190 protein-coding genes, 3 tRNA genes, 2 pseudogenes and 3 riboswitches (2 of these 198 running past the window's edge) are annotated in these 230686 nt (G+C 66.2%); of the genes and pseudogenes, 52 read left to right on the top strand and 143 right to left on the bottom strand.

The window, feature by feature from the left end; translation table 11 throughout:
• Window positions 1–2114 carry the 5' portion of a heparinase II/III family protein gene (locus QZL87_RS04515; RefSeq protein ID WP_295324290.1) on the bottom strand. It extends 49 nt beyond the left edge of the window, so the window shows 2114 of its 2163 coding nt (coding positions 1–2114); it begins with the start codon at window positions 2112–2114; its stop codon lies beyond the left edge, outside the window.
• On the bottom strand, window positions 2111–4294 hold the full coding sequence (locus QZL87_RS04510) for a chondroitinase-B domain-containing protein (protein ID WP_295324287.1): 2184 nt from the start codon (window positions 4292–4294) through the stop codon (window positions 2111–2113). Before QZL87_RS04510 ends, QZL87_RS04515 begins: the two co-directional genes overlap by 4 nt.
• Window positions 4295–4471: 177 nt before the next feature.
• Here QZL87_RS04510 and QZL87_RS04505 point away from each other — a divergent pair, with 177 nt between their 5' ends.
• Window positions 4472–7510: a TonB-dependent receptor gene (locus tag QZL87_RS04505; protein WP_295324283.1), complete on the top strand. Its 3039-nt coding sequence runs from the start codon at window positions 4472–4474 to the stop codon at window positions 7508–7510.
• 180 nt (window positions 7511–7690) lie between these two features.
• Here the strand turns inward: QZL87_RS04505 and QZL87_RS04500 are convergent, their stop codons facing one another.
• Window positions 7691–13678 carry an autotransporter domain-containing protein gene (locus QZL87_RS04500; RefSeq protein WP_295324278.1) on the bottom strand — a complete coding sequence of 1996 codons (5988 nt, stop codon included), beginning with the start codon at window positions 13676–13678 and terminating at the stop codon, window positions 7691–7693.
• Window positions 13679–14031: 353 nt separating this feature from the next.
• Between QZL87_RS04500 and QZL87_RS04495 the strand changes: the two genes are divergently transcribed.
• On the top strand, window positions 14032–16287 hold the full coding sequence (locus QZL87_RS04495) for an ATP-binding protein (RefSeq protein WP_295324273.1): 2256 nt from the start codon (window positions 14032–14034) through the stop codon (window positions 16285–16287).
• Here the strand turns inward: QZL87_RS04495 and QZL87_RS04490 are convergent.
• The 4 genes from QZL87_RS04490 to QZL87_RS04475 form a co-directional block, all read right to left on the bottom strand.
• Window positions 16273–16890 carry a response regulator transcription factor gene (locus QZL87_RS04490; RefSeq protein WP_136173831.1) on the bottom strand — a complete coding sequence of 206 codons (618 nt, stop codon included), beginning with the start codon at window positions 16888–16890 and terminating at the stop codon, window positions 16273–16275. The genes QZL87_RS04495 and QZL87_RS04490 overlap by 15 nt on opposite strands.
• Window positions 16891–17063: 173 nt before the next feature.
• Window positions 17064–18401, bottom strand: a complete 1338-nt coding sequence (locus QZL87_RS04485) for a hypothetical protein (RefSeq protein WP_295324270.1) — start codon at window positions 18399–18401, stop codon at window positions 17064–17066.
• Window positions 18398–19336, bottom strand: a complete 939-nt coding sequence (locus tag QZL87_RS04480) for a hypothetical protein (protein WP_295324266.1) — start codon at window positions 19334–19336, stop codon at window positions 18398–18400. The genes QZL87_RS04485 and QZL87_RS04480 overlap by 4 nt, the downstream gene beginning before the upstream one ends.
• Window positions 19333–19983, bottom strand: a complete 651-nt coding sequence (locus QZL87_RS04475) for a hypothetical protein (RefSeq protein ID WP_295324262.1) — start codon at window positions 19981–19983, stop codon at window positions 19333–19335. Before QZL87_RS04475 ends, QZL87_RS04480 begins: the two co-directional genes overlap by 4 nt.
• Before the next feature lie 111 nt (window positions 19984–20094).
• Here QZL87_RS04475 and QZL87_RS04470 point away from each other — a divergent pair, with 111 nt between their 5' ends.
• On the top strand, window positions 20095–22824 hold the full coding sequence (locus tag QZL87_RS04470) for a winged helix-turn-helix domain-containing protein (RefSeq protein ID WP_295324257.1): 2730 nt from the start codon (window positions 20095–20097) through the stop codon (window positions 22822–22824).
• 40 nt (window positions 22825–22864) lie between these two features.
• On the opposite strand, the gene QZL87_RS04465 is transcribed toward QZL87_RS04470, so the two are convergent.
• Window positions 22865–22940 (bottom strand) — tRNA-Trp (locus QZL87_RS04465).
• A 102-nt stretch (window positions 22941–23042) separates the two neighbouring features.
• Between QZL87_RS04465 and QZL87_RS04460 the strand changes: the two genes are divergently transcribed.
• Both QZL87_RS04460 and QZL87_RS04455 read left to right on the top strand, forming a co-directional pair.
• Entirely contained in the window at window positions 23043–23975 is a 933-nt protein-coding gene (locus QZL87_RS04460) for a DMT family transporter (RefSeq protein WP_295324253.1), read from the top strand.
• Window positions 23972–24607, top strand: coding sequence for a glutathione S-transferase (locus QZL87_RS04455; RefSeq protein WP_295324248.1), 636 nt, complete (start codon window positions 23972–23974; stop codon window positions 24605–24607). Before QZL87_RS04460 ends, QZL87_RS04455 begins: the two co-directional genes overlap by 4 nt.
• Before the next feature lie 322 nt (window positions 24608–24929).
• Here the strand turns inward: QZL87_RS04455 and QZL87_RS04450 are convergent, their stop codons facing one another.
• The 31 genes and pseudogenes from QZL87_RS04450 to QZL87_RS04300 all read right to left on the bottom strand — a co-directional run bounded on the left by QZL87_RS04450 (window position 24930) and on the right by QZL87_RS04300 (window position 59135).
• Window positions 24930–25277: a hypothetical protein gene (locus QZL87_RS04450; RefSeq protein WP_295324245.1), complete on the bottom strand. Its 348-nt coding sequence runs from the start codon at window positions 25275–25277 to the stop codon at window positions 24930–24932.
• Between the two features lie 47 nt (window positions 25278–25324).
• Complete coding sequence (locus tag QZL87_RS04445; protein WP_295324243.1) at window positions 25325–26884, bottom strand: fatty acid--CoA ligase; 1560 nt, start codon at window positions 26882–26884, stop codon at window positions 25325–25327.
• Between the two features lie 102 nt (window positions 26885–26986).
• Window positions 26987–27604 (bottom strand): DUF938 domain-containing protein, encoded by a 618-nt coding sequence (locus QZL87_RS04440; RefSeq protein WP_295326751.1) that lies wholly within the window; start codon window positions 27602–27604, stop codon window positions 26987–26989.
• A gap of 14 nt (window positions 27605–27618) precedes the next feature.
• Entirely contained in the window at window positions 27619–28065 is a 447-nt protein-coding gene (locus tag QZL87_RS04435) for an ABA4-like family protein (RefSeq protein WP_295324240.1), read from the bottom strand.
• Window positions 28066–28168: 103 nt separating this feature from the next.
• Window positions 28169–29722 (bottom strand): aminomethyl-transferring glycine dehydrogenase subunit GcvPB, encoded by a 1554-nt coding sequence (gene gcvPB, locus QZL87_RS04430; RefSeq protein ID WP_295324236.1) that lies wholly within the window; start codon window positions 29720–29722, stop codon window positions 28169–28171.
• Window positions 29719–31077, bottom strand: coding sequence for an aminomethyl-transferring glycine dehydrogenase subunit GcvPA (gene gcvPA / locus QZL87_RS04425; RefSeq protein WP_295324232.1), 1359 nt, complete (start codon window positions 31075–31077; stop codon window positions 29719–29721). The genes gcvPB and gcvPA overlap by 4 nt, the downstream gene beginning before the upstream one ends.
• Before the next feature lie 12 nt (window positions 31078–31089).
• The gene (locus QZL87_RS04420) at window positions 31090–31896 is read right to left on the bottom strand and encodes a hypothetical protein (protein WP_295324228.1); all 807 of its coding nucleotides are present in this window, start codon (window positions 31894–31896) and stop codon (window positions 31090–31092) included.
• Between the two features lie 39 nt (window positions 31897–31935).
• A complete protein-coding gene (gene gcvH / locus QZL87_RS04415; RefSeq protein ID WP_295324225.1) occupies window positions 31936–32307 on the bottom strand; it encodes a glycine cleavage system protein GcvH in 372 nt (123 codons plus the stop codon).
• A gap of 3 nt (window positions 32308–32310) precedes the next feature.
• Window positions 32311–33459 carry a glycine cleavage system aminomethyltransferase GcvT gene (gene gcvT / locus QZL87_RS04410; RefSeq protein WP_295324222.1) on the bottom strand — a complete coding sequence of 383 codons (1149 nt, stop codon included), beginning with the start codon at window positions 33457–33459 and terminating at the stop codon, window positions 32311–32313.
• 52 nt (window positions 33460–33511) lie between these two features.
• Window positions 33512–33620: riboswitch (glycine riboswitch) on the bottom strand.
• Window positions 33621–33711, bottom strand: a riboswitch (glycine riboswitch).
• A 58-nt stretch (window positions 33712–33769) separates the two neighbouring features.
• A complete protein-coding gene (locus QZL87_RS04405) occupies window positions 33770–34417 on the bottom strand; it encodes an NAD-dependent dehydratase (protein ID WP_295324180.1) in 648 nt (215 codons plus the stop codon).
• Window positions 34410–35579 (bottom strand): deoxyguanosinetriphosphate triphosphohydrolase, encoded by a 1170-nt coding sequence (locus QZL87_RS04400; protein ID WP_295324176.1) that lies wholly within the window; start codon window positions 35577–35579, stop codon window positions 34410–34412. The genes QZL87_RS04405 and QZL87_RS04400 overlap by 8 nt, the downstream gene beginning before the upstream one ends.
• 160 nt (window positions 35580–35739) lie before the next feature.
• Window positions 35740–37452: an SPOR domain-containing protein gene (locus QZL87_RS04395; RefSeq protein ID WP_295324172.1), complete on the bottom strand. Its 1713-nt coding sequence runs from the start codon at window positions 37450–37452 to the stop codon at window positions 35740–35742.
• 60 nt (window positions 37453–37512) lie between these two features.
• On the bottom strand, window positions 37513–38964 hold the full coding sequence (gene ftsZ / locus QZL87_RS04390) for a cell division protein FtsZ (RefSeq protein ID WP_295324169.1): 1452 nt from the start codon (window positions 38962–38964) through the stop codon (window positions 37513–37515).
• Window positions 38965–39117: 153 nt separating this feature from the next.
• Window positions 39118–40374, bottom strand: coding sequence for a cell division protein FtsA (ftsA, locus tag QZL87_RS04385; RefSeq protein ID WP_295324167.1), 1257 nt, complete (start codon window positions 40372–40374; stop codon window positions 39118–39120).
• Between the two features lie 3 nt (window positions 40375–40377).
• Window positions 40378–41316: a cell division protein FtsQ/DivIB gene (locus QZL87_RS04380; RefSeq protein WP_295324164.1), complete on the bottom strand. Its 939-nt coding sequence runs from the start codon at window positions 41314–41316 to the stop codon at window positions 40378–40380.
• Window positions 41313–42239: a D-alanine--D-alanine ligase gene (locus QZL87_RS04375; protein ID WP_295324162.1), complete on the bottom strand. Its 927-nt coding sequence runs from the start codon at window positions 42237–42239 to the stop codon at window positions 41313–41315. The genes QZL87_RS04380 and QZL87_RS04375 overlap by 4 nt, the downstream gene beginning before the upstream one ends.
• A 127-nt stretch (window positions 42240–42366) precedes the next feature.
• Window positions 42367–43251 carry a UDP-N-acetylmuramate dehydrogenase gene (gene murB, locus QZL87_RS04370; protein ID WP_295324159.1) on the bottom strand — a complete coding sequence of 295 codons (885 nt, stop codon included), beginning with the start codon at window positions 43249–43251 and terminating at the stop codon, window positions 42367–42369.
• Window positions 43248–44681, bottom strand: coding sequence for a UDP-N-acetylmuramate--L-alanine ligase (gene murC, locus QZL87_RS04365; RefSeq protein ID WP_295326749.1), 1434 nt, complete (start codon window positions 44679–44681; stop codon window positions 43248–43250). The genes murB and murC overlap by 4 nt, the downstream gene beginning before the upstream one ends.
• Entirely contained in the window at window positions 44681–45865 is a 1185-nt protein-coding gene (murG, locus tag QZL87_RS04360; RefSeq protein ID WP_295324157.1) for an undecaprenyldiphospho-muramoylpentapeptide beta-N-acetylglucosaminyltransferase, read from the bottom strand. The genes murC and murG overlap by 1 nt, the downstream gene beginning before the upstream one ends.
• Window positions 45866–45875: 10 nt before the next feature.
• Window positions 45876–47108: a putative peptidoglycan glycosyltransferase FtsW gene (locus QZL87_RS04355; protein ID WP_295324154.1), complete on the bottom strand. Its 1233-nt coding sequence runs from the start codon at window positions 47106–47108 to the stop codon at window positions 45876–45878.
• 133 nt (window positions 47109–47241) lie between these two features.
• On the bottom strand, window positions 47242–48546 hold the full coding sequence (murD, locus tag QZL87_RS04350) for a UDP-N-acetylmuramoyl-L-alanine--D-glutamate ligase (RefSeq protein ID WP_295324151.1): 1305 nt from the start codon (window positions 48544–48546) through the stop codon (window positions 47242–47244).
• On the bottom strand, window positions 48543–49613 hold the full coding sequence (gene mraY, locus QZL87_RS04345) for a phospho-N-acetylmuramoyl-pentapeptide-transferase (protein ID WP_295324148.1): 1071 nt from the start codon (window positions 49611–49613) through the stop codon (window positions 48543–48545). Before mraY ends, murD begins: the two co-directional genes overlap by 4 nt.
• The gene (murF, locus tag QZL87_RS04340; protein ID WP_295324145.1) at window positions 49613–50989 is read right to left on the bottom strand and encodes a UDP-N-acetylmuramoyl-tripeptide--D-alanyl-D-alanine ligase; all 1377 of its coding nucleotides are present in this window, start codon (window positions 50987–50989) and stop codon (window positions 49613–49615) included. Before murF ends, mraY begins: the two co-directional genes overlap by 1 nt.
• Window positions 50986–52564: pseudogene (locus tag QZL87_RS04335) on the bottom strand (UDP-N-acetylmuramoyl-L-alanyl-D-glutamate--2,6-diaminopimelate ligase). Before QZL87_RS04335 ends, murF begins: the two are co-directional and overlap by 4 nt.
• Window positions 52564–54252: a penicillin-binding protein 2 gene (locus tag QZL87_RS04330; RefSeq protein ID WP_295324143.1), complete on the bottom strand. Its 1689-nt coding sequence runs from the start codon at window positions 54250–54252 to the stop codon at window positions 52564–52566. Before QZL87_RS04330 ends, QZL87_RS04335 begins: the two are co-directional and overlap by 1 nt.
• Window positions 54249–54857 (bottom strand): hypothetical protein, encoded by a 609-nt coding sequence (locus QZL87_RS04325; protein WP_295324140.1) that lies wholly within the window; start codon window positions 54855–54857, stop codon window positions 54249–54251. The genes QZL87_RS04330 and QZL87_RS04325 overlap by 4 nt, the downstream gene beginning before the upstream one ends.
• Window positions 54851–55828, bottom strand: a complete 978-nt coding sequence (rsmH, locus tag QZL87_RS04320) for a 16S rRNA (cytosine(1402)-N(4))-methyltransferase RsmH (RefSeq protein WP_295324139.1) — start codon at window positions 55826–55828, stop codon at window positions 54851–54853. The genes QZL87_RS04325 and rsmH overlap by 7 nt, the downstream gene beginning before the upstream one ends.
• Window positions 55825–56325, bottom strand: coding sequence for a division/cell wall cluster transcriptional repressor MraZ (locus QZL87_RS04315; protein ID WP_136173804.1), 501 nt, complete (start codon window positions 56323–56325; stop codon window positions 55825–55827). The genes rsmH and QZL87_RS04315 overlap by 4 nt, the downstream gene beginning before the upstream one ends.
• Before the next feature lie 277 nt (window positions 56326–56602).
• The gene (locus QZL87_RS04310) at window positions 56603–57766 is read right to left on the bottom strand and encodes a hypothetical protein (protein WP_295324138.1); all 1164 of its coding nucleotides are present in this window, start codon (window positions 57764–57766) and stop codon (window positions 56603–56605) included.
• On the bottom strand, window positions 57763–58161 hold the full coding sequence (locus QZL87_RS04305) for a hypothetical protein (RefSeq protein WP_295324135.1): 399 nt from the start codon (window positions 58159–58161) through the stop codon (window positions 57763–57765). The genes QZL87_RS04310 and QZL87_RS04305 overlap by 4 nt, the downstream gene beginning before the upstream one ends.
• Entirely contained in the window at window positions 58158–59135 is a 978-nt protein-coding gene (locus QZL87_RS04300) for a cysteine synthase A (protein ID WP_295324133.1), read from the bottom strand. The genes QZL87_RS04305 and QZL87_RS04300 overlap by 4 nt, the downstream gene beginning before the upstream one ends.
• 188 nt (window positions 59136–59323) lie before the next feature.
• Between QZL87_RS04300 and QZL87_RS04295 the strand changes: the two genes are divergently transcribed.
• Window positions 59324–61453 (top strand): TonB-dependent receptor, encoded by a 2130-nt coding sequence (locus QZL87_RS04295; protein WP_295324131.1) that lies wholly within the window; start codon window positions 59324–59326, stop codon window positions 61451–61453.
• Window positions 61454–61587: 134 nt separating this feature from the next.
• Here QZL87_RS04295 and QZL87_RS04290 read toward each other — a convergent pair whose 3' ends face one another.
• The 4 genes from QZL87_RS04290 to QZL87_RS04275 all read right to left on the bottom strand — a co-directional run bounded on the left by QZL87_RS04290 (window position 61588) and on the right by QZL87_RS04275 (window position 64819).
• Window positions 61588–62127, bottom strand: coding sequence for a hypothetical protein (locus tag QZL87_RS04290; protein ID WP_295324128.1), 540 nt, complete (start codon window positions 62125–62127; stop codon window positions 61588–61590).
• 32 nt (window positions 62128–62159) lie between these two features.
• Complete coding sequence (gene fabG / locus QZL87_RS04285; RefSeq protein WP_295324125.1) at window positions 62160–62900, bottom strand: 3-oxoacyl-[acyl-carrier-protein] reductase; 741 nt, start codon at window positions 62898–62900, stop codon at window positions 62160–62162.
• A 24-nt stretch (window positions 62901–62924) separates the two neighbouring features.
• On the bottom strand, window positions 62925–63863 hold the full coding sequence (fabD, locus tag QZL87_RS04280; RefSeq protein ID WP_295324123.1) for an ACP S-malonyltransferase: 939 nt from the start codon (window positions 63861–63863) through the stop codon (window positions 62925–62927).
• Window positions 63864–63991: 128 nt separating this feature from the next.
• Window positions 63992–64819, bottom strand: coding sequence for an LD-carboxypeptidase (locus QZL87_RS04275; RefSeq protein ID WP_295324120.1), 828 nt, complete (start codon window positions 64817–64819; stop codon window positions 63992–63994).
• A 156-nt stretch (window positions 64820–64975) separates the two neighbouring features.
• Here QZL87_RS04275 and QZL87_RS04270 point away from each other — a divergent pair, with 156 nt between their 5' ends.
• From QZL87_RS04270 to QZL87_RS04245, 6 genes are all read left to right on the top strand, one after another.
• Window positions 64976–66355 carry a Mur ligase family protein gene (locus QZL87_RS04270; protein ID WP_295324118.1) on the top strand — a complete coding sequence of 460 codons (1380 nt, stop codon included), beginning with the start codon at window positions 64976–64978 and terminating at the stop codon, window positions 66353–66355.
• Window positions 66356–66638: 283 nt separating this feature from the next.
• Window positions 66639–67004: a 30S ribosomal protein S6 gene (gene rpsF, locus QZL87_RS04265; protein WP_294029015.1), complete on the top strand. Its 366-nt coding sequence runs from the start codon at window positions 66639–66641 to the stop codon at window positions 67002–67004.
• A gap of 11 nt (window positions 67005–67015) precedes the next feature.
• Window positions 67016–67240 (top strand): 30S ribosomal protein S18, encoded by a 225-nt coding sequence (rpsR, locus tag QZL87_RS04260; RefSeq protein ID WP_037554562.1) that lies wholly within the window; start codon window positions 67016–67018, stop codon window positions 67238–67240.
• A gap of 13 nt (window positions 67241–67253) precedes the next feature.
• Window positions 67254–67883, top strand: coding sequence for a 50S ribosomal protein L9 (rplI, locus tag QZL87_RS04255; RefSeq protein ID WP_295324113.1), 630 nt, complete (start codon window positions 67254–67256; stop codon window positions 67881–67883).
• 340 nt (window positions 67884–68223) lie between these two features.
• Window positions 68224–69282 (top strand): hypothetical protein, encoded by a 1059-nt coding sequence (locus QZL87_RS04250; RefSeq protein ID WP_295324110.1) that lies wholly within the window; start codon window positions 68224–68226, stop codon window positions 69280–69282.
• Window positions 69270–69926, top strand: coding sequence for a Fe2+-dependent dioxygenase (locus QZL87_RS04245; RefSeq protein WP_295324107.1), 657 nt, complete (start codon window positions 69270–69272; stop codon window positions 69924–69926). The genes QZL87_RS04250 and QZL87_RS04245 overlap by 13 nt, the downstream gene beginning before the upstream one ends.
• Window positions 69927–70013: 87 nt before the next feature.
• Here QZL87_RS04245 and folE read toward each other — a convergent pair whose 3' ends face one another.
• Window positions 70014–70613, bottom strand: coding sequence for a GTP cyclohydrolase I FolE (gene folE, locus QZL87_RS04240; RefSeq protein WP_295324104.1), 600 nt, complete (start codon window positions 70611–70613; stop codon window positions 70014–70016).
• 439 nt (window positions 70614–71052) lie between these two features.
• Between folE and QZL87_RS04235 the strand changes: the two genes are divergently transcribed.
• Window positions 71053–74082, top strand: coding sequence for a TonB-dependent receptor (locus QZL87_RS04235; protein ID WP_295324101.1), 3030 nt, complete (start codon window positions 71053–71055; stop codon window positions 74080–74082).
• 156 nt (window positions 74083–74238) lie between these two features.
• Here the strand turns inward: QZL87_RS04235 and QZL87_RS04230 are convergent, their stop codons facing one another.
• From QZL87_RS04230 to QZL87_RS04135, 20 genes are all read right to left on the bottom strand, one after another.
• Window positions 74239–76812 (bottom strand): TonB-dependent receptor, encoded by a 2574-nt coding sequence (locus QZL87_RS04230; RefSeq protein ID WP_295324099.1) that lies wholly within the window; start codon window positions 76810–76812, stop codon window positions 74239–74241.
• Between the two features lie 218 nt (window positions 76813–77030).
• Window positions 77031–77106 (bottom strand) — tRNA-Phe (locus QZL87_RS04225).
• A gap of 83 nt (window positions 77107–77189) precedes the next feature.
• Window positions 77190–77372: a DNA gyrase inhibitor YacG gene (yacG, locus tag QZL87_RS04220; protein ID WP_295324096.1), complete on the bottom strand. Its 183-nt coding sequence runs from the start codon at window positions 77370–77372 to the stop codon at window positions 77190–77192.
• Window positions 77362–78354, bottom strand: coding sequence for a ribonuclease (locus QZL87_RS04215; protein ID WP_295324093.1), 993 nt, complete (start codon window positions 78352–78354; stop codon window positions 77362–77364). The genes yacG and QZL87_RS04215 overlap by 11 nt, the downstream gene beginning before the upstream one ends.
• A complete protein-coding gene (locus QZL87_RS04210; protein ID WP_295324090.1) occupies window positions 78347–78937 on the bottom strand; it encodes a Maf family protein in 591 nt (196 codons plus the stop codon). The genes QZL87_RS04215 and QZL87_RS04210 overlap by 8 nt, the downstream gene beginning before the upstream one ends.
• Window positions 78934–79152: a translation initiation factor IF-1 gene (gene infA, locus QZL87_RS04205; RefSeq protein ID WP_010162480.1), complete on the bottom strand. Its 219-nt coding sequence runs from the start codon at window positions 79150–79152 to the stop codon at window positions 78934–78936. Before infA ends, QZL87_RS04210 begins: the two co-directional genes overlap by 4 nt.
• A 273-nt stretch (window positions 79153–79425) precedes the next feature.
• Window positions 79426–80292 (bottom strand): cupin-like domain-containing protein, encoded by an 867-nt coding sequence (locus QZL87_RS04200; protein ID WP_295324087.1) that lies wholly within the window; start codon window positions 80290–80292, stop codon window positions 79426–79428.
• Window positions 80289–81473, bottom strand: a complete 1185-nt coding sequence (locus tag QZL87_RS04195; RefSeq protein WP_295324085.1) for a GNAT family N-acetyltransferase — start codon at window positions 81471–81473, stop codon at window positions 80289–80291. The genes QZL87_RS04200 and QZL87_RS04195 overlap by 4 nt, the downstream gene beginning before the upstream one ends.
• A gap of 293 nt (window positions 81474–81766) precedes the next feature.
• Window positions 81767–83662: an XrtA/PEP-CTERM system amidotransferase gene (locus QZL87_RS04190; protein WP_295324082.1), complete on the bottom strand. Its 1896-nt coding sequence runs from the start codon at window positions 83660–83662 to the stop codon at window positions 81767–81769.
• A gap of 11 nt (window positions 83663–83673) precedes the next feature.
• Window positions 83674–85152, bottom strand: coding sequence for an exosortase A (gene xrtA, locus QZL87_RS04185; protein WP_295324079.1), 1479 nt, complete (start codon window positions 85150–85152; stop codon window positions 83674–83676).
• A complete protein-coding gene (locus tag QZL87_RS04180; protein ID WP_295324076.1) occupies window positions 85149–86354 on the bottom strand; it encodes a TIGR03087 family PEP-CTERM/XrtA system glycosyltransferase in 1206 nt (401 codons plus the stop codon). Before QZL87_RS04180 ends, xrtA begins: the two co-directional genes overlap by 4 nt.
• A gap of 11 nt (window positions 86355–86365) precedes the next feature.
• The gene (locus tag QZL87_RS04175) at window positions 86366–87412 is read right to left on the bottom strand and encodes a FemAB family XrtA/PEP-CTERM system-associated protein (RefSeq protein WP_295326747.1); all 1047 of its coding nucleotides are present in this window, start codon (window positions 87410–87412) and stop codon (window positions 86366–86368) included.
• A gap of 17 nt (window positions 87413–87429) precedes the next feature.
• A complete protein-coding gene (locus QZL87_RS04170; RefSeq protein ID WP_295324075.1) occupies window positions 87430–88290 on the bottom strand; it encodes an XrtA system polysaccharide deacetylase in 861 nt (286 codons plus the stop codon).
• Window positions 88291–88458: 168 nt separating this feature from the next.
• Window positions 88459–89703 carry an XrtA/PEP-CTERM system-associated ATPase gene (locus QZL87_RS04165; RefSeq protein ID WP_295324073.1) on the bottom strand — a complete coding sequence of 415 codons (1245 nt, stop codon included), beginning with the start codon at window positions 89701–89703 and terminating at the stop codon, window positions 88459–88461.
• Window positions 89704–89726: 23 nt separating this feature from the next.
• Entirely contained in the window at window positions 89727–91406 is a 1680-nt protein-coding gene (locus QZL87_RS04160) for a hypothetical protein (RefSeq protein WP_295324072.1), read from the bottom strand.
• Window positions 91407–91543: 137 nt separating this feature from the next.
• A complete protein-coding gene (locus QZL87_RS04155) occupies window positions 91544–92557 on the bottom strand; it encodes a P-loop NTPase (RefSeq protein ID WP_295324070.1) in 1014 nt (337 codons plus the stop codon).
• A gap of 14 nt (window positions 92558–92571) precedes the next feature.
• Window positions 92572–94098 carry an XrtA system polysaccharide chain length determinant gene (locus QZL87_RS04150; protein ID WP_295324067.1) on the bottom strand — a complete coding sequence of 509 codons (1527 nt, stop codon included), beginning with the start codon at window positions 94096–94098 and terminating at the stop codon, window positions 92572–92574.
• Between the two features lie 45 nt (window positions 94099–94143).
• Window positions 94144–94797: an XrtA/PEP-CTERM system exopolysaccharide export protein gene (locus tag QZL87_RS04145; protein WP_295324065.1), complete on the bottom strand. Its 654-nt coding sequence runs from the start codon at window positions 94795–94797 to the stop codon at window positions 94144–94146.
• 172 nt (window positions 94798–94969) lie between these two features.
• On the bottom strand, window positions 94970–96199 hold the full coding sequence (locus tag QZL87_RS04140; RefSeq protein WP_295324062.1) for a pyridoxal-dependent decarboxylase, exosortase A system-associated: 1230 nt from the start codon (window positions 96197–96199) through the stop codon (window positions 94970–94972).
• Window positions 96196–97728 (bottom strand): acyl-CoA ligase (AMP-forming), exosortase A system-associated, encoded by a 1533-nt coding sequence (locus tag QZL87_RS04135; protein ID WP_295324059.1) that lies wholly within the window; start codon window positions 97726–97728, stop codon window positions 96196–96198. Before QZL87_RS04135 ends, QZL87_RS04140 begins: the two co-directional genes overlap by 4 nt.
• A gap of 35 nt (window positions 97729–97763) precedes the next feature.
• On the opposite strand from QZL87_RS04135, the gene QZL87_RS04130 reads away from it, so the two are divergent.
• The 4 genes from QZL87_RS04130 to QZL87_RS04115 all read left to right on the top strand — a co-directional run bounded on the left by QZL87_RS04130 (window position 97764) and on the right by QZL87_RS04115 (window position 100612).
• Window positions 97764–98753, top strand: coding sequence for a GNAT family N-acetyltransferase (locus QZL87_RS04130; RefSeq protein WP_295324056.1), 990 nt, complete (start codon window positions 97764–97766; stop codon window positions 98751–98753).
• A complete protein-coding gene (locus QZL87_RS04125) occupies window positions 98750–99016 on the top strand; it encodes a phosphopantetheine-binding protein (RefSeq protein ID WP_295324054.1) in 267 nt (88 codons plus the stop codon). The genes QZL87_RS04130 and QZL87_RS04125 overlap by 4 nt, the downstream gene beginning before the upstream one ends.
• 139 nt (window positions 99017–99155) lie before the next feature.
• Window positions 99156–99830, top strand: coding sequence for a hypothetical protein (locus QZL87_RS04120; RefSeq protein WP_295324052.1), 675 nt, complete (start codon window positions 99156–99158; stop codon window positions 99828–99830).
• Window positions 99815–100612: a hydrolase 1, exosortase A system-associated gene (locus QZL87_RS04115; RefSeq protein ID WP_295324049.1), complete on the top strand. Its 798-nt coding sequence runs from the start codon at window positions 99815–99817 to the stop codon at window positions 100610–100612. The genes QZL87_RS04120 and QZL87_RS04115 overlap by 16 nt, the downstream gene beginning before the upstream one ends.
• A 98-nt stretch (window positions 100613–100710) precedes the next feature.
• On the opposite strand, the gene trxB is transcribed toward QZL87_RS04115, so the two are convergent.
• Window positions 100711–101676 (bottom strand): thioredoxin-disulfide reductase, encoded by a 966-nt coding sequence (gene trxB / locus QZL87_RS04110; protein WP_295324047.1) that lies wholly within the window; start codon window positions 101674–101676, stop codon window positions 100711–100713.
• A 93-nt stretch (window positions 101677–101769) separates the two neighbouring features.
• Between trxB and QZL87_RS04105 the strand changes: the two genes are divergently transcribed.
• Window positions 101770–102396, top strand: a complete 627-nt coding sequence (locus tag QZL87_RS04105) for a class I SAM-dependent methyltransferase (protein WP_295324044.1) — start codon at window positions 101770–101772, stop codon at window positions 102394–102396.
• 140 nt (window positions 102397–102536) lie between these two features.
• Here the strand turns inward: QZL87_RS04105 and QZL87_RS04100 are convergent, their stop codons facing one another.
• The 5 genes from QZL87_RS04100 to QZL87_RS04080 all read right to left on the bottom strand — a co-directional run bounded on the left by QZL87_RS04100 (window position 102537) and on the right by QZL87_RS04080 (window position 109394).
• A complete protein-coding gene (locus tag QZL87_RS04100; protein WP_362988623.1) occupies window positions 102537–103265 on the bottom strand; it encodes a rhodanese-related sulfurtransferase in 729 nt (242 codons plus the stop codon).
• A gap of 152 nt (window positions 103266–103417) precedes the next feature.
• On the bottom strand, window positions 103418–105433 hold the full coding sequence (locus QZL87_RS04095) for a GMC family oxidoreductase N-terminal domain-containing protein (RefSeq protein ID WP_295324041.1): 2016 nt from the start codon (window positions 105431–105433) through the stop codon (window positions 103418–103420).
• Window positions 105434–105514: 81 nt separating this feature from the next.
• Entirely contained in the window at window positions 105515–106138 is a 624-nt protein-coding gene (locus QZL87_RS04090; protein WP_295324039.1) for a DJ-1/PfpI family protein, read from the bottom strand.
• 106 nt (window positions 106139–106244) lie between these two features.
• Window positions 106245–107144 (bottom strand): CDF family Co(II)/Ni(II) efflux transporter DmeF, encoded by a 900-nt coding sequence (gene dmeF / locus QZL87_RS04085; RefSeq protein WP_295324037.1) that lies wholly within the window; start codon window positions 107142–107144, stop codon window positions 106245–106247.
• 156 nt (window positions 107145–107300) lie between these two features.
• On the bottom strand, window positions 107301–109394 hold the full coding sequence (locus tag QZL87_RS04080) for a malate synthase G (RefSeq protein WP_295324034.1): 2094 nt from the start codon (window positions 109392–109394) through the stop codon (window positions 107301–107303).
• A gap of 168 nt (window positions 109395–109562) precedes the next feature.
• Between QZL87_RS04080 and QZL87_RS04075 the strand changes: the two genes are divergently transcribed.
• Window positions 109563–109862 (top strand): hypothetical protein, encoded by a 300-nt coding sequence (locus QZL87_RS04075; protein ID WP_295324032.1) that lies wholly within the window; start codon window positions 109563–109565, stop codon window positions 109860–109862.
• 2 nt (window positions 109863–109864) lie between these two features.
• Here QZL87_RS04075 and QZL87_RS04070 read toward each other — a convergent pair whose 3' ends face one another.
• Window positions 109865–111010: a GGDEF domain-containing protein gene (locus QZL87_RS04070; protein ID WP_295324030.1), complete on the bottom strand. Its 1146-nt coding sequence runs from the start codon at window positions 111008–111010 to the stop codon at window positions 109865–109867.
• 221 nt (window positions 111011–111231) lie between these two features.
• On the opposite strand from QZL87_RS04070, the gene QZL87_RS04065 reads away from it, so the two are divergent.
• The 8 genes from QZL87_RS04065 to QZL87_RS04030 all read left to right on the top strand — a co-directional run bounded on the left by QZL87_RS04065 (window position 111232) and on the right by QZL87_RS04030 (window position 118281).
• Window positions 111232–112443, top strand: coding sequence for a hydrolase (locus tag QZL87_RS04065; RefSeq protein ID WP_295326744.1), 1212 nt, complete (start codon window positions 111232–111234; stop codon window positions 112441–112443).
• Window positions 112440–113441, top strand: a complete 1002-nt coding sequence (locus tag QZL87_RS04060; protein ID WP_295324027.1) for an arginine N-succinyltransferase — start codon at window positions 112440–112442, stop codon at window positions 113439–113441. Before QZL87_RS04065 ends, QZL87_RS04060 begins: the two co-directional genes overlap by 4 nt.
• Window positions 113442–113594: 153 nt before the next feature.
• On the top strand, window positions 113595–114845 hold the full coding sequence (locus QZL87_RS04055; RefSeq protein WP_295324025.1) for an N-succinylarginine dihydrolase: 1251 nt from the start codon (window positions 113595–113597) through the stop codon (window positions 114843–114845).
• A 7-nt stretch (window positions 114846–114852) separates the two neighbouring features.
• Window positions 114853–115521: a spermidine synthase gene (locus tag QZL87_RS04050; RefSeq protein ID WP_295324023.1), complete on the top strand. Its 669-nt coding sequence runs from the start codon at window positions 114853–114855 to the stop codon at window positions 115519–115521.
• Window positions 115522–115874: 353 nt separating this feature from the next.
• Window positions 115875–116834: a DUF5996 family protein gene (locus tag QZL87_RS04045; protein ID WP_295324021.1), complete on the top strand. Its 960-nt coding sequence runs from the start codon at window positions 115875–115877 to the stop codon at window positions 116832–116834.
• Window positions 116831–117133: a UBP-type zinc finger domain-containing protein gene (locus QZL87_RS04040; RefSeq protein ID WP_295324019.1), complete on the top strand. Its 303-nt coding sequence runs from the start codon at window positions 116831–116833 to the stop codon at window positions 117131–117133. The genes QZL87_RS04045 and QZL87_RS04040 overlap by 4 nt, the downstream gene beginning before the upstream one ends.
• Window positions 117134–117242: 109 nt before the next feature.
• Window positions 117243–117482: a hypothetical protein gene (locus QZL87_RS04035; RefSeq protein WP_295324016.1), complete on the top strand. Its 240-nt coding sequence runs from the start codon at window positions 117243–117245 to the stop codon at window positions 117480–117482.
• Between the two features lie 46 nt (window positions 117483–117528).
• On the top strand, window positions 117529–118281 hold the full coding sequence (locus QZL87_RS04030; protein WP_295324013.1) for an alpha/beta fold hydrolase: 753 nt from the start codon (window positions 117529–117531) through the stop codon (window positions 118279–118281).
• Here QZL87_RS04030 and QZL87_RS04025 read toward each other — a convergent pair.
• From QZL87_RS04025 to QZL87_RS04015, 3 genes are all read right to left on the bottom strand, one after another.
• Complete coding sequence (locus QZL87_RS04025) at window positions 118235–119278, bottom strand: alpha/beta fold hydrolase (protein ID WP_295324011.1); 1044 nt, start codon at window positions 119276–119278, stop codon at window positions 118235–118237. The genes QZL87_RS04030 and QZL87_RS04025 overlap by 47 nt on opposite strands.
• Window positions 119279–119329: 51 nt before the next feature.
• Window positions 119330–121009, bottom strand: a complete 1680-nt coding sequence (locus QZL87_RS04020; protein WP_295324009.1) for an MFS transporter — start codon at window positions 121007–121009, stop codon at window positions 119330–119332.
• Between the two features lie 167 nt (window positions 121010–121176).
• Window positions 121177–122583, bottom strand: coding sequence for a DEAD/DEAH box helicase (locus QZL87_RS04015; RefSeq protein ID WP_295324007.1), 1407 nt, complete (start codon window positions 122581–122583; stop codon window positions 121177–121179).
• Window positions 122584–122767: 184 nt separating this feature from the next.
• Between QZL87_RS04015 and QZL87_RS04010 the strand changes: the two genes are divergently transcribed.
• Together QZL87_RS04010 and QZL87_RS04005 are read left to right on the top strand one after the other, a co-directional pair.
• Window positions 122768–122977, top strand: coding sequence for a hypothetical protein (locus QZL87_RS04010; RefSeq protein WP_295324004.1), 210 nt, complete (start codon window positions 122768–122770; stop codon window positions 122975–122977).
• Between the two features lie 14 nt (window positions 122978–122991).
• Entirely contained in the window at window positions 122992–124467 is a 1476-nt protein-coding gene (locus QZL87_RS04005) for a glycerol kinase (RefSeq protein ID WP_295324002.1), read from the top strand.
• 127 nt (window positions 124468–124594) lie between these two features.
• Here the strand turns inward: QZL87_RS04005 and rpmE are convergent, their stop codons facing one another.
• The 12 genes from rpmE to rpsB all read right to left on the bottom strand — a co-directional run bounded on the left by rpmE (window position 124595) and on the right by rpsB (window position 136362).
• Window positions 124595–124822 (bottom strand): 50S ribosomal protein L31, encoded by a 228-nt coding sequence (gene rpmE, locus QZL87_RS04000; RefSeq protein WP_037555096.1) that lies wholly within the window; start codon window positions 124820–124822, stop codon window positions 124595–124597.
• Between the two features lie 229 nt (window positions 124823–125051).
• Window positions 125052–125531: a 3-hydroxyacyl-ACP dehydratase FabZ gene (gene fabZ, locus QZL87_RS03995; protein ID WP_295323999.1), complete on the bottom strand. Its 480-nt coding sequence runs from the start codon at window positions 125529–125531 to the stop codon at window positions 125052–125054.
• A 4-nt stretch (window positions 125532–125535) separates the two neighbouring features.
• The gene (locus QZL87_RS03990) at window positions 125536–126219 is read right to left on the bottom strand and encodes an OmpH family outer membrane protein (RefSeq protein ID WP_295323998.1); all 684 of its coding nucleotides are present in this window, start codon (window positions 126217–126219) and stop codon (window positions 125536–125538) included.
• The gene (bamA, locus tag QZL87_RS03985; RefSeq protein ID WP_295326742.1) at window positions 126219–128900 is read right to left on the bottom strand and encodes an outer membrane protein assembly factor BamA; all 2682 of its coding nucleotides are present in this window, start codon (window positions 128898–128900) and stop codon (window positions 126219–126221) included. The genes QZL87_RS03990 and bamA overlap by 1 nt, the downstream gene beginning before the upstream one ends.
• A 72-nt stretch (window positions 128901–128972) precedes the next feature.
• Entirely contained in the window at window positions 128973–130103 is a 1131-nt protein-coding gene (rseP, locus tag QZL87_RS03980; protein ID WP_295323997.1) for an RIP metalloprotease RseP, read from the bottom strand.
• The gene (locus tag QZL87_RS03975) at window positions 130096–131259 is read right to left on the bottom strand and encodes a 1-deoxy-D-xylulose-5-phosphate reductoisomerase (protein ID WP_295323995.1); all 1164 of its coding nucleotides are present in this window, start codon (window positions 131257–131259) and stop codon (window positions 130096–130098) included. Before QZL87_RS03975 ends, rseP begins: the two co-directional genes overlap by 8 nt.
• Before the next feature lies 1 nt (window position 131260).
• The gene (locus QZL87_RS03970) at window positions 131261–131932 is read right to left on the bottom strand and encodes a phosphatidate cytidylyltransferase (protein ID WP_295323993.1); all 672 of its coding nucleotides are present in this window, start codon (window positions 131930–131932) and stop codon (window positions 131261–131263) included.
• 181 nt (window positions 131933–132113) lie between these two features.
• On the bottom strand, window positions 132114–132800 hold the full coding sequence (gene uppS, locus QZL87_RS03965) for a polyprenyl diphosphate synthase (protein ID WP_295323990.1): 687 nt from the start codon (window positions 132798–132800) through the stop codon (window positions 132114–132116).
• A gap of 122 nt (window positions 132801–132922) precedes the next feature.
• Window positions 132923–133477: a ribosome recycling factor gene (gene frr / locus QZL87_RS03960; protein WP_295323988.1), complete on the bottom strand. Its 555-nt coding sequence runs from the start codon at window positions 133475–133477 to the stop codon at window positions 132923–132925.
• Between the two features lie 23 nt (window positions 133478–133500).
• On the bottom strand, window positions 133501–134223 hold the full coding sequence (gene pyrH / locus QZL87_RS03955; protein ID WP_295323985.1) for a UMP kinase: 723 nt from the start codon (window positions 134221–134223) through the stop codon (window positions 133501–133503).
• 226 nt (window positions 134224–134449) lie between these two features.
• Window positions 134450–135376, bottom strand: coding sequence for a translation elongation factor Ts (tsf, locus tag QZL87_RS03950; protein WP_295323983.1), 927 nt, complete (start codon window positions 135374–135376; stop codon window positions 134450–134452).
• A gap of 134 nt (window positions 135377–135510) precedes the next feature.
• Window positions 135511–136362: a 30S ribosomal protein S2 gene (gene rpsB, locus QZL87_RS03945; RefSeq protein ID WP_295323981.1), complete on the bottom strand. Its 852-nt coding sequence runs from the start codon at window positions 136360–136362 to the stop codon at window positions 135511–135513.
• A gap of 311 nt (window positions 136363–136673) precedes the next feature.
• Here rpsB and QZL87_RS03940 point away from each other — a divergent pair, with 311 nt between their 5' ends.
• Window positions 136674–136934: a hypothetical protein gene (locus QZL87_RS03940; RefSeq protein WP_295323979.1), complete on the top strand. Its 261-nt coding sequence runs from the start codon at window positions 136674–136676 to the stop codon at window positions 136932–136934.
• Here QZL87_RS03940 and QZL87_RS03935 read toward each other — a convergent pair.
• A complete protein-coding gene (locus QZL87_RS03935; RefSeq protein ID WP_295326740.1) occupies window positions 136918–137673 on the bottom strand; it encodes a phosphatidylcholine/phosphatidylserine synthase in 756 nt (251 codons plus the stop codon). The genes QZL87_RS03940 and QZL87_RS03935 overlap by 17 nt on opposite strands.
• Before the next feature lie 34 nt (window positions 137674–137707).
• Window positions 137708–138445, bottom strand: coding sequence for a phosphatidylserine decarboxylase (locus QZL87_RS03930; protein ID WP_295323976.1), 738 nt, complete (start codon window positions 138443–138445; stop codon window positions 137708–137710).
• Between the two features lie 263 nt (window positions 138446–138708).
• On the opposite strand from QZL87_RS03930, the gene QZL87_RS03925 reads away from it, so the two are divergent.
• Both QZL87_RS03925 and QZL87_RS03920 read left to right on the top strand, forming a co-directional pair.
• Entirely contained in the window at window positions 138709–139923 is a 1215-nt protein-coding gene (locus QZL87_RS03925) for an NADP-dependent isocitrate dehydrogenase (protein ID WP_295323974.1), read from the top strand.
• 64 nt (window positions 139924–139987) lie between these two features.
• Window positions 139988–141772 carry a cation:proton antiporter gene (locus QZL87_RS03920; RefSeq protein ID WP_295323972.1) on the top strand — a complete coding sequence of 595 codons (1785 nt, stop codon included), beginning with the start codon at window positions 139988–139990 and terminating at the stop codon, window positions 141770–141772.
• Here the strand turns inward: QZL87_RS03920 and QZL87_RS03915 are convergent.
• The gene (locus QZL87_RS03915) at window positions 141769–144702 is read right to left on the bottom strand and encodes a M16 family metallopeptidase (RefSeq protein WP_295323970.1); all 2934 of its coding nucleotides are present in this window, start codon (window positions 144700–144702) and stop codon (window positions 141769–141771) included. The genes QZL87_RS03920 and QZL87_RS03915 overlap by 4 nt on opposite strands.
• Window positions 144703–144786: 84 nt before the next feature.
• On the opposite strand from QZL87_RS03915, the gene QZL87_RS03910 reads away from it, so the two are divergent.
• Window positions 144787–145647 carry a carbon-nitrogen hydrolase family protein gene (locus tag QZL87_RS03910; protein WP_295323968.1) on the top strand — a complete coding sequence of 287 codons (861 nt, stop codon included), beginning with the start codon at window positions 144787–144789 and terminating at the stop codon, window positions 145645–145647.
• Window positions 145648–145939: 292 nt separating this feature from the next.
• Here QZL87_RS03910 and QZL87_RS03905 read toward each other — a convergent pair whose 3' ends face one another.
• Together QZL87_RS03905 and QZL87_RS03900 are read right to left on the bottom strand one after the other, a co-directional pair.
• Window positions 145940–146167 carry a hypothetical protein gene (locus QZL87_RS03905; RefSeq protein WP_179499452.1) on the bottom strand — a complete coding sequence of 76 codons (228 nt, stop codon included), beginning with the start codon at window positions 146165–146167 and terminating at the stop codon, window positions 145940–145942.
• Window positions 146168–146342: 175 nt separating this feature from the next.
• Complete coding sequence (locus QZL87_RS03900) at window positions 146343–147140, bottom strand: NUDIX domain-containing protein (RefSeq protein ID WP_295323965.1); 798 nt, start codon at window positions 147138–147140, stop codon at window positions 146343–146345.
• Between the two features lie 122 nt (window positions 147141–147262).
• Here QZL87_RS03900 and QZL87_RS03895 point away from each other — a divergent pair, with 122 nt between their 5' ends.
• On the top strand, window positions 147263–147886 hold the full coding sequence (locus QZL87_RS03895; protein WP_295323963.1) for a DUF4126 domain-containing protein: 624 nt from the start codon (window positions 147263–147265) through the stop codon (window positions 147884–147886).
• On the opposite strand, the gene QZL87_RS03890 is transcribed toward QZL87_RS03895, so the two are convergent.
• From QZL87_RS03890 to QZL87_RS03880, 3 genes are all read right to left on the bottom strand, one after another.
• Complete coding sequence (locus tag QZL87_RS03890; RefSeq protein ID WP_295323961.1) at window positions 147883–149106, bottom strand: FAD-dependent oxidoreductase; 1224 nt, start codon at window positions 149104–149106, stop codon at window positions 147883–147885. The genes QZL87_RS03895 and QZL87_RS03890 overlap by 4 nt on opposite strands.
• A gap of 99 nt (window positions 149107–149205) precedes the next feature.
• A complete protein-coding gene (locus QZL87_RS03885; protein ID WP_295323959.1) occupies window positions 149206–149490 on the bottom strand; it encodes a hypothetical protein in 285 nt (94 codons plus the stop codon).
• On the bottom strand, window positions 149490–150542 hold the full coding sequence (locus QZL87_RS03880; RefSeq protein ID WP_295323957.1) for a Glu/Leu/Phe/Val dehydrogenase dimerization domain-containing protein: 1053 nt from the start codon (window positions 150540–150542) through the stop codon (window positions 149490–149492). Before QZL87_RS03880 ends, QZL87_RS03885 begins: the two co-directional genes overlap by 1 nt.
• A gap of 125 nt (window positions 150543–150667) precedes the next feature.
• Between QZL87_RS03880 and QZL87_RS03875 the strand changes: the two genes are divergently transcribed.
• The 3 genes from QZL87_RS03875 (at window position 150668) to QZL87_RS03865 (ending at window position 152671) form a co-directional block, all read left to right on the top strand.
• Window positions 150668–151138, top strand: a complete 471-nt coding sequence (locus QZL87_RS03875; RefSeq protein WP_295323955.1) for an Lrp/AsnC family transcriptional regulator — start codon at window positions 150668–150670, stop codon at window positions 151136–151138.
• A 74-nt stretch (window positions 151139–151212) separates the two neighbouring features.
• Window positions 151213–151776 carry an ABATE domain-containing protein gene (locus QZL87_RS03870; protein WP_295323951.1) on the top strand — a complete coding sequence of 188 codons (564 nt, stop codon included), beginning with the start codon at window positions 151213–151215 and terminating at the stop codon, window positions 151774–151776.
• Entirely contained in the window at window positions 151769–152671 is a 903-nt protein-coding gene (locus tag QZL87_RS03865; protein ID WP_295323949.1) for a cyclase family protein, read from the top strand. Before QZL87_RS03870 ends, QZL87_RS03865 begins: the two co-directional genes overlap by 8 nt.
• 12 nt (window positions 152672–152683) lie before the next feature.
• On the opposite strand, the gene QZL87_RS03860 is transcribed toward QZL87_RS03865, so the two are convergent.
• From QZL87_RS03860 to QZL87_RS03840, 5 genes are read right to left on the bottom strand one after another with little or no spacing between them, the layout of a single operon-like run.
• A complete protein-coding gene (locus QZL87_RS03860; RefSeq protein WP_295323947.1) occupies window positions 152684–154009 on the bottom strand; it encodes an erythromycin esterase family protein in 1326 nt (441 codons plus the stop codon).
• Window positions 154006–155616: a serine hydrolase domain-containing protein gene (locus tag QZL87_RS03855; protein ID WP_295323945.1), complete on the bottom strand. Its 1611-nt coding sequence runs from the start codon at window positions 155614–155616 to the stop codon at window positions 154006–154008. Before QZL87_RS03855 ends, QZL87_RS03860 begins: the two co-directional genes overlap by 4 nt.
• Window positions 155613–156674, bottom strand: coding sequence for a DUF1611 domain-containing protein (locus QZL87_RS03850; RefSeq protein ID WP_295323942.1), 1062 nt, complete (start codon window positions 156672–156674; stop codon window positions 155613–155615). The genes QZL87_RS03855 and QZL87_RS03850 overlap by 4 nt, the downstream gene beginning before the upstream one ends.
• Window positions 156671–158179: an amidohydrolase family protein gene (locus QZL87_RS03845; RefSeq protein WP_295323940.1), complete on the bottom strand. Its 1509-nt coding sequence runs from the start codon at window positions 158177–158179 to the stop codon at window positions 156671–156673. The genes QZL87_RS03850 and QZL87_RS03845 overlap by 4 nt, the downstream gene beginning before the upstream one ends.
• Window positions 158180–158213: 34 nt before the next feature.
• A complete protein-coding gene (locus QZL87_RS03840) occupies window positions 158214–160262 on the bottom strand; it encodes a TonB-dependent siderophore receptor (RefSeq protein WP_295323937.1) in 2049 nt (682 codons plus the stop codon).
• A 322-nt stretch (window positions 160263–160584) separates the two neighbouring features.
• Here QZL87_RS03840 and QZL87_RS03835 point away from each other — a divergent pair, with 322 nt between their 5' ends.
• Together QZL87_RS03835 and QZL87_RS03830 are read left to right on the top strand one after the other, a co-directional pair.
• Window positions 160585–161469: a MurR/RpiR family transcriptional regulator gene (locus QZL87_RS03835; RefSeq protein WP_295323934.1), complete on the top strand. Its 885-nt coding sequence runs from the start codon at window positions 160585–160587 to the stop codon at window positions 161467–161469.
• 196 nt (window positions 161470–161665) lie between these two features.
• Window positions 161666–161774: riboswitch (SAM-I-IV-variant riboswitch) on the top strand.
• Between the two features lie 120 nt (window positions 161775–161894).
• Window positions 161895–162995: a low specificity L-threonine aldolase gene (locus QZL87_RS03830; protein WP_295327163.1), complete on the top strand. Its 1101-nt coding sequence runs from the start codon at window positions 161895–161897 to the stop codon at window positions 162993–162995.
• Between the two features lie 30 nt (window positions 162996–163025).
• Here the strand turns inward: QZL87_RS03830 and hemN are convergent, their stop codons facing one another.
• The 15 genes from hemN to QZL87_RS03755 all read right to left on the bottom strand — a co-directional run bounded on the left by hemN (window position 163026) and on the right by QZL87_RS03755 (window position 177402).
• The gene (gene hemN, locus QZL87_RS03825; protein ID WP_295323932.1) at window positions 163026–164348 is read right to left on the bottom strand and encodes an oxygen-independent coproporphyrinogen III oxidase; all 1323 of its coding nucleotides are present in this window, start codon (window positions 164346–164348) and stop codon (window positions 163026–163028) included.
• A gap of 168 nt (window positions 164349–164516) precedes the next feature.
• On the bottom strand, window positions 164517–164741 hold the full coding sequence (locus QZL87_RS03820; protein ID WP_295323929.1) for a hypothetical protein: 225 nt from the start codon (window positions 164739–164741) through the stop codon (window positions 164517–164519).
• Window positions 164738–164893, bottom strand: a complete 156-nt coding sequence (ccoS, locus tag QZL87_RS03815) for a cbb3-type cytochrome oxidase assembly protein CcoS (RefSeq protein WP_295323926.1) — start codon at window positions 164891–164893, stop codon at window positions 164738–164740. The genes QZL87_RS03820 and ccoS overlap by 4 nt, the downstream gene beginning before the upstream one ends.
• Entirely contained in the window at window positions 164890–167010 is a 2121-nt protein-coding gene (locus QZL87_RS03810; protein ID WP_295323924.1) for a heavy metal translocating P-type ATPase, read from the bottom strand. The genes ccoS and QZL87_RS03810 overlap by 4 nt, the downstream gene beginning before the upstream one ends.
• The gene (locus tag QZL87_RS03805; RefSeq protein ID WP_295323922.1) at window positions 167007–167477 is read right to left on the bottom strand and encodes a FixH family protein; all 471 of its coding nucleotides are present in this window, start codon (window positions 167475–167477) and stop codon (window positions 167007–167009) included. The genes QZL87_RS03810 and QZL87_RS03805 overlap by 4 nt, the downstream gene beginning before the upstream one ends.
• Window positions 167474–168931 (bottom strand): cytochrome c oxidase accessory protein CcoG, encoded by a 1458-nt coding sequence (gene ccoG / locus QZL87_RS03800; protein WP_295323921.1) that lies wholly within the window; start codon window positions 168929–168931, stop codon window positions 167474–167476. Before ccoG ends, QZL87_RS03805 begins: the two co-directional genes overlap by 4 nt.
• Window positions 168918–169856, bottom strand: a complete 939-nt coding sequence (gene ccoP, locus QZL87_RS03795) for a cytochrome-c oxidase, cbb3-type subunit III (RefSeq protein WP_295323919.1) — start codon at window positions 169854–169856, stop codon at window positions 168918–168920. The genes ccoG and ccoP overlap by 14 nt, the downstream gene beginning before the upstream one ends.
• Window positions 169843–170007: a cbb3-type cytochrome c oxidase subunit 3 gene (locus QZL87_RS03790; RefSeq protein WP_295323916.1), complete on the bottom strand. Its 165-nt coding sequence runs from the start codon at window positions 170005–170007 to the stop codon at window positions 169843–169845. The genes ccoP and QZL87_RS03790 overlap by 14 nt, the downstream gene beginning before the upstream one ends.
• A complete protein-coding gene (ccoO, locus tag QZL87_RS03785) occupies window positions 170004–170780 on the bottom strand; it encodes a cytochrome-c oxidase, cbb3-type subunit II (protein ID WP_295323914.1) in 777 nt (258 codons plus the stop codon). The genes QZL87_RS03790 and ccoO overlap by 4 nt, the downstream gene beginning before the upstream one ends.
• A gap of 13 nt (window positions 170781–170793) precedes the next feature.
• Window positions 170794–172452, bottom strand: coding sequence for a cytochrome-c oxidase, cbb3-type subunit I (ccoN, locus tag QZL87_RS03780; RefSeq protein ID WP_295327160.1), 1659 nt, complete (start codon window positions 172450–172452; stop codon window positions 170794–170796).
• Window positions 172453–172683: 231 nt separating this feature from the next.
• The gene (locus QZL87_RS03775; RefSeq protein ID WP_295323912.1) at window positions 172684–173373 is read right to left on the bottom strand and encodes a Crp/Fnr family transcriptional regulator; all 690 of its coding nucleotides are present in this window, start codon (window positions 173371–173373) and stop codon (window positions 172684–172686) included.
• A 62-nt stretch (window positions 173374–173435) separates the two neighbouring features.
• A complete protein-coding gene (locus QZL87_RS03770) occupies window positions 173436–174638 on the bottom strand; it encodes an NnrS family protein (RefSeq protein WP_295323910.1) in 1203 nt (400 codons plus the stop codon).
• Complete coding sequence (locus tag QZL87_RS03765) at window positions 174635–176887, bottom strand: nitric-oxide reductase large subunit (protein WP_295323907.1); 2253 nt, start codon at window positions 176885–176887, stop codon at window positions 174635–174637. The genes QZL87_RS03770 and QZL87_RS03765 overlap by 4 nt, the downstream gene beginning before the upstream one ends.
• 30 nt (window positions 176888–176917) lie before the next feature.
• Window positions 176918–177250, bottom strand: a complete 333-nt coding sequence (locus QZL87_RS03760; protein ID WP_295323905.1) for a cupin domain-containing protein — start codon at window positions 177248–177250, stop codon at window positions 176918–176920.
• A 2-nt stretch (window positions 177251–177252) separates the two neighbouring features.
• A complete protein-coding gene (locus QZL87_RS03755) occupies window positions 177253–177402 on the bottom strand; it encodes a hypothetical protein (protein WP_295323902.1) in 150 nt (49 codons plus the stop codon).
• 350 nt (window positions 177403–177752) lie between these two features.
• Between QZL87_RS03755 and QZL87_RS03750 the strand changes: the two genes are divergently transcribed.
• Window positions 177753–177828 (top strand) — tRNA-Thr (locus QZL87_RS03750).
• Between the two features lie 477 nt (window positions 177829–178305).
• Here QZL87_RS03750 and QZL87_RS03745 read toward each other — a convergent pair.
• The 6 genes from QZL87_RS03745 to QZL87_RS03720 form a co-directional block, all read right to left on the bottom strand.
• Window positions 178306–179457 carry a TIGR03032 family protein gene (locus QZL87_RS03745; protein WP_295323900.1) on the bottom strand — a complete coding sequence of 384 codons (1152 nt, stop codon included), beginning with the start codon at window positions 179455–179457 and terminating at the stop codon, window positions 178306–178308.
• Between the two features lie 59 nt (window positions 179458–179516).
• Complete coding sequence (locus QZL87_RS03740) at window positions 179517–185210, bottom strand: autotransporter domain-containing protein (RefSeq protein ID WP_295323898.1); 5694 nt, start codon at window positions 185208–185210, stop codon at window positions 179517–179519.
• A gap of 136 nt (window positions 185211–185346) precedes the next feature.
• Window positions 185347–187698 carry a TonB-dependent receptor gene (locus QZL87_RS03735; RefSeq protein ID WP_295323895.1) on the bottom strand — a complete coding sequence of 784 codons (2352 nt, stop codon included), beginning with the start codon at window positions 187696–187698 and terminating at the stop codon, window positions 185347–185349.
• Window positions 187695–188651 carry a FecR domain-containing protein gene (locus QZL87_RS03730; RefSeq protein ID WP_295323893.1) on the bottom strand — a complete coding sequence of 319 codons (957 nt, stop codon included), beginning with the start codon at window positions 188649–188651 and terminating at the stop codon, window positions 187695–187697. The genes QZL87_RS03735 and QZL87_RS03730 overlap by 4 nt, the downstream gene beginning before the upstream one ends.
• Window positions 188644–189183, bottom strand: a complete 540-nt coding sequence (locus QZL87_RS03725) for an RNA polymerase sigma factor (RefSeq protein WP_295323891.1) — start codon at window positions 189181–189183, stop codon at window positions 188644–188646. Before QZL87_RS03725 ends, QZL87_RS03730 begins: the two co-directional genes overlap by 8 nt.
• A gap of 731 nt (window positions 189184–189914) precedes the next feature.
• Window positions 189915–190808: a LysR family transcriptional regulator gene (locus tag QZL87_RS03720; protein ID WP_295323889.1), complete on the bottom strand. Its 894-nt coding sequence runs from the start codon at window positions 190806–190808 to the stop codon at window positions 189915–189917.
• A 98-nt stretch (window positions 190809–190906) separates the two neighbouring features.
• On the opposite strand from QZL87_RS03720, the gene QZL87_RS03715 reads away from it, so the two are divergent.
• The 8 genes from QZL87_RS03715 to QZL87_RS03680 all read left to right on the top strand — a co-directional run bounded on the left by QZL87_RS03715 (window position 190907) and on the right by QZL87_RS03680 (window position 198469).
• The gene (locus QZL87_RS03715) at window positions 190907–191656 is read left to right on the top strand and encodes an SDR family oxidoreductase (RefSeq protein WP_295323888.1); all 750 of its coding nucleotides are present in this window, start codon (window positions 190907–190909) and stop codon (window positions 191654–191656) included.
• A gap of 23 nt (window positions 191657–191679) precedes the next feature.
• Entirely contained in the window at window positions 191680–192105 is a 426-nt protein-coding gene (locus tag QZL87_RS03710) for a hypothetical protein (protein ID WP_295323886.1), read from the top strand.
• Between the two features lie 76 nt (window positions 192106–192181).
• Window positions 192182–192793 (top strand): outer membrane beta-barrel protein, encoded by a 612-nt coding sequence (locus tag QZL87_RS03705; protein WP_295323882.1) that lies wholly within the window; start codon window positions 192182–192184, stop codon window positions 192791–192793.
• A 122-nt stretch (window positions 192794–192915) separates the two neighbouring features.
• On the top strand, window positions 192916–193437 hold the full coding sequence (locus QZL87_RS03700; protein WP_295323881.1) for an Rrf2 family transcriptional regulator: 522 nt from the start codon (window positions 192916–192918) through the stop codon (window positions 193435–193437).
• The gene (locus QZL87_RS03695; RefSeq protein WP_362988571.1) at window positions 193434–194090 is read left to right on the top strand and encodes a response regulator transcription factor; all 657 of its coding nucleotides are present in this window, start codon (window positions 193434–193436) and stop codon (window positions 194088–194090) included. The genes QZL87_RS03700 and QZL87_RS03695 overlap by 4 nt, the downstream gene beginning before the upstream one ends.
• A gap of 94 nt (window positions 194091–194184) precedes the next feature.
• Window positions 194185–194565, top strand: a complete 381-nt coding sequence (locus QZL87_RS03690; protein WP_295323879.1) for a response regulator — start codon at window positions 194185–194187, stop codon at window positions 194563–194565.
• Window positions 194562–196589, top strand: coding sequence for an ATP-binding protein (locus tag QZL87_RS03685; protein WP_295323878.1), 2028 nt, complete (start codon window positions 194562–194564; stop codon window positions 196587–196589). Before QZL87_RS03690 ends, QZL87_RS03685 begins: the two co-directional genes overlap by 4 nt.
• Window positions 196586–198469, top strand: coding sequence for a PAS domain-containing sensor histidine kinase (locus QZL87_RS03680; RefSeq protein ID WP_295323877.1), 1884 nt, complete (start codon window positions 196586–196588; stop codon window positions 198467–198469). Before QZL87_RS03685 ends, QZL87_RS03680 begins: the two co-directional genes overlap by 4 nt.
• 395 nt (window positions 198470–198864) lie before the next feature.
• Here QZL87_RS03680 and QZL87_RS03675 read toward each other — a convergent pair whose 3' ends face one another.
• From QZL87_RS03675 to QZL87_RS03605, 15 genes and pseudogenes are all read right to left on the bottom strand, one after another.
• The gene (locus QZL87_RS03675; protein ID WP_295323875.1) at window positions 198865–200079 is read right to left on the bottom strand and encodes an FAD-dependent oxidoreductase; all 1215 of its coding nucleotides are present in this window, start codon (window positions 200077–200079) and stop codon (window positions 198865–198867) included.
• An 885-nt stretch (window positions 200080–200964) separates the two neighbouring features.
• Window positions 200965–201984, bottom strand: a complete 1020-nt coding sequence (locus QZL87_RS03670; RefSeq protein WP_295323874.1) for an alpha/beta hydrolase — start codon at window positions 201982–201984, stop codon at window positions 200965–200967.
• A gap of 256 nt (window positions 201985–202240) precedes the next feature.
• Complete coding sequence (locus QZL87_RS03665) at window positions 202241–202594, bottom strand: helix-turn-helix domain-containing protein (RefSeq protein WP_295323872.1); 354 nt, start codon at window positions 202592–202594, stop codon at window positions 202241–202243.
• 57 nt (window positions 202595–202651) lie between these two features.
• Entirely contained in the window at window positions 202652–202894 is a 243-nt protein-coding gene (locus QZL87_RS03660; RefSeq protein WP_295323869.1) for a DUF2274 domain-containing protein, read from the bottom strand.
• Window positions 202887–204104: a TrbI/VirB10 family protein gene (locus QZL87_RS03655; RefSeq protein WP_295323867.1), complete on the bottom strand. Its 1218-nt coding sequence runs from the start codon at window positions 204102–204104 to the stop codon at window positions 202887–202889. The genes QZL87_RS03660 and QZL87_RS03655 overlap by 8 nt, the downstream gene beginning before the upstream one ends.
• The gene (trbG, locus tag QZL87_RS03650; RefSeq protein ID WP_295323864.1) at window positions 204101–204919 is read right to left on the bottom strand and encodes a P-type conjugative transfer protein TrbG; all 819 of its coding nucleotides are present in this window, start codon (window positions 204917–204919) and stop codon (window positions 204101–204103) included. The genes QZL87_RS03655 and trbG overlap by 4 nt, the downstream gene beginning before the upstream one ends.
• A complete protein-coding gene (trbF, locus tag QZL87_RS03645) occupies window positions 204916–205743 on the bottom strand; it encodes a conjugal transfer protein TrbF (protein WP_295323861.1) in 828 nt (275 codons plus the stop codon). Before trbF ends, trbG begins: the two co-directional genes overlap by 4 nt.
• Before the next feature lie 3 nt (window positions 205744–205746).
• Complete coding sequence (gene trbL / locus QZL87_RS03640) at window positions 205747–207075, bottom strand: P-type conjugative transfer protein TrbL (protein WP_295323858.1); 1329 nt, start codon at window positions 207073–207075, stop codon at window positions 205747–205749.
• 128 nt (window positions 207076–207203) lie between these two features.
• Window positions 207204–207938, bottom strand: coding sequence for a P-type conjugative transfer protein TrbJ (gene trbJ / locus QZL87_RS03635; protein ID WP_295323857.1), 735 nt, complete (start codon window positions 207936–207938; stop codon window positions 207204–207206).
• 12 nt (window positions 207939–207950) lie between these two features.
• Entirely contained in the window at window positions 207951–210398 is a 2448-nt protein-coding gene (gene trbE / locus QZL87_RS03630; protein ID WP_295323855.1) for a conjugal transfer protein TrbE, read from the bottom strand.
• Window positions 210392–210664, bottom strand: a complete 273-nt coding sequence (locus tag QZL87_RS03625; protein WP_295323853.1) for a VirB3 family type IV secretion system protein — start codon at window positions 210662–210664, stop codon at window positions 210392–210394. Before QZL87_RS03625 ends, trbE begins: the two co-directional genes overlap by 7 nt.
• Window positions 210661–210972 carry a TrbC/VirB2 family protein gene (locus tag QZL87_RS03620; protein ID WP_295327154.1) on the bottom strand — a complete coding sequence of 104 codons (312 nt, stop codon included), beginning with the start codon at window positions 210970–210972 and terminating at the stop codon, window positions 210661–210663. The genes QZL87_RS03625 and QZL87_RS03620 overlap by 4 nt, the downstream gene beginning before the upstream one ends.
• A gap of 59 nt (window positions 210973–211031) precedes the next feature.
• Window positions 211032–212039, bottom strand: a complete 1008-nt coding sequence (gene trbB / locus QZL87_RS03615) for a P-type conjugative transfer ATPase TrbB (protein WP_295323850.1) — start codon at window positions 212037–212039, stop codon at window positions 211032–211034.
• Window positions 212036–212440, bottom strand: coding sequence for a ribbon-helix-helix protein, CopG family (locus QZL87_RS03610; RefSeq protein WP_295323847.1), 405 nt, complete (start codon window positions 212438–212440; stop codon window positions 212036–212038). Before QZL87_RS03610 ends, trbB begins: the two co-directional genes overlap by 4 nt.
• Before the next feature lie 3 nt (window positions 212441–212443).
• A pseudogene (locus tag QZL87_RS03605) lies at window positions 212444–214448 on the bottom strand (conjugal transfer protein TraG).
• 168 nt (window positions 214449–214616) lie between these two features.
• Between QZL87_RS03605 and QZL87_RS03600 the strand changes: the two are divergent.
• Window positions 214617–215453 carry a hypothetical protein gene (locus QZL87_RS03600; RefSeq protein WP_295323844.1) on the top strand — a complete coding sequence of 279 codons (837 nt, stop codon included), beginning with the start codon at window positions 214617–214619 and terminating at the stop codon, window positions 215451–215453.
• Entirely contained in the window at window positions 215450–216241 is a 792-nt protein-coding gene (locus QZL87_RS03595; protein ID WP_295323842.1) for a hypothetical protein, read from the top strand. The genes QZL87_RS03600 and QZL87_RS03595 overlap by 4 nt, the downstream gene beginning before the upstream one ends.
• 1 nt (window position 216242) lies before the next feature.
• On the opposite strand, the gene rlxS is transcribed toward QZL87_RS03595, so the two are convergent.
• The 6 genes from rlxS to QZL87_RS03570 all read right to left on the bottom strand — a co-directional run bounded on the left by rlxS (window position 216243) and on the right by QZL87_RS03570 (window position 222290).
• Window positions 216243–218228 (bottom strand): relaxase/mobilization nuclease RlxS, encoded by a 1986-nt coding sequence (gene rlxS / locus QZL87_RS03590; RefSeq protein ID WP_295323839.1) that lies wholly within the window; start codon window positions 218226–218228, stop codon window positions 216243–216245.
• 239 nt (window positions 218229–218467) lie between these two features.
• Complete coding sequence (locus tag QZL87_RS03585; RefSeq protein ID WP_295323836.1) at window positions 218468–218662, bottom strand: hypothetical protein; 195 nt, start codon at window positions 218660–218662, stop codon at window positions 218468–218470.
• 411 nt (window positions 218663–219073) lie between these two features.
• Entirely contained in the window at window positions 219074–220165 is a 1092-nt protein-coding gene (locus QZL87_RS19240) for a chromosome partitioning protein ParB (RefSeq protein ID WP_362988555.1), read from the bottom strand.
• Entirely contained in the window at window positions 220137–220832 is a 696-nt protein-coding gene (locus tag QZL87_RS19235) for a ParB/RepB/Spo0J family partition protein (RefSeq protein ID WP_362988552.1), read from the bottom strand. Before QZL87_RS19235 ends, QZL87_RS19240 begins: the two co-directional genes overlap by 29 nt.
• A gap of 88 nt (window positions 220833–220920) precedes the next feature.
• Window positions 220921–221343 (bottom strand): DUF2958 domain-containing protein, encoded by a 423-nt coding sequence (locus QZL87_RS03575; protein WP_295323833.1) that lies wholly within the window; start codon window positions 221341–221343, stop codon window positions 220921–220923.
• The gene (locus QZL87_RS03570) at window positions 221340–222290 is read right to left on the bottom strand and encodes a zincin-like metallopeptidase domain-containing protein (RefSeq protein ID WP_295323831.1); all 951 of its coding nucleotides are present in this window, start codon (window positions 222288–222290) and stop codon (window positions 221340–221342) included. The genes QZL87_RS03575 and QZL87_RS03570 overlap by 4 nt, the downstream gene beginning before the upstream one ends.
• A gap of 487 nt (window positions 222291–222777) precedes the next feature.
• Between QZL87_RS03570 and QZL87_RS03565 the strand changes: the two genes are divergently transcribed.
• Window positions 222778–226050, top strand: coding sequence for a restriction endonuclease (locus QZL87_RS03565; RefSeq protein WP_295323828.1), 3273 nt, complete (start codon window positions 222778–222780; stop codon window positions 226048–226050).
• A gap of 101 nt (window positions 226051–226151) precedes the next feature.
• On the opposite strand, the gene QZL87_RS03560 is transcribed toward QZL87_RS03565, so the two are convergent.
• A complete protein-coding gene (locus QZL87_RS03560) occupies window positions 226152–227456 on the bottom strand; it encodes a restriction endonuclease (RefSeq protein ID WP_295323825.1) in 1305 nt (434 codons plus the stop codon).
• A complete protein-coding gene (locus QZL87_RS03555; RefSeq protein ID WP_295323823.1) occupies window positions 227453–230311 on the bottom strand; it encodes an AAA family ATPase in 2859 nt (952 codons plus the stop codon). Before QZL87_RS03555 ends, QZL87_RS03560 begins: the two co-directional genes overlap by 4 nt.
• A 342-nt stretch (window positions 230312–230653) precedes the next feature.
• On the opposite strand from QZL87_RS03555, the gene QZL87_RS03550 reads away from it, so the two are divergent.
• Window positions 230654–230686, top strand: partial view of a thermonuclease family protein gene (locus tag QZL87_RS03550; RefSeq protein ID WP_295323820.1) — the 5' end (the start) only. It continues 636 nt past the right edge of the window; only the first 33 of its 669 coding nucleotides appear in the window; it begins with the start codon at window positions 230654–230656; the stop codon falls past the right edge of the window.

Below are 230686 nucleotides of genomic sequence, written 5' to 3'. Positions count from 1 at the left end.
GTCCAGGCGAGGGTTTGGCCGTCGACGGTAAGGCTGTGCTTCGCATCGGCGGCGACGTCGTCGGCGACGGCGATGACGATGCGGCGGCCGTCGACGAGGGTGACGAGGACGAGATCGACGCCCTTTTCGCGGCGATGCTCGAGCGCCGCGACGCGCGCGCTGCTCGCGACCACCGTCTCGGCCGCGGCGTCATAGGCGCCGTGCGGTTCGAGCAGGCTGACGAAGGTTGCGTTTGCCGCGCCCTCGACGCGCTGGATCAGTGCGGGCTCGCGGCGCAGGTTGAACTCGGGATCGTTCGCGCCGCTTTCGGCGAGGATGAAGCGCGCCCCCGCGGGCGGCAGCATATGGTAGCTGTAGAAGCGGCTGCCCTGCATCCACGTCAGCCGCGCCTTGCCGGCCTTGGTCCCCGTCCCGTCGACCCACAGATGCTGGTAGCCGTTCGCCTTCCCCAGCACCGGCCGCTCGGCGAGATTGCGGTCGAACGCGATGTCGCTGTCGATGATATGCCCCGAAAAATGCAGCGGCAGGTCATAGACATGCCTGCCGCTGCTAGTTCCGTGGAGGATATCGAGCGTCAGAGGATTGGCGAGGCCTTCGCCCTCGACGAGTAGCAAAGCGCGGCGGATCGCGACGTCCTTGTAGGCGCTGTCGATCTCGGCGATCGTATAGCGGGTTGGGCCTTCGAGCGATGCGGCGAGCTGACGCGTCCCCGATTTTTCGCCGGCTTTCCAGTCACCTGCGAAGTGGCTTTGCTCATCGACGACAAGCGTGTTGTGCGCGATCGTCGCGCTCGCCCAGCTGTCGTTTTCGGGCAGGTAGCGCCCGCCGTGCTTCGCCTCGACATTGAGGAAGCGCGCGGCGCCATAGTCGGTCACGACCGCGCCGGTTTCGTCATAATAGAGCCAGCCGAGCCGGTCGAAATGGCCGTGCCCCATGCCCTGCACCGTATTCTTGGCGACGAGCAGCGGCCCGGCGGGATCACTGTCGGTGCGCAGCAGCACGAGCGCGCCGCCCTTGCCGTCGGGGCCGTCGGACAGCAGCCGGGAGCCGAACGGCCAAGGCTTGGCCTTGCCCGCCGCGAGATCGGCGGCCATCGCCTGCCCCGCGGGGGTCAGCACCGTGCGGCCCTGCCACTTCGCGATCGACAGGAAGGCCGGGTCCTTGGTCGCGGCATAGCCGATGGCGACCGCGTGATAGAGCTCCTCGGTGCGCAGGCTCTTGTCGGGCATCGCGTCGTTTACGGCCAAGAAAAAGCCGTCGTGGGTCAGGTCGATCGCGGTGCGGATCGCCTTCAGCACGATGCCGCCCCGATATTCGAAGATCTTTCGGTCGGGATCGTTCGCCGCGATCGCGGCCGCGAAGACGACAAAAGGTTGCAGCGCATAGCGTTGATAATAGGGCCCTTCGGCATAATAGCCGTCGGGCGAAAAGAGCAGATCGAGCTGGCGCAGGAAGCCCGCCTTGCCGCTCTTGTCGAGCCCGAGCAGCGCCTTGTCGACGAGATCGCGGTCGCCGAGCAGATAGCCCGACAGGCCGACGCCCGCCGCCGCCCACGTCGCATGATTGTGGATGCGGTTGATGACCTGCGGCGATTCGTCCGACAGGAAGCGCGCCATCGGGCGGATCACATTGTCGTCGATGCGCTTGCGGTCGGCGGCGGAGAGCGCATCGCGGATCTGGGCATAACCCTGCACCGCGTTGACGAGGAAGACGCTATCGTTGAGGCTCTGCCAGAAAAGACGACCCGCGTTCCGGTTGGCCTTTGCGGGATGCGGTCCGAGCCCCGGATAGAGGTCGGCATAGGCAAGCAACAGGCCCCGGACATGATCGCGGTAGCGCGTATCGCCGGTCAGGCGGAAGAGCTGGCCGCCCTCGAAGATGATGCGATAATTGCGCTTGTGCTGTTCGTGGGTGAAGCCGCCGCCGGGGTCCTTGGGCACCGGCACGTTGATGCCCGCCTCGATCGACGCATCGACGTCGCGCCGCGCGCGTTCGACCTCGGCCGCGAAGAGCGGCGCATAGGCTTGCGCCGAAGCGGCGGGCGGGGTCTGCGCCGCCGCCGGGACGGCGGGCAGCGTCGCGGCGGCGAGCAGGAGCGCGAGCGTGCGGGTCACGGGCGCGCCTCGACGATATTGCCGGTGATTTGGCCGCGCGGCGGACCTTTCCACGCGAGTTCCTCGATGCGCGGCGCGGGGGTCGCGGCGAAAGCGTTCGAGGCAATGCGCGTTTCGGGCGCGCCGACCGAATGGATGACGACGATGCCGTCCGACTTGGCGAAGCTGTTCTGCGCGATGTCGCTGTGCTGGGCGCCCGAGACGCGCAGCGACGCACCGCCCGCACCGCTATTGGCGACGCTCGATCCGGTCATCGCGAACCATGGGCCGAACGTGCTTTCGTCACTGCCCTTGCGCAAGAGGTCGGCGACCATCGCGACGCCGGCGAAGCGGCTGCCGCTGATCGTCAGCCGTTCCATCGGATACCAGCCCTTCGGTTCCTGCTCGCCGGTCGCGGCGACGACGACGCCCATTGCGGAAAAATCGCTTTCGGTGATCGTCACATCGTTGGCGAAGGTGCCGGGCGCCATGGCGATGCCGTCGAGGCGGCCCTTGCCGGGGCCGCGCACAGACACGCCCTCAAGCGCGATGCTATAGTTGGGCGCGACGCTGGCGCCGACCGCGATCAGCGCGCCGTCGCCGGGGGCCGCGCTGGCGTCCACGGACAGATTTTCGAGCCGCAGCCCGCCGCCGCCCTCGATCCGTGCGAGGCTCGACGCGACGCGCAGCACGGGCTTCGCATCCTTCGCGCCCGCGATGGTCAGCCGGTGGCGCACCGTCAGCGGCGCGGCGATGTCATAGGTGCCGGTGGCGAGCGCCAGCGTGTCGCCGGCTTTCGTATCGGCAACCGCCTCTGCAAGCGAGGCTCCCGCCGCGATCGGACGCGTGGCGCCGGCGCCGAACGCCGCCTCCGGCGCATCGCCGCGATACCAGCTCGCGCCGACTTCATCGCGGGTCACGGGCATGAGGTCGCGCGGCGCACCGACGGCGGCCAGCGCCGGGTCGGTGGGATAAAGCAGACCGTTGGCGGCGCGTTCGAGCGCGACCTCGCGCTGCTCGACGCCGGTTGTCAGTAAAGGATTTGCGACCTTCGCCTCGACATTGTCCGCGAAGGCGATGCCGCCGATCTCGCCTTCGGCGCGGAACGGGTCCGCACCCTTGGCGCCGACGATCAGGTTGCGCTCGAACCGGCTGTCCACGGGCGGCGCCGAGCGTTCGGCGTCGGCGCCCGCCGCGAGCGTGATGCGCGCGACGTCGATGATGCTGTTGCGCTCGATCCGCGCGTTCGCGACCTGATGATAGCGGTTGATCACCGAATTGGGCACGCCGTTCATCACGGTGATCGCGCTCTTGAACGAGCTGCCCGCGAGCCCTTCGAAATAATTGTCGCGCACGATCTGGTCGCGGTTGATGATGCGCACGCCGCCGGTGTCGGGCACGCCCTTGCCGAAGAAGATGTTGCGCTCGACGAGGTTGCCGTTGCCGTGGCGGAGCACGAAGGCGCCCTGGGATGCCAGCACCAGATTTTCGCGGATGATATTGCCGCCCGCCTTGACCGAGACGATCTCGACCTCGCCGCTCGTGCGGTCGAAGATGTTGCGCTCGACGATCGTGTGGCTGTCGGACAGCGATTCCTCGCTGGTGCCGATGCGGATCGTCTCGCCGCCATTCGAACCCAAGGGCGGGCGCGGGCCGAAATAATTATGATCGATGCGATGGCGGTTGTCGAGCGGGTCGCCCGCGCGGCGGATCACCGCGAGCGTCACGCCGGCGTTGGTCTTGCCCTCGAAATGCGAATGGTCGACGCGGTTGCCGGTGCCGTAGAGCGCGACCCAGATGTCCTCGGCGCGGCGGTCGGCCTTGCTGAAGCCGTCGATGACGGTCTCGGTGACGCGGCTGTCGGAAGCGAGCGTTTTGGAATCGCGGCGGAAGCTGATGACTTCGCGGGTCGGGCTCGCGCCATTTTTGAAGACGAGGCCCGAGACGAGAAGATGCTTTCCGCCGATGCGCAGGTTCGACTGGCCGGTGAGCAGCACCTTGCCCCTGGTCTGCGCGGTCAGCGCGATCGGCCGCTCCGCAGTGCCGGCCCCGGTGAAGACGATCTGGAAATCGCGCCATTCGCCGTCGGCGAGGATGATCGTGTCGCCCGGCTGCGCCTTTTTCACCGCGGCCTGATATTGCGCCTGGTCGGCCACGAGCAGGTCGCGCGCCAGCGCCGGATGCGCCGTCGAGACCAGCATCGTCAGTGTTAAAATCGCCCTTATCCGCACCGCGCCTCACCCTTTTTATGATTCTCGCCCATTGGACTACACAAGAGGTAGGACAATATCAACCCGATTATGGTATGAATCATGGGTTGACATATTGGTCCTACAAGAGGAGCCTCTGCCCAAACATAGTCTATCAGGGAGAGTGGGATGATTCGGGGCAGCCTCGGGCGCGTTTCGCGCGGCAAGATGAATTTCGCGGCGATTCTGCTGGGCACGACGGCCATGTCGATCGCCGCCGTTCCCGCGTTCGCGCAGGATGCGGCGCCTGCCGATGCCCCCGCCGATGAGGCGGGCGATGACGCGATCGTCGTCACGGGCATCCGCAGTTCCCTTGCTACCGCGCTGGACGAAAAGCGCACCTCCGACAATATCGTCGAAGTCATCCAGGCCGAGGATATCGGCAAGCTGCCCGACCAGAATCTCGCCGAAGTGCTGGAGAATGTCACGGGGGTTCAGATCACGCGGCAGGCGGGCGTCGGCAATGCCGTGCAGATCCGCGGCACCGACGCCAACCGCACCGAAATCAACGGCGTGTCGACCGTCGGGTCGGGCGCCGGGCGATCGGGTATCAGTTTCGAGGATCTGCCCGCGGCGCTGATCGCCTCGGTCGAGGTCACCAAGGTCCCGACCGCGCAGACGATCGAGGGATCGGTCGGCGGCACGATCAATTTGCGGACAATCCGCCCGCTCGACCTCAAGGAACCGCTGATCGCCGCGCGCGCGCAGATGGAGAACAGCGATCTCGCGAAATCGACCCTGCCGCGGCTGTCGGCGACGGTCGGCAACCGCTGGGACACCGGCATCGGCGAGATCGGCATCGTGGTGAGCGGGAGCTATGCCCGGCAGGACGTCGCGGCGTTCAAGCCGCGCGTCGACCGCGACGCGGTCGTCCTCCCCGGCTCGGGACCGAGCGCCGAGGCCTTTCCCTTCCTGCGCATCCAGTTCTTTCAGCAGGGATTGGAGAATTACGAATATGAAACCTACAACGGCACCGCCGCGCTCGAATGGAAGCCCAATGACGATTTGAAATTCTATTTCGACGCGACGCTCAACAACCAGACGCGCGGGCAGCAAAGCCACCGGGTGCAGATTTCGGGAACCGCGACGCCGTCGGTCGTCGATGCGACCGACAATACAGCGTTCGAAACCGTCAACTGGGGCACGCTCGATGGCCCCGACGGCCCGATCGACCTTGGCAGCGTCGACGCGACGGTCGCGGGCACGCTCGGCATCGGCGGCGCCACCGGAACGGTGATCGACCCGAATATGCGCACGTCGAGCGACACCGGCGCGCGCGTCACCAAGAGCAGGGTGTTCGACCTCGGCAGCGACTGGCAGGTGACCGACAAGCTGCGGATGCGCGCGGAAGTGTCGCTGTCGACCTCGAAATCGGACTTCCCCAACTTCTCGACGACGCTCGATTTCATCAACCCCAACGGGCCGCAGCCGCAAATCGGTCGCAGCATCGACAATGGCGTGCCGATCGAATTCGACCTGCGCGGCGGCACGCTGCAGTTCGGCATCGATCAGGCGAGCCCGTTCGCGCCGACGACGGCACAATTGCTCGATCCCGCCAATTACCAGCTGCAGCAGGTCGCCCAGGGCGCCAACACGACCGACAATCAGGAAAGGGCGGCGCGCCTCGATTTCTCCTACGATACGAGCGACCTCAATCCGTTCGTGACCTCGATCGACTTCGGCTATCGCTGGAACCGGACCTCGGCCGAAAACAACGAATTTTCACGGAATGTCAGCCTGACCAACACGACGAGCGCGTGGAACCGGCCGTCGGGCGACCTGTTTTCGGACATATTGATCCCCGGCCCCGACAACTTCAACGCGGCCGACGGGCGCCGGCTCTATTTCTCCGACTTCCTGCTGATCGACGGCGGGCTGGCGTTCGACGATCCCGCGAAGGTGCTCGACGCGCTCAACGCCGCGATCGACGCGAGCAATGCCGCCGCGACCGAGGGGCCGCCCGTCGCGTCGCTGGTGACGCCGACCGAATCCTTCGCCGGCTTCTTCAAGATCAAGGAAACGACGAACGCCGCCTATTTCCAGGCGAATATGGAGGGTGAGATGGCCGGCATGCCGGTGCGCGGCAACGCCGGGGTGCGCTGGCTGCACACCAGCCTGTCTTCGACCGGCAACAATATCGCGAACGACGAGGTCACGGGACAGACCGTGGCGAAAAGTTCGTATAATTTCCTGCTGCCGCGCTTCAATCTGGTGCTCGAACCCGCCGACCGCTTCCTGGTCCGCGCCGGCATCGCGCGCGACATTCGCCGCCCGAATTTCGACACGCTGTCGACCTCCTTCTCCTTCGGCACCGGCGCCAACACGCCGGTCGCGGTGGGCAACCCCGACCTCGTCCCCGAAGCGGTGTGGTCGTTCGACCTGTCGGGCGAATATTATTTCGCGCCGTCGAGCCTGATCAGCATCGGCTTTTTCCACAAGAGCCGCACCAATTTGTTCGCGCAGCGGCAGGAAGATCCGGCGCCCAATCTCGACGCCGACGGCAACCTCAACATTTCGATCGACCCGTCATGCCCCGACGGCGGCATCTATAATCCGATCGCCAACCGCAACATCAACAACCCGATCCAGGGCGTCGGCATCTGCGTTCCGCGCAGTTCGACCTTCAACGTTCCCGGCACGACGACGCAGACGGGTATCGAGGTCGCGTTCCAGCACGATCTGTCGGCGTGGGAGGATGTGCTCGGCTTCGCCTCGGGCTTCGGCTTCATCGGCAATTTCACCTATCAGAAGGCGGGCGGCTCGGCGCGCGAATATCGCGACGCCGACGGGCCGCGGACGGTGTTCACCCAGCTCGGCTATCCGGGGTCGCAGGACCTGATCTCGCTGACCAACCTGTCGAAATATGCCTATAATGCGACGCTGTTCTACGACAAATACGGGCTCAACGCGCGCGTGCGCTATACGTGGCGGTCGAGCTATGTGTCGGACGATCCCTTCTTCTTTGGCCTGCCGCTGATCAACGGGGCGCGAGGGCAGCTCAACGCCAGCATCAATTACGACATCAACGATCACATCAATGTCGGCGTCGAGGGTATCAACCTGCTGCGCGGCGACCAGAACCAATATTGCGTCAACAACAAGGCGCTGCTCTGCTTCCAGGGTCTGACCGATCGCCGGATCACCGCCGGGCTGAGCGTGAAGTTCTAGACCGACGCATAAAGTCCTTATCTTGTCATCCCGACGAAGGCCGGGATCTCGCCGGTGCGTCAGGATGCGAGGGCGAGATCCCGGCCTTCGCCGGGATGACGATTCAATTAAGAATGAGGCCGAGGCAACATGGGTTGCCTCGGCCTCAAACTGCGTGAACCGCTTCCGATCGGGTCGCTATCAGAAGGCGATACGCGCAGTTACCCGTGCGCCATGGGCGCTGCGGTCCGACGCCAGCGTGCCGGTATAGGCAGCGCCGAGGCGGAAGGCGCCCGTGGTAAATTCAAAGCCGGCTTCGACCTCCGCCGAATTTTTGGGGATCGCGATGCCGAGGATGTCGAACGCCGGACCACCCGCGACGAAGCGCGAGACGATTGGGGCACCGCGGTCGTTGAAGGCACGGTTCCATGCCGCCGAGACATAGGGCTGGAAGCCCGGCTGTCCCGCGTTGAACTGCGCCCGTGCGCCGAGGCTGAGGAAGGTCGTCTTCTGGTCGGCCTTGCCCACCGTCAGCGCGGCGTTGCCGCCGGTTTCGGTGAAGGCGTCGCTGCCGGTGTCGACATGCGCCAGCCGGGCGAAGGGCGTGATCGCCATGTTGCCGGCTGTGATGTCATAACCGATTTCGCCGAAGATCTGCAGCGTGTCGGCATCGCGCTTCGACGTCAGCGTCTGCGCCAGCGGCGCGCCGCTGATGCCGCGGCTGGTGTCGATGTCGTGCCAGGCGTAGCTGACCCCGACGGTGCCGCGCAGCCCCTCGCCGCTGCCATAGGTGGCGTGCGCGGCGAGATATTTGCTGTCGACCTCGGCGCGGTCATTGCGACCATCGAAACGGAAGTCCGAACCGCCGATCCCTGCCGACAGTGCCGCGGCGAAGCCGTTGCCGCCGAAGCCGACGCCGGCGACCAGCCCCTTGTGGTCGGTGTCCATCGCGAAATTGCCGCGATTGGCGTCGAAATCGCCCCAGCCGCCGAAGGCCGAGCCCCAGACGAACGCACCGCTTTCCTCGGGCGCCTTCATCCCCATCAGGCTGTTGCGGAGGTGACGGCTGTCGTCGGTCAGGCCGCTCATCGCGCTCGCCAGGATTTCGCCCGACAGGTCGCCGAAGCTCGCCTGCGCGGTCGCGGCATTCTGCACCAGCACCGCTTCGTAAAGCGGGTTGTCGATGCCGAGCGCCTGGACCGCGGTCGCGACGCTCGCCTGGTTGAAGCCGACCGCGATGTCGGCGAAGTCGATGTCGTTGCGATAGAGCGAGAGGATCACCGAATTGGCGTCGTAGCGCAGCAGCGGATCGAGGAAGGCGAGATTGCTCGTCACCGTGCCGAAGGTGCCGGTGATGCCACCCGCGCCGGTCAGGATCACATAATCGGTGCGCCCATTATATTCGCCGTCTTCGGCGAGGACGGCGACGCTGGCCGCGCTGTCGATCGTCACCGCGCCGGTGGCGTCGAGGCGGTCGGCCTCGCCCGCGGCGTTGACTTCGACCTCATAGGTCGAGCCGGCGGTGAAGGCGAGATCGCCGTTGACGGTCAGCCGGCCGATCGAATTGCCCGGCGCGAGCGTGCCGCCATCGCCGACCGTGGTCGAACCGACGCTGCCGTTGCCGCCGAGCGTGCCGCCGCTGTTGACGGTCACCGGCGAGACGATCGAGCCGTTCACCGCGAGCGTGCCGCCGTTGACCGAGGTCGGACCGGTGTAGCTGCTGTTGCCGGTCAGGTTGAGCGTGCCCTCGCCCTGTTTGACGAAGCTGCCGGTTCCCGAAATGTCGCCCCCGAAGGACGTATTCCCCGGCTGGTCGACGGTCAGCTGGCTGTCGCCGAGTTCGACGTTCGACCCTTCCTCGCCCTCGAGGCCGCCGATCGTCTGGTCCTTGCCCGTGATGTCGAGCGTGCCGCCCTCGCCCAGATTGAAATCGGTCGTGGGGTCGATCGTCCCGCCGATGCGCACCGAACCGCCGAGGATGTTCGTCACTCCTTCGAAGGCATAGTCGCCCATGAAGGTCAGCGCGCCGTCGCCCTTCTTGTCGAGCACGCCATTGCCCGAGAAGTCGCCGAGGAAATCATAGTTATCCGAACGGTTGAAGACGAAGCGGCCGTCGTTGACGATATTGCCCGAGAAGCTGCCCTCGGTCCCGCCGGCGCCGAGTTCGAAAGTGCCGTCGCCTTCGGTCCGCACATCGCCCTGGAGCACGCCGGTGAGCACCAGCCCGCCGTTGGAGATGATCGTGCCGCCGGTGTGCGCGATATTCGCGGTATCGACGGTGAAAACGGCATCGCCGATCAGTTGCAGCTGCCCGGCCCCGTCGATCGTCAGATCGTCGAGCGCCGAGACGGTTTCGTCCTCCCCGAAGTTGAGCACGAGCAGGCCGTCGGTCCGCACCGCCGAGGTGAGGATCGGCGACGAGGTGCCTTCTTCGCCGAGGTCGACTTCGTTGACCTGGAGCGACGCACCCGCGTCGATCGTGACATTGCCGAATTCGCCGACGAAGCCCGATGTCGACCAATAGCCCGCCGCGACGTCGAGCGCCTCGAAGCCATTGGCGGCGGTCAGTTGCTGCGCTTCGGTCAGTTCGAGGACGTCGCCGTCGAGCGTCAGCGTGTCGGTGCCCTCGCCCGCATCGACGAGGCCCGTGATCGCGCTGCCGGTCTTCAGCGTCATCGTGTCGTCGAACGCGCTGAGCTGCGCCGCGACGCCGCTGCCGCCGGTGATCGTGCCGCTGTTGACCAGGTCCAGCTGACCGAGCGAAGTCAGGGCAACGCCGGTTTCGCTGACGATCGAACCGCTGTTCGTCGCGTCCGCGCTGTCGACGTCGATCTGGACGCCGCCGTTGATCGTGCCGCTGTTGATGAGCACGCCTTCCTTGCCCGCGCTGCTCTGGCGGCCGATGACGACACCGGCGAGGGCGCCCGAGATGGTGCCGGCATTATCGACCGACGCGCCGCTGACCGCGAGCACGCCATAGCGTTCGCCGGTGATCGTGCCGCCGGCCTCGTTGACGACCGTGCCGAGCATCGTGCTGCCGCTCGTGTCCTGCCCGGCGAAGGCCTGGATCGTGATGCCGTCGGCGGCTGCGCCGCCCGTGCCCTCGATCGTCCCGCTGTTGGTCACGCTGCCGCCGCCGAACAGCCGGATCGCATCGTTGCTCTCGCCGCGGATCGTCCCGCTGTTGGTGACGCTGGTATTCGCCGCGCGCATCTCGAGCTGGGCGGTGTCATCATTATAATAGAGCTGGGTGACGACGCCCTGCCCGGCGCTCGAAATGATGCCGCTATTCTCGATCACGGCGTTCGCCGAGGTGATCGTCACCCCCGCTTCGGCCGGGCGGTCGGCACCTTCATAAGCGCCCTCGCCGCGGATGGTGCCGGCGTTGACGAGCGTCAGCGACCCGGCGCCTTGGGCGAGCACGCCATAAGCGCCGCCCGTGATTTCGCCATCTGTAGCGTTGTTGATTGTCACGTCGCCGAGCGTGCCGTGAAAGACGCCCGCGGCCGCGACGCTGCTGATCGTGCCGCTGTTGTCGAGCGTCGCGGTCGAGAGGTCGCTGCCGAAGCCGACGCCATAGCCGTTGAGTCCGTCGGCGCGGGTGCCGCTGATCGTGCCGCTGTTGACGACACTCGCGGTCAGGCCGCTGCGGTCCTCACCCGGATCGGTGTTGATCGCGGTGCCCTGAAGGAACATGCCGCCGTCACCGCCGGTGATGTCGCCGGCATTTTCGACCGCGCCGCCGCCCGACAGGATGATCCCGAAGCGCGTGCCTTCGATCTCGCCACCCTCGGCGTTGACGACCGAAGCGCCGAAATCCTCGTTCGCCTGATCGGTGAAGGCGTACATCGAGACGCCGTCGGAGAAGGCCGTGCCTTCGCCGCGGATCGTTCCGCTGTTGGTGACGGTGCCGCCGCCGATCAGCCGCACGCCGTCATTCGTTTCGCCGAGGATGCTGCCGCTGTTGGTGATTTCGGTACCCACCGCGAGGCCGACGAGCGCACCCGCTTCCTCGTCGAACAGCGACGCGGTGGTGATGCCCGCGCCGGCGCCCGAGATGATGCCGCTGTTGGTCACGCTCGAGCTCGCAGTGCCGATGGTGATGCCGGCGTCGGGCGGTGCAGCGAAGCCGTCATAGGTGCCGTTGCCGCGGATCGTGCCCGCGTTGTCGACGGCCAGCGTGCCGCTCGCGCCGCTGTAGATGCCCGAGGTGGCGCCGGTGATCACGCCGCCTTCCTCGTTGGTGATCGTGAGGTCGGCGAGCGAGCCGTGGCTGACGCCTTCAGCGAATTCGCTGCTGATCGTGCCGCTGTTGACCAACGTCGCGGTCGACATGTCGCTGCCGAAGCCGACGCCATAGCCTTCGGTGCCGGTGCCGCCGAAATCGCCGAGCCCGGTGATCGTGCCGCGGTTGACGACGTTCGCGGTGAGCCCGCTGCGTTCCTCGTTCGGGTCGGTGTTAAGCGCGGTGCCCTGAATATAGACGCCGCCCGACGCGCCGATAATCTCGCCGTCGTTCACGACTTCGCCGCCGCCCGACAGGATGACGCCGAAGCGGACGCCAATGATCCGTCCCTCGGTCTCGTTCGTGACGAGCGCGCTATAATCCTCGTTCGCCTGGTCGGTGTAGGCGAACATCGACACGCCGTCGGCAAAGGCGTCGATCTGGCCGCCGATCTCGCCGCTGTTGGTGACGCTGCCGCCGCCGATCAGGCGCACGCCGTCGTCGTTATAACCATAGATGGTGCCGCTGTTGACCACGGTGGTGCCGGTCGCGAGACCCTGGAGCTGGCCGGTCGCGGCGTTGAAATAATTGGCGGTCGTGATGCCGAAGCGGTTGCCGGTGATGCTGCCGCTGTTGACGACCGAGCTGGGACCGCCCGAAATCGTGACCCCTGCGTCGGGAGGGGCGTCGAAGCCGGGGTTGACGCCGTCACCGTGGATCGTGCCCGCATTGGTGAGCTCGAGCCCGCCGAACTCGGCGTGGATGCCCGACGCCGCGCCGGTGATCGTGCCGTCCGCGGCATTGTCGATCGTCGTGACGCCGTCGGCGTTTGCATAAATGCCGTCGCTTCCGCCACCGGTGATCGTGCCGCTGTTGGTGATCGAGGCGCCGGGGGTGCCGACGCTGATCGCCGTGTTGGCGTCGCTGCGAACCAGCCCTTCATTGTCGAGCGTGAGCGTGCCGCCGGCCGAATTGATCGTGATGAAGCCGTTCGACGTGATCTCGCCGCCCGCTTCGTTGTTGACGACGAGGTCGCCCGACAGATTGGCGAAGATCGCGGTCGTCTGACCGGTGATCGTCCCGCTGTTGTTGATCGTCGCGGTTTCGAGCGCGCCGCCCGCGAGAACGCCTAGGAAACCCGACACCGAACCACCGTTGTTCAGCGTGGCGCTACGGCCCGTCTGATCGGGCGTCGCCCCCATGATGATCCCGAACGGGGTGACCCCCGAGGCGGGATTGGGCGTGCCAGTGCTGCGGATGACGCCTTCATTGTCGATCGTGCCGCCGCCCTGCAGCACCGCCCCGAAGACCGTCCCCTCGATCAACCCGGTTTCGCTGTTGGTGACGGTCCCGACGCCGGTCACGCCTTCGGCGATGCGGTCGGGGAATTCGGTGATCGCGACCCCGACGCCCTGCGCGCCGTTGCCGACATTGCCGGTGAAGCCCTGGATCGTGCCGCTGTTGGTGACGCTGCCGCCGCCGGTCAGACCGACGCCGGTGCCCGCCTGGCCGATGATCGTTCCGGCGTTGGTGACGCTGGTGTTCGCCGCGAGCGGCTGCGGCGGCAGTTCGTCGCCGTTCGCGTCCTCGCTGAAGAAATAGGAGGTCGCGATGCCGTTCGAGCCGCCGGTGATGTCCCCGCTGGCCCTGTTGGTGACGCTCGATCCGGGCTGCGCGATAACGATGCCGCCGCTGGGGCGGCTTTCGGCGCTACCGATGCTGGTGCCAAGGCCGCGAATCTCGCCGGCATTGTCGACGACGACAGGGCCATTGTCGGCATAGATGCCAATGTCGAGCCCCTCGACGTCGGGATCTTCCTCTTCGATCACAATCTCCAGCGTTTCGGGCTGGTCGTTATGGATGCCGAAGGATTGCTGCGCCGCGGCGGGCGCCGCGATCTGACCGATCGACAGGCCGACGATTGCGCTGGTAGCCAGCAGGCGGGATTTCGAAATACGCGACATGACTGTGACTCCCCTCGACATTGCAGATGGCAAGGGGTTCGCCGGAGGACATCTTGTCCCCCGGCTGGTCCACCCCCACCTCGAAATGTGCGTCCCCCAGCTGATTGGATGCGCGGCATCGTTCAGCTTTGTGCGCGTTGACTAGGTCGGGCGTCCCCCGAGCGTCTACCCAATGTTTTTTTGGGTGAATCTGCGACGGGCCGTTGACGTCATGCTTGCACAGCGCCCCGCACGGCCGTTACGGTGATCCATCACCGGGGGGTGGGTCGCTGATGTCGGGGGAGCGCATGGATTCGCGCACCATTCCCCCGTGAACGGATGAAGCCGCTGGCCCCGCCATCGAACGGGTGCCCATGATGCGAAAGCTGCTCGCGGTCCTGATTTTCACGCTGCTCGCGGCGGCGCAACCAGCGCGACTGGCGGCCGCGGAATTGCCCGTGCTCGAACTGCATGCGGGCAAGGATGCCCCGCCCCTCGCGCCGTTCGTCCGCTTCATCCGCCAGACGGACGGTGCCGGCAGGCCCGAACCCGGCGCGCTGCTCGCCGGGCCGCTGCAACGGATCGAGGGGCCGACGATCCATTTCGGGCCGCCGGGGTCACAAACCGCGGTGCTGCTCAAGGTCCGCAACGCCAGCCCCGAGCAGGGAAGCTGGATCCTGACTACCGGCCGCGGTTCGCTGAAATATTTCCGCCTGTACCGGCTGGAGGGCGCCGTCTTCGACCTGATCGTCGATGGGACGAACCCGGAGGCGGCGCGGCGGAACCTCGGCACCTATCAGGCTTTCAGCACCGAGCTGGTCCTCGACCCGGGCGAGGAAGAGGTGTTGCTGATCGAGTTCCTGTCGGAAAATTCGACCTATATGCCGCTCAAGATCAACAGCTACGGCACTTTCTTCAAGGAGCGCCGCGCGAATATCGCGATGGTATCGGGCGTTGTGGTCGGCGCGCTGACGCTGCTGCTGCTCAACTTCCTCTTTTTCTCGATCACGGGTTTCAAGGAGTTCCTGTGGCTGGCGGTGGCCGAAGCCTTCTTCGCGCTGAACACGGTCCATTCCGAAGGCTATATCACGATCTTCTTCCTCTACGACAAACCGCTGAACGGGCTCGCGGTCGAGGATTTCATCAAATGCGGCTTTGCCGCATCGATGGCGCAATTCTGCCGAAGCTTCGTCGACACTCCGGCCCATTTCCCGCGGCGCGACATGGTGCTGAAGGCGCTGATCTGGTTCGCGCTCGCGATCATGGTCTTCCAGCCCGGCCTCGCATACTACCCGCCCGAGCTGCGTTTCCTGCTGCACCTCGCGACCTGGCTGGTCGCCGTCGCGGTCGCGCTGTTCCTGCCCTTCGTCGGCTATGCCGCGATGAAACAGCTCGGCTTCCAGCTCTGGCCGCTCTTCGTCGGCTGGGCGAGCCTGGCGCTCTTCATCGTCTATGCGGCGATCGCCTCGATGGGCATTTTCGCATGGCTGCCGATCAACTGGCACCTCGCCGGGCCGATCGGACTGTTCGAATCGGTCATGGTCACGATCGCGCTGGGGCTGAACCTCAAGAAGATCCAGCGCGACAAGGTCGCCGCCGACTGGAAATATGCGCAGTCGCTGACCGAGCGGCTGGAGATCAGCGAGCGCGCCGCCCGGCTCGCCGAGGAAAAGGCCTTCGCGCTCGAAACGGTCAACAGCCAGAATGCGCTGCTTCACGCATCGGGGCACGACAGCCGACAGGTGATCCTGGCGCTCAACAGCGCGGTCGAGGTCCTCAAGCGCCAGAAGCGCGCCGATGCCGACGACGAGCTGGTCGAGATGCTCGAAAGTTCGGCCGACTATCTCAATGAAATCGTATCAACGACCATCTCGGGCGCCAATATCGCCGCAAGCGATACGGGTTTCGTCGCGCTCAGCAGCTTTCGCGCCGAGGCGCTCGTCGAGCCACTGTCGATGATGTTCAAGACACCCTTCGCGAGCAAGAGGCTGACGCTCGACGTCCGCATTCCCGACAAGGCCACGATCATTTCCGACCGCCCCTTGCTGATGCGCGCGCTCGCCAACCTGCTGAGCAACAGCTACAAATATACCCACACCGGCGGGGCGAGCCTCTCGCTCGAAATCGAGGAGGGCTGCGCCATCATCACGGTCCGCGACAGCGGGGGCGGAATGCCCGCTGAACTCGTCGCGGCGTTGAATGACGGCGTCATGCCCCGCATCCGCGCCGATGAAAGCGACGAAGGCAGCGGGTCGGGCTTCGGATCGGCGCAGCGCATCATCAGCACGCTGCGCGGATCGCTGAAAATTGTCGCATCGGGTGCCGCCGGAACCGAAATCCGGATCGCGCTGCCCGCAGCCTTTTCGTCGATCACTCCGGTGTCCGCCGAAGCCTTGCAGGCCGAGCTCGACGGCTGGACGCTGCTCGATTTCGACGACCGCGCGGCGTTCGAGGCCGGACTCGATGCCGCCGCGAGCGGCCCGACGATCGCGCTCACCTATGACGACACGACGGTGACGCGCGGGCGGCTCAGCCAGCTCGTCACGATGATGGCGGTCAAGCCCGCATGCCGCGAAATGGCGCTCCACCCGCTTTTGGGCGCTGTTTCAGCAAGGTCAGAGCAGGTTTAGCTCGTTCGCGCGTTCGACGATCTTGCGATTGTGCGGAACGTCGAGCTTGCGCCGCAGTTCGGCGATGTGGAAGGACACCGTCGGCGGCGCGATCGCCAGCCGATAGGCGATTTCCTTGTTGGTCTCACCCTGCGCCAGATAGTGGAGGATCGCCATCTGCCGCGACGACAGCGCGACCGGCGGCTGCTGAAACTTGCCCAGCGCCTCGCCGATATGCGGCGAGACATAGATTTCGCCGGCGAGCGCCGCGTCGCAGGCGGCGACGATATGGTCGAGCGAGTCCGACTTGCTGACAATCGCGCGCGCGCCAAGCTTCAGCGCCGAATGAATCTCGTTCACGTGCGTCTCGCCGGTCAGGATGATCACCGTCATGTCGCGCGAACCCACGATTTCGGCGAGCACGTTGATCCCGCGCACGTCGGGGAGGTTGAGGTCGAGGATCACCAGATCGACGGGCTGCGACTGGACGAAGGCATTGACGGTCGCGCCGCGATCGAGCGCCCCCACCACCGTGTAACGGTCGAGCGAGCCGAACAGGAAGCGCAGCCCGCTCTGGGTGATGCGATGATCGTCGACGATCAATATATTATGCTTCGACACCATGCCTGCGCCCCGCCTGCCCCCCAGCCTGCCCGATGCCGGTTGATCAGCAGATTTTGCGGCGGCCGCAACCCGAATAATATTGGGGGACGCCAGGCGCGCCGATGTCCGGAGTTTTGCGGCGGCGGATTCAGGCGATGCCGGACGGGCATGGTTGCGCGCGCCGCCGCGGGTGATCATCGGCGCGCGCCCTCATAGAAGCGCGCTTTCGCCGGAAGCTGCGCCGCGGGGCACCAGGTCCAGTCTTCGCTATAGGTTTCGACGGCGAAGGATCGCGGCCCGGTGACGCGATAATTGGTCGGCGCAGCACCCGGCCGGCCGTCTTCGTCGGAACATATCATGGTCTGCCGGAAGTTCCGGCTATCGACCATCTCGAGGCTGGCGAACTCGCAGCTGCTGTAAGGCGATATGAGGCGATCCTCGGCGAGATAGAGCGTCCCGTCGGCGAAGGGCTTGGCGCAGGTGCCGATAGCCATGTCGACATAATAGCCGACGGGCAGCGGCACGACGCGCGACTGGCCGGGCTGCACTCCGGTCGCGGCGGCCGCCGCCTTGGGACATTGCCGGTCGAGCGAGCGGATCGCCGCGGTCGACCCCGCGAGCGACAAATAGGTGATCGCCTGCCATTCGTCGCCGCCGTCGACGCTGGCATAGACGGCGAGGTCGGTGTCGGCGCCGGTCAGCAGCGCCTTCGTCGCCGGGTCGAGCGTGCCGCTGAAATCGGGCTTGCCGGGCTCGAGCATCAATTGCTGCGTCGTTTCGGTAAACTCCGCATAGCTCCTGAAACCGATCAGGAGCGGCCGGCCTGCGGGGGGCAGGCGCAGCGCCTTCGTGGGAACAACACTCATAGCGAGGCCGCCGCCCGGCTGGCAGCGCAGCCCGAGCGCGGCGAATTCGGGATGTCCCGTCACCGCCGCGACCGCCCCGGCGCCGGTGCCGCCGAACTGCCAACGCGCGTCATGGCCGGGCGAAGGCGCCGACGCAGGCTCGCCGCTGTCGGGGCCAAGATCGGCGGCCGTCCCGCGCCGCCGCCCCGCGAGCGCCCATTTGCGGCCGTCCCAGCGCAGCACTTCGAGGCACATGTCGGCGCCAACGCTGCCGCAGACCGTACCATGCACCGACAGGCCGAGACCGGTGCGGCCGCCGTCGAGCTTCACCGCCTGCCAGCCGCGGACATTGTTGCTGAAAATTTCGGTGAGCCCGCGGCGCCCCGATCCCAGGATCGCAATCATGCAGCCCGCGGTGCCGCACCAGGCCGAATGGCCCTGATTGGTGCAATAGGCGGCGCTATATTCGACGACCCAGTCAGGCTTGCCGTCACCGGTCACTTCGGTCTCGACCGCGAAATTGGCGCGGTCGGGGACGAATTTGCCGCCGCCGGCGCGGCATTCGGCCTTGAGCTCGTCATAGAACGCCTGAACCTCGCGCGGCCAAGGCTTGGGCTGCGGCTGCGACTGGACGAGCGCGGCGACCGGCAACAGCGCCGATGCGAATGTGAACAGCGAACGGATCATGAATAATCCTCCTCCGAAACTTCCCACGGCTTCCAGCTCTGTTCGGAGGAGCACCAGGTGTAGCCGCCGCTCCACCAATTGCCCTCCTGCACGATGATGAACTTCGGATCGTTCATGTCGATGACCTGCCGTTCATGCTCACCGCCCGTCCGGTAGCGCCCGTCGCCGAGCGCCTTGAACGGCGTGACGCCGTAATAATCCTGCGGGCCGAGCATCGCCTTGCCGTCGAAGATGAAGTCGGGATCGCCCTGCCCGCGCGCCAGCGCGTCGCACGCCGCGCGGTTGCGCGCCCAGAGGCCGGTCGCCATCGGCAGACCGCCCTTGCTCACCTGCGCCTTCGGAGCGAGTTCGCAGATCCGCCCCTGGAGCGAGCGCCCGCCATAAGCATATTTGCGGCCGTCCCAGCGCAGGAAGGGGAAACAGTCGGATCCCGGCCCGCCGATCTCGATGTCGGGCCATGCGATGCCCTTGCGCGGATGGAAGGAAGGGATACCCATGCTATCGGCGATCACCTTCCAGCCCGCCCCCGCCTTGGCGAGCAATTTGAACGACAGGCCGGTATTGCCGAAGCAATAGCTGTTACCGCCGCTGATCATCGCCTCGGCGATGCCGTCGCCGTCGAGGTCGCGCATCTCGGCGCTTTCGAGGCCGTACCAGCTATCCTTCGGCACCGGTTTGACGTCGGCCTCGCAGCTCGCCATCCATGTCTCACCGCGCTGCTGGTAGCCCGCGGCACGCAAGGCGCCGTCGCGGTCACCGGCGGCCGGTTCCGGAGCCGCGGCGGGGGCGGCCGCGCCGGCCTTTACCTGCCCGGCCGCCCCGTCCCCGCCCCCGTCCGCCGGGGGTGTTTCGCCGCTGCTGCAGGTCGCAATCAGCAGCGCCGAAAACAGCAAGGGGCACAGGGAAACGAGGCGCTCGGCGCGCGCGCGGATCACGCGGCTTCGCCTTCGCGCCCGGCGCGCACGCGTCCGTGCTCCGCCTTGGCATCGGCCAGCACCTCGCCGATCCGTTGCCGCACCGCTTCCTTCAGCGTCCGATATTCGCCGGCCTTCTGGCGCCAGGCGTAGAACGCCCAGCCGAATCCGGCGAGACCGAGGAACCACCACAGGCTGGGAAGCAGCAAAGCACCGGCGATCGCGCCGACGATCGGGGCGATCAGCACCAGCGCGGCCGACGGAGATTTTCCCAGCGGCCACACCAGCCAGCCGTCCGGCGCGTAGGTTTTGCCGGTATTGTGGTTGTGATAGGCGACATCATAACCCCAGCCGGGGCGCGAGCCGATGCGGACGACCGTGACCCGCTGCCCCTCGCGCGCGGCGAAGCCGCCGCCCTTGATCGTCACCTCTTCCTCGTCATCCTCGCCATATTCCATGAAGAAGCGCGTCACTTCGGTGGTCGTCGACGACACGCTCACCCTCGGCGCCGATATGTGGCCCATTCCGTTGTGGACATAGCCCCCGCCGCCGCTGGTCGACGATCGCACATGCGTTTCGGACCAATTGCCAACGCCGCGGACAATACCGGTGCGGAAAAAGCCGTGTATGTCCTCGGCGCGCCGGATCGGCTGCTCATTATTGCTCATCATGACCTCCCCCGAAATGCAATCGCCGGGAAGTGCTCGCACATCCTTGAATTTGCGTCCTGATCCTGTTCTAAAGCTTTTCTAAAGAATGGTCGGGGGGCTGTGATTTCTATGTCGGGAACCCATTCGTCGCGCCGTCGGCGGCGCCTGTGGCATTTCGCCAACGCCGATTTCGACGAGGCGAGCTGGGCGCTGCGCGTCAACGGGCGCGCCGTCGCGCTCGAGGGCAAGCCGCTCGAGGTGCTGCACGAACTGCTGCTGCGCGCGGGCGAGGTCGTCACCAAGGACGAGATACTCGACGCCGTATGGCCGGGCCTCACCGTCGTCGAGGGCTCGCTCGCCACCGCCATATCGAAATTGCGCAAGGCGCTGGGCGGCGACGCCGATGCGATCATCGCGACGGTGCCGCGCGTCGGATACCGGCTGGTCGCGCCGGTCGCGGTCGAGAGCATCGACACCCCGCTTGCGCCGCGCTTCGCCTTTGCGCCGGGCGACAGCGTGCCCGGCCGCAAGCTGTGGCAGCTCGACCACCCGCTCGGCGACACCGGCAGCGAGGATGTCTGGCACGCACGGCAGGCGAAGACGGGCGAGGCGCGCGTCTTCAAATTCGCCGACGCGCCCGACCGGCTGCGCAGCCTGAAGCGCGAGGCGGCGCTGTCGCGCCTGCTGTTCGCCGGGCTGGGCAAGGCGGCGCCGATCCCGGCGCTCCACGAATGGAATTTCGACACCGCGCCCTTCTTCCTCGAATATGCCTGGGGCGGCGATGATTTGCTCGCCTGGGCGAACGCCGCGGGCGGCCTGTCCGCCATCGCGCCCGGGGAGCGGCTGGCGGTCGCCGCGATGATCGCGCGCGCGCTCGCGGCGGTTCACGGCATGGGCGTGCTGCACAAGGATCTGAAACCCGCGAACATCCTGATCGACCGGGTCGAGGGCGAGCCGGTGGTGCGGCTGGTCGATTTCGGCAGCGGGCGGCTGCTCGACGATGCGGTTCTCGCCAATTACCACATCACCGACCCGGGATCGCTCGACGCCGACCTCGGCCGCGACGAGCCGCGTTCGGGAACGCTGGCGTATCGCGCGCCCGAGCTCGCCGGCGAAGCCGTGCCGACGGCGAAAAGCGACATCTATGCGCTCGGCCTGATCCTCTATCAGCTCGTCATCGGCGATTTTTCGGCGGCGCTGGCGCCGGGCTGGGAAGCGGGCGTCGCCGATCCGTTGCTGCGAGACGACATCGCGCGCGCCGCGGCGGGGGCACCCGCCGAGCGGCTCGCGAGCGCCGAGGAGCTGGCCGACCGGCTCGATCGCCTGCCGCAGCGCCGCGCCGAAGCCGCAGCCGAAGCCGAACGCGCGGCGCGGCTCGCCGAGCAGCAGAAGCGGGAAGAGCGGCGCGCCGCGCGGCGGCCATGGGTTCGCGCCGCCTTCGCCAGCCTGAGTATCGGCCTGCTGACCGCGTCGGCGCTCGCCGTCTATGCCTGGCAGCAGCGCAACGAAGCGGTGGCGGCGCGCGAACTCGCCGAAACCAGCTATGCCTTCATCGCCGAGGATGTGCTCGGCAGTCCCGATCCGGCGAAATCGAGCGCCGACGAGACGGTGATCGACGCGATCAAGCGCGCGAGCCAGCAGATCGACCAGCGTTTCGCCGGAGCCCCGCATGTCGCCGCACGGCTCCATCTCGCGGTCGCGCGCGCCTTTCACCAACGGTCCGATTCGGACACCGCGCGCGCCGAATATGCGCGCGCCGACGCCTTGTTCGAGAAGGCGGGCGAAGCGGCGAGCGACGATGCCGTGGTCGGCCGGCTCGGGCGCATCCATATGGAATCGACGTCGGGCCAGCCCGAACGGCTCGAAGTGGCGGGCAAGCTGCTCGCGGCCGAGCGCAAGCGGCTGGGCGCGCGCGGCGACGCCGGGCGCGTCGGCTTCGCGCTCGCCTCGGCCGAGGGCGCCTATGGCTATATGGCCGACATCGAGGCCGCCGAGCGCGCGTTCCAGCGCGCCGTGAAGATCGGCGAAGCGGCGGGCAGCGGGGTGCCGCCGGGGCAATTGCTCAAGGCGCGCTCGTCGCTCGTGCTGACCTTGATGCGGCTCGGCCGCGCCGACGAGGCCGAACCGGTCGCGCGCGCGATCGTACGCGATTCGACGCGCATCCGGGGCGCCGACCATCCCGACACGCTCGTCACGCGGCAGCATTGGCTGAACAGCCTGTCGATGACGGGACGGCACGAGGAAGCACTGAAGGCCAGCGTCCCGCTCCTCGCCGCGATGCAGAAAAGATTCGGACCCGATCACCGCTTCACGCTGGGCCTCCATTCGACGCGGTTCGAGAGTTTCGCGGCGCTTGGACAATATGACGCCGCCGCGCGCGAGGCCGAGCGCGTCTGGCGCGGTGCGGCGGCGCTGGCGGGGCCGCAGTCGCACCAGGCACTGGTCGGCCAGACCGACTATGCCTCGGCGCTATGCCAGACGGCGCGCCGTCGGCAGGCGATGGGGATCGCGCAGGACGCGCTGGCGACGACCCGCGCCGCCTTTGGCCCCGACTATCCGCTCACGCATGTGGTGCGCTATTTCACCGCCGAATGCTTGATCTCCAACGACCGTTTCGCCGACGCACGGGCTTTGCTCGACGATCTCGACCGGCAGAAAATGGCACAGTTGCTGGGCAACCCGGACATCGGTGCGGCGGTCGATCTGGCGCGCGCCGAAGCGATGCTGGGAAGCGGCGACAGAGGCGAAGCGCAGCGGTTGTTCGCGGCGGCGGCGCCGGCCCTCGCGGGGGTGAAAGATCCGGCGGCGAAAGCGCGCGCCAGCAAGCTGGAGGCGCGACTGGCCCGGGGCGGCGGTTGATCGCCGGGCAGCGGTCGCTTCGAAAAGCGATCGAACGGCCTGGCAGGGGCAGCAGGACTCGAACCCGCGACCCTCGGTTTTGGAGACCGATGCTCTACCAACTGAGCTATACCCCTAGGCCGGAGTGCGCCACTAGCCGGATATAAGGGACGGGGCAAGGGGGATGAGGGGGGATGACGGCTTGCGCGCATCGGCGGGGCTGATATGCGCGATTTCGCATGAGCGACGCGTCATCATCCGCAGCACCGCAAAATTATCTGGGCGGTATCGCGTTGCGGCTGCTCGCGATGGTCAGCCTCTCGCTGATGTTCGTGCTCGTCAAGATGATCGACGCGGCGGGCATCCATATCGTCGAAAGCCTGTTCTGGCGGCAGGCGCTCGTCCTGCCCTTCGTGCTGGCCTGGGTGATGGCGACCGGCGGCCTCGCGTCGCTGAAGACACAGCGCATCGGCGCGCATGCGCGGCGGGCGATGATGGGATTGACCGGCATGGCGTGCAATTTCGGCGGCATGATCCTGCTGCCGATGGCCGAGGCGACGACGATCAGCCTGTCGGTGCCGATCTTTGCCGTCATCTTCGCCGCCATCCTGCTCGGCGAGGCGACGGGATGGCAGCGGTGGAGCGCGGTGATCGTCGGCTTCGTCGGCGTGCTCGTCGTGCTCGATCCGGTTGCGGGCTTCGCGGGCGGCTTCGGCGGCATGCACGGCGTCGGCACCTTGGTCGCGCTCGGCGGCGCGATCATGACCGCGCTGATCACCATAGCGGTGCGCGATCTCGGCCGCACCGAAAATGCCGCGACGATCGTCTTCTGGTTCAGCCTGCTGTCGCTGATCCCGCTCGGCATCGCCCTGCCCTTTGTCGTCACGGCGCACAGCGGCCATGAATGGCTGCTGCTGATCGGGCTCGGCTTCCTCGGCGCGGTCGTCCAGATGTCGCTGACCGGCGCGCTGCGCCTCGCGCCGGTGTCGGTGGTGATCCCGATGGATTATTCGAGCCTGCTGTGGGCGATCGCCGCGGGCTGGTGGTTCTTCGGCACCCTGCCCGCCGACACGACCTGGGCCGGCGCGCCGCTGATCATCGCGTCGGGCCTGTTCATCGCCTGGCGCGAACATCGCCGCCATATCGACCGGCCGAAGGAGGTTGCCGCATGACAAGCGAGAAAAGCAGGCCGATCCTCTATCACTGCCCCGACGCCCGCTCGCTGCGCTGCCTGTGGGCGGTCGAAGAGGCCGGCCTCGACGTGGACCTGCGCCTGCTCAAATTCCCGCCGCGCGCATTCGAGCCCGATTATCGCGCAGTCAACCCGCTGATGACCGTGCCCGGCTGGGTCGAGGGCGGACGGCTGATGACCGAGTCCGCCGCAATCTGCGAACGGATCGCCGAGGGGACGCCGCTCGAGGTCCGGCGGGACGAAGCCGATTATTGGGACTGTCGCAACTGGCTGCACCGCGGCGACGCGACGCTGACCTTCCCGCTCGCGATCATGCTCCGCTACACGCGCGTCGAGCCCGAGGAGCGGCGGCTCGCGCAGGCGGTCGAGGACTATAAGGCGTTTTTCGGCGGGCGGGCGAAGAGCATCGAGGCGGCGCTCGCCGACGGGCGCGAATGGCTCGTCGCGGGGCGCTTCACCATCGCCGACATCGTCATCGGCTATGCCGCCTTCCTCGCGACGACGCTCGGCGCCGACGATGTGCTGGGTGATGCCACGAGGGCATGGCGCGATCGCTGCACGGCGCGCGAGGGGTTCCGGCGCGCGCGCAAGCGACAGAAAGCCCCCGCATGACGAAAAAGGGCTCCACCATAAGGTGAAGCCCTCCGTGCCCCCGTGCATGGCAGCGCCAACGAGGAAAACGCATCGGCCTTTCGGGGTGTAGGTCGCGTGAAAGGCCGGATGTGGAGTGAATTTATGGCGCGGCGGGGAGGTTGGCTTTCACATTCTCACGCGGCGGAATGGGGCTGATGGGTCGGTTTTGGGGTGGAGGGCGGACGTTGCCTATAACCGTCGCCCCCGCGAAGGCGGGGGCCGCCAGCGGCCTTAATCAGCCGTGCCCGCGTAAACCGAGAGCGGCCCCCGCCTTCGCGGGGGCGACGGCTAGTTCCGGCGGTCAGCCGCCGCCCGCATTCCGGTCGCCACCGGAACCGTCGGGCCGCGCCCGGCGCCAGCGCAACCCGACCATCAGGACGAAGGGCCAGAAGATCGTGTTGAGGACGTCGAACGCGCTGTCGGGCATCCGCCACGCGCCATGCGCGATGCGGTCGACGGCTTCCTTTGCCAGCGCCGCCGCCAGGACGAACAGAAATGGCGTCCATGTCGCGAGCGAACGCCGGGTCGCGATCCGGGCGAGAAACAGGACGACCATGCCGCCATGCACATGCAGCAGACTGTCCGAGGCGCCCGTGCTCATGCCGAGCGCGGCACTCAGCGGACGGTAAAAGTCGATGAGCCATTCCATCGTCGCGCGCTAAGCATCGGGAAAATGAACCTGCCCTTACCGGCCCGTCAATTCACCATCCGCTCATAGCCCTCCCAATAGGGCGCGCGCAGGTCCTTGCGCAGGATCTTGCCGCTGGCGTTGCGCGGCAGCGCCTCGATGACGTCGATGCTGCGCGGGCATTTGAAGGGCGCGATGCGCTCGCGCGCCCACGCGATGATGTCCGCCTCCTCGACGCTGGCGCCCGGCTTGGCGACGACGACCGCCTTCACCGTCTCGCCCCATTTATCGTCGGGGATGCCGATCACCGCGACCTCCTGCACCGCCGGATGGCCGAAGATCGCGCTTTCGACCTCGGCCGGATAGACATTCTCGCCGCCGGTGATGATCATGTCCTTCATCCGGTCGTGGATGAAGAGATAGCCGTCCGCGTCGAGATAGCCCGCGTCGCCGGTGCGAATCCAGCCGTCGTCGGTCATCGTCGTCGCGGTCGCATCGGGCAGGTTCCAGTAACCGAGCATATTGTTCGACGAGCGCGTGACGACCTCGCCCACCTCGCCCGTCGGCACCGGCTGGCCGTCGGGTCCGAGAATGACGATCTCGACCCCCGGAAGCGCCTTGCCCGCCGAACGCATGCGCGCATTGCCCGCGGGATCGTGATCTTCGGGAGGCAGCATCGAGATGGTGCCCGTCGTCTCGGTCATCCCGTAAGCCTGGATGAACTGCGCCCCGAAGACCTGGATGCACTGGCGCAGCAATTCGAGCGGGATCGGCGCAGCGCCGTAGAGGATATATTTGAGGCGGCTGTAGTCGACGCTGGCGCAGCGCGGGTGCATCAGCAGCATCTGGAGCGCCGCGGGGACCATGAAGAAGCGCGTGACGCCGTGCCGCTCGACGGCGTCGAACACGCCGTCGGGGTTGAATTCGGCGAGGATGATGCCGGGAAGTCCCGCCGCCAGCGCCATGATGCCGAGCCCGGTGCCGCCGATATGCGCGCAGGGCATCGCGACGAGCACCGCCTCGTCATCCTCCCATTTGGTGTAGGGCATGTCGAGGGTGCTCGAATGCTTGCGCAGCGCGAAGAGATTGCGGTTCGACAGAACGGCGCCCTTCGGGTTGCCCGTGGTGCCCGATGTATAGAGCTGGAGCACCGCGTCGTTGACCGCGGATGGCTCGAAGGGCGCGCGCCCGGCGCCCTCGATCATCGCCCGGGCTTCGACGGCGCCGGCGATCCTCGGATCGTTCGCGAGCTTGCCTGACAGCTGCCCGGCGACCTCGTCGAACCCCGGCCCGGCGAAGACGATCTTCGCCTGCGTATCATTGACGATGAAGGCCCATTCGGCGGGCGAGAGGCGCCAGCCGATCGGCGCCATCACGATGCCCGCGCGCGCCGCGCCATAGAAGAGGGTGAAATACAGGTCGCTGTTCTTGCCGATCCACGCGATGCGGTCGCCCTTTTTGAGCCCCGCGGCGATCAAGGCCGACGCCGCGCGCGCGGTGAGGTCATCGAGTTCGGCGTAGCTGTAAACGCGATCCTCCTCGCGCATCGCCACCCGGTCGGGACGCTCGGCGGCCCAATGGGTCAGGAATTCGTCGAACGTAAACAGCTCCGAAACGTCGCGGCCCATCGCCTCTCTCTCCTCGAATCGCGTCGTTTGCGCGCAATTGATGAGAAAGCTAACGGTTCTGCGGGCGAGGTAAAGCGCCGATCGGCCGACCTGTCAGGTCCGTCAGGTGCGGCGGAAGAGCAGCATCAGATTGTTCGCGGGCATCGCGCGGCGCTCGATGAAGGCGAGCCCCGCGGCGCGAGCCGCCGACTTGACCATATCGGCGTCGCGCAGCCCCCACGCCGGATCGCGCGCGCGCAGATTGGCGTCGAAGGCCAGATTGCTCTCCGCCGTCGGCACATCGGGCTCGATGTAGGGGCCATAGAGGATCAGCGGGGCGCCGGGCACGAGCAGCCGCGCGGCGCCCGCGAACAGGCCGAGCGTCGCTTCCCATGGGCTGATATGGACCATGTTGATGCAGAGGATCGCATCGGCCTGCTCGACCGGCCAGTCGGATGCGGCGGCGTCGAGCGCCAGCGGCGGCGCGACGTTGGCGAGCCCGGCCTCGGCGCGCCAGGCCGCGATCGACGTCAGGCCGGCGGGGTCGGGATCGCTCGGTTGCCAGCCCAGATGCGGAAAGGCGGCAGCGAAGTGGACGATATGCTCGCCCGACCCACTCGCCACCTCCAGCACCGTCCCCGACGGCGGCAGCCAGTCGGCGAGCACCGCGGCGATCGCGTCGCGGTTACGCAGCGTCGCGGGGGCGTGGCGCTTGTCCGCGGAACCGCCGTCGCCGGGCATCCAGGGCTGCGGCGTCACCGCTTCGCCTGCGCCCGCGCGCGGCGCTCGCGCACGATCAGCCAGGCGAAGAGGCCGACCGGGCCGGCCATCAGCGTCAGGAACAGGAAGGGGAATTGCACGACGCGGCTGAAACCCTTCTGATCGGCGTCGCGCGCGATCCACATGCCGGCGAACAGGTCGAAGGCAAGATAGTGGATCCACCCCATCGTCGCGCCGCCCGGGCTGTCGAACAGCTTCATCACGCCGGCGAGCGTCGTGAAATCGGCCCCGCTCGCGCCCCCCGGATCGATGCCGCCGGTCAGGAAACCGACGATCAGCACAGTATAGGCCAGGCAGAGCAGGAACACGCCGGCATAGAGAATAGCCGCGAGAATCCTTGGCCCGCGCGGCAGGAACGCAAGTGCGATCCAGCCGGCGAAAGCCCAATAATTTGCCAGCAGAAACAGACTGTCCCAGCTCATCGCACTCTCCCCCTTTTAATCGTCATCCCGGCGAAGGCCGGGATCTCGCCGTTGGGTAGTGACGCGCCGTCGAGATCCCGGCCTTCGCCGGGATGACGATGGACTATAGGTCGCCTTCCCAGGCAAGGATCGGCCTCCGCGCCGCCGCCGTTTCGTCGAGCCGCGCGCGCGGGGCGAAATGCGGCGCCGACTTGAGTGCCGGATCGCCGTTCTTCGCGCGCAGCGCGATGCTGCGCAGCGCCCCGATGAACTGGTCGAGCACTGCCTTCGATTCGGTCTCGGTCGGCTCGATGAGCATCGCGCCGTGGACGACGAGCGGGAAATAGACCGTCATCGGGTGATAGCCCTCGTCGATCAGGCCCTTGGCGATGTCGAGCGTCGAGAAGCCTTCGGCGAGCCCCTTGTCGCTGAACAGCGCCTCGTGCATGCACGGCCCCGATGCGGCGAAGGGCGCGTCGAGGACATCCTCCAGGCCGCGCAGCACATAATTGGCGTTGAGCACGGCGTCCTCGGCAACCTGCTTGAGACCGTCGGCCCCGTGGCTGAGGATATAGGTCAGCGCGCGCGTGAACATGCCCATCTGGCCGTGGAACGCGGTCATGCGGCCAAAGGTCTCGGGATGCTCCTCGCCCGCGCTCTCCTCTTCGACCAGCTTGAACGAGCCGTCGGCGTAGCGCGCGGAATAGGGGATCGGGCCGTAGGGCGACAGCGCCTCCGACAGCACCACCGGCCCCGAACCCGGTCCACCGCCGCCGTGCGGGGTCGAGAAGGTCTTGTGCAGGTTGATGTGCATCGCGTCGATGCCCAGATCGCCCGGACGCACGCGGCCGACGATCGCGTTGAAGTTCGCGCCGTCGCAATAGACATAACCGCCCGCCGCGTGGACCGCGTCCGAGATCGCCTTCATGTCGCGCTCGAACAGGCCGCAGGTGTTGGGGTTGGTGATCATCACCCCCGCGACGTCGGGGCCGAGGCGCGCTTTCAGCGCCGCGAGATCGACGCGGCCCTCGGCGGTTGCAGGAATATCCTCGACCGTGAAGCCCGCAAAGGCCGCGGTCGCCGGATTGGTGCCGTGCGCGCTTTCGGGGACGAGCAATACGCGCCGGTCCTCGCCGCGCGCCTCGAGCGCCGCCTTGATGCAGAGGATGCCGCAAAGCTCGCCATGCGCGCCCGCCTTGGGCGACATGGCGACGCCATACATGCCGGTCAGCTTGATCAGCCAGACGGCGAGTTCGTTGATGACTGCCAGCGCCCCCTGCACGGTTTCCTGCGGCTGCAACGGATGAACATCGGCGAAGCCCGGCATCCGCGCGACCTTTTCATTGAGGCGCGGGTTGTGTTTCATCGTGCAGCTGCCGAGCGGGAAAAGGCCGAGGTCGATGGCGTAATTCTGGCGCGACAGGCGCGTATAGTGGCGCACCGTTTCGGACTCGCTGAGCCCCGGCAGGCCGATGGGATCGCTGCGCATCAGCGATCCCAGGTCGGCGGCGGGCGCCGGCTCGTCGAAATCGACGCCGGTCGTTTCGGTCGAGCCGATCTCGAAAATCAGCGGTTCTTCGAGCATCAAGGCACGGTTGCCGGTGAAGGTCACATTGTCGTCGGCGCCGCCGGCGACATTCATTTCGGGGCGCCATCCGGCGCGGTTGAGCGCGGTCATGCCAGCACCTCCTTCAGCGCCGCGGCAAAGGCGGCAATATCGTCCTCGGTCACGGTTTCGGTCACCGCGACCACCAGCCCGTTCGCGAGGCCATCATTTTCGGGATAGAGGCGGCCGAGCGACACACCGCCCAGCACGCCCTTTTCGGCAAGCTTATGCACTGTGGCACGCGCGTCGGCGGGCAGCCGCAACGTGAATTCGTTGAAGAAGCCGTCGTTCATCACCGACACGCCCGGCACCTTCGCGAGTTCGGCCGCCGCCGCCTTCGCGCGGCCATGGTTGATCGCGGCGAGCTGGCGTAGCCCCGCTTCGCCGAGCAAGGTCATGTGAATGCTGAAGGCCAGTGCGCAAAGCCCTGCATTGGTGCAGATATTGCTCGTCGCCTTCTCGCGACGGATATGCTGTTCGCGGGTCGAGAGGGTGAGCACAAAACCGCGTTTTCCATTCGCATCGACCGTTTCGCCGCAGAGGCGGCCGGGCATCTGGCGGACATATTTCGACTTGCAAGCGAACAGGCCGACATAGGGACCTCCGAATTGCAGCCCGACGCCGATCGCCTGCCCTTCGCCCACGACGATGTCGGCGCCCATTTCGCCGGGCGACTTGATGAGGCCGAGCGCGACGGGTTCGGTGACGACCGCGATCAGCAGCGCACCCGCCGCCTGACAGGCTTCGGCGAGCTTCGTCATATCGTCGATGCGGCCCAAAATGTCGGGATATTGGACGACAACGCAGCTGGTGTCCTTGTCGATGCTATCAGCAAGCGCCGCCCAGTCAGTGCCGGCTTCGAGGCTCGGATCGCCGTCGACCAGCACGTCGCCGGTATATTTCGCCATCGTGCGCGCGACGCTGCGATAATGCGGGTGGAGCCCGGTGGAGAGCAACGCCTTCGCGCGCTTGGTGATGCGGCGCGCCATGACGATCGCTTCCCAGCAGGCGGTCGAGCCGTCGTACATCGACGCATTGGCGACGTCGGCGCCGAACAGCCGCGCGACCTGGCTCTGGAATTCGAACAGCATCTGCAGCGTGCCCTGCGCGATTTCGGGCTGATAGGGCGTGTAGGCGGTGAGGAATTCGCCGCGCTGGATCAGATGATCGACGCTGGCCGGAACATGGTGGCGATAGGCGCCGGCGCCGAGGAAGAAAGGCCCCTCGCCCGCGGCGCGATTCTGCCGCGCGAGCGCCGCCATATGGCGCTCGACCGCGAGTTCGCTGGCGTGGTTCGGCAGCCCCGCGATCGGGCCGTCGAGCCGCGCCTCGGGCGGCACGTCGGCGAACAGGTCGTCGATCGACGACGCACCGACCGCCGCGAGCATCGCCGCGCGGTCATCGGGAGTGAGGGGGAGATAACGCATGAAATACTCCGGTCAGGATACGGAAGAAGAAGCAAAAAGCGGTGCAAGATCGGCGAGCGATCCGCGAAAGGTGGCGGGGCCGCTGTGCGTTGTGCGGACCCAGGGGGCGAGCCAGATGCGAAAACCCGCATCGCGCGCACGGCGGCAGAAGGCATAATCTTCGGACAGCATCAGGCCGCTGCCTCGGTCGATCTCGGGCAGGAAGAGCGCGTGGACGCTCTCGCCCACCCCCGTTCCGTGCCGGTCCCGCGCATCGGTGCGGAACAGAAGCTCGGGATGCCGCGCGCGGAGCGTTTCGACGACGTCGCGGCGGATCAGCATCAGCCCGGTGCCGAGCTGCGACAGCTCGACGAGGTCGGCGATCGCGAAGCGCTGATCGGCTTGCAGGAAGCTCAACGCGAAATCGCCGGCATATCGGGCAAGGTCGGTCGCATTGTCCTTGCCCAGTCCGCGCTCGGCGGCGCGCGCGACCTGCGGCCAGTTGACCGTGCGGCGCGGCACAGCCGCTCCCAGAATCGCGCAGTCCGGCCGGCCCGCCATCGCCTCGATCATCGCGAAAATATCGGCGGCGGCGAAATCGATGTCGGCATCGACGAAGAGAAGATGGGTGCAATCGCTCTGCACGAACAGATCGGCGAGCAGGCTGCGCGCGCGGTGGACCTGCGCTTCATGCAGGATGAATTCGAACCGCACCGGCACGCCCCGCGCCTGCGCCGCCATCGCGAGTTCCAGCGCCGCGCGGACATAGCTGCCCTGCGCGCCGTCATAGATTGGCGTCGCCACCATCAGGCGGCAAATGGCTGGCGCGGCGTCGGTCATCGCATCCCTCCCCCTCCCGCCCGCGGGAGGGGCGATCGGCTACAGGGCGTCGCAGAAGGCCTTGTAGCCCTTCGCATCCATCAGACCGTCGAGCTGGCCCTTGTCCGACAGCGTCATGCGAAAGAACCAGCCTTCGCCTTCGGGGTCCGAATTGACGAGCGCGGGGTCTTCCTCGAGTTGCGCATTGCCTTCGGTCACCGTGCCGTCGACGGGGGCGTAGACGTCGCTCGCGGCCTTCACCGATTCGACCACCGCGGCGTCGCCGCCCGCGGTCAGTTCGGCGCCGGTGTCGGGAACCTCGACGAAGACGATGTCGCCGAGCTGGCCCTGCGCGAAGTCGGTGATGCCGACCGTCGCGACATCGCCATCGACGTCGATCCATTCATGTTCTTCGGTGTAGTAACGCGGCATCGATCAGGCTCCCTGTTTGCGCACATAGCGGTGCGGAATGAATGGCATGGCGGTGACGGTGCAATGGACCAGCTTGCCGCGCACTTCGGCGGCGATCGCGGTGCCGGGCACGGCATGATCGCGCGGAACATAGCCCATGGCGATCGGCGCGCCGACGCTGGGTGCGAAACCGCCCGAGGTCACGACGCCGATCTCGTCCTCGCCGTCGAACAGCTTGGCGCCCTCGCGCACCGGCAATTTCCCATCGACTGTCAGGCCGACGCGCTTGCGGGGCGGGCCGTCCTCGAGATGACCGAGAATGCGTGCGGCACCGGGGAAATTCTCTTCCTCGCGGCGGCGCTTGCTCACCGCGAAACCGAGGTCGGCTTCGGCGGGGTCGATCGCGGGGGTGAGGTCATGCCCGTAAAGCGGCAGGCCCGCTTCGAGGCGCAGCGAGTCGCGGGCGCCGAGGCCGATCGGCTTGACTTCCTCCATCGCGCAGAGTGCGTCGGCGAAAGCGGTGAGCGCCTCGTTCGGGAGCGAGATTTCGAAGCCGTCCTCGCCGGTGTAGCCCGAGCGGCTGACGCTGACCGGCACGCCGTTCCAGTCATAGGGGCTTGCCTGCATGAAAACGAGTTCGCTCACCGTCGGCCAGCCGGGCTGCAGCGGCGTCAGGCCCATTCGTGCCAAGGCATCGGCCGCCCTTGGTCCCTGCAGCGCGAGCAAGCCATGGTCGTCCATGTGATTGAGCGTGATCTCGTCGGGCAGATTGTCGCGCAAATGGGCAATATCATCCCATTTTACCGCGCCATTGACGACGAGATAGAGGCTGTGGCCGCTGTTGGTGATCATCAGGTCGTCGAGGATGCCGCCGTCTTCGCCCAGCAGCAGCGAATAGCGCATTCGGCCGGGCTTCAGCGCCGAAATATCGCCGGGGACGAGCGTTTCCAGCGCCTCGGCGACATTGTCGCCAGCGAGGGTGAGCTGGCCCATGTGGCTGACGTCGAACAGGCCGGCATTCTCGCGGGTCCAGAGATGTTCGGCCATGATGCCTTCATATTGGATCGGCATCCAGTAACCGGCGAATTCGACCATGCGGCCGCCCTTGGCGCGGTGCCAGGCGTCGAGCGGCAGGGTCGCCGTTTCGATCGGAGTTTCTTCATCTTCGCGCATATCGCACTCCCGTCGTTGACACGGCAAGGCGCGGCCCGGTGCCGCCCTGTGCCATGCCCCCTCTGTCACGGGAACCTGAGAGTTTTCCTCCATGATTGCATGGAGTTACCCCTTCGGTGGCTCCGGCGAAAACGGCCGGAACGCTTTCCAGAGTGTCCGTTCCAGCCCGCGCGGTCCGCTTGACCTGAGAGTTTCCGGGGCGGTTGCTCCTTCGGTGGCGGGGTCGCCCCCGCGCTCTCCCGCGCGGCCGGTCGAATCCCTTGTCAGGACCGACAGACGCCGCGAGCCTTGGCGCTGCGCCCCGGCGGAGTCAATCGGCGAGCGCGCGGATCGCGTCGTTTTCGTGGATATACACGCCCGAACCCTTTTGCCCGGCCAGCGCGACGATCGCAGCGGCGACACGGTCGCCCGAAATCGAGCGGTAGCGGCGGAAGCGGCCGTGGAGCAGCGCGTCGGTCAGCGGCGCGGCAATCGTCGCGAGCCCTTCGGCGAGGCGCTGCGGCCCCGGGCGGTCGCCGCGGAGCAGGCCGGGGCGCAAGAAATCGAGGCGATCGAAGCCGAGCGCGGCAAGATCATCCTCGGTCTTGCCCTTGGTGCGGAGGTAGAAATTACCGCTGTTTGCCGAGGCACCGACCGAGCTGACCGCGATCATGTGCGGCGCGCCGCCCGCCCTCGCGCCGCGTGCGGCGGCAAGCACGAGGTCGTGATCGACGGCGCGAAAGGCGGCCTGCGAGCCCGCCTGGCGGATCGTGGTGCCGAGACAGGAGATGAGCACGGCGGGCCGTTCGGCAGCGATGATGTCGGCCCAGCGTTCGGGCGGCGCGACCAGTTCCCGGTGATGCGGGGCCAGTCCCTCGACCTTGCGGCGGGCAAGGACCGTGACGGGCGTGGAACCGAAATGGGCGATCACCGCGCGGCCGACCATCCCGGTCGCGCCGACGATCAGCGCGTCAGGCATGCGCCAGCGCCGCGGGCACGGCGTCGCGGCCGAAAATGTCGGCGTAGCGGTCGATGGCGAAGCGGTCGGTCATGCCGGCGATATAATCACCGATATGCCGGTTTGTCGCGCACTCTTCGCCGGGCAGACGCGCGGACCAGTCGCCGCTCATCAGCGCGGGATCGGCGGCATAGGCGGCGAAGAGGTCGGCGACGACCCGGTTCGCTGCCTCGGCGGCGGCGAGCTGTTCGGGGTGGTGATAGAGGTTCGCGTACATGAAACGTTTGAGTTCGCGTTCCTGTGCCGCCAATTCGGGCGAGAAGCCGCCGAGCGTGCGGCCCGCGGCGCGGACCTCCTCGACGCTCGCGACGCCGGCGTCGGCGACATTGGCGGCGGTCGCGGCGATCACGTCGTTGACCATCACGCCGATCTGGTCGCGGACGAGTTCGCGGAGCAGCCGGTCGCGCGGTGCGCCGGGAAAGCGCCCCTCGACCGCGCGATAATTGGCGGCGACGAAGGGCTGCTCCATCAGCTGGTCGAGGTCGAGCAGCCCGGCGCGCAGACCGTCGTCGATGTCGTGATTGTCATAGGCAATGTCGTCGGCGATCGCCGCAACCTGCGCCTCGAGGCTGGCATGGCTGGCGAGATCGAGCCCGAAATCGCCGTCGATTTCGGCGAGCGCCCAGCCGGGGTTCGCGACGGGGCCATTATGCTTGGCGAGCCCTTCCAGTGTTTCCCACGTCAGGTTGATGCCGTCGAACAGCGGATAGGGACATTCGAGGCGCGCGAGCGTGCGCAGCGTGTGACCATTGTGATCGAAGCCGCCGTGCGCCGCCATCGCGGCCTTGAGCGCATCCTCGCCCGCGTGGCCGAAGGGCGGATGGCCGATGTCGTGCGCGAGGCACAAGGCCTCCGTCAGATCCTCGTTGAGGCCGAGCGCGCGCGCGATGCCGCGACCGATCTGCGCGACCTCGATGCTGTGGGTCAGGCGGACGCGGTAATGATCGCCGTCGGGCGCGACGAACACCTGCGTCTTGTGGCGCAGGCGCCGGAAGGCGATCGAATGGATGATGCGATCGCGGTCGCGCTGGAAATCGTCGCGCGGCCCGCGCACGACGCGGCCGGGCTCGGCATGGCGGCGGCCGCGGCTGCGCGCCGGGTCGCTCGCGCAGTTAGCGATCACGCAGTTCCTCCCTGTCGCGTAGCGATGGGTAGGTGGCAGCGCGAAGCGCTGACGGAGCGGCCATGACGCGAGGTCGCCGCCCCTCCACCACGCCCTTCGGGCGCGGTCCCCCTCCCCATCGCTTCGCGACAGGGAAGATTGGGGTTCAATTCAGCCCCGCTCACTTGATCGGCTCGACGATTTCGCCGGCGTCGCTGTCGAAGAGAAAGCCGTCGCCTTCGGCCTTTTTATAGTCGCCGAGCCAGTCCTGCGCCGCCTTGCGATTGGCGAAGGGGCCCACGAGCAGGCGCCGCGTCTGGCCCCATTCGGCGGTCGCCCCCGACTTGCCCTTGAACAGCGCCGCGTTGCGCTTGGCGAAGCGGTTATAGTCGAAGGCGAGCGCCTTCAAATTGGCCCCGGTCGCGATCTGGACCCAGATGCGCGCGGGATTGGCCTTTTTCTTCGCGGCTTCTTCCTTCGCCTTGGCATCCGCCTCGGCCTTTGCCTTGGCGGCGGCCTCCTCCTTCTCGCGCTTCGCCGCCTCGGCCGCTTCGGCCTTGCGCTTGTCCTCGAGTAGCCTCGCGAGCGTGTCGGCGCCGATGGCATTGGCGGGCCGGTTCAGCTCTTCGGGCGGAATTTCGATCGACCCGACGATGTCGGCGAGCGACGCGAGCGGAGCCGCGGACGCGGCCGCCGGTGCGGGCGGTGATGCGGCCGGGGTCGAGCGGCCCACATCCGCTATCGAAAACCCCGGGCCGATCGGGCCCTTCTCCGTATCGACGGCCGCGCCGATCGGTTGGGGAGCAGCAGCGGCAGGCGCGGGAGACGGGGTGGGTCGGCCCGCCCCCGATGGCGCGGGCGGCTCGGCGATCGGCCGGACAGCCTGTGCGGCGGGCGGCTGCGCCGGTGAACGCCCAGCCGGCGCCGGATCGGGTTTGCGTGCGGCAGGCGCCGAAGTCGGCGATGGCGGCACCGCCGCTACGGACCGCCGCCGGTCGGCCGCCGCAGGCTTGCCCGTTGCCGCCGCGGCCGACGGCGTCGCGGCCGCAACCTGCACGGGTGCGCGTTTCGGGCCGGGCTGTCCGCTCGGGAAGCGGCCGAAATGCGCCGCCGCGGCCTGCTGCGCGGGATTGAGCCGGTCCATCTGGAGCAGATAGGGCGTGATATTCTGCGCCATCGCGGGCGGCATCGTCGCGTTGACGATCTCGGTTGCTTCCTTGTCGCGGCCGTTCATCGCGAGGATCATCGCGCGCAGCCGCCACGCGCCGCGATCCTGCGCGCGAAGTTGCGGCGTCAGCATCGCGATCGCGCGATCGGGGTCGCCGCTGATCCCGAGCGAGAGCGCGTAGCGCCGCGTCAGTTCGGCGGTGGGCGCGACCGACAAGGCGAGCTGATAATCGCGCTGCGCCGCGTCCTGCTGCCCCAAGAGGTCGCGCGCGAGGCCGCGGTCGGCGAGGAAGAGGCGCTCGGGAGCGCCCATCAGCTGCGCCTCGCCGAAATAATCGAGAGCGCGCGTCGGATTTTCCATATGGACCATCGCCGACCCCAGCGCCGCCTTGATCGCGCCATCGCGCGGGCTTGTCTGTTCAGCTCGGACGAGGAAGCCGAGCGCGGCGCGATAATCCTCGAGGTCGATCGATGCGCGCCCCGCATCGAGCAACGCCGCCGTGTCGCTGCTATTCGCCGCGATGCGGGCAAGCGACGACGACAGCAAGGTGCGTGCGGCGGTCCGCTTTTCCATCGCCGCCTTCGTCGCGGGGTCGGGCGGCGTCACCTGAGCCAGTACGGGCGCCAGCGCGGGGGCGAGCGCCGCGGTTCCAAGCAACAGCGCACCGAGCGCGCGAACAAGGTAGCGCGCGCGCGCCGGCTTCGCCGTCCATTTCACCTGCCGCATGGGCAACTCATCCCGATTTCCGGCCTGCCGTGCCCGGCGGGCGGCCGCTCGATAGCCCCGTTACTGGTTGTTCTGCCGTCCCAGAAAACGCGGAATATCGACGCCGTCGTCCTTGCCGCCCTCTTCCGCGTCGGGCGCCGAGGCCCCGCGCGAGAGCCGCGACATGCGTTCGAACAGGGTGCCGCCGCCGACCGAACGCGCCGGCGCTTCGGCCGGAGCCTCCGTAGCGGGCGCCGAACGATAGTCGCTTGCCGGCGCTTCGGGCGCGTCGAGGACGAGCTCGTCGGCGGTATCGTCATAGGTCGCGGCGACCTGCGACAATATCATCGGCTCTTCTTCGGCCGCCGCAGGCGCTTCGGGTTCGGCGGCATCGCCGAGCGAGAAACCGGGCGCCGGGTCGTTGTCCTGCACCGCCGGCGCTTCGGCGACGGGTTCTTCCTGCACCGCGGATTCGACCACTTCTTCGACCACCGGCGCGGGCGCAGCCGTGCGGGCAGGTGCGAAGGAGAAGCTGCGCGTCGCGGGCGCGGCCTGCGCCGCTTCGCCCGTGCCGTCGATGCCGGTCGCGACGACCGAGACGCGGATCTTGCCGTCGAGGCTGTCGTTGAAGGCGCTGCCCCAGATGATGTTGGCGTCGGGGTCGACCAGTTCGCGGATATGGTTCGCGGCCTCGTCGACTTCCATCAGGCGCATGTCCTCACCGCCGGTGATCGAGATGATGACACCCTTCGCGCCCGCCATCGACACGCCGTCGAGCAGCGGATTGGCGATCGCCTTTTGCGCGGCTTCGAGCGCGCGGCCGTCGCCTTCGGCTTCGCCGGTGCCCATCATCGCCTTGCCCATTTCGCGCATCACGCTGCGCACGTCGGCGAAATCGAGGTTGATGAGGCCGGGCATGACCATCAGGTCGGTGATGCCGCGCACGCCCTGTTGGAGCACTTCGTCGGCCATGGTGAACGCTTCCTTGAAGGTCGTGTTCGGGTTGGCGACGAGGAAGAGATTCTGGTTCGGAATGACGATGAGCGTATCGACATGGTCCTGCAGCTCGGCGATGCCGGCGTCGGCCGAACGCATGCGCCGCGCGCCCTCGAACATGAAGGGCTTGGTCACGACGCCGACGGTCAGGATGCCGCGGTCGCGCGCCGCCTTGGCGATGACGGGCGCCGCGCCGGTGCCGGTGCCGCCGCCCATGCCCGCGGCGACGAAACACATATGCGCGCCATTAAGCGCCTCTTCGACCTGCGCGATGCTTTCCTCGGCCGCCGCGCGGCCGACCTCGGGCCGCGAACCCGCGCCCAGCCCCTGGGTGATCTGCGTCCCCAGCTGGATGCGCCGTTCGGCCGGCGAGGCGTTGAGCGCCTGCGCGTCTGTGTTCGCGACGACGAAATCGACGCCCTCGACGCGCGCCGCGATCATGTTTGCGATGGCATTGCCGCCCGCGCCGCCGACGCCGATCACCGCGATGCGCGGCTTCAGCTCGTCGACCTGCGGCGGGCCAATATTGATGCTCATCAAATAATCTCCCTGCAGCGGCGAACCGATGCCGCTTCCCTGCACCTTGCGACCCGTCGGGCGGTGGTCCTGCCGCCCGAATAACTGTTACCGCATTGCACTATTGTGACGTCGGAATCACCCAAAAAATTAACCTTTTCGACCAGTCGATCGCTAAAAACTGCTTTTCAACGCGGCCATCAGCCGGTGGAGGATCGAAGTCCCCGCCGGCTTGTAAACATCCTGCGCCATCATCGGCAGGTCGCGAAGGTCGACGGGGTCTGATGCGGCATAGAGAACCAGACCCGCGAGCGTCGCGAAAGCCGGGCCGCCATGCGCATCGGGCAGGCCGTGCAAGCCGCGCGGTCGCCCGACGCGCGCGGCGCGGCCGAGCGCGGCCTGCGTATAGTCGGCGATGCCCTTGAGGTCGGCGCCGCCGCCGACGAGCACGACCTGCCGCCCGATCGGACCGACGAAATGGAGGTCCTTCAAGGTCCGGCCGATCTCTCCCATCATCGCGTCGAGCCGCTGGCGGATCACCGCGACGAGCTGCGCGCGCGTGATGCGCGGAGAATCGCCGCCCGACGGCGCGCCGGGTTCGAGTTCGATGATCTCGTTATTATCGCGTGGGGACGCCGAGGCCGAACCGTAGAAGCTTTGCAATCGCTGCGCCTGGCTACGCCTTATGCCGAAGGCCGAGGCGATGTCGTCGGTGATGTCGCTCGCGCCGAAGGGCAGCGACGCCATTTCGACGAGCATCCCGCCGGCGTAGAGCGAAACGGTGGTGACCGCGGCGCCGAGTTCGACGAGCGCGACGCCGAGATCGCGCTCCTCCTCCGACAGGCAGGCGAGCCCCGCGGCGATCGGCGAAGCGACGACCGCGTTGACGTCGAGATGCGCCTGACGCACCGCCGCTTCGAGGTTCCGCACCGGCGCGCCGTCGGCCATGATGATGTGGATGTCGACCCCGAGGCGGTCGGCGTGGAGCCCGATCGGGTTCTTGACCCCGTTGAGGCCGTCGAGCGTGTAAAGCGCGGGCTGGGCGTGGAGGATCATGCGGCCTTCGGGATCGATGCCGGCGCGGCCCGCCGCGAGCAGGTCGTCGACATCCTCCTTTTCGATGCGGTGCCCGCCGAGTTCGCTTTCGATCGGCGCGACGTCGCTCAAGAGGCTGCCCGCCGAGAAGCTGACCCAGACATCATCGATGTTGAGGCCGGCGATACGCTCGGCCTGCTCGATCGCCTCGCGCACGACATGCTCGGTCTGTTCCATGTCGGCGACATAGCCGCGCTGGACGCCGCGGCTCTCGCGCTGGCCGGTGCCGAGGACATGGAGCTTGCCGTCGGCAGTCTGGCCCGCGATCAGCGCGCAGACCTTCCACGACCCGACGTCGAGCGCGGTGATGATCTTTTCGATGCGCGGCGGCGGCATATCCTACCCCTCGTTCGACTGGCTGGCGGCGACCGCATCGACCGCGGCGCGCATGTCTTCGAGCTTGGCGGGGGCCACCTGCCCCTCATGCGGCAAGCGGAGCACGAAGCGCGCGGGGTCGCGCATGTCGAAGCGGAGGATGCCGCGGCCGAGGAGACGGTTGGCGCCGTCCATATGCGCGAATTTGGCGAGCGCGGCCTTCGCCTCGGCCTCGCCCTCGGGCAGCGAGAGCGTCTCGCCGCTGCGGAAGCGGAGGTCCCAGCGGCGGTTGCCGACCCAGGTCGCGCCGGCGAGCAATTCCTTGAGGCTGCTCGCCTCGGCGAGGAGCCGCGCGAGATCCTGCGACCGCTGGTTCGCGCGCGGTCCGATGACGAGCGGCAGGTCGGGCATCGTCGCGACGGTGACGGGTTCGAGCACGACGCCCTTCTCGTCGATCAGCGACAGTCTGCCCCCATGCTGCCAGATCGCCGCCGGGGTGCGCTCGACGATGTCGACGACGAGCGTATCGGGCAGGCGGCGCGACACGCGCGCATCCTTGATCCAGCCATATTTCATCAGGTCCGAGCGGACGTCCTCGAGGTCGACCGCGGCCATCGAGCGGTCCTTCTGCGCGAGCGCGATGTCATAGACCTTGAGCCGGTCGATGCGGTCGGCGCCGACGACCTCGACCTTTTTGACCTGAAAACCGGCGCGGCCGACGGCCTGCGCATATTCCTCGTGGATCTTCGCCGTCACGCCGGTCGCGTGCGCGGCGATCGCCACGACCGCGCAGAGGCTGAGCCCGATCGTCCAGTTGGCGACTTTCTGCAGCCGCTGGGGGCTGATCGGCAGCGCGTTGATGATCGCGTTGAGGCGCGATTGCTGAATCTTGCGCCGCTTTTTCGGTGCGCGCACGGGCCGCCTTGGCGGCGCTTTTCCGCGCTTGATCTGTGTCTTGCTCATATGAGCGCCTCCCCCACGATGCGTTCGACGAGTTCGGCATAATCCATACCCACCGCCCGCGCCTGTTCGGGCACGAGGCTGAGCGGCGTCATGCCGGGCTGGGTGTTGACCTCAAGCAGGAAGATGCCCGCGAGGCCATGTTCGTCGTCCCAGCGAAAATCCGAGCGCGAGGCGCCCTTGCAGCCGAGGAGGCGGTGCGCCTGAAGCGCGAGATCCTTCATCCGCTGCGCGACGTCGGCGGGGACGTCGGCGGGGCAGACATGTTCGGTGAGGCCGTCGGTATATTTGGCGTCATAGTCGTAGAAGCCTGACTTGACGCGCAGCTCGGTCACGCCGAGCGCCTGGTCGCCGAGCACCGCGACGGTCAGCTCGCGACCCTTGATGAAGGGTTCGGCGAGCAGGCGGTCGAATTCCTGCCACGGCCCCACCGCATCGCGCGCGATCGGGTTGCCGTAATTGCTGTCGTCCCTGACGATCGCGACGCCGACCGACGAGCCTTCGTTGACGGGTTTCAGCACATAGGGGCGCGGCAAGGGGTCGACTGAAAAGAGGCTTTCGCTGTCGACCATCGTCCCCGCCGGCATGGGGATTCCATGCGGCACCAAGGCTTGTTTCGTCAATTCCTTGTCGATCGCGATCACCGAGGTGACGAGGCCGCTGTGGGTATATTTGAGGCCCATCAGGTCGAGCATGCCCTGCACGGTGCCATCCTCGCCCGGGACGCCGTGGAGCGCGTTGAACACGACGTCGGGCTTCGCGTCGGCGAGCCGCAGCGCGACGTCGCGGTCCATGTCGATGCGCGTGACCCGATGCCCGCGCGATTCGAGCGCGTCGGCGATGCCCTTGCCGCTCATCAGCGACACTTCGCGCTCGGCGGACCAGCCGCCCATCAGGACGGCGACATGCCACGGACCCCGGCTCATGCAGAAACTCCACTAAACAAAACCGTTTGTCCTGAGCTTGTCGAAGGACCGCTCTTCCTTGTCGACGCCAAAAGAACAGGACGGCCCTTCGACAAGCTCAGGGCGAACAGGGTGGGTAAACGCAACGTCACTTCGCCACTCCCACGCGCTGAATCTCCCATTGCAGTTCGATGCCGCTCTTGTCCTTCACGCGGCGGCGGACTTCCTCGCCGAGCGCCTCAATGTCGGCGCTCGTCGCCTCGCCGGTGTTGATCAGGAAATTGGTGTGCTTTTCGCTGACCTGCGCGCCGCCGACCGTCAAACCCCGGCACCCCGCTTCATCGACAAGCTGCCACGCCTTGTGCCCATCGGGGTTCTTGAAGGTCGAGCCGCCGGTTTTCGAGCGCAGCGGCTGCGAGGCCTCGCGACTCGCCGAGATGCGGTCCATTTCGGCCTGAATGGCGGCGGGTTCGCCGGGGCGGCCGCGGAAGGTCGCGCCGATCACGACCGCACCTTCGGGCAATTCGCTGTGCCGATAGGTATAGCCGAGGTCGGCGAGCGGCAGCGACCGGCGCTCACCCGACCGCAACACCACCTCAGCCTCGACCAATATGTCCTTGACCTCGCTGCCATAGGCGCCGCCATTCATGCGGACGAAACCGCCGACCGTGCCGGGAATCGAGCGCAGGAATTCCATGCCTGCAATCCCGGCATCGCGCGCGGTCGAGGACACGAGAATGCCCGACGCGCCACCACCGCAGCGCAGCGTCGTCGCGTCGATCGCCTCGACCTTCGCGAACGCCTTGCCGAGCCGGACGACGACACCCGGAAAGCCGCCGTCGCGGACGATGAGGTTCGACCCGAGCCCCAGCGCCATTACCGGCACGGCGGGATTGAGGTCGCGGAGGAAATCGGCGAGGTCGTCGGCGTCCTTGGGCTCGAACAGCCAGTCGGCGGGGCCGCCCGACTTGAACCAGACGAGCGGGGCGAGCGGGGCGTAGGGCGTGAGTTTGCCACGGACGGATGGGCTCACTTCGCAACCTCCACCGCTGTCGCCAGACCCGCCGCCATCTTCGTGATATCGCCCGCGCCGAGGCAGATGATCATGTCGCCCGCGCCGAGTTCGCCCGCCCGGATGCTCGCGGCGAGGCTCGCAGCGAGCGCGCTCGCGTCGGCGACGGTCGAGGCATGACGGTGGCCGCGGTCGCGCAGGCCCGCGGTGAGCATATCGGACGACACGCCGTCGATCGGCGCTTCGCCCGCGGCATAGACGGGAAGCGCAAGCACCATGTCGGCGTCGTTAAACGCCTGCTGGAAATCGTCCATATGATCGCGGAGCCGCGTAAATCTGTGCGGCTGGACGACGCCGACGACGCGCCCTGCCCCCGCCCCTTCGCGCGCGGCAGAGAGCACGGCGCGGATTTCGACCGGGTGATGGGCGTAGTCGTCGATCACGGTCACGACGCCGCCCTCGACCGCGATCTCGCCGACCTTGGTGAAGCGGCGCTTGACCCCGGCGAAGCCGTTAAAGCCCGAAGCGATCTTGTCGTCCGATACGCCCATATGCAGCGCGACCGCCACGGCGGCGAGCGCATTCTGGACATTGTGGCGGCCCGACATCGGCAGATGAATGCCCTCGATCGTGCGGCTGTTGCCGTCAGGCAAGCGCACGACGACGTCGAAGCGGTTGCCGTCGGGCCCCGGCGTCACATTGGTGCCGCGCACATCCGCTTGGGCAGAAAAACCATAGGTGATGATGCGGCGGTCGCGGATGCGCGGGATGATCGCCTGCACCTCGGGATGGTCGAGGCACAGCATCGCGGCACCGTAGAAGGGCACATTCTCGATAAATTCGACGAAGGCGTCCTTGATCGCGTCGAAGCTGCCATAATGGTCGAGATGTTCGGGATCGATGTTGGTGACGACCGCGATCGTGCCGTCGAGGCGCAGGAAGCTGCCGTCGCTCTCGTCGGCCTCGACCACCATCCAGTCGCTCGCGCCGAGGCGCGCGTTCGATCCGTAATTGTTGATGATGCCGCCGTTGATCACGGTCGGATCAATCCCGCCCGCGTCGAGCAGCGCCGCGACGAGGCTGGTCGTCGTCGTCTTGCCGTGCGTCCCCGCGATCGCGACGGTCGATTTGAGCCGCATCAGCTCGGCGAGCATTTCGGCGCGGCGGACGAGCGGGATGCGATTTGCGAGCGCGGCCTCGACCTCGGGATTGCCGCGCTTGACCGCGGTCGAAGTCACGACGACTGCTACTCCATCGACGTTCGATGCCTCATGCCCGATCGCGACCTTGATGCCCCGCTTACGGAGACCCTCGACGACATAGGATTCGGCGATGTCGCTGCCCTGCACCTGATAGCCGAGATTGTGCATCACCTCGGCGATGCCCGACATGCCGATGCCGCCGATGCCGATGAAATGGATGGTGCCGATGTCGGTCGCGACGCCGCGCATCATTCGCCTCCCGCGCGGGTAGCGGCAACGCCGCCCGCGACCGCGGCGCTGCGCGAGGGTGCGCCGACGCGGATCACGTCCATCATCGGCGGCGCGGCGAGCGATTCGACAAGGTCGGCGAGGTCGCGCGTCGCGTTCGGCAGGCCGCAGCTTGCCGCACGCTCGGCGGCTTCCTCGAGCGCGCCGGGTTCGAGCGCCATGCGCTGGATATGCTTCGCCACCTCGGCGGGGGTGAAGGCGGGTTGCTGGAACGAAATCGCCCCGCCCGCTTCGACGAGGTCGACGACGTTATAGGTCTGGTGATCGTCCATCGCGCTCGGATAGGGCACGAAGATCGCCGGGCGCCCCGCGCAAGCAAGCTCGGCGACGGTCGAGGCACCGGCACGCGCGATCACCATATGCGCCCAGCGCAGCCGTTCGGGGAAATCCCTGATATAAGGCGCGCATTCGGCGGCGACGCCGAGTTCGGCATATTTGGCGCGCACGCCCTCGATGTCGTCTTCGCGGCACTGCTGGACGACCTGGAGCCGGTCGAGCAGCGCGCGCGGCAGCATCGCGATCGCGGCGGGGACGACCTCGCTGAGCACCGTCGCGCCCAAGCTTCCCCCAACGACGAGCAGGCGGAAGATGCCATCCTCGGGCAGCGGCGGGAAGCCGTCCTCGCGGATCGCCACGATCTCGTCGCGCACCGGATTGCCGGTAATATGCTTCTTGAGCTCGTGCCCCGCGGGATAGCGTTGAATATGATGATAGGCGACCGCGACCGCATCGACGCGCGGCGCCATCATCCGGTTGACGCGGCCGAGCACGGCATTTTGTTCGTGGAGCACGCGCGGCCGCTTCGTCGCGCCCGCGGCGAGCAGGCTGGGAAGCGAGGGATAGCCGCCGAAGCCGACGACGACCGCGGGGTCGAAATCGCGGATCAGCTCGATCGCTTGCCGGCGCCCCTTGCGGATCGCGAGCGCGGCCTTGAGCCAGCCGACGGGGCCGCCGTGGACGCGGCCCGCGGGAAGCACATGCGTTTCCATCTCGGCGGGCGCGCCGGGGATCTTCAGCCCGCGGTCGTCACTGACCAGCGCGACGCGGTGGCCGCGCGCGATCAGTTCGCCCGCCAGAGCATATGCGGGCAGCATATGTCCCCCCGTCCCGCCGGCGGCGAGAAGGAAGTGGCGCGTTGCCGTCATTTTTGGGCGCTCATTTCTTGTTCCAGTTTCGGGTCATCGATACCCGAGCCGCATAGGGGTTTCGCCGGGTCAGCGACAAGAGCAAACCCATGCCGATCGACAAAGCGATGAAGGAAGAGCCGCCGTAGCTGATGAAGGGCAAGGTCATCCCCTTCGACGGAAAGAGCTGCGTGTTCACCGCCATGTTGATGATCGCCTGCCCGCCGAACTGCGCGATCAGTCCCGCGACGGCGAGGATCAGGAAACTGTCCTCCTCGTCGAGCAGGCGGACGAGAACGCGCACGATGATCGCGAGATAGAGCGCGGCGATCGCGATGCAGGCGATGATCCCGAACTCCTCGCCGATGACCGAGAAGATATAGTCGGTGTGCGCCTCGGGCAGCTGGAATTTGGCGAGGCCGGCGCCCGGGCCGGTGCCGATGAGGCCGCCCGCGGTGAGCGTCGCATGCGCCTTGTCGACCTGAAAGCTGTCGCCCTTGTCGAACAGCCAGATGTTGATGCGCTGCTGCGCCACCGGATAGAAGAAATAGGCGAGGATCAGGCCCGCGACGCCGGTGCCCGCGAGCATCCCCATGATCCGCATCGACAGGCCCGCGACGAGCACGAGCACGAACCAGGTCGCGGCGAAGATGACCGTCTGCCCGAGGTCGGGCTGCCCCATCAGCAGCAGCGCGATGACGCCGGTGAGCGCCGCGGCGAGCGGAACGACGGGCAGGCTCTGGTCGTGAAGGCGCAGCGACAGCACCCAGGCAAGCGACACCGCGAAAAAGGGCTTCAGAAATTCGGAGGGCTGGAGCCGGAACGCCCCGCTGCCGAGCCAGCGTTGCGCGCCGTTCACCGAGGTGCCGACGAGCGGCACGAGGAAGAGCAGGAAAAGAAAGGCGATGGTGCCATAGATGGCGAAGCGCCGCGCCTGCGGCTTGGGCAGCATCGACACCATCAGCATCACCGGCACGCCGACGATCACCCACATCAGCTGGCGATAGAAATAATAGAGCGGGTCGAGCGCGGCGGTCGAGGTCGAGAGTTTCTGCGCCGCGACGGGCGAGGCCGCGGCGACCGCGACGAGCCCGACTGCGACGAGGATCGAGACGAGCAGCAGCAGCACGCGATCGATTTCCCAGAACCACAGGCCGAGCGGGGTGCGGTCGGCGCGGCTGAGGCGCGGGCCGCGGCGTTTGGTGGTGCGCGTGGCGGCGATCACCGGGCGTTCGGTCGCGTCCATATTATCCCCCCCGCTCATGCCCCGAACCATACCAGCGTAAAGCTGCCTTCCCCTCTTTCCGCTCGCATCGAGCGAAGTCGAGATGCCGAGAAGGCATGTGCGACCGATGGGCGTCTCGACTTCGCTCGACTCGAACGGAGATTAGGGGCCATCATATGCCAAGCGCCTGTACGGCGGCGCGGAACGCATCGCCGCGCTGTTCATAATCCTTGAACTGGTCGAAGGAGGCGCAGGCGGGCGACAGCAGTACGATGTCGCCGGGCTGCGCCGCCGCTGCCGCCTGCTTCACCGCCGTCGCCAGATCGCCCGACCGCTCGACCGGGACCGCGTCGCCGATCTCGACCGCGAACGGCTCCATCGCCTCGCCGATCAGATAAGCGCGCTTGACGTGGCCGAACCACGGGCGGCAGGCACCGAGCCCGTCGCCTTTCGCCTGTCCGCCGGCGATCCAGTGCAAACGCTGGTCCGGCGCCGGCGGGAATGCCGCCAGCGCCGGTGCAGCGGAAGCCGCGTTGGTGGCCTTGCTGTCGTTGAACCAGCGGACACCATCGGCTTCGCCGACCAATTCCATGCGATGCGGCAGCGACGTGTAGGTCGCGAGACCGCGCTCGATCTGTTCGTCATTCAGCCCCAGCACGCGGCACGCGGCGATCGCGCAGACGGCGTTCTGGGCGTTGTGCGGACCCTGCAGCGCGGGCCAGCGCGCCTGATCGGCGGGATCGATGTCCTTTGCCGAAACGCGGTGGAGCCGATGGTTGATACGCCCCGCGATCATCTTCGACGGATCGTCGTCGACCGCGACGATCGCGACCTGATCGCGATGCTGAAGGCTGAAAAGGCGGGCCTTCGATGCCGCATAGCCCGCGAAGCCGTCGTAGCGGTCGAGGTGATCGGGGCTGAGATTGGTGAGCACCGCGACGTCGCACGCGAGGCTGTGCGCGAGGTCGATCTGGTAGCTCGACAGTTCGAGGACGTAGACCCCGCCTTCCGCAAGCGGCTCGCGGCTGAGGATCGGCAGGCCGATATTGCCGCCCATCAGCGCCGGCACGCCCGCGCTTTCGAGCATGTGGGTAATGAGCGCGGTGACGGTCGACTTGCCGTTGGTGCCGGTGATGCCGACGACCCGGTGCGGCGGCAGGTCGCCCTCGGCTTCGGCGAAAAGCTCGATGTCGCCGATGACGGGAACGTGCGCCTCGCGCGCGTGCGCGGCGATCGGGTGGCGGTTGAGCGGCACGCCGGGCGAGACGACGACGCCCGCGAAACCGACGAGGTCGATGTCGAGCGGGTTGCCGATGTCGGCGCCGAGCGCCATCGCTTCGTCGCGCGCTTCCTCGCGCTCGTCCCATGCGGTGACGCCGGCGCCGCTGGCGACGAGCGCCTCGACGGTCGCGAGCCCCGAGCGCGCCAGTCCCAGCACCGCGTAGCGGCGACCGGCAAAGGCGCGCGAGACGATCACCGGAGCTTCAAGGTCGCGAGCCCTGCCAGCGCGAGGACGATCGAGACGATCCAGAAGCGGATGACGACGGTCGATTCGGGCCAGCCGAGCTGCTCGAAATGATGGTGGATCGGCGCCATGCGGAAGACGCGCCTGCCGGTGCGCTTGTACCAGAAGACCTGGATGATCACCGACAAGGCCTCGACCACGAACAGTCCGCCGACGAGCACGAGGACGAGTTCATGCTGCGCGGTCACCGCGATCGTCGCGAGCGCGCCGCCGAGCGCGAGGCTGCCGGTATCGCCCATGAAGACCGCGGCGGGTGGCGCGTTGAACCACAGGAAAGCGAGGCAGGCGCCGATAATCGCGGCGGCGAACACCGCGAGCTCGCCCGCGCCGGGGACGTGCGGGATGCCGAGATATTCGGCGAACTTCACGTTACCCGAAAGATAGACGATGACGAGGAAGGTCAGGCTGGCGATGATCACCGGAAAGGTCGCGAGCCCGTCGAGCCCGTCGGTGAGGTTCACCGCATTGCCGAAACCGACGATCAGCACCATCGCGAAGACATAATAGAGCGGCCCGAGCGGGATATAGACGTCGTTGAAAAAGGGCAGATAGAGGTCGGTGCCGGTGCGCGAGACGATCAGCAGCACCGCGACCCCCGCGATCAGGAATTCGATGAGCAGGCGCACGCGTCCCGGAATCCCGCGGTGGCTGGCCTTGGTCACCTTGTCGAAATCGTCGAGGAAGCCGACCGCCGCGAAGCCGCCGGTGACGAAGATGCACGCCCAGACAAAGCGGTTGGAGAGGTCCATCCACAAGAGGGCGGAGATCATCAGCGAAATGAGGATCATCAGCCCGCCCATCGTCGGCGTGCCCTTTTTGGCGAGATGGCTTTGCGGGCCGTCGTCGCGGATCGGCTGTCCCTTCCCCTGCCGCATCCGCAGCATCAGGATGAAGCGCGGCCCGATCCAGAGGCCGAGAATCATCGCGGTCGCCACCGCCGCGCCCGAGCGGAAGCTCAGGTAGCGGATGAGGTTGAGCGCCCCCGGAAAGCCAAGCCATTCCGCCAGCCAATATAACATCAATAATCCCCACTGGTCAGCACCGTCACAACATGCGACAGGCCGACGCTGTTCGATCCCTTGACCAGCACGGCATCGCCGGGGCGGATCAGGTCCCTCAGCCGCCCTACCGCGGCCGAGTGGGCGGGCACATGCTCGAAATCGATGCGGCCCTCAAGGGCTTTGGCGAGCGGCGCCATCTCTTCGCCGACAAGCAGGGCGAATTGCACTCCGGCCGCGACGAGCGGAGCGGCAAGCGCCGCGTGATAGGCCTCGCCGTCCGGTCCGAGTTCCTTCATCGCGCCGAGAATCGCGACCTTGCGGCCAGCGGATTCGGTGCCGAGCTGGCCGATCGTCGCCGCCATCGAGGCAGGATTGGCGTTGTAGCTTTCGTCGATGACGAGGATGTCGCCGCCGGGCACGTCGATGCGGTGGCGCGCCCCGCGTCCCGCGAGCCCGCCCATTTCGGCGAAGGCGAGGCCCGCGGCGGGCAGGTCGCCGCCGACCGCCTTCACCGCGGCGAGCACCGCGAGCGAATTGGCGACCCAATGCGCGCCGGCCTGCGCGATCGTGAAGCAGAGGAGCGAATCCTGCACCTCGGCGGTGACGAGCGAACCGCCCTGCCCGCCGGGCAGCCAGTCGACCGCGCGGACGTCGGCGCCCTCGTTCAGCCCGAAGCTGACGATATGCGCGGCATGCTGCTCGGCCTTGGCGCGCAGCCGCGCATGGTGCGGGCTGTCGAAGGGGATGATCGCGGTGCCGCCGGGCTCAAGCCCTTCGAAAATCTCGCCCTTCGCGTCGGCGATCGCCTCCTCGCTGCCGAAATATTCCATATGCGCGGGGGCGATGGTGGTAACGATGGCGACGTGCGGGCGCACCATGCGCGTCAGCGCGGCGAGTTCGCCCGCATGGTTCATACCCATTTCGAAGATGCCATAGTCGGCGGTCGAGGGCATGCGCGCGAGGCTCAGCGGCACGCCGACATGATTGTTGTAGCTCTTGACCGAGCGATGCGCCTTGCCGGGACGGAAGCGGTCGAGCGCGGCGAACAGCGCCTCCTTCGTCCCCGTCTTGCCCGCCGATCCGGTGACGCCGATGATCCGGCCGTGGCTGCGCGCGCGCGATGCGATGCCGAGCGCATTCAGCGCGGCCGCGCTGTCGGCGACGCGGACATGCGGATGGTCGATCGCAGTTTCGCACATTATGCCCGCGGCGCCCGCCGCAATCGCCTTGTCGATGAACTTGTGCCCATCGGTCGCCTCGCCCTTCATCGCGACGAAGAGGTCGCCCTTCGTCACCTCGCGCGAGTCGAAGGCGACGCCCTGCACGGTGAAGTCGGCGCTGGCCGCTCCGCCTGTGGCGGCCGCGATGGCGCGCGCGGTCCAGAGCGGGCTCATGCCGCCTCCTCGCGCGCAACGGTGACGTCGTCGAAGGGGATGACGCGCACCGCGTCGCCGCGCCCGACGATCTGCCCCTGCTCGTGCCCCTTGCCCGCGATGCAGATAATGTCGTCGGCACGCGCCTCGGCAATCGCGGCGGCGATCGCGGCGCGGCGGTCGCCGATCACTTGCGCACCGGGCGCCGCGGCGGCGATCGCATCGCGTATGACGGCGGGATCCTCGCCGCGCGGATTGTCGTCGGTGATGATCAGCACATCGGCTCCGGCAACGGCGACCTTGCCCATTTCGGGCCGCTTCGCCTGATCGCGGTCGCCGCCGGCGCCAAAGACGAGGATCAGGCGGCCGCTGGCGTGCGGGCGCAGCGCGTCGAGCGCGGGCGACTGTCGCCCGCGCTCGACGCGCTGCGCGCCGGGCTGCCCGGCGCGCAGCGCGTCGAGCGCGGCCTCTATCGCATCGGGGGTGTGCGCATAATCGACATAGACCGGCGCGCCCGCGCGGGTGATGGCGGCGCGTTCGAGTCGCCCGCGTACCGGCTGGAGCCGCGCGAGGTTGGCGAGCGTCTGCGCCGCATCCCCGCCGGTCGCGATGACCAGCGCGGCGGATACGAGCGCGTTCGCGGCCTGATAGGCGCCGATCAGCGGCAGATCGACCTTCTGCGCAAGGTCGCCCGCGGCAATGACGAGCGATTGTCCAAGCTGCGTCGGTTCGCGCGAGACGAGACGGAGCGTTTCGCCCTTCGTGCCGACGGTGAGCAGACCGATGCCGCGCGCCCTGACTGCTTCGATGACAGCCGGCGAATATTCATCGTCGGCCCATACCACCGCCGCGCCGCCCGGCTCGACGACTTCGGCGAAGAGCCGCAGCTTGGCCGCGAGATAGGCCTCCATTGTGCCATGATAGTCGAGATGATCGTGGCTGAGGTTGGTGAAGGCGGCCGCCTTCACTGGCAGACCCTCGGTGCGATACTGGTCGAGGCCGTGGCTCGACGCCTCGAACGCCGCGTGGGTGACGCCCTCGGCGGCGAGGCCCGACATGTTCGAAAGGAAAGTGACGATGTCGGGCGTCGTGAGCCCGGTCGAGGCGCTTTCCAGCGAGGTCGTGATGCCGAGCGTGCCGATCGATGCGGCGTTGAACCCCGCCATCCGCCACAGCTGACGCGTCATTTCGACGGTCGAGGTCTTGCCGTTGGTGCCGGTCACGGCCAGCAGATGCGGCCTCGACCAGTTGGCGGGTCAAGGCGGTGACCGTGGTCTTGCCGTTGGTGCCGGTGACAGCAACGCAGGTCGCGGGGAAGCGGTGAAAGAAGCGCGCGGCGATATGCGCGAAGGCACGGCGCGGATTGGTGTCGGCGACATGCACCGCCCCCTCGACCCTGGCTTCGGGCCGCGCGACGATGGCGACCGCGCCCGCTTCGACCGCTGCCGGAATGAAGTCCTCGCCGTTGAAGTTTTCGCCGGCGAAGGCGCCGAAGATCGTACCCGGCGCGACCTTGCGATGATCGATCGCGAGCCCCGTCACCACGGGACCGCCCCCCTCCAGCGCCTGATCGTCGAGCAGCGCGGCGAGGCGCATCAGTGCGTTTCCTCGCCTCGGCGCAGCAGCGGGAGGAGTTCGGAGACGTCGACGTCGCGGCTTTCGTCGGGGAAGACGCCGAGCATCGGTCCCGCGCGCGTTACGACCTTGCTCACCACCGGCGCCGCGGTCCAGCCCGCGGTGCGCTGGCCCGAACTATAGGCGTTGCCCTTGGGCTCGTCGATCATCACGAGCACGACATAGCGCGGATTGTCCATCGGGAAAGCCGCGGCGAAGGTCGAGACGAGCGAATGACGGCGATAACCACCCGCGCCCGGCTTTTCGGCCGATCCGGTCTTGCCGCCGACGCGGAAGCCCGGCGCGTCGGCCTTCCTGCCGGTGCCGTCGGAAACGATCAGGCGGAGCAACTGACGCATCCGCGCGCTGGTCGACGCCTTGAATACGCGGCGCCCCTGCGGCGGCGGCTTGTCGCCAAGCTTCAGCATGGTCGCGGGGCGATAGATGCCGCCGTTGACGAGCGCGGCATAGGCGCTCGCGAGATGCAGCGGCGTCACCGCGATACCATGACCATAGCTGGTCGTCATCGTCGTCACCCGGCCCCAGTTTTTGGGCCAGAGCGGGAAGGCGCGTTCCTTGAGCTCGATTTCGGGCCGCTTGTCGAAATCGAGATTGCGGAACAAGCGCTCCAGATTCTCGCGCCCCAGCTCGTCGGCGATGCGCGCGGTCGCGATGTTCGAACTTTCGATCAGCGTTTCGGGGACATTGTACCAGCGGCCGGGATGGCTGTCGCGGATGCGGAACCCCGCGATCGGGAGCGGCGCCGTCGCGTCATAGCGGCGCGCCATGCTCGTCACCGTGCCATCGTCGATGGCGGCGCCGATCGACAGCGGCTTGAAGGTCGAGCCCAGTTCATAAAGATTATAGGTGACGGCGTTGCGGCGCGTCGCGGGGTTGCTGCCCGTCAGCTTATTCGGATTATAGGTCGGCAGCGACGTCATCGCGGCGACTTCGCCGGTGTGGACGTCGAGGATGATTCCGGCGCCGCCGATCGCCTCGAGATTGGCGACCGCCGAGCTCAGCTCGCTTTCGAGCACGCCCTGCACGCGCGCGTCGATCGACAGCACGAGCGGCTGGCCGCGCGTCGCCTTGTCGGTCAGCCGCTGGTCGAACGCGCCCTCGACCCCCGTCACGCCATGGCCGTCCGCATTGATGAAGCCGAGCACGTGCGCCGCGAGCGTCAGCTGCGGATAGAGGCGCTCCTTTTCGCGCGGAAAATCGAAGCCGACGTCGCCGATCGCATTCACCGCCGCGACCTGATCGGGCAGCGCGCGGCGGCGGATATAGGTCGGGCGCGGGCCGGTCAGTTTCGCCAGCAGCTCCTCGCGCGTCATGTCGGGGAATATCTTGTTGAGTTCGGCCGCGAGATACCGCCGGTCGTTGAGCAGCTTCGACGGCACGACGCGGATCGAATAGCCGTCGATCGTGCGCGCGAGCGGCACGCCGTTGCGGTCGGTGATGTCGGCGCGCGCGGGAACGAAGGCCGCCGCCGACGAATGGCCCGACGAGGTATCGAACAGCGCGAAATAGAGGAGACGCACCGACACGACGAAAAATGCCGCCATGAACAGCAGCATCAGGATCATCAAACGCTGCTGTGCGGTCAGCAGTATCTGCTGCCGCACGCCAGCGGTTCGAACCCGCGTCGGACGGACGACGAGCGTGTTCATCGGCCGGCGCTTCCTCCTGCCGCTTCGATGGCCGCCGCCCGCTTCAGGTCGGCGAGCGTCGATTCGGCGAGCAGCTGATCCTCGATCATCTTCAATTGCTCGCGGCGGCGCGTCGGCGCCATGCGCGGGGTCACGTCGCTGCGCACGCCGGTATCGGCCTGCGCGAGTTGGACCGGCTTGGGCGCGGCGGGCTTCACCGCCGCGGGCTTGCTTTCGGCCGGGCTTGCTTTCGGCGCTTCGGGCACGGCGACCGGCGAGACCATCGCCATCAGCACCGGCGCGACCTCGTTCGCGCCGCGCGCGCGCGGCAGCCGGTCGAGCGAGGCGAGCTGGCGCTCGCTTTCCAGATATTGCGCCGCGTCGGGCGCCGAATAGCCGAAGGTGTCGGCATTCCACTGCTCGAGCTGGCGCATCGACGCGCGCACCGCGAGTTCGGATTCGAGATAGCGGATATTGTCGCGCGTCCGGACGATGTCGCGCTCGATGCGCGTCAGTTCGCTGCGCGTCGCCGCCACCTTCAATGACACGGGATAGAGCATCATCGCAAAGATGAGCACGAGCAGGACCAGGCCGATCCCCTGGAGCTTGCGGGCCGCCATCAGCATGACATCGCCTCCTTCATCGAACTATCGGGCCAGGCGGGGGCCGCGGTGCGAACCGCGCTGCGCAGCGTCGCCGAACGGGCGCGCGGATTGCGCGCTTCCTCCGCCTTGCCCGGACGCACCTTCCGCGCCGGCGTCTCGAACGTTGCGGCCCGCGCCAGAGGGATCGGCGCGGGCCGGTGGCGCGAACCCGCGGCATCGCCACCGCTGCGTTCGCGCAGGAAATTCTTCACGATCCGGTCCTCGGTGCTGTGGAAGCTGACGACCGCGAGCCGGCCGCCGGGGCGCAGCAGCCGCTCGGCGGCGGAAAGGCCGGCGACCAGTTCGTCGAGTTCGCTGTTGATGTGGATGCGGATCGCCTGAAAGCTCTTGGTCGAAGGATCCTTGGGCGCGCCGGGCGGATGACGCAGCGCCTTGCGGATCACGCTCGCGAGTTCGGCGGTGCGCGTCAGCGGGCGCGCTGCGACGATCGCGCGCGCGACGCGGCGCGACTGGCGCTCGTCGCCATAGTGGAAGAGCACGTCGGCGATCTCGGCCTCGTCGGCACGGTTGAGCCAGTCGGCGGCGCTTTCGCCCTCCTGCGCCATGCGCATGTCGAGCGGGCCGTCCTTCTGGAAGGAAAAGCCGCGTTCGTCGCGGTCGAGCTGCATCGACGAGACGCCGATGTCGAAGGTGATGCCGTCGACGACATCGATGCCGCGCTCGGCGAGCAGTCGGTCGATCTCGCCGAAGCGGCCGTGGACCAGCGTCAGCTTGCCGCCAGCCTCGGCGACGAGCGCCTGCCCTTCGGCGATCGCGTCGGGATCGCGGTCGCACGCGACGACCTCGGCGCCCGCGGCGAGCATCGCGCGGGTGTAGCCGCCCGCGCCGAAGGTCGCATCGACGTGGCGCTCACCCGGGGCGATGGCGAGCGCGGCGATGACTTCTTCGCGGAGGACCGGATCGTGGCGGGGATCGCGAGGGAGTTCGGTCACTTGCGCCCCTTCCCTTTCGTCGCGTCCCACGACGCCGCGAGCCGTTGGAGAACCGGGTCGGCGTCGGCGCATTCGGCCAAGGTCGGCAGCCACCAGATTTCGAGGCGGCGCCCCGACCCCACAAAAGCCGTCGCGCCGGCATCGCCGACGCGGTCGCGGTGGATGAAGCTGGGAAGGAAGCGGCCGCTATCGTCGAGCGTGTAAGGCTCGGTGTAGCTGAAACGCTTCTTGAATTCGCTATCCTCGTCGAAGTCGAGATTGCGCAGCCGCGCGGTTTCGCGGTCGCGTTCGATCTCGCCGTTCAGCCGGTCATATTGATCCTGACCATAGGCGACGAGGCAGGGCAGCTTTTCGTGGAAACCGACCCAGAGCACGCGCTGGCCGTCCGCATTGAGGGGCACATTGTTGCGGAACTGAGAGGGGACGGCGATGCGCCCCTTGCCATCGATCGCGGCGAAATTGGTGCCGGCATACTGGCCGGGCGTCACAATCGCCATCGCTCTGCCCCCTGTATCCGCGCCACCGGACATAACTTCCCCGGCCCCGGAATCGCGGGATTCCAGCTGGTAAGGCTCGGGTGGAGAATGCCCCTCTCCGATTGCTTTGGTATCAACTATGGATCGGGGTGAAAAGGGGTATTTTAGGGTGAAATAGGGAATCTAGCCCCAATTTGCCGCAAAACGACTTCGAAAACAGAGGAATCGCGGTCGTGCGACGCGGCGATGGCGCCGTCGAGGAGCTTCGATCGGGGTGAATTGGGGCAAAAACGCCGACTCAGTCGGCGCGGGCGCGAATCCAGAGCGGACGGAGCAGGCCGCCGCCGGCGCCGGGCCAGAGGCGCGCGGAGAGCCATTCCATCGTGTCGGCCCGCCGCAAATGCTCGGCGCCGGGCACGAGCGGCCGCCAGAGCGGGGCGAAGAGAAGGTCGGCGTCACCGACGAGCCAGGCCTCGCCCTCGCCTATCGAACAGCGGGCGACGCGGCGCCCGGCGAAGGAATCACATTGCGGCGGAAGGCGGTCGAAGCGGCCGGCCCTGAAGAGCCGGAGGCGCGCGCCATCGACGTCGGCGGGAGGCGCCGCGCCCTCGGCGGCGGGCGCCGCGGCAAGCGTGACACCCCAATGATCGAGCAGCGGGGTCAGCAGGCTCGTCACGGGCGGATTGCGGGGATCGCCGAGCGGGTGGCGTACCGGCCAGCCCGACAGCGCATCGGCGAGGATGACCGCCCGGCCGCCGCCGCGCACGAAGGCGTCGATCGCGACCAGTTCCTGCGGCGCGAGCGCGCGCGGATGCGCGAGCAGCAGCGTCCCGCCAGGGGGCGGGACATGATCGGCGAGACTGTCGACAAGCGACACCGGACCGGCGGCGGTCAGCCGCGTGAGTGCCGGGTCGTCATTGGCTCCCTCGGCAATCAGCGCCGCGATGTCGCCGCCGCCCGACCAGCGGAGCGGCAGGCCGGTGAGCATCGTGACGGCGGGTGCGTCCGCCTGCACGGCGGCGGGGCGATAGAGGACGGCGAGCAGCGCGTGCCCCGCCGCGAACCAGCCGACGGCGAGCGCGAGCGCGGCGAGCCACGGCAGCGGCGTCAGGCGCGGACGCCACTGGACGACAAGATCGGCGAGCGACGCGGCGACGCCCGCCGCGACGACGACCAGCAACAGTTGCGGCAAGGCGGCCGATCCGGCGAGCACAAGCCCTAGCAGCGCCTGCGCCGCGACCAGAAACGCCAGCGCCAGAAACGAAGTGCGCCGCCGGACCTCGGCGGGCTCGCGGCGCTGCCACCAGGCGAGAAGCAGCATCGAAGGCGCGAGCAAGGGGACGGCGAGCGCGGGATCGATGCGCCCGAGCAGCGCCTGCCCGCCCGCGCCCCATGCAAGGGCGACAGTTGCAATGGAGATGACGAAAGCGCGCAGCACCGACCCGCGCGATGCCGCGATCACTGCTTCGACTGGCGCGCGCGCTGGAGTTCGGGGTCGGGTTCGAGATCGGGAACGGTCGCCGCCGGCGCCACCGCCTGCGGGATCTTGACCGAAGTCGCCGCATTTTCATCCTTCGACGACGGCGACACCGGCTGGACGCCCAGCTCCTCGAGCGGGGCGCCGATGGCGGGTTGTTCGCCAGGCATCTTGACCTCGGCCGTTGCCGGAGCCTCTGCTTCGGCCCGCTCGCGCGCGCGCTCGCCGATCAGCCCTGCCATGCCGACGAGCAGCAGCACGGTGAGCACCCCGGCGATGCCGATCTGCAGCCGCCGCATCGTGTCGTGGACGGGTATCGCCGCAGGCGGCGGCGACGCTTGCGGCTTGGGCGCCGAGGGGGCGTCGATCCGAACGCTCATGCTGCTGCCTCCAGTCCCTTGCTCGCCAGCCATTCGGGGTTGTAAAGCGTCGAGAGATAGCGAAACCCGCTGTCGCAAAGGATGGTTGCGATGCGTTTGCCGGGACCCAATCGCCGCGCCAGCGCCATCGCGCCGGCGACGTTGATCCCCGACGAGAGGCCGAGGCACAGCCCCTCTTCGCCCAGCAGGCGGCGGACGACGGCAAGTCCCTCGGCGTCGGAGATGCGGAACTGCGTGTCGATCGGCGCGCCGTCGAGATTGCCGGTGATGCGGTTCTGACCGATGCCTTCGGCGACACTCGACCCCTCGGGCTTCAGTTCGCCGCACTGATAATAATTATAGAGTCCCGCGCCGTGCGGATCGGTGAGAGCGATGGTGATGTCGGCATTTTTCGCCTTCAGCCCGAGCCCGGTCCCCGCGATCGTGCCGCCGGTCCCCGCAGCGCAGGTGAAGCCGTCGATGCGGCCCTCCATCTGCTCCCAGATTTCCTCCGCCGTGCCGAAGATATGCGCCTTGCGGTTGGCGATATTGTCGAACTGGTTCGCCCAGATCGCATTGTCGGTTTCCTCGGCGATGCGGCGCGAGGTGTGGACGAAATGCCCGGGGTTGGCGAAGGGCGCGGGCGGGACGAGCACCAGTTCGGCGCCGAGCGCGCGGATCGTCGCCATCTTCTCGGCGCTCTGATTGTCGGGCATGACGATGATCGTCTTGTAGCCGAGTGCGTTGCCGACGAGCGCAAGCCCGATACCCGTGTTGCCCGCCGTCCCCTCGACGATCGTGCCGCCGGGCCGCAAGCTGCCGTTCGCTTCGGCATCGCGGACGATATAGAGCGCGGCGCGGTCTTTCACCGACCCACCGGGGTTGGCATATTCGCACTTGCCCCAGATTTCGCAGCCAGTGGCTTCGCTCGGCCCCTTGAGCAGCACCAGCGGCGTGTTGCCGATGAGGTCGAGGCTGTTTGCAGCAATAGTCATGCCCATGATCTAGGGCGGCGCCCGCGGCCCCGCAAGACAGCTTCGCTTGCCGCGCCGATGATCGGCCTTGTCGACCAACGGGCTCCGAGGTCCGACGAACGACAGGTCGGGAGCGCATCGGGGGTTGTTACTGTGACAGTATATCATTACTGCCGCGCCATCTGGTCGCCATATACAGGACTCTCCCCATGCGTTTGCTTTGCTCCGCCGGTTTTACCTTTGCCCTCTTCCTCGCCGCGCCCGCCTTTGCGCAGGACAGTGCGGCGGCAAGCAGCGACGACGATGTGCATTCCGGCGGGCCGATCGTCGTCACCGCGCCCTATGTCCGCAGCCTCGACATCCTCGGCAATGTATCGGTGCTCGAAGGCGACGAGCTGGCGCGCGACATTCGCGGCCAGATCGGCGATACGCTCACCCGGCAGCCGGGCGTGTCGGCGACGAGCTTTTCGCCGGGCGCGTCGCGCCCCGTCCTCCGCGGCTTTTCGGGCGAACGCGTCAAGGTTCTGACCGACGGCATCGGATCGATCGACGCTTCGAACACATCGGCCGACCATGCGGTGACGATCGACCCGCTGACCGTCGAACGCGTCGAAATCCTACGCGGCCCCGCGGTGCTGCTGTTCGGCAGCCAGGCGATCGGCGGCGCGGTCAACCTGTTCGACCGCCGGATTCCGAGGAAAGTCCCAGCCGACCATGTCCATATCGACGCGATCGGCGGCTATGCGACCGCGGCGAACGACCGCAATATCGGCAGCTCGATCGACGTCGCGCTGAGCCCGCAGATCGTCGCGCACCTCGACGGCAGCTGGCGCAAGACCGGCGACACGCGCTCGGGCGGCTTCGTCTATGCCCCCGATATTCGCGGCGACCTGCTCCACCTCGCCGAGCATGAAGCCGAAGAGGGGCATCTGGACGAAGCCGCCGAACTGACCGAACAGGCGGGCAAGCGCGGCAAGATCGACAACACCCAGAGCGAGACCTGGACCACGGGCGGCGGCATCTCGCTGATCAACGACGGCGGCCAGCTCGGCATTTCGGTCGGCTATTTCGACACCCGCTATGGCGTCCCCGCGCGCGCCGGAACCGAACATCATCACGAGGATGGCGAGGAAGAAGAAGGCGGCCACGATCACGGCGAAGGCCCGGTCACGATCGGAATGAAGCAATGGCGCGCCGACCTGCGCGGCGAAGTCGAGCTGGGCGACGGCTTCTTCGACAAGCTGCGCATCCGCGCGGGCTTCGCCGATTACAAGCACACCGAGTTCGAGGGCGACGAGGTCGGCACCATCTTCACCAACCAGGGCGTCGAAGGCCGGCTGGAGCTGGCGCAGAACGACCACGGCGGCTGGCGCGGCGCGAGCGGTGTCCAGTATAGCCACCGCGATTTCAACGCGATCGGCGCCGAGGCCTTTGTCCCGCGCAACCTGACCGACCAGTTCGCGCTGTTCACGCTACAGGAATTGACGATGGGCCCGTTGGGGCTCGAAGCCGCGGCGCGGTACGAAAAGACCAATGTGCGCGCGCAGACATTGGGATTCGAGCGCAATTTCGACAGCTTCTCGGGAGCGCTCGGTGCGACCTATGATGTCTTCGAAGGCGCGAAATTCGGCGTTTCGGTCTCGCGCGCGGTCCGGGCGCCGTCGGCCGAGGAACTGCTGTCGAACGGCCCGCACATCGCGACGCAGAGCTTCGAGGTCGGCGACCCGAACCTGCGGCTCGAGAAAAACTGGGGCGCCGACGCGTCGTTCAAGTTCAAGTCCGACGGCTTTAACCTCAGCCTCACCGGCTATTCGAACTGGTTCGACAATTTCATCTATTCGGCCGCGACCGGCGCTGAAGAGGATGAACTGCCCGTCTTCCAATATTTTCAGCGCGACGCGCGCGTCTATGGTTTCGAGGCCGAAGCGAGCGCGCAGCTGGCGCAGATCGGCGGCTTCAACATCGTCGGCGACGTCACCGCCGACATGACGCGCGCGAAGATCAAGAATGCGGGGCTCGACCGCAATGTCCCGCGCATCCCGCCGCTGCGCGTGCTCGGCGGGCTCGAGGCGCAGGGCGAGCGCGTCAATGCGCGCGTCGAGGTCGAATGGGCCGACGACCAGACCCGCGTCGCACAATTCGAGACGCCGACCGACGGCTTCACGCTCGTCAACGCGTCGCTGAGCTGGCGCCCGCTTCCCGATGCGAAGAATCTGACGCTGATGCTGTCGGCGAACAATATCTTCGACGTCGAAGCGCGCCGCCACGCGAGCTTCACCAAGGATTATGTGCCGCTCGCGGGCCGCGACTTCCGCCTGACGGCCCGGGCGAGCTTTTAGCTTCGGCAAGCATTTGATCAATTCGTGGGTCCCCGCGAAGGCGGGGACCCATCACCGGCCGGCGCAACATGGCTCGGGCTGGTGATGGGCTCCCGCCTTCGCGGGAGCACACAACTTATTCAGTCAAACATAGATCAGGGCGCGAGCAGCTTGCGCTTGTTCCAGTAGATCGAGGTCGCCGCGGCATAGGCGCCGACCTTTACCCAGGTCGCGCCGTCGACCTTTTCGATGTCAACGCCGGCCTCGATATAGGCCTGGACGATCTTCATGATCTGCTCTTCGCTCATCTCGCTCGACAAGTCGGGGTTCGCGCCGGCGGGTCCGAAATCGAGCGCCTTGTCGACGACCCCCGGCGACAGGTCGAGCTTCGCGATGTCGTTCGCCAGCCATTCGCGCGAGATGCGCGCGAGGCTATAGTCGAAATAGGATCCCTTCTGCTCCGCGCTGATGCCGTGGCGCGTGACGCAGGCGTCGGTGATGCCCGCGAGATCCTTGAACAACGCCTCGCGCATTGCCTCGTCGCCGCCGCCGGCCATCGCCTCGCCGATCGAATCCTTCGCGTCGCCGGAAATCGAGGCGACGACGCAATCGAGTGCCTCGCCCTCCTGCGCCGCGACCGCGCCGGGCAATACCGCAAGCGTCAGCGCGGCGCCCGCCATCAAAGCCTTGATCATCGACTCGTCCTTCTATCCGGATGGATAGCCCCTCAGGACAGCATCGCCATGCCGCCATTCACATGCAATGTCTGGCCGGTGACATAGGCGGCTTCCTTCGACGCGAGATAGACGACGGCGGCGGCAATGTCGCTGCCCTCGCCCATCCGGCCCGCGGGGATGCGCTGGTTGAGCGCCTCCTTCTGCGCGTCGGGCAGGTCGTCGGTCATCGCGGTCGCGATGAAGCCCGGCGCGACGCAATTGACCGTGACACCGCGGCTCGCCAGTTCCTGCGCGAGCGCCTTGGTCATGCCGGTGACGCCCGCCTTCGACGCGGCATAATTGGCCTGCCCCGGATTGCCCGTCGCGCCGACGACGCTGGTGATTGAGATGATGCGGCCGAAGCGCGCCTTCATCATCGGCTTGGCCGCGGCGCGCGCGAGGCGGAAATTGGCCTCGAGGTTGATGCGGATGACGTCCGACCATTCCTCGTCCTTCATGCGCAGGATGAGGTTATCGCGCGTGACGCCGGCATTGTTGACGAGAATGTCGAGTTGCCCCAGCGCCTCGACCGCCGAGGGCACCAGCGCGTCGACCGCAGAGGCGTCGCCGAGGTTGCACGGCAGCGCGACATGGTCGCCGCCGAGCGTATCGCGGAAGGCATTGAGCTTGTCGGCATTGGACCCCGACACCGCGAGCCGCGCCCCCTGCGCCGCGAGCGCCTGCGCAATGGCCGAACCGATACCGCCCGAGGCGCCGGTGACGAGGGCGGTCATGCCGGTGAGATCGAACATATTATTCTCCTGAAATCTGTTTGATCAGAGCGTCTTGAGCAACGCTTCGATGTCGTCCATCGAAATCACGCTCGCCATTTCGACTTCGCCCGATGCGCTGCGCTTGACCATCGGGCCGAGGACTTTGCCGCCGAATTCGACGAACTGCGCGACGCCGATATCCTCCATCGCGGCGACGCTTTCGCGCCAGCGGACGCGGCCGGTAACCTGCTGGATCAGCAGCTCACGAATCTGATCGGCGTCGCTCACCGGGCTGGCGGTCACGTTCGCTACGACCGGCACCAAGGGCGCGGTGGGCGAGTTCGCGCCGAGCGCTTCGGCCATCGCGTCGGCGGCGGGCTGCATCAGCGGGCAGTGGAAGGGCGCCGAGACGGGGAGCAGCACGCCGCGCTTGATGCCATAATCCTTGACCAGCGCGACCGCGCGCTCGACCGCGCCCTTGTGACCCGAGATCACGACCTGCGACGGGTCGTTGTCGTTGGCGACGGTGCAAATTTCACCCTCGGCCGCGGCATCGGCGAGTTTCTGCGCGGTGTCGATGTCGGCGCCCAGCAGCGCCGCCATCGCGCCGACGCCGACGGGCACCGCCGCCTGCATCGCCTGCCCGCGCGTCTTCAAAAGCCGCGCGGTGGTCGCGAGATCGAAGGCGCCCGCGGCACAAAGCGCGCTATATTCGCCGAGGCTGTGGCCCGCGACATAATCGGCCTTGGCGGCGAGCGTCACGCCGCCCTCCTTTTCGAGCACGCGCAACGTCGCGATCGCGTTCGCCATGATCGCGGGCTGGGCGTTTTCGGTGAGGGTCAGCTGGTCCTCGGGGCCTTCGCTCATCAGCTGGAACAGCTTCTGGCCGAGCGCGTCGTCGACCTCCTGAAACACCTCGCGCGCGTGGCTCGATGCGTCGGCGAGTGCCTTGCCCATGCCGACCGACTGGCTGCCCTGACCCGGAAAGATGAATGCGCGCATGAGCCTGCCCTTTATCGTCGCCCCCGCGCAGGCGGAGGCCGCTGGAGTTTATTACCTAGCCGTCGGCGCAGAGCCGACAGCGGCCCCCGCCTGCGCGGGGGCGACGGAAAGGTTTCGCGCCTATTCCTTCACCCCGCGCGATGCAAGCCGAACGGCACGACCTTGTTATCCCCATCGTGCCCGATGTCGGCGCGCCCCAGCCAGGCGATTCCATTGCGCTCGCACCAGTAATGCGCAATCGCTTCGGCCTCGATGCCGAACGGCCGGTCATTCTCGGGAACGTCGCTGACGCGCCCCAGCCTGAGCCCCGCCAGCCCGCGCCCGGCAAGGACGCTGGTGACATGGAAAAACGCGCGATCGAAGGCGTAAAGATATTCGCTGACTTCCTCGACGAGCAGCACATGCCCCGACAGGTCGGGTTCGAGCGGGGTGCCGAGCATCATCGACAGCGTCATCAGGTTGAACGCGGCGTGGCGCGCGCCATGCTGCAACCCCGCCTCGCACGCCCCCGGATCGCGGGCGACGAGCCAGTCGAGTGCGCGCTGCACCGTCGCCTCACCGCCCTCTCGCCGGATGTCGGCGACCATCGGCCCGTGCGCGACATGGTCGAACCCCTCGCGATAAAGGCAGCCGAGCAGATTGCCCTGATCCGAAAAGCCGAGAAACGCCTTGCCGCGCGCCACTGGTTCCATCGCGGCGACGGCCGCCTCCGCGATCCGGCACGCGCCATAGCCGCCGCGCGCGAACCAGATCGCATCGATGTCGGCACGGTTCGCCATCGTCACCAGCGCGGCGAGCCGCTGCGCATCTTCGCTCGCGAAATGGCCGGCGACGGCGAAGCATTGCGGGTCGAATTCCAGCTCGACGCCGGGGTAGCCGAGGCTGACCACCGCACGCACGGCTTCGGCATCGTCGGGCAATATGGGCGTGCTGGGAGCGACGATTCCGATGCGCATAAACTGGCTGATCCCTCGATCCGTTCGCATCGAGCGAAGTCGAGATGCCCATCAGCCTTACGCCGCATCGACGGGTGTCTCGACTTCGCTCGGCACGAGCGGGAATTGCGGTGGGTGCTGGTTGCAAACCCTTCGCCAAAGCCATATCGCGCCGCCATGTCGGAAAACAAATCCTATTTCTTCTGCGGCATCGGCGGATCGGGCATGTTGCCGCTCGCGATGATTGTCGCGGCGCGCGGCGCGGCGGTTTCGGGATCGGACCGCAGCCGCGACCAGGGCCGGACGCCCGAAAAATTCGCCTGGCTCGAAGGACAGGGCATCGCCTTTTTCCCGCAGGACGGCAGCGGACCCAAGGCCGGTCAGATCCTCGTCGCTTCGGCCGCGATCGAGAGCAGCGTGCCCGATGTCGCCGCGGCGAACGCGCTCGGTCTCGCGCGGATGACGCGCGCCGAGCTCAACGCGGCGCTGTTCAACGCGGCGGACAAGGCGGTCGGCGTCGGCGGCACGAGCGGCAAGTCGACCGTCACCGGGATGATCGGCTGGATTCTCGAAAGCGCGGGGCGGGAACCGACCGTGATGAACGGCGCGGTGATGCGCAATTTCGCGAGCGCCGACATGCCGTTCGCGAGCGCGCTGGTCGGCGACGCGGCCATCTATATCAGCGAGGTCGATGAGAGCGACGGGTCAATCGCGCTTTACCGGCCCCACGTCGCGGTCGTGACCAACATCAGCCTCGATCATAAGAGCCTCGCCGAATTGCACGGCCTGTTCGGCGACTTCGCGGGCCGAGCGCGGGTCGCGGTCGTGAATGCCGACGATCCGGAATCGGCACCGCTGCTGTCGGCCGACAATGTCGTCACCTTCGGTTTCGACGATGCGGCGACGGTGCGCGGCAGCGATTTCGAGGCGCTGCCCGATGGTTGCCGCTTCGGCGTCCATGCGGGCGGCACGACCTATCAGGTGAAGCTCCGCATGCCCGGCCGCCACAATGCCGCCAATGCGCTCGCAGCGATCGCGGCGGCGCATGCTGCGGGTGCGACCGTCGCGCAGGCGGTCGAGGCGCTGGCGGATTTCGCGGGCCTCGCGCGCCGCTATGAGGTGCTCGGGCAAGCGAATGGCGTGACGGTGATCGACGATTTCGCGCATAATCCCGACAAGGTCGCCGCGACGCTGGCGGCCGTGGCGGAACTGCCGGGCCGCGCCCTGCTCTTCTTCCAGCCGCACGGCTACGGCCCGCTGCGCCAGATGGGCAAGGAGCTGGCGGCGAGCTTCGCATCGGGTATGCGCGAAGGCGATAAGCTCTATGTGTGCGACCCCGTCTATTTCGGCGGCACCGTCGACCGCAGCATCGGCAGCGAGGCGCTGGTCGCCGACATCGTCGCAGGCGGCGGCGATGCGGTCCATATGACGACGCGCGCGAACTGCGGCGCGGCGATGCTCGACGAAGCGAAGCCGGGCGACCGCATCCTGATCCTCGGCGCGCGCGACGATACGCTGACGGAGTTTGGGCGCGACCTGCTGGAAAAGCTGGGCTGATCCCCTCTCCCGCCTGCGGGAGAGGCGGCGAGACTTGCGAATTTATTCGCTCAGATCAGAAACCATTCTCGTCATTCCCGCCTGCGCGGGAATGACGAAGAGAGGGGAAGCGGCGTTTCCCTTGCTTTCTCCCCGCGAATCTGTATAGGCGCGCTCATTCGGGGCGAGGCCTTGTGCCGTTCGCCCCGTTTGCTTTGCACAATCACGCAAAGCCGGACGACAGCCGGAGGGGTTTCGCGATTGGCGCGAAATCAGCGATCGGCCAAATCGAAGGACGCAAACCATGCCGTTTTACGAGCATGTCTTTATCGCGCGTCAGGACCTGAGCCAGGCTCAGGTCGATGCGCTGGCGGAAACCGTCACCAACGTCATCGGCGAATTCAAAGGCACGGTCCACAAGACCGAGACTTGGGGCCTCAAGCAGCTCGCCTACAAGATCCAGAAGAACCGCAAGGGTCATTATGTGATGCTGTCGGCCGAAGTCACCGGCGAAGCGATCGCAGAGATCGAGCGTCAGGCTGCGATCAACGAAGACATCATCCGCTGGCTCACCATCAAGGTCGACGAACTCGAAAAGGGTCCGTCGGTGATGATGCGCAAGCAGGAACGCCGCGGCGGCCGTGGCCGTGACCGCGACGGCGAAGAATAAGGAACAGCACCATGGCACGACCCTTTTTCCGCCGCCGCAAGACCTGCCCCTTCAGCGCGAAGGACGCACCCGTCATCGATTACAAGGACGTCCGCCTGCTCCAGGGTTACCTGTCGGAGCGCGGCAAGATCGTCCCGTCGCGGATCACCGCGGTGTCCACCAAGAAGCAGCGCGAGCTGGCGAAGGCGATCAAGCGTTCGCGCCACATCGGCCTGCTCCCCTACATCGTGAAGTAAGGAGGGCGGACCGATGGAAATCATCCTGCTCGAACGTATCGAGAAACTGGGCGGTATCGGCGACGTCGTCACCGTCAAGAACGGCTTTGCCCGCAACTATCTGCTCCCGAACAACAAGGCGCTCCGTGCGAACGACGCCAACAAGAAGCTGTTCGAAGCCAACCGTTCGAAGATCGAGGCCGACAACGCCGAGCGTCGCACCGACGCCGAAGGCCGCGCCAAGGACATCGACGGCAAGCAGATCGTCCTGATCCGCCAAGCGTCGAACACCGGCCAGCTTTACGGCTCGGTCGCGGTGCGCGACATCGTCGAGGCCTTGACCGAAGACGGCGTCCAGGGCGTCACCAAGGCGATGGTCGAACTCGAACGCCCGATCAAGTCGCTCGGTCTGGTCGACGTCAAGGTCAAGCTGCACCCCGAGGTCGTCGTGACCGTCGGCGTCAACGTCGCGCGTTCGCCCGACGAAGCCGAAATGCAGAAGCAGGGCATCGACGTCATCGCCGCGATGTTCGAAGAAGAACAGGCCGAAGCCGCCGCCGCCGCGCTGGAACCCGACAGCGAGGACGAGTTCGAAGAGGCGACCCCGCCGTCGGAACTCGCCGCCGAGGAAGCTCCGGCTACGGACGAAGCCGAAGAAGCCTGAGCTTCTTCAGCGAAAGCCTTTTGAAAAGGCCGCGTTTCCGGATGGAAGCGCGGCCTTTTTCTTTTGTGCGAAGCTTGGTGGAGGATGCTGGGTTTCGGCCGGAGGCTGCCGTTCTTCTCCCCTCCCGCTTGCGGGAGGGGCTGGGGGTGGGCAGCGGCGGTGCAATGGCCCACCCCGCTGCGACTAACGAACAAAGTTCGTAAGTCTCGCTGCCCCTCCCGCAAGCGGGAGGGGAAAACAGTGCAACCCCACAACGTCCGCCCTCCACCCCAAAACCGACGTTCGCTACGGGCCCTTCCTGTCTGGTCAACTCGCCCCGCCCCTCCTATGGCGGCAAGCGATGGCCGACGATCGCTTCCAGTCCCGCTTTGCCGCCGATGCGAGCCTGTTGCCGCATATGGCCGACCTCGCGAACGACCGGATACTGGTCGCGCTGCTGGGCGAGGCCGATTATCGCGCGGCGAGCTTTCTCGATCAGCGGCTGCTCACCAATCGGATCGGGCGCGAATGGACGGGGTGGACCGCCCTGCCCGACCTCGGCCCCGCGGCGCCGCGGCCCGATTTCATCTTCCACATCGGCCATGTCGGATCGACGCTGGTATCGCGCCTGCTCGCCGAGGTGACCGGCGTGTTGCCGCTGCGCGAACCGATGCTGCTGCGCACGCTCGCGCAGGTCGCCGAGCGGATCGAGCGACCGGAATCGCTCTGGTCGCCCGAACTTTACCGCGCCCGCCTCGCGCAGGCGGTCGGCTGGCTTGGTCGCGGCTTCGCCCCCGGCCAGCGCGCGATGGTCAAGGCGTCGAGCGTGATTACCGCCATCGCCGACGATCTGACGGGTCCGGATGGCCGCGCGCTGTTCCTCACCGTCCCCCTGCCCCGCTATATCGAAACGATCCTCGCGGGCGAGGCGTCGATGGCCGAAACGCAAACACAGGCCTCCGCACGCATGGCGCGGCTCGCGAGGCTACTTCCCGATTTCCCCCACGCGCTGTGGCAACTGCCGCCGGTCACGCGCGTCGCGATGAGCTGGCTTTGCGAAATGGCGAGCGCCCAGCGCGCGCTCCCACCGGGCGATCCGCGCTATCTGTGGGTCGATTTCGAGGCGATGCTGGCAGATCCCGCCGCCGCACTCGCGGCGCAAGCGACGCATTTCGGCTTGCCCGTCGACGGAGCCCGCATCCACGCCGCGCTCGCCGGGCCGATCATGCGGCAATATTCCAAGGCGCCCGAGCATGGCTATAGCCCCGATCTGCGCCGCGAATTGCAGGCGCAGGCGGCGGCCGATCACGCGCCCGCGATCGCCGAAGCGATCGCATGGGTTGAAGCGATCGCCGCGCGCTATAAAAGCCTTGGCGACCTGCCGATCCACGGCGACCAGGAAGTCCGATGTTCAAGCTAGTCCAGTTGCTCGACGACAATGCGGTCCGCGTGCTGCGCGAGATCGCCGCCGGCGGAAAGTTCGTCGACGGCAAGATCAGCAACCCGCATTCGAAGGTGAAGAACAATCTGCAGCTTCACGACGCGGGCGCTTATGAACGCTCGTCGAAAATATTGCTCGATGCGATGGTGCAGAATGCCGATTTCATGGAATTCTCCTTTCCGGCGCGCATCGCGCCGCCGCTGCTGACGCGATACACGCCGGGAATGAATTACGGCCTACACCCCGACGCGGCCTATATTCCGCTGCCCGACGGCCAGCTGCGCACCGACGTCAGTTGCACCGTCTTTCTGAACGATCCCGCCGATTACGACGGCGGCGCGCTGCATGTGCAGCTGGGCAGCGCCGACCTGCGCTTCAAGGAAGCACCGGGGATCGCGGTCGTCTATCCCTCGCACACGCTGCACGAGGTCGAGCCGGTGACGCGCGGCGAACGCCTCGTCGCGATCACCTTCATCCAGAGCCTGATCCCCGACGTCCAGCACCGCGGCCTGATGTACGAACTCAACGAGGTGGCGGCGCTGGAAGGAGCCAAGATGGAACCCGCGAATTTCACGCGGCTTCAGGCCGTTCAGTATCAGCTGCTCAGGATGTGGCGGCGCTAACGGTTCGTCACCCCCGCGCAGGCGGGGGCCGTTGGAAAGGTAGCGCAAGACCGACCGCGGTCCCCGCCTCCGCGGGGACGACGATTTTCAATAGCCCATCAGGCTCAGCACTTCCTTGCGGCTGCGTTCGTCGTCGAGGAAGCAGCCGAGCAGGCGGCTCGTCACCATGCCGACGCCCGGCGTGCGCACGCCGCGCCCGGTCATGCAGCCATGCTGCGCGTCGATCACCACCGCGACGCCGTGCGGGTGCAGATTGTCCCAGATACAGCGCGCGACTTCCGCGGTCAGCCGTTCCTGCACCTGCAGCCGCCGCGCATAACCATTGAGTACGCGCGCAAGCTTGGAAATGCCGACGACGCGGTCGCGCGGCAGATAGGCGATCGCCGCCTTGCCGATGATCGGTGCCATATGATGTTCGCAATGCGACTGGAACGGGATGTCGCGCAGCAGCACGATCTCGTCATAGCCGCCGACTTCCTCGAAGGTACGCGAGAGGTGGACCGAGGGGTCCTCCCCATAGCCCTGACAATATTCCTTCCACGCGCGCGCGACGCGGCGCGGCGTGTCGAGCAGGCCCTCGCGCGCCGGATCGTCGCCCGCCCACTCGATGAGCGTGCGGACGGCAGCCGCGACATGGTCGGGCACCACCACCTTGCCATCCGGCCCCAACTCGACTTTGTCGCTCATCGCCTCGCTTTCACTGTTGCCATCATGTCGCACATTTCGACGTCCCGGTACCGATAAGCAAGGGCCGGGCGAAAAGAAATTGTCCTCCCTCGTCAACTTTACGTTGCGGAATCTTGACTTTTTCTCTTTCCCGAGAGGCGCGGTTTCGCGTCCTTTTTTGGGCTTAACAAGTGACTTGACGCTTTCGTCAACTCGGCGCACCTTCCTTGCCATACAGAACTCGCTCAAGCGGGTCGTATTCCGGAGAGGCCGTGCGTGTTCCCCGACGCCGGCGGGAGAGGACGATGACCAGCACAGCTGGCGAGTGGGATACAGATGGGTGGCTGGCCGTTCCGGCCCGGCGCCCTTTGCCACGCCCGGTCATATCCCCTCCTCTTACCACAATCTGAAAGTTGGGCGGCCCCGCACTGCGCGGGGTTGAAAAAGGGAGGCTGTTTAGATGAAGTTCAAGGCACTGATCGGAACCTCGATCCTCGCGATGACGGTGGCGACGCCGGCATATGCGCAGGACGCGGCGGATGAAGTCGAACGCGATGCTTTCGGCGGCGAAATCGTCGTCACGGCGCAGCGCCAGTCGGAACGGCTGCAGGACGTGCCGATCGCGGTCAGCGCCTTTTCGACCGAGGCATTGGAAGCGCAGCAGATCAAGACCCCGTCGGATCTTCAACTGACCCTGCCCAACGTCACCTTCACCAAGACCAACTTCACCGGCGCGAGCTTCACGATCCGCGGCATCGGCGACCTTTGCGTCGGCACGACCTGCGACAGCGCGACCGCGATTCACCTGAACGGCGACCCGCTGTTTTCGACCCGCCTGTTCGAAACCGAATTCTTCGACCTCGAACGCGTCGAAGTGCTGCGCGGGCCGCAGGGCACTTTGTTCGGCCGCAATGCGACCTCGGGCGTGGTCAATGTGATCACCGCCAAGCCGAAACTTGGCCGGTTCGAAGCCGCCGCCGAGGCCGAATATGGCAATTATGATTCGATCAAGGGCAAGGCGATGGTCAACATCCCCCTTGGCGACTCCGCGGGCATCCGCGTTGCGGGCATCTACCTCAACCGCGACGGCTATACGAAGAACGAGTTTCTCGACACGCGCATCGACGACCGCGATCTTTATTCGGTCCGCGGCTCGCTGCGCTGGGAGCCGACGCCGGACACGACGATCGACTTGATGGCGTCCTATTTCCGCGAAAAGGACAAGCGCACGCGCATTCAGAAACAGCTGTGCCAGCGCGACCCGACCGGCATCCTCGGCTGTCTGAACGGCCGTCTCGACAACGAACCCTTCAACGGCAACGCGACTTTCACCGCAGCCCTGACCTCGCGCGAATTCCTCGCCATTCGCGGCATTCCGCAGGGATTCGCGCTTGGCAGCGTCTATGGCCCCGACGTCTATGCCAATACGTCGATCCCGTCCGATCCGCGGACGGTGAACACGGCCTATACGCCGAGCTATTTCACCAGCGAACTGACGCTGCAAGGTCAGATCGAGCATAATTTCGGTCCGGTTTCGCTCCAGGTTTCGGGCCAGTATCAGAAGGTCAAGCTCGACGCGTCGCAGGACTATAACAGCAATGTCGGCGACCGGTCGCTCTATGCGACCGGCCTCAACACGCTCGCCTTCTTCGCGGCAAATCCCATTCCGCTGGGAGTGGATGCCGGCGGCAATCCGATCCTGTCGAATACCTATTTCGGGCCGGTAGCCGCGGCGATCATTCCCGACGGACCGGATGGTCAGCTCTGCACGTCGCTTGCCGAGGAAAGCGGCTATGGCAGCTTTGGCGGCAATAAGATCTGTAGCGACCAGTCGCTGCAGTTCGACCGGTCGAACCAGTATAACAGCAGCTGGTCGGTCGAAGGCATCTTGTCGAGCGACCTCGACGGGCCGTTCAACTTCCTCGTCGGCGGCATCTATGCGGATTATCACCTGACCGAGAACAGCTATTATGTGAACGCCTTTCCGATCGATTATCTGACCGGCGTGCTGGGCGCCTTTACCGCGGCGACCAACCGCGTGCCCGACCCGGACAATCCGGGGCAGACGATCGCCGCGCCGCTGCCGCCCTCGTTCCTTGCGACGCCCTTCTTCCGCAACAATACCGACGATCTGAAGATCAGGTCATACGGCCTGTTCGGCGAGGCCTATTTCGAGTTCAGCGATCGCGTCAAACTGACCGCCGGCCTGCGTTACAACAACGACAGGAAGAGCGTCAGGGCGCGTTCGACGCTGGCGAGTTTCCTGGCTCCGCATGGCGGAACGGGCAGCGCGTTCGATTCGCCGTTCGTGGGCTCGTTCGACGCCGATCCCGGCACGCCCGGCAATCAGATCGTCCAGGAACGGACGGTGAAGTTCAACAAGCTGACCGGCCGCGCGGTGCTCGACTTCAAGATCACCGACGACAATCTGCTCTATGCTTCCTATTCGCGCGGCTATAAATCGGGCGGCATCAACCCCCCGCTGCAGCCGATCTTCGAAGTGCCCGAAAGCTTCAAGCCCGAACAGGTCGATGCGTTCGAAATCGGGTCGAAGAACACCTTCGGCAACGGCGCGCTCCAGCTGAATCTGACGGCCTTCTATTATAAATATAAGGACCTGCAGCTCAGCAAGATCGTCGCCCGCACCGCGGTCAACGACAATGTCAGCGCCGACATCTACGGCTTCGAAGCCGAAGCGATCGTCCGGCCCGACCCGGCTGTCGTCGTCAACCTGGGCTTCAGCTACCTGCACAGCAAGGTCACCGAAGACAAGTTCACGAGCAACCCGCGCGACTTCGGCGGCGGCCGGGCCGATGCGGTGATCATCAAAGACCTGTCCAACGGCGCGAACTGCGCCGTCGCGCCGGGTACGCCGGGCAATGCCGCAGGCAGCAATGGCTTCGTGAACGCGGTCAATGGCGGCCTCAACGCCGCGACCGGCGCGGGCCTGCAGCCGACCACCGCCTTCCCCGCCGGCGGAGGCATTGCTTCTACCGGCGCCTTCGGCATCTGCTCGGTCCTGGCGGAAGCAGCGGTCGATGTGAATACAGGCGATCCCACGCCGACCGCCCTGCTCTTCGACCCGAATGGGATTCAAGTCCTTTCGGCCGGCGTTCCGGTGAACATCAAGGGCAACCAGTTGCCGCAAGCGCCGAACTACAAGTTTAGCGCGGGTGTGCAATATACGGCGCGGCTGGGCGGCGGCGACATGACGCTCGTCCCCCGCTTCGACCTCGCCTATACCGGCGAAAGCTATGGCAGCATCTTCAACGGCAATGTGAACCGGATCAAGGGCTATGCCCAGGTCAACGCCCAGCTGCAGCTGAACGGGCCCGACGACAAATGGTATGTGAAGGGGTTCATCCAGAATATCTTCGACGCCAACAGCGTCACCGGCCTCTACATCACCGACCAGTCGTCGGGGAACTACACCAATATCTTCACCCTCGAACCGCGCCGCTACGGCATCGCGGCGGGGGTGCGCTTCTGACGACCGACCGGCGGTAACGCCAAACAAATGCCCCGGCCTCTCGAACGAGAGGCCGGGGTTTCTTTTTTGATCGGCCGCCGACAAAAAAGAAAAGGGGCCGGGCCATCATGCGATGGCCCGGCCCCTTTTTTGCCGATCGCGCGGATGGCCGTCGGATCAGAACTTCGCGCGCAGCTTCACCCCATAGAGCCGCGGCGGTGCCGGATAGACGGCGAAGCTCGCGCTTTGTTCGGGGATCGGGAAGGCGGTGATATTGTAATATTTATTGAACAGATTTTCGACGTAGAATTCGACCGCATAATTCTGGTCGGGTCCGAAATTCAGCCCCGCCCGCGCATTGACGATCGTATAGCCGTCGTTGGTCGTGAACGGCACCGCGACCGGATCGTTCATCGTGTTCGCGTCGCTGTTCATCCGCCAGTCGACATGCAGCAGGCCGCCGACATTGCTGCTGAACTGCGGCGTCCAGGTGACCGCGCCGGTGACCACATGCTTGGGCGAATTGGTGAGCGGCAGGCCGTTGTCGTCGCCGGCGACCGGATCCTTCACTTCGGTATCGACATAGGAATAGCCGAGCACGATGTTGAGGTTCGGTGCCGGGCGGATGACCGATTCGAGCTCGACGCCCTTCGCCACGACCTTGTCGAAATTCTGGACGACGAAGTTGTTCCCCTCGAACGCCAGGTTCTGATAGCCCTTGAGTTCGGTGTAGAATGCGTTGGCGTTGAACTGGAACGCCGCGCTGAGGTCGGTCTTCACGCCGAATTCGAACGAATCGACATCCTCGTTGCCGAACTCGAGGTCGGACGCCTGCGCGCCATTGCCGCCGAGGAAGGCCGTGTCGAACGAACCGCGGTCGAGGTTATAGCCGCCCGATTTATAGCCGCGGTCATAACCGCCATAGACCATCACGCGATCGTCGAGCTTGACCGACAGCTTTGCGGTCCCCGTCAGCTTGCTCTCGCTGCGCTTGTCGCGATAGATGCCGTTGAACTCGGGATTGACCACGGGGTTGCAGACAAGGTTGAAGATCGCGTCGCCAAGCCCCGACGGCAAGCCCTGAAGCGCCTGGCGATAGAGGCCGTAACGGTCGCTTTGCAGCGTCGCGCAGCCCGGCAGGTTCGACTGCAGGTCGGCGTTCAGTTTCTTCGATTCATGATTGTAGCGCAGACCGAGGGTCAGCGAGACATTGTCGTTGAAGTCGATGATATTGTGCGTGAACAACGCGAAGGCTTCGGTGTTGACGCGGTAGGCGTCGCCGATCTGGCCCTGCCCCGCCTGCGGCGCGGGCAGCGGCGTCAGGAAGGTATCGAGCACGCCCGCCTGCGCCGCCGCGGCCGCAAGCTGCGGATTCGAAGCCAGCAGCACCTGACCCACCAGCGGCGAATTGGGGATCGACTGGAAAATCTGGAAACCGGTCGGTCCGGGCACCGCCGAATCGGTCAGCGCGTTGATGAATGCGTCGACATATTGCGCGCCCTGCGTCCCGAAGCGGGTGCGTTCGGTATATTTCAGTTTTTCGTTGAGGTAGAAACCGCCGATCAGCCAGTCGACATGATCGTCGAAGGCCGTCCCTTTGAGGCGGATTTCCTGCGTGAAATCGCGCATGTTGATCGGCATGTTTTCGCGGTAGGCGCGATCGATGCCGGAGAAGTCGACGTCCATGCCGCGGATCGCCTTCCAGTCGCGATAGGCGGTGATCGAGGTCAGTTCGACGCCGCCCAGATCCCAGTCGAGCTGGCCCGACACGCCCCATTCGCGCATCTTTTCGGTGAGGTCGCGATCGGGCGAATAAGCGACCTCGCGATCCTTGGGACTATAAGGAGTCACGATGCCGGTCAGGCCATTGGCCGCGGCCAGCCCCTGAATCACCGCGCTTGCGGCAAAGGCCGGCGTGCCCGGCTGCGCGAAGCCCGAATTGGTGTTGAGCGCGCCGCAGCACTGCTCATTGGTCTTGGCATAGTCGGCGATCAGGCGGAACGACACGTCGTCCTTTTCGAACAAAGCCTGTCCGCGCACCGACCAGCGGTCGAGATCGTTGAAACGGCGGTCGCTGTTGACATCTTTGATATAGCCGTCGCGCTTGTGGTAGCCGCCGTCGAGGCGCACGGCGAGCGTTTCGGAAACCGGTCCGGTCACGCCGGCCTTCAGCTCGATTTCGTCCAGATTGCCATAGCTTGCCTCGGCATAGCCGCCGAGGTTGAAGCTTGGCTTTTGCGTCACGATGTTGAGCGCGCCCGCCGACGTGTTGCGGCCGAACAAGGTGCCCTGCGGTCCGCGCAGCACCTCAACGCGGTCGATCGGCGGCAGGTCGGCAAGGGCAAGGCCCGCCCGCGCGCGGAAAACGCCGTCGACGAACACGCCGACCGACGGCTCGAAACCGGGGTTGTCGCCCGCCGTGCCGATGCCGCGGATGCGAAGCACCACGCCGGTTGCCGACGACTGGCCGGTCGTGGCCTGGAAGCTCGGCGCGATCTGGCGAAGGCCGCGAATGTCGCTGATCCCCGAATTTTCGAGCTGCTCGCCGCCGACAACATTAACCGCGATCGGAATGTCCTGCGAACGCTGCGCACGCCCCGTCGCGGTGACGATGATGTCGTTGCCGTAATCGGTGTCGTCGGTCGCGACCGCCGTGTCATCGGCGGGGGCGGCGTCCTGAGCGAAGGCGATGGCGGGGGTGGCGGCGGCGCATAGCATCGTGCCGCCCAACAAAATGTTGCGCAAAATCATGACAGATCCTCTCTCCAACCGCCGCAGGCGCAGCCAAAGGCTTGTCGGGAGATGCCCGGCGGTGAACGGCTGGTCTAACGCACCGCCCCGCTGCGTCAACGCGCGCAGGCGCGCGCGACCGGCTTTTCCGTTCATTAGTGGCACAAAAGCAACAGTTTACGCTACGGAAGGCGTAACCCGATTGTCACAAATAATGCCGGACAACCATAGAGGAAAGGTGGTGCCTGGGGACGGGATCGAACCGCCGACACTGCGATTTTCAGTCGCATGCTCTACCAACTGAGCTACCCAGGCGAAGCCTTGCGGCCGGTCGGCCGCGCTGGCGAGCGGCGGCTATAGGCAGGGCTTTGCGTCCTGTCCAGCATCTTTCTTTGCGATCATCCCTCGTCGAAACGATCGTCGTCGGCGGTGCCGTCGGGCGCCTGATCGACCGGCACGCGATAGTCCTCGCCGAACCAGTTGAGGAGGTCGCGGTCGCGGCAGCCGCGGCCGCAAAAGGGCTTATACTCGGGGTCGCGCGGCTTGCCGCAGAGCGGGCAGCGCGGGGGTTTACTGGGCATGGCCGGCTCCTTTGGCGGCCGGGTCCGCGATCAGGCGGACCGCACGGCCGGTGCGATTCTGCAATGTCTCGATCCAATGCGCATGCGCCGCGATCCGATCGACCACCGCGCCGCGCGCGGTCAGCGTCAAATCGCCCGTCCCGACCGCGCGTTCGGCCTGGCGCAGCAGCAGCGCGGCGTCGGTCGCGACCGGGTCGAGCCGGACCTGCTCGATCAGCGAGGGCCGCTCGCGGCGGCGGACGATCTGCATGAAGCCGAAGCCGTTGACCGCGGTGCGCTCGAACGCCCCGGTCAGCGCCGCATCGACCGCGGCGTCGATCGCCTGCCGCCCAGCGCGATCGGGCACCGAGGGAAAGTCGATCCCGATCGACCCGCCGGTGTCGCAGCGTCGGATCAGCGCCACCGCCTCGCGGGCGCCCGCCAATGCCAGCGCCAGCGCGTCCCCCTCCCCGTCGATGTCGATCAGCAGCATCGCGGGGGTCGCATCGACCCACAGCGCGCCGCCCTCAAAGGGCCAGTGCCCGGTGCGGACATGGTCGATCAGTTCGGACCAGCCCGCCTGTTCGAGCCGGTCGGGCCCCGCCGGTTGCAGTTCGGTAACAGCGATACCCGTCGTCGCGATACGCGACCGCAGGTCGGGCCCATCACCGACCTGCGCGTCCGCCTCCGCCATCCGCGCCCTTGCGGGCTTGTCGCGGCCGCGCTCGCGCAGCGCCATGCGGGTGATTTCGACTATCAGCCGCGCTCCGGTCGAGGTCGACGGCGACAGGCCGGTCAGCGTCGCTTGCGGCGCCCCCGGCCAGTCGAGCGCGACCAGCGCGCCCTTGCCGCCCTTGCCCGCCTCGACCAGCTTCGCTTCGACGATTGCGCCGAGGCGCGGGCCCTCGCCTTCGCGCTCGATCCGCGCCTCGACGATTGCGCCATCCTCGATCAGCGCCGCGCGCGTTTCGCCGATTCCGGCTTCGTAGAGCCACTCAGCCAAGCGGGATTCCCGCGCTCGTCAACAGCGCGCGCGTTTCGAACAGCGGCAGACCGACGACGTTCGAATGGCTGCCCGAAAGGAAGCGCACGAAGGTTTCGGCGCGCCCCTGGATCGCATAGCCGCCCGCCTTGCCCATCCCCTCGCCGCATTCGACATAAAGGTCGATCTCGGCGGCGCTCAGCGCCTTGAAGGCGACGATCGTATCGACGACGCGGACGCGCGGACGATCATCGGTGCCGACGACGCAGACGCCCGACCAGACATGGTGGCGCCGCCCCGACAACAGGGCGAGCATCCGGCGCAGGTCGGCTTCGTCGGCCGGTTTTTCTAGGATGCGGCGCCCGACCGCCACGGTCGTGTCGCCCGCGAGGACGACTTCGTCCGGCGCTCGCTCGACCGCGAGCGCCTTGCCCCGCGCGAGCCGCGCGACATAGTCACGCGGAAGCTCGCCCTTCAGCGGCGTCTCGTCGATTTGGGGGGCCGCGACACGCGCGGGCGCGAGGCCGATCCGCGCCAGCAATTCGCGCCGGCGCGGCGAGGTCGAAGCCAATACCAGCGCGGGAATGGTCGCTGCGCCGCTCACTTGAAGCGATAGGTGATCCGACCCTTGGTCAGGTCATAGGGGGTGAGTTCGACGAGCACCTCGTCGCCCACGAGAACGCGAATGCGGTTCTTGCGCATCTTGCCGGCCGTGTGGCCCAGAATCTCGTGATCATTTTCCAGTTTGACGCGAAACATCGCGTTGGGCAGCAGTTCGACCACTTGGCCGCGCATTTCCAGAAGTTCTTCTTTCGCCATCAATCCTCTATGGGCTCGAAATATCGGGATGCGCGCCCATAACCGCAATTTGCGGCAATTGAAAGCAATCTGTCATGGAGACGATTTGAGGGCATCTCTCTAGAATATTCGCGCAGAGGCGCAGAGATCGCAGAGAGAATATGAGAAAAGGCGGCAAAGCCGCCATTTTTCATCTTTTGCCGTTCCGTAGCTCCGCGTGAATCGAAATCTCTGCGCTCTTTGCGTCGCTGCGCGAATATCATCTTCTCCGTGCTTCCGCGTCTCCGCGTGAATCTAAGACACCAGCTGCAGCCTCCGCGCGATCCGCCAGCCGACGGTCTTCATCCACGCATAGCTAGGCCAGCGCGGCGGCATCGCGGGGTCGAGCCCCATGCGCCGCAACGCGGCGTTGGCGGCATGCGCTTCGGATTCGCGATAGCTCCATTCGCTGCGCCAGGTGATCGACAGCGAGATCGACGGCGCATCGCCATTGGCGACGAAATGGGGCGCCATCACGGGCATCAGCACCGCGTCGCCGGGGCCGAGCGGCACCTGCTGCGCGTCGTCCTTATACGCCTCTTCCCATGGTAGGTTGCGATGGCCGCCGGTGTGATAGCGTTCGTGCTCGCGGCGGTGCGCGAAACGTTCGTCGCCCGCGGGCCACACGTTCATCACCTTGTGTCCCCTGAGCTGGAGCAGGATATTATGCTCGGGGTCGAAGTGGAACGGCGTGATCGATCCCGGCGACGAGATGAAGATGAAGCCCTGCGGCGTCAGCATCGCGCCGGTGCGCGGACTCACGACGGGTTCGAGTTCGCCGAGCAGATCCATCAGCAGTGTGCGATACGCCTCCACATTTTCGATATTCTTGAGCACCGCCCAGCTGCCGTTCGTATCGATCGTGCGGATCGTTTCGCCGATCGACAGACCGTTCGACGGCACGTCCTCGGGCCGGATGCCGATCGGCACATCGCCCGGATTATATTCGACCGCGCTCGCGGGCAGGCTTTCGCCGAGCGTCGCGAGCGCCTCGATCGACAGCAAGGGATGGTCGGGAAGATGGTGGTGGAGCAATCCCGCTTGCTGCGGATAAAGCGCCGCCATCCGCTCGAGCGTTTCGGGAGGGAAGACGGGCCGGTCGATGGGCTGATGCGCGGTCATGTCGGACTTTCATCTTCATATGCGGGCGCGGCGGCCCCCTTCCAGCGCCGCCACAGACGCTCGGCCTTGCCCAGCATCGCAAAGCGCAGCCGGTCGGCGGGCGCCGACAACGGGACGTTAACCCAAACCAGCGCGCGCCGCTCGCGCCAGACGCTGTCGATCATCGGGTGCCCGGGCGCGGCGCAGCTGTCGACCCATAGGATGCGCGGATCGTCCAGCAGATCGAGATTCGCCTGTTGCAGCAGCACTCCGGGCGAGAAGCGGGCATATTCCTCGTCGAACGCGGTCTTGAACGAAAAGCCGCCGGGCGGGCAGAGGAAATTGACCAGCATCGCCAGCGGGCGGCCGTCCAGATCGAGCGCGCGCATGTCGAGCCTGCCCGCGCCCGCCGCGCCGGTCAGCACCGCGCGAAACCACGCCTCCGTATCGCTATGGCTCGCGAGCGCCGATCCCGCGCGCCCCTTCCAGCCGCGCGCTTCGAGGATGAGGAAGGCGTCGATCCACGGCTCGATCCCCTCGCCCGCCTGCCAGCGGCGAAGGCTGACCGCGCCCTCTTCGGCGAGCCGGTTCGCCTGACGGCGCAATTCCTTGCGCTTCTTCGCCCGCACCGCCGCATCCCAATATTCACCGGGCGACAGCGGGCTTTCGAGCAACGCGCGTTCTTCGCGATGCACCACGACCGCCTCGCCGCCCCGCGCCCGCGCAACCTCGACGAGCGCGCGGTGGAGCGGACCGTCTTCGGTCAAGCGCGGAACATGCACCAGCGTGTGCGCCCAAGGCGCCGCATCGCACCAGCCGAGCAGAATCGACCAGAAGAGGCTTTCGAAACCGGCGCGCACCAACGGCGCTCCGTGAAAATGATTGGGGTGCGCCCAGCCGGTGACGTGACGCAGCGGCAGGCGACCATAACGGGCGGCGGGCGCGACCGGCATAACACCGATCACCGGCCCGTCGCTGCCGCCCTGCACGAGCACCAGCCGCGCATGGCGTTCGGGATCGAGCAGGTGGAGCGCCGATTGCAGGCACCAGCGTTCGGCAAAGGGGTTGGGCTCGCTCGCCTCGCCCGCGAGTTGGTCCCACGCCGCCGCGAAGTCGCCCGAAAGCGACAGCGGGTCGACGACGCGCACGGTGAGTGGCGCGGCTTCGGCATCGTTCGTCGGAAAGGCGGGATGGACCGTCATCGGCGAGAGACTAGCAGCGAAGCGTTAAGATGGCGTGGCGATTCGTTCGAGGTTTGCCGAATGCCGCCCGATCGAGACGACGGGTAGCGGCCGATTGCGGACCTCTCCTAGTCAAGCCCCTCCCCTTCAGGGGAGGGGCAACGAAGACTTGGCAGCTTGCTGCCTAGTCGCAGTGGGGTGGGGGCCATCGACCTCGCGCAAGGCCGATGGCCCCCACCCCAACCCCTCCCCTGAAGGGGAGGGGCTTGATGGATCGCAACGTCCGCTCCCCACCCCAAAACCCACGCGACAGTTCAAATCCCGAACAGCTTCGCCAGCGACTTCTCGAGCATGAAGAATTGCCAGATCAGCCGGCCGTGGTCGCGGCGGCCCGACTGATGCGCGGCGACGATGCGTTCGATCTCGGCCATGTCGAACCAGCCCGAGCGCGCGAGCGTCGACGAGGTCGCGAGCGCCTTCGCCTGCTCGACCAGCGGGCCGCGGAACCACGCCGACACCGGCGTCACGAATCCCATCTTCGGCCGGTAAAGAATATCGTGCGGCAGATAGCGTTCCATCGCCTGTTTCATGATCGCCTTCCCCCTTCCGCGCTTGACGCGCATCGACGCGGGCAGGCTCGCGGCGAATTCGATCAGGCGATAGTCGAGCAGCGGCTCGCGCGCTTCGAGGCTGACCGCCATGCTCATCCGATCGGTCTTGGTCAAAATGTCGCCGGGCAGCCAGATCATCAGGTCGGCATATTGCGCGCGGTCGAGCGCCTCGCGCGCGGGCGCGTCGCGCATCGCTTTCCAGTAGCGCGCTTCGGCGACATGATCGCCGAGAGCATGGATTGCCGCATCGTTGAAGAGCCTGGCGCGCTGCGCCGGCCCGGTCACGCCGACCGCCTCGGCATAGCCCTCCGCTCCGCTCTTCGAGAGGCTGGCGAGCGTCGCGCGGGCGCGCAGCGGGCGCGGCGCCCAGTCCATTTGCGGCCAGACATGCGACAGCGGACCGAGCAGGCCGCGGCGGAGGAAGCCGGGGATCAGCCCGCGCAGGCGTTCCTCCTGATGCTGAAAGACCAGGCGGCGGTATCCCGCGAACGCCTCGTCGGCGCCGTCGCCCGACAGCGCGACCGTCACCTCCTCGCGCGCGAGCTCGCAGACGCGGTAGGTCGGCAGCGCGCTTGCATCGGCGAAGGGTTCGTCGAACATGTCGGCGATCCGGTCGACAAGCGCGAAATCGCCCGAAGAAACGGTGCGCGTGCGATGATCGGTCGCGAACCGCTCGGCGATCACCTGCGCATGGGCCGTCTCGTCGAGCGCCGCCTGGTCGAAGCCGATCGTGCAGGTCTTGACCGCCTTCCTGCTCGCCTCGGCCATCAGCGCGACGACCGCGCTCGAATCGACCCCGCCCGACAGAAAGGCGCCGAGCGGCACGTCGGCGACCATGCGGTCGGTCACCGCGGCGCGCATCAGATGGACGAGATGCTCGGCCGCCTCGCCTTCGGACGCGCGGATACGCTTCGAAAAATCGGGTGCCCACCAGCGCGCCGGCGCGGGAACGGGCTTGCCGCGTTCGAGCATCAGATAGTGGCCGGCAGGCAGTTTCTCGACCCCCGCGACGATGCAATTGTCGTCGGGGACATAGCCGAAGGCAAGGAAATCCTCGATCGCGGTGAGATTGGCTTCCTGCCGCAGCAAGGGATTGCGCAGCAGCCCCTTCAGTTCCGAGGCGAACGCGACCGACCTATCGGACAGGCGGACATAGTGGAGCGGCTTCACCCCCAGCCGGTCGCGCGCGAGGAACAGGCATCCGCGCTGGTGATCGTGGATCGCGAAGGCGAACATGCCGTTGAGCCGCGAGAGGCAATCGGGGCCCCATTGGCGCCATGCGGCGATGATGACTTCGGTATCACCGCTGGTGCGGAAACGGTGGCCGCGATCCTCGAGTTCGGCGCGCAGTTCGCGGAAATTATAGATTTCGCCATTGTAGGTGAGCGTGACGGCTTCGTCATCGCTCGCCATCGGCTGCGGACTGCCCGCGATGTCGATGATCGACAGGCGAAGATGCGCCAGGCCGACGCCGGGCGCGGTCCACTCGCCCGACCCGTCGGGGCCGCGATGCTGCATCGGCTGCAGCATCGCGCGCAGGCGCGCCGGGTCGACCGGCTTCGCGGTTTCGAGATGATAGATGCCCGCGATGCCGCACATATGCTGATCGCTTAGCGGGTTTTCAGCGCGCGGTCAGCCATCGCTTTGACCCCACCCGACGCGGAAAGGAAATCGGTGATCGCATTGAGACCGCCGTGCCGCTCTTCGCTCGATATGATCAGCGACAGAGCGCGCGGGTCGCCGCCGAGCAGCCGCGCGCGGAGACCGGCGAGCTTGGCGCGGCGCGGGTCGCCCGTCACCGTGCCGCCGACGACATACCAGGTGGCGGCATCGCGCAGCACCGGGCCGGGATGGAGCAGGCGCTCGGTCCTTGCCCCTTCGACCGCGGGCAGCACGGCACTCCACGCCCATTTGCTTTCGAGGTCGACCGCCCCCTGTCCGAAAGCGACGACTTCGCGCCCTTCAGCCTGGCGCTCATAGCCGCCGATCGCCACGGTCACGACCTGCCCCTGGTCGTTCGCGAACTGACGGAGCAACCGCTGGTCGGCGCCGTCGAAGCGCGGTGCCCAGGCTGTGCCGCCGACGCGCGCGTTGCGCCAGCCCGGGGGCGCCTCGACCGCCATGGTTTCGGGCAGCGGCGCGCTGCGTCCGCCAACGAGCAGTCCCCAGCCGGCGAAAAGCAATGGAACCGCCAGCGCGGCGGGCAGCACCGCTTTGGCGGCACCGGCAAAGCGCGGAATGCCGTCCAGCCCGCGCACATCGACCGCGGGGTCGTTCGCCGGCCGGTCGAACCAGCGCAGCGCGACGAGCATCACGAGCAGGATGACGAGGCCGAAGAAAATCCAGCCGTAGAAGATATGGTCGATGCCCCCCGCCGCCTCGATCCCCCAGATTTCAGCGGCGACCATCGTGCCATAAGCGCGCAGCGCATTGGCGAGGATCGTCGTCGCGAGCGCCGCCGCAACGAAGACGATCCGCCGCGTCCAGCTCTTGAAGCAGAGGTGCGCCGCGAACACCGAGTAAGCGAGCATCGCGATCAGGAAATTGACCCCCGAACATTCCTCGGCAACCTCGAAAAAGCCCGCTTTTGTCGTGATGAACACGCCCTGCATCGCTGCGGCGAAGCCCGAGAGATGGAGCAGGACGACGCTGATACGCGCGGTGAAGGTCTGGAGCAGCGGCACCAATTCTTCGCCGAACGGCACGAGCAGCAGCGCATAGCCGAGCGGGAAGAGCAGTCCGCGCACCAGCTTTTCGCCGAGCGCCGCCCCGACCGCACCCTGCAGCATCAGCACGAGCCCGAGTTGCCGGAACAGCCCGACTCCCGCCGCCTCGCCCACGAGCCAAACCAGCCCCGCCCCGGCCATCCAGATAAGCGCGGGCCACCAGAAGACGGGCGTCAGCGGGCGGAGCAGCGCCACGCGCTGCGACACCAGCCAGCCGATCATCGGCACCATCAGCAGGCAATGGGTGAAGGTCGAACTATGCCACCAGATGCCCGCCATGTCGGCGGCGTCGCGCCGGAAGAGCAGGAGGATGACCGCCGCGAGCAGGCCGAGCGCGGCGAGATGGCGCTGCCAGCGCGTCACGCGGGCAGTCCCAGCAGATCGCCGAGCGGCGCCATGCGTGCATCCCAGCCGTAACGCGCGATCATCCGCGCGCGCGCCGCCTGCCCCATCTTGGCCGCGAGGTTGCGGTCGTCAAAGAGCGTGCAAACGGCGTCGGCCGTCGCTTCCGCGTCATCGGCGACGAGCAGATGTTCGCCCGGCACGGCGTCGATCCCCGTTGCGGCGGCGGCGCTCGCAACCACCGGGCGCGCCATCGCCATCGCTTCGAGCAGCTTGTTCTGCACCCCGCGCGCAAGCAGCAGCGGCGCGACCACGGCGTCGGCGGCGGCGAGCCACGGGCGCACATCGGGCACCTCGCCGGTCACGGTCACGCCGGGCAGAGCTTCCAGCGCACGCACCTCGTCGGTCGGCGCGCGGCCGACGATCGCGAAGCGGACCGACGGATGGCGCGTGCGAACCAGCGGCAGAATGTCGGCAGCGAACCAGCGGACCGCGTCGATATTGGGCCGGTAATCCATCTGGCCGGTGAAGACCGCGAGCGGCCGCTCGCCCGCGCCGACCGCTTCCAGCCGAAGCGCCGGATCGAAGCGGCCGGTGTCGATGCCGTTCCCGACCGGACGCACCCTGTCGGCGCCGAGGCCGCTTCGGCTGCGGAACAGGGCCGCCTCCGCCTCGCTGACGAACAGGCTCGCATCGACGCGGCGCGCGACCTTCGCCTCATAGGTGGCGAGCAGGCGCGCCTCGCGGCTGTGGACCCAGTTCAGCGGCTGGCGCCTGTCCTGCTCGGCATAAGTCGCGAATTTAGCCGAATCGACGTCGACGAAATCCATCAGCACCGGCCCGTCGAAACGAGCGGGGAGATATTGCGCCATCTGGCCCGAGAAGGCGACGATATGGCTGATGCCGCCCTGCCCGACCAGCGCGTCGACATGGCGGGCGAGCGCGGCGCTCCGGAACAGGCGGTTCGACACCGGCTCGCCGGTGAGGACGGCTTGCGCGAGCGCAAGCGGGCGCGATGCCTTGCGCACTTCGATCGCCAGGCCTTTGCAAAGCCGCGCCATTTTTTCGCGAGCGAGCTTGGCATCGGCTTCATTGTCGGCGAGCGCCGCGACATGCACCGGCGCGAGCTTCGCCAGCGCTTCGAACATATGCCAGCTTCGGATCCGGTCGCCGCGGTCGGGGGGCCATGGCGCGCGGTGAACGAGAAACAGGATTTCGGCCATTAACCGAGCCCCTAGCCCAACCCACGCGCGATCAGCGGTCCGATCCGGTTCGCCGCCCATAGCGGCAGCTTTTTCCAGAGATCGACCTGCATCCGGTATCGGGCGCTGTTCGGGTTCGTGTCGCGCGGCGTTTCCCCGGGCGCGAGCCAGCGCGCGTAGACGAGCGGCCGCGGTTCGAAGCCCCAATTCTTCTTGTAGGCGAAGGGGCCGGTGCCGAGCTTCGAGCGGCCGAAATCGAAGCGCGTGCAGCCCCGTTCGCGCGCGTGGCGCATCAGCGCGAAATACATGAGTTCATTGGCGCGCAGCCGCCGCGCGTCGGCGGTGCCGCCGCCCCAATAGGGCATCACCGTGCCGCGCCAAAAAAGACTGAACACGCTCGCAACGGGGCGCCCTCCGTCGCGCACCGTCAATATGTCGGCATCGCCCGCGAAAGCGTCGAGCACGGCGTCGAACAGCGCCTTCGGGAAAACCGGCGTGCCCAGATTGCGGACGCTGGTGGCGTAGATGCGATAATGGTCGCGGCGCTCGGCCGCATCGCGGCCCGTCGTGACGGTCAGCCCGCTTTCCAGCACCTTGCGCACCTCGGCGCGCTGCTTGCGGGGGATGGCGAGGAGTTCGGCGTCATCGTCGGCCGCGAGGTCGCGCGCGAAGCCGGCGTAGACGCCCTCTTCGCGGGCCCATCCCTCGCCTTCGGGCAGCGGACCGCCGCGCAGTTCGACCGAGGGCACGCCGAGCGACCGGGCCATTGCCGCCGCGCCGTCGGCAAGCGTCGCAGCGACCGCCGGATCGCCGGCGAGAATGCCGCCACCGACCGCGAAACCGCTGCCGACGAGCGCCTGCCCGAACAAGGGCGAGCGGATATGGTGGAGAGGCAGGATGCCGGTAAGCGCGCCGCTGGCATCGCGCGCGGTGACGAGGTGGCAGCGATGCCCGGTCGCCTTGGTGATTGCTTCGCACCAAGCGCGGCTGTGGAACGGCGTCGCATCCGGATGGCCGGCGACATAGGCATCCCATTCGCTCGCGTCGGAAAGCGGCGCGCCCGAAAATCGGTCCTTCACGGCAAGCACCGGCGCATTCACGCCGCGGCGCGCCACGGCTGCGCGCGCTGCTGCTGCGCGGGAAGCAGGGCATCGGCGCGCGTCCAATCGAAGTCGGCGAGCAGTTTCTTGAGTTTGCCAGCCATGGCCGACAAGCCGCTGTAATGGCGGATTTTCGATTTGATCGGCGCATCGGCGACGCGCGGCTGGCCGGGGTCGATCTCCCACGGATGGAAATAGAGGATCGCCGGATGCCCTTCCGCATTCATCCGCGCGATCGCCCAGCGCGTGAAGCCATAGGGCAGCATACGCATGAAGCCGCCGCCGCCCGCCGCCAAGGTGCGCCCCGCGACGCGCGCGGTCGTGACCGGCCATTCGACAAGATCGCTGCCCGGCACCGGCCGCCACGCGTGGCGCGGACTTTGCGGCCAGCCATAATGATCATGAACGACGGGAGCGACGCTCGACGAATAGGCATAGCCTTGTTCGGCGAGCAACTGATGCGCCCAAGGCGTACGCGTATCGACCGAGAAGCTCGGCGCGCGATAGCCGCGCACCGTGACGCCGCCAAGATTCTCAAGGATCGCCTGCGTCTTTTTGAGGTCGGCGGCAAATTCGTCGGCGGTCATGTTGAACACGCGCTTGTGATCATAGCCGTGGCTGGCAAGCTCGTGCCCCGCCGCGACAATGCGCTTGATCAGCGCGGGATAGCGTTCGGCGACCCAGCCGAGCGTGAAGAAAGTCCCGGTCGCGCCCGCATCGGCGAAAATCTGCAGCACCGCGTCGCAATTCGCCTCGACCCGGCATTCGAGCGCCGGCCAGTCGGCGCGGTCGATCGTGCGCTCAAAGGCGCCGACCTGGAACCAGTCCTCGACATCGACCGACAGGCCGTTCTGCATTTTTCTTCACCTCCGCCGATCCTTTAAGGCGGGATCCGCCGCGAGTAAAAGATATGTTCCCCCGCGAAGGCGGGGGCCCATCACCGACTGGCGCCATCTCGCGCCGCCGGATGATGGATCCCCGCCTTCGCGGGGATACACAACGTAAATTCCGCCCTCCTCAGGCTATCACGCCGCCCAAGTCCGCGACGTCGCCGGGTTGGGCGCATTTTCGGGATCGCGCTCGACCCATTCGATCAGCAGGTCGAGCACGCGGCGGAGCGCGGCGTCCTGCTCGACAAGGCGTTCCTCGAGCGATGCGACCTGCGCTTCGAGCGCCGCAAGATGCTCGGGATCGATCGCCGGCGCGGCGGGCGCTTCAGGCGCATCCTCTTCGGCGGCGGGCGGGGTCAGGGTGATGACCTGCGCCGGTTCGGCGGGTGCGGCGAATGGGGCCGATCCTTCTGCGACGGGTTCGACAGCGCGCTGCGGCCATTCGAGCGGCGTCTCGTTCACGGCGGCCGGAGCGGCGAAAGCCGCGGGCGTCGGCGCCACCGCGGTCGCGGCGGCCGCGACGACCTCCTCGACCGGCAGCGGCGCGAGCGTCGAGGCGTCGATGCCGCGATCGGCCTCGATCTCGGCGACGACCGAGCGCACATTCTGCGCGGTGATGCGGTTCATCTGTTCGACCGCGCCATAGAGCAGAAGCCGGCTGACGAGGACGTTCAATTTGCGCGGCACGCCTTCGCTGTAATCGAAGATTTCCTCGAACGCGTCGGGGCTGAAGCTGGGGTTGCCCGTCCAGCCGACCTTGCCGAGACGGTGGAGGATATAGGGTTCGACCTCCTCGGGCTCCATCGGGTCGAGGTGGTGCGTCGCGATCACGCGCTGGCGCAGTTGCTCGAGCGTCGGCGAGTGGAAGAGCGTCTGGCGGAACTCGGGCTGGCCGAGCAGGAAGATTTGCAGCAGCGAATGGCCGCCCAGCTGGAAGTTCGACAGCATCCTGAGCTCTTCGAGCGCCGAGATCGCGAGATTCTGCCCTTCGTCGACGATCAGCAGCGTGCGCTTGCCCGCGCGCGCCTGTTCGCGAAGATATTGTTCCATCGACCGCAGCAGCTCGGCCTTGCTCTCGCCTTCCCATTCGATGCCGAACTGTTCGGCGACAAGGCGGAGCAGGTCGTCGCCCTCGACCTGCGTCGACACCAGCTTGACCGCGGTCAGGCGGCTGGGATCGATCGTATTCATGAGGTGCCCGACAAGCGTCGTCTTGCCCGCGCCGACATCGCCGGTGATGACGATGAAGCCCTCGCCCTGCGCCAGACCATAGCCGAGGTAGGACATCGCCTTGCGGTGCGTGCCGCTTTCGAAATAGAAATGCGGGTCAGGCGTCAGCTGGAACGGACGTCCGGTGAAACCATAATATTGATCGTACATCGCTTATATTCCCGTCTGACTGGTCAGAAATTGTAACGCAGTCCCACCAAAGCTGAGCCGATAAGCTGGCTGTTGAAGCCTTCCTGATCGAAGGCGTTGAGGCTGGCCGCCGCGGTCCCGGTGAGGCCGCGCCAGAAGCGCCGCGAATAGGCAGCCGACAATCCGGCCGACTGGACGTCGCTCGCCCCGGGGGCGCCGTTGTCGAAATAATTGACATAGCCCGACAGGCTGAGGTCCGAATCGACGTCGAGCTGGCGGCCCGCCGAGACGAAGAGATAATAGCTCTCGTCCTTGATCCCGTTGAGCCCGCCGATCGGCGACAGTTGCGGCGCGAGCAACTTGCGCTGGTCGTAACCGATACCGACGCCATAGGCCCAGCCGGAGAAGCGCGACGACAGCGTCGCCTGGACGCCACGGCTGCGATATTGCGCCGAGGTCGCACTGCCGAGCTGGTTGTTCAGGCAGCCGCCGCCCTGCTGGCCGAATACGCACGGATTGATGTTGCCGCCGATCGGGTTGCGCGTCGGATCGAACTGCGTCGGCAGCGCGGCAAGCCCGCCCGACAGCCCGCGGCCGAGGCTGGACAGCCCGTCGTAGACGCCGACCTGGATCGTCGTCGCATGGTCGGCGCGATAGGCGAAGCTGCCGGTATAGATGGTATCGCCATAGCGGCGCCCGACCCTAGCTGTAAGGGATGTGCGGCGGCTCGGCCGCCACATCACCCCGGCGTCCCAGATCAGCCCGTCGGTGTCGAACGACAGGCGGCGCGGGGTCGATTTGTCGGTGACGAAGCGACCGTTCGCGTCACGCACGGGCACGCCGTCGGCGTCCAGCACCGGATCGCGCTGGCCGATCTCGATATCCTCGTAACCGACGCCGCCGAGCAGCGCCACCGTCGGCCCGATCGGCACGGTGACGTCGGCGCGGGCGTATTTGCCCTCGTACCGCTGGTCGAGCTGGCTCGCATCCTCGCGCTCGTAGCCGCCCGACACCTGCCAGCCGAACGGCAGGTCGCCCGGACGCGCGCCAAGGCTGGCCCAGGCGACATGGTTGGTCGAGCTGTCGAAAATATCCTGCGGCTGCGTGCCGGGCGACAGGATCGCGGGTTGATCGACATCGACCTTGGTATAGCCGAAGCGATAGCCGGCGCCGAAGTCGAGCCCGCCGATCCGCCGCGCGAGCGTCGGCCCGGCGTAGACCGAATAGAGGTTGGCGACATTGCTGGCGTCGCCGATGAACAGGCCGCTGTCGGCGCCCTGCCCGTCGGCGCGCGTGCGCGTCGCGAGCGCCCCGCCTTCGAGGTTGAGTCCGCGCGCGACTTCCAGCCGCCCGCGCGCGAGGCCGCTGACAACGTCAGTATCGCCCTGATCGCCCCAGCCGAATTGATGCTCGTACCGCAGGGTTGCGGCGAGTTCGACACGGCGCGTCACGATCGCGGCGTCGATGCCGGCCGCGACGGTCGTGTAGGTGAGCACGTCGCCGCCATTTTTGAGGTCGGCGGTCAGCACCTGCCCGACCTCGAGATAGGGGCTGACATCGACCTGGCGCTGGGTGCGCTGGCGTTCGCCGCGCTCCGCCGTGCGGCCCGATTCCGCCGCGGGCGCGCTGGGTGGCGTATCGCCTCCGGAGCCCGGATCGCCCGAAAATTGCGCGTGCGCGCCCGTCGCTGTCCCGGCGAGCAGAAGCCCCGCCAGTATAGCCACCGGCCGACAGGACCAACCTCGCTCCGTCATCCCGGCGAAGGCCGGAATCTCGCCCTCGCGGTTTGACGCACCGGCGAGATCCCGGCCTTCGCCGGGATGACGAAATCCAGGTCGAAGGGGGCGGCGAAGCGCACTCATCACGCGCCTCCCTGTCCGTAATAGGTGCCGAAGCGGCGGCCGCCGGGCGAGAATTTCACGCCGTTGAGGAGCAGCTGGATATGCGGGCACGCGCCCATCAGCCCGATCGCGTCGCGCAGCGCGGATTCGAGCGTTTCGTCGGCGCGCACGACCATGATCGTCTGGCCGACATGACCCGCAAGCACGGCGGCGGGCGAGGCGGCGAGCACCGGCGGCGAATCGAGGATCAGGATGCGGCCCGGCGCGCCGGCTTCGAGCTGCGCCAGCAAGGTCTCGGTGCGTGCCGAGGCGAGCAGCTCGGTGTCGTGCATATGCTGGGTGCCGGCGGGCATCACTTTCAATCCCGCGATGTCGGTCTGGATCAGGCAATCGCCTACGGCCAAATGCGGGTCGGCGAGCGCGTCCATCAGGCCCGGACCGTCTTCCAGCCCCAGCGCCTCGATCACGCTCGGCTTCGCGATGTCGGCGTCGATCAGCAGCACGTCGTGATCGGCCTCGACCGCGAGGCTGAGCGCCAGATTGACCGCCGAGAAGGTCTTGCCCTCGCCCGGGTTCGCCGAGGCGATCAGCACGCGGTGGCCGCGCGGCAGGATCGGGCGGTTGCCCGCGCCGCCGAAATTGCGGATGAGTTCGCGCTTCACGATGCGATATTCTTCGGCGATGCCGGTGACCGGCGTACCCGGCACGATCATGCCGCACGAGGCGAGCCGATCGCGGTCGATCGTCCCCTGCCGCGCCGGGACGATCGCGGGCGCCGCCTTCGCGACATCCTTGCGCGGCGACGGCTTCGGCGACGGGGCGGGTTCGACGGCGGGCGCCGCCTCGAGGATTTCGGGTTGCGGCGCCTCGGCAGCCGGCTTGGCCGGCTCGGCCTTTTTCGCCTTTTTCTCCGGCTCGGGCGGCAGGTTCGACACGTCGATCGTCGGCGCATTGGCGGCCGGATCGAGCCCGAACATGTCGGCTGCGCGTTCGAGGAGCGAGGGCGGGCGCTTGACTTTGCGTTGATCGTTCATGTCATCGTCCCCCGTCACGCAACCATGCCGCGCTGGATGAATTCGGCGACGAGCAGCAAGGCATAGAGGCCGACGAGCGCACCACCGCCGCTAGCCAGCCAGACCAGCTTCTTGCGCCGGTCGATATGCCGTTCGGGGGTCACCACTTCGGTGATCGAGCCGATCACGGGCATCCCGCTCGCGCGTTCGAGCTTCGCCGCGGTCGCATAGCTGGTCCGCACCTGACCGAGCCCGAAGGCAGCACCGATGCCGCCGCCGATGCCCGCGAGCAGCACGAGCGTCAGGAACAGCGGCCGGTTGGGCGCCGCGGGGCTCGTCGGTTTCGACGGCGGATCGAGCAACTCGATCTTGACCGCGTCGGTTTCGGTCTGCACGTCGCCGCGCAGGCGCACCTGCTCGCGCTGCCCGAGCAGCTTGTCATATTGCGCCTTGAACGCGGTATATTCGCCGTTGATCCGGTCATATTCGGCGGCGATGCCGGGGTTCTGGATCTGCTGCGCCGTGATCTTCGCAATGTCGCCCATCAACTGGCTCTTGCGCGCCGACAGCGCGCTCACCGTCGCCTGGCGTTCGGCGCGCATCGCGGCGAGCGAGGCATAGGCGGGATTCTGGATTCCGCCGCCGCCGCCCGCGCCTTCGCGGTCGGCCATGGCCTTGAGCGAAGCGATCTGGCTCTTGATCGCGATCATGTCGGGATGCGCGTCGGTCAGGCCGCGCGCGCGCATCGACGACAGCTCGTTCTGCGCGCCCGCGAGCTGCTGGCGCGCCACGCCTCCGCCGACGCCGCCCCCGCCGGGGATCGACTGGGGGGTCGAGGCGAGCTGGCCGTTCGCCGCCGCAAGCTGCGCCTGCGCGGCGACGAGCTGCGAATCGATCTGGCCGAGCTCGGCACGCGCCGCGTCGACACGCTGCGCGGGCGAGCCGGTCCCGCCGGGAATCAGCCCGATATTCTGCGCCTCGAACGCGGCGCGGCGCGCCTCGACCTCGCGCAGCGCCTTTTCGCGGTCGGCGATCTGCGAATCGAGGAATTTCAGGCTCTCGCGCGCATTCATCCGGCCGCCGCGCAGCTGATCGTCGCGAACGACGGTGATCAGGCTGTCGAGCACGCCCGACGCGAGCTTGGCATTGTCGGCGTCGGAGAGGCTGCCGACCGCAATGCTCGAGGTGATTTCGAAGATATTATCCTGTTGCGGAACGACCTTGATACTCTTTTGCAGCATCGCGACCGTGCCGGCCTTTTCGCGGTCGTTCGCCCCGGCGGGGAGCAGCCCCGTCGTCGCCGCGACCTTTTCCATGTTGCGCGCGCTGGTCAGCGTCTCGCGAATCTGGTCGATCCGCGGTCCCCGGCCGCCCTGCGCCTCGTCGGGCAGGATCTGGTTGATGTCGACGAGCAGGCGCGCGCGGCTGTCATAGCGGTTCGGGATCGACGCGATGGCGAGCCAGCCGAGGATGCAGATGCCCCAGGCGACCGCCAGCACGAGCCAGCGGCGCGTCCAGACGCTGTGCAATGCCACCCGGAATTCGTCGTAAAGGCTGTTCATCGCTCGAAGTCTATCCTTGGGAGATGGGTGGGCGGCCGGTCGCGATCAGAACATGCTTTCGGGGATGATGATCACATCGCCCGGCTGGAGCCGCACGTTCGCCTTGATATCGCCGCGCTTGATCAGGTCATTAAGCCGCAGGGCGAACTCCTGCTGCTTCCCACTGCCCTTGTCGAAACGGACGAGTCGCGCTTTGTTTCCAGCGGCATATTCGCCCAAGCCGCCGACTGCAATCATCGCGTCGAGCACGGTCATGTTGGCGCGGAACGGGATCGAGGCGGGCTTCTCGGTCGCGCCGACGATCCGCACCTGCTGCGAGAAGGTGCTGTTGAAGCTGGTGACGATCACGCTGACGATCGGGTCAGTGATATATTGGCTGAGCTGGAGCTTGATGTCCTGTTGCAGCATCGTGGGGGTTTTCCCCACCGCGGGCATGTCGGTGATGAGCGGCGTGGTGATGCGGCCATCGGGGCGCACCTGCACCTTGCCGCCGAGTTCGGGGTTGCGCCACACGAAGATCTGAAGCTCGTCGAGCGGGCCGATGATATATTCCTCGCCCGGCCCCTCCTGGTTCGCGACGAAATTCGCGCTGGGCAGCTGCGGCGCGTTGCCGGCGCCCATGCACGCCGTCAGCGCGGTCGCGGCGATGCCCGAGACGAGCGCGGCGCGCGCGATGCGGAGCGAGGGGAACGAAGTCATAATCATCAACCTTTCGAGCCGTCAGGGGGAGCCGCGGTCCGGACCTTCGCGGCGACAGCCTTTGCGTCAGTGTCCGCCATTGCTCGAAAAGGGTGAACATAATGTTAGTATTGAGATAAGTTTGGACCGCATCGCGGCAAAACTGTCCCGAAAGGGAACAGATGTCGCCGCGTCAGACGAGCATTTCGCGCGCCGGCCCCTGCCCCAGAAACGCCGCCGGGCTCGCGCTCGCCCCATAGGCGCCGGCCTGGAAGATCGCGATCAGGTCGCCGACCTCGGCGCGCGGGAGCGCGACCTGATCGCCGAGCCGGTCGAGCGGGGTGCAGAGGCAGCCCACGACCGACACCGTCTCGGCGGGTTCGCGGCCGAAGGCATTGGCGAGGGCGATGGGATAGTTGCGGCGGATCACCGTGCCGAAATTGCCGCTCGCGGCGAGTTGGTGGTGAAGGCCGCCATCGGTGACGAGGAAGGTCTCGCCGTGACTGACCTTGCGATCGACGATGCGCGTCAGATAGACCCCCGCCTCGGCGACGAGCCAGCGCCCCAGCTCCATCGCGAAGCGGCTGTCCGCCAGCACCGCGTCGCGCGTGCCCAGCGTTTCGCCGAGCGCCTGCCCGACCGCCGCCGCATCGACCGCCGTATCGCCGGGGAAATAGGGCACGCCCATGCCGCCGCCCAGATTGACGAGCGGTGGCGCCCTGCCGATCTCATTCGCCAGCCGCGCGGCGAGCGCGACGGTCTGCGCCTGCGTCTCGGCGATCGCGGCGGCATCAAGTGCCTGCGATCCCGCGAAGATATGAAAGCCGCGCCAGTCGGCGCCGGCATCGATCAGGCGGCGGACGAGCGCCGGAACCTCGGCGGCATCGACGCCGAAGGGCTTGGCGCCGCCCCCCATCTTCATCCCCGAACCCTTTAGGTCGAAATCGGGATTGACGCGTACCGCGAGCCTTGGCGCGACGCCCAGATGATCCGCAATCGACAGCGCGCGCTCGGCCTCACCCGCCGATTCGAGATTGAGCGCCGCGCCGGCGGCGATCGCCGCATCGAGCTCGCGATCGCGCTTGCCGGGACCGGCGAAGCTGATGTCCGCCGCCGCCATGCCGCTCGCCAGCGCCGCCTTGAGTTCGCCGCCCGACGCGACGTCGAAGCCATCGACGAGCTCCGCCATGAAGGCGAGCAGCGGCGCATAGGGGTTCGCCTTCATCGCATAGTGAAGTTGCACTTCGGCGGGCATCGCGGCGCGCCATTCGGCGACGCGCGCGGTCAGCATCGCGCTGTCGTAGACGAAAAGCGGCGTGTCGCCCGCCGCATCGACGAGCATTTCGGCGCGGTCGCCCCCGATCAGCAGCATGCCGTCGGGATCGGCGACGTAACCGGGCGGGATCGGTCCGTGCGGCTTCATGCTGGCTCTCCTTGCGTCCAGCCCGCGGCGATCGCAACGCGGTCGAGCTTGCCGTTGGGGTTGCGCGGCAGTTCGTCGCGCCATGCGACGACCTGGGGTTGCATGAAATTGGGCAAGTTCTGGCGAAGCCAGGCCGCGAGCCCCTCTTCGTCGGCCGCCCCCTCCTTGCCGCGCACGATCAGGACGATCGCGGCGCCCAGCCGCGCATCGGGCACGCCGAACGCGACGGCTTCGTAGATCAGCCCCGACGCGACCGCGGCGTCCTCGACCTCGGTCGGGCTGACGCGGTTGCCCGCGGTCTTGATCATCGCATCGTCGCGGCCAACGAAATAAAGGAGACCTTCGGCGTCGCGGCGGACGGTGTCGCCCGACCACACCGCGGTGCCGCCATAGCGCGAGGCGGCGGGCGCGGGCTTGAACCGCTGCGCCGTTCGTTCTTCGTCGCGCCAATAGCCTTGGGCGACAAGCGGGCCTGTATGGACGAGCTCGCCCGGCTCGTCGTCGGCGGTGACGCTGCCGTCGGGGCGGCAGACGAGGATTTCAGCATGCGGGATCGCGCGGCCCATCGACGTCGGATGATCGGCGACGAGCGCGGGGTCGAGGAAGGTCGAGCGGAACGCCTCGGTGAGGCCGTACATCGGGTAAATGTCGGCCTGCGGAAAAGTCCGGCGCATCGCGTCGATCAGCGACGGGGTCAGCGCGCCGCCGCTGTTGGTGAGCCGCCGGAGGAGGCCCGCGGCTTCGGCGGGCCATTCAGCCTCGACGAGTTGCACCCAGAGCGGCGGCACCCCGGCGAGCGTCGTTATCCCATGCCGCGCCACCGCCTTCACGACATCGCGCGCGGTCAGATAGTCGAGCGGCGCGACCGTCGCGCCCGCATACCAGCTCGAAAGCAACTGATTCTGCCCATAGTCGAAACTGAGCGGCAGCACGCCGAGCACGCGGTCGGCGGGAGATAGCTTGAGATAGGAGGCGACGCTTTCGGCGCCGAGCCACAGGTTCGCATGGCTCAGCATCACCCCCTTCGGCCGCCCGGTCGAACCGCTGGTGTAGAGGATCGCGGCAAGGTCGTCGGGCTCGGCGATCGACGGCGGCAGCCCCTGCCCGCCGGAATCGATCACCTCTTCGGCGATCTTCAGGTCTTGGAGCATGCAGTCTTCGGGGCGTCCATCACCCAGCATGTCGGCGCGCGAGCCATTGGCGACGAGCAGCTTAGCCCCGCTGTCGGTAAGGATATGCGCGACCTGCGGCCCTTTGAGCAGCGGGTTGACCGGCACATGGATCAGCCCCGCGCGCGCCGCGGCGAGCGGCATCAGGCAGGCCGCCCTCGTCTTCGCGCTCCAGCTCGCGACGCGCTCGCCGGGGCCGCCCGCCTGTTCAAGCAGCCACGCGGCGAGCCGCCCGACTCCGGCGTCGAGATCGGCAAAGCTCGTGACCCGATCGCCGATCAGCAGCGCAGCCGCATCCGCCGCGCCGCGCAGGGCGAGATGGTCGATCGGAAACGAAGGCGGGTTTTCGGCTTTGGTCATCGGCTGTTAGGAGTGAGGTGATAGAGGGCCGCACGATGCAAGGGAACGGTGAAGATCAGGCTAATGATGATGCGGCGAAAGCCGCAGGCTTTGCCTCGCCCTTCGACCACGCAACATGGTTCGACCTGCTCGAAGCATATGGGTTCGCCGGCGAAGGCCGCGTCGATGCGCGCGGAGAAAGCGAAGGCGTCACCGCCTGGCTGCCGCTGCGCCGCGAGAAAGCCGGGCATCTCGCTGGCCTGACCAACTGGTACAGCTTCTCGATCCGCCCGCTTTTCAGTGGCAGCGGCGACCGGTCCACCGCGCTCGCCGACCTTTTCGGACGCTTGCGCGAACGGACTGCGCGGCTGTCGCTCTACCCCGTTCCCGACGCTGATCGCGCCAGCATCGTCGCAGCTTTGCACGCCGCCGGTTGGTGGGTGCAAGCAGCGTCCGCTGGCGATCGCCACTGGCTCGATCTCTCCAATATGGATCATGACGGGTGGTGGGAAAGCCGTCCCGGCGCACTCAAAAATACGGTCAAGCGCAAGGCTAAAAAGGGGATCGTCGATCTTGCGCTGTTCTCCGCCTTCGATGCCGAAGCTTGGGCCGCTTATGAAACCATCTATGCCGCAAGCTGGAAACCCGAAGAGGGCGACGCCGCGCTGCTCCGCGCTTTTGCCGAGAGCGAAAGTGCGCGCGGCACCTTCCGCATGGGACTCGCCGGTATCGAGCACCAACCGGTCGCGGCGCAGTTCTGGACGGTCGAGGACGGCACCGCCTTCATCCACAAGCTCGCGCATGTCGAGGACAGCCTGAAAGCCTCTCCCGGCACCTTGCTCTCGGCGGCGCTGTTCCGTCATGTCATCGAGGTCGACGGCGTGAAACGGATTGATTTCGGCACCGGCAACGACGCCTATAAGCGCGACTGGATGAACCGGCACGAGCCGCTGTGGCGCATCGAGGCTTTCAATCCGTCGCGTGTCGCGGCATGGGGACCGGCGTTGAAGGCTTTTGCCCGTTCCATGCTGAGGAAAGAAACGTGACCGATAGCAGCTCCGTCGATGCCACCCTTCGCGCCCTGCTCGCCGATGTGCTCGGGCTGGGTGAGGAACGCGCCGCCGCGCTGACCGGCGACAGCGGCCTGTTCGGCGAACTGCCCGAATTCGATTCGATGGCGGTCGCGACGGTGCTCACCGAGATGGAGGACCGGCTCGGCATCCTCATCGACGATGATGAGGTCGATGGCGAGATCTTTGAAACCTACGGCAATCTCCTCGCCTTCTCGCTGCGCAAGGTTGCGGGTTGAACCACATCCCTTCCTCTCTTCCGTTCGCCCTGAGCTTGTCGAAGGGCCGTTCTTTTCTTTCCGGCGTCGAAAGAAGGAAGGACGGTCCTTCGACAAGCTCAGGACAAACGGGAGCTGGTTCGGGCCGCTGAATAAGGCGATGTCCCTTTCCGAACATCACCTGCGCATCGACCCCGCGGGCGCTCCCCGCGCCACTATCGTCATCGTCCCGCCGCTGTTCGAGGAAGCGAACCGCACGCGCCGAACGCTGGTGCTTGCGATGCGGGCGCTCGCGGCGGACGGCTTTGCGGCGCTGATCCCCGACCTGCCGGGGCAGAATGAAAGCCTCGTGCCGCTTGCCGAGGTCGACCTCGAACGGTGGCAGGATGCGCTGACCGAGGTCGTCGCGGGCATCGAGGGACCGGTGGTGGTCGCGTCGGTGCGCGGCGGTGCGTTGATCGACCATCGCGCAAAGGCCTCGGCATGGTGGCGGCTCGCCCCCGTGGGCGGTGCGTCGCTGCTCCGCACGCTTCTACGCGCGCGCGTGGCGGCGGATCGCGAGGCCGGCGTGGCCTCATCGCTCGACAGCCTGCAGGCCATGGCGGTGTCCCAAGCCCTGCTGCTCGCGGGCAACGCGCTGTCACCGGCGATGGTCGCGCAACTGGGACAGGCGGAGGCGCAGCCGGTCGAACCGCTGCGCAGCGTCGCGCTGGGCGCCGGCGGCATCGCGGGCACGCCGCTGTGGCTGCGCGCCGAGCCCGGCGAGGACGCCCCGATGGCGGCGGCGATCGCTGCCGACATCGCCACCTGGAGCAAGACATGCGGCATCAGCTGAGCTTCGATTGCGAAGGCGCCGCACTCGCCGCATCGTTCGACGACGCACCCGGCGGCACCGGGCTGCTGATCGTGTCCGGAGGCAATGAAATCCGCAGCGGCGCGCATCGCGGCATGGCGATGCTGGCGCAGCGCGTGGCGGCAGCGGGGCATTCGGTCTTCCGCTTCGACCGGCGCGGCATCGGCGACAGCGAGGGAGAAAACCACGGCTTTGAAGAGAGCGGTCCCGACATTGCCGCGGCAATCGCAGCTTTCCGCCAAGCAGCACCCCATGTCGCGCGCGTCGTCGCCTTCGGCAATTGCGACGCGGCGAGCGCCCTGCTGCTGCACCAGCCGCTCGCGCTGGACGCGCTGATCCTCGCCAATCCATGGACCTATGAAGGGCAGGATGAGGACGAAGGGGGCGAACCAGCCCTGCCGCCCGCCTCCGCCATTCGCGCGCGCTATCTGTCACGGCTCAAGGACCCGAAGAGCCTGCTCCGCCTGGTGAGGGGCGAGATCGATTTCCGCAAATTGGTCCGCGGCCTGTCGGCGCTAAATCAGGCGCCCCAGCCGGCGGCACCGGACAGCCTCGCCTCTCGCCTCGAAAGCACGCTCGCCGGACTTTCCTGTCCGGCGACGATCCTGCTCGCGACCGGCGACCGCACCGCCCAGGCTTTTGCTGGCCATTGCCCGGCGGCGCTGGACCGCGTCCCGGTCGAACGCCTCGCCAGCGCCTCGCACAGCTTTGCGGGCGACGATGCCGACTGGCTGGTTGAGCGGATATTGGCCGTTCTTTCATAGCCGTCGCCCCCGCGAAGGCGGGGGCCGCTGGCAGCCTTGCTCGGCCGCGCCCGCGTAAACCGATAGCGGCCCCCGCCTTCGCGGGGGCGACGTGATGATCAGGCCGTCGCCATCGCGTGATATTCGGCTTCGGCCAGGAACCGCTCCGCGTCGAGCGCGGCCATGCAGCCCATGCCCGCGGCGGTCACCGCCTGGCGATAGATTTTGTCGGTCACGTCGCCCGCCGCGAAGACGCCCGGGATCGCCGTCAGCGACGTGCCCGGCGTCACCTGAAGATAACCATCGTCGTCCAGCGGCAGCTTGCCCTTGAACAATTCGGTCGACGGGCTGTGGCCGATCGCGACGAAGCCGCCATCGGTCGGCTCGTGGCTCGCCGCGCCGGTGACGGTGTCGATCAGGTCGACGCCGACGAGGCCCGAGACACCCTCACCGCCGACGAAACGCTCGACCTTCTTGTTCCACAAGACCTTGATCTTCGGATTGACCATCAGCCGGTCCTGCAGGATCTTTTCGGCGCGCAGGCTGTCGCGGCGATGGATCAGCGTCACATCGTCGCTATGGTTGGTCAGGTAAAGCGCCTCCTCAACCGCGGTGTTGCCGCCGCCGATCACCACGACCTTCTTGCCGCGATAGAAGAAGCCATCGCACGTCGCGCAGGCCGAAACGCCCTTGCCACCCAGTTCCTGCTCGCCCGGAACGCCGAGCCACTTCGCCTGCGCGCCGGTCGCGATCACCAGCGTTTCGGCCATATAGACGTCGCCGCCGTCGCCGGTCAGCTTGAACGGGCGGCGCGACAGGTCGACGTCGACGATCGTGTCCCAGATCATGCTCGTGCCGACGTGCATCGCCTGCGCGGTCATCTGCTCCATCAGCCACGGGCCCTGGATCACCTCCGCGAAACCCGGATAATTTTCGACGTCGGTGGTGATCGTCAGCTGGCCGCCGGGCTGCAGCCCCTGCACCACGATCGGCATCATGCCCGCGCGCGCGGCATAGATGGCGGCCGAGAGGCCGGCGGGACCGGAACCGAGGATGAGCATCTTGGTATGGTGGACGGCGGGCATGGCGATCTTTCGTTGGCGGTGCGGGCAGGCACAGATGGGTGTTGCCAACCGCGCTAGCAAGGGTCACCTTCCGCGCCAAGGGGAGACTGCCAAATGGCAAGCTGGTGGGAACGTCATGGAGTGCCGCGGCTGATCAAATGCGCCTGTTCGCAGGGGCAGATCATGAAGGTCAGGAGCAAGGTCGTGCCGCTCGCGCGCGGCCATGTGCTCGAACTCGGCTGCGGCGGCGGGATCAACATGGAATTCTATCGGCCGGGACAGGTCGAGAGTTTCAGCGGGCTCGACCCCTCGCCCGAACTGCTGGCGATGAGCGTCGCGGCCGCGGCGGCGCGCGGAATCGACGCCGACATCCGGGGCGGTGTTGGTGAAGCGATGCCGTTCGAGAGCGGGTCCTTCGACACGGTGGTCACCACCTTCACCCTCTGTTCGGTCACCGATCAGGCGGCGGTGCTCGCGGAAATCCGCCGCGTGCTGAAGCCGGGCGGAACGGCGCTGTTCCTCGAGCATGGCAGCGCGCCCGACGCGGGGGTCGCGAAATGGCAGCGGCGGATCGAGCCGATCTGGAAGCGCATCGGCGGCAATTGCCACCTGACCCGCCCGATCGGCGGCGCCTATGAAAAGGCGGGCTTTGCCGTCGAGCGGCAGGGCGCCGCCTATATGCCGAAAACGCCGCGGCCGTTCGGCTGGGTCGAATATGGCGTGGCACGGGCGCGGACGTAGGCGCGACAGTTATCGGCCGCAAACCGCCCTCCCCTTACTTCGTCATTCCCGCGAAAGCGGGAACCCAGCGAGCCAGCGTTGCAACTGGATTCCCGCTTTCGCGGGAATGACGATGGTGGGGTAAAACGTCCGCTCCCAGCCTAGGCCTTCTCGCCCACTTCGGCCAATCCATGCCCGACGCTCACCCGCTCGTCGAAGACGAAGCAGCTCCCGTGCCAGCGGCTGTCGCCCTCCGGCACCTGTTCGAGATAGGCGAGGATGCCGCCCTTCAGATGGACGACGTCCTCGACGCCTTCGTGGCGCAGGAAGGCGGTCGATTTTTCGCAGCGGATGCCGCCGGTGCAGAACATCGCGACGCGCTTGCCCGCGAAACGGTCGGCATTGGCGCGCCACCAGCCGGGAAAGTCGCCGAAGCTTTTCGTCCCGGGATCGACCGCACCCGCGAAGCTGCCGTAACCGACCTCGAACGCATTGCGCGTGTCGATCAGCACCGTGCCGGGATCATCGACCAGCGCGTTCCAGTCGGCGGGGTCGACATAGGGCGCAGCGTCGCGCGCGGGATCGAGCCCGGGGACCTTGAGCGTCACGATTTCTTTCTTCAGCCGCACCTTCATCCGCTGGAACGGCATCTCGGCGGCGGTCGAATATTTGACGTCGAGCGCGGCGCAATCTGGAAGCGCGCGGATATGGTCGATGACGGCGGCGATGCCGGTCTCTGTTCCGGCAATGGTGCCGTTGATGCCTTCCTGCGCGAGCAGCAGCGTTCCCTTGATGCCTTCGGCCGTGCAGAGATCGAGCAAGGGCTGACGCAATAGGGCGGGGTCACCGAACGAGGCGAAGCGATAGAGGGCGGCGACGGTGAAGGTCATGGCGGCCGCCCCCATAGCCGTTCGCACCTATCTTGTCGAAGGGCCGTTTTCCTCCATTCTGTCATCCCGGCGAAGGCCGGGATCTCGACCTCGCGTCATGACGATCCGGCGAGATCCCGGCCTTCGCCGGGATGACGATATGAAGATTGGCCTTACCCGAACGGATCACCCCGCCCCGTCGCATAGTGCGCCATCGCCATCGTGGTCCATTGCGCGTTGACGCGGATGCAGCTGGGGAAGACGCTCGCGTCGGTGACGAGCACATTGGTCGTTTCGTGAACGCGGCAATCGAGGTCGACGATACCATATTGCGGATTCTCATTGATCGCATTGCCGCCGTGCGGATGGCTGCTCGACAGGGTGACATCGTCCTGTTCGCGGATCGCGTCACGGAAAAAGGCATCGACATCCATGTCGGGCGTGACCTTCTGCCCCTTCGCGAGCGCGGGATAGCATTCGAGCGCGCCAGCGGCGAAATGGACCTTGGTGAGCGTCGCCATCGCATCGCGCAGCACCGGCAGGTCGTCGCTGGCGTCGAGCCGGAACTCGAGCTTGCCGTTCCGGACGCGTCCGCGCCGGTCGGCGGGGAACAGGATGCCCGCCGAATGGACGCGACCGAAATTCTTCATGCGGCTTGCGTGATCGCCGAACCAGCCGGGCATCAGCGACGCCATCGACATCGGCGGCTGAAAATGGCTTTCGAGCAGATAGTCGCCGCAATCGACATAGCTCGACATCTGGTCCTCGTCCCACGCATCGCCGCCGACGCCATCGGGCATCAGCGCGACGACCGGCGAGGCGACGTTCAGCGAGACCTGATAGCCGGTGCGGTCGATGTCGCTGCGGTCGAGCAGCTTCGACGACGCGATCGTGCCTGCCGCGACCACGACGCCGACGCGCGCGCGGACGAGCCTCCTCGACCCGTCGGGCAGAACCAGCTTCACCGCCTCGGCCTCGCGCCGGCCGTCGTAGGCGGTCTGCCAGACGATGCGTTCGGCCTTGGTGTCCGGCAATATCCGCGCCCCGAAATCGCGGCACGCCTCGGGAAGATAGGTCTGGGCGATCCCCATGCGCCGTCCGTAGGCGCAGCCCGAATTGCAATAGCCGCAGTAAGCACAGGCGTTGACCGTATTCGGCGGGCCGAAATTCTTGGCGAACCAGTCGGTTATGGCGCGCTGATCGCGCGGATTGTTCGACCCGGCCGCATAGTTGGTCCACCCCTCGATCAGGTGCGGACCGTTGTGGCGCCCGCTGCGCGGTTCGATCGGCGCGATGCCGAGCCGCGCCTGCACCGCGTCATAGCTGGCGTGAAAGGCGGCGGCGTCGATCGGCGCGCCGATGCTCGCCCATTTGGCGAGCACGTCTGGCGCGTCGGGATGCGTCCGCCCGGCCTCGTTGACGCGCAGGCAGATGCCGTTGTTGATCGTCGACGAACCGCCGACGCAGCGCCCCTGAAACACGACGAAATCGCGGTTGGTCGAGGTTTGCAGCGCGCCATGCTTGTAGAGCCGCGCGATCATGTCGAGTTCATGATGGGTGATCGCGTGGCTGGGATAGAAAGGCCCCGCCTCGACGATCAGCACCTTGTAACCCTGCGCCGCGATATTGCGGGCGGCGACCCCGCCCCCCGCGCCCGAGCCGATAACGACGACGTCATATTCGTCCTCGACGCTGCCCGCGTCCAATATATGCGCGGGGTCGATCTCGCGCCCGTGGACCGGGTCGAGAGGAACGTCGAAGGCACCGCGCTGGCGGAATTTCGGCAGGGTGAAGCCGATCTGCCGGTGGACGGGATTGGCGGCGTTGGCGTCCTGGTCGCCGGGTTCGAGCCCCGGCTGCCAATGGCCGTAATAGCAGGCGTAGATGATGCCGCGCAGCCGCGCCATATCCTGAAACAGGTCGATCTGGCTGTTTTTGAGGCGGTCGGTCAGCCGCTCGACGCGGTCCGCGACATCATTCTCGATGAAAAAGGGTCCGCCGAGCACCAGCTCGGTCGCGGTCAGCGACAGCTGGATTTCTTCGAGCTTGGTGCCGCCGACCTTTTCGAACAGGTCGCAGACATTGGCGACCACCTGGTCGGCCGAAATCACCATCTCGGCCTCGTGGAACAGCGCCTCGGTCAGCGCCTTCAGAAATTTGAGCTGCCCGAAATTGAACGGTGCCGTCATCGCCCTGCCCCCAATTGCCCTCTGCCGCAAAATGCCGCGTTATAGCGGTGCGGAGCAAGCTGTATTGTATGGGATCGCCAGCTATGCGGTGCGCGCGGCTTGTTCCGGCACGAGGAAGGGCTGAACCGCCGCCATCGCCCGCCCGACATAATCGGCCTTTTCGCCGACCGGCGCGACATAGTGGAGCGCTTCTTCGGCGGCCGCCGTCCCGGCGAGGCGCGCGATGATCCACGCGGCGAGATATTGCGACGCGAGGCAGCCGCCCGCCGTCGCGACATTGCCGTGCGCGACGAAGGGTGCGTCGAGCACCTCGACGCCCGCCTCGATCACCCAGGGTTTGGTCGTGAGGTCGGTGCAGGCGGGGAGATCGCCGATCAGCCCGAGCCGCGCGAGCAGCAATGTTCCCGAACATTGCGCGCCGATCAATTGGCGCGCGGGGTCGAGCCGGATGCGCCCGAGCATCAGCGGATCGGCCGCGATCTCGCGCGTCCGGATGCCGCTGCCGATGATCACCGCGTCGGCCTTGGCCGCGAAGTCGAGCGGTTGCTGGCGCTCGATCGTCACGCCGTTCATCGAGGTAACTTGCGGCGTCGGCGCGGTGATATGCGCTTCCCAGCCCTGCCCGCGCAGGCGGTTGAGAATGGCGGCGGCGACGAACGAATCGAGTTCGTTGAAACCGTCGAAGGTCAGCACCGCGATCTGCACGTCAAAACTCCCGAAAAAGATAAAGGACCAAAGGAGCTCGCGCCTACACCGCGCCTTCGAAGATGTCATCAACCCGGCGCGAGCGCGTGCAGTCAGTCGAAAGCGATCAACGCAGCGCGATCGTCAGGTGCGCGACCGCCACGATGTCCGTCAGCCGGTCGCGCAGTTCCTCGCACGACACGTCGCCCCTCACTTCGACGATCGCCGCGCGCGCCTGTGGGCCGACGCGCCAGACATGAAGATCGGTGACGACCGCACCCGCCGCCTCGACGCGCGAGCGGATCGCCGCCGCCGCCTCGTCGTCGTTCGTGTCGAGCAGGATCGCGGCGGTGTCGCGCATCAGCCCCCACGACCAGCGCGCGATGACGAGCGCGCCGACGATACCCATCGCCGGATCCATCCAGTGGAGCCCGAGATAGCGCCCGGCAAGCAGCGCACCGATCGCGAGCAGCGAGGTCAGCGCGTCGGCGAGGACGTGAAAATAGGCCGAGCGGAGATTATTGTCGTGGCCGTGGTGATGGTGGTCATGATCATGGTCATGCCCGTGATGGTGGTGCCCGCCCATCAAGAGCAGCGCGCTGACGATATTGACGACGAGGCCGAGCACTGCGACGAGCGTCGCGCTCGCGAAATCGACGCGCACGGGGTCGATCAGCCGCAGGAAGGATTCGACCGCGATCCCGATCGCGAAGATGCCGAGGATCAGCGCCGAGGCGAAGCCGGTCAGATCGCCGACCTTGCCGGTGCCGAAGCTGTAGCGCGGATCGTGGCGATGTTGCTTGGCATAGCGATAGGCAAGTGCTGCAAGACCGAGCGCGCCCGCGTGCGTCGCCATATGAAAGCCGTCGGCAAGCAGCGCCATCGACCCGGTCCAATAACCCGCCGCGATCTCCGCAACCATCATCACCGCGGTCAGCGCGACGACCCACAGCGTGCGCTTCGCATTGTCGTCGTGCGAGGCGCCGAGGAAGTCGTGGATATGCTGGGCGGGTGGGGATTCGGACATGCCGCCTATCTATTTCGCATCGCGGCTTATTCGACAAGAGGCGTGGGAGACGGGAGTGGCTGTGGAAGTGGGGATCGGACGTTGCGGTGTTGAGCCAATATCCCCTCCCGCAAGCGGGAGGGGAGAGCATGGCCGCCTCCGGTCATTTTCCTTCGCTCAGCCCGCCTTCTTCATCTGCCGGTATTTGTGCAGCAGCGGTTCGGTATAACCCGACGGCTGAGTCACGCCTTCGAAGATCAGCGCGCGCGCGGCGCGGTAGGCGATGCCGTCCGGTGTCAGCTTTTCGTAGAGCGGATCGCCAGCATTCTGTGCATCGACCTTGGCCGCCATGCGCGCGAGCGCGGCGTCGACCTGCGCTTCGGTGCAGACCCCGTGGAGCAGCCAGTTGGCGAGCGCCTGGCTCGAGATGCGCAGCGTCGCGCGGTCCTCCATCAGGCCGACGTCGTCGATGTCGGGGACCTTCGAGCAGCCGACGCCCTGATCGATCCAGCGAACGACATAGCCGAGGATGCCCTGGCAATTGTTATCAAGTTCGCGGGCGATTTCGGCTTCGCTCCAGTTGCGTCCCGTCGCGACGGGGATGGCGAGCAGCCGATCGAGCGACGGCACCGCCTCGCCCGCAATCTCGCGCTGGCGCGCAAAGACATCGACCTGATGATAGTGCAGCGCGTGCAAGGTCGCGGCGGTCGGCGACGGCACCCACGCGGTGTTCGCGCCCGACTTCGGATGCCCGATCTTCGCTTCCAGCATCGCGTACATCAGATCGGGCATCGCCCACATGCCCTTGCCGATCTGGGCGCGGCCGCGCAGGCCGCAGTCCAGCCCCACCAGCACGTTGCTGCGTTCGTAGGCGGCGATCCAGGCGCTGGATTTCATGTCGCCCTTGCGCATCATGGGGCCGGCTTCCATGCTGGAATGCATTTCGTCGCCGGTACGGTCGAGGAAGCCGGTGTTGATGAAGACGATGCGGTCCTTCACCGCGTGGATGCACGCGGCGAGGTTCGCGCTGGTGCGGCGCTCCTCGTCCATCACACCGACCTTGATCGTGTGGCGCGCGAGGCCGAGCATGTCCTCGACGGCATTGAAAACATGATCGGTGAAACCGCATTCCTCGGGCCCGTGCTGCTTGGGCTTGACGATATAGATGCTGCCGGCGCGGCTGTTCCTGAGCGTGCCGAGCTCCTTGAGGTCGTGCAGCGAGCAGAGGCTGGTGATGACCGCGTCGCAGAGGCCCTCGGGCGCTTCGGCGCCGTCGGGGAGCTTGATCATCGGCGTCGTCATCAGATGGCCGACGTTGCGCACGAACATCACGCTGCGGCCGTGCAGCGTGAAGGGCTTGCCATCGGGCGATGTCCATTCGCGGTCGGGCGCCATCGCGCGGGTCACGGTCTTGCCGCCCTTGTCGAAACTTTCGACAAGATCGCCGCGCATCAGGCCGAGCCAGTTGGTGTAGCCGAGCGTCTTGTCCTCGCCGTCGACGGCGGCGACCGAATCCTCGAGGTCGATGATGGTCGTCAGCGCGGCTTCGAGGATGACGTCGGCGATGCCCGCAGGGTCGGTCTTGCCGATCGCGCTATCGGGGTCGATCACCAGTTCGATATGCAGGCCATTGTGGCGGAGCAGGATGCCGCCGGGCTTGCTCCCCACCCATTGCGACGGATCGGCGAGCGCGAGCTGCCCCCCCTGCCAGTCGGCCCAGCTTCCGGAGGCGAGCGGCACCGCCTCATCCAGAAAGGCCTTCGCCCGCGTGATCACGGCGGCGCCGCGCTCGGAATCATAGCCGCCGGGCTTCGCCGGCGGCGCGTCGAGCGCGTCGGTGCCGTAGAAGGCGTCGTAAAGGCTGCCCCAGCGTGCGTTGGCGGCGTTGAGGGCGAAGCGGGCATTGAGCGCGGGCACGACGAGCTGCGGGCCCGCCATCGTCGCGATCTCGGGATCGACATTGCGGGTGCCGACCGCGAACGGCGCGGGTTCGGGGACGAGATAGCCGATCTCGCGCAGGAACGCCTCATAGGCCGCGGGGTCGTGCGCCTGCCCTTCCCGCGCCTTGTGCCAGTCATCGATCCGCGTCTGCAGATCCTCACGCTTTGCGAGCAGCGCCGCATTTTCGGGCGCAAACTTTGCGAGCAGGCCCGCAAAATCGCTCCAGAAGCGGGCGGCGTCAAGCCCCGTCCCCGGCAGCGCGCGCTGTTCGATGAAGTCGGCCAGTCGCGAATCGACGGACAGGCCGGAGCGATCGAGAAATTCGGTCATGCAAGCACCCTCTGGTCGGCGCGGCTGCGCCAGTGGACCCGGGGAGGAAAGGGCCGCCGCCCTATGCCGCGATTGGTTTCGATTGGCAATGGGCGCTTTTCAACGGGCCCCACCTGGGTTACGTTGCAACGCACAACGAAATAGACATCTCCCCAATGATCCGGATCCATGGACGACACACGACTGAAATTGATGGAAGCCATCGCCCGCAAGAAGCTGGTGACGGCGCAGTATAACGGCCAGACGCTGACGCTGGCGCCGCATCTGCTGTTCGAACGCCGCGGCGACCTGTTCATCAGCGCGCTCAATCTGAACAAGAGCTGGCGGTCGGACGAGGAACCGCGGCTGGGTCATTTCAAGCTCGGCGGCCTCGCGTCCATCGAGCTCAGCGAAGAGGGCTTCGAGCCCCTTCCCGGCTTCGAGCCCGCACCGCCGCGCGAAGAAGATACGCCGCTCCTCGGGGTTTAGGGTCAGGCGGCGCCCACGGCGGGAATTGACGCCAATTCGCCGAGCGCGACGCGGACCTGGTTCCGTCCGCCGGCCTTGGCGCGATACAGCGCGGCGTCGGCGCGGCGCGACAGTTCGAACAGCGAATCGCCCGGGCTGCGCTGCGCGACGCCGAACGACGCCGTGAAGGCGCGGTCGACCCCGAGCACCGGGAGCCGCGCTGACGCGAAGGCGGTGCGCACCGCCTCGGCATAGAGGCGCCCGTCGGACAGCAGCGCGCCCGGAAGCAGGACGGCGAATTCTTCGCCGCCGATCCGCCCGACGATCGCGCTTGCCGGCGCCATGTCGGCCAGCATCGCGGCAAAATGCGCGATCACCCCGTCGCCCGCGGCATGGCCGAAGCTGTCGTTGATCTGCTTGAAGCTGTCGAGGTCGGCGGTCACCAGCACCGCGGCCTCCTCGCCGCGCAGCAGCGCCAGTTCGCCATGATGCTCGAACCCTCGCCGGTTGAGCACGCTCGACAGCGGGTCGGTTTCCGAACGCGCGACCATCTCCGCCGTCGTGTCGCGCATCATGACGAGCAGCATGACGAGCGCGATTGCCATCAGCGTGACGACGCTGCCGCTCTGCGAGATCGCGGCATAGGTCGTCGCCATATAGCCTTGCGGCGAACTCGCCGTTCCGATCTGGGCGGCGATGAAGGGTTTGACGGCATAGATGATCGCCGCGACGCCCTGCAGCGCGATCAGCAGCAGGTCGAGCGGCTGGCGGCGGCCCGAGCGCCAGATCATGAGCCCGAGCAGTGCCTGCATCGCGAAATAGGGCAGCTGATAGAGCGTCAGCCGCAGCGTCGAGCCATAGGTCATGCTGAAAATCACGGGCACGGCGAGGATGGTGAGAACCCATATCGCCGCCATCGCGCCCAATGGCGGCCGCGCGCGATAATGCTGCGCAACGCCGATCAACGCGAAGCTGAGCGCGAGCAGGAAGACGAGGAAGATGCCGATGCCGACGGGGGTCGGATCGGCCTGCCGCGTCAGAAGGAATTCCAGGCCGACATAGACGATCCCCATGCCATAGCCGAGCGCGAGCCACCATGCGCCGCGCGCGGTCCGGTTGGTCGCCGCGACCACGGCGAAGGCGACGGCAAAAATGCCGGCCACGGACATGTTAATGCCAAGCACAAAAGCTGTCGTCATCGACCCACTCATCATCGGTCCGGCCAGCGTAGCCGGACTGTCCCGAACTTTCGGTTAATGCCTTGCGATTCGGGATGATTCGCGCGCGTGCTTACCCGATTTGCCTGCCCGCCGCAGTGACTTACCGTATCGCGGCGACAAAATGGCGGCCGGGGGTGCAAAAGCCCCTCGCCGCCCGCTATAGCCGGGCGATGACCAGCCTGACCGCAACCGAAAACGCCGCGATCGAACGCGCCGCCGACGCGCCGATGCTGGCGCAGGTGGAACGATGGGCGGCGATCAACAGCGGCACCGGCAACCTTGCGGGGTTGAAGCGCGTCGCGGGCGAGCTGGCCGACGCCTTTTCCGCCTTGCCGGGCGAGGTCCGGCTCGTCGCCGCCGACCCGGTCGAGAGCGTCGATGCCGCCGGGCAGATCAAGGTCACCGAGCGCGGCGACCATCTTCACCTGCGCGTCCGGCCCGAAGCGCCGGTGCAATTGCTGCTGACCGGGCATATGGACACGGTGTTCGCCGCCGATCATCCGTTCCAGTCGCTCCAATGGATCGAGCCCGGCGTGCTCAATGGCCCCGGCACCGCCGACATGAAGGGCGGTCTTTCGGTGATCCTCGCTGCGCTCACGGCGCTCGAAAGCTCGCCGCTGGCGGAGCGCGTCGGCTATGACGTGATGATCAACAGCGACGAGGAAACGGGCAGCCATGCTTCCGCGGCGCTGATCGCCGAACTTGCGAAGGGCAAGACCGCCGCGCTGACCTATGAGCCCGCCCTCCCCGACGGCACGCTGGCGGGCGCGCGGCCGGGGAGCGGCAATTTTTCGGTGATCGTCCACGGCCTCTCGGCCCATGCCGGGCGCAACCCCGACGACGGGCGCAACGCGTTGCTCGCGGCGGCCGACCTCGCGCTGCGGCTCGCGAAACTGAAATCGCCGACACTCAAGGTCAATCCCGCGAAGATCGACGGCGGCGGCCCCAATAATGTCGTTCCCGACAGCGCGATCCTGCGCGTCAACATGCGCCCGTCAACGCCCGAAGCGATGATCGAGGCCGAAGCGGAGCTGCGCGACGCGGTCGCCGCGGTGTCGCGCGAGCATGACGTGCATTGCCATATTCACGGCAATTTCAACCGGCCGCCGAAGCCGCTCGACCCCGCCGCGACGCGCCTGTTCGAACTGGTGCGCGACTGCGGCGCGACGCTCGGCCTGCCGCCGATCGGCTGGAACGCGACCGGCGGCGTCTGCGACGGCAACAATATCGCGGCGTGCGGGATTCCGGTCGTCGACACGATGGGGCCGCGCGGCGGCGCGATCCATAGCCCGGAAGAATTTCTGATCGCCGGCAGCCTCGCCGAGCGGGCGCAGCTGTCGGCGCTGACCATGTTGAGAATAGCGGAACGGGGGACTGTGTGAATTATGTGATCCGGGCGGCCAAACCGGGCGACCTGCAAAGCATTTACGAAATGGCGAAGCTGACCGGCGGCGGCTTCACCAACCTGCCCCCCGACAAAAAGGCCCTGCGCGCCAAGCTCGAGCGCGCCGAGGCGGGTTTCAACTCGGACAAGGAATATCCCGCCGACGAGCTTTATCTGATGGTGCTCGAGGATCTGGACAGCGGCGAAGTGCGCGGCACCTGCCAGATTTTCGGACAGGTCGGCCAACGCTGGCCCTTCTACTCCTATCGCATCGGCACCGACAGCAAGCATAGCGAGCAATTGAACCGCACCTTTCACGCGCAGGTGCTGATGCTGAGCAACGACCTCAACGGCGCGAGCGAGGTCGGCGGGCTGTTCCTGCACCCCGCGGCGCGCGCCGGCGGGCTCGGACTGCTGCTCGCGCGCTCGCGCTATCTGTTTATCGCGCGCCACCGCGCGCGCTTCGGCGACCGCATCCTCGCCGAGCTGCGCGGCGTGATCGACGAGGCGGGCGGATCGCCCTTCTGGGACGGGGTCGCGGGCAAATTCTTCGGGATGAATTTCCAGGAAGCCGACCAGTTCAACGCGGTCCACGGCAACCAGTTCATCGCCGACCTGATGCCCAAGCATCCCGTCTATATCGCGATGCTGAACGAACATGCGCGCAGCGTGATCGGCGTCCCGCACCCGACCGGGCGCGCGGCGATGCGGATGCTGGAGAATGAGGGCTTCGCCTTCGAAAATTATGTCGACATCTTCGACGGCGGCCCGACGATGACCGCGCGCACCGACCAGGTCGCGAGCGTGCGCGACGCGAAGCATGTCGAGGTGACGGGAATTGCCGAAAGCGGCGAGGACGCGCTGATCGCGACCGGGCGGCTCGGCGATTTCCGCTGCTGTTTCGGAAAGGTCGGCGCTGACGCGACGATCGATGCCGAGGCGGCGCGCATTTTAGGCGTCGGCAAGGGCGACGCGATCAGCTGGATCGGGCGGTAGAACCAAATAAAGCCCCTCCCCTTAAGGGGAGGGGTTGGGGGTGGGGGCCAGCGGCATGGCGTCAGGCCGCTGCCCCCCACCCGCTGCGACTAGGCAGCAAGCTGCCAAGTCTCGCTGCCCTCCCCTGAAGGGGAGGGATTGAAAGAGGACACAATGCTCACCGAAATCAACTTCGACGGAATCATCGGGCCCAGCCATAATTATGCGGGGCTCAGCCGCGGCAATATCGCGTCGGCGAGCCATGCGGGCGACGTGTCGCAGCCGCGCGCCGCCGCACTGCAGGGCATCGAGAAGATGCGCCACAATCTGGCGCTCGGCCTCCCCCAGGGCTTTTTCATGCCGCTCGATCGCCCCGACGCGCCGTGGCTTGCCCAGCTCGGCACCTCGTCCGAAGAGGCCGAACGCCATTTGCGCGCGCAGGCCTGGTCGGCCTCGTCGATGTGGGCCGCGAATGCCGCGACGGTTTCCCCCGCCCCCGACAGCGCCGACGGCAAATGCCATCTGACCGTCGCGAACCTTGTCACCATGCCGCACCGCAGCCACGAATGGTCCGGCACGCTCGCGCAGCTTCGCCTTGCGTTCGCCGATCCGGCCTTTCAGGTCCACGCTCCCGTCCCCGCCCCTTTCGGCGACGAGGGCGCGGCGAACCATATGCGGCTGTGCAGCGGGCACGACGCGGCGGGCGTCGAAATCTTCGTCTATGGGGTCGGCGGCGGGCGCTTCCCCGCGCGCCAGCATCTCGACGCGTCGAAGGCGATCGCCCGAAAGCACCGGCTCGATCCCGCGCGCACGCTCTTCATCCGCCAGTCGGACACCGCGATCCAGGGCGGCGCCTTCCACAACGACGTCGTCGCGGTCGCGAACGAGCATGTGCTCTTCACCCACGAGACCGCGTTCGAGGATCGCGAAGCGGCGCATGCCGAAATCCGCAGGGCCTTCCCCGCGGTCGAGATCGTCGAGGTGCCCGCGAGCGCGGTGAGCCTGGCGCACGCGATCAGATCCTATCTGTTCAACGCCCAGCTCGTCAGCCTGCCCGATGGTAGCGGCATGGGGCTGGTGCTGCCGACCGAGGCGCAGGCCACGCCCGCGGTCTGGAGCTGGCTGGAAGATATGATCGCGGGCAACGGCCCGATCCGCCGCCTGCTGCCCGTCGATGTCCGCCAGTCGATGGCGAACGGCGGCGGCCCCGCTTGCCTGCGCCTGCGCGTCGTCGCCGATCCCGCGACCGTCGATCCGCGCTTCATCGCCGACGAGGCCAAGCTCGACCGGATCGCGGACGTCGTCGCGGCGCATTGGCCCGAGGCGATCGCGCCGGGCGATCTCGCTTCGGCCGCGCTGGCGAACGATGTGCGCAAGGCGCGGAGCGCCCTGCTCGCCGAACTCGGCCTCGGCGAACTGGACTGATCCTCCCTTGAAGATACGCGAACTGCTCGACACGGCGCGGATCCCCGGCGGCGGCGAACTGCGCCTCTACCGGCGCGGCGACGATTTCATCATCGCGATCGGCGGCAACGAGTTGATGAACAGCCGGATGAGCGGTTCCGAAGAGGCGCTCGCGGTGATGAGCTGCGAACGGCTGCGCAGCCCGGGCGCGGCGAGCCTGCTGATCGGCGGCTATGGCATGGGCTTTACACTGCGCGCCGCGCTGGCGGTGCTCGGCCCGAACGCGAAGGTCACCGTCGCTGAACTCGTTCCCGAGATCATCGAGTGGGCGCGCGGGCCGATGGCCGAAATCGCCGCGGGCTGCCTCGACGATCCGCGCGTCGAACTGATCGTCGGCGATGTCGCGGCCGCGATCACCGCCGGGCGCGGCCGTTACGACGCGATCCTGCTCGACGTCGACAATGGTCCCGACGGGCTGGTGCGCGAAGCGAACGACGGTATTTACTCGGCGGCGGGGCTCGCATCGGCGAAGGCGGCGCTGCGTCCGGGCGGAACCCTCGCGATCTGGTCGGCGGCGCCCGACGCGCGGTTCGCGCGCCGGCTGACGGCGGCGGGCTTCGGGGTAGAAGAAGTCGCACTGCGCGCGCGAGCGGGCGGCAAGGGCGCCCGGCATATCATCTGGTTTGCGAGAGCGTAGTTCTGGCGGGTTTCGACTGGGAGCGGACCTATGTTTCATCGTCACCCCGGACTTGATCCGGGGTCCATTTACGCAGCGTGGAAAGAGTGGATCCCGGATCAAGTCCGGGATGACGAATGTCTGAGACTGGCCGATTGCGGCCTTTTACATCGTCATTCCCGCGAAAGCGGGAACCCAGAGCGTGCGTAGGCTGATCCCACACGGGGTTCCCGCTTTCGCGGGAATGACGAATGTTGGGAATGGCCGCTCACCACCCCGCTGCGGACATCGCTGAATTCCATGACTGGCCGATCGCGCCGCGGCCAGCTAACATCGGCGGGGGCGGGACTCGATCCTTCGATGAGGAGAGCCGAATGTCACCGGACGAGCGAGCGGCGATCTGGCCCGAACTGCGCTGGGCCGACTGGCGCGATACCGCGATCACCCTACAACTCTGGACGCAGATCGTCGGAAAGATCCGTCTGTCGCTGACGCCCTGGCTCAATCACGGCTGGCAGGTCCCGCTCTATGTCAGCGCGCGCGGCCTCACGACTTCGCCGATCCCGGCGGGACACGAACTGCTCGAGATCGAGTTCGATTTCATCGCGCACCGGCTGGTCTGCCGCACGAGCGAAGGCCAGCAACGCGAGCTGGCGCTCGAACCGCGCAGCGTCGCCGATTTCCACGACCGGCTGCTGGGGCTGCTCGCCGACCTCGGCATGGAGGTCCGCATTCACGGCGTGCCCAACGAGATGCCCGACCCGATCCCCTTTGCGCGCGACGAGAGCCATAAGAGCTATGACGCCGATGCGGCGCATCGTTTCTGGCGCGCGCTGGTGCAGGTCGACCGCGTCTTCAAGCTCTTCCGCAGCGGTTTTCTCGGCAAGGCGAGCCCGGTGCATTTCTTCTGGGGCAGCTTCGACCTCGCGGTGACGCGCTTTTCGGGGCGCACCGCGCCGCCGCACCCCGGCGGGGTGCCGGGCCTGCCCGATCCGGTGACGCGCGAAGCCTATTCGCACGAAGTCAGCAGCGCGGGCTTCTGGCCCGGCGGTGACGGCTTTCCCGAGCCGGCCTTTTATTCCTACGCCTACCCCGAGCCGGAGGGCTTTCGCGCGGGGCCGGTGCCGCCGGCGGCGCGCTTCGATGGGGAACTCGGCGAATATATCCTGCCCTATGAAGCCGTGCGAACGGCGGCTTCGCCCGATGCGCTGCTGCTCGATTTCCTCGAAGCCACTTATGCCGCCGCGGCCGACGCCGCTGGCTGGGACCGCGCCGCGCTCGAATGCGCGATGGGGATGCCGGCGCGGGTCCGCAAAACGGAGAAGAGTGCATGACGAACTGTTCGCACGAAGCCGCGATCCAGGATGTGACGCCGAGCGCCAAGGGATGCGAAGAATGTTTGCGGACGGGCGGCATCTGGGTGCATCTGCGCCTCTGCCGCACTTGCGGCCATGTCGGCTGCTGCGACGATTCGCCGTCGCGCCACGCCCGCGCACATTTTCACGAGACCGGGCATCCGGTGATCGAGGGCTATGACCCGCCCGAGGGTTGGGGTTGGTGCTATATCGACGATGCCGTCGTCACCCTTCCCGACCAGACGCGGCAGATCGGGCCGATTCCGCGCTATTTCTAAACATCCGCCCTTCCCCCACCTGTCGGATTAACTTACAATTTACCATAGACCCGCCGCGCCGAATCCTTGATTTTGGCCGATGGCACGGCGCTTGCTTGGGTTGTTGGTGATGCTGAAGAAGATCGGACGCCTGTTCGTCATCAAGACGCGCCTTGAGGCGTGCCTCATCATCTATGCGCTCGCCGTCGGCGCGATGGCGCGCGGGGCGGCCTATCTGCACGAATATCCGGGTTACGGGGGAAAGCTGCTGCTGCTCGCCTGCACCGGGTCGGTGTTTCTCGCCGGCGCGAAGATTTTCGACTGCCTGCGTTACGAACAGGCCGCGGAGGCAGCGAAGCAGATCCCGTAGATCGCCGGTCTTTCGCCGGTCATCAGGATATGCCAAGGCAGGGCCCATGAGTAGGATCAGCGGCCGGCCCGCCCTCAGCACCGAGCATGTTTACGGCCTCAGCCTGCGCGTCGCGCGCTGGCGGGAAGGCGCGCCGGGCACGCCCCTGCTGTTCCTCAACGGCATCGGCGCCGACATCGCGGCTGCCGCGCCTTTGCTCGCGCGGATCCATGGCCGCGAGGTGTTGACGCTCGACATGCCCGGCGTCGGCGGCTCGCCCGACGCGCTGCTCCCCTATGGCGCCCCAACGATCGCGGCGGTGGTGATGGAGATCGCCGACCGGCTCGGCCATGGGGCGATCGACGTTGCGGGTTTCAGCTGGGGCGGCGCGCTGGCGCAACAGGTCGCTATCCAGTTTCCGGGACGCGTGCGCCGGCTGGTGCTGATGGCGACGACGCCGACGGTGAGCGCGCCGGGGATCGGCTGGGCCGCCTTGCTCGACGACGACATGCTGGCGAGCGGCCTCAAGCTGCCGACCGCGACACCGCTCGGCCTCGCCTGGCAGTCGATGGCGATGGCAGGATGGACGAGCGTAGCGATGCTGCCACAGCTCAAAGCCACGCCCGTGCTGATCCTGATGGGCGAGCGCGACGGCGTCGTGCCTGCGTGCCACGGTCAGGCGATCGCCGATCTGGTCGACGGCGCGGTGCTGGAGGTGGTGCCGGGATCGCACCTCTTCCCCTTCACCCATGCGGCGGCGATTTCGGCGCGAGTCAGCGCGTTTCTGGATCAGCCGGAGCGGGCGCAAGCCGCCGCTTGAGGAAGCCGGCGATTGCGGCGGCGGTCGCATCGGGCGCTTCCTCCATCGGCAAATGGCCGATGCCGGGCAGCATCACGACCTCAGACCCCTTTATCCGTTCGTTGAACGTCTTCGCGGCGCTGGGATTGATCACCCGGTCCTTGTCGCCGAACAGGATCAGCGTCGGGGCGGCGATCTCGCCGACCCGCGCCGCCATTTCGGGCTCGCGGTCCATTCGCGCGCGCAGCACCGTGGCCTCGCGATTGCCGGGAAAGAGGAGCAATTCCCAATAGCGGTCGATCATCGCATCATCGACGATGTCCTGTTTCTCGACCGAGCCGCGCAGCGACTGCTCGACGAGCATCCGCGGCGTCACCCGCGTCGCGAGCCAGCGGCCGACGGGATATTCGAGGATGCGGAAACCGACATTCGATTCGGGTCTTTTCTCGCCCTTGCGCAGCGGCATGCCGGCGGCGTCGATCAGCAGCAGCGCATCGACGCGCGCCGGCTGCGCGAGCGCGTAGCGCCACGCGACCCAGCCGCCCATCGAATTGCCGCCGAGAATGAAATGATCGAGCCCGAGCTTCGCCGCGACGACGTCGACCGCGTGCATCATGCCCTCGGCCGAATAATCGGTGTCGGGCGTCGCGCCGGTCAGGCCGTGGCCGGGCAGGTCGAGCGTGATGATGCGATATCCGGCGCCGAGCCGCTTCACGAGCGGCTCCCAGGTATGGAGGCTGGCATTGGCGCCGTGGACCAGGATGATCGGCGGGCCATCGGCCCTGCCCTGATCGCGGTAGTGAATCCGTTGCCCCGCCGGTCCCGCGGCAAAGGCCGCGTCCAGGCCGCCATATTTGGCGATCATCGCGTCGCGATCGGTGTCGGGGGTCAGCAGCAGCAGGAAACCGGCGACGATCGCGAGCAGGACGCCAAGCGGGACCAGCACCCGCTTGCGCCGGAACAAGGGGCGCCGCGGCGGCGGCGGCTCGCCGAAATCTATGTCGTCGCTGATCATCATGCCCCCCTGCAGGCCTGACGATACTCTAACGCGCGGCCCCGACGGGTCAATCTATGCCGAAGGATGAAGCGGCCGGCGAAAGGTCTCGGGCAGGAACAGAAGCCCGACCACCAGCGTGATCACCGCGACGATGACCGGATACCAGAGGCCGTAATAGATGTTGCCCGTCGCCGCGACCATCGCGAACGCCGTCGTCGGCAGGAAGCCGCCGAACCAGCCGTTTCCGATATGATAGGGCAAGGACATGGCGGTGTAACGGATGCGACTGGGGAAGAGCTCGACGAGCAAGGCGGCGATCGGGCCGTAAACCATCGTCACCAGCAGCACGAGATAGAAGAGGATCCCGACGACGAGAGGCTTGTTCATCGCGGCGAGATCGGCCTTGGCGGGATAGCCGGCGGCGGCGGTCGCGGCGGCGAGTTGCTGGCGGAAAGCCTCCGCGGCGGCGGCGCGATCCTCCTCGGCGAGCCGCCATGGTTCGGGAGCGACCAGCACGCGATCGCCGATCCAGACGTCCGCCGCTTCGCCGGTACGGCGCGGACGCGTCACGCTGGTGTAGCTGACGCCCGCTTTCGCGAGCGCCGATTTCGCGATGTCGCAACCCGTGCTCTCGAACTTCTCCTTGCCGATCGGATCGAACTGGAAAGCGCAGGCACCGGGATCGGCCTGGACCGTCACGGCCGCCGTCCGCTGCGCCTTCGCCATCGCCGGATTGGCCGCTTCGGTCAGCATCTGGAACGCCGGAAAGTAGGTGAGCGCCGCCAGCGCGCAGCCCGCGAGGATGATCGGCTTGCGCCCGATCCTGTCGCTGAGCCAGCCGAAGACGATGAAGAAGGGCGTGCCGAGCGCGAGCGCGATGGCGATCAATATGTTCGCGGTCGCGCCGTCGACCTTCAGCGTCTTTTCGAGGAAGAAGAGCGCATAGAATTGCCCCGAATACCAGACGACCGCCTGCCCTGCGACCGCGCCGAACAGCGCGACGAGGACCCATTTGAGATTGTCCCAGCGGCCGAAGGCCTCGGTCAGCGGCGCCTTCGACGTCGTACCTTCCTCCTTCATCTGCTTGAAGACCGGGCTTTCCTCGAGCTGGAGGCGGATCCACAGCGACACGCCGAGCAGGATCACCGAAATGAGGAAGGGAATGCGCCAGCCCCAGTCGGCGAAGGCGGCCTCGCCCATCGCCGAGCGGATGGCGATGACGACGCCGAGCGCCGCGAACAGGCCGAGCGTCGCGGTGGTCTGGATGAAGCTGGTGAAGAAGCCGCGTTTGCCCTCGGGCGCATGTTCGGCGACGTAGGTCGCAGCGCCGCCATACTCGCCCCCGAGCGCGAGCCCCTGGACGAGCCGGAGCAGGACGAGCAGGATCGGCGCCGCAACCCCGATCGACGCATAGCTGGGCAGCACGCCGACGAGGAAGGTCGAGGCGCCCATCAGACCCATGGTGACGAGGAAGGTGTTCTTGCGCCCGACGAGGTCGCCGATGCGCCCGAAAACGAGCGCGCCGAACGGCCTTACCGCAAAGCCCGCGGCGAAAGCGGCGAGCGCGAAGATGAAGCCGGTGGTTTCGTTGACGCCCGAGAAGAATTGCGCCGAGATGATCGTCGCGAGCAGGCCGTAGAGGTAGAAATCATACCATTCGAACACCGTGCCGAGCGAGGAAGCGAGGATGACCTTGCGTTCGCTCTGCCTACTGTCCGCCGTTAGTGCGGCTACACCCGCGCCATCCGTCATCCGCTATCCTCTCGCCCTGTTATGGCACGGAGGGTAGCCGGTCGCGACGTGGCGTCAATCGTCCAGACGACCGGACCCAAAAAGTCCGTCATTGCGAGCGAAGCGAAGCAATCTCCAGCTATCGGGCTGGAGATTGCTTCGCTTCGCTCGCAATGACGAGGTTGGCGTCAACCGACGCGCTTGACCGCGCCCTTGTGCGCGCCGACGCTCTTGTTGCGCGGGCGGAAGCGGCGCTTGCGCTGCGGCTGGCCGTCAGCCGCCGGAGCATCGCGGCGCGGGCCGCGGTCGCCGCGCGGCTGGCCCCCGTCGCGGTGCCCGGCGTCGCGTTGGCCCCCGTCCCGCTGACGGTGCGCTTCCTCGCGCTGGCGCTGCGGGTTGCGGCCCTTGCTGCCGGTGTCGCGCGGCGGCTGCACCGGTTTGGGCAGGTTGCGCACCAGTTCGCTGAAATTGTCGGGCAGCGGCATCGGCTCCGATTTAGTCCGCGTCACCCGCTCGATGTCGCGCATGTAAGTGCGCTCGTCGGGGGCGATGAAGCTGATCGCCTTGCCCTCGGCGCCGGCGCGCGCGGTGCGGCCGATGCGGTGGACATATTGTTCGGGGACATTCGGAATTTCGAAGTTGATCACATGGCTGACGCCCGACACGTCGATGCCGCGCGCGGCGATGTCGGTGGCCACCAGCACGGCCACGTTGCCGTCCTTGAAGCCCGACAGGGCGCGGGTGCGCGCCGCCTGGCTCTTGTTGCCGTGGATCGCCATCGCCTTGATCTTCGCACCCGCCAGATGGCGCACGACGCGGTCGGCGCCATGCTTGGTGCGGGTGAAAATGAGCGCGCGGTCGATGTCCTCGCGATTGATCACCGCGGTCAGCAGCGCCTGCTTTTCCTTCTGCTCGACGAAGGTCGAATATTGGCGGATCTTTTCCGCGGTCGTCGCCTGCGGCGTGACCGACACGGTGACCGGATCGTTGAGGAACTGGTCGGCGAGCCCCGCGATCTCCCGCGGCATCGTCGCCGAGAAGAAGAGGTTCTGGCGGCGCGACGGGAGCAGCTTGGCGATGCGGCGCAGCGAGTGGATGAAACCCATGTCCATCATCTGGTCGGCTTCGTCGAGGACGAAGATTTCGACGTCGTCGAGACGCAGCGCGCGCTGGTCGATCAGGTCGAGCAGCCGGCCCGGCGTCGCGACGAGGATGTCGACGCCCTTTGCAAGGTCGCGGATCTGCCGGTTGATCGGCACGCCGCCAAAGACGGTCGAGATGCTGAGCTTGGTGAAGCGGCCATAGTCGCGGCAGCTCTGCGCGATCTGCGCCGCAAGCTCGCGCGTCGGCGAGAGGACGAGCATCCGGCAGCTGCGCGGATTCGCGCCATGCGGATAGGTCAGCAGGTGGTGGATCGACGGCAGCGAAAAGGCCGCGGTCTTGCCGGTGCCGGTCTGCGCGATACCGCAGAGGTCGCGGCCCTGCTTGAGCACGGGGATCGCCTGAAGCTGGATCGGCGTCGGCTGGGTATAGTTTTTGGCGGCAAGCGCGCGATTGATGTCGGCGTGCAGGCCAAAGTCGTTGAAAGTCGTCATAATTACTCACAATGGGCGACGCGCACAGCGTCCGCTCGCATCGAACGGACGGCGCACGGCCGCGGGTTCGAAACGACCCGCGTGAAAGGGTGCCTCTGGGGACAAAGCGCCGGTCCGGCTCGTCCCGCGCCTTTCTCGGGCGGGAAAATCACGCTGCCGGTGGTTGCGGCGGGAAGGACCCGCCATGCTGCGCTGCACCATCATATGGCATGGGTTGCGCGATATTGCAAGATTATTGCGCACCATTCCGGTCCCGTTCGCCCTGAGCTTGTCGAAAGGCCGTTCTTTCTTCATCAAGGAAATATCGTTGCCCGCGAAGGCGGGGGCCGCCGGCATCCTGATGCGACGTTGCGCGAGGCCGTCAGCGGACCCCGCCTTCGCGGGGGCGACGTGAACAAGGGGAAGGATATGACCGAAAAGATCATCGTCATCGACGAGGGCACGACCTCGACCCGCACGATGCTCTTCGACGTCGAGGGCACGCCGCTCGGCAGCGCGCAGCGCGAGATACGGCAGCATTATCCGGGGCCCGGCCTCGTCGAGCATGACGCCGCCGAAATCTGGGACGCGACGCTCGCCTGCACGCGCGAGATGGTCGCGCGCGCGGGCGGGGCCGACCGGGTCGCAGCGATCGGCATCACCAACCAGCGCGAGACGGTGGTGTTCTGGGACCGCCAGACCGGGCAGCCGCTCGCGCGCGCGATCGTGTGGCAGGACCGGCGCACTGCCACCGCTTGCGCCGCGCTGAAGGAAGCGGGGCACGAGGAATGGGTGCAGCAGGCGAGCGGGCTGCTGCTCGATCCCTATTTCTCCGGAACCAAGATCGGCTGGGCGCTGAAGCACTGGCCGCAGCTTCGCGAGGCGGGCGACCGGCTCGCCGTGGGGACGATCGAATCCTATCTCGTTTACCGCCTGACCGGCGGCGTGCATGTCACCGACGCGAGCAATGCGTCGCGCACCTTGCTGATGGACATCAATGGCGATGGCGGCTGGGACGACGGGCTTTGCGACCTCATCGGCGTGCCGATGGCGCTGCTCCCCGAAATCGCCGGCAACACCGCGACCGTGGGCACGACCGATCCGGCGCTGTTCGGCGGCGCGATCCCCATCTGTGGCATGGCGGGCGACCAGCAGGCGGCGACGGTCGGGCAGGCGTGCCTGGCGCCGGGGCAGACCAAAGCGACCTTCGGCACCGGCGCCTTCATTCTGTCGGCGAGCGGCACGACGCGGCCGCAATCGGACAACCGCCTGCTCGCGACGGTGCTCGTGCAGGAAGGCGACGTCCGTTCCTATGCGCTCGAAGGATCGGTGTTCGTCGCCGGCAGTCTGATCAAATGGCTGCGCGACGGGCTCGGCCTGCTGGCGAGCGCGGGCGAGAGCGAGGGGCTCGCGCGCTCGGTCGCTGACAATGGCGGCGTCTATCTGGTCCCCGCGCTCGCCGGGCTTGGCGCGCCGCACTGGCGGCCCGATGCGCTGGCGGCGCTGTCGGGGCTGAGCTTCGCTACGGCCAAGGCGCATGTCGCGCGCGCGGCGTTGGAGGCGCAGGCCTATCAGGCGCACGATTTGAAATCGGCCTTCGCCGCCGACGGGGTCGATTGGGCCGAGGTGCGCATCGACGGCGGCATGGCGGCGAACGACTGGATGGCGCAGGATCTCGCCGACATGCTCGACCTGACCGTCGAGCGGCCCGACTTCGTCGAAAGCACCGCGCTCGGCGCCGCGATGCTCGCCGCGACCGGCGCGGGCCTCTATCCCGATCTCGCGAGCGCCGCCAAGGCGATGCGCGGCACCGCGACGCGCTTCACCCCGGCGCTCGACGCCGAAAAACGCAAAACGCGCCTTGCCGGGTGGCAAAGCGCGCTTGCGAAGGTTTTGGCTTCTTAAGCCCCTCCTCTTCAGAGGAGGGGTTGGGGTGGTGGACGCCGGTGAAGGGCACCACCCCGCTGCGACTAGCGAACAAGTTCGCAAGTCTCGCTGCCCCTCCTCTGAAGAGGAGGGGTTGGTCTCTTGATTAACGCTTGAGCGTCAGGCCGCCGAAACGCTTGTTGAACTTCGCGACCTGACCGCCGGCGTCGAGCAGGCGTCCGGTGCCGCCGGTCCAGGCCGGGTGCGCGGTGGGGTCGATTTCGAGCGTCATCACGTCGCCCTCTTTGCCCCAGGTCGAGCGCGTCTGATATTCGGTGCCATCGGTCATCTTGACCGTGATCATGTGATAATCGGGGTGAACGTCTTTTTTCATCTCTCAAGCTCCTGTGCCGCTGGTTACCGACCAGCGGCTGAGTCTGTGCGTCCGAGAACGCGAAGTGGCGCCCTTAGTGGGCAATCGCGGGAAAAGCAACACCCGCATCCTCGTCATTGCGAGCGAAGCGAAGCAATCTCCAGCTATCGGTCTTGCGCAAGGCCGATAGCTGGAGATTGCTTCGTCGCTGCGCTCCTCGCAATGACGGCGAGAACGAAATGGATTGAGTTCAATCGCCCGGCGGATCGGCGATCATCGCGGTGAACTGGCATTCGGTCGCGAGCTGGCCGTCCAGCATCGCCTTGCCTTCGAACTTGCAGATGTTCCGCTTCGCCTGAAGGATGGTGACGTGGAGGTCGAGCAGCACGCCGGGTTCGACGGGCTTCCTGAACTTCACCCCGTCGATGCCCATGAAATAGACGAGCTTGCCCGAGCCGCCGAGGCCCAATGATTCGACCGCGAGGATGCCGCCGGCCTGCGCCAGCGCCTCGACGATGAGGACGCCGGGCATGATCGGCCGGCCGGGAAAATGGCCCTGGAAAAAGGGCTCGTTCATCGTCACCGCCTTGACCGCGTGGATCGAGGTGTCTTTCACCATCGATTCCACCCGGTCGACGAGCAGCATCGGATAACGGTGCGGCAGCAGCGTCAGGATCCGGCGGATGTCCACCGGGCCCAACGCCCCTGCCCCATTTTCCCCGTCCGTCATCGGATCAGCGCGTGGTCGGCTGGGTGCCGGTGGGCGCCGGAGCCGGAGTGCCCTGCGACGCGCGCGCCGCGTCCATCAGCTGCTGGTTACGCTGCTGGACGAGCTGGCCGGGCTGATAGCCGGCCGGGACCGCGATCGACACGCTCGGCAGGATGCGGTTGAGTTCGGTCACCACCGCGTCGGTGATGTCGACATTGTTTTCACGCGCGAGAACAGCGTCGGGGTTGAGCAGCAGGTCGATCTTCTTCGCGGTCATCGCGGCCTTGATCGCTTCGTTCATGCGGACGCTGATCTGGTCCTCGACATAGGCGATGGCGAGGTCGACCGGCGCGCCGATCTGGCCGAGTTCGGTCTGCGCCGCCTGGCGCTTGTCCTGCACCGCCTTCGCGGCCGCCTGGAGCGCGGCCTGGTTCTGCGGCGTCTTTTTCGCCTCTTCATTATATTTCGCGATCAGGACGTTGATTTCGGCCTGCAGCGTCTGGCCGCGCGACTGCTGCTGATCGATCTGCGCCTTGTAGGTGGTCTCGATCTGCTTCGACGCGGTCTGGAAAGCGTTCGAGCGCGCGGCGGCGATGCGCACGTCGGCGACGCCGACGCCCTTCGCCTGCGCGAAGGCGGGGGCCGAGAGGATGGGCGAAACCGACAGCGCGGCGATCGCCAGCGCGGAGGCGGCAAATATTTTCTTCATCAGAATTGGGTTCCTACATTGAATGAGAAGCGTTTGGTATCATCGCCCTCTTCTTTACGAAGGGCGTAAGCGAAATCGATCCGGAAGGGACCGAAAGGAGAGTTCCAGTTGACCCCGGCGCCGATCGCGACGCGCGGCATCCAGGTGTCGCCGAAGAAGCGTTCCTCGAACGGCGCGAGCGACGAGAAGCCGGCCGGACAGGTCGTATAATCGCCGGTCCCCGTCGTGACCCCGTCGGTCGTCGTGGTCGTTTCGGTCGCGAACTGGCTCTGGCCCGTGCTCGCGTTGCGGCACAGGAATTTGGTGAAGCCATCGGCCGGATCGCGGAAATCCGCGAGCGTGGTCAGCGTCGGGCGCTTCACGCTCCACACCGAACCGACGTCGAGGAAGATCGACGGCCGCAGCCCCAGTTCCTTCGCCCCGGTCCCGAGAGGAATGTCGAGTTCGATCCGCCCCTGATAATAAGCGCGGCCGCCAAGCGCGTCGTCGATCTGGCCGCGATTGTCGTTGCTGGTATCGATCACCGGATTGAGCGGATCGTAGGTCGCGGCATAGCGGATGACGCGCGGCCCGACGCCGCGAATGTCGAAGCCGCGCATCTGCGGTTCGCCGAGGAAGAAGCGGTCGGTCAGGCGAACCTTGTCGCTGGTCGGGGTCGGGCGCCCGCCAAACGGATAGATATAGCCGCCCTCGGCCGAGATGTTGAGGATGAAGCGGCTGCCGAGGTTGAAATGCTTGCTGCCCGCAAGGCGCGTGCGGACATATTTGACGCTGCCGCCGAGCCCGGCGAAATCCTGGCTCAGGGACAGCGACTGGCCGCGCGTCGGACGCAGGCGGTTGTCGCGGTCATCGTAAGCCAGCGTATAGCCGAGCAGCGACGTCGTGCGGCTGCCGATCGCATCGCAGAGATAACGGCCCGCGACGAGCGGGTCGCATTCGTCACCGAAATAATAGATTCCCTTGTCGAGCGTCACATCGTCGAAGTTGATGCTGTAACGGCCGAAGAAGGACATATATTCGGTCAGCGGCACGCCGACGTTGACCTGCGCGCCGGTCGTGACCTGTTCGAAGGTCGTGCGGCGGTCGTTGTCGATGAAGTTGAACGAGTTCAAATCGCGGCGATAGACGCTGCCGCCGATCGAGATGTTGCGGTCGAACAGATAGGGTTCGGTGAAACCCAGTTCGATCGACTTCGAATAGCTCGAATAATTGACCGACGCCTGAAGCTGCTGGCCGAGGCCGCGGAAGTTGCGCTGGCGGATCGACGCCTGGAGCAGGAAATTCTCGATCGACGAGAAACCCGCCGAGAGCGACAATTCGCCCGTCGGCTTTTCCTCGACATTGGTTTCGAGGATGATGCGGTCGGGCGCGCTGCCTTCCTTGCGCTCGATTTCCAGATTTTCCTGGAAATAACCGAGGCTGTTGATGCGGCTCTCGGTGCGCTTGACGCCGAAGCTGTTGAAGGCGTCGCCCTCGTTGAGGCGGAATTCGCGGCGCACCACCTTGTCGTGCGTCAGCGTGTTGCCGTTGACGTCGATGCGCTCGACATAGGTACGCGGGCTTTCGCCGACGTTGAAGGTGATCGCCATCGTCCGGTCGTCCGGATTGCGGCGGAATTCGGGATTGATGTCGGCGAAGGCGTAGCCGAAGAGGCCGGCGGTCTCGCTGAGGCTTTCGACCGTGTCCTCGACCAGCTTCGCATCGTACCAGTCGCCGGTCTTCATCGGCAGCAGCTTCTTCAGCATCTCGGGCTGGAAGTCGCGGATTTCACTCTGCACGTCGACGTCGCCGAACTTGTAGCGTTCGCCCTCCTCGACGACATAGGTGATGATGAAATCCTGCTTGTTGCTCGTGAGCTCGGCGACCGCCGAAATCACGCGGAAGTCGGCATAGCCGTTGGTGAGGTAGAAAAGGCGCAGCTTCTGCTGGTCGTAGGCGAGGCGATCGGGATCGTAGCTGGTGTTCGACGACAGGATCGTCAGCAGGCCCGTTTCCTTGGTCGCCATCTCGTCCTTGAGGTCGCCGTCGCTGAACTTCTCGTTGCCGATGATGTTGATCTGGCGGACCTTCGACTTCGGCCCTTCGTTGATTTCGAAGACGACGTCGACGCGGTTCTGGTCGAGCGACACCATCTTGGGCTCGACGGTCGCGGCGAAGCGGCCCTGCCTTTTGTAGAGTTCGATGATGCGCGCGACGTCGGCGCGCACTTTCGAGCGCGTATAGATCTGGCGCGGCGCCATCTTGATCTCGGGACGGATCTTGTCCTCTTTCAGGCGCTTGTTGCCTTCGAGGATCACGCGGTTGATCACCGGGTTTTCGGCGACCTGGATCGTCAGCGCACCATTGTTGTCGGTGATCTGAAAATCCTTGAACAGCTCGGTCGCGGCAAGATCCTTCAGCGCCTGGTCGAGCACTGCGCGATCATATTGCTGGCCGACGCGCAGGCGCAGGTAGGACAGGATCGTCTGCGCCTCGAGCCGCTGATTGCCGGTGACGGTGATCGACTGGATCGTCGTCGCGGCCGGAACCGCTTCGGGGGCGGGCGCCGGGACCGTCGGAGCGGGGACGGGCGGCGGCGCGACCTCCTGCGCCATCGACGGCGTCGCGAGCATCGTGCCGGCCAGAAGAACCGCCGACAGCTGCGTCCGCGCCGAGAATTTGTGTGAAGCCACGCTGTTCATCCCGAAAAAATAACTCAAAAGCGACAAACCCGCCTGACCGCGGGCTTGGCGCAACTCCCTGCCCCAGACTCGCTATCCAATCAAGCGGGCGATCCTGTCCCACACGCCAATTGAGCCCAAATCGTTGAAAGTCACGACCAGCATGAGGGTCGCGATCGCCGCAAAGCCGAATCGGAACGCCCATTCCTGCGCCGCGGGAGGCGCGGGACGCCGCCGGATCGCCTCATAGGCGTAAAAGGCCAGATGACCGCCATCGAGCATCGGCAATGGCAAGAGGTTGATGAACCCCAGATTGATAGAAATGAGGGCGGTGAAGCCAATCAGGGTCGCGAGCCCCAGCGTCGCCGCTTCGCCCGACGCCTTCGCGATTTTCACCGGCCCGCCCATTTCCTTGATCGAGCGTTCCCCGGTCAGAAATTGCTGGAGGATCGCGGCGGTCAGGCGGACCATTTCAGCCGTCCGATCGACCCCAACACGCAGTGCCTCCGCTGGACTGACAGCCGTATAGACAGGCGCCCCGGGCCAGACGCCGATAATGGCACGCTGCGTCTTGTTCCCGAAAGGATCGGTCTCGGTAATCATCTGTGGTTTCAGCGTTAGTGTAAAACGCTCGTGTCCCCGTTCGACGACCAGTTCCGCAGGTTTCGCGAGATTGATGGAGACGGCGCTTTGAATGTCGACGAACAGCTCGATAGGCCGTCCATCGATCGAGAGGATGCGGTCGCCGGCGAGCAGGCCGGCTTCGGCTGCCGGTCGCCCTGCATCCACCTTTCCGATCACGGCGGGAGTGCGGCCAACGCCGTAAACCATCGCAAAGGCCGCAAAGATCAGGATCGCGAACAGGAAATTGGTCACCGGCCCCGCGAGCACGATGAGCGCACGCTTCCACACGGGCTGCGCGGGAAAGCTGTGCGATTTCTCTTCGGCGGGCAGATGTTGCCAATCGGCGTCGGGCTGGCTGACGGCATCGCGGTCACCCGCGAACTGGACATAGCCGCCGAGCGGCAGCCAGCCGATCTTCCATTCGGTGCCGCGCTTGTCGGTCCAACCGAGGATCTTGCGCCCGAATCCGATCGAGAAAGTGTCGGCCTTCACCCCGCACCAGCGGCCGACGATATAATGCCCATATTCATGTACGAAGACGAGCGGCCCAAGGACGGCGAGAAAAGCGACCAAATAAAGCCAAAGCGGCACATCAGGCATGTTCGTACTGGTCCACAAAATGCTGCGCGGCCGCGCGGGATGCGGCATCGACGCTGAATATGTCCTGAAGCGACGCCGGGGCGGCCGGGGCGTCGACATCGATCACGCGGCGCACCGTATCGACGATCGCGGGGAAGGAAATGCGGCCCGCGAGGAAGGCGGCGACCGCCACCTCGTTCGCGGCGTTGAGCTGCGCCGGGCGTGCGCCGCCCTCGGCGATCGCGGCGCGGCAGAGCGCGGTCGCGGGGAAACGCACCTCGTCGGGGGCTTCGAAATCGAGCCGGGCGATCGTCGCGAGGTCGAGCGGCGCGCACGGCGTCGCCATCCGCTGCGGCCAGGCGAGCGCCGACGCGATCGGAATGCGCATGTCGGGCGTGCCGAGCTGCGCGAGCGTCGAACAGTCGATATATTCGACGAGGCTGTGGATCACCGACTGCGGATGGACGAGAATCTCGATGCGGTCGAGCCCGACGGGGAACAAATGATGCGCCTCGATCAGTTCGAGCCCCTTGTTCATCATCGTCGCCGAATCGACGCTGATCTTCGCGCCCATCGACCAGTTGGGATGCGCGACTGCCTGTGCGGGCGTGACGCGCGCCATGTCGTCGGCGCGCATCGTGCGGAAGGGGCCGCCGCTCGCGGTCAGGATGATGCGCCGTACCTGGTCGATGCGCCCGCCCGCAAGGCACTGGAAGATCGCATTATGCTCGCTGTCGACGGGCAGGATCGTCGCCCCCGACGCACGCGCGGCTGCGGTCATCAGCTCGCCCGCCGACACCAGCGCCTCCTTGTTGGCGAGCGCGACGTCATGGCCGGCGGCGAGCGCCGCCATCGTGGGCGCGAGGCCCGCGGTGCCGACGATCGCCGCGAGGACGAGGTCGGTGGGACGCTGCGCGGCCTCGACGAGCGCCGCGGCGCCGGCAGCGGTCTCGATACCGGTTCCGGCGAGCGCTTGCCTGAGCGCGTCGTGACAGCTCTCATCGGCGACGACGGCGAGATCGGGGCGAAACTCCCTTGCGAGCTTCGCCAGCTCGGCAACGTCGCAATTGGCGGTCAGCACCGAGACCCGCCAGGCCTCGCCATCGCGGCGCACGAGGTCGAGGGTCGATTGCCCGACCGAGCCGGTTGCGCCGAACAGGGAGAGGCGGCGGGTCATGTCAGCCGCGCACCGCGATCTGACCCGCGAAGGCGAGCGCACCGAGCAGCAAGGCAACCGGCAGCACGCCATCGACGCGGTCGAAGAGGCCGCCGTGGCCGGGAATGAGCTTGCCCGAATCCTTGACCCCCGCGCGGCGCTTCATCCAGCTTTGCGCGAGGTCGCCGAGCTGCGCCAGCAGGCCCATGAACAGCCCGATCCATAAAGGCACCCCGGTGACCCCCGCGCGGTCGCCGATCGTCGCGCTGGCGATCAGCGCCGCGACCATGCCGCCGATCAGCCCCGACCAGGTCTTCGACGGGCTGATCGTCGGCGCAAGGCGCGCGCCGCCGAAGGCGCGGCCCGCGAAATAGGCGCCGATGTCGGTCGCCCAGACCATGCCGAACACCCAAAGCGCCGCGGTCATGCCGAGATGGTCGCGAACGAACCACAGCCCCGCCATCGCGCCGAGCACGAGGATCGGACCGAGGATATGGAGCGCGATCCTGGCGCCGCCGCCGAGCGGCATCGCCTTCACGAGCTGGAACCATTCGACGAGAACGAGCGCGCCGCCGACGAGCAGCAGCAGGCCGAAGGCGATGCCGCCGAACCACAGTGCGGCGCCCGCGATCGCGAACAGGATGATCGCCGAGGCAAGCCGCACCCAGAGATCCGATTTCGCTGCTGCCGTCATTGTCCAGGCTCTTTTCTTGAGCCCCTCCCCTTCAAGGGAGGGGTTGGGGGTGGGGGCTCGCGGCCTTGCACCTGGCCGATGGCCCCCACCCCGCTGCGACTAGCGAACAAGTTCGCAAGTCTCGCTGCCCCTCCCCTGAAGGAGAGGGGTTGAAAGGGGGGCGAACCGGCACACAAGACCATCACAATCCCCCGTAACGGCGATCGCGGCGCGCGAAATGGTCGAGCGCCGCTTTGAGATCGGCCGGCTTGAAGTCCGGCCACAAGATGTCGGTGAAATAGAGTTCGGCATAGGCCGACTGCCAGAGCAGGAAGTTCGACAGCCGCACTTCGCCCGAGGTGCGGATGAGGAGGTCGAGCGGCGGCATGTCGGCGGTGTCGAGGTTCGCCTCGATCGCCTCCGCCGTGATCCCGCCCTGCGCCGCGGCGGCGCTCGCCGCACGCACCAGCTCGTCCTGCGCGCCATAGTTGAGCGCGACCGCGAGCGTCGTGCGCTTGTTGCCCGAGGTGCGTTCGAGCGCATTCTCAATGAGCGCGACGACGTCGGGCGCGAGCGCGCGCCAATTGCCGATGACCTTGAGCTTCACGTCGTTCGCGGCGAATTCGTCGAGGTCGCTGAGGATGAAACGCTTCATCAGCCCCATCAGGTCGTTGACCTCCTCCTCGGGCCGCTTCCAGTTTTCGGAACTGAAGGCGTAGAGCGTCATCGCCTCGATGCCGAGGTCGCCCGCCGCGCGCACGATCGTCCGTACCGCCTCGACGCCCGCCTTGTGCCCGGCGACGCGGGGCAGCAGGCGCTTTTTGGCCCAGCGGCCGTTGCCGTCCATGATGATCGCGACATGGCGCGCGCCGTGATGGCTTTCAGACACCGGAGAAACCTAGAAACCCGTTCGCCCTGAGCTTGTCGAAGGGCCGTTCTTTCTTGGGCAAGAAAAGGACGGGGCTTCGACAGGCTCAGCCCGAACGGAAGAGAGGTAAGCGCGGATAGCCACTAGCCCAGGATTTCCTTTTCCTTGGCGGTCGCCGCGGCGTCGATTTCGGCGATCGTCGCGTCGGTCAGCTTCTGGACCTCGGTTTCCGACCGCTTGCGATCGTCCTCGCTGATTTCCTTCTTGTTTTCGTCGACCTTGAGATTGTCCATGCCGTCGCGGCGGACGTTGCGGACGGCGACGCGCGCCTTTTCGGCATATTGGCCGGCGAGCTTCGACAGTTCCTTGCGGCGTTCCTGCGTCATTTCGGGGATCGGCAGGCGCAGCATCTGGCCGTCGACGATCGGGTTGAGGCCGAGACCGGCCGAGCGGATCGCCTTGTCGACGGGGCCGACGTTCGACTTGTCCCACACCTGTACCGACAGCATCCGCGGTTCGGGCGCGCTGACCGAGGCGACCTGGTTCAGCGGCATGTGGCTGCCATAGACCTCGACCGTCACCGGATCGAGCAGCGCGGTGTGCGCGCGGCCGGTGCGCAGCCCCGCAAGGTCGTGCTTTAAGGATTCGACCGCGCCGTGCATGCGGCGTTCGAGGTCGGCCTTGTCATATTTCGCCATCTGTCTTTCCTCTCTAAATCTTGTCAGGCCGCATCGCCGACGACGGTGGAAACGCCCTCGCCCGCCAGCACGCGCGCCAGATTGCCGGGCTCGCGGATGTTGAACACGACGATCGGGATATGATTGTCGCGGCAGAGCGCCACCGCGCTCGCGTCCATCACCTTCAGATTGTCGGCGAGCACGCGGTCATAGCTGAGCGTGTCGTAACGCACCGCGCCCGGGTCCTTCTTGGGATCGGCGTTGTAGACGCCATCGACGCTGGTGCCTTTCAGCAGCGCGTCGCATTTCATTTCGGCGGCACGCAATGCGGCGCCGCTGTCGGTGGTGAAATAGGGCGCACCGACACCCGCGGCGAAGATCACGACGCGACCCTTTTCCATATGGCGCTCGGCGCGGCGGCGGATAACGGGTTCGCACACCTTGTCCATTTCGATCGCCGACTGGACGCGCGTTTCGACGCCGAGCTGCTCGAGCGCGTTCTGCATCGCGAGCGCGTTCATCACCGTCGCGAGCATGCCCATATAATCGGCCTGCGCGCGGTCCATGCCCTTCGCCGCGCCCGCCATGCCGCGGAAGATGTTGCCACCGCCGATGACGAGGCAGATTTCAAGGCCGCGGTCCTTGGCTTCCTTGACCTCGGCCGCCATGCTCGCGACCGTTTCGGGATCGATGCCGAACGGGCTGGAACCCATCAGCGCCTCGCCCGACAGCTTGAGCAGGATGCGTTTCATGCCGGGCAATGCCATGTCGTGGGGAACCTCTTGGTATCGATGAATAAGCGAATGGCGCGCACCCTAGAGCGGGCACGCGCCATTGCCAAGCGGACTGCGTCACGGCACGGACCTCTCATTCTCGTCATGCCGGACTTGATCCGGCATCCCGCTTTGCGACGTTGACAGCGGGACCCCGGATCAAGTCCGGGGTGACGAAAATGGGATAAGCGATCGCCTTGTCGACAGCCCGTATTTCGGATCAGACGCCCGCGGCGGCCGCGACTTCCGCCGCGAAGTCGCTTTCTTCCTTCTCGATGCCTTCGCCGAGCTGGAAGCGGACGAAGCCCTTCAAGGTGATCGTCGCGCCGACATCCTTGCCGGCGGCGGCGACGACTTCGGCGACCGGGGTCTTGCCGTCGATCACGAAGAGCTGCGACAGCAGCGCGTTTTCCTTGCGATATTTGGCGATCGCGCCGTCGACCATCTTCGAAACGATCTCGGCGGGCTTGCCCGACTGGGCGGCCTTTTCCTCGGCGATCGCGCGTTCGCGCGCGACGAGGTCGGCGTCGAGATCGTCGCCGTTCAGCGCCAGCGGGTTCGCGGCGGCGACGTGCATCGCGAGCTGCTTGCCGAGCGGTTCGAGAACGTCGGCGCCGGCGGTCGATTCGAGCGCGACGAGCACGCCGATCTTGCCCATGCCGGGCGCGGCGGCGTTATGGACATAGCCGGTGACGGCGCCCGAGTTCACCGAAACGATCGCGCTGCGGCGCAACGACTGATTTTCACCGATCGTCGCGACATTCTGCGTCAGCTGTTCGGCGACGGTGCCGCCGGTCGGATAGGCCGCGGCGTTCAGCGCGTCGATGTCGGTGATGCTGCCGGCAAGCGCGACCTGCGTCACGTCGCGGACGAAGCCCTGGAACTGCTCGTTCTTCGCAACGAAGTCGGTTTCGCTGTTCACTTCGACCATCGCGCCGCGGTTGCCGTCGGTGGCGACGCCGACAAGGCCTTCGGCGGCGACGCGGCCGGCCTTCTTGGCGGCGGCGGCGAGGCCCTTGGTGCGCAGCCAGTCGATCGACGCTTCGATGTCGCCATTGTTTTCGGCGAGCGCCTTCTTGCAGTCCATCATGCCTGCGCCCGTGCGGTCGCGCAGTTCCTTGACGAGAGCGGCCGTGATTTCAGCCATGGAATATTCCTTTCAAAAGGGGCGAGCCCGTCTGGCCCGCGGGACGCCCCGCGCGCATGGCGGGGCGATAAGTCAAAGGGATGACAGAGACGGCGCGAACCCGTGCCGCGCCGTCCCGTCATGCCTGCAAGCGATCAGGCGTCGCTCTGGCGTTCGGTTTCGGCGGCGGCTTCGGCCGGGACCTGTTCGTCCTCGGTCGCCGGAGCGGCGGCGTCGGCAGCCGGGGCCGCTTCTTCGGTCAGCGCGGCTTCGGCGGCGGGCTCGACCGCGGCGCCGAGATCTTCGCCGCGGTTCGCGCGGGCCTGCTGGCCGCCGCGCGTGGCCGCCTGGGCGACCGCTTCGCAATAGAGGCGGATGGCGCGCGCGGCGTCATCGTTCGCCGGAACCGGGAAAGCGATGCCGTCGGGCGAGACGTTCGAATCGAGGATCGCGACGACGGGGATGCCGAGAACATTGGCTTCCTTGATCGCCAGTTCTTCCTTGTTCGCGTCGATCACGAACATCACGTCGGGAATGCCGCCCATGTCGCGGATGCCGCCGAGGCTCAATTCGAGCTTGTCGCGTTCGCGGGTCTTGTTGAGCACTTCCTTCTTGGTGAGGCCCGAGGTGTCGCCCGAGAGCTGTTCTTCGAGCGTCTTGAGGCGCTTGATCGAACCCGAGATCGTCTTCCAGTTGGTGAGCATGCCGCCCAGCCAGCGGTGGTTGACGAAATGCTGGCCCGAAGCGCGGGCCGCATCGGCGATCGCACCCTGCGCCTGGCGCTTGGTGCCGACGAACAGCACCTTGCCGCCGGCGGCCGAGGTCGAGGCGATGAAGTCGAGCGCGCGCGCGAAGAGCGGCACGGTCTGCGACAGGTCGAGAATGTGGATGCCGTTGCGCGCGCCGAAGATATACGGCTTCATGCGCGGGTTCCAACGGTGGGTCTGGTGGCCGAAATGGGCGCCAGCTTCGATAAGATTCTGCATCGTGACGACAGGTGCCGCCATAGTCTTTCTCCTTCCGGTTAGTCCTCTGGAAAGCAAGAACCGAGGCATCCGCGAAGGGATGATCCCGGCACCGGTATGTGCGCCTTCCATGTGGAATGGGCGGCCCGTTAGCCGCCTTGGCCGCCAAAAGCAAGGGGTGTCAGCGTCTTTCGTGCTCGACCGGTCGCGCGCGCCAGACTCGGTTCGGCGACAAAAGGACTCCGTTCGTCGCAAACAGGTTGAGAACAAAACAGGAACAAGGAACAAAAGAACCGCGGAACCGTCGCTGGCTGGCAGGAGGTTTCGCATAAGAAAGCCGAAAGGACAAGATCATGGTTCAGGTCGCTGCCGCTCTCCTCTTCGCCCTCGCCGCCGGGCTCGGCGTCACGGTGATCCTCGCCATGCTCAAGAATAACGAAGACGCGATCCTGTCGGCGCTGCTCGGCGAAGGCGCCTTCCCGATCGACGCCGCGCCGCAGTCTGGCCCGGCCCCGCAGAAAGCGATGCCGCGTCGTTCGGCCGGACGCCGCAATGTCCCGCGCGTGGTCCGCGCCGCGGCGCGGATGCAGGTAGCGATCAGCCGCGCCGCCTGACCTTCGCATAGCTTGCGATCCCGAAGGGGATCATCGCGAGATAGAGGGCGCACACCGCGAGCAGGGTCGGCCACGGCACCGTCATCAACGCCGCGCCGAGCAGCCCCACGCCGGCCAGGGCGAACAGGCGCCACGAGCGGCGAAGACGGATCGACGACCAGCTGTAGGTCGGGATCGCGGAAATCATCAGCATCGCTATTCCCAGCGCCCAGGGCATGACGACATACCATTCGCGGAAGATCTCGTGGCCGGTCGTCAGCCAGAGATAGACGGGTACGAACGACAGGCCGGCCCCGGCGGGCGCGGGAATGCCGGTCATGAAGCCCGCCGACTTGTGCGGCTGAATCTCGGCGTCGAGGCGCGAATTGAAGCGCGCGAGGCGCAACGCGCAGCAGACCGCGAGCGCGAGCGCGGCGGTCCAGCCGAATTTCGGCGCATATTGCAGCGACCAGAGGAAGAGGATCATCGCCGGCGCGACGCCGAACGCGATCACGTCGGAAAGCGAATCGAGCTCGGCGCCGAACTTGCTCTGCGCGCGCAGCAGCCGCGCGATGCGCCCGTCCATCCCGTCGAGCACCCCCGCGAAGATGATCGCCGCGAGCGCCTTTTCCCATTCCTCGCCGATCGCGAAGCGCACGCCGGTCAGGCCGAAGCAGAGCGCGAGCGCGGTGATCGCATTGGGCGCGAAGGCGCGCAGGCTGATTCCGCCGATGCGGCGGCCGGCGGCATCGGGCGCGATCTGCTCCGCCTCGTTTACCGGGGCATCCGCCACCTTATTGCCCGATGCCTTCGATCGTCTCGGCCGCGCCGATCCGCGCGATCACCGTCTCGCCCGCCAGCGTGCGCTGGCCGAGCAGCACCTGCGGCGCGGTGCCCGCGGGCAGATAGACATCGACGCGGCTGCCGAAGCGGATGAGGCCGACGCGCTGGCCCGTCGCCAGTTCGTTGCCCATCGTCACGAAGGGCATTATGCGCCGCGCGACGAGACCCGCGATCTGGGTGAAGCCGACGCGCACGCCATCGGCGCGCTCGACGACGAAATGCTGGCGCTCATTCTCCTCGCTCGCCTTGTCGAGGTCGGCGTTGACGAATTTGCCCGGAATATAGACGAGCTTGCGCAAGATGCCCGCGACCGGGGTGCGGTTGATATGGACGTCGAAGACGCTCATGAAAATCGACACGCGCAGCATCGGCGCGGCGCCCAGCCCGTCGGGTCCCGCGATTTCGGGCGGCGGCGGGACTTCGGCGATCTGGGTGATCAGCCCGTCGGCGGGCGCGACGATCAGGTCGTGGCTTGCGGGCGTAATGCGCACCGGGTCGCGGAAGAAAGCCCCGACCCAGATTGTCACGCCGAGCATCAGCCAGCCGAACAGATTCCAGATCGGCAGCAGCCACAGGCAGAGCGTTATGATGCCCGCGATCAGCAGGAATTTGCGGCCTTCGGGGTGAACCGAGGGCCATTGCCATTTGATGCCGCCGCCGGGCCGGTTCGATGAGATGATGGTGGACATGACCATTCTTCTAAGGTGCGCGCCCGGCAGTGACAATCAATTAGAGCCCGACCATCTTCAAACAAAATCAGCGTATCCCCGCGAAGGCGGGGATCCATACTCCTGCCGGCTCAAAATTGCGCCGACCGGAGATGGGCTCCCGCCTCCGCGGGAGCACACAGCATTTTGGCGCAATGATCCCCCGACCACGGCGGTTGATCAATCGCGCCGCTTTGCCTAAGGCCCGCTGCAACTCCGACTCCCCAAGGAAAAAGGCTGAAAGCATGGGCAAGATCAAGGTAGCCAACCCGGTCGTCGAACTCGACGGCGACGAAATGACCCGGATCATCTGGCAGTGGATCCGCGAGCGGCTGATCCTCCCCTATCTCGACGTCGATCTCCATTATTACGACCTCGGCATCGAGGAACGCGACCGCACCGACGACAAGATCACCGTCGATGCCGCGAATGCGATCAAAAAATATGGCGTCGGCGTGAAGTGCGCGACGATCACCCCCGACGAAGCGCGCGTCGAGGAATTCGGCCTCAAGAAGATGTGGAAGTCGCCGAACGGCACGATCCGCAACATCCTGGGCGGCGTCGTCTTCCGCGAACCGATCGTGATGAAGAATGTCCCGCGCCTCGTCCCCGGCTGGACCGACCCGATCGTCGTCGGGCGTCACGCGTTCGGCGACCAGTATAAGGCGACCGACTTCCGCGTCCCCGGCCCCGGCAAGCTGCGCCTGGTTTTCGAAGGCGAAGACGGCACGCTGATCGACGAGGAAGTGTTCCAGTTCCCCTCGTCGGGCGTCGCGATGGGCATGTACAATCTCGACGATTCGATCCGCGACTTCGCGCGCGCCAGCCTGAACTATGGTCTCGCCCGCGAATGGCCGGTGTATCTGTCGACCAAGAACACGATCCTCAAGGCCTATGACGGCCGCTTCAAGGACCTGTTCGAGGAAGTGTTCCAGGCCGAATTCAAGGCGAAGTTCGACGCGCTCGGCATCGTCTACGAACACCGCCTGATCGACGACATGGTCGCCTCGGCGCTCAAATGGTCGGGCAAGTTCGTCTGGGCCTGCAAGAATTATGACGGCGACGTCCAGTCGGACACCGTCGCGCAGGGCTTCGGCTCGCTCGGGCTGATGACCAGCGTGCTGATGACCCCCGACGGCCAGACCGTCGAATCCGAAGCCGCGCACGGCACCGTCACGCGCCATTACCGCATGCACCAGCAGGGCAAGGCGACCTCGACCAACCCGATCGCGTCGATCTTTGCCTGGACCGGCGGCCTCAAGCACCGCGGCAAGCTCGACGGAAACGCCGAGCTGGTGAAGTTCGCCGACGACCTCGAAAAGGTCTGCGTCGCGACGGTCGAGAGCGGCAAGATGACCAAGGATCTCGCGCTGCTGATCGGTCCCGACCAGAATTGGCTGACGACCGAAGGCTTCTTCGAGGCGATCGTCGAGAACCTCGACAAGAAGATGGGCGCATAAACAACCAAAAAGGTTGGGTTAGCCATCTAGCCAATCGGGGCCGGCCTGCATAAGGTCGGCCCTTATGGTATCGGAGACAGAAACCTCGCTCATCGGTGACGCGCTGGTGGTGCTAGGCGCCGCGGGCGTCATCATCCCCGCCTTCGCGCGTTTCCGGATCTCGCCGGTCATCGGCTTCATCCTCGTCGGCCTGCTTGTCGGGCCGTCGGGACTGGGATCGCTGACCGGCGACTATCCGTGGCTGCGCCATGTCACGATCGGTTCGGCCGAGGAAATCGCGCTGTTCGCCGAGCTCGGCATCGTGCTGCTGCTCTTTTCGATCGGGCTCGAGCTATCCTTCCGCCGCCTCTGGCAACTGCGCAAGCTGGTCTTTGGAATCGGGGCCGCCGAGTTGCTTCTGTGCGGCGCGATTCTGGGATCAGCGATCCTGTTGCTGCGCGATCAGCCGCTCGCGTCCGCCTACGGCCTCGGCATTGCGCTCGCACTGTCCTCGACCGCGCTGGTCCTGCCCATCGCCGGCACCAAGACGGCGGTCGGCAAAGCGGCCTTTTCGATGCTGTTGTTCGAGGATCTGGCGCTCGTCCCGATCATCTTCATCCTCGCCGCCCTCTCCCCCGCCGCCTCGGGCGACAGCGCCGAGCTGCTGCTGACCACGCTGTGGCAGGGCGCGCTGGTCGTCGCCGCGCTCGCGATCGGCGGCTGGTTCCTGCTGCCCAAAATTTTCGCGCAGGCGGCGCGCGCCAAGGATCCCGAGCTGTTCCTCGCCGCGAGCCTGCTCGTGGTCATCGTCGCCGCGCTCGCGACCGCCGCGGTCGGGCTGTCGCCGATCGTCGGCGCACTGCTCGCGGGATTGATGATCGCCGAGACCGAATATCATAATGAGGTCGAGGCGATCACCGCGCCGTTCAAGGGATTGGCGCTCGGCGTCTTCCTGATCAGCGTCGGCATGGGGCTGAACCTCAGGACGATCGCCGCGATGTGGCCGCAGCTGATCGCGGCGGTCGTCGGCGTGGTGCTCGTCAAGGCGATCGTCACCGCCGCGCTGCTGCGTTTCTCGGGCGTCGTCCGGCGCGGGACTGCGGCGGAGGTCGGCCTGCTGATGGCGAGCCCGTCCGAAACGACCCTGATCGTGCTCGCGACCGCGCTGCAGGCGCAGCTCATCAGCCGCACCACGGCCGAATTCTGGCAGCTCGTCACCGCGATCGGGCTGACGATCACGCCCTTGCTCGCGCGCATCGGCCACGACATCGCGCGGCGAATCGAGATGGGCAATACCGAGGTTGAGGCGGAAGACTCGCCGCCGCGGCGCACCGTCGTCGTCGGCTTCGGCCGCGTCGGGCGCATCGTCGCCGAACTGCTGCGCGAGCACGACCGGCCCTATATCGCGGTCGACGCCGACATCGACACGGTGGCGGCGGCGCGGCGCGACGGCTTCCTTGTCCGCTACACCGACGTCGGCCGGCCGGGCAGCCTCAGCAAGCTGGGGATCGAGAATGCCGACGCCGTCGTGCTGACGATGGACGATCCGGTCCAGCAATTGCGCATGACGCGGCGGCTTCGCGGCAAATATCCCGACCTGCCGATCATTTCGCGCGCGCGGGGCGCGGATCATGCCGCCGCTCTCTATCAGGCGGGGGCGACCGACGCGGTGCCCGAAACGCTCGAAAGCTCGCTCCAGCTCGCCGAGGCGGTGCTCGTCGGGCTCGGCACCCCGATGGGACCGGTGATCGCCTCGATCCACGACGTGCGCGCGAAGATGCGGCACGACATCATGACGAAGGGCCAGCTCGACCACGAACCGCGTATCCGGCGGACGCGCCGTCACGCGCCCGACGGTGAAGCCGCCTAACGTCCGCCGACCGCCGCAGAGGACCCGGCATCGAGGGCAGACGCCTCCGCAAGCGTCATCCCCTTGGGCAGGATCGCGAGCGACCATTGCCGTTCGGGCGCCAGATATTGGCGCGCGAGCCGCTGGACGTCGGCGGCGGTGACCGCCGCAATATCGTCCTGGATCGACAGCGCGGCGGCAGCGACGCGTGGGTCGCGCGTCGCGCCTTCGAGCAGGAACATCCAATAGACATTGCCCGTCGAGGCGCGCGCGACCTGTTCGCGGATCGGCCCGGCGTTGCGCGCGAGTTCATCGGCACTGACCGGTTTCGTCACCAGGTCGGCGGCGATCTCCTTCGCGATGGCATAGAAGCGATCGAGATCCTTCGGCGCGAGCAGGCTGCCGACGAGCAGATAGCCGCCGCTGTCGAAGCCGGTCGGCCAATGGCTGTCGACGACGGGGCCATAGCTTGCGCCCTGTTCGGCGCGCAGCCGGTCGAACAGCCGGTCGTTGAAGATCGCCGCGAGAATCTCGAGCCCGCGCGCATCGCGCGGGCTGGCGAGGCCGCCGCCGGTGGGCCATGCCGTCATCGCCGCGGCCTGCCCCTGCTCGCCGCGGTGGTAGGCGATTTCGGGCTCGACCACATGCTTCGCGAACGCCACGCGCTGGCCGCCCGGCGGCGCGAGAATCTTGCGCGGCGGCAGCGCGCCGAGCGTTTCGGCGAGGATCTTCCTGTAATCGACCGTCTCGAGGTCGCCGAAAATCTGCACCTCGATCGGCCCGCTCGCGAGGCGCGGTTCCCAGAAGGCGCGGAAGGCGGCGGGCGTCAGCGCCTCGATCTGCGCCTTGTCGGGCGCCGCCCAGCGCGCGTCGTTGCCGGTCAGCCATCCGCGCAGATTGCGGTCGAGCACCGCATTCGGCGTGGCGTCGTTGAGATCATAGCCGGTGAGATAGCCGATGCGCAGCCGCTCGACCGGCGCCGGGTCCCAGCGCGGAACGGCCAGCTTGCCCGCAATCAGCCGCATCTGGTCGGCAAGGTCGGCGGGCCGGCTTTCGGCCGACAGTTCGAACGCATCGTCGTCGATCGCGAAATTCATCTGAATCTGGCGGCCGTTGGTCAGCTTGTCGATCTCGTTCTGCCCCCAGGGGCCGATCCCGCTCGCGACCAGCGCATAATCGCCGGTCCACAACAGATTGGGCGCGTCGGCAGCGACGCTGCGGTTGCCGGTGCCGAAGCGCACATTGACGCGGACCTTGCCCGGTTCGACCTTGTTGTTCGAAACCAGCGCGGTCACGCCGTTGGAAAATTCGATCCGTTCGGCGCGCAGGCCGAGAATCGGGTTCGTCGAAACGATCGTCCCCGGCGGACCGAAGGCGGGCAATTCCTTGAAATCGGCGTCGACGGCCGCCAGCCGGTCATCGCGCGCCGTCACCGGCGCCTTCAGCGCGGCGAGCACCGCGGCGTCGCCGCCCGCCGACGTCGGCGTCGTCAGCACGACGCGCGTGACCGGCGCGGCGAAGATCGCCTTGCTGATCTCGAGCATCACCTGCGGCGTCGCCGAGGCGCGGATCGCCTTGAACATGTCGACCTGCCCCTGCGGGCTCGTCACCGTTTCGCCGATGTCGACCGCGCGCACCATATCGTCGGCGAGCCGCGCGCCGGGTTCGTTGCGGGCGTTTTCGAGCTCCTTGAGTAGAAACGCCTCGATCTCGTTCATCTCGCGGTCGATGTCGGCCTGCGACGGCGGCGTCTTCACGGCGTCGGCGATCACCCCGCGGACATCGGCAAGCGCGGCCTGCCAGTCGTTCAAGGGAACGATCGACGCCATCGTCACGTCGGCGCTGCGGCTGACATATTGCTGCTCGACCGTCGCGACGAGGTAACTGCCGCCGGCGCGGGCGCTGTTTTCGAGGCGGCGGTTGACGAGCGCCTGTGCGATATATTCGAGATAGAGCCGCCGCGTGTTTGCGACCGTGTCGATGCGCTTCTTCCACGGCCGCACCATCGCGAGCGTGATCGCGAGCGGCTGGCTGGCTTCGACGATCTCGAGCGCGGCGGGCTGTTTCGGATCGGGCCTGCCGAAATCGGGCGCCGGCGGGTTCGGGCCGTCCGCCTGCCAGTCGCCGTAATATTTGGCGATCAGCCGGGCGAACTCGGCCGGGTCGCCATCGCCGGAGATGACGACCACCGCCCGGTCGGGGCGGTACCAGCGATCGTGAAAGGCGCCGACCGAGGTCGCGCTCGCCTTGCCGAGCGACGCCGTGGTGCCGATCGGCGACCGGTCGCCGAGCAATTGGCCCGCGAAAAGATGCGCGTTGGTCGCATCGGCGATCCGCTTTTGCGGACCGTTGGATTCGCGCAGCTCGGCCATCACGACGCCGCGTTCGGCGGCGACCGCAAGTTCGGAGATGCGCGGGGCGCGGATCATGCCCGACAGCAATTTCATGCCTTCGTCGAGATTGGCCGGCGTGACGCTGGGCAGGTCGAGCTGGTAGACCGTCTGCGTCGGGGTCGTCTGCGCGTTCGAATCGCTGCCGAACGTGACCCCGAAACGCTGCCAGATGCGCTTCGCCTCGCCGTCGGGGATATGCTCCGAACCCCGGAAGGTCAGATGCTCGAGCAGATGCGCATAGCCGCGCTCTTCCTCGGTCTCGAACATCGAGCCGACGTCCATGCGCACGCGGATCGACACCTGCCCCGGCGGCACGCCATTGTTGCGCACCGCATAGCGCAAGCCGTTGGGGAGCACGCCGAACTGCCACGCGGTGTCGCGCGGAATATCGCTGCCGGCGTAAAGCCAGTCGGCGTTCTTCGCCTGGCTTTGCGCCGTCGCCCCCCCGCCGCTGTCCTGCGCCCCGGCCGCAAGTGGCGCCAGAAGCAGCGCGGCGGCGCCGGACAGGAAAAGCGAGCGGGCGAAACGAAGCGGGCGGCGCGGGGGAGAATGGGACATTGGCCCATCTTATCGCTTCCGAACCTTGCTGACCACTGAACTGTCATGCTTGCTCCGGGCCCAGCGCGCGCCTAGCCAGCAAGAATGAACGCTTCATCTCCCGCCCCGCTCGCCGCGTTGATCCAGATGACGAGCGGCACCGATCCCGACGCGAACCTCGCGACGATCGATCGCGCGATGGCCGACGCCGCGGCGTGCGGCGCGGCGATGGCCTTCCTTCCCGAAATGTCGCTGCTGCTCGACCGCGATCGCGCGCGATCGGGCCGGCACATCGCCCGCGAAGCCGACAGCCCCTGGCCTTCGGCGCTGCAGGCGATGGCGCGAAAGCACGGCGTCTGGCTGCATTCGGGATCGATGCCCCTGCTCGCCGACGACGGCGCGCGGCGCGTCAACCGCAGCCATGTCATCGCCGCCGACGGCAGCATCCGGGCGCGCTACGACAAAATCCATATGTTCGACGTCACGCTGCCGTCGGGCGAGAATTGGCGGGAGTCGGCGACCTATATGGGCGGGGACGCGCTGGAAGTCGTCGAGACGCCGCTCGGACGAATGGGGCTCAGCATCTGCTATGACGTGCGCTTTCCCGAACTCTATCGGGCGCTCGCCGAGCGCGGCGCGACGATCCTCGCGATCCCCGCCGCCTTCACCGTATCGACCGGCGAGGCGCACTGGCACGTGCTGATGCGCGCGCGCGCGATCGAGACGCAATGCCATGTCGTGGCCGCGGCGCAGTGCGGCGCGCATGCCGACGGCCGGCAGACCTACGGTCACAGCGTCGCGATCGATCCCTGGGGCGCGGTTCTGGCCGATGCCGAGGGCGCGGAGGCGATGGCCGGGAGGGGTTATCGATTGACGCTCGCGCCCGTCGATCTGGCGGCGGCCGAGCGCGCCCGTCAGGCGATCCCGCTCGAGCGGTCCCGCGCCGCGCGGAACATCGCCCTCTGACGAGGGTCAGGACCGATCAGGGCGGCGTCCCTAAATCTGACCCATCTGAAATCCGTTCGTGTCGAGCGAAGTCGAGACACCCATCGACCTTGCGCTACGACGATGGGTGCCTCGACTTCGCTCGACACGAACGGGCAGGTGAGTCAGGTTTAAGGGCTCGATGCTCTAATGGCCCTGACCCTAAACAGCGCCGCGTCTTCATGCGGCGCTCATCGAGATTGGAAACCCCAAATGCACAAAAGGCCCCGAGCGACGCTCGGAGCCTTTTGGTATCGGTATCGATCAGCCGATATTACGGGCTGGTCGGTTCGTCGTCGTCGTTGTCCGACGCGATGATGATGCCGCCAACGACAGCAACGAGAGCGAGGACAGCGATGATCCAGCTCGTGCTGCCTTCGAGTTCGCTCTGGCCGTCAACGGCCGAAGCCGCGCGAGCCGCGGGGGCTGCCGATGCGGCGACCGGAGCCGCGATCATCGAGGTCGCTGCGAGAGAGATCGCAGCCTTCTTAAGCAGGTTCATCTTATTCTCCGTCCACTGGATTACTCTTGTCGAATCACACCGGAGGAACCTCCCCGGTCTGCTTCTGCAGCGCCTTCTTAGGCACGGCCTTCAGCAATTGCAACGACGTTTTGCCCTAGCCCGCCAAATGTTAGTAAATAATAAATAGGGAAAAACTTGTCGCAAAGAATGGTGCTTATCCGCGCCGCACGCGGTCGAAGGCTTCGCTCGTGACGGGGTAGCCGAGGTGCGTCGGGATGCACAGGTGGCTCTGCCCGTCGCGCTTCTCGATCCACGGCGTAACCAGTTCGACCGGAAACTGCCGGGAATGATGAGAGAAGCCCGCAAAGTCAGCAGCTTGCGCGATGCGTTCGAGGTTGCGCCGGGTCGGGAAGATCACCGACACCTCGCCGCGATCCGCCATCGTCAGCGTCGCCTCGGCGCTCGCCCAGAAGATATGGCTGTGCTCGGCCTCTTCGACTGTCAGTTCATGACCGTGCGGCGGGGCAGCGACGGCGTAGAATCGCGTGTCGAACGTCCGGGCTTCCTTGAAATTCGGGCACCAGCGCGCGAAAGGCACGAAGGATTCCAGCGTGACTCGGTCGCCGCGCGCGGCGAGAATGTCGGACAGCAGCGCGCCGCCGAGCAGCGCCCGCCGCACCTCCGCCGCCTCCTTTTCCGCCAATCCCGGCCAGCCGACCGCGAGCCCCGTTTCCTCGAGCGTCTCGCGCAACGCGGCGACGCGCGCCGCCCCGTCGGCCTCGTCGATCCCGAAACCATGGAGGCGCGCGACGCGATAATCGTCGGGATCGACCCGCCCGCCCGGGAACACGACGGCGCCCGCCGCGAATGCCATCTTCGCCGACCGTTTGACCATCAATATCTCGTCGGGCCCGCCGCTGTCCGAGGGACGCATGATGACCAGCGTCGCCGCGGGAACGGCGCCGTCGGGCAAGACTTCGGGCGGGGCGGTCGGCGAAGTTGCGTCGGTCATGACCAAGCGATAACCGCCCTGCCCCGCCCTGTCATCTCGGCATTTCGCCCCGGCATTGCGGGCGCGCGCGGACGGGTGCAAGATGGCGCCCGATCGCGCGATCCGGAACGGGGAGCAGGACATTGGGAATCGTCGAGATTTTGGGCGTCGCCGGCAGTCTCAGCCTCCTCGCCGGCTGGCGGCTCTACCTCACCATATTGGCAACCGGCGTCGCGATGCGGTTCGGCTGGCTGCCGCTCCCCGAACATCTCGCGGCGCTGCAGATACTCGCCAATCCGTGGGTGCTCGGCGTCGCGGCGCTCGGCACGCTCGCCGAATTCCTCGCCGACAAGATCGCCTGGGTGGATTCGGTCTGGGACACGGTCCACAGCATCGTCCGGCCCCTGGGCGGCGCCCTCCTCGCACTGGCGCTCGTCGATTCCTCCGACCCGGCGTGGCAGGTCATCGCCTTCCTGCTCGGCGGCGGCGGCGCGCTGCTCAGCCACGGGGCGAAGGCGACGACGCGCGCGGTCGTCAACGTCAGCCCGGAGCCTTTCAGCAACGCCGCCGTCTCGACCGGCGAGGATGTCGCGACCGGCGGGCTGCTCGCGCTCGCCATCGCCTATCCGCCGCTCGCCATCGTCATCGCGATCCTGCTCGCGGCCGCCGCGGTCGTGGTGATCGTCGCGCTGCGGCGCCTGCTCCGCAACATCAAGGCAACGCTGAAGCGCGCTCTGGGCGACGAGCCCGCAGCACCCGGTGTCTAGGCCGGGAGCAGGGCTTTCAGCGGGGTTTCGGTGTCGGCGAGTTGCTCCGCCGTCGCGCGGAGCCCTGCGGTGACGATCATGCGGCCCTGGACATAATCCCTGGTGGCATTGACGCAGTCGAGCGCGATGACCTTGCCCGCCTTGAGGTAGACGACCGAGAAGCTGCGCGCCCTGGGATCGCCGCGCAGCACCGCCTGATCGTGGCCCGCCGAGAGGCCCGCGGTCTGGAGCTTGAGGTCATATTGGTTCGACCAGAACCAGGGGATCGCATGATAGGGCGCTTCGTCGCCGGCGATGCCCTTGGCGACCACATTCGCCTGATCATTGGCGTTCTGGACGGACTCAAGCCGGATCTCGGCGCCCTCGGCAAAGTCGTTCGCATGCGCCGCGCAATCGCCGATCGCATAGATGTCGGGCAAGCTCGTCTTGCAGAACGGATCGACGCGCACCCCGTTGGCGCAATCGGCGCCGGCGGCGATCAGCGGCTCGACCGCAGGGATAATGCCGATGCCGACGATGACGAGATCGGCCGGAATGACCTCGCCGTCCGACAAGCGCACGCCGGTGACATGGGTGTCGCCTTCGATCGCCTCGACGCAGACGCCGAGCCTGAGGTCGACGCCATGCTCGCGGTGCTCCTTCTCGTAGAAGCGCGACAGATCTTCGCCCGCGACGCGCGCGAGCACGCGGTCCTGCGCTTCCAGGAGCACGACCTTCTTGCCCGCCTTGGTGAGCACCGCCGCCGCCTCGAGCCCGATATAGCCGCCGCCGATCACGACGATCTGCTTCGCGGTCTCCGACGCCGCCTTCATCGCGTCGGCATCGGCACGCGTGCGCACGCCCTGCACGCCGGGCAGGTTGCCGCCGGGGATCGGCAGCATGCGCGGCGCTCCGCCGGTCGCCCAGACGAGCTTGACATAGCCGATCGTCTCGCCGCCGTCGGTCGTGACCGTATGCGTTCCGGGGTCGACCGATACGACGCGCTTGCCGAGCAGCATCGTCACCTCGCGCTCGTCCCAATATTTGGCGGGGCGCAGCTGGATGCGCTCGAATTCCTTCTCGCCCGCGAAATATTCCTTCGACAAGGGCGGACGCTCGTAGGGCAATTCGGGCTCGTCGCCGATGATCGCGATGCTGCCGGAAAATTTCTGCGTGCGCAGCATCACCGCAACCTGCGCACCCCCATGACCCGCACCCACGATCACCACATCGAACCGCATCGCTCGCATCTCCCGCTGCTCTTCGGTGCGCCCCTTGCACGCGCGGCGGAGCGAGGCAAGCCGCGCCCGCCTCACTCACAGGAAAGAAAAAGTTGAAGCTCAGCCCACCAGGGTCAGCGCCGGCTTGGCCCGGTCAGCGGCGAAGGCCGCCGTTTCGATTTCCTCGACTTCGGATCGCAGGACCGCAACGACCTCGCCCAGCTTGGCCGCGATGATCGCGGCCTGCGCCGCCTCCAGCCCGGCGACGACGACCTCGATGCGCATGTGCGACGGCAGAAGGTGCATCGTCAACGCGCTCGGCACGAAGGCGCGCTGCGCGAAGAAATTGGCGACGCGCGGCAAGGATTGGGGGTCGAGGATCGCGTCGATCCGGAAACGGTGCATCAGGCCGCCTCGCGCTGCGCGCCGGCGATGACCTCCTCGGCCATTTCGTCGGCGACAGCGGCGGGCGAGCGGCCTTCGCGCGCCGCCCGCTCGAGCAGTTCGCCGACCCGCGGCGCGATCTGCGCCACGCGCAGTTCGACGTCGCTTTCGTCCTCGCCCAGATATTCGGCCGACACGTTGATGATGCCGCCCGCGTTGACGACATAATCGGGCGCATAGACGATCCCGCGATCGAGCAGCAGCGCCGCGACGTCGGGCGTCGCGAGCTGGTTGTTGGCGGCGCCGCAGACGAGCTTCGCCTTCAGCCGCGCGACCGTGTCGCGGTCGAGCGCGCCGCCGAGCGCGCACGGCGCGAAGACGTCGGCCTCGACCGACGCGATCTCCGACACGTCGACGACCCGGGCGCCATGCACCGCCGCCAGCCGCTCGCGGCGCACCGGATTGACGTCGGCGATCACGAGCCGCGCGCCCGCATCGGCGAGGCGGCGGCACAGGTCGGCGCCGACGTTGCCGGTGCCCTGAACGGCAACGGTCAGCCCGTCGAGATCCCGGCCCAGCGCGAACGCGGCCGCAACCCGCATCGATTCGAAGACGCCCTTGGCGGTCCATGGCGACGGATCGCCGCCCGCGCGCCCCTCGGCGGAGGGCAGGCCCGCAACATGGCGCGAGACCGTAGCGACCTCCTGCATGTCCTCGACCGACGTTCCGACATCCTCTGCGGTGACATAGAGGCCGCCCAGCGCCTCGACCGCCCGCCCGAAAGCACGAAATAGCGCAACGCGGTCCCATTCGCCCTCGGGCCGCCGCAGCACCGCCTTGGCTCCGCCGAGCGGCAGGCCGGCGAGCGCATTCTTGTAACTCATGCCCTCGGCCAGCCGCACGGCATCGGCGAGCGCGTGGCTCGCGTCAGGATAGGACCATAGCCGGCATCCCCCGGCGCCCGGCCCGAGCGCGGTCGAGTGAATCGCGATGAACCCGTCGAGCCCCGCTTCGAGATCGTAAAGCCGCACGCATTCGAGCGGCGGAGCCAGACGGGCAAGACGGACGACCATGACATAACCTCCTTGGATTGAGGGGAGCTTGTCGCATTTTCCCGCCGGGCAAACTTGATCGATTACCGGCCGGGCAGGATGATTTTCGGATTTTCTGACCGACATAATTCGTGTATCGGGTCGAAATGACCGATCTGGACCCGTTCGAGATAAAAATTCTCCGCGAATTGCAGCGCGACGCGAATCAAACGACGGCCGAGGTCGCCGAGCGCGTCGGGCTGTCGGTGTCGCCCTGCTGGCGCCGCATCGATCGCCTCGAACGCGACGGCTTCATCAGAAAGCGCGTCGCGATCGTCGACCGGCGCAAGGTCGGGCTCAACGCCCATGTCTTCGCGCAGGTGAAGCTCAACGCCCACGGCCGCGCCAATCTCGACGAGTTCAGCGCGGCGATCCAAGGCTTTCCTGAGGTGCTCGACGCCTATGTGCTGATGGGCACGACCGATTTCATGCTGCGCATCGTCGCGCGCGACATCGACGCCTATGAAAGCTTTTTCTTCGACCAGCTCAGCAAATTGCCGGGGGTGCAGGAAATCAACTCGACGGTGGCGCTGTCCGAGATCAAGGCGACGACCGAACTGCCGCTCGGCCAGGATTGACCCGGCCTCGGCGCGCGGCGCGGTCCGGATCGACGGGGGTTGCCGTAACCATATAATCTAGTTACATCGCGCATATGTTCGAATTTTCGGCCGGAAGCCCGGCCCTCTGTCTCGTTGATACGATCGGCGACCGCACGGGCGCCGGTGTCGAGCGTCTGTGCGACCCGTCCGATCTCGATCGGTGGCTGCACGAGGCGTCGCTCGCCGGCGCGGCTATTCGTCCGGCGACGGGCGCGGATCTCGCCGAAGCGCGGCGGCTGCGCGAGGCGACCTATCGTTCGGTATCGGCGCTGATCGAGGCGGCCCGGCCCGATGATGCGGATATCGAGATCATAAACCGGATGGCGCGCGCCGCGCCGCCGCGCCCGCAATGGCGCGAGGGCCGTGTCGAATTCATCGCAGGCGATCCGGTCGCCGCCGCCCTCTCGCTCCTCGCCGCCGACGCGGTCGCCCTCCTCGCCGCCCCGCACGCCGAGCGCGTGCGCCGGTGCCCGGATTGCGCGATGATATTCCTCGACCGGTCCCCCGCCGGCCGCCGGCGCTGGTGCTCGTCGGCCAGCGGCTGCGGAAACCGCGACAAGGTCCGCCAGCATCGCGCGCGGCGCGCTTCCCGACGAAAGGCCAATCCCCATGACTGAACGACGCGCCTGCTTCGACTTCGAAATCGAGTTCGCCAACGGCGGCGCGTTGCAGGGTCAGGACTTTCGCCTCGACATTGCGGGCGACGATGTCGACGACGAGACGCTCGCCGCGGCGATCATCGCCGACCTGCGGCTGCTGATGGTCGGGCGTGTCGCCATCCTCAACAAGCGGATCATCGAGGAGCCGCACAAGCGCTCCGCCGCCCGCTCCGCGGAGTCTGGAGAAGCACTCCGCATCGATCTCAGCCATGTGATCGAAAGCGGCATGATCACCTACAAGGGCCTTCCCGCGCCGCTGATATGCGATCATCTTTCGCGGGCCGCGTCGCGCCGGCATTATGATGCGGGAACCGAATTCCAGATCGACCGCATCGAGATGGTCGGAAACACCGGCACCTATCTCGACACCCCCTTCCATCGCTTCGCCGACGGCGAGGATCTGGCGGAGCTTTCGCTCGACAAGGTGTCGGATTGTCCGGGCATCGTCGTTCGCGTCACCGGCGCCAGGGATCGGGCGATCGACTGGACGATGTTCGCGGCCGTCGATGTGAGGGACAAGGCGGTGCTCGTCCACACCGGCTGGGACCGGCACTGGCGCACGGACCAATATTTCGAGGATCATCCCCATCTCACCGAACGCGCGGCGATCCATTTGCGCGACCGCGGCGCGCGGCTCGTCGGCATAGATTCCTTCAACATCGACGCGACCGACGGCGGAACGCGCCCTGTCCACAGCGTGCTGCTCGCGGCGGGCATTCCGATCGTCGAACATCTGCGGGGGCTCGACGCGCTGCCCGCGGAAGGCTTTCATTTCTGGGCCGTTCCGCCCAAGTTCAGCAAAGTCGGCACCTTCCCCGTCCGGGCCCACGCGATCCTTCGGGGCCGGATCTAGACCGTATCGATCCTAGGGCCTTTCCGGGTTGGATCGCGTCATGCGGCCAAAATAGAGCAGCAGGTCGAACGCACGCCGCGGCTGAACGAGATTTTCGGTGGAATAGTTGACGCTCATCGACTGCTCGCGCGACAGCCAGCGGGCCGGCGCGCCCGATGACGAACGCATGTCGAGCATGAAATTCTCCGGACCCGCCTTTGCCAGCGCGGTATCCAATGTGCCCGGCGCTCCCGTTCCCTCGTCGCGCATCGACGAGCTGCTCCCGAAGATCACGAGGTCGCGCCCGAGCGCGCGCCGCAAATGGACGCCCATCGCGGCGGGCGGCCGCGCATAGACCGCCCATATACCGCCGCGGCCATGCGCATTCATCACATGCCCGTTGTGCGCGAAGAGCAGGATGCGCCCATCGCGTCCTTCCTGACCCAGCGCCCATAGCGCATTGGCGGCCATCGCGGCATCGCGCGCGGCGTCGGCGCGATAATCGTCGGGGAGCAGGCGGCCTTGGGGATCGGGGACGCCGGAGACGTCGAAGAGGTCCGCGAGTTGCCGCGCGCCCACGACATTCTGCCGCGCCCAGTCGAAATCCTGCCGGGAGGACGCAGCGACGAGCAGCTTTCGATCCGAATCGAAGACATGGAGGAGGCGGACGATCGACCGGCGCAGCCTTGCGCGTTCGCTTGCCGTGAGGGCGCGGTAGCCGGGGGCCGAGAAGCTTTCGAGAAATGGCGCGACTTCCTCGCGTGCGTGCGCCGATCGGGCGGGCGCCGCGCGGGCGAGATAGGCGATGCCCGCGTCGAGCGTGATCCGCGCGCGCGCCCATGCGCCGTCGGCGTCGCCGCCGCTCATATCGATGCCATAGAAAGCGATCTTGCGTGCGTTCGCGGGGTCCAGATTATAGGCGCGGATCCATTCGAGCAGCTCGACATTCTCGGCGTAGCGTCCGAAGCCCCATGTGAAGCCGGTCCGCGCCAGCTCGCGCGCATCGCCGCTCCCGCCCGCCACATAGTCGCGGAGGCGGCGCGATTCATGGAAGCCCGTTTCGAGCGCGATCGCGGTAAACCCCCGCTCTTCGACGAGATAGCGGAAAAAGCAGTTGCGCAGGGCGAGCGGTTGGCGCGCGCCATGCGCCGGCTCGCCGAGCGCGACGACACGCGCATCGCCGACGGCCTTTGCCATCATGTCATAATCCCCGCCCGACCGGATCGACGAACAGGCCGGGAGGGCGACCGCATGGGCCCGCGCCCATGCGATGAAGGCATCGTCGGCGGGCGCCGCCGCGGCGGGCATCGCCCAGAGCAGCGCCATGAGGGCCGCGCCCGTCCAGCCCAGGACGATCACGGCAGATCGATACGGTATAGCGGAACGCCGCTCAGGACGAGCCGCTGCGCCTTGCCCCCGGCAACCGCATCGAATTGGAGCCACTCGGGCGCGTAGGCCGGGGTTGCGAAGCGAAAGCGCCCCGGAAGCTCCTCGATGAGCGGTATCGGAAGGCTGGAATCGGCGTAGGACATGGTGAGCTTTCCGCCATGCGCATAGATGCGAACGCTTGGCCCCTCTTCGCCATGGGCGGCGTATCGCCCGACGAGCGGACGATAGGCCGGGGGTGCAGCGGAAGGCAAGGCCGCGCCTTCGCGAACAAAGGTCATATCGCCTTCGACAATGTCCGATACCTTTCCCGACGCGTCGCGAAAGAAAAGATAGGCGCGCGGCCCCGTGGGCGTGAGGTGAGCGCCCCACGCCTCGCGGCCGATCCGCGCGAGCGTCAGCGTTTCGCCGCGATCGTCGACCAGCAATTCCCCCGCGGGCCCGGGCCGGAACCAGAGCGTCCGGCCGTCCGGTCCCACCAGACGGGCCGCGAAACCCGTCGGCTCGCGCCACGCGAGATCGGGTTGCGGCGCCGGCGTCCTGCCGAAAAGCCGCCCGACGATGCGCTCGCGCAGCGCCCTGTCGGCCGGTCCGTTGCCGAGGATGACGAGGCCGAGACCCTGTTCCAGATGGACCGCGAAATAGGCCTGGAACCCCGCGATCGATCCGGTGTGGAAAAGCATCCGGCCGCCGTCGGCGATGTCGAAGCCATAGCCATAATCGTCGCGAACGGGCGTGACGATGCGGGCGAAGGCGCGTTCGGAGAGGAGCCGCCCCCGCGGCGCGTTCCCCCGCGCAAGCAGCATCCGGGCATAAGCGGTCATATCGGGCGCGGTCGAGACGATCGCGCCGTCGGCGGCGATATGCTCGAACCATGGCGCGACCGCGAGGCCGCCGTCGGGCGCGCGCTCATAGCTTGTCGCGATCCGCCGCCGCAGCCTGTCGTCGATCTGCGGCGAAGTCGCGGCCATGCCCAGCGGGTCCAGGATGCGCCGCTGCAGGATCAGCGGAAAGGGCCGCTTGTCGATCGCCTCGGCGACATAGCCGAGCAGTTGATAGCCCGAATTGGAATACCAGAAATGCGCGCCGGGAGCGTAGCGGGGTTCGAAGCCCTCCAATGCGGTCACCAGAAACCGCATCGAAGCGACATGCGCCAGATAGTTCGGCAGCCCCGATGTGTGCGACATCAGCGCCCCGCCGGTGATGGGGGCATATGTGCCGCGCGGACGAAAATCCGGCAGGTAGCGCGCAACCGGCGCGTCGGGGTCGAAGCGCCCCTCGTCGCTCATTTGCATGAGCGCGACCGCCGTGAAGGATTTGGAGATCGATCCGATCGCAAAGCGCGTGTCGGGTGTCGCCGGCACCCGCCGGTCGATGTCGGCATAGCCGTGCGACGCGGTCATGAGCAGCCGGTCCCGGTCGGTTATCGCGACGACGAGCGCCACATCCCCTTCCGCGCCCTCCACCATCGCGCGGATGTCGGCGAGCGCCGCATCCCGGCCGGCATTGCCGCTTTCCGTGGCGGCCGCGACCCCCGCGAAACCAACCGCGAAAGCGAAGAAGAGCAGCAGGCGGGTCATGCGAGGCATCCATCGACCAGGCGTTCGAAGGCGGGGCCGCGGCGCATCGGGTCGGCCACCGCAATACCCCATTCACGCGTGAGGCCGGTTATCGCCTTCTCCGCCTCTTCCACCGTCAGCCCGGCGGTGTTGAGCGACACGCCAGCGCAGCGGACGCCGGGATTGGTGAGCCGCGCCTGCTGCAGCGTCATCTCGATGGCGCGGCCGATCGACGGCAGCGGATAGTCGGGCAAGCCGACGATCCGCTCGCGGCCGTGCGCGTGGCATAGCACGAAAATGTCGGGCTGCGAGCCGTGAAGCAAGCCGAGCGACACCCCCGCATAGGAAGGATGGAAAAGCGAGCCCTGCCCTTCGATGACGTCCCAGTGCGCGGGATCGGCATCGGGGCTCAGCATCTCGGCGGCGCCCGCGACGAAATCGGCGACGACCGAATCGATCGGAATGCCCCGCCCCGCGATCATGATCCCCGTCTGCCCCGTCGCGCGGAAATCGGCGTCGATTCCGCGCGCGCGAAAAGCCTCCGCGAGCGCGAGCGCGGTATATTTCTTGCCGAGCGCGCAGTCGGTGCCGACGGTCAGCAGCCTTTTGCCGCTCCGCCGCCGCCCGGTCGCGACCGGCAGGCCCGGCGGCGGGACGCGAACATCGATGAGGCGGCGCCCGTGCGCCTGCGCCGCCTGACGGAGCGGCGGACTGTCGCCGAGCCGGTCGTGCGTTCCGCCGATGAGGTCGAGCCCCGCTTCGAGCGCCTCGACCAGATAGGGAAGCCAGGCTTCGCGGATCGCGCCCCCGATCGACGCCGCGGAAAGGACGAGCGCCCGCGCGCCCGCCGCATGGGCCTCGCGCGGCGTCATCTCCGGGATGCCGAGCGTCGCTGCCGCGCCCGCGCATTTATGCTCGGCGATGCAAAGCTCTGGCGCCCAGTCGCGCAGACCCAGCCCCGTCTTCAGAAAGGTCGTGTCCGCCGCGTCGCCGAGGAACAGCAGATAGGGTTTCGGAAGGTCGAGATCCGCCGCACCGGCGCCGGGCGCCGCCGCGCTGCGATCGAACGGGGCGTTCATGGTCTGGACCTGGAAAAAACAGGGCGTCCGGGACTGACGTCCTTCACAAGTCTGCCGCCATCGACGACGAGTACGCCGTTCACCATGACATAGCGAAAACCGTCCGAATAACGGGCCGCATCGCCATAGGTCGCGCGCGTACCGACCGTCCGCGGATCGAAAAGGACGACGTCGGCGTCCATGCCGGGCTGGAGCCGGCCCTTGCGCTTCATCGCCGGAACAAAGCCTTCGAGCCGCTGCGCGGGCAGCAGCGTCACCCTGCGCAGCGCATCGGCCAGGCCGAGCGTTCGCGTCTCGCGCACATAATGGCCGAGGAGGCGCGCGAAGCTCCCGGCGGAGCGCGGATGGCCGTTCGGCCCTTCGATCCGGCCGCCATCGCTCGCGACCAGCATCGCCGGCTCCCGCAGCAGCCCTGCGATCGTCGCTTCGCTGTTCATGTGCATGATGACCCCGTCGTCCTCGCTGCCCCCGCGGAGCGCGTCGAATTCGGCTTGCGTCAGCCGTTTGCCCGTGCGGCGCGACTGCAGGTCGCCGACGCCGACGCCCCAGCGCCTTTCCCAGCCCGGGTCGAAGAAATGGCTGCGCACGGCATCGACCGATCCGCCCCAGGGATAGGTTTCGGTCGTGATGTCGACGCCGCGCGCCCGCGCATCGCGCATCAGCGCCGCCATGAAAGGCGCATCGCGCATCGCCATGCTGTTGATATGCGCGACATGCACGCAGGCCCCGGTGACCGCCGCGTTGCCGATGCTTTCCTGCACCGCCTCGAATGTGCTGTCGGGCTCGACGAGGCTGCCGTAGCGGATGTGGGTGAAGAGACAAGTCGCCGTCCGCGCGGCGACCGCCGTCACATCCAGCATCTCGCGACGCGTGATGCCCGGCGCATATTGGGTGCCGCTGCCGATGCCGATCGCGCCTTCGCGAACGCCCTGTTCGAGCAGCACCGACAGCCGCTCGGCCGCCGCGCCGGACAAGGGCTCGTCCGCTTCCTTCGCGCCGAATTTCTCCATCGGGTCGCGCAGTGCCGCAAGGCCTGCCGTCCCCTCGCCCTTCTGGATGAAATAGCGCAGCGCCGTATGGCTTACGCTGGTGCCATAGTTCAGAAGCTCGCGCCCGCGCTTCGCTTCATACCAGGAAGACACCGGCCAGGCTCCGATCTCGAGTTCGAGCCGCGTCGTCACGCCGTCCTTTGCCTGATAGCCCGCCGCTTCGCGGGTCGTCGCGTGCGAATGAATGTCGATGAACCCCGGCGCCGCGACGAGCCCGCGCGCATCGATCACGCGCCGCCCCTCGAGCTGCACCTCGCTGACCGCGGCGATCCGCGCGCCATCGACCGCGATGTCGCGCACCGCGTCGAGCCCGGTTTCGGGATCGATCGCGCGCGCGCCGCGATAGACGATGTCGTGGACGGTCGCGGCCGGCGACGCGGCGGCGGGAAGCTCCGCGAGCAGGACGGTGGCCGCGAGCAGGAGCGCGGCTCCCCGCGCCGCCCGTTCGATCGTCAAGACCCGCTTCCCATCGGCCATCCCCGGCACAGGGTCAGAAATTCGCGCGCAGCGAAACCGTCACGCTGCGCGGTTCGCCGACGACATTGCCATAAAAGAGCGTCTGGTAATTGTTCACGAAATAATGCTTGTCGAACAGGTTCTTGACGTTGAGTTGCGCGCGAAAGCGGCCGAAATCATATCCCGCCGACGCATCGACCAACATATAGGAGGGCAAGTCGCGGGTCGTGCGGTCGATGTCGGTTTTCACCGAACCGACATAGCGGACCCCGCCGCCGACGAAGGCGCCGCCGGCGAACTCATAGCTCGAATAGATGCTGGCGGTGCTTTTCGGCAGAAAGGTCAGCGTCTTGCCGATCAGCGCCGGATCGTCGTCCTTGCGGATCGTCGGATCGAGAATGGCGAGGCCGGCGTTGACCTGCCAGCCTTTTGCAATCTCGCCCACCGCCTGCAATTCGAACCCGCGGTGCCGGACCTTGCCGACCGGCGCATAGCGGTCGATCAGGTCAATGGTCTGGTCGTATCGCGCCTGGTTGGCCTGCCGGACGTCGAACAGCGCCCCGGTGAGGAGTAACCGCCGATCGGGCGACACATATTTGAAGCCGATTTCATATTGCTCGCCGGTCAGCGGCGGCAGCACGTCGCCGACCGCGTCGATGAAGAGCTGCGGCTGGAAGGACTCGCTGTACGATGCGTAGAGATTGAGGCCCCTCACGGGCTCCAGCGTCGCCGCGAGGCGGAGGCTCGTCTGACTGTCGCCGCTGAAGTCCTGCCAGGCGTCCGTGCCCGACTGCTTGCTGACGTCGGGCTTGGCCCATGACAGGCCGCCGAGCAGGGTCAGCGGCCCCGCGATCTTGATATTGGCCTGCGTCGACAGGGTGAAATAGCGAAGCCGCCGGTTCAGGCTGTAATCGAAAATGCCCGGATAGGTCCGCGTGTTGAAAAGCGCCTCGATCGCGTCCACACCGTCGAAGATATTGGCGACGTCGCCCTGCGGCGTGTCGGGAATCGTGCCGGCCTGTTGCGTGTCGTAGCTCTGATAATTGGCCGCGACGGTGACGAAGCTGTCGGCAAGCCCGAGCTCGTCGAACTTGTAGACGGTCGACAGCCCGGCGCTGAAGGCCTCCGTCACGCTTTTGGTGATATTGTTGATCGCGATGAAGAAATCGCCGTTGGGCTGAAGATCGAAACCGAACCCGCTCTCGCCGGTGGTGTTCGAGCGGAGATAGTTGAGCTTGAGGCTGACCGACAGCGCCGGCGACGCCTCCCAGTCGAGCCCGCCGTTCACCCGCGCCACCGGCGTCACGAGATCGAAATCGCCCGACCCGATGAAGAAGGACCGGCCGACAGGCGCGGGCGACCCATCGGGCAAGGTCGGGATGCCGTCGAACGAGGTGCGCCGGTAACGCTCGTACCCGCCGTGCAGATAGCCCTTGAGACCGGGCGACAGTTCCGCGTCGATCCCCGCATATAGCACGGTCTTGGCGGAATCGACGCGTGTCATGAAACTGCCGCCCTCCTCGTGGACGGCGACGCCGATCGCATGGACGGTCCCCGGTGCGTCGAGCGAGGTCGCCACCTGGCCTTCGAGCCGCCAGCGATCCCACGAGCCGCCGAGAATCGCGATATGCGACGGCGTATCGGGGTCCGCGCCCTTCGTCACCTGATTGATGATCCCGCCGGGATTGGCGGCGCCGTAAACGACCGAGGTCGGTCCCTTGACGATTTCGAGCCGTTCGAGCGTTGCGAAGTCGGGCTCGTAATCGAGCACCCCGACATTCAGCCCGTCGATCGCATTGCCCGCCGCAAATCCGCGCAGCTTGACGATCGACGAGGTCCCGCCGGGATTCCCGTCGAACAATGCTCCCGGCGTATATTGCGCGACGTCGCCCAGCGACCTCGCGTCGGTGGCGTCCAGAAAATCCTTGCTGACGAGGCTGATCGACTGCGGCACCTCCTCGATCGGGACCGGAAGCCCGGTCGTGCCGCTCGTATCCTCGCTGAGGTAGCGATAGCCGCTGACGACGATCGCATCGCCCTCGCCGCCCTCGCCAGCTTCCTGCGCGGCCGCCACCGAAGGCATGAAAGCCGCGGCGGCCAAAGCGCCGCTCGCGCACCAGAAGCGGGGCGCGATGCGCCTGTTCCGGCAAAACGCAGAAGATTGTCGGTTCATCGTCATCACACATCCCCCTTCATCGGCGATCGATCGCCCGGGCTCCGCGCCATATCGAGGAGCGAGGCCGAATGACGGAAGTAAGTCCCATTGACATATTTCTGTCAATTGATAGTTTTGACGATATTTCTGACATAAATCGACGCATTCGCGCGGGAAAGGGGTCGTCATGGAAGGCGGGCGGGATCGAGGTTCGCATGCGGCGGGAGGCGAAGCGCCCGCCATTCCGAATGTGCCGCTTCTCCAGCGCCTGCAAGCCGATCTCGAAACCTATTCGACCGCGGACCGCGCGATCGCGACCTATATCCTCGGCCATTATGCGACGCTCGCCTTCGAGACCGCGATGACGCTCGCCCGAAAGGTCGGGGTCAGCGAAATCACGATCGGGCGTTTCACCCGCAAGCTCGGCTATCGCAATTTCAAGGCGATGAAGAACGAACTCAAGGACAGCAGCGAGGAAGGCTTTCCGTGGCTGGTCGGCGAACAGCTCCGGCACTTCGTCGATACGCCCGGTCTTCCGGACGAGGCGGACGGATCGATGCAGCGCGAGATGAAGTCGCTGCTCGCGGTCTATCGCCTCGCCGAAACGCCGCAATGGGAAGCGGCGGCCACGCTGCTCGCCCGGTCGCGCACGGTCCAGATCGCGGGTTTTCAGACCGAGCGCGGCATAGCGATGCTGCTTGCCAACCATCTGCAATTCATGCGCGACGGCGTGTGTCTCGTCGATCTGACCGCCGGCAATTACGCCGATGTGTTCGCGGCCGACGACGGCGACGACCGGTGCCTCGTGGTCATCGATATTCGGCGCTATTCGCGGCAATCCTATCTGATCGCCGAACAGGCGAGCCAGCAAGGCATTCCGCTGATCGTCCTGACCGACCTGTTCTGCGACTGGGCGCCCCGCTTCACACCGCACGTGCTCGCGGTACCGACGCAGACGGGCATGTTCTGGAGTTCGCCGGTCGCGCTCGTCTGCGCGGTGAACCTGATGGTGAACAGCGTGATCAAGCAGATCGGCACCAAGGTCGAAGCCCGGCTCGAAACGCTCACGCGGCTCCATCAGACGTTCACCGGCTATGCCGGCCACCAGCCGCCGCGTCCGAGAATGAACGCATAGGCTTACCGAGCTAATGACAGTTTTTTGTCATTAAAATTTATAGACAGAAAAATCTCACGAGATTAGCCGATGCGCATGTCCGCAGCGCATCGCCTCGCCACCCTCGATTCGCTCGACCCGATGCGAATTGCCGGCCGCATCCCCGGGGGCGAGCGGGCAATGACGTTGACAGGATTTCCGGCGGCGCCTAGGGCCCGCCGCACATCAAGAGTCGGGCCGACGCCCGGCACCAACCTGCTCCCGAGCAAGGTGGTACCCCGCAATCCGCGGGGGATGTGGCCGGACCGGCAACCAACGGGACCCCAAGCCGCACCTGCGTCGAACCGCCTCCCCTCTGCCGAAGGAAGGATTTCGACGTGACAAGCAGGGCGCAACAATTCGCCAGCGACAATTATGCGGGCATCTGTCCCGAAGCCTGGGATGCGATGGCCGCGCAACAATTCGCCAGCGACAATTATGCGGGCATCTGTCCCGAAGCCTGGGATGCGATGGCGGCCGCCAATTCGGCCTCGGCCCCCGCCTATGGCGACGATGAATGGACCCAGCGCGCGGCCGACGCTTTCCGGAGGCTGTTCGACACGCGCTGCGAGATATTCTTCGCATTCAACGGCACGGCGGCGAATTCGCTGGCGCTCGCGGCGCTATGCCAATCCTATCACAGCGTCATTTGCTCCGCCTCGTCGCACGTCGAGACCGACGAGTGCGGCGCTCCCGAATTCTTCTCGAACGGGTCGAAGCTGCTCGTTGCGCAAACCGCCGACGGCAAGCTGACCCCCGAAGCGATCCGCGCGCTCGCGACGAGCCGGTCCGACATTCACTTCCCGAAGCCGCGAGTCGTGACGATCACCCAGCCGACCGAGACCGGCCAAGTCTATACGATCGGCGAGATCCGCGCGATTTCGGCGACATGCCGCGAGCTCGGGCTCAAGCTGCACATGGACGGCGCGCGCTTCGCCCACGCCTGCGCGACACTGCAATGCGCGCCCGCCGACCTGAGCTGGCGCGCGGGCGTCGACGTCCTCTGCTTCGGCGGCACCAAGAACGGCATGGCGGCCGGCGAGGCGATCGTGTTTTTCGACACCGCGCTCGCGACCGATTTCGACTATCGCTGCAAGCAGGCCGGCCAACTCGCGTCGAAGATGCGTTTCCTCGCCGCCCCGTGGATCGGCCTGTTCGAGAGCGGCGCCTGGCTTCGCAATGCCGAACATGCGAACGGCTGCGCCACCCGGCTCGCCGCGGCGATCGAGGGCCTTCCCGGTGTCAGCCTCGCTTTCCCGGTCCAGGCCAATGCCGTATTTCTTCAAGCGCCGGAGAGCCTGCTCGAAGCATTGAGCACGCGAGGCTGGCGCTTCTACACCTTCATCGGCGGATGCGCGCGATTCATGTTCGCCTGGGACGCCCGCGTCGATACCGTCGATCTCCTCGCGCAGCATATTGCCGAACTTGCGGCCCGGTCGGAGAAGCGGGGGAACCGGCCTTTGCCGGCCTTCGCGGAAGCTCGCGCCGAAAGCGGAGTTCCGGGATAGCATTGGAGCGTCCGGCTGGCCCCGACAAGGTCACAGGCGGCGATCGGGTTGACCCGGCCGGATGTCTCCGCGGATGCGGTCGAACCGCGCGGCGACGTGGCGCGCATAAGGCAGGCCGCAATCGCGGATCATGAGGGCGTCCTCCTCCCACGCGATGATGCCGCGCCGCTCGAAATCCGACAGCGCGCTCCGCGCCGGCGCGACCTCGTCAGCATCCAGATACGCGCGCCCGTTGCATAGCAGATCGCGAATATGCCGGCCGCGCCGCTGCTCCTCCGCATCGACCCTCACCCCTCTCACCACGGCGAGCCGCCCGGCATCGGCGAGGACGCGATAGAGGCCGGACTTTTTTTCATTCTGCACGATCAGGTCGGGGAATTTGCCGATCGCGCTGGCGCCGAAGCCGAGCAGCACCGGCGTGTCGTCCTCCGTAAAGCCCTGGAAATTGCGGTTCACCCGGCCTTCGCGCGCCGCGATGGCGAGCGGGTCGTCGGCGCGCGCGAAATGATCGAAGCCGACGGGGACATAGCCGGCCGCCGTCAGGCGCCGATAGCCGAGCCGCGCCTGATCGAAGCGCAGCCGCGCGTCGGGCAAGTTCGCGGCATCGATCCGTCGCTGACGCGGGATCATATCGGGAAGATGCGCATAGCCGAAGAGCGCGATTCGGCTTGGCGCGAGGCGGATGGTTTCGTCGAGCGTCGCGTCGAGATCGGCGAGGCCCTGTCCCGGCAGCCCGTACATCAGATCGAAGTTGATCGCATCGATGCCGCGCAGGCGCAGCGCGGCGACGACGCGCTCGATATGCGAAAGCGGCTGGATGCGCCCGATCGCCTGCTGGACGTGCGGCGCGAAGGTCTGGACGCCGAGGCTGACCCGGGTGACCTGCGCCGCCGCGAGCACCAGCGCCCATTCAGACGAGAAGCCGCGCGGGTCGAGCTCGATCGAAACGTCGGGCCGGTGCGCGTCGAAGACGGTAAGCAGCAGGTCGAGCAGGCGCACCAGCTCGACCGGCGCGATCGCATTCGGACTGCCGCCGCCGAAGGCGATGCGGCGAATGCGCCCGCGTCCGCCCAGCCGCTTCGCAACGAGCGCGATCTCCGCCCTGAGCGCCGTCAGATAATCGTCGAGCCGCTGCTTGCGCCCCGCCGCGCCGGTGTTGCAGCCGCAATACCAGCAGATGCTTTCGCAAAAGGGGATGTGGACATAGAGCGAGACCGGCGTCGCCGATTCCACCGCATCGAGCGCCTGCGCATAATCGTGGGCGCCGACGTCTTCGGCGAATTCCATCGCCGTCGGATAGCTGGTGTAGCGCGGCACCGGTTTTGCGAGCAGATCGGGGTGATAGGACCACATGCGCGCATCCTATGGGCAAACGTCCGCCGCGACATTGACCGGGATCAATCCTCGTTCGTCATTGCGAGCGAAGCGAAGCAATCCAGGGCGGTTTGCGCCAACTCTGGATTGCTTCGCTTCGCTCGCAATGACGATGCCAATCCAAATCCCCAACTCCGGGGCGCGGCCCTAGCAGCAGCCCTTCGGCCCCGCCCGTTTACCGCGCCGCTCGCCGACCGCGTGGCAGGCCTTGGCGCAGTCGCGGCGCTGTTCGGGGTCGGCGGGATCGCCGGGGACGATCATCCGGTGCGATGCGCCGCCGCATGCCGGGATCGTCAGCACATGTGCCTCCGCGGCAGGCGGCTGCATCAGCGCCGCCGCGCCAAGCATCAGGACGACACCGGGCGCGGTCATCGCGCGTCCTCCTCCTCTTCCTCGACGAAGATGCGCAGCGCGGCGCCGTCGAGATCGTCGAACTGCCCGCCGCGCAGCGACCAGAAGAAGGCAGCGAGGCCGATCAGCCCGAGGCCGAGCGCGACCGGAATCAGGACAAGCAGCCCGTTCACCGCGCCGCTCCCTTCAGCCGCAGCGCGTTGCTGACGACGATCAGCGACGATCCCGACATGGCGATGGCGGCGACCAGCGGCGTCACATATCCCATGAAGGCGAGCGGCACCGCGATGATATTATAGCCGATCGCGAGCGCAAAATTCTGCCGCACGATCGCCTGCGTCCGCCGCGCGACGCGGATCGCCTGCACCACCGGCATCAGCCGGTCGCCGAGGAAGATGCAGTCGGCGGCATTCTTGCCCGCGTCGCTCGCCGAGCCGGGCGCGATCGAGGCGTGCCCCGCGGCGAGCGCGGGGCCGTCGTTGAGCCCGTCGCCGATCATCAGCACCTTGTGCCCCGCCGCCGCCTGCCGCGCGATGGCGGCAAGCTTGTCCTGCGGGCTCATGCCGGTCTGGGCGGTGAGGCCGAGCGCGCGCGCGACCGGCGCGACGGCGGCGGCGCGGTCGCCCGACAAGATGGTCGGCGCGACGCCCGCCTGTTCCAGCGCGGCGATCGTTTGGGCGGCGTCGGGACGCAGCGCGTCGGCGAAGCGGACGGTGATCGCCGGAACCCCATCGACCACAAGTTCGGTCGCCAGCGCGCTGTCGGCGGCCAGCCGCGCCGGGCGGCCGAGCGTCACGCGGTGCCCTTCCCAGAGGGCCTCGACCCCAAAGCCGGGAGTCTCGCGGATCGCCGCGACCGCGACTGGCGTCACCTCCATCGCCGTCAGGTCGCGGGTCAGTGCTTCGCTGAGCGGATGACGGCTGGCGCGTGCGAGCGCGAGCAACAATCCACGCGCGGCCGTGTCCGCCTCGTCCAGATTGGTCGCGACCGGGCGGCCGAGCGTCAGCGTTCCCGTCTTGTCGATCATCGCGCGGTCGACCTCGGCCAGCCGTTCGAGCGCCGACCCGTCCTTCACCAGCACCCCGACGCGCATCAGCGTGCCCGCCGCGACGATCTGTGCCGCCGGCACCGCGAGGCCGAGCGCGCAGGGACAGGTGATGATCAGCACCGCGACCGCGATCAGCAGGCTGTGATGCCAGCCCGCGCCCGCGATCATCCATCCGGCGAAGGCGAGCAGCGCCAGCGTGTGGACCGCGGGCGCATAATAGCGCGCCGCGCGGTCGGCGATGCGGACATAGCGCGACTTGCCCTGCGCCGCTTCGCCCATCAGCCGCGCGATGTCGGCGATCGCGGTGTCGGCGCCCGCCGCGGTCACCCGGACGCGGATCGGGGCCTCGATATTCAGCGTCCCGGCGTGGACCGGATCGCCGAGCCCTACGGCCTGCGGCGCGCTCTCGCCGGTCAGCAGCGACAGGTCGATCCGGCTGGCGCCGCCGATAATGACACCGTCCGCCGACAGGCGCTCGCCCGCCACGACGAGCATGACCATGCCGGGCTGAAGCGCGGTGGCGTCGACCCATCGGCTCGCCTCGTCGGCGCCGACGATCATCGCGCCGGTCCCCATGTTGCGGAGCAGCGCGGTCACCCCGCCGCGCGCGCGGTCACGCATCACGCTGTCGAGCCAGCGACCGCAGAGCAGGAAGAAGAGCAGCATCACGACGCCGTCGAAATAGGCGTGGGGACCGTGGGTCGCGGTTTCGTAGAGGCTGAGCGCGGTCGCGATCAGCACCCCGATGCTGATCGGCACGTCCATATTGGTCCGGCCGTGGCGCACCGCGCGCCACGCCGAACGGAAGAAGCTGCGCCCGGCATAGGCGACGGTCGGCAGCGCGATCGCCGCCGAGAGCCAGTGAAAGAGGTCGCGCGTCGCCCCGCTAGCGCCCGACCAGACCGACACCGACAGCAGCATGATGTTCATCATCGCGAAGCCCGCGACCGCGACCGCGCGCAGCAGCGCGCGGCTGTCGGACGCGCCGCCATCGACTTCGGCGGGACCGTCGCCGATCGGATGCGCCTCGAACCCCAGCAGCGAAAAGGCCCCGATCAGTTCGGGCGTGTCCGCATCGGGGGCGCAGGAGATATGCACGCGCTTCTCGGTGAAATTGACGCGCGCCGCCGCGATCCGCCGGTCGCGTACCAGCCCCTGTTCCAGCTTGGCGATGCAGCCGGCGCAGCGGATGTCGGGCACCGCGAAATCGCGCTCGACGAGCGAGGCGGCGGCGTCGGTCACTGGAGGTCGATCCGGTAGCGCGCCTCGTCGGCGCCGCGATGCACCGACAGGTCGAGCTGCCAGCGCCCGGCAGGCAGCGCATCGAGCGAGCGCAGCGTGCCGTCCGCCGCCGGGGCGAAGCGCATCGCGCGCGCGGGCGCGCGGCCGAGCGGGTGGCGAAGCGTCGCGACGACGCGCAGCCCGTCCACCGGCGCGCCGTCCTTGCGGACGATCAGCCGGACGTGGCGGCCCTCGTCGACCGCGACGCTCTTGTCCCAGCCGAGCCGGTACTGCGCGTCGGCGCGGGCGAGCCATTCGTTGTAATGCTGGCTCGCGACATAGCTGTTGTCGACGACGGTGCCGCCGAAGGTCGACAGCGCAAAGCTCGCCATCACCATATTGACGCCGATGACGGTGCCGAAGAAGGCGATCAGGATTATCGCCGCATGGCGTCCGGTGAAGGCTTTGCGCTCGCGCTTGTCGGTCATGGTTCGGTTCCCGGCCGGTCGAACTGGATGGTCTCGCGGTCGCCGCGCGGATCGTCGTCGAGCGCGCGCACCGCGATGGTGAAATCCTGCCGCGCCGGTCCCGCGCCGGGCGCGACGACGAACAGCCGCGCGCTCGTCACGCTGTCGGGCGCCAGCGGCATGTGCAGGCTCTGCCGCGCCGTTTCGCGCGATCCGCCGTCGATCCACAATCGCGCCCCGGGCAGGCCGCTGACGCTGATTTCGACCCGGCGCGGGCGGAGCTCCATGTTGCGCAGCTTCAGCGTGTAATTGTTGCGGATCGCGCCGTCGGACAGCTGGACGTAGAGCGGGCTGCGCTCGTGCTGGACGGCGAGATCGAGCCGGGTGCGCTGGCCGAGGGTGAAGAGCATCGCCAGCCCGATCGCGCCCCACAGGCCGAAATAGACGAGGGTGCGCGGGCGGAAGAGCGTCTTGCGGATCGGCGGCGCGACCCCGCCCGCCTTTTCGGTCGCGGCATCGTCGAGGGTGCAATAGTCGATCAATCCGCGCGGCCGCCCGACCTGTGCCATCACGCTGTCGCAGGCGTCGATGCACAAAGCGCAGGTGATGCAGCCGATCTGCGGTCCCTCGCGGATGTCGATGCCGGTCGGGCAGACCGCGACGCACTGGTTGCAATCGACGCAGTCGCCAAAGGCGCCGGGATTCTTCTCGGCCTTCTTGACGCTGCCGCGCGGTTCGCCGCGCCAGTCCTTGTAGGTCACGAGCAGCGACTTCTCGTCCATCATCGCGGTCTGAATGCGCGGCCAGGGGCACATATAGATGCACACCTGCTCGCGCAGGAAGCCGCCGAGGACGAAGGTCGTCGCGGTCAATACCGCGACGGTGACATAGGCGACCGGCGCCGCCTGCCCGGTCCAGAAATCGTGCGTCAGCGTCGGCGCGTCGGCGAAATACATGATCCACGCGCCGCCGGTCCAGAAAGCGACGGTCAGGTAGATCGCATATTTGACCGCCCGCTTGGCGATCTTTGCCGCCGTCCACGGCCCGTTCGCGAGGCGGATCTGCGCGTTGCGGTCGCCGTCGATCAGCCGGTCGACGTGCTGGAACAGGTCGGTCCACACCGTCTGCGGACAGGCATAGCCGCACCACGCGCGCCCGACTGCGCTGGTGACGAGGAACAACCCGATCCCCGCCATGATGAGCAGGCCCGCGACATAATAGAATTCATGCGGCCAGATTTCGATCTGGAACATGTAGAAGCGCCGGTTCGCGAGGTCGACGAGCACCGCCTGGTCGGGCGCGTGCGGCCCGCGATCCCAGCGGATCCACGGCGTAGCGTAATAGATCGCCAGCGTGACCGCCATGATCGCCCATTTGAAGCGGCGGAACGGGCCGTCCACCTTCTTGGGGTAGACGCCCTTTCGCGCCGCATAGAGCGACCCATGCTCGCCGGTCAGGTCGTCAGGGCTGACCATCGGCTCCCCGTCCTTCGGTTCCCGGCCCTTCCGCGGCCGGCGCCGGCGCCTTCTCGCCGCCGCCGAGCGAATAGACATAGGCGGCGAGCATCTTGATCGTCGCGGGATCGAGCCGGCCGTTCCAGCGCGGCATCACGCCATTGCGCGGCTGGGTCACCGTCGCCGCGATGCTCGCGCGGTCGCCGCCATAGAGCCAGATGGCATCGGTCAGCTTCGGCGCGCCGACCGTCCGCCCGCCCTCGCCGTTCGGACCGTGGCAGACGGCGCAGTTCGCCTCGAACAGCGTAGCCCCGCGCGCCGACGACGCGCTCGGCCTTTCCTGGCGGCTGATGACGCGGACATGGCTGACGACGTCGGCGATCTGCCCCGCGTCGAGGATGCCGTCGCGCCCGAAGGCGGGCATCAGGCTGGTACGCGTCGCATCATGGTCGGGGTTCCGGATGCCGTGGGCGATCGTATATTCGATCGTGGAGAGGTCGCCGCCCCACAGCCAGTCGTCGTCGGTCAGGCTGGGATAGAGCTTCTTCACCCCCGCGCCGCCCGCGCCGTGGCACTGGACGCAATGGACGCGAAAGGCAGCCGCCCCGCCCTGCACCGCCGCCTGCATCAGTTCGGGCTTCGCGGGCAGGTCGGCGATCGGGGTCGCGGCGATCGCATTCACCACCGGCGCGCGGCGCGCCGCGTCGGCCTGCATCTCCGCTTCGAGCTGGCCGCGGCTGGTCCAGCCGAGCACCCCCTCGGTCGCGCCATGGACCATCGGCCAGGCGGGGTAGAGGATGACATAGGCGATGCCCCAGACGATCGTCGCATAGAGCGACCACAGCCACCAGCGCGGCATCGGCGTGTCGAGTTCCTCTATGCCGTCCCATTCGTGACCGGACGTGCTCGTACCGGTCACTTCGTCGATGCGCTTATGATCGGCCATTGTCGTCGTCCTTGAAGATCATGTTCGCCGCTTCGTCGTGATGACGGCGCGCGCCCTTGCGAAAGGGCCAGGCGATGAAGAGGAGGAACATTGCCACCATGACGATCAGCCCCCAGCTGTCGGCGAAATGCCGCACCTCGTCATAGGTCATCGCGACGCCTCCGATGCGGCGGCGGGCACATGCGCCTGCTCCTGCGGCGCCGCCTTCTCGACATCGACCAGCGTGCCGAGCATCTGGAGATAGGCGATCAGCGCGTCCATTTCGGTCACGCGGGCGGGATCGCCGTCGAAATCGCGCACCTGCGCCTTGGGGTAGCGCTTGACGAGGTCGCCGGCGCCCGCATCGGGATCGGCCTGCGCGCGGATGTCGTCGTTCGCCTTGGCGATGTCGGTCTTGGTATAAGGAACGCCGACGCGGTAGAGCGCGGTCAGGTCGCGCGCCATGTCGCTCGCCTCGAGATCGCGATCGGCGAGGAAGGCGTAGCCCGGCATGATCGATTCGGGCACGACGCTGCGCGGGTCGATCAGATGCGCCTTGTGCCATTCGTCCGAATAGCGGCCGCCGACGCGCGCGAGGTCGGGTCCGGTGCGCTTCGACCCCCACTGGAACGGGTGGTCGTACATGCTCTCCGCCGCCAGGCTGTAGTGACCATAGCGTTCGACCTCGTCGCGGAACGGGCGGATCATCTGGCTGTGGCAGGTATAGCAGCCCTCGCGGATATAGATGTTGCGCCCCGCGAGTTCGAGCGGCGTATAGGGCCGCATCCCGTCGACCTTCTCGATCGTGTTGTCGATCCAGAACAAAGGCGCGATCTCGACGATGCCGCCGATCGCGACGGCGATCAGCGAGAAGAAGCCGAGCAGGCTGACATTGCGTTCGAGCTTCTTGTGGCTGAAGCGCTTTTCGGCGGGTTGGGTCGCCATGGCCTGTGGCTCCTTATTCGGCGGGAACGGGCGCGAGCGGACGATCCGCGGCGGCGTTGTAGGGGGTTTCGGTCATCGGCTTTTCCTCGCGGACCCGGCCCGCGAGCGTCGCCCAGACGTTGAAGACGAGCAGCAGGAAACCGGCGAGGTACATCGCGCCGCCCGCGGCGCGGATCAGATACATCGGGTGCATCGCCGCAACGGTCTCGGCAAAGCTGTAGACGAGGTAGCCGTCGGCGCCATATTCGCGCCACATCAGCCCCTGCATGATCCCCGCGACCCACATCGAGGCGGCGTAGAAGACGATGCCCAGCGTCGCGAGCCAGAAGTGCCAGTTGACCATGCGCAGCGAATAGAGCCGTGGCCGTCCCCACAGGCGCGGGACGAGATAATAGACCGCGGCGAAGGTGATCATGCCGTTCCAGCCGAGCGCCCCGGCGTGGACGTGCGCGATCGTCCATTCGGTATAGTGGCTGAGGCTGTTGAACGCCTTCACCGACAGCATCGGTCCCTCGAAGGTCGCCATGCCATAGAAGGCGAGCGCGACGACCATCATGCGGATGATCGGGTCGGTGCGGATCTTGTCCCACGCGCCGTTCAGCGTCATCAGCCCGTTGATCATGCCGCCCCAGCTCGGCATCCACAACACGACCGAGAACACCATGCCCAGCGTCTGCGCCCAGTCGGGCAGCGCGGTGTAGTGAAGGTGGTGCGGTCCGGCCCAGATATAGAGGAAGATCAGCGACCAGAAGTGGAGGATCGACAGGCGATAGCTGTAGATCGGCCGTTCCGCCTGCTTGGGCACGAAATAATACATCATCGCGAGGAAGGGCACGGTCAGGAAGAAGGCGACCGCATTATGCCCATACCACCATTGCGTCAGCGCATCCTGCACCCCCGCGAAGGCCGAATAGCTCTTCGATCCGAAGATCGTCGCCGGCACCGCCAGATTGTTGACGATGTGGAGCATCGCAATGGTGACGATGAAGCTGAGGTAGAACCAGTTGGCGACATAGATATGCGGCTCGCGGCGCTTTACGATCGTCCCGACGAAGACGACGAAATAGACGACCCAGACGATCGTCAGCCACAGGTCGACATACCATTCGGGCTCGGCATATTCGCGCGCCGCGGTGACGCCCATCAGATAGCCGGTCGCCGCGAGCACGAGGAAGAGCTGATAGCCCCAGAAGACGAAGCGGGCGGCCGCCGGAAAGGCGAGCCGGGCGCGGCAGGTGCGCTGGACGACATAGAAGCTCGTCGCGATCAGCGCATTACCGCCGAAGGCGAAAACCACCGCGGACGTGTGCAGCGGGCGCAGCCGCCCGAAACTGGTATATTCAAGCCCCAGGTTGAGCGCCGGAAAGGCGAGCTGCAGCGCGATATAGAGGCCGACCGCGAGACCCGCGACGCCCCAGAAGATGGTGGCGATGACGCCCCAGCGCACCGGATCATCGTCATAGACGCCCTCATCGGGCGGCATCCTGAGAAGACCGCGCGCCATACCCGCATAATCGGCGCGCGAGATGCGGGTCCACAGCACGATCAGGCAGGCGACGGCGACGATAACCATATGCACGGCAAAGGGCGTGTCGACGGCTAGCGCCGCAAAGACCAGCGCCAGCAAGGCGAGCCCCAGCCAGCCAGCCGCCTTGAAAACCAGATCGTCCATCATCGCGAATCCCCATTCGGCGCCGCTCCATCGGCCGCGCCCATCCAGCCCCATGGCCGCGTGCGCGGCCCGGAACATTGACCTGGATCAACGAAAAATGTTGCGGCGCATCAATGGGACGATTTGTCCCAGGCCGCGGGAGAAAAGTGCTGCGTGGAGAGGTCCGCGTTTAACCGGCGCCACGAACGGGACAGCAGGTCAGTTAAGATCACGACGCTCGAAGGCGACGGCTCAGCCCGCGATCGCCTCCATCGCCGCGCGGTCGTTGATCACGATCTCGCGGCGCGACGGCAGGTCGAGCAGGCCAGCAGCGCGCATCCGGGTGAGCTGGCGGCTCGTCGTCTCGATCGTCAGCCCCAATATGTCGGCGATCTGCTGGCGGCCGAAGGGCAGCTCGAATCCGTTCTGCGGCCCGCCGCCGCATCCCTGGCCCGACAATCGCTCGGACATTTCGAGCAGGAAGGAGGCGACCTTCTCCTCCGCCGACTTGCGGCCGAGCAGCATCATCCAGTGCCGCGCCCGGTCGAGCTCGTCGAGCGTGCGGCGCAACAGCTTGTGCTGCAAATCGGGGTGCGCGCTCGCGAAATCGTCGAAGCTCTTGCGATTGAAGATGCAGACCTCGGCATCGGTCATCGCGGTGACGCTGTAGGGGCTTTCCTTGCCGAACGGGCGGCCGATGAAATCGGACGGAAAGACGACGCCGACGATCTGCTCGCGCCCGTCGGCGGCCGCGAGGACCAGTTTCAACACGCCGTCGAGGACATTGGCGACGACCGGCGCGTCGTCGCCTTCCCACATCAGGGTCTGCCCCGCCTTGACGCGATGATTCCGGCCGAGTTTGCCGAGCAGCGCCAGTTCTTCGGCATCGAGGCTTGCGCAGATCGCCCGGTTACGGACGACGCAGGAGGCACAGTCGGTCACCTCTCCGCCATAATCGACTGCGGTCCTCGTGGGAAGGGACGATGGAGCGAGGAGCGCGCCGGTCATGCCGCGCCCGCACCGGGCGCCGGGCGCACCGCCATCGGGACATAGACGAGCAGGAACAGCAGGAACGCCGCCGCCCACAGCCCGCCCGCGGCCGCGATGACCCGCATATAGTCGAACGGCAGCAGCGGCGCGATCACGCGCAGCAGCGCGCCCGCGTGGACGAGGATATAGATGAGCACGGTCGCGCGGTCGGCCTCGAGCGGGCGGCCGGTGTGGCCGCGCGTCGCGCGCGTCATCACCGCCAGCGTCATCGCCCCCATCGCCCCGGCGCCGAGCGCATGCACCGCGCTCGACACCGGCAGCAGCGGATGCAGCGTCGCGCAGCCGAGCAGGATCAGCCCGACCGGGAGCCAGGCGTAAGAGAGGTGGAGCACGAAGACGAGCGGATCGCTGAGTGCCTTCAACCCCGCCCAGCGCACGAGACGGATCGCCTGAAGGCCGCCCGCGACGATCAACAGCCCGGCCGCAACCGAACTCGCGGGATCGGCGACCCACGCGGCGAGCGCGAGCGCCGTCGTCCCGATCACCGCCATGTCGAAACGGTTCGGCAGGATCGGCATCCCCTCGCTGCTCCCCTGCCGCATCAGCCAGTTGCGCGTGAAGGCGGGAGTGATACGCCCGCCGATCAGCGCGATCAGCAACAGGACCAGCGCGAAGCCCATATGCACCCCGAACGCCGGATCGGCGAGTGCGCCCATCATCGCGGCATGATCGAGCGCGCAGGCAGTGGCGAACAGGAAGAGGATGATCAGGATCGGCTTGTTCCGGTTGCCCGAGGCGACAATCTCGCGCGCCGCATAGGCGAGCAGGACCAGCAGATAGAGTGTGTCGAGCGCCGCGCCGACCAGCGGCGGCACCGTCGCCGAAAACAGGATCGCCAGCCGCGCCGCCAGCCACAGCCCACCGACCGCCGCGACCCGCCAGCCCGTCACCGTCGGCCGCCCGGTCCAGTTGGGCATGGCGGCGCTGACGAAGCCGCCGATCACCGCGCCGAGATATCCGAACAGCATCTCGTGCTGATGCCAGGCGAGCGGGTCCATCGCGATCGGCAGCGTCCAGCGCCCGCCGAGCGCGCCGACCCACAGCGCCACGACGACGACCGCCCACAGCGCCCCGCAACCGAAGAGCAGGCGATAGCCGCCGCGCAGCCATAGCGGTGACCCCGCGCCCGCCCCTCTTGCGTCCCCCGCGATCCTCATACCCGCCCGCCCTTCTGCCACAGGCCGAGGATCACGACCTGCCACGCGACCGCGACCCCGCCGACGATGAACACGACATCGCCGAAGGTGCGGACCCAGCGCAGCGTTTCGAGGAAGTCCTGCTGGAGGAACGCATCGCTGCGCGCATACCACATGCCGGTGGTCACGCTCGCCTCGAACTGGAACAGGCCGACCGGCAGCAGGCTGGTGAAGATCATCAGCACCAGCCCCGCGTTGAGCCCCCAGAAGCCGAGACGCATCAGCCGCTCGCTGAACGCGATCTCGGGCCGGATATAGCGCAGCACCAGCAGCGTGAAGCCGAGCGCGAGGAAGCCATAGACCCCGAACAGCGCCGCATGGGCATGGACCGCGGTGGTGTTGAGCCCCTGGAGATAGAAGAGCGCGACCGGGGTGTTGATCATGAAGCCGAAGACCCCGGCGCCGAGCATGTTCCAGAAGGCGACCGCGACGAAGCACATCAGCGGCCAGCGCAGCGCGCGCATCCACGGCGCGCGGTCGCGCAGGCTCCAATGCTCCCACGCTTCGTATCCGAGCACGATCAGCGGCACGACCTCGAGCGCGCTGAACGCCGCGCCGACCGCCATCACCGGGGTCGTGGTCCCCGAGAAATAGAGGTGGTGAAAGGTGCCCGGCACCCCGCCGACCATGAACAGCGAGGCCGAGGCGAGGCTGGCCGCGGTCGCGATCCGCTTCGACACCAGCCCCATCGAGGCGAAGATGAAGGCGATGGCGGCGGTCGCGAACACCTCGAAAATGCCCTCGACCCACAGGTGGACGACCCACCAGCGCCAATATTCCATGATCGTGATATGGGTGCGCTCGCCATAGAAGAGGCCCGAGCCGTAGAAGAGCCCGATCGCGACCGTCGAGACGGTGAGCAGCGCGAGCAGATTCTTGTCGCCGCCTTCCTTGCGGCGCAGCGCGGGCAGCATGCAGCGCAGCATCAGCACCAGCCAGAAGAGCAGTCCCGCGAACAATGCGATCTGCCAGACGCGGCCGAGGTCGAGGAACTCATAGCCCTGATGCCCGAGCCAGAAGCCGAGCCCGTCGGGCATCGCCTGCGCGATCGACAGATAGTTGCCGATGAACGACCCGACAACGACCAGGATCAGCGCCCAGAAGAGCAGGTCGACCCCCAGCTTCTGATGCTTCGGATCGCCGCCGTGGATGACCGGTCCAAGGAACAGCCCCGCCGCGAGGAAGGCCGTCGCGATCCACAGCACCGCGCTCTGCACATGCCAGGTGCGGGTCAGCGCATAAGGGAACCACTGCGACACGTCGATGCCGTAGAAGCTCTGGCCCTCGATCGTGTAATGCGCGGTGAAGCCGCCGATGAATATCTGAAAGACGAACAGCGCCAGCACCACGAACAGATATTTGCCGAGCGCGCGCTGCGACGGGGTCAGCGCCGCGAGCGTCAGCGGGTCCTTGTCCGCGGCGACGAGCGGCGTGTCGTCGTGGCGGCGCAGGAAGGCCCAGCCCCAGATCAGCGCCCCGACGCCCGCGATCAGGATGACGACGCAGGCGAGCGACCAGAGGATATTCTCGGGCGTCGGCTGGTTGCCGATCAGCGGTTCGGGCGGCCAGTTGTTCGTATAGGTGGCGACCGTCCCCGGCCGCTCGGTCGACGCCGCCCAGGCGGTCCAGAAGAAGAAGTCGGCCAGCGCCGCGCGCTTCGCGGCGTCGGGCAGGGTCCCCTCCTTCATCGCATAATTGTCGCGCATCGCGCGCAGCGCGGGATCGCTGCCGTAGAGCTTGTCATAATGGGCGGCGGTCAGCGCGATCGCGCGGGCGCGGCGGTCCGACACGGTGACGACACCCGTCGCCGGATCGAGGGCGTTATGCCGATATTCCTGCTTGAGTCGATAGGTCAGCGCCGCCTTCTGCTCGACGGCGAGCGTGTCGAATGCCTTGTCATAAGTCTCTTCGGCCGCGAGGCTCAGCCAGGCGGTCAGTTCGCGGTGCAGCCAGTCGGCGGTCCAGTCGGGCGCCTGGTAGGCGCCGTGCCCCCAGATCGAGCCGAGCTGCATCCCGCCGGTGCTCTGCCAAGCCGCCTGCCCCGCCATGATGTCGCCCTTGGTCATCAGCACCTCGCCCGACGCGGTGACGACCTGCGCCGGGATCGGCGGCGCCTTGCGGTAGACCTCGACCCCCGAGATGCCGAGAATGGCGAAGGTCACCGTCAGGACCGCGATCAACGTCCACCAGAGCTTGCGATATTCGCCCACCAGAACCCCCTGTCATTTCGAAAAATCCCGTCAGCCCGCCGCGTTTTCGTCGAACAGGATCGTCAGCAACAGCGACGTGTCCGCGATCGCCTCCACCGCGTGCGGCGTTCCCGGTTCGAGGAATAGCCAGTCGCCGGCGCGCAGTTCGACGAGCGCGTCGCCGCCCAGCCGCGCATGCCCCGCGATGCAGTAAAGCGTCAGCGACCCCGCGACCCGGTGCGGCGCGATCGAGGCTCCCGCGCGCACCACCAGATGGATCGTCTCGAAGGATGGCGTACGGGCGAGTGCCGCCGTCGCGGTCGCCGGATCGTCGAGCGCGCCGAGGCGCGCCACCTCGCCGGAGCGGACATGATGCAGCGCCATGCTCAACCCTCTCCGCGCCGCACGCGGCGGCGGACGAAGGCGCGGAGCCACCGGCCGAGGGCCTTCGCGAGACCGTCGCCGCCGGGATGCCGCGCGCGCCGCGCGTCGAGCGGTCCCGATCCGATCACTTCACCGCATTCCGGGCAGAACATCGTCCATCCTCCATGGGCCGGCTTGGCCCCTCGGCTACCGAGGATAGGCAGAGTCGCCGGCAATGAATTTGCGCTGGATCAAATTTCCCTCTTTCGGGTATCTTCCCCGGCAATTTGGTCCGGTCCGTCCTTCGTCGCGGCCGCCCCGGCGCGCTGTCGCACCGCAGTGACTCGATTATTCGGCACCAGCGAATCGTTGCGATCCATGGTCAGACGACCAGAAGAGACGGCATATTTTCCTTTCAAGGATCGTGCCCGGAGCCCGATCGGCAATAATAGCCTTTTGATCGGCAAAAGCTTTCGACGGCGCTTGTCATCGCTCCGCCGCACTGCTAGGGGCGCCCCTCGTTGCCGCTTTAGCTCAGTTGGTAGAGCACATCATTCGTAATGATGGGGCCACAGGTTCGAGTCCTGTAAGCGGCACCATAGAACTCATGGAAATGACGATTTGTGTTGCTTCGCATAGATTGAGATGGCGCGGATTTGCGCGCAAAACGCGCCTCGGAGCGTCGTTCCGGACCTAAATCCTCATACCAAAACCAGTGACCCGATCAGCCCCCGTTTGGGGGGCAAGGGAGTGAACATTGCTGGAAAATCTTGGAACGTGAGCATGTCCAAGAATGGCAGATTTTCTGGAATTTTTCAGGACCCTATAGGAAGGGTTAGTGGTGCCAGAAGAACACTCGAAAAGGACATTCAAATGACTGAATTATTTATATAAAATTTCAAAATTTCTTTCGATACCAACGTCGATACCTGAGTCAATTTTAAGGCACAGGTTCGAGTCCCTGTTGACGTGGACAAGCATGGTGTTGGGAGATAGCTCGTGACGGGTCCAAAATGGCTCCGCGCGAAAACTCCGAAGAAATTTCTGGGGCCCGACGATATCAGATAGTTAACGCGTCAGGCCGCTTGCCCCAATGTCGACAAAGCGATCTGCTCGAAACTGATCGTGTTTTGCATTTCGGGCGCATTGGGTCCGATCGACATCGGACAGACCACGCCCGGCATCGTCGCCACGTCGAACAATTCGGTGATGTGCCCCTCAAGGCGAATCCACTCGACGATATCCCCGCTTCCCAGATTTACGATCAGCACGCCGCACCAAGGTTCGGCATCGCGCGTTTTGAGTTCGCCATCGAGCAACAGACCCGCAAAGCTCCCGTTACGCGGCTTGGATACCGTCACGATCGCATGGCCATCGAAGATCGACATCCCCCGCAGAAACCCAGGACAGAAGGCGATGTCGGCTTTTTCGCCCGTCGCCGGATCGATGCGGACGATCCGACCGCGGCCACTGTCTAGCACATAGAGGTTGTCCCCGACGACGCGCGGCGAATGCGGCATGGATAACTGGTCGGTAACGATTCGATCGGACCGAACGTCAATAAGCACCCCCCCTTCGTGCCGTCGTTCGCGCCACCCCGCAATGACATCCGAGCGACTGACCGCAGTGACATACCGCGGCTGGCCATCCTGCATCGCCAGCCCGTTGAGATGGCAGCGGTCTTCAGGAGCAAGTTTCGATATGAAGTGCGGCTTCCAGATAGGTTTGAAGCTATGCCTGAGGTCTAGCGTCGCTAGGCAGCTATACTTGGTGTTCACGAAAATGACTCGGCCTTCTTCGTCGACCGCGACCTCGTGGATGTCGACGTCGCCCGTGGTTTGGCCGTTGCGTGGAACCAATACCGCATCGAATGCCTCATTTCCGACCTCACCCGGGCGCAAGATATTCTCGAGGCGCCAGAGCTGGCAGAGCGACCCCAGATAGAGCCGCCCCGGCCGCCAGCACACGCCCATCGCGCGACTGAAATTCTGCTGGTTGAACGACACTGTGCCATTGGGATGCAAGCCCACCAGAAACAGTTGCCCGGTCTGATAGCTGGTGAAAGCCAGGCTCGTCCGCCGCGCCGTCAGCCAGCCGGCCAGCCCCCGCGACACCGAGATATTTGTTTTGCCGGCCTCCGCTTCGGGCCCGGCGCCGGGCGCATAGGCCCGTCCGGTAGCCGGGGCTTGGACCGATTGCACTTCGGATGTGTCGGAATTGCTCATCATGCTCGCTCATGCAGGCAAGGCCCGGTACGAAACCGGGCCCTGCAGGGGTTCGAAATGGTTCAGAATTTGAAGCGGACGCCGACGCGGCCACCGCCACCCTTCGTCCCGCTTCCGATGGTGGCGTCGCCCTCGATGAAACCGCTCACCGGCCCCTTCGACAGGATGTTAAGCCCGACCGCTACCTCGCCATAGTCGTCGGTACGCGGCGTCACGATCGACTGGCTGACGTCACCGCTTGAAAAGAGCAGCCCCGCTTTGCCGCTGAACGCATGGACATAATTGCCGCGGGCGTACAGCACCGCCTGCGTCCCTCCCTCGCTACCCAGCGCAGCGCCGAAACGCGCGCCGATCTTGCCCGTCACCGCACTGTTGTTGTCGAAGTCGATCCGGTGGCTGAATGCCTCGATCGCGTCGATCGAACTTGTCTGCCAGGCAAGCGTCGCGACAGGTTCGATGAAGATTTTCTCCGATCCCAACCGCACGCCGACTTCGCCCTGCACGCCATAGGCATCGCCGCCGACCTTGTCGGACCAGCGCTCGTCTCCGATGCCGCCCTGCGCAGCGATCCGGTAATGGCTATACTGGCCGAGCAGGTTCGCAAAGACATGCTTGCCGCGATAGCTTGCATAGCCGGCAAGATTGAGGGCATCGAAATCGGCACGCTCGTTTCCGCCGGCAAAATGCTGCTTCGAACTCAGATAGCCGCCGGTGACCCCGAAGATCGTGCTACTGTCCTCGCTTTCCGCGCCGCCAAGGTCATAGCCCACCTGCGCACCGAAAAAGTCCTGCCGATAGTCGAGCGGCGCCCCGTCAATCGCGCTGTCACGGTCGACCACGCCCCCGAAGATCTGGCCCCACAACCGCCGGCCACCGCCGTCGGCGTCGCGCAGCTCGGCCATATGTGTGCTCCACGACTGCGCGGACTTGTCCCATATCGCCTGCGCGGCCTCGTTGAGCTTGGCAAGACGATAGGCGGAGCTGCCGACTTGCGTGCCAAGACTGTAGGTTCCCGTCGCGGCGTCATAGCGCATATTGTACCGGATGAAGCCCATGTCGGCCTTGTCGAGCTTGAAGGCGTCGGCCGCCGATCCCGCGCCGACCTTGATGATCGCGACCGGTCCCGCGAACAGCGTCGCTTTGCCCGGCAGCGTGGCGACGACGACGTTGGTCGATCCCGTTGCAGCGCCCTCCACGACCAGCTGGTCGGCCGTGGTCGCGCCGACATCGAGAGCGAGCGTCGATCCGCCCGTTCCGGTAAAGGCACCCGACAGCACCAGACGATCCCCGGCGATGCCGTTCCGCATGTCGACGGCTCCGCTATTCTCGAACCGTTCGAGACCCGCGAACGTCACCGACGTCGGCGCGCCGGCGGCGCGGCCGCCCTCAGTCGCAATTCCGGTCGACCCGATGCGAACGACACCGCTATTGACGAACAGATCGTCACCTTCGCCAAAGATCGAATCCTTGGTTGCCAGAAACTCGCCGGAATTGACCAGCACGTCTTCGCCGGCCGTCAGCCGGAGATTACCCTCGATGGTGCCGCTGTTGTCGATCCAGCTTCCTGCGCCCGGGATCGGCGTCCAGTCATAGTTATATTGGTCGACGACGAAGATCGTGTAACGGTCCCCCAGATTGCGGATCGTACCGGCATTGTTGATGACGACACCCGACTCCGATCCGACGATGATAGCGTTTCCGGGGCCGGTATAGGGATCGTCGGCCGGATTACGTTTGCCGCCGCCGATCACGGTGGCCCCCTTGGCGATATTCAGGACCGACTGCCCCGACCCGGCGCCCATTTCGATCGCAACGTGATTCTTCGCGATGACGTCGCCCGTGACGGTCAGACGGTTTCCGCCGGCCGCGGAGAGGAATATCCCGCGGCCACCCGATTCGACATTCCCCGCTTCGACAGAGATGTTTCCGAGAGCTATTGCGGAAATGCCGATGCCGGCGCCTTCGACCTTTACATCGTCGGCACGGATGCGGACATCGCCCCAATAATTGAGCCCCAAAATCCCGACCGACGGGGAACCGCTCACCGTAACCCGGGCGGCGTCGATCTCGACGGCCGGCGCCACCGCCGGTACGCTGCCGCGCGCCCGCGGAATCACCGCAACGATGCCGCCGACATTTTCGCCGATAGCGGTGACATCGCCTGTCGACACCACCTTGACGCCGCCGCCCGCATAGCTGCCCAACGCCCGGATTGCGCTTGAATAATCGCCGTTTACCGCTACCGAGCCGCTGTTGACGACCGTGGTTAGGCCGTCCCCGCGACCGAGCGCATAAAGCCCGTGCGCGAAGCTGCCCGCCGTCTCTACCCGGCCGGTATTTTTGATTGCGATAGAACCCTCGCCAAAGGCAAGGACGCCGTAGGAATAATCCCCTTCGGTACGAATGTCGCCGGCGCCGGTGACCGTGATGTCACCTGTGCGGCTGAACGCGCGCACGCCCGATGAAAAGCTGCCCCGCGTCGCAAGGTCGCCGGCCTCGACCACGACATCGCCGGTCAACGTGCTCGCATATATCCCCGTCGCGGCCTGGCCGGCCGTCGAGATGTTCGCCGCGCCGACCTTCACATCGCCATAGAAGGAAAAGGCTTCGACACCCGAGGCGCCCTCGCCCGAGGTTGCGATGGTCCCGGCGTTGACCGCAATGTCCCCCAGCCCGTAACCGAAAACACCCCGCGAACCCGTCCCGCTCGTCGAAACATTATCCACGTCGATATTCAGGTGAACGCCTTCGCTGGCACCGATCGCCATCACACCCGATGCATAGTTACCGCTGGTGGTAATGCTGTCCGCAAGGATCGCAGTCGTCGTGTCGCCGGCCTTTGGCGCGCCACCGGCATAGGTGTAGATGCCGGCCGCACCTTCGCCTGTCGTCGTGATCGACCCGATATCGACGCCGATGCCGCCATAGTTGCTGATCGCCACGACACCCGCCGACTGCTTTCCGTTGGTTTCGATGCTATCCGCCTTCACGGAAATATTGCCGGTGGGCGCCGCGGCGTAGATGCCGATCGAATAGTCGCCATGCGTCTTGATACTGCCGACATCGACGTCGATATCGGCCCGCCGGGCGGTATTGATCGCAACGACCCCGTGCGAGAAAGCGCCTTCGGTCGAAACGCTGGCCGCGGTCACGCTGATGTCTCGCGGCACCTGGCCGTTATCGTTGACAAAATTGCTGTTGGCATAGATGCCGCTCGAATAGTCGCCCTTGGTGCTGACATTCCCCGCCCTGACGATCACCGAAGCACCGACAGCCTTGATGCCGCCGGCGTCGAAATCAGGGGACGTACCAGCACCGGTGGTCGAGACGTCGCCCGCGACGACCGTCGTCGTACCGCCCGAATAAGCCGTGATGCCGCGACCACCGTCACCGCCGGTCGCAACCGTCCCTGCATCGATCGACACATCGTCCATATAGCTCCAGGCGAAGATCCCGTCGGCCCCGTAGCCGCTGGTCTTGATACTTTCCGCTTTGATATCGACCGGACCGCCATAGGCTTCAGCGCGAATGCCGCTCGCCGCCGTGCCCGTCGTCGTGACGCTATTAACGGCGATTTTGATGCCCCCGGCGCTGCCGCCGATATTGCTGTTTGCATTGATGCCGTCGGCGCGATCGCCGTCGGTTTCGACCGTGCCTGCGTCGATCGAGATATCACCATAAGCTTGTGCCCTGATGCCCGTCGAGCGCGCTCCTTCGGTCACAACCTTCTCGGCCTTGATCGCGATCGCCCCATAGGCAATTGCGTCGATCGCGGGCGCATCGTCACCCTTCGTCGCGACGGTGCCGACTTCGATATTTAGATCGCCGCCGAACGGATTGCCGACGGGATCGATGCCCGAGACGGCGACCGCGCTGACCCCGGCCGAATAGTCACCCGAGGTCGTGATGTTGCCTGCCTCGATATCGGCACTCGCGCCGAGCGCGAGCAGGTTGATGCCAGCCGACCTGCCGCCCCGTGTCGTGATCGAGCCTGCATCGACCGCGACATGATGTGCCTGACCGTCATAGCTGACGCTCTCGACCAATATGCCGGCCGAATTCTCGCCGGACGTCTCGATAACGCCGGTGCGGATATCGACCTCGCCCGAACGGATACCGACTTTCACGCCGTTGCTCGCGTCGCCCTTTGTCGCGATCGATGCCGCGTCGAGAGTCAGCGTCCCTGTGTCGATGTCCGCCTGAAAACCCGAGGCATGATATCCGTCGGTTTGCAGCTTTCCGCTAATGATGAAATTCTGGTCGGTGTAGAAGCCACTCGTCAGGATTGCGGGCGAATTATGGCTGCTCGTCTCCACCGAACCGATCGCGGCATCGACCGACCCACGGATGGTTCCGATCCGTATACCGATCGTATCGCGGCCATATTGCGACTCACCCTTGGTTACGACGTTATCGACCGTCAGCGAAATATCACCCCAGCCGGACGCAATAGCGACACCGCGCGAGCGGTCACCCTCGGCAACCACTTGGCCAAGATCGATCGTCAAATCCCCGCCCGACCTGATGGCGACGGCCGCCGAGCTGACGCCATGTGTGATCACCGTATCGGCGGTCAAGACGACCGCTTGCCCCTCGTTATATTGCCAATAGGGCCCGCCCATATAAACACCGGTGGACGAATTGCCGTGCGTCTCTACGCTCCCAAGATCAATCGAGGTCGACTTGGTCGGGTCGTAATTGACAACATTCACACCATTGGAGAAGTCCCCGCGCGTGACAACGCTGCCCGCCGACACGTCGACGTCTCCATAGTAGCTGACCGCGCCAAGGCCGACCGAGCCCACGCCCGTCGTTTCCACCGTTCCGGCATGCAACGAGACATTTCCGAAACCGCCGGCATAGGCTCCCCAGCTATTGTCGCCCGATGTGCTGACGCTACCGATTTCGACCGAGGTATTGCCCTTTGTGAAATTCGTCGCGATCAGCCCGTCCGACGAATGGCCGCGGGTTTCGATATTGTCGGCCCGGATCGTCAGGTCGGCGGGATCCGACAGGATCGGCAGACCGGTATCCTCATCATAAGCCGGTCGCTGACCAGCCTGTCCGTTGACGCCGACCGAATTGTCGCCGGTCGTGCGCACGTCACCGACATCGATCGTCACCTCGCCGTTCGATACGGCGTGAATGCCGGTAGCATATGAGCCTGACGTTCGTACCGACGCCGCCGACACATTGATCGGGCCGGCATAACCGGTTGCATGAATGCCGAACGCGTTTCCACCCTCGGTTACGACCTGCCCGGCCTCTACGCCCACCGAGCCATTCGCCGAACCCGCGACGATCCCGTTGGCCGCGTCGCCGGTTGTCAGGACATCACCGATCTGGATCGTGGCATTGCCGTCCACTGCGATCGCCACCGCACCGATCGCGCCGGTGCCCTTCGTCGTGACCGATGCCCCGGCGGCATCGACCGTAACCGATCCGCCGGTAAAATTGGTCAGCGTGACCCCATGCTGATAGTCGTCGTCCGTGGTCAGGACGACGCCCTCATCGAGGTGTATGGTGAGGTCTTCCGGATCCGCAACCGCGGTCTCGACGCTTGCACCTTCCACCTTGTGAAGCGGAGCGCGGAGCATTGAAATATCGGGGTTCGCCTGCGCAGCGACGGGAACCCCCGTGACCAGCAACGCCGCTGCTGCGCCGGCAAGGCACGTGCCCAGTCCCAGGCCGACGCGGCGCGACCGTGCGCGATACTGATGGTGCGATGCAATGCCGAAGCCCGAAAACTGCTGCAACGTCAAACTCCCTGTCATCCGGTTCGGGGTCCGACGTGCAAAGCCGTTTCAAACGAAACGAACGGACCCGATGATGACAGAACGACGTCGGTTCGAAGACACCTTATGGTCGACGAAAATATTCTGCTGCATGACCTTAGAAGGCCGCGTCGAAACCGATCCGGATCGTTCGCGGACGCTGCGGCGTCGCCTGCGGGTGATAGATGCGATAGGGCGTTCCAATCGCGAAACGGTTCGAAGCGGCATCGGCAAGATTGGTAAATTCAAGGCTGAGCCCGCGACGCGTATCGCCGACGCGGAGCGTTAGGTGATCGTCGATATAATCGCCTTGCCCCGCGTCGAGCCTTGGCCCTGCCCCGATCCGCGAGCCACCGACATAGCGGACATCGGCGGCGAGCTTCACGCTCAGATCCGCGCCCAGCCGCCATTCGCGGCCCACGCTCGCTTGAAGTCCGATGTTCGGGACGTTCGGCAACCGCGCCCCGCGCACAGCAACCGTTCCGATGTTCGAACGCGTCAGCCGACTGCGGGCCACGAAGCCCCCACCGCTCAAACTCCATCCGCTGGGTGATCTCCAGTCCGCCCGTGTCTCGATCGATGCAATCCCGCCATCGCCGATATTGACCGTCATCAGGTCTCCCGACTGCGAGACGATTTCAGCCAGAATTCCATGCCACCGCGCATAAGAGGCGGCGATCGCGACCCGAACGCCGCCGCCCAGTTGCAGATGCTGCCCGATTTCCCATGATCGCAGCCGGTCGCCACGATAGATTTCAGGGATAGGCCCGGCCAAACCGACACCCCCAGGTCTGAATCCTTCCTGATAGCGCGCGTACAACATCATATTGTTCGAAGGGCGCACAGACAGTGCCAGGCTGGGGAGCACGCGCAGATCGCTGCCGGAAAGCTCGACGCCGAGGGGTTTCCCATTTCCCGGGAGCGTGCTGAGATCGCCCTTCGCCCACGCCGTGCCGTGAAGCCGTATCCGGCTAAGGCGAAAGCCGCCGGTCAATGCGACCCCGCGCGCAACACCCACATTCGCTTCACCGAAAAGTGCTAACTCTCGCGAGCGGTTGGCGGAACTCTGCCGCTGCGCCGCAAGACCTTCGCCATCCCCGTTTGCCCGCCGGATCAGGCTGTCGCTATCGAGAAAGCCGATACCGGCAACCCAGCCGGTGCCGTCCGGGCGCCGGCTCGAAAGACGCGTCTCGCCGACGATGAGTTTCGATCGGGCGCGCTGCGTCACCACGAAAGGCGCGATTTGCTTTCCATCGTCGAACTGCTGCGTGCCTGCCCGCCGCACCAAGGCAAGGCTGGAAACCAGGCGAACGTCACCGAAATCCCGCTCGACCGCTACATTCGCTTGCCGGTAGCGGCTAACATATGCCTCGCGCGCCAGACTCGATCGGCTGAGCTTAGCTCCCTCACGATCGGTCCACTGGCTGTCATCGGCATCGATCGATTGGAATATACCGCCGACATCAATCGTCCACCCTCCCGCATCGACGCGCATCGCAGCTCGCCCGCCCCGCACTGTCACCCCGTTGATGTCCGAGAGACCGAGCAACGGGTTATCGATATAGCCGCCCTCGCGCGCAGAATAGCCCACGACGCGCAGGCCAGCGGTGCCCTTTACGAGCGGAATATTAAATACCGCTGCCATATCTCCGCCCATCGCGCCATGCGCGACTTGCGAAACCCCGGCGCCAACGCGACCTTCGATCCGGTCGAGCCGGGGCCGGTTCGAGACGACCCTGATCAGCCCGCCGATTGCCCCTGCGCCATAGAGCGTCCCCTGCGGTCCCTCGAGCAATTCGACTGCCGCAATGTCGTAAAGGCGAAGATCGGGATCGGGACCATTATGGTTGATCTGGACATGGTCGAGATATTGCGCTGTTGCGACCTGACCCTGGCCATGGAAGCTTGAATCGATGATGCCGCGGACGAACAATTTGTTGCGCCCCGGGCCCAAATGCGTCGACCCGACGCCGGACAGCCGCCGCACAATTGCCTCGCCGCCGGGAGCAATGCCGTTGGCGAATGAATCGCCCGGCAGGACCGTGACCATCCCCGGAATATCGGCCAGGAGAATATCGCGTTTCGAGGCGGTCACGATTATCTCCGCGGGCCGGACTGGCGCCGCCGGGCGCGCGGCAGGCGGCGCTGGCCTCAGCGAAGCGCGTACTGCCATCGCCCGCGGCCTTCTCACGATATGAAACAACCCGCCGCGCCCGCGCCGCCATGTCGCAGGCGTCCCGCGCAACATTTGGTCCAGCGCGGCCTCGGCGGCCATTCGTCCGCGAACCGGCGACGTCGCGATACGGTGGAGCGATGCATCGTCGACCCCGATATCGATACGCGCCTGCCGCGAGAGTGCCGCGACAGCTTTGCCGAGCGGGCCCGCCGGCACGTCGATATCCGCTGCCTCGCCCGCAGCCTGCGCGGCAACCGGCGCCGCCAGCAAGATCATACCGGCAGCGACTCTCATTTCGAACCCGAAGCAGGAGCCTCCAGAATCCAGCCGTCGTCGGTCGCGCGCACTGTCAGCCCCATCAGAGCCGCGGCACGACGAAGCGTGTTGGCATCACGATTTCCGAGCGCGAAGCCACCGCTGAAAAGGCGTTTGGAAACCGCCGGATCCACGGCAATGTCCTGACCCGTTAATCGCGAAAGATCGGCAGCTACTGCCGATACATCGACCGCCGTATAGCTCAACCGTCCGTTCGCCCAGGCAGCGACGTCGGCCGGATCGACGCGCCCTTGCACGAGGCGGCCGTCTGGGCCGATCCGCAAAGTATCGCCGGCGTTCAAGTCGCGCCTCGCGCCGCCGCCAATATAACGCACAGCGCCCTCTGCCACTTCGACACGAACAATCCCGTTCTGCCGCGTCACCGAAAAGACGGTCCCCAGATCGACGAGCTCGGCTTCACCGACGTCGACGCGAAACGGTCGAGCAGCATCATGCGAGACGGTGAAGCGCGCGGCGCCCTCCTCCAGCCGCACGCGGCGGGGTACCTTGCGATCGAGCATGAGCTTCGAACGCCCGTCGAGCAGGATGTTGCTTCCGTCGTCCATCGCGATGCGCCGCGGTTCGGCGGACAGGGTTTCGATCGGATAGCTGCTGTCCGCGGGTGGTACAAAGAGGATCAACAGGATCGATGCCGCGAGCGCGAGCGCGCCTCCGACAAACCACTTACGCGTCGATGCGCGCTCGGCAGGCGGAGGAACCGACGCCGCTGGGCGCGGCCGTGCCAAAGCGTCTTCCACGTCAGCGTCGGCAACGGCCATATCCCAATAAATGTCCGCCGCCCGCGCGTCGTGCGCCATCCATTGTTCGAACGCCTGCCAATCCGCGGCATCGGCTTCGCGCAGTCGGATCACCCACCGGAGCGCCTCTTCGCGCAGCCTTTCCGGCGCCTTGCGCGACGCGATATCAGACATCGTCGCCCGCCCTCCGAAACGCTAGCAACGCTGCATAAGCGCGGCGCAGGTGCTTTTCGACCGTACTCAGGCCCATCTCAAGTTCATCGGCTATGGCCCGCTGCGTCTGACCCTGCAGACGATGCCGACGAAAAATATCCGCACCCGGCTCACCGAGCGCGTCGATGGCCTCGTGGATAGCGCGCACTTCGTCGATCGCAAGCAGGCGTCGCTCGCTGTCCGGTTGCGCGCAACGGCCGGAGACATCGCCCACCGCCTCCGCCCAATGCGTATCGCGATGAACGAGACGGCGCGACGAACGCCGACGATCGATCACCAGATTGTGAAGCGTCCGGTAAAGATATGATATCGCCTCCGCCGGCATCGGCCGGTCGAGCGAGCGAATCCGGATCCATGCATCGTGCAGGATATCCTCGGCGTCTTCCCCGGCACCGATCCGGCGGAGGAACGCGAGTAGCCGGACGCGTTCGTCGAGAAAAACTTCCTCGAGCGAGCTCCCACGCCGATGATCATGCGCAATCGTCTCAGACAATTTTCGATGCGTTCCCGGTAAGCTGTCGCGGGACTAGGTAAAGAGCGCCCTTATCGGTGTCCAGCCGCTTGCCCGCTCCGGCAGGCGTATTTCACGGGAAGGCTTGGGATTTTCGTGGGGGAAGAAAGAAATGGAGACTTGAGGTGGACGGTCGCGCTGACGGACAAAACGGCCATTCCTTTCGGGTTTCTTGGAAGATACCCGACCATGGTCCTTTGCCGTGATCTTGATCTCCTGACGAGGCCGGGCACGAAGCTCGACAGTTCGCATACGGCACCTATGCCGTTCGATGCGCGAAGGGCACCCGAACGTTGTTATCGCGAAGGCTCCCTCGCAATCTCGGCAATAACACCTATCCGATAGTATATTCCTCCTGCTCCCTCGATCCAATCGACCGAAAGCGGCGAACTACATAGCCTCCGGGGTGTCGTAATTGACGGCACTTTGGAGGATCGAGATATGAAAGCGGGTTCGTCCTTTGCAAGGCGCTGCGGCGAGCGGTGAATATCTTGTCGCCGCGCACCTCCCCTTCCCGTCGGTTGGCCGCGTCGCCGTCGATTGCGACGCCTTCCGGGATTTCCGATCGCTCCCCCAAGCTCTCCCCCGGGGCGCGTGTTCGCGGCATTGCAGGAAAATGCGCCCCAACCGGCCAACCGGACGATGCAAACCTGATGCCGAAAGGCAAGAAATGTACAAGACTGAACCGGAGCATCGCTCCCCCCACGGAGCGATCAGACCGAATGGGGCGCCAGCATCCCGGCGAGAAATTCCGTGAAGAGTTGCACCCGCAACGGGGCGAGGCGGCCGAACGCGTGGAGGGCCTGAACCGGAACCGACGCGAGCCTGTCTTGCGGATATACTTCGACCAGACGCCCTGTCGCGAGGTCGTCAGCCACCGCAAGTCGGAGAAGCTGCGCGACTCCAACACCGCCGAGCGCCGCGATCCGCATCGCCTGACCCGAATCCGTATCGAGGACGCCTTCGGGGAGCAGTTCGCCGCCGTCGGCAAACCGGATCGGATAAGCGCGCGCGCCAAAGCGGTAGCGGACGTGCGGCAGATCCGCGAGCGCCTCGCGCGTGGCGGGAAAACCTACCCGATCGAGCCATTCGGGCGATGCGACGAGAATGAGCGGCAACGTCGCAAGGCGGCGGACCATCCAGTCGACATCCTCAACCTCCCCGACGCGCACCGCGACATCATAACCCTCGCGCACCAGATCGACATGGCGGTCGGTAATATCGATCTCGATCCTTATCTCGGGATGTCCCGGCATGAAATCGCGGGTAATCAGTTCGACGAGCGTGGGTCCCAGCACGCCCGGGAGGCTGACGCGGAGCAGACCGCGAGCGCGCGTTACACCGCTCAACACATCGCCCGCATCGTCGAGCGCACGCAGCAACGGTGCAACGCGCTCATAATAAGCCGTGCCATCGACAGTGAGCGCGAGCGAACGGGTGGAACGCAGGAAAAGCTTCACGCCGAGACGCTGTTCGAGCCGTTCGACGCTCTTCGATACCGCCGACGGCGTCGTACCGGCAATCCGCGCCGCGGCGCTGAAGGAGCCCGCCTCTACGGCGCGAACAAAGGCATAAAGCCCGGTCGTGGATTCGACTCCAATGGTCATTCGATAGTTTTTGGAAAAAAAGATGTGACCTTGTCCATACTAATTTTCCGAGAAAGAAAAGCCAAATCCACCCTCGTCTCCAACAACAGAGGTGGATTATGACAAATCTGAAGGGAAAGGTCGCCGTGATCACCGGCGGCAACAGCGGCATCGGGCTCGCGAGCGCCAAGCTCTTTGCCGAACAAGGCGCACAGGTGCTGATCACCGGGCGGCGTCAAGACGCGCTCGATGATGCGGTACAGGCCATCGGCTCTGCCGCGACCGCGATCCGGGGCGATGTCGCCGACCCTGCGCATCACGCCCATGTTGCCGATCTCGTCCGCGAACGCTTCGGGGGCGCCGACATCTATATGGCGAATGCGGGCGTTAACACGATCACGCCGTCGGGCGAGGTCTCCGAGGCCGAATATGACACTCAGTTCGGCATCAACGCGCGCGGTACCTTTTTCGGCGTCCAGGCGATCGCTCCCGCGCTGCGCGATGGTGGATCGATCATCCTCGTCGGCTCGCTCGCGAGCGAGAAGGTGCTCGACGGCCACGCCGTCTATGCGGGCAGCAAGGCGGCGATCGGCGCCTTTGCGCGGAGCTGGGCGCTCGAGTTCAAGGCGCGGCGCGTCCGCGTCAACATGCTGAGCCCCGGACCGACCGAGACCGAAATCCTCGGCAAGCTCGGCGTCGCGCCCGAAGATCGCGAAGCCTTTGCCGGGATGATGGCGGGCGCGATCCCGCTCGGGCGCCTCGGCCAGCCCGACGAGCTAGCCCGCGCCGCGCTGTTCCTGGCATCGGACGCCAGCAGCTTCGTCACCGGCATAAACTTGCGCGTCGATGGCGGCATGGCGCTGCTTTGACCCCTCATTGGAAAGACTTTGAAATGACCGATACGCAAATCGACCCCGCCATCGCCGCGCTGATCCACGACGTCGTCCATGTCGGCAGCGCCTACGACATCGAAGGCATGGAAAGGCTCTACACGCCCGACCAGACCTTCCTCGTTCTGGGCAGCGACGGCCATGTGACCCGGGTGCGGCGCGACGATTCCATCGCCGAATTCCGCTCGCGACGCGACGCCGGCGAAGAACCGTTGTCGACCGAACATCGCGTGCTGCACGTCGAGCAGCAGGGCGATCATGCGACGGCGATTCTCTATCGCCGGATGAGCCCCGAGGCGCCGCCCGCGATGTACGAGCTTCGCCTGCGCAAGGATTCCGGCACCTGGATGGTCGCCGGTGAAACGGTGACGCCCTGGCCGGGCGGCATCGACGGCAACTTTCTGCCTCCACGTCGGAAAGCGGCCTGACCCAGGGCGCGCGCGGCCTCCCCCTCCCCCGTCCGCGCGCGCCCATTTTTCTCAAGAGCAAAAAGGAAATAGACCCGTGAAATATCTCGCTCTCCCCCTCTCACTCGGCGCGGCCATGGCCGCCGGAATCGCGGTGCCGGCTGCCGCACAGACGTTCGAGGGCCCCTATGTCGGCGCGCAGGCCGGTTGGAGTCAGAATAAGCTCGGAACGGTCGATACCGATCTCGGCACGGGCAGGATCGACGACAAGCGAGATTCAGCAACCGCCGGCATCTTCGTGGGCTACAATCTCCAGCCAACCGCTGGCGTCGTGCTGTCTGCCGAAGGCGCGGTCAATTTCGGTTTCGACGATGGCCTCGCCCGCTCGCAAAAGGATGCGTCCGCCGCCATCAACCCCGAATATGGTTTCGATCTCGGCATTCGCGCGGGGTATCTCGTTACCGACAAGACGCTCGTCTACGCGCGCGGCGGTTATGAGAATGTCCGGACCGCAGTGCGCATCCTCGATCTTGAGGGGCCGCGCCGCGGTAAGGATAATCTTGACGGCTGGTCGGTCGGCGGGGGCGTCGAGCGCGCCGTCACCGACCGGATCTCCGCACGCGTCGAATATCGATACAGCGACCTCGGCGGCGGCGGCACCAAATGGGATCGCCATCAGGTCCTGGCAGGCATCGCCTGGCATTTCTGACGCCAGGCCTCGCCCGCATCCGGCGTGAAAAACCCAAGCCATTGACAGGGCAGGAAAGGATTTTCTTGTCCTGTCAAACGCGGACAAATATAATCCTCGTTATGGCACATTTGACCGCCAGCGTGGAATATGGCCTTCATTGCCTGCTCGGCCTGATCGATGCGGGCGAGGCACCGCGTAGCGCGCGCGACCTCGCGACGTTTCAAGGCGTGTCGCCAACCTTTGCCGCGAAGATTTTCGCAAAGCTCGAAAAGGCGGGAATCGTAGTTGCGGCGGAAGGCGTACGCGGCGGCTATCGCCTAGCGCGGTCTCCGGAGACGATCAGCGTACTCGAGCTGGTCGATGCGATCGAAGGCCGCAAACCGCTGTTCGAATGCCAGGAAATCCGCACGCGCTGTCCGCTTTTCGAGGGAGATGCACCCGACTGGGCGACGCGGGGTGTCTGCTCGATCCACGCGGTCATGCTCAAGGCGGAAAAAGCGATGCGCGATGCGCTGGCGAGCGAGACGCTCGCCGATATCGGCGGGCGGCTGGAGCGCAAGGCTCCGAGCGAATTCGGCGCCGACACCCGCGCCTGGTTCGAACGACGGATCGCCGCACGTCGTACCGGATCATCGCATGCGCAAGCGAGGGATATGCAATGATGACCAATCACCTCTCCGAGTCGAAGGAAGCTCCACTCGTATTCGTCGTCGATGACGACGAGGAAGTTCGCACCGCGATCAGCGAATTGATGTTGTCGGTCGGAATCGAGGCCGAATGCTGCGCCTCGACACGCGACCTCGTCGATTCACCGCTTCTCGATCGCGCCGGCTGTCTCGTCCTCGACGTCCGCATGCCGGGATCGAGCGGGCTAGATCTTCAGCAGCATCTTGCGTCGGTCGGGATCTCGAAACCGATCGTCTTCCTGACCGGGCACGGCGATATCCCCATGTCCGTCCAGGCTATGAAGGCTGGGGCGATCGATTTTCTGACCAAGCCCGTGCGTGATCAGACTTTGTTGGATGCCGTCACGGCGGGCATCGAGCGTGACATCGCTGACCGGGCGAACGCGCGGATCGTTAAAGAACAGATCGAGCGCTACGCAACGCTCACGCCGAGAGAAGCGCAGGTCATGCGCGAAGTCGCACTCGGCCGCCTGAACAAACAGATCGCCTACGATCTGGGGATTACCGAGATTACCGTGAAGCTGCATCGCAGTAATGTGATGCGCAAGATGCAAGCGGCATCGGTCGGCGAGTTGATTCGTGCCTGGGAAAAATTGCCCCTCGAGGTACGGGAATCTATCACCGCCTAGACTTTGGTATGGTTATAATGACCCACAAGCTGCGCAACATTGTCCCTATCGGCCCCCGAGGGCGCGTAATAGAGGATGTCGCTGCTTGCCCCATATGCCCACCATCGCGATCGTTGACGACGACGAGGCTGTCCGCGAAGCCCTGGGCGACCTGCTGATGGTCTCGGGACTTGCCTGCCAATGTTTCGAAAGCGCAGCGGGCTTTCTCGCGGCGCGCCGGTCCCGCCGCTTCGACTGTCTAGTGACAGATATCCGAATGCCGGGAATGACCGGAATCGAGCTGATCGAGCAACTCCACAACGAACGCGCCCAACTGCCCGTGGTCGTCCTCTCTTCGGTGCTCGACGACGCCACACGGGCGAAGGCGCTAGCGCTCGGCGCCAGCGCCTGGCTTGGGAAGCCGGTAACCGACGAACATCTGCTCGGCGCGATCGCGACAGCGATGGAGAATACGGATCCGGACGCGGCGCGATGATCACCGCGCTACGCGATTCGCCTAGGCAGGACGCTGGAATCGCCGAATTTGCCTCGGAAAGCATCGTCATAATCGATCTACAGGGGGCGATAAGCTATTGGAATCCTGTAGCCGAACGGCTCTTCGGTTGGCCGGGACTGGCGGTTGGCGGCGCCGCCATTGCAGATCTTTCCGCTGCGCCCGACGACGAGGCTCGTGCCTGGTCACAATTGCTGCAGGAAGGCGTGTGGGAAGGGCAGATCCGCCGCCTTACGCGCGATGGCGACGTGCGCGTCGCTGAGGCACGGCGGTACTTGCGACACGACGAAGCCGGGGTCCCGCACGACGTCGTCGAATATGCGCGTTTAGCACAAGCGGCGAACGACGAAGATATATCGGGTAGCTCCGCGCCCGACGCCGCGATGGCCGCCAGCTGGGAAATCGACCTTACACCCGCTGCCGAAATCCTGGACCGGATCGACGCCCAATCACGGACCAGCGAGGGGGACGATCGCGGCGATCTTTGCCGTCGTCTTCTCGAGGCGGCTCGAATCGTCGACGTCAACGAGCGAACCGCACGCCTGGTTGGCGGCAACCGCGGACGCGCGCTGATGAAAGGCCAGTCGGTTGCGTCCTTCTGGCCCGTTGCCAGCCGTGCGATTCTCGCAGAGCTCATCCTGCAAGCATTCGGCGACAGCGAGGGGAGGCGTTTCCGTCGCCGGCTGGCCTCGGACGGCATCTTGCGCGAACCGCTCGTCACCATCTGGCGAGCTGGCGCCGACCGGCCAGGACATTTGTTCATCACGGTGAATGGAGCGGCCGACGACGATCGCTCCTATCTGTTTCTGCGCGCGAGCGAGGCGCGCTATCGCAAGCTCGTCCATTATATGCCGGTCGCGCTTTGGCAAGTCGACGCCAGCCACATGGGAAAGATATACGCCGACCTGCGCTCGCGCGGCATCACAGACTTTGGGCAATATCTGGATGATCATCCTGAACTCGTCGAGCTTGCCGCATCCAGCGTTCCGGTCACCGACGTAAATCGCAGCGCGATCGAACTCGTCGGAGGAAAGGACGCGCAGGACCTGATCGGTCCCGTCGGCTACCTGTTTACCGAGAGTCCGGCATCCCTGCGTCGCGTGATGATCGGTCGGTTCCGTGGCGACAGAAATTATAGCGAGCTCATGAAGCTCCGTTCGCTCGACGGACGCGTGCTCGATGTGCGCTTCTCGGTTACCTACCCCGAACCGCTCGTAGAGCTCGATACCACGATCTTCAGTCTCGAGGATATGACCGAACGGCTGCAGATGGAGACGCAGCTCCGGCAAGTCCAAGCCGATTTCAGCCACGCCGCACGCATCGCGACGCTGGGCGAACTGACGAGCTCGATCGCGCATGAGGTCAATCAGCCCCTTGCTGCGATCATGACCAACGCGGAGACGAGCCTGCGCTGGCTTGCGCGCGCCGAGCCCGATATCGCTAAACTCCGGCAACTTACGACACGCATCGCGGCAAGCGCACGGCGCGCCGACGATATCGTCCAGCGCATCCGCAGCATGTCTGTCAAGCAAACGCCCGAGCCGGTGGCGCTCTCGCTCAATGACGTCGTTCGTGAGAGTCTGTTATTCGTCCATCACGAGATCGAGCGGCGCGCCATCCGCGTGACGACAACCTATTCCCGCGACCTGCCGCCCGTCGTCGGTGACCGCATCCAGCTTCAGCAGGTCATCGTCAATCTGATCATCAACGCCGTCCACGCCGTCGAAGGACAGGAAGAAACCGAGCGCGAAATTCTGGTTGCGACCGGGGCGGAAGGCGACAGCGCGACCTTCAGCCTGCAGGACAATGGTCCGGGAATCGCGCCCGAGCATCTGGGCCGCATCTTCGACGGCTTCTTCACGACGAAAGCGCAGGGGATGGGCATCGGCCTTGCCATCTGTCAATCGATCGTAACCGCGCATGGCGGCGTGGTATCGGCCTCCAATCGAACGGGAGGGGGCGCGGAGTTCCGCGTTGCACTGCCGCGCGCGCGCTCCTTGAAATGATCGAGCCCGTTGGTCTTCTGACCGGTCTTGGTATCGGCGTTGCGACTGGTCTGCTTGTCGGGCGGCGGCGCACCGGGGCTATCAGCGCAACGGATTCCATCCACCCCGACGACCGCGCGGCGATCGCACAGGCCGAGGCGCGCGCTTTCTGTAGCGGCGTGCCGCAGGTCGTCAGCTATCGGCGGCGCGACCGGGAAGGCGGGGATTGGCGCTGGCACGAGTATCGCGCCAATCCCGCCTACCCGGCCAACGTCACCGTTCCGCCACTGGTCCACGCACCGGGCGATGCCTGGACATTTGCCACGTCGCTGGGGGAAACCGGAGATGCCGTCCGCGCCGCAAAGATCATCGAGGATATTTACGGCTCCGCCTTCGCTTTCGACACCGAAGGACAATTTACCTACGCCACGCCAACGGCGCAGGCATCGCTCGCGATGACGCTTGACGATTTCAACGCGCCGCTAAGCGACGAACCCTTCCTTGAGGGCGGCGACCTCGGCTGGAAGAATGGGGTACACCCGGAAGATTATGAGGCGGCGGCGGCCGAGCTTAGGCGCTGCATGCGCGCAGGCGAGCCATTCAACTATGAATATCGCGTCCTGCGCGCGAGCGGTGATTGTGTGTGGCATCGCTTCGCGATACGCCCGGCAAGGGCCGGTGATGGCCGCGTCACAGGCTGGTATGGCACGGGCTTCGATATCGACGTGTTCCGCAAGACCGACGACGCTCTGCGCGAAAGCGAACGCTCGCTTCGCGAGATGGTCGAGACCGCGCCGGCGCTCATCTGGTGCATGACACCTGCGGGCGAGCCGATTTATTTCAGTCGCCGCCTTCGCGAGTTTTTCGGCTTCGACGTCGACGCTAAGGACAAGCCCGGCGCACCGCGACTGCATAGCATCCTCGACGCGGTGATCCACCCCGACGACCGCGACCGGGTGAACGAGCGCTTCGCCTATTCTCTGCGGACCGGCGATGCCTATGCTCTGACCCATCGCCAACGCCGTTTCGATGGCGTCTATCGCTGGGTCGAAACCCGCATCGCCGCAATGCGGAGCGAAGATGGCACGATTTTGCAATGGAACGGCGTATGCCTCGATATCGAGGAACAGATCCGCGCGCAGGATGAATTGCGGCAGGCGCAGGACAAGCTGGCAAAAGCAAGCGAGGCGGCAAGCCTTGCCGAGCTCTCGGCATCGATCGCGCACGAGGTCAACCAGCCGCTCGCCGCCATCATGACGAACGCGCAGGCGTGCCGACGCTGGCTGGAGGCGGACCCGCCGAACCTGGAACGCGCGAGGGCGATCATCGAGCGCGTGGATCGAAACGCTCAATCGGCTGCCGATATTGTCAGCCATATCCGCGCGCTCTTCAACCGAACCACCGGCCCGCGAACGCGAGCGGCGCTGGGCCCGCTCATCGACGAGGTTCGCGAGCTCCTCGCCGAGCAGCTTGTCCGTGATCGGATCAGGCTCGAAATCCGGCTCGCATCAGACCTTCCACCGGTCCCGATCGACCCGGTCCAGATCCAGCAGGTTCTGGTGAACATCGTCCGAAATGCAATCGAGGCGATGACCGGCATGCCGCCGGATCGGCGCCGGCTATGCTTGAAAGCCGTTCTCGCGGGGGATGAGGTGCGCATAGACATCAGCGACACGGGACCCGGTCTGCCCGAACCCGATCGCACCTTCGAGGCGTTTTTCTCCACTAAAGCACAGGGCATGGGAATGGGACTTGCGATCTGCCGCTCGATCATCGAAGCCCATGGCGGCTCCCTCCACGCCGAAAACCGCGCCCCGTCGGGCGCGTGCTTCACTTTTACGCTGCCCTTGACGGAGGGTGCGTTGCGACAGCGGCCTGGTGCAAACGGCTCTTCCGCATAACCCTGGCACAGGGGACCAACGCTAGCCCGGCCAAGGCGAATGAGACTGCCTGTCGCTTTGCGGCGCTTTTCGTTCAACGTCGCTTGTTGCCGACGGCTTTCATGAATCGCTCCGTTAGCTATGTCGGCTTTTCGCGGTTCGCGTATTCCTTTCTATCTGCGCGCAAATCCGGGTTATTGTGATCCGGCAGTGAGTCTAATTTCGGTCGCGAGGCCGGTCATCGGCAAGACCCGGGCCGGGCACGACATCCCGCCAGCCATGCACCGGAAAGCGGGTCCGATCGATCGATGTTTTCAGAAAAAAAAAAAACGGCGGGCCGCTCGGCGGCCCGCCGCAAAAGTTGCAGTTGCTCCATGAAGCGCCGAAGGCGCTTTATCTCTCGCCAGCCACTGGTATCAGAAGTCGACGGTACGAGCCTCAAAGGCATTTTGAAAAGCCGCCTCGCGTTCCGCCGCGGGGGGGTAGATCCAGAGCGTATTGATTTCCGTCTTGACCTTCTTCGCCTCTACGCCGGTGAGTTCGACCGTGCGAGGCGACCAGCCGCGAGTGAAGATCGCGGCGTTGGGCCCGAGATCAAGGCACACGACGTAGGACGGTTGATCATAGGGCAGCACAGGTTCGCCGAGCAAATCGGCCGCCGCGTTATGGCCAGCGAACGATCCGAGGCGGCGCGCATGCTGGCACGACATCAACGAGAAATTGCCCTTGTCGTCGGTTGCCGCCTTGGCAGTGTCGCCGGTAGCGAAGATGTGCGGAGCTCCCGGCACGCGCAGATCGGGGGAGACGAGGATGCGGCCGAGATTGTCGCGCTCGGCAGGCAGTTGCGCGGTTAAAGGCGACGCACGCATACCCGCCGACCAGATCACCGTATCCGTTTCGATTCGTTCGCCATTGTCGAGAATGACGCCGCCTTCGTCGAGCGCAGTAATACCGGTTCCGACGATCGTTTCGATACCGAGTTCGTTCAACCGCGCCTCGATATAGGGGCGCGGCTCATCGCCCATGTCGCGGCCGACACATGGCGCATGCTCGACGATGATCACCCGCACCGGCGCATCCTGCCCGAAAATCTCGCGCAGTCGCCCGGGCATCTCGGTCGCGACTTCGATACCGGTAAAGCCACCGCCACCGACCACAACCGTGTTACGTGCAGGAGAGTCAGGCTTTGTAGCGAGATTGCCAAGATGTCGATCAAGGGCAATCGCGCCATCCTGATCCGTAACGCTGTACCCAAAGTCCGAAAGCCCGGGGATCGGAGGCTGAAAGCCATGACTTCCCGATGCGACGATCAGCCTGTCGTAAGACAGCGTATTGCTATGGCCATCGGCGTTTTTGATGCTGATCCTTCCGTTGTCCGCGTCGATCGTTTCGACCCGCCCCGCGCAGAAGTGAATATCGGTCGCCGCGAAAAGCTCGCCCAAGGGCGCCGCCATCGACGCTGGATCACGCTCGTATAGCCGCGGCCGGATGACCAACGCGGATTCGGGCGCAACGACCGTGATTTTCAGGTCCGCGGGAGATACGCCCTTCTCATCACGCAAGCGGGCAGCCGAGAGCGCGGCCAGCAATCCGGCAAAGCCGGCTCCGATAATGATGATTTCCTTGGCCATTCGGTGTCTCCGTGCGTGGGCGTCGATGGATATATCCTCGCGATACGGCTTTGCCGGGCGTGGAGGATGAGACAGACCATCGCGAACGGCGCGCCACTCGCCTATCGTGCCGGCTGGCTAGTCGATCCAAACCTAAGGTGCGACCGATCTATACCTTGGAACAGGGCAAGCCTCGCGGGTCTGGTTCCTATTGAGATGGCGCCGGTGCTGCGAAGGCTTCCAGACCCGCCACAGGAAAGCGAACAGGCTGGTGGCAATGAAATCGCGTTCGATCGGTGACAGGCGCATCGACAGCGCCATCAGCGTGACCATGGTTTCCAAGGCAAGCGATGGCGCCTTCAGAAACGATCGGTTTCTCCAGGATCGTCGTTTTTCGGTGAGGTCGCATGAAACTTGTCGCAGGAGCGCGAAGGTGAGGATCGTCGTAACCAAGGCGCGTGGAACGGCGGGCCCAGCCCATGCGCAGCACCAAAATGTCAGCACCACGGGCGAGAAATCGATCTCATTCCTCCATGATAATGACGTATGCGTCCAGCCGCTCAGCTGGCGGGCGCGCGATCGGGTTGTCCATTGGGTTCGCATGCTTTTGTCCCGGTTATCCGATGACAAGATGCGGCCTCACGATCTGCTCGACTATTCGTCTGTGGGCGTAGCGCGACTATACGAAAACATGGGATCGCTACTCCCGCCTCGACCGCGCCAAGCTCCAGCGCGGATATTCCGCGGCAATCCGCTATCCTTGTGACCGGCAATCCCGTCCGACCGGACCTCCGCACCGCGCTATGCCTCTCGACGGGCACCATACCCGAGCCGACACGCGATTCTCGCCCACGACATGGAGCTCGTGGAACGCGCCGATGACGAGCCGGGGGCGACCGAGGCCCTTCACAGTCCCGCCATACGGTCGGCATCGACGATGGCGCGCGCGAAATCCTGAGGCGCTTCCTGCGGCAGGTTGTGCCCAATCCCGCCCGCGATCGTCCGATGTTCATATGGGCCGGTAAATTTGGCGCGATAATCCTGCGGCTGCGGATGCGGCGCGCCATTCTCATCGCCCTCGAGCGTTATCGTCGGCACCGTAATCGCCGGAAAGGTCGCGAGCTTCGCTTCGATCGCGTCATAGCGCGCTTCGCCCTCGGCGAGCCCAAGCCGCCAGCGATAATTGTGGATGCTGATCGCGACATGATCGGGATTGTCGAGGGCGGCGGCCGACCGTGCGAACACCGCTTCGTCGAATGCCCAACTCGGCGACGCGGTTTTCCAGATCAATCGCGCAAAGTCGTGCGTGTTGGCGGCATAGCCCTGATATCCGCGTTCGGTCGCGAAATAATATTGGTACCACCAGCGCCGCTCGGCTTCGGGTGAAAGCGGCTTGGCTCCCGCAGCCTGGCTGCCGATCAGATAGCCGCTGACCGACACGAGCGCGCTGACGCGTTCGGGATGCAGTGCCGCCAGGATGCACGCAGTCCGGGCGCCCCAGTCGCACCCCCCGACGATCGCCCGTTCGATGCCCAGCGCGTCGAGAAAGTCGAGCGCATCCATCGCGAGCGCCGCCTGCTGACCGTTTCGGGGCGTCGCGTCCGACAGGAAACGCGTCGCGCCATAGCCGCGCAGGTAGGGCACCAGAACGCGATAGCCCTGCGCCCCGAGCATAAGCGCCGCATCGGCGTAGGTATGTATATCGTATGGCCAACCATGGATGAGCAGCACCGGCGCGCCGTCTGCCGGCCCCATCTCGGCATAAGCGATATCGAGCAGGCTGGTGCGGACATGCTTCAGCAGTCCGAAGCCCGCGGGCGCCGCCGCGGCCGCACGCCCCGGCGCGGTGAGCAGCATCGTCGCCGCCGACCCTGCCAATGCCTGCGTCATGAAGCCGCGTCGATCGGTGTTCTGAAATCGGGCCATTGTATCGTCTCCTATGTCGTTTCAGGGAATGAGCAGCTTGCCGGCGCTCCGGCGGTTTTCCATGTCGGTATGGGCCGCCGCGTCGACGAGGGGTTAGACTGCGCTATTTCACTGCGCAGCTTTCCTTCAATAATGCCTTGGAATAGGTGCGCCGATCGCTCAGCGAGGCGAGCGATCCAGCGATTGCCGGTGGCATCGAACGTCCGAAAACGACGCTCAACCCATCTCTATTCACCCGCTTCAGCGATCTTGGAGATCAGTATTTCTCGAACAGGCGTTTCAGGCTCGCATAAAGGATGAAAGTCGAGCGACCGATCTTGACGGTCTCAATGCAGCCGGCCGCCATCAGCTCGTAGAGGGTCGTGCGCGGAATGCCGGTAAGCTTCACTGCATCGGCGACACGCACGCTGATCGGTTCGGTCGGCAGCCCTTCGTGAGCGGCGAGAATTTGTCGCGCCGCTTGCTTACGATCTTCCGCGACCGGCCTTCTCGTCACCGCCGCCTCCCTGTCTTCGGCTTTCGCCGGAGCATCGGTGACGCCGTTCCGGCTGCTCTCGGCAGCGCGATGATCATTCGCAACGCCCATATCCGCGGCCACAGAACCGAGCATCTCGCTTCGCCTGGCGGCGCTCCTGTTCTAAAAGGAGATCTTGATTTCGCCCGGCCATCATTCCGACCCCGCCTCTTTTGATCCGACGCGCCCTCGGCGCGATCGCTGAAACGCGCGGTCGGCATCGAGGAAAGCCGACAGCATGAAGGGGACGAGGTCGGCTATGCTCACCTGTTCGTCATAAGCCTCGAAATATACAGCAGCGTAATCGAGCAAAGCTCGATGCAAATCGGGTAGCAGGCTGACCGTGAGCTTGAGCGCGGTGCGGTCGGGCAGTTTCGGCAATTTCAGGTCAGCCATGCCCGCCTCCCCACGGCCGCCCGACGACAATATCCTTGTGGACGAGCACGCGAAGCGGCCAGCCGGGTCGGACGCGCAAGGTCGGCTGGATATTCAGATTGCGCGTGACAAGCTGATCTCCCGCCCGCGCCCCGCTCTGCTGCGCGGCCTCGCGGACAGCGCGCACAAGGTCGCTCTCGCTGCTGCCGAAACTTAATTCTGTGCCGACCCCGAGCAGCGTCGAAAGCGCGACGCCCTTCAGGAGTTGCCACGTATGCCGGTCGATCTTGTCGGACAGGCCCGCGTAACCCTGCGTATCGGCCGCCGGCACATTGCCGATACGGATCGACGAACCATCGGGCAGAATGATGCGCTGCCACACGACCAGCGCGCGGCTCTGCCCGAACGCGACGACACTATCGTAACTGCCGACCAGCCGCGAGCCTTGCGGAATAAGTAGGGATTGCCCGGTCACACTGTCATAGACATTTTCGGTGATCTGCGCCGTCACCAGCCCCGGCAAGTCGGAGTTAAGCCCGGTGATGAGACTGGCCGCGATGACACTCCCCGCCTGCAAGGTCCACTGCGAGACGGGCGCGGTCAGCCTGTGCGGGTTCACGTCGCTGCCGTCGTTCGCTTTGCCGATCAACGCGTTCTTGCGCTGCTGCCCGTTCGGATCGTCGGCGATCTGCGCGGGCGCGGGCAACTCGGGCGCCTGTTCCGCCGCAACCGCGACGGGGCGGGCGGCTGCGGCATTGCCCGCGACTTGCAGCATGACGCCGGACTCGCGCGCCGCGCGTTGTTCGGCAGCGATGCGCTGGCGTTCGGCGTGGGCCTCTTGGGCCGCGCGCCGTGCGGCCTCGTCGGCGGTATCGTCCGGCACCATGTCCAGCCCGCGTTGATGATTGAGGATCGGGCGTCCCAAATCGCCGGGCAACGGCGCGCCAAGCTGCGGCACGTCGCCATAGCTGGTGGGCGCCCCCGCGAGGGCATCGGGCGGCGCCTTCGCGCCCACCAGCTTGTCATCTGCCGGGGCAATCAGGCCGATGCTCGCCGGTTTCAGGGCCAGCCATGCCACGCCGACAATTGCGGTCGATCCTACGGCGGCGATGGCGATGATCGCGCCGCGCCGGAAGCGCGTCACGCGCCCCGGCGCCGCGCGAAGGGCCAGCGTTTCGGGGTCGGCTTTCGGCGTCGCGGACGGCGGCGGGGAAGCGGAGGGGTCGGTCATTTACCCTTCCCCCGCTTCGGCTGCGCCGTCTCGATCCGCACGATCTTTTGCTTCTTGCCGCCGAGACGAAGTTCGGCCGCACCGAACAGCCGATCGACGACATAATAACGGCCTGCGACACGATAGTTCACAAGCTGGCCCTCGCCGTCCTCGCCGATGACGAACAGCGGCGGCGCTTCGCCGACCGCGATCGACGGCGGAAACTCGATGAAGGTCTGCCGTCCATCGTCGAAGGCCCGGACAGGCCGCCATGCCGGTTTGTCGCCGCTGATCGTGTAATTGAAGTTCAGCCCTTCGACCGCGAGGCCCGACGCTATCGGCGCGGCGGCGGCCGCGGCATCCTTCTGGCGGCGTAGCGCGATCAATTCGTCCTGCGGATAGGTCCACGACAGCGCGGCCATCGCGCCGGTCGATCGGCTTTCGAGTTCGATATGATAGACGCGCCGCGAAGTCGTGATGACAAGGTTCGTTTTCAGACCTGCCGAATAGGGCTTCACGAATATATGGGTGCGCTGGTCGGCACCGTTGCCGCTGGTGGTATCGCCCACGGTCCAGCGCACCGTATCGCCGGCGGCAACCGATGTGATCGTCTCGCCCGGTTGCAGGATGATGTCGGTGATACGCTCCGGCGCGGCATAGAGGCGATAGAGCGCGCCGTCGCTATAGGGATAGACCTGCACCGCGCCGAGATAGCCGGCGTTCGACGGCTCGCGCAGCGCGGCCTTGTTGGCAGCGGCGACCTTCGCGGTGGATTGGGCGGCGGCGGGAACGGCGAGCGCGGCGAGGCTCGCCGACAGGATGACGGCACGGATCATGGTTCGTTCCTTTCGGGGGTTTGCGACGGTTCGGGGTCGAGCGACAAGCCGAATGGTAGGTCGGCGGGCTGCGCTTCATCCGGTGGCGGCGTGACCAATTCTTCGGGTCCTGGAAAGCGATGGAAGGATTTCGGAACATCGGCCTCGATCTCGCGGCTCCAGTCGATCGCATCCACATAGAGGCCGAGCGGGTTCTTTCGCAGCACCTCGGCCGAGCGTGGCGGCTGCATCTTCACCGTTACCATCGCCGTCCAGCGCGACGTGCCATCGAGGCTACCGCGCTCATATTCCTGCTCGGTCCACTTGACCTGGAAGCTGGTGTCGGACGCACGGACAACGCTCGTCACCTGCACCGACACGGTGCGGCGTCCGACCTCCGAGAACGGATTAGACGCGCGGGCATATTCACCGAGAAAGAGCGAGGCGCGTTCGGTCGCAAAGTCGTAGGCCGATAGCCAGGCTTCGCGCATCAGGACCGGATCGAGCGAGCGCGATCGGACATTGGCGACGAACTTTCCAAGATGCCATGCGATCTGCGGGTCGGTCGCGCGGTAATCGGTAGCGGCGGGCGCGACGGCCTGCGCCTGCCCGAGCTTATCAACCTCGACAATGTAGGGGACGACGCGGCTCTGCATCGACTGCCATACCAGCGCCGCCGAAAGGCCGGTCGCGAGCAGCAACCCACCGAACGCCATATATCGCCAGTTGCGGGCTTGCATCCTCGCCGTGCCGATGCGCTCGTCCCATAGCTGGCCCGCGCGCTGGTGAGGCGTTTCCGGCTCCGGCGTCTGCCCGTAACGCTGCACCGCTCTTTTGAATTTCATGGCTTAGTCCCTTTCCTTGATGTCGGGGTTTGCGCCCGCGCCGCCCTTGTCGCCGCCCTGAATGGCGTGGATCGCCATTTGACGGCGGTGACGGCTGGTCTGCGTGGCATTGATTTTCTGCGCCCATGCAGGCGGGGACGCGTCACCGACAGGCGCGACGCTCGCTGCGCTGCTACCTGCTGCGCGGCCAGCGGGGCGCGCGCCGGTGGTTCCCGCATCCCAAGCGGCTTGCTGGCCGCGTTCGGCCGCGGCTTTGAAACCGCTGGTGGCTGCGCTGACCTTCTGTGCGGCTGCGCCGCGCGCGGCGGTCGCCATACCGCCAAGGCCAGCGCCAACGCTGGTGGAACCGGACGTTTCTTGCCCGAGTTTATATGCATTCGATGCCGCGCTGCCCATTGCCGTGCCGGCGCGAACTGCGCCAAGACCTGCACCCGCGGCGCCGCGCGCCGCGCCAAGGGTGCCTGCACCGGCCATCGCTAGGCCGCCGCCCGCAAGCGCCACCGTCGCGACCGCCGATCCCGCGCCAAGCTGCGGCGCGCCCGCGACCAGCCCGGACGCGATGCCGGGCCCGAATATCGCCAACCCGAACAGGGCCAAGCTCGCGAGCATCAACGACACGGCCTGTTCGATCGTCACCTCGTCGCCGGTTATTGCGCTGGTGAAGTCCGCAAAATAGTTGGAGCCGATGCCGACGATAACCGCGAGCACCATGACCTTGATGCCGGATGATACGACATTGCCCAGCACTCGCTCCGCCAGAAACGACGTGCGGTTCCAGAGCGCGAACGGGACCAGGATAAAGCCCGCGAGGCTGGTCAGCTTGAACTCAAGGATGGTGATGAAAAGCTGGATCGCGAGGATAAAGAAAGCTGCAATGACGATAAGCCACGCGATGCACAGCACGGCGATCTCAACGAAATTGTTGAAGAAGTCGATGGGACCGACCAGCTCCTTCGCCTGTTCGAGCAGCGGCCATGCCGCCTCGAAGCCGATTCCCGCGAGCCGCCCCGGCAAAAGCAAGTCCTGCGCGGTGATGGCGCTCCCGCCTGCGGTCAGCCCCAGCCCGGCGAATGATCGAAAGATTATGTCGGTGAGCAGCGGAAAGCTGTTCAGGATCAGCGCGAAAACGCCGACATAGAGAATCTTCTTGAGGAACTTGCCGATTACATCATCTTCGCCGCCAAGCGCCCAAAAGAGGCCGGCAAGCGTAATGTCGATACCGATCAGGATCGTGGTCAGGAATCCGACATCGCCGCCGAGCAGCCCAAAGCCGCTGTCGATGTAGGCGATAAACGCCTGCATGAACTGGTCGATGACATTCAAGTCCTCCATGCGCGGGACTCCTGAAAGTGATGGATGGGTGCCGCGGGGACCGCTGGCCGGGAGAGGGAGAGAGCCATGCGGCCCCCGCGACGGGACGGCGCTCGCCGGGGAGCAAGGGGCGCAGCGCCGCCCCTAGCTCACTGGCGCGGCGTGTAAGCCTTGCCGTCGCCGAGGAAGCGGCTCGTCCGCTCCCGCGCCTCGCGCTCGCTCTGACCGCGCCGCGCCGCTTCGAGCGACTGGCTGCGGAACTGCGCCGCCATCAGATTTTGAAGCTGGAACTGCTGCTTGGTCGCGAGCGCAAGAAGCTGGTTGGTCGCTTGGCTGACCTGCAAGCTGCCTTCGGCGCCCTGGCTTTTGGCGACGATCGCCGCGAGCGCCTGCGCGTCGTCGCGCACATTTTCGACGATGCCGGACTGCACCGTCATAGTCTGCCGGAACGCGGCCATTTCATTGTCGAGCCGCTGTTTCGCGACCGCAAGCCGCTGGTCGTGCTTCATCGCCGACACATAGCTGTCGGGGAACTGCTGGCGGAATTGCTCGCCCAGTTGATCGACGCGAAAGTCGATGCCCTGCGCCTGCCCCATCAGCTTGTCGATCTCGCCGAGTTTCTGGCGAAGCTGGTCGAGCTGCGGGAAGTCGATGCGCGACAGGTTCTTCGCCTGACCCGCCAGCATTTGCGCTTCGTTCTGAAGCGACTGGATCTGATTGTTGATCTGTTGCAGCGTCCGCGCGGCCGTCAGCAGATTTTGCGTGTAGTTGGTCGGATCGAACACGCTGATCTGCGCGGAAGCCGGCGCGGTGGTCAGCACCCCGGCACCGATCGCGCCGATGGCGCCAGTCCCGAGCAAAGCGGCGACGACATATTTCTTCATCTCAAAATCTCCTTAGGGTTGCACGGGGGACGCGGGGAAACAGGCGGCCGCGTCAGCCGCCCATTCGAGGCCGGAATCGGAGAGGAACCAGCCGACGAAATCGTCTGCGCCATGCTCGGCGAGAATTGCGTCGATACGCTTTTGCGTGTCGGGATCGGATGCGCCGCAAAGCGCGAGCGCGATCGGGCCTAGCCCCAGCTCGAACAGCCGGTTGCCGCGCGCCGATTGCAGATAATATTGGCGCTTCGGCACCGCGCGGCTGACCAGCTCGATTTGCCGCTCGTTGAGGCCGAAGCGAACATAGGCCGCTTCGCTCTGCGGCTCGATCGCCCGATCGTTCGGCAGCAATATCCGCTGCGGGCAGGATTCGATGATCGCGGGCGAGATGCTGGAATCCGCTATGTCCGCAAGGCTCTGCGTCGCGAACACCACCGCGACATTGCGCTTACGGAGAACCTTGAGCCATTCCCTGATCCGCGCCGCGAATAGGGGATGGTCGAGAAACACCCAGGCTTCATCGAGAATGAGCAGCGTCGGCCGCCCAGTGAAGCGTTCTTCGAGCCGATGGAAAAGATAGGTCAGGATCGGCGCGACGACGCCGGCCTGTCCCATCAGCGCCTCCGTCTCGAAGCACTGAACATCGGCAATCGCTAGATCGTCCTCGGCTGCATCGAGCAGGCGGCCGAACGGACCTTCGAGCGTATAGGGTGCCAGCGCCGATCGCAGCGGGGCGGATTGCAGCAGCAGCGACAGCCCGGTCAGTGTCCGTTCTTCGACCGGGGCGGTGGCAAGGCTGCCCAGCGCCGACCAGACGGCTTCCTTGACCTCCGGCGTCACCAGCACCTTTTCATGGGTGAGCAGCGCGCCGATCCATTCGGCCGCCCATGCCCTCTCGTCCGCGCGGTCGATATGGCGCAAGGGCTGGAAGGCGATAGCGCGCCCACCCTCGCCATCCTCGCCGCCGAGGCCGAGCGCATGATGCGCCCCGCCCATCGCCAGCACCGCGGCGCGCGCCGAAAACCCCTTGTCGAAGATATAGACTTGGGACTCCGGGTAGCGCCGGAATTGGAGCGCCAGCAATGCGAGCAGCACGGACTTGCCCGCGCCGGTCGGTCCGACGATCAGCATATGTCCGACGTCGCCAACATGGGTGGACAGACGGAACGGCGTCGATCCGCTGGTTTCGGCATAAAGCAGCGGCGGGCCGTCCAGATGCGCGTTGCGCGCCGGCCCCGCCCATACCGACGACAGCGGCATAAGATGCGCGAGATTGAGCGTGTGGACGATCGGTTGCCGGACGTTGGCGTAAACATGGCCGGGCAGCGAACCTAGCCACGCCTCCACCGCGTTGACGGTTTCGCGGATGCAGGTGAAGCCCAGCCCGTTTATGATGCGCTCGACCGCGCGCACCTTTTCTTCGACACGGGCGCGGTCGGCATCGGCAACGCTGATCGTCGTGGTCAGATAGCCGAAGGCGACATGATCGCCGCCAAGCGCCTGTAGCGCCAGGTCGGCGTCAACGACCTTATTGTCGGCATCGCTGTCGAGCAGTTGGACCGGCTGGTTATAGATTACCTCGCGAAGCAAGGCCGTCACCGATTTGCGCTTGTTGAACCATTGGCGACGCAGCTTGGTCAGCGCCTTGGTCGCGTCGGTCTTGTCGAGCGCGATAAAGCGCGTCACCCAGCGATAGCCGAAATCCTCGTGATTGAGCGCGTCGAGGATTCCGGGGCGGCTGACGTTCGGGAAACCAAGAATGGTCAGCGTCCGCAAATGCGTCTGCCCAAGCATCGGTTCGAGGCCGCCGGTAAGCGGCGTGTCGGTCAATATGGCGTCCAGATACATCGGGGTATCGGGGACCGCGACGGCATGGCGGCGCGTCGATATGGTGCCGTGGAGGAAAGTCAGCGTCTCGCCATCGTCGAGCGCGCGCACCTCCGGCATGAAGCCGGAAAACAGGTCGAGCGCCCTATCGGTCTCGGCGATGAAGCTCGCCAGCGCCTGCCGCCAGTCGCGGCCCTTCATATCGTCGCTGCGTTCGATTAGCGCGCGGCCCGCCGCGTCGGCCTGATCGGCCGGCGGTAGGAAAGTAAGCGTCACATAATAAAGGCTCTCGAAATGCGCGCCTCCGCTCTCGAATCCCGCACGCCGTTCCTGATCGACCAGCCACGACGCGGCATCGGGAAAATCGCTGTCGGGATAGCCTAGCGCCTCGCGCCGTTCCGCCTCCATGTGGAGCGCCCAGCCCGATCCGAAACGCTTGAGGACATTGTTCGCCCGCGCGCAGGTGCCGACCAATTCGGCCTCGGTCGCGGATTCGAGGTCCGGCCCGCGAAAGCGCAAGGTGCGCTGAAAGCTGCCGTCCTTGTTCAAGACGACGCCAAGGCTGACCAGCGCCGCCCACGGGAGATGATCGGCCAGCCGATCGGCGCGATTGCGATATTCTTTGAGGTTCAGCATGTCAGAAACCCCCGCTGGCGAAGGTGGCGGGCGAGGACGGGCGCAAAGTCGGGGTCGCGCTTCGCCGCGAATACCGCGAGCGTGTGGCCGACCGCCCACATGACCAGCCCCGCAATCCATTGCTGCAAGCCCAGCCCGAGCGCGGCGGCGATCGTGCCGTTGACGATCGCGATGGCCCGCGGCGCGCCGCCGAGCAGGATGGGTTCGGCGAGCGCGCGGTGCATCGGCGCCTCGAACCCTTCAATATGACTGCCGGCGCCGATCATGCGATCAGCGCTCCGCCGCCGAAGGAGAAGAAGGACAGGAAAAAGGAGCTGGCGGCGAACGCGATCGATAGGCCGAAAATGATCTGAATCAGGCGCCGGAAGCCGCCCGCCGTCTCGCCGAACGCGAGGGTCAGGCCGGTAACGATGATGATAATCACCGCGATGATCTTGGCGACCGGGCCTTGGACCGATTCCAGGACCTGCTGCAACGGCTCTTCCCACGGCATCCCCGATCCGGCGGCGTGGGCGGCGCTGGCAATGCCGAGAACCAGGCCGGCGTAGATGCCGACGGCTGCCAGCGGCAGCATTTCGGGGGCGCGGGCGCGGGCCTTTGCCGCGAGCGGGGCGAGGGCGCGAACGTGCATGGTCAATCTCCTATGGTTTCGAGGGTCTGGTTGGGGGTGAGGTCGCGGACGGCGTAGTTTCCGTGCTCGTCGAGGCCGGCGACGCGCGCGACGCTATCGACGCGCCGCGCGAGGCCACGCCCGGATATGAACACGATCATGTCGATGGCCTCGGCAATCAGCCGGCGCGGGACGGTGACGACACTTTCCTGAACAAGCTGTTCGAGGCGGTAGAGCGCGGCCGTCGCGCTATTGGCATGGACCGTCGCGATGCCACCCGGATGCCCGGTGTTCCATGCCTTAAGCATATCCAGCGCCTCGCGTCCGCGCACCTCGCCGACAATGATGCGATCCGGACGAAGGCGGAGCGTCGAGCGCACAAGTTCGGCCATCGTGACCGCGCCGGCCCCGGTGGGACCGACAGAACGGGTGCGGAGCGCGACAACATCGCTGGCCGCGCATTGCAGCTCGCGCGTGTCCTCGATGATGATAACGCGCTCTTCGAGGCCGGCCATTTCCGCAAGCAGCGCATTGGCGAGCGTCGTCTTGCCCGATGACGTGCCCCCCGCGACCAGGATGTTCCACCGCTCGACGACCGCCATCGACAAGAGCCGCGCCGTGTTGGCCGACATGATGCCGTCGCGAACGTAATCGAGCAGCGTGTAGATTCTTGCGGCAGGCTTTCGGATCGAAAAGCACGGCGCGAGGCTGACGGGCGGCAAGACGCCCTCGAACCTTTCGCCCGCGCCCTCGCCGTGCGGGGGCAGTTCGGCCGATATGATCGGCGCTGCCGCATGGGCCTCGGTGCGGGCATGGCTGGCGACAAGGCGAATGATGCGCTCGATCTGCGCCGGATCGTAGCGGGTGCCGGTGTCGATGCGACCCTCGCCAAGCCGGTCGAGCCGCAACACCCCATCGGGGTTTACCATGATCTCGATAACGGCAGGGTCGGACAGCGCGGCGGCGATGCCCGGTCCCATAGCGGTGCGGAGCATCGCGCGGCAGCGATCTGCGGAAAGCGCGTCGGTCATGGCTGGGCCTCGATGATGTTTTGGGTGTCGAGCGTCCGCTTGCCGCCCGCGATCTGGCGGCCAAGCTGGGCGATGAATCGCTCGAAACGCTGGTTGCCGGTCGCGAGCGCGGCGGCGTCGGCTTCGGGCAGCGGAGCGGTGACGGTAAGCTGGTAGCGCACGAACAGCGCCAGCGCCTCCAACACCACCTCCATATCGCGGCGGCCTGCGGCGACCTCGCGCGATATGCGGTCGAGCCGGACTTTCAGAAGGTCATCGACCTCCTTCGTCGCGCGGCGCGCCAGCCAATCGCGAAGCGCCTCGTTGACGATGCGCGACTTGTTGCCGCCACGCCGGATGACCAGCGCGTCGAGCGCATCGCCGAGGTCGCTGTCGATATAGAGATTCTGCCGGACCTTCATCGCCTACAGCCCCGGCAACAGGTCTTGAGGCTGCGATTGGTTCATCGCATGGCCGCGCACCAGCGACGCACGAACGCGGTCCATGACGCGCTTGTCGGCCGCCGCGTCGGGGTCGTCGCGCTCAAGGTCAGGCAATTCGAGCTGCGTCGTGAGTTCGGCCTGAGATGGCCCTTCGTCGATCGACGGATGCCGCTGCTGCTGCAAGCCCCCGTCCTCGTCCTCGCCATTGTCCTGTTCGGCCTTGCCGAGCCTACTATCGGGCGCACTGACCAGCCCGGTCCAGTCGTCGGGGCGGCCCTGCGGGCGGTCGGGATAGTCGCCGATTTCGAGCGCGGGCGGCGGCAGGAGCCGCGCGCGAAAATTGTCATCATTGTAATATTGAAGCTTCTTCGCGCGGATCGGCGCCATGCCCGACACAAGAACCAGCTCGTCGTCGGGCGGAAGCTGCATCACCTCGCCTTGTGTCAACAGCGGGCGAGCCGTCTCTTGCCGGCTGACCATAACATGCGCCAGCCACGGCGCGAGCCGGTGACCGGCATAGTTCCGCATCGAGCGCTGTTCGGTCGCGACGCCGAGAGCATCGGAAATCCTCTTGCCGGTCCTTTCGTCATTCGTGGCGAACGCGATGCGGACATGGCAGTTGTCGAGGATGGAATTATGTTCGCCATAGGCTTTATCGATCTGATTGAGCGACTGGGCGATGAGATAGGCGCGCACGCCATAGCCGGCCATGAAGGCGAGGCTCGTCTCGAAGAAGTCGAGCCGACCCAGTGCTGCGAACTCGTCGAGCATCATCAGAAGCTCATGCTTGCGCGGCATCGAGCTTCTCCGTGAGGCGGCGGCCAATTTGATTTAGCACCAGGCGCACAAGCGGCTTGGTGCGGCTGATGTCGGATGGCGGAATGACGAGATAGAGCGATACCGGGTGGTCGGCTTCGACCAGATCGGCGATGCGCCAATCGCAACGCGACGTAACGGCCGCGACAGTGGGGTCGCGGTAAAGTCCGAGAAACGATATGGCGGTCGAAAGGACACCGCTGCGCTCATTCTCCGACTTGTTCAGCACCTCGCGCGCGGCGGATGCGACGACGGGATGAACCTGCGGCGCCTCCTTCGTGCCGACATGGTTCGTCGTCATCATGCGGCGCAAGGTGGCCGGGAAGGTCCGTTGCGGGTCCGAAAGGAATGTCGCAACGCGGGCGAGCGTCTTTTCTTCCTCTGAATAGAGGATGTGAAGGATCGCGCCGACCAAGAGCGAGTGCGACGTTTTTTCCCAGTGGCTTCTACGTTCCAGCGCCCCTTCCGGGTCCACTAGAATGTCGGCGATGTTTTGCACGTCGCGAACCTCGTTCGCGCCCTTCCTGACCTCCAGCAGCGGATTATATTTGGCCGAACGCGGGTCGGTCGGGTTGAACAGCAGGACGTGGCTGAAGCGCGCACGCCAGCCGGCGGTAAGCTGCCAGTTTTCGCCCTTTATGTCGTGGATGATGGCGGAGCCGGTCCAGCTAAGCAGCGTCGGGACAACAAGGCCGACGCCCTTGCCCGAACGGGTCGGCGCAAAGGCCATGACATGCTCCGGCCCGCTGTGGCGAAGGTAGCGCCCACGCAGGCGACCAAGGAAAACCCCGCTGTCGCTGAACAAGCCGACGCGGTCGATCTCGCCTTTCGTCGCCCAGCGCGCGGAACCATAAGTCGTGACATGGCGCGACTGGCGCGCGCGCCATAACGACCCGACGATGGCGGACACGCAGCCGAGAAAGCCGCTGGCCCCGGCGATCATCCCGGCCCTGTCGAAAACCTCCGGCGCGTAGGCTTCGTAGTGATACCACCACGGAAATATCGCCCACGGCCGATAGACCGGCGTGTCGAACAGAATGAACGATGCCGGTCCAAGCTGCGATTGATAGCCGAGCTGGGCCGCACACCATTGCGTGGCAGCCCAAACGCCCGCGATCACCATCGCGAAAACGACGAAAATCTGTCCGACAAGGAGCTTGGTGGGGGTCACGATTTTCTCCCGGCGACGCAGGGCATTGCGTCGGCGGCCCAAAAATCTGCCGGACCGGGAAAATCGCATATGACGGTTACGGCGCGTAATGACGCAGCACGACGCAACCCCAACGTAGCTAAGTGCTGCGCGGTCTGATACTTATTCTGGTTCGGGCGAGGGGCACAAATGGCAGATGAAGCAAGAAAAGAGATCGAGCCTACGGAGGATGAGTGCGCTCTCTATGACGATATTGCACATCTCGCTAAATCGCTGTGGGACAAATCGGAGGGCATAGAAGGTCTGAACACGGACCCGAAGATGTTTTCCAACTCGCTGTTCAAGCGTCTTTGGACCAATCATCAGGGCTATACGCTTCTGTGGAAAGACAATTACCGGCTAGAATCTGACATTCTGCTTCGGTCGGCGCTGGAAACCGCTATTTGCATCGCCGCGTTGGTCGTCATGAAAGACGATTTTGTGCTGCTGATGAAGCGCGATGCTGCCCATACCCTGACAGGACACATCAAGATCTATCGAGAAAACAACGCAACCGACATGGTGCGTGATAGCGAAGCTGTGCTTCGCCTCTTACTGAAAGGGCTACCGGAAGGCGTGAAGCCGGCGAAATTGGATTGGAAAGAGCTTGCTGAAATTGGCTCGGTGCAATCACTCTATGAGTGGCACCGAAGGTTGTCCGGCGTTTCGTCCCATGTCACCGGCCTGTCTATTATGGACGGCTTCGGAGGTGAAGGCCTTGATGAGAAACAGCGAGATCTTCGTCGGCTTCAACGCAAAATGCACCTCATGCAAATGGCGGCCGCAGCGCTCCAAGGATCGCAACATCATGCAACAATGCTCGATGCAACAGAAGAGTATGAACGATCCCGAGAGCTAACCGACCGCATGAACGCGGTGTCGCGGGACTGGCCCGGCGTAAAGCGTCCGGAACCCGAATCTGTGATCGACTATGACGTGGCTCCGCCGATGGCTGCTCGCAGCGGGGGAGTTGCGGAAGAGACATGAACACGCCCGACAATATTACTCGTCTGCACAGCGGAGAGGAAAAGCTCCGGGTGGAATCATTGCGGCGGATTGCGGAAATTCCCGACCTTGCCACCCATCTCTTGATGGTCGAACAGACGATGAATCTTATTCATGCCTTGCTGCCGTCAACAGAAGTTACAGACGAATATCAACTCGAGCTGGGTAATCTGGGCATACGCTGCTTCAATGCCCTCGCTTCTTGCCTAAAACTGGCGCTCTCCGGCTACTATCAAGCTGCCGCGATCCATATCCGCGACCTCCTCGAAATGGCCTTCCTGCTGGATTATTTCTCAATGGACCCGGCGCTCGTCACGCAATGGCGCACGATGTCGGATCGTGACCGAAAAAAGGCCTTCAAGCCCGTCGCCATTCGTGAAGCGCTGGACAAGCGCGATGGATTCACCAAACAGAAGCGGAAGGCTGCCTATGAGCAGCTATCAAAACTCGCTGGACATGCGACGCCTGAGGGGGCGGTTATGCTCGCGCCTGACCCTAACGTCAGCACCGTGCATTGTGGGCCGTTCCTTGAAACCACCGCTTTACGCGCCGTGTTATCAGAGGCTGCTCTCACCTCGATACAAGCGGCCGGGGCATTCAGGACCTTGATAAAGAGAGACGGCCTCGAAGTTAGCGAAGCAAGAGTTGGATTTTTGCACGCGGAAGCCGCTTGGGCGAAATGCGTCTTCGGGAAGGAGCTTGGCCATCTGCCACTTGCCGAGTTGCGCTTTTTGCTCGACTTGGTTCGGAAACAGGAAGCGGAGACTTAGTTTACGATATGCTCGGCCCGCTGCGCTGCCGCCCGAACGTCCAGCTTATGCCGCCGTCGCGCATGATGCCCGACGCGTTCTTGCCGATGTGCCGCTCCATCACCGGACGCCACGGAACCAGAACAAAATCGCGCGACCGCTCGACCAGGGCGTGCCGCCCGCTCGTCATATGGACGGCGCGGACCAACCGGCCCTGAATCGGCTCCTGCGACCGCGTTTCGGCGAAGGGCTTGCCGACCTCATCCGATAGCTGGGCGGCGACGCGGAGCAATTCGCGGCGCTGAAGCGACGCAAGCATGTTGCGCCGATAGACCGTGCGCCCGTCCTGTTCCTCGGCAAGCTGCTCGGCGACCAGCCATTGCCGCCGCAAGGTCTGCGCGGCGCGAACCTCGGCGCCGAAACCGGCATCGCGAAGCGGCGCCGGACTGTCGGCGACCAATTCCCGGTCGAGCCACGTCGCGGCCTCGGCCGCCGGCAGCTTGTCGAGCGGCACGGCCGACAGCGTTTCGACGGTGACGGGGCGGTCGCGAAGCTGACGCGCCTCGAACTGCTCCACCTTGTCGAGATGGTCGGGGGTGATGATCCAGCTTCCATCGGGTTCGCGCTCGACGTTTTGCATGACGCGCCGCATGGCTTCGAGCCTTCGGACATGACTTTCAGCAAACCGCTCGCGCGCGGACGGGTCGTGCCCCAAATGCGCGTCGATCGTGTAGCGCCCGCCGTTGGCGGCGGCGACCTCGGCAATCATGCGATCGACGGCGCGGACGCCGCCGCTGCGCGGCGCGATCTCGACAATGGCGTCTTTGGGGATCGGGCTGACGGAATAGCCGTTGCCGATGTCGGCATAATGGGTGCGACCGTCGAGAGCCTCGACAATGACATAATGACGGTCGGCATATTCATCGGACAGCCCGCGCTCGACGACGCGGCCGACAAGCGGGCGGGCGTCGGCGACAGTCGGGTCATAGATGACCTGATCGACCAGCGCGGGCGCGTTGCCGCGCCCCGCATAGGCGCGCTGCATGGTGCGGATAATGTCGTCGCGTTCGCCCATGCGGCGAAGCGTGTCGGCAAGATCGGGGACGAGCCGCCAATGCGCCGCGCCGTGCCGGGTCGCCAGCCCGAGACGTTCCAGCTTCCTGAGCCGCCCCATGCGAATTGCCTGATCGAAAGGGTCGCGCGCGCCCGAACTGACAAGAACCTCCTTGTCGGCCTCGCGGAGCATCGCACGGTCGATGCTGGTAAATCGCTCTTGTTCCACCTCGGCCCGTAGGCGCTGCTCGATCGCATGGTCGGTGCGCGGGCCAAGGTCCAGATCGACCAGCTCTGAGGCGCGCTCGCGCAGGCCGTGGCTGATATAGTCGCGCGCAATGACAAGATCGGCGCCGCGCTCGTCCTTTCCGCGCACGATGATATGGGTATGGGGATGGCCGGTGTTGTAGTGATCGACCGCGACCCAATCGAGCTTCGTTCCCAAATCCTCATCGACGCGCTGCATGAGGCGCCGGATGAGCGGTTTCAGGTCGTCATATTCCATTCCGTCCTCCGCGCTGACGATGAAACGGAATTGATGGCGGTCGTCCTTCGCCGGGTCGAGCCAGGCGTTGCGGTCCACCGCGTCGCTCTCGGCGCTATAGAGTTGCCCCCGTCCGCCCTCGCGCGTCGTGCCGTCGCGTTCGACATAGCGCAGATGTGCCTTGGCGACCTCGAAGCCGTTGCCGCCCAGCTTGACGGTGCGAACCTTGACGATCACGCGGCGCTTGCGAAACGCGGCGAACCGGTCGCGCGATGAGAGGATGCGGCCGACGCCAGCCCCGCGTCCGATGCGGCTGCCTGTGAACGCCGACTGCCGCGCGCAACCGGGTGCGCCGCCGCGCGCCAGATTGGCGGCGGCGATCACGCGCGAGAGAAACTTGCGCGGGCGGGGCTTGCGGCCCTTGTCGCCGATGCGGCCAAGCCGCGGTTCAAAATCATCTTCAGTGGACATGGCGGCGCCATTTTTGGGGAGAGGTGCGCGATCATGCGCGCGGCCCGGACATATGAAAATCGGTGCCGCCGAATATGCTGGAAAACCGCCGATTTTCGGCCTCTTGGCACTGTCACCAGCGTGGCGGCACTGTTTTCTTCACCCCAAAAACGATGTGCAGACAAATAGTTAGGGCAACCGGGGGTGCCGTAGCTTTATATCTTGCCTTCCGCTCCTCTCCGCCCTCCCAGCCCTTCTTGTCATTCCTCGCCCTTTATTTCGCGAGCAAAAAGAGAGCAGCGCCAGCTGGCGCCGCTCCGGTTTCGGCGTTGGTCGATGCCCAGCGAGCTATCGCAGATATGCGATTTCCGACCGCCGATCTGCTCGCCCAGCGCGGCGCCATTGCCGCTTGGCAAGCCGTAGTTCGGCTTCAATTTGCCGCCGTTCGGCTTCATCGCCGCACCATGAAAGTTCCGCGCGAAGTTCCTCCATTTGCTGTTCGATATGCATCGTCCGTCTCCTGATCTTGTGAAAGACAGGAGTCACGCCCGGCGGCGGGTGGGCCGGGTCCAGGACCGCGAAGCGGCCGCGCTAGCGGCGATGGGGGTCACGATTTTGCGCAGCAAAATGGTGGGGCCCCGTCGTCCTTGACGCGGCCCGTTCGCTGCCGGATGCTCGGACTATCCGAGCAACCGGCCTCCTCCCGCCCGCATGGTTCGCGGCCCAGGAAGGCCGATTGGGGCCTGCGCCGGAAAGCCATTTCCGAACAAAAAACGCACGCAAAAAGATGCCGCCCGGACCGCGAAGGCGGCGGGCGGCACGATGATTTTGGTTGCGGGCGGCGGTATCCCGCCACCCGTTTGATATTATGCGGCTTCGCGTTCCGCAGGCGGTTCGGGCTGGAGGTCGGCGCGCGCCGCCTGCACCCTCGCGTGGGCCGCGACCGCGCCGACCCCGCCGCGCGCGGTGTAGGCCGACGGCGGGAAAGCCATCCATTTGGGCACCCATCCCTCGACCCGGGCGCGACCGTTCACGCCCGCAAGATGGTCGCGGACGATCTGCTTCAGCGTCGCGCCTTTCTCCTTGGCGTGGGCGGCGGCGACCTCGGCGCCAGCGATGTCGGCGACGATCGCGGTGAGCACCTCCCTGTCGCGCAAGGCTTCGAAAAAGGCGTCGTCGGCGTGCCAATATTGCGCCATGTCGAGGCCGATTTCGAGGCCGACCGCCTCGACCGCCGCGCTTCCCGCTGCCAGCGTCTCGCCGATCACGCACGCAATGACGTCCATGACCGCGCGGTCGGGAAGTTCGAGCAGCCGAAGAAACAGTCCGGCGAGGCCGAAGCCATCGCCGTTGCCGCCGCTCACGGTCGGCTCCTCGGGGGAGAAGCCGAGCAGCTCCAGAACCGAGCGGCGATGCCGGTCGAAATCCGACTCGCCCCGGCATGTTTCGACCGATTCGCGCACCATGTCGTTGCGGCTCGCCTGTGGTTCGGCCCTGACGTTCCAGAGGTGCGATCCGGCGATTGCGTGCGCGACCATCAGGCGGAGCGCGACTTTCGGGTGACCGAGGAGCGCGGCGCGCACCGCAGCGTGGCGATGCAGGTCGATATAGGTCTGCATGGTGCCGGTAATCTCGGGCCGCGACGGTTTGGGACGGGACTCGAGCGCCTCGCCCGCATCGATCCGCTTCGCTTCTCTGGCGGTCACATAGCCTTCGAACATATCGATTTCGCCGCTCTCGCGAACATCGATATAGACGCGTCCACCCTTACGCTTGGGCGCCTTGCGATAGTCCCACGACGCGAAATATTCGCCGCGCGGAACGATGACGACGTCGGGCCACCCGGCGTCCAGATACGCCTCGCGCCGCGCCGCGATAGCGGCATCCTGCGCCTTCCAGAAGGCATCGCTGTCCGCGAAATAGCGGTCGTCACCGAACAGGTCGGCGACGACAAGCAAGCCCGCTCGCCTCGACGTCGAACAGCGCGTGCTCGACCTTGATCGACGCGCCGCCGAACAGCCATGCTTTCAGCTGATGGCCGGTCGGGCAATAGGCTTGCGCATCGTCGTGAAGCGCGAGCCACGCCTTTTGCTGGCTCTTGCTCGCGAGGGTGAGGTGGCGGACGGTCGCGGCATCGATCTCGGCGCGGCGATAGAGATCGCGGATGCGCGGCAGGAGATTGCCGAGCGCGAGGATGCGCTTGACGCCCTGTTCGGGAATGCCGAACGTCGCCGAAATATCCTCCGCCGAGCGGCCTTCGCGCACGAGGCGCGTGAAGCTTTCCCAGCGCGTCACCTCGTCGGGTGCGAGCCGCGCAACATTCTCGATCAGCGACGCCTCGATGGCGGCGGCATCGTCGCCCTCGTCGAGGATCGCGCACGGCAACGGATCGGCGCCGCCGTCGCCGCGCTCGGCGGCGACGATCTGCGCGGCGGTGTAGCGCCGCGCGCCGGCGACGATTTCATAGGCGCCGTCGGCGCAATTGGGGCGCACGATCAGCGGCACGAGAACGCCGCGTGCGCGAACGGTCGGCAGGATATCGGATACGTCGGGCGCCTTCTTCGCGTAGCGCATATTGGCCTTGCTGATCGACAGCTTGCAAGGCGGGATAAAGTCGAGTTTCATGGCTTTGCCTTTCTTACGGGAAGGTGCCGGTCCGTCCGCGTAGCCTGTAGGCGGATCGGCTTCGGGTTGCGGCGGAACGCACCGCGCGTCATCCGCCGCCCTGTTTTTCGGGAGGCTGCGGAAGCTCTTTGCCGCTCCGGCGAAGTTCGCGTTCGGCGGCGATGATCGATCCGAAGCGCCGCGCGGTCTCGGCCCAGACCGAGAGCGGCCACACGGCCAGGAAATGGACGTCGCGCTCGATGGAGAGTCCGAACGGCAGGCGGACGCTTGCGATCTCGCGAAGCGAGAAGCAGCCGAGTTCGGGAGAGGAGAATCCGAGATCGGCGAGCCCGAACAGCGTGTCGCCGTCGGCGTCGAGCTCGGTCGCGAGCCATGTTGCTGCGCCGACGGGCGAGAAAAATTTGACGACCCGGAGCGGATCGGGCTCGATGCCCCCGCTTTCGATGGTGCGGCGATGCGCGGCGGCATTGGCGTAAAGCGCGGCGCGAAGATCGGGAGTGAGCAATATCATGCCGCCGCCCTCCCCGCCCCGGACTGGCGCTCGGCATGGCGCGCGAGCAGCCAGTCGGCGGCCTTGCTCGCTTGGCTAGCGGCGCGGAAAATCGCACGCTTGTCCTCGCGCAGCACATCGAGCCACGATGCGAGATAGTCGGCATGACGGACGGTCGGGACGATACCGAGCGCGGCGCAGAGGAAGGCGCTGCCCATTTCGGCGACGAGCTCCTCGCGGGCATAATCCTTGCTTCCGCGACCGTTCATCAGCTCGCGGTCGAGCCGCGAGGCATGACCGGTCGCGTGGGTCAGTTCGTGCAGGGCGGTCCGATAATAGTTGATCGGCTCGAAAAAAGCCGATTGCGGCGGCACAGCCACAAAATCGTGAGCGGGCACATAGAAGGCCTTGTCGCCGCCGATCCGGAAATCGACCCCGGATGCGGCGATGACCTCTTCGGCGAGCGGGACGATCTCGCGGGCGAGCAGCGGCTCGGGGTCGGCGGCGAGGCCTTCGCGCAGCCCTTCGCACTGGGCGATGTTGAACAGGGTGAAGCGCTTGAGGAAGGGGATGGCCTTCGCGTCCTCGCCCGCGTCGCGCGCGCGTTCCTGTTCGGCGGCGGGGGTGAAGCTGTCGGCATAGACGACGGTGGTGCCGCGCTCGCCCTTGCGGACGCTGCCGCCTGCTGCGAGCGCCTGCCGAAAGGTCAGCCACGATTGCGACGGCCAGCCCTGTTCGATCACCGCGCCCCACAGGATGAGGATATTGATCCCGCTATAGGGACGGCCAGTCAGCGCATTACGCGGCAGGCCGGGCGCGGCGGCGGTGCCGCTTTCGGTGCGGCCCCAAGGCTGGACCCACGGGAAGCGGCCTCGTTCGAGCTCGGCGATGATACGGCGGGTGACCTCGTCGTAGAGATCGGCGCGGGGTTCGTCGCGGGCTGCGCGGCGCTTGCCGGTCTGGCGCATGGCTGTCCTCCTTACCTCGCCCAAAACCCCATGGGCCTCCCCCGGAGTGGGGGTGGGCGGCGAATCCGCGACCTGCCGGGCGCGACCATGAGGCGGCGCGCACCCGAAGGGCTGGAACGCAGAGGAGGAGCCGGTCCCGCGAGGGCCGGCTTGCGCGGCGCCGGGACGCGCCCAGAAGGGAGCGCCGCCCACCGCCACGACGGCGGGAAGGCCCCGCGAACGACGCCCGCGCACCGCGCGGAGCAATCGCGGCCGCAAGGCCGGCGCCAGGGATCGCGACCGAAGGCCGGGACGCGGCGCGACCCGGCGCCGCTCGCAAAGCGGGCGGCGTAGAGCCCGGTCGCACCTTGGTGCGAAGGCGCTAATTCGTCGGTTCGGGATCTGACGTTCTTCGGCCCTATGGACGCGCGGCCCGCCGCGACTTACGGAAAGACCCGGATACTCCGGCGCGGATAGCCGGGCGTGAATGGGGCGGAAGAGCGGGGCGATGAATCTGGGTCCGAACATCGACGAGACGGACGCCAGCCCGCCCCGCCTGCATATCGTGGCCCAGTCGCCGACCTTTCCGCTGCTGGAACTCGGCGACTATCAGTTCGAGCGCCTGGTGCGCGACCTGCTGGCGGCGGAAGCCGCGCACAGGCAGGATTATGACGCGGCGACGCTCATGCCCCAGGGAGCCGACCGCGGGCGCGACATCCTGCTCTACCGACAGGGACGGCTTGCGGGGATCGTCCAGTGCAAGCGACTGAAGCACCGCATGAGGCTGTCGGACATCAAATATGAGCTGATCAAATATTGCCTTTTCGCGGTGCGCGATCCTTCGATCGCGCCGCGCGGCTCCAAACCCGGCTACCGGTTCTGGACCGCGGGCGAACTGACCGAGGAAGCCAAGCAGTTTTTCGACGACGCGGCCGTGCAGGCAAAAACGCTCCTTGCGCTATCCCCGGGCGATGTCGAGAACGTCCGTGCCTCGCTCAAATCGCTTTCGGCAAATCGCGAAGGGCAAGATGAAGACGCGCTACGCCGCGAGACGTTGGACGCGATCGACCTCGCCCGGCGCCTTACGCTCTCGCACACAGGTCCCTCGGACATATATGCGCTGCTCCGCAAGCATGAAGGCACACGGCGCGCCTATTTCCGCTCGCCCGATGACGGGCCGCCGCGCGCGAGCGTCTTAGAGGTTGCGACGCTGCTCGACGCCAGACGCCGGCAAGAGCTGGCCCAGTTCGCCGACGCGGGGGCGGCAGGCAATAATCCCTTTGTCCCGCGCGCGGCGATCGACGAGCCCTTTGCGGACTTCATGGCCTCGGGATCGCGTCTTTTTGTCCTTGTCGGCGGTTCGGGCCAGGGCAAGACGAGCTGGGCGGCGCACCTCGCGGAAAGCCCGCCCGGGAACTGGTCGGCGCATATCGTCCGCGCGGAAGACATCGCCGAAGCCGACCATAATATCGTCGATACGCTGAAGCGCGACCTGCAGGCGCGGCCAACAGGCGGCACGACGATGCATGATCTTGCACAGTCGATCTGGGACTGGGTCGACAGCGGCAATCATATCCTTGTCGTCGACGGGCTCGACCGCACCCGTTCCGCGGCGCGCGACGCGCTTCCGGGCTGGCTGCGCCAGTCGGCGCAGCTGACGCGCGAGCATGCGGTGCGGCTGGTGCTGACGTCGCGCCGCGAAAGCTGGGCGGCGATAAGCGCGGACCTGCCGTGGCAACCGCCGCATCTCCACGCGCCGGGCGACGCGCGGATGAGCGCCGAGCTCGGCGCGCTGACGCACGGCGAGGCCGAGCGGGTCTACGATGCCTATGGCGTGGCGACGGGACGGCACGGCGGCCGACTGCTCGATTCGCCGTCGCTGATCCGGCGCTTCGCGCAGTTGAAGGACAGCGATGCGGACAAGGTCGTGACGCGTTACGATGTGCTGTCGGCAGATTTCGAGGCGATGCTCGTCGAACTCGGCAAACGGCAGGGGGTGACCAAGGTGGCGGCGACGCTCGTCATGGGGACCTTCGGCGATCTCCTGCCCGACTATCCCGATGGCTGGGTTCCGCTCGCCGCATTGGCGGCGGCGGGACAACAGGGCCCGGCGGTGCTCGACGCGCTCGTCGCGGGCGATCGTGCGACGATCCGCGGGGACGACATCCGGCTCGAGTCCGACGATATGATCGAGCTGGTGATCGGCCGGCGCCTCTCTCCCGATACCGCCGCCGACCTCTTCTACCAGCGCCGCGAAGAACCGCTCCTCGTCGGCGGCATTGCGATGATGATCGCCCGGACCGAGGCGCAATCGGTCGACGCGGCGCGCGATCTGCTCGACACGTTGCTCGCGGTCACGCCGACGGGGATGTCGGGTGCGCTCGACGCCATCGCGCGGTCGCTGCTCGAGGTGCGCAACCCCGCGTCTTTCATCGAACATGCCGCGGCGGCGGTCGGGCGCTGGCGCGACACCAACCTTGCTCTGGGATTGTCGCAACTCGGCGAGATGATCGCATCGATCGCGCTCCCGGCGGCGGACCGGCTGCGTCTGATGTGGCCTCTCGTCGCCAACGAGGACGCCGACGACTGGCGCTCCAAATATTGGTTCGCGCCCGGCCAGGCGGGCCGTATCGTGACCGCTTTCGCGAGCGCGGCCGAGCGGGCGGCGCGCGAGAGCGGCCCCGACGTCCTCGATTTCCTGATCGAACGCGCGGGCGATGCGGACAAGGCAAGTCAGGCGGTGGCGCGCTACCTGCTCCATAGCGCCGCCGAGGCTGCTCCGGACATGGCGCTGGCAAAATGCTGGGAAGCGCCCCGCGACGGGTTCGACACGGCCTTTGCCATCGCGGCATCGTCGGTACCCGGCGCGGCCGCACGTTTCCTCGGCAGCGAACAGGCCGCCTCCGCACCGATCGAAGAGCTCGTCAGCCGCCTCCACGAGCTCGCCGGGCGCGAGCCGATAGGGCGCATTCGGCCGCCGAGCGCCGAGGATGTGATGTTCGCGGTCGAACGCCTTTTGCCGCGCGCCGGCGAACCGCAGCAGGAAGCGTTGCTGCTGATCGCGGCGCTACGCTACGAGGCGAACGACGGACGGCGCAGCCGCCTGGTGGCGCTTTGGGACCATGTCGAGACGAGCGACTATTGGGATGCGCTATCGGTGTTGGGCGACGGCGAGCAGGAACGGCTCGTCGCGGCGCTGATCACCGGCGCAGATAGCTCGCACGACCGCACCTATCTCCTCGGCGCGTCAGGCGCCCACCGCCTGGGAGGCGCCGTTTACAGCACCTTCATGGCCCACCTCGAAACGCTTTACCGGCAGGAACCGGAACTCGCGCACCCGATAGCGCTCGCGGTCGAGGGGATGCTCTACGAGGTGCCGCCCGCGGAAGATGCGGGTGGGCGGATCTTCAGGCTGGCGCAAGACATCGCCTCCGGCAAGAACGACAAGGCCCGGCTGGCGCTGCTCTATTATGCCGGCTCGCCGCAAGGCCGCGACCAAGACGGGTCCGACCTCGCGCGCCGCGAGGCACTTCTCGCACGACTGGTCGAAGCCGAAACGGGCGCGAACCTCGGCGTCCTCCTCTGGAAGATCGCGGAGTCCGCGAACGAACGGGCCAACGCGCCGGTCCATGCCATGCGACTGATCGACAGGCTCGGCGCCGAACCCGTTCTCAAGGTGGCGCGCGCGATGGGCTCGCTGGATTATATGCGCGATGTGCTCGAAGAGATCGAACGTCGCCGCGCGGCGCGGGGCGAGGCCGGGTTCGACGTCGCAGGCTGATTCCCGCGACGATCATGCGCCGGCATCGCCGCGAAGCGTCGACCGCCACCCAGCGACGCTCCGGACCGACGGCCGGGAACGCGCCCGGTGACCTGGCGCGCTCAAACGATGGAATCGGCCGGCGCGGCAAGCAAGGCGCGCAATTGTCCCGTGACGGACTTATGGTCCGCGATATCGACGCTCGCGAGGTGGAGCCGCTGCGCAGTCCTCCCGACGCGATGCCGGCTCAGGGTGCCGGGTAAGCTGCGAAGCGCGTCGTGGTGCGGATAGAGCAAGGTCAGCGCGCCACACCCGTAAAGCTGGCCATAGGCCATCATCTGGTAGACGTCGGCTTGCGACACGCCCTGTTTGGGATCGTCGATGCGCGATGCGATCCGTTTCCACTTGGTGTCGACGATGTGCACGACCTCGCCGCCCCGCTTGATCAATATGTCGGGCCTCGTCTGGAAGGTGCGGCGTCCGTCGTCGGCCGCCTCGAGGCAATAGAGGCGCCCGCCCTGCAGATGGACCGACAGGCCCGAGCCGGCGAGCGCCCGGCGCAGCATGCGGCCGATATATTCCTCGAAGAGCGTGTTCATTTCGAAGAGCAGCGAGAAGCCCGTTTGCTCGCCCATCGAGCTGGTCTGAAAGCGCTCGCCAAGAATGAGCCGCGCGAGCGCGAGCAGATCCTTCCACCGGGCGTTGGTCCGGTCTAGCCGGACCGCGTCCCAGCGCAGCGCCTGACGCGGTACGGGTGTAATATCGGCATAAGCGAAAGCGAGTTCGGCGAGGCGCCGCTGATTGTCGGCGCTCTGCGATATGCGGCGTAGCCGGTCGACGGCGGCGCGCATGATCCGGTTGATTGCGATATCGGGCGACAGCTCGTCGAACCGGCAGGCGAGCCGCGCCGGGTTGGCGGCCAACCTTGTGAACTGCCGGGTGACGTCGAGGCGGCCGCGTAGCGTCGCCATGTCCTCCTCGCGCTCGATATAGTGGCGCGGCATGCCCTGACGGAGGGCATCGATCAGCTTCAGGCTGAAGAGCCGGATCAATATCTCCAGAAGATTGTCCTGCTGCCAGCCGAGCGTGGTGAGCGTGCCGCCATCGATGTCGATATCCATCGCGACCGCCAGCAGATGGACGAGCTTTTGGCGGATCTGCCCCTGCGTCGCGGCCTCGCCGCCCGCGGCGACATCGATCTTGGGCAGGATTTCGAGGGTGCAATTGGTCGCCGCGATGACCCCGACGACCTGCCCGGCGCGTAGCGCGCTGCGGCCGTGCGCGAGAATGCGCCCGCCATTTTCACCGCCGAGCGGCGATTTGCGCGCGACCGCGGCGAGGCGATCGGCGGCCCACACCGGGATTTGCGTCGCCGGATCCTCACCATAGGCGATCGGTTGCCATTCGAAGAGGGTGCGGCGGATCACGCGAGGCCGGAATAAGCGTCGGCGGCGAAGGCGTCGCGGACCGACCAGCGCCACCGCGCAGGCATGTCGGCATCGATATCGAGGCCGGCAGGCGGCGTAAGCTCCTGCCGGGCGAGGAAGCGGGTCCCATCGGTGTCGCCGAGGATCGCAGCGACCTTCGCCCAATCCTCGTAAAAATATTCGGCGAGCAACGGGATGATGCGCCCGCGCATGCATTCGTCGAGGTCAGCGCGCGATCGGCAGCCGATGAAATAGGCATGGCCGATCTGATGCTCGCGATCGAAGAGATATTCGATCCGCTCATTGAGTATGCGCAGCACGCGCGGCAGGTCGACGCCGCTCGCCAGCGCCGCCTCGGAAAGAAGCCCGGGCTCGGGCATCATCTCCCGAAACTCGAACCGGCGGCGCAGCGCCGTGTCGAGCAAGGCGATCGAGCGGTCGGCCGTGTTCATCGTGCCGACGATATGAAGGTTGGAGGGCACGCCGAACTCGTCGCCGGAGTAAGGCAAGCGCAGCTTGAGCTCGTTCGGCTGGCCGAGCCTTTTATCGGGTTCGAGAAGCGTGATGAGTTCGCCAAACACTTTCGAGATATTGGCGCGGTTGATCTCGTCGATGATGAGCACGAACTGATCGGGTGCGGCCGCCGATGCGGCGGGCTGCTGGCTGTTGAGATAGCGTTCGAGCGCGGGAATATCGAGTTCCGCCTTGGTGAGCAGATAGATGGTGCGCATGCTGAACTTGCGCTGGTAGATTTCGCTGACGGGTACGCCTTCGCGGTCGACCCAGAGCCATTTTACCTTGCGGCGGTGGGCATAGCGGCCCTCGGGGCGCGGGCGATATTCATAGTCGCCCTCGACCACGCCGATCGCGCGAAAGAGGCTGTTGCCCTTCGAGACGATGACGAGGTCGCCCTTGCGAACCCAGTTGCGGAAGATGAAGGGCATCTGGACGCGGCCCGACAGCGAGGAAAGCTCTTCCTCGCTGTCGCCGTGCTCGCGCTGCGCGGCGATGATCGCATCGCGCGCGGCATATTTGTCATCGCTCCAGTCGATGTCGCCGAAGCCGAGGAGCGTATGACCTTCGGCGATCGCCTCCTCGAAGAGATAGGCGTCTTCGGGATCGGCGGCTTCGCCGATCGAGGTCTTGAAGACCTGACGGTCGCCGACGCGGATTGCATCGGGTCCTTCGGAAGGCCCGAGGCTGGTTTCGGCGCGGCGCGCGATGCGGCGGAAGATGCCGGGGAAGGTTTCGAGGCGAAAGCCGGCGCCGCCCTCTTCTCCGTCCGCTCCGGTGACCGGCTGCTTGCCTTCGACGAAATCCTCATAGCTCATCGACTGGTGGAAAGTGACGAACTCGATGCGCCTTGCCTCGCGCAGCCGCCGATAGCTCGCCATGAGGTCTTCGCGCCCGGCGGGTACCGGCTCGCCGCAGAGCCCCACGGCTTCGGCGGCGGTCGCGAAGGTCTTGCCGGTTCCGGGCGGGCCGTAGAGGATGAGATTGGTCGGCCGGGGCCCGGCGCCTCCCTCCCCGCTCTGGGCCGTTATCATTTCCGCGTCCTTCCCGACGATCTCGAACCCGAGCCGTTCCAAAATGCTGTTGGCGGCCTGCTCGCCGTAACCGCCGTAAAATTCGCGGGCGCTCTTCGCTTGTCCGCCGGGCATGAAGCCGTGCGCGGCGCCGACCGTCGCCTTGGCCGGACAGAGCATTGTGCCGCCCGCGCGGCGCGTCCAGTAATCGCGCGGCCTGCCGAAGCCATATTTGGCGAGGAAGGCAGCAACGCCGATCGCTTCGCATTCGGTCATGGCGGCCTCGACCGCCTCGCGCGTCAGGCCATCCTTCGACATATCTTCATCCTCCGACATCGCGACCCAGATGAAGCCCTGAACGTCCATCAACGATTCGGGACTCCAGCCCCATTCCTCAAGTTCCTCGCGCATTCGGCTGACGAGCGCCTGATATTCCTCGAAGTCGGCGAGCTCGAAGCGCGGCGCGGTAAACAGGCGGCGGCCGAGCAGAAGCTTGCCGAGGCGATCGAAGGTGCGCGCCTTGAACCAGCAGGCATCGTGCGGGTTGCGGGTGCCGAAGACCGACAGGGCGATGTTGAGTATCTCCCCGCGTTTCAGCGTGTCGAGGCCCATATCGTGCAGCGCTTCGAGCTCGCGCGCGCAGCTTTCGAGTTCGGCGAGCGCTTCGCCGCCGATCTCGGACAGGCGCGCGACCGTTTCATAGAAGCGGCGCTGGATGTCGGCGCTCGCCTGGCCGACGGCGCTCTGGGTACGCCAGCCGAGCGGCAGGCCCTGGCGCGTTGTCATCAGCAGCGACTTGTAGACGGCGCGCCCGCGCTCCTCGGCCGAGGCATCGGGATCGGCCGAACCCATCAGAAAATCGCCCCGCGCCTCGCGCTTGTAGCTCGTCTCCTGCTCGTAGAAGCGGCCTTCCTCGTCGGAGAAGCGTTCGAAGTCGGGCATGCGGGCGAGAAATTCGAAGCGCAGCTTCTCCATCCCCTCGGCGAAGCGCGCCGGCACATCCTCGCCGTCGCGCCAGACGAGCGCGCGGCCGTAATCGGCAAGCCAGTTGCTGAAATTGGCGAGGCGGTTGTCGGGCTTTTCGGACTGCGGCATCAGGATACGAAAATCCTCGCCGCCCGCCAGCGCGTCGGCGCGGATCGCGCGGAGCCGCGCGCGGAGCTCCGCGAAGCCGTCGGCAGCAAAGGCCGCATCGAGGTCGGCATGGGGAAAGCCGAGCGCAGCGAGATTGTCCTCGATCTTGCGGACGGCGCGGATCCGCGTCTCCTGCGCCGCCTTCGCCGTCGCCCCTTTCCAGTTCAGATAATTCTCGAACGCCTTTTCATCCATTCAGGATATCCATTCTTCCGATTTTCAGACGCCGGTAGATCCGCCCGGCGGCGAGTCCGGACGCGCGAAGCGGAACGAGAGAAAAAAGGCGCCGAGATGTAAAATATGCCGCGATCGGCATCGGCACGGCTTGACGCGCCAACCGCAAACCCGGCCCTGCGGCGCTGCGTCCATTCCCCTGCCCCCTCGTGCATCGATCGCGGCCGATAAGCCAATGGAAGCAGTCAACTGTCAAGCATCGGGCGGCCTCGTCGTTCTTCCATAGTGCGGCGAGGTACGGAATTTATTAAGCGGCCATGATGCAAACGGGATGGGCAGCGGGCAGCCCAGCGGAGAGCCACCATGCGACATATCATCCTCGCCGCGCTGATGCTG

Origin of the sequence: uncultured Sphingopyxis sp. (assembly GCF_900078365.1) — a bacterium.
Taxonomy (GTDB): domain Bacteria; phylum Pseudomonadota; class Alphaproteobacteria; order Sphingomonadales; family Sphingomonadaceae; genus Sphingopyxis.
Note: the sequence above shows the minus strand (reverse complement) of the source record. Positions and strands in the feature narration are given on the sequence as shown.

What these genes read in the sequence shown, in the direction of transcription:
- QZL87_RS04235 (WP_295324101.1), top strand. Translation starts at nt 71,053, where the DNA reads ATGAAGTTCAAGGCACTGATCGGAACCTCGATCCTCGCGATGACGGTG.
- QZL87_RS03885 (WP_295323959.1), bottom strand. Translation starts at nt 149,490, where the DNA reads ATGCACCGTTTCCGGATCGACGCGATCCTCGACCCCCAATCCTTGCCG.
- trbG (WP_295323864.1), bottom strand. Translation starts at nt 204,919, where the DNA reads ATGATCCGTGCCGTCATCCTGTCGGCGAGCCTCGCCGCGCTCGCCGTT.
- QZL87_RS04355 (WP_295324154.1), bottom strand. Translation starts at nt 47,108, where the DNA reads ATGAGCGGGGGGGATAATATGGACGCGACCGAACGCCCGGTGATCGCC.
- QZL87_RS04395 (WP_295324172.1), bottom strand. Translation starts at nt 37,452, where the DNA reads ATGCGGCAGGTGAAATGGACGGCGAAGCCGGCGCGCGCGCGCTACCTT.
- murG (WP_295324157.1), bottom strand. Translation starts at nt 45,865, where the DNA reads ATGACGGCAACGCGCCACTTCCTTCTCGCCGCCGGCGGGACGGGGGGA.
- QZL87_RS04035 (WP_295324016.1), top strand. Translation starts at nt 117,243, where the DNA reads ATGCTGAAGAAGATCGGACGCCTGTTCGTCATCAAGACGCGCCTTGAG.
- QZL87_RS03930 (WP_295323976.1), bottom strand. Translation starts at nt 138,445, where the DNA reads ATGTCCACCATCATCTCATCGAACCGGCCCGGCGGCGGCATCAAATGG.
- gcvT (WP_295324222.1), bottom strand. Translation starts at nt 33,459, where the DNA reads ATGCGCGAAGATGAAGAAACTCCGATCGAAACGGCGACCCTGCCGCTC.
- QZL87_RS04245 (WP_295324107.1), top strand. Translation starts at nt 69,270, where the DNA reads ATGTTCAAGCTAGTCCAGTTGCTCGACGACAATGCGGTCCGCGTGCTG.
- infA (WP_010162480.1), bottom strand. Translation starts at nt 79,152, where the DNA reads ATGGCGAAAGAAGAACTTCTGGAAATGCGCGGCCAAGTGGTCGAACTG.
- QZL87_RS03940 (WP_295323979.1), top strand. Translation starts at nt 136,674, where the DNA reads ATGGTTCAGGTCGCTGCCGCTCTCCTCTTCGCCCTCGCCGCCGGGCTC.
- QZL87_RS04100 (WP_362988623.1), bottom strand. Translation starts at nt 103,265, where the DNA reads ATGACCTTCACCGTCGCCGCCCTCTATCGCTTCGCCTCGTTCGGTGAC.
- QZL87_RS03660 (WP_295323869.1), bottom strand. Translation starts at nt 202,894, where the DNA reads ATGGCTGACCTGAAATTGCCGAAACTGCCCGACCGCACCGCGCTCAAG.
- QZL87_RS03925 (WP_295323974.1), top strand. Translation starts at nt 138,709, where the DNA reads ATGGGCAAGATCAAGGTAGCCAACCCGGTCGTCGAACTCGACGGCGAC.
- tsf (WP_295323983.1), bottom strand. Translation starts at nt 135,376, where the DNA reads ATGGCTGAAATCACGGCCGCTCTCGTCAAGGAACTGCGCGACCGCACG.
- QZL87_RS03565 (WP_295323828.1), top strand. Translation starts at nt 222,778, where the DNA reads ATGAATCTGGGTCCGAACATCGACGAGACGGACGCCAGCCCGCCCCGC.
- ftsA (WP_295324167.1), bottom strand. Translation starts at nt 40,374, where the DNA reads ATGCCGCCGCCGCGCATCGAAAAGATCATCACCGCGCTCGACGTCGGG.
- QZL87_RS04115 (WP_295324049.1), top strand. Translation starts at nt 99,815, where the DNA reads ATGCGGCATCAGCTGAGCTTCGATTGCGAAGGCGCCGCACTCGCCGCA.
- QZL87_RS03595 (WP_295323842.1), top strand. Translation starts at nt 215,450, where the DNA reads ATGAACACGCCCGACAATATTACTCGTCTGCACAGCGGAGAGGAAAAG.
- ccoN (WP_295327160.1), bottom strand. Translation starts at nt 172,452, where the DNA reads ATGGACGATCTGGTTTTCAAGGCGGCTGGCTGGCTGGGGCTCGCCTTG.
- QZL87_RS03870 (WP_295323951.1), top strand. Translation starts at nt 151,213, where the DNA reads ATGTTCGAATTTTCGGCCGGAAGCCCGGCCCTCTGTCTCGTTGATACG.
- rpsB (WP_295323981.1), bottom strand. Translation starts at nt 136,362, where the DNA reads ATGGCGGCACCTGTCGTCACGATGCAGAATCTTATCGAAGCTGGCGCC.
- QZL87_RS03670 (WP_295323874.1), bottom strand. Translation starts at nt 201,984, where the DNA reads ATGGCCCGATTTCAGAACACCGATCGACGCGGCTTCATGACGCAGGCA.
- QZL87_RS04330 (WP_295324143.1), bottom strand. Translation starts at nt 54,252, where the DNA reads ATGAACACGCTCGTCGTCCGTCCGACGCGGGTTCGAACCGCTGGCGTG.
- pyrH (WP_295323985.1), bottom strand. Translation starts at nt 134,223, where the DNA reads ATGGCATTGCCCGGCATGAAACGCATCCTGCTCAAGCTGTCGGGCGAG.
- rpmE (WP_037555096.1), bottom strand. Translation starts at nt 124,822, where the DNA reads ATGAAAAAAGACGTTCACCCCGATTATCACATGATCACGGTCAAGATG.
- trbB (WP_295323850.1), bottom strand. Translation starts at nt 212,039, where the DNA reads ATGACCGACGCGCTTTCCGCAGATCGCTGCCGCGCGATGCTCCGCACC.
- folE (WP_295324104.1), bottom strand. Translation starts at nt 70,613, where the DNA reads ATGAGCGACAAAGTCGAGTTGGGGCCGGATGGCAAGGTGGTGGTGCCC.
- QZL87_RS04120 (WP_295324052.1), top strand. Translation starts at nt 99,156, where the DNA reads ATGTCCCTTTCCGAACATCACCTGCGCATCGACCCCGCGGGCGCTCCC.
- QZL87_RS04195 (WP_295324085.1), bottom strand. Translation starts at nt 81,473, where the DNA reads ATGACGGTCCATCCCGCCTTTCCGACGAACGATGCCGAAGCCGCGCCA.
- yacG (WP_295324096.1), bottom strand. Translation starts at nt 77,372, where the DNA reads ATGCCCAGTAAACCCCCGCGCTGCCCGCTCTGCGGCAAGCCGCGCGAC.
- QZL87_RS03755 (WP_295323902.1), bottom strand. Translation starts at nt 177,402, where the DNA reads ATGTTCTGCCCGGAATGCGGTGAAGTGATCGGATCGGGACCGCTCGAC.
- QZL87_RS03830 (WP_295327163.1), top strand. Translation starts at nt 161,895, where the DNA reads ATGGCCGCGCAACAATTCGCCAGCGACAATTATGCGGGCATCTGTCCC.
- QZL87_RS04140 (WP_295324062.1), bottom strand. Translation starts at nt 96,199, where the DNA reads ATGAAGCCGCACGGACCGATCCCGCCCGGTTACGTCGCCGATCCCGAC.
- fabZ (WP_295323999.1), bottom strand. Translation starts at nt 125,531, where the DNA reads ATGACGGACGGGGAAAATGGGGCAGGGGCGTTGGGCCCGGTGGACATC.
- QZL87_RS04070 (WP_295324030.1), bottom strand. Translation starts at nt 111,010, where the DNA reads ATGTCCGTGGCCGGCATTTTTGCCGTCGCCTTCGCCGTGGTCGCGGCG.
- QZL87_RS04250 (WP_295324110.1), top strand. Translation starts at nt 68,224, where the DNA reads ATGGCCGACGATCGCTTCCAGTCCCGCTTTGCCGCCGATGCGAGCCTG.
- QZL87_RS03910 (WP_295323968.1), top strand. Translation starts at nt 144,787, where the DNA reads ATGAACGCTTCATCTCCCGCCCCGCTCGCCGCGTTGATCCAGATGACG.
- gcvH (WP_295324225.1), bottom strand. Translation starts at nt 32,307, where the DNA reads ATGCCGCGTTACTACACCGAAGAACATGAATGGATCGACGTCGATGGC.
- QZL87_RS04135 (WP_295324059.1), bottom strand. Translation starts at nt 97,728, where the DNA reads ATGACCAAAGCCGAAAACCCGCCTTCGTTTCCGATCGACCATCTCGCC.
- QZL87_RS03585 (WP_295323836.1), bottom strand. Translation starts at nt 218,662, where the DNA reads ATGAAGCCGAACGGCGGCAAATTGAAGCCGAACTACGGCTTGCCAAGC.
- QZL87_RS03600 (WP_295323844.1), top strand. Translation starts at nt 214,617, where the DNA reads ATGGCAGATGAAGCAAGAAAAGAGATCGAGCCTACGGAGGATGAGTGC.
- QZL87_RS03915 (WP_295323970.1), bottom strand. Translation starts at nt 144,702, where the DNA reads ATGTCCCATTCTCCCCCGCGCCGCCCGCTTCGTTTCGCCCGCTCGCTT.
- QZL87_RS04025 (WP_295324011.1), bottom strand. Translation starts at nt 119,278, where the DNA reads ATGATGATCAGCGACGACATAGATTTCGGCGAGCCGCCGCCGCCGCGG.
- QZL87_RS03575 (WP_295323833.1), bottom strand. Translation starts at nt 221,343, where the DNA reads ATGATATTGCTCACTCCCGATCTTCGCGCCGCGCTTTACGCCAATGCC.
- dmeF (WP_295324037.1), bottom strand. Translation starts at nt 107,144, where the DNA reads ATGTCCGAATCCCCACCCGCCCAGCATATCCACGACTTCCTCGGCGCC.
- QZL87_RS03555 (WP_295323823.1), bottom strand. Translation starts at nt 230,311, where the DNA reads ATGGATGAAAAGGCGTTCGAGAATTATCTGAACTGGAAAGGGGCGACG.
- murC (WP_295326749.1), bottom strand. Translation starts at nt 44,681, where the DNA reads ATGCGCGGCGTCGCGACCGACATCGGCACCATCCATTTCATCGGCATC.
- QZL87_RS04305 (WP_295324135.1), bottom strand. Translation starts at nt 58,161, where the DNA reads ATGAGCGTTCGGATCGACGCCCCCTCGGCGCCCAAGCCGCAAGCGTCG.
- QZL87_RS04030 (WP_295324013.1), top strand. Translation starts at nt 117,529, where the DNA reads ATGAGTAGGATCAGCGGCCGGCCCGCCCTCAGCACCGAGCATGTTTAC.
- QZL87_RS03685 (WP_295323878.1), top strand. Translation starts at nt 194,562, where the DNA reads ATGATCACCGCGCTACGCGATTCGCCTAGGCAGGACGCTGGAATCGCC.
- fabG (WP_295324125.1), bottom strand. Translation starts at nt 62,900, where the DNA reads ATGTTCGATCTCACCGGCATGACCGCCCTCGTCACCGGCGCCTCGGGC.
- QZL87_RS04180 (WP_295324076.1), bottom strand. Translation starts at nt 86,354, where the DNA reads ATGGCCGAAATCCTGTTTCTCGTTCACCGCGCGCCATGGCCCCCCGAC.
- QZL87_RS04055 (WP_295324025.1), top strand. Translation starts at nt 113,595, where the DNA reads ATGCTCACCGAAATCAACTTCGACGGAATCATCGGGCCCAGCCATAAT.
- ccoO (WP_295323914.1), bottom strand. Translation starts at nt 170,780, where the DNA reads ATGGCGACCCAACCCGCCGAAAAGCGCTTCAGCCACAAGAAGCTCGAA.
- QZL87_RS04200 (WP_295324087.1), bottom strand. Translation starts at nt 80,292, where the DNA reads ATGACCGCGCATCAGCCCATCGACCGGCCCGTCTTCCCTCCCGAAACG.
- QZL87_RS03770 (WP_295323910.1), bottom strand. Translation starts at nt 174,638, where the DNA reads ATGAGGATCGCGGGGGACGCAAGAGGGGCGGGCGCGGGGTCACCGCTA.
- rseP (WP_295323997.1), bottom strand. Translation starts at nt 130,103, where the DNA reads ATGCCTGATGTGCCGCTTTGGCTTTATTTGGTCGCTTTTCTCGCCGTC.
- trbF (WP_295323861.1), bottom strand. Translation starts at nt 205,743, where the DNA reads ATGAAATTCAAAAGAGCGGTGCAGCGTTACGGGCAGACGCCGGAGCCG.
- QZL87_RS04170 (WP_295324075.1), bottom strand. Translation starts at nt 88,290, where the DNA reads ATGCAGAACGGCCTGTCGGTCGATGTCGAGGACTGGTTCCAGGTCGGC.
- QZL87_RS04040 (WP_295324019.1), top strand. Translation starts at nt 116,831, where the DNA reads ATGACGAACTGTTCGCACGAAGCCGCGATCCAGGATGTGACGCCGAGC.
- fabD (WP_295324123.1), bottom strand. Translation starts at nt 63,863, where the DNA reads ATGCGCGCATTCATCTTTCCGGGTCAGGGCAGCCAGTCGGTCGGCATG.
- QZL87_RS04510 (WP_295324287.1), bottom strand. Translation starts at nt 4,294, where the DNA reads ATGCTGGTCTCGACGGCGCATCCGGCGCTGGCGCGCGACCTGCTCGTG.
- QZL87_RS04145 (WP_295324065.1), bottom strand. Translation starts at nt 94,797, where the DNA reads ATGACTTCGTTCCCCTCGCTCCGCATCGCGCGCGCCGCGCTCGTCTCG.
- gcvPA (WP_295324232.1), bottom strand. Translation starts at nt 31,077, where the DNA reads ATGCGTTATCTCCCCCTCACTCCCGATGACCGCGCGGCGATGCTCGCG.
- QZL87_RS04405 (WP_295324180.1), bottom strand. Translation starts at nt 34,417, where the DNA reads ATGCCTGACGCGCTGATCGTCGGCGCGACCGGGATGGTCGGCCGCGCG.
- QZL87_RS04130 (WP_295324056.1), top strand. Translation starts at nt 97,764, where the DNA reads ATGCAAGGGAACGGTGAAGATCAGGCTAATGATGATGCGGCGAAAGCC.
- QZL87_RS04150 (WP_295324067.1), bottom strand. Translation starts at nt 94,098, where the DNA reads ATGAACAGCCTTTACGACGAATTCCGGGTGGCATTGCACAGCGTCTGG.
- QZL87_RS04475 (WP_295324262.1), bottom strand. Translation starts at nt 19,983, where the DNA reads ATGAGCAATAATGAGCAGCCGATCCGGCGCGCCGAGGACATACACGGC.
- QZL87_RS04095 (WP_295324041.1), bottom strand. Translation starts at nt 105,433, where the DNA reads ATGACGGCACCGTTCAATTTCGGGCAGCTCAAATTTCTGAAGGCGCTG.
- QZL87_RS04460 (WP_295324253.1), top strand. Translation starts at nt 23,043, where the DNA reads ATGAGCGACGCGTCATCATCCGCAGCACCGCAAAATTATCTGGGCGGT.
- QZL87_RS03970 (WP_295323993.1), bottom strand. Translation starts at nt 131,932, where the DNA reads ATGACGGCAGCAGCGAAATCGGATCTCTGGGTGCGGCTTGCCTCGGCG.
- trbE (WP_295323855.1), bottom strand. Translation starts at nt 210,398, where the DNA reads ATGCTGAACCTCAAAGAATATCGCAATCGCGCCGATCGGCTGGCCGAT.
- QZL87_RS03610 (WP_295323847.1), bottom strand. Translation starts at nt 212,440, where the DNA reads ATGAAGGTCCGGCAGAATCTCTATATCGACAGCGACCTCGGCGATGCG.
- QZL87_RS03690 (WP_295323879.1), top strand. Translation starts at nt 194,185, where the DNA reads ATGCCCACCATCGCGATCGTTGACGACGACGAGGCTGTCCGCGAAGCC.
- QZL87_RS04005 (WP_295324002.1), top strand. Translation starts at nt 122,992, where the DNA reads ATGACCGAAAAGATCATCGTCATCGACGAGGGCACGACCTCGACCCGC.
- QZL87_RS04270 (WP_295324118.1), top strand. Translation starts at nt 64,976, where the DNA reads ATGTCGGAAAACAAATCCTATTTCTTCTGCGGCATCGGCGGATCGGGC.
- QZL87_RS03760 (WP_295323905.1), bottom strand. Translation starts at nt 177,250, where the DNA reads ATGGCGCTGCATCATGTCCGCTCCGGCGAGGTGGCGCGCCTCGGCGCG.
- QZL87_RS04500 (WP_295324278.1), bottom strand. Translation starts at nt 13,678, where the DNA reads ATGTCGCGTATTTCGAAATCCCGCCTGCTGGCTACCAGCGCAATCGTC.
- QZL87_RS04020 (WP_295324009.1), bottom strand. Translation starts at nt 121,009, where the DNA reads ATGACGGATGGCGCGGGTGTAGCCGCACTAACGGCGGACAGTAGGCAG.
- QZL87_RS04010 (WP_295324004.1), top strand. Translation starts at nt 122,768, where the DNA reads ATGCTGCGCTGCACCATCATATGGCATGGGTTGCGCGATATTGCAAGA.
- rplI (WP_295324113.1), top strand. Translation starts at nt 67,254, where the DNA reads ATGGAAATCATCCTGCTCGAACGTATCGAGAAACTGGGCGGTATCGGC.
- QZL87_RS03865 (WP_295323949.1), top strand. Translation starts at nt 151,769, where the DNA reads ATGACTGAACGACGCGCCTGCTTCGACTTCGAAATCGAGTTCGCCAAC.
- QZL87_RS03710 (WP_295323886.1), top strand. Translation starts at nt 191,680, where the DNA reads ATGACCGATACGCAAATCGACCCCGCCATCGCCGCGCTGATCCACGAC.
- QZL87_RS04375 (WP_295324162.1), bottom strand. Translation starts at nt 42,239, where the DNA reads ATGAGCCGGGGTCCGTGGCATGTCGCCGTCCTGATGGGCGGCTGGTCC.
- QZL87_RS03875 (WP_295323955.1), top strand. Translation starts at nt 150,668, where the DNA reads ATGACCGATCTGGACCCGTTCGAGATAAAAATTCTCCGCGAATTGCAG.
- murF (WP_295324145.1), bottom strand. Translation starts at nt 50,989, where the DNA reads ATGAGCCCGCTCTGGACCGCGCGCGCCATCGCGGCCGCCACAGGCGGA.
- frr (WP_295323988.1), bottom strand. Translation starts at nt 133,477, where the DNA reads ATGGCGAAATATGACAAGGCCGACCTCGAACGCCGCATGCACGGCGCG.
- QZL87_RS04490 (WP_136173831.1), bottom strand. Translation starts at nt 16,890, where the DNA reads ATGGTGTCGAAGCATAATATATTGATCGTCGACGATCATCGCATCACC.
- QZL87_RS04435 (WP_295324240.1), bottom strand. Translation starts at nt 28,065, where the DNA reads ATGAGCTGGGACAGTCTGTTTCTGCTGGCAAATTATTGGGCTTTCGCC.
- QZL87_RS04450 (WP_295324245.1), bottom strand. Translation starts at nt 25,277, where the DNA reads ATGGAATGGCTCATCGACTTTTACCGTCCGCTGAGTGCCGCGCTCGGC.
- QZL87_RS04380 (WP_295324164.1), bottom strand. Translation starts at nt 41,316, where the DNA reads ATGAGCAAGACACAGATCAAGCGCGGAAAAGCGCCGCCAAGGCGGCCC.
- QZL87_RS04230 (WP_295324099.1), bottom strand. Translation starts at nt 76,812, where the DNA reads ATGATTTTGCGCAACATTTTGTTGGGCGGCACGATGCTATGCGCCGCC.
- QZL87_RS04105 (WP_295324044.1), top strand. Translation starts at nt 101,770, where the DNA reads ATGGCAAGCTGGTGGGAACGTCATGGAGTGCCGCGGCTGATCAAATGC.
- QZL87_RS03890 (WP_295323961.1), bottom strand. Translation starts at nt 149,106, where the DNA reads ATGCGGTTCGATGTGGTGATCGTGGGTGCGGGTCATGGGGGTGCGCAG.
- QZL87_RS04455 (WP_295324248.1), top strand. Translation starts at nt 23,972, where the DNA reads ATGACAAGCGAGAAAAGCAGGCCGATCCTCTATCACTGCCCCGACGCC.
- QZL87_RS03715 (WP_295323888.1), top strand. Translation starts at nt 190,907, where the DNA reads ATGACAAATCTGAAGGGAAAGGTCGCCGTGATCACCGGCGGCAACAGC.
- QZL87_RS03850 (WP_295323942.1), bottom strand. Translation starts at nt 156,674, where the DNA reads ATGAACGCCCCGTTCGATCGCAGCGCGGCGGCGCCCGGCGCCGGTGCG.
- QZL87_RS04295 (WP_295324131.1), top strand. Translation starts at nt 59,324, where the DNA reads ATGCGTTTGCTTTGCTCCGCCGGTTTTACCTTTGCCCTCTTCCTCGCC.
- QZL87_RS04075 (WP_295324032.1), top strand. Translation starts at nt 109,563, where the DNA reads ATGGACGACACACGACTGAAATTGATGGAAGCCATCGCCCGCAAGAAG.
- gcvPB (WP_295324236.1), bottom strand. Translation starts at nt 29,722, where the DNA reads ATGACCGCGCTCAACCGCGCCGGATGGCGCCCCGAAATGAATGTCGCC.
- QZL87_RS03735 (WP_295323895.1), bottom strand. Translation starts at nt 187,698, where the DNA reads ATGAGAGTCGCTGCCGGTATGATCTTGCTGGCGGCGCCGGTTGCCGCG.
- QZL87_RS03975 (WP_295323995.1), bottom strand. Translation starts at nt 131,259, where the DNA reads ATGACCCGCCGCCTCTCCCTGTTCGGCGCAACCGGCTCGGTCGGGCAA.
- QZL87_RS03805 (WP_295323922.1), bottom strand. Translation starts at nt 167,477, where the DNA reads ATGACCGACAAGCGCGAGCGCAAAGCCTTCACCGGACGCCATGCGGCG.
- QZL87_RS04190 (WP_295324082.1), bottom strand. Translation starts at nt 83,662, where the DNA reads ATGTGCGGCATCGCGGGCATCTATCATCTCGAAACCGCGAAGCCGGTC.
- QZL87_RS04440 (WP_295326751.1), bottom strand. Translation starts at nt 27,604, where the DNA reads ATGCCCGGCGACGGCGGTTCCGCGGACAAGCGCCACGCCCCCGCGACG.
- QZL87_RS03900 (WP_295323965.1), bottom strand. Translation starts at nt 147,140, where the DNA reads ATGACCGACGCAACTTCGCCGACCGCCCCGCCCGAAGTCTTGCCCGAC.
- QZL87_RS03620 (WP_295327154.1), bottom strand. Translation starts at nt 210,972, where the DNA reads ATGCTGCCGCTGGCAGCCGTCGGCATCTACGCCGGCCTGGTTCTCGGC.
- QZL87_RS04015 (WP_295324007.1), bottom strand. Translation starts at nt 122,583, where the DNA reads ATGACGACTTTCAACGACTTTGGCCTGCACGCCGACATCAATCGCGCG.
- QZL87_RS04065 (WP_295326744.1), top strand. Translation starts at nt 111,232, where the DNA reads ATGACCAGCCTGACCGCAACCGAAAACGCCGCGATCGAACGCGCCGCC.
- rpsR (WP_037554562.1), top strand. Translation starts at nt 67,016, where the DNA reads ATGGCACGACCCTTTTTCCGCCGCCGCAAGACCTGCCCCTTCAGCGCG.
- QZL87_RS04505 (WP_295324283.1), top strand. Translation starts at nt 4,472, where the DNA reads ATGATTCGGGGCAGCCTCGGGCGCGTTTCGCGCGGCAAGATGAATTTC.
- QZL87_RS04420 (WP_295324228.1), bottom strand. Translation starts at nt 31,896, where the DNA reads ATGACCGACGCCGCGCCAGCCATTTGCCGCCTGATGGTGGCGACGCCA.
- trbJ (WP_295323857.1), bottom strand. Translation starts at nt 207,938, where the DNA reads ATGAAGAAATATGTCGTCGCCGCTTTGCTCGGGACTGGCGCCATCGGC.
- QZL87_RS04445 (WP_295324243.1), bottom strand. Translation starts at nt 26,884, where the DNA reads ATGGGCCGCGACGTTTCGGAGCTGTTTACGTTCGACGAATTCCTGACC.
- ccoP (WP_295323919.1), bottom strand. Translation starts at nt 169,856, where the DNA reads ATGGCCGATCATAAGCGCATCGACGAAGTGACCGGTACGAGCACGTCC.
- hemN (WP_295323932.1), bottom strand. Translation starts at nt 164,348, where the DNA reads ATGTGGTCCTATCACCCCGATCTGCTCGCAAAACCGGTGCCGCGCTAC.
- QZL87_RS03625 (WP_295323853.1), bottom strand. Translation starts at nt 210,664, where the DNA reads ATGATCGGCGCCGGCAGTCATATTGAAGGGTTCGAGGCGCCGATGCAC.
- QZL87_RS03655 (WP_295323867.1), bottom strand. Translation starts at nt 204,104, where the DNA reads ATGACCGACCCCTCCGCTTCCCCGCCGCCGTCCGCGACGCCGAAAGCC.
- rlxS (WP_295323839.1), bottom strand. Translation starts at nt 218,228, where the DNA reads ATGTCCACTGAAGATGATTTTGAACCGCGGCTTGGCCGCATCGGCGAC.
- QZL87_RS04275 (WP_295324120.1), bottom strand. Translation starts at nt 64,819, where the DNA reads ATGCGCATCGGAATCGTCGCTCCCAGCACGCCCATATTGCCCGACGAT.
- mraY (WP_295324148.1), bottom strand. Translation starts at nt 49,613, where the DNA reads ATGTTATATTGGCTGGCGGAATGGCTTGGCTTTCCGGGGGCGCTCAAC.
- rpsF (WP_294029015.1), top strand. Translation starts at nt 66,639, where the DNA reads ATGCCGTTTTACGAGCATGTCTTTATCGCGCGTCAGGACCTGAGCCAG.
- QZL87_RS03680 (WP_295323877.1), top strand. Translation starts at nt 196,586, where the DNA reads ATGATCGAGCCCGTTGGTCTTCTGACCGGTCTTGGTATCGGCGTTGCG.
- QZL87_RS04290 (WP_295324128.1), bottom strand. Translation starts at nt 62,127, where the DNA reads ATGATCAAGGCTTTGATGGCGGGCGCCGCGCTGACGCTTGCGGTATTG.
- ftsZ (WP_295324169.1), bottom strand. Translation starts at nt 38,964, where the DNA reads ATGAGCATCAATATTGGCCCGCCGCAGGTCGACGAGCTGAAGCCGCGC.
- QZL87_RS03665 (WP_295323872.1), bottom strand. Translation starts at nt 202,594, where the DNA reads ATGCTCGGTTCTGTGGCCGCGGATATGGGCGTTGCGAATGATCATCGC.
- QZL87_RS19235 (WP_362988552.1), bottom strand. Translation starts at nt 220,832, where the DNA reads ATGAAACTCGACTTTATCCCGCCTTGCAAGCTGTCGATCAGCAAGGCC.
- QZL87_RS03880 (WP_295323957.1), bottom strand. Translation starts at nt 150,542, where the DNA reads ATGGTCGTCCGTCTTGCCCGTCTGGCTCCGCCGCTCGAATGCGTGCGG.
- trxB (WP_295324047.1), bottom strand. Translation starts at nt 101,676, where the DNA reads ATGCCCGCCGTCCACCATACCAAGATGCTCATCCTCGGTTCCGGTCCC.
- QZL87_RS03840 (WP_295323937.1), bottom strand. Translation starts at nt 160,262, where the DNA reads ATGCCTTCGGTGGCGGCCGCGCAGGAAGCTGGCGAGGGCGGCGAGGGC.
- QZL87_RS04300 (WP_295324133.1), bottom strand. Translation starts at nt 59,135, where the DNA reads ATGACTATTGCTGCAAACAGCCTCGACCTCATCGGCAACACGCCGCTG.
- QZL87_RS04315 (WP_136173804.1), bottom strand. Translation starts at nt 56,325, where the DNA reads ATGGCGATTGTGACGCCCGGCCAGTATGCCGGCACCAATTTCGCCGCG.
- QZL87_RS04495 (WP_295324273.1), top strand. Translation starts at nt 14,032, where the DNA reads ATGATGCGAAAGCTGCTCGCGGTCCTGATTTTCACGCTGCTCGCGGCG.
- QZL87_RS03920 (WP_295323972.1), top strand. Translation starts at nt 139,988, where the DNA reads ATGGTATCGGAGACAGAAACCTCGCTCATCGGTGACGCGCTGGTGGTG.
- QZL87_RS03790 (WP_295323916.1), bottom strand. Translation starts at nt 170,007, where the DNA reads ATGACCTATGACGAGGTGCGGCATTTCGCCGACAGCTGGGGGCTGATC.
- QZL87_RS04080 (WP_295324034.1), bottom strand. Translation starts at nt 109,394, where the DNA reads ATGACCGAATTTCTCGATCGCTCCGGCCTGTCCGTCGATTCGCGACTG.
- QZL87_RS03745 (WP_295323900.1), bottom strand. Translation starts at nt 179,457, where the DNA reads ATGATGAGCAATTCCGACACATCCGAAGTGCAATCGGTCCAAGCCCCG.
- QZL87_RS03570 (WP_295323831.1), bottom strand. Translation starts at nt 222,290, where the DNA reads ATGCGCCAGACCGGCAAGCGCCGCGCAGCCCGCGACGAACCCCGCGCC.
- QZL87_RS04470 (WP_295324257.1), top strand. Translation starts at nt 20,095, where the DNA reads ATGTCGGGAACCCATTCGTCGCGCCGTCGGCGGCGCCTGTGGCATTTC.
- ccoG (WP_295323921.1), bottom strand. Translation starts at nt 168,931, where the DNA reads ATGGTCAGCCCTGACGACCTGACCGGCGAGCATGGGTCGCTCTATGCG.
- QZL87_RS04045 (WP_295324021.1), top strand. Translation starts at nt 115,875, where the DNA reads ATGTCACCGGACGAGCGAGCGGCGATCTGGCCCGAACTGCGCTGGGCC.
- QZL87_RS03675 (WP_295323875.1), bottom strand. Translation starts at nt 200,079, where the DNA reads ATGGCCAAGGAAATCATCATTATCGGAGCCGGCTTTGCCGGATTGCTG.
- QZL87_RS03855 (WP_295323945.1), bottom strand. Translation starts at nt 155,616, where the DNA reads ATGACCCGCCTGCTGCTCTTCTTCGCTTTCGCGGTTGGTTTCGCGGGG.
- trbL (WP_295323858.1), bottom strand. Translation starts at nt 207,075, where the DNA reads ATGGAGGACTTGAATGTCATCGACCAGTTCATGCAGGCGTTTATCGCC.
- QZL87_RS03820 (WP_295323929.1), bottom strand. Translation starts at nt 164,741, where the DNA reads ATGACCGCGCCCGGTGTCGTCCTGATGCTTGGCGCGGCGGCGCTGATG.
- QZL87_RS03695 (WP_362988571.1), top strand. Translation starts at nt 193,434, where the DNA reads ATGATGACCAATCACCTCTCCGAGTCGAAGGAAGCTCCACTCGTATTC.
- bamA (WP_295326742.1), bottom strand. Translation starts at nt 128,900, where the DNA reads ATGAACAGCGTGGCTTCACACAAATTCTCGGCGCGGACGCAGCTGTCG.
- QZL87_RS04155 (WP_295324070.1), bottom strand. Translation starts at nt 92,557, where the DNA reads ATGAACGATCAACGCAAAGTCAAGCGCCCGCCCTCGCTCCTCGAACGC.
- QZL87_RS04325 (WP_295324140.1), bottom strand. Translation starts at nt 54,857, where the DNA reads ATGCTGATGGCGGCCCGCAAGCTCCAGGGGATCGGCCTGGTCCTGCTC.
- QZL87_RS04165 (WP_295324073.1), bottom strand. Translation starts at nt 89,703, where the DNA reads ATGTACGATCAATATTATGGTTTCACCGGACGTCCGTTCCAGCTGACG.
- QZL87_RS03905 (WP_179499452.1), bottom strand. Translation starts at nt 146,167, where the DNA reads ATGAACCTGCTTAAGAAGGCTGCGATCTCTCTCGCAGCGACCTCGATG.
- QZL87_RS03720 (WP_295323889.1), bottom strand. Translation starts at nt 190,808, where the DNA reads ATGACCATTGGAGTCGAATCCACGACCGGGCTTTATGCCTTTGTTCGC.
- QZL87_RS03730 (WP_295323893.1), bottom strand. Translation starts at nt 188,651, where the DNA reads ATGTCTGATATCGCGTCGCGCAAGGCGCCGGAAAGGCTGCGCGAAGAG.
- QZL87_RS04485 (WP_295324270.1), bottom strand. Translation starts at nt 18,401, where the DNA reads ATGATCCGTTCGCTGTTCACATTCGCATCGGCGCTGTTGCCGGTCGCC.
- QZL87_RS03990 (WP_295323998.1), bottom strand. Translation starts at nt 126,219, where the DNA reads ATGAAGAAAATATTTGCCGCCTCCGCGCTGGCGATCGCCGCGCTGTCG.